This window comes from Devosia sp. CAU 1758 (genome assembly GCF_054482695.1).
The window spans coordinates 227,282-455,639 of the sequence record NZ_JBTLRJ010000001.1 but is presented as its reverse complement, the minus strand read 5'-3'; the positions used below and the strand labels follow the sequence as shown (position 1 = coordinate 455,639).

The following is a 228,358-nucleotide window of genomic DNA, read 5'->3' as shown; positions in this document are numbered from 1 at the left end:
CAATGTCATGCACATGGAATTCATCAAGGCACAACAGCCGCAGGCCGTCCTTGAGGATCGGCCTGACCACCGCCTCGACGGGGTCGGCATCATCATCCTTGCCACGCGGCGACTTGCGAAAGGCTGCGATCCCGGCATGCACCTCGTCCATGAACTCATGGAAATGCACCCGCCGCTTTTCCCGCAATGGCACTGCGCCAAAGAACAGGTCCATCAGCATGGTTTTGCCCCGCCCCACCTCACCATGGAGATAAAGGCCACGCACCGCCTCGGCCCGCTTCTCGAAAAAACCGAACAACCGCCTGGGCCTGCGCGAAACGAGGTCTGCCAAAACCCGATCGAGCTCTCGTACCGCTTCCAGTTGCGCCGCATCAGACGTTAGCGCGCCACGCGCCACGAGGTCGTCATAGGCGGCGCGCACGGAGGTCTTGGAATAGGGGGATGCCATCAACAGATACCGTGCCGCCCTCGGGGTTGCCCCAAGGGCCAATGGTTGCACCCAATGCGTTGAGAATGGCCTCGGGTCAAGTTTGTCTCCCGGCGAGAAGCGCCCCGCAGGCCTGATGGCGGAGCCGTGGACGAAGGCGGCATCCCGGACATGAAAAAGCCGGCCCTGCAGGCCGGCTTCACCAAAAACTCAGCGCGCCATCGAGACGGCCTGGCCGCCGCCCATAGTGCCGATATAGCGGCCACCCGAAGGGGCGAGGAACGCGGCGATATTGCCGTTTTCATCGTAGAGCTGGAGCTGGCTGCCCACCTGCTGCCAGCCCGTAACCGAGGCAATCTGCGGCACGGTGCAGCCCGGCGCGGACGCACGGTAATAATTGGTGCCGGTCTTGGCGGTGAGCGGCAGGTTGAGCCGGCAGTTCTGACCTGCGGCCACCACGTTCCAGGCGCCTTCGGGACCGGTGGAAACGCCGGTGGTCAGCGGCTGGCCCACGGTGACGATGGAGCTGTTGCTGCCTGCCGCCGGGGTCGTTGCACTGGCAGTAGTCGTGGTCTGCCCCCCCAGCACCGGCTGGCCGGAAAGGCCGGGTGCCGGGGTGCCCGTGGCGCCGATGGCCGGCAGCGTCGTCTGCTGCACGGTGGAATTCTGCACTGGCTGCAACTGCTGGGGCTGACCCACCACATTGAGATTGGCGGTATTGGTCCGGCTGGACGGGGAACATGCTGCCGCCAGTAGGGCGACGGCTGCCAGGCCGACAATGGACGAAGCGCCGCGCTTCCAATCCTGCATTGATCACTCCTGCCGCTAGGCTTAATGCACATTAACACTTGTGGCGGCTTATACCCAAAGCCTCCACTCGGTTCAATCGCCCGTCCCGCATAACTCGGGCTCTCACATCAATGTGGCCGATTTCGGTACATTGGCCGCAAATCGCATCCGATTTGGCCCTCAACTCACCTGCCGGTGCCATCCATGTCCTTGAGCAGATCCTGTGCAAGCAGGGTGGCATCGGCGGCTTCGTCTTCGGGCACCTCGACCACAAACCCCTCAGGGCCGAAAAAGTTCGGTACGCCGGGCAGCCCTCCCTCGCGCGGCGCAAGTGGATGAAAGCCATGCGCCCGCAGGGCAACTATCAGCACCAGCGCCTGGGATTGGCTCCTGACCTGCACGATGGGGGCAAAACGCATATCGGCTCCTTGTTCGGAGCCAATGGTGGCGGAGTGTGATGCGCGCGGCAAGAGCGTTGGCGCTGGAGGACCACAGCTATCCCAGCGTCTTCCCATCCGCATCGAAGCGATAGCCCCGGCCCTCGGCGATATCCAGGTCCAGCATCTGGTCGATCTCGACAGAGTGCTCCGGTCCCAGTTCGACCGTCAGCAGCGTGCCATCGTCCAGCGCCGCATAGGCATAGGAAACCGAGCCCAGATTTTCCACCGTCTTCACCTGCGCCCTGAGGGGCCCGCCGGCCCTGACCTCCAGATGCTCCGGCCTGACGCCAATGGTGGACGCGCCCGCGCTCCCCGGCACCAGCGCGGCTGAAACAAAGTTCATCTTCGGGGAACCGATGAACCCGGCCACGAACATGTTGGCTGGCCGGTGATAGAGCTCCATCGGGCTCCCGCACTGCTCGACCACCCCATTGCGCAGCACCACGATCGTGTCGGCCAGGGTCATGGCCTCGACCTGGTCATGCGTCACATAGATGAAAGTGGCCTTGAGGCGTCGCCGCAATTGGGCAATTTGCAACCGCATCTCCACCCGCAGCTCGGCATCGAGATTGGAAAGCGGCTCGTCGAACAGGAAGACCTTCGGGTCGCGCACAATGGCCCGGCCGATGGCGACGCGCTGGCGCTGCCCGCCGGAGAGATGGGCCGGCTTGCGGTCAAGATAATCGCCCAGCCGCAGCAGGTCCGCGACTTCATTGACCCTGGCCTCGATCACCGCCTTGTCCTGCTTGGCCACTGACAGAGGAAAGGCGATGTTCTGCCGCACCGTCATATTGGGATAGAGAGCATAGCTCTGGAACACCATGGAGACGTCCCGGTCCACTGGCGCCTCCTCGGAAATGTCGGCGCCATCAAGCAGGATTTCCCCGCTCTCCTTGTCCTCGAGCCCGGCAATGGTGCGCAGCAGCGTGGACTTCCCGCAGCCCGAGGGGCCGACAAAGACCACGAAGCTGTTGTCGGCAATGTCGAGATTGATGCCGTGCAGGACGCGGGTCTTGCCGTAGGCCTTGTTGAGATTGCGAATGGCGATGGAAGACATGGCTTACTCCTTGACCCCGCCCTGGGTCAGGCCCTGGATGAACTGGCGCGACGCGAGCAGGAACGCGACAATGGTGGGGATGAGCATGATCAGGATCCCCGCGAACATCAGGTGCCACTGCACGTCAAATTGCAGACGGAACTGGCTGATTCCCAGGGTGATCGGAAAATTGCTCTGCGATTGCAGGAAGATCAGGGGCAGGAAATATTCGTTCCAGCTCTGGACGAAGGTGAGCAGCGCCACGGTGGCCAGCGCCGGCTTGATCAGGGGCAGCACCACCCGCCAATAAATCTCAAAGGGCAGCGCCCCATCCATCTTGGCGGCCTCTTCCAGTTCCGCCGGCACCGCCCGCAGAAAGGCCGTGAGGATGAACACCGCCACCGGCATCATCGAGGCCGACTGCACGAAGATGACGCCCCAGAGGCTGTCCAGCAGTCCCAGCGATTTCACAATGGTGAACAGCGGCGCCAGCGTCAGCCGAATTGGGATCACCACCCCCAGCATGTAGCAGCCGAACAGGATCATCGACCCCTTGAACGGCATGCGCACCAGCACGAAGGCCGTGGTCGACGCACAAAAGGTCACGATCAGCACCGAGGCTCCGGAAATGATCGCCGAGTTTAAAAAATAGCGCCCGAAACTGGCGCCCACCCAGGCTTCGTAATAATTGCCGAAGGACCAGATCGAAGGCAGCGCGAAGGGAGCGCGATAGACTTCGCCCAAGTTTGGCTTGAGCGAATTGATCACCGCAATGCCGAGCGGGAAGATCACCACTGCGGTATAGGCGAGCAGGATGAACTGTACGATCGCCTGCTCCACCTTTGAAAGCCTGAAGAGCCGGTCCATGGGTCAGTCCTTCCGCACATTGCGTAGCGCCAGGAACAGCGCGGCGGGCAGGATGATCACGGCGATGCAGAGGCCAATCGCCGCCGACATGCCGAAATTGACATTGGTGGAGGTCGCCGAACCGCCAAAGGCGGCGCGGAACAGGAAGGTACCCATGATGTCGGTGGCGCCATTGGGCCCACCCTCCGGTCCCATCAACAGCAGCGTGTAATCGGCATTGTTGAACACATCGACCAGCACAATCACGGTGATCAGGATGAAGGCCGGCGCCAGCACGGGCAAAACGACAGCCTTGAGTGTCTGCCAGCGATTGGCGCCATCGAGCATGGCGGCTTCCAGCAGGTGCACCCGCACCCCCACAATGGCCGAAAGAATGAGGATGATGGCAAAGCTCATGCGGTGCCATGAATAGAACACGGCCAGCGTCGGCAGAGCCAGGTTCGGCTCGCCCAGGAACCCGATCGGCGCCTCCACCAGGCCCGATCCCACCAGCATCTGGTTGAGCGGCCCGCGTGTCTGCACCAGCAATTGCATCAGGAACGCCACCGCCGCGCCGGCCAGCGGATAGGGCAGGAAGAAGATGGCACGGTAGTGATTGCGCCCCCAGGTGCCGAAGCTCAGCAGCAGCGCAATCGCCGAACCCAGCACCAGCATCGCGCCGATGATGATGAGGAAGAAGACGATATTGTTAAGAAAGGCATTGACCAGCTGGTCGCGGAAATAGGCATTGCCGAACAGGGTCTGGAAATTCTCGAGGCCGACAAAGGTCATCGGCCCGATGCCCGGCCACTTGTAGAGCGCCAGCACCAGCAGCCCCAGCAGTGGCAGGAAATTGAACACGCCATAAAGCAGTGCCCCGGGCGCCAGCAGCGCCAGCCGCTGCAGATTGGCCTTTTGATTATATTTCATGGCAACACCGGACCATCCACAACCACCATGTCATTCCGGCGAAGGCCGGAATCCATCCTGAGGTTTTGCCGCGACAGTCATCTCAAGATGGACCCCGGCCTTCGCCGGGGTGACACCGAGTTTGCGAGCTGCTCAGCGAACAAAAGAAAGTTTGGGCGCGGGGACGATTCCCTGCGCCCCGGGAGAGACGCTGGCTTACTGGCAGTTAGCAGCGCCGGCATAGTTCCAGGAGTTGAGACCATCCTGGATTTTCTGCGCCAGGTCTGCCGGACTGATCGAGCCCGAGAGCATGGACTGGTAGCCATCGGCCACCAGGGTGCCATAACTGGGCTCGCCTGAGTTCAACGCATAGGCGAAGAACGGCGTCTGGCTCGACGAATTGGTGGCGATCAGGTTGGCGACTTCGGCCAGTTGCGGGTTTTCGACCACATATTCGCCGCCATAGGCGGGCAATTCGCCGACTTGGGCGACAAACAGTTCGGCGAATTCCTTGGTGGCGGTGAAGTCGAGAACCTGCTGGGCAATCGCAGCCTTGGAGGAATTGGCGTTCACCTGATAGGTGCCGTCGCCAAAGGCATAGACCTTGCCGTTCGATCCCGGCAGGGCGAAGAAGCCCATTTCGAGCGACGGATCGATTTCATACATCGGCGAGGTCGGACCGGTCGACCAGGCGCCGTCGATCATCATCGCCGCTTCGCCCAGGGCGAGCGAGGTGCGCATGGCGCCGTAGTCGTCGGCCATGGCCGAGGCGTTGAGGTAACCGGCATCCTGCCAGCCCTTGACCGTTTCGAGCGTGGCGACGAATTCCGGATCGGTGAAACAGGCCTCGCCCGAAATCAGCTTGCCGGCGAACTCATCTGAAACAAGGCCAGCGGTCATCACCTCGCCCACGACCTGGTTGAGCCACCAGCCCGAGCGGCCACCAAAGACCACCGGAGTGATGCCTGCGGCCTTGAGGGTTTCGGCAGCGGCGTTGAATTCGTCCATGCTGGTCGGCACGGCAATGCCATTGGCCTCGAACACAGCCTTGTTGTAGATCACCGACTGCATCTGGATGGCGAACGGCACGCCATAGAGCTGGCCATCGGCGCCGCGGCCGGATTCCAGCGCCGCCGGAGCAATGCCCGAGAGATCGACACTGGTGGGCTTGATGATGCCAGCATCGATGAACGAGGCGAGCCAGGCCGCGCCAGCGCGGGCCTGGAACAGGTCCGGCGCGTTCGACTGGATGTCAGTCCTGAGCTTGGTGTCGTAATTGTCCGACTGCACCAGCACGGCTTCGACATCGATGTCGGCGCCCAGCAGGTCATTCTCCGAAATATAGGTCCAGAGCGGCACTTCCTGCTCGCGCCAGGTGTAGAGCTTGACGGTTTCGGCATAGGCGCCAGTGGACAGCAGCAAAGCCGAGACGGCGCTGGTGGCCAGCAGAGTTGCGATCTTCATTGTTCCATCTCCCTTGGAAAGCGGTGCAGGCCATTTCAAGACCTACTAGATACCACTTTAGAACCAATTTTTGGAAATGCAACTGCCCAGCCCAATCAGCGTTAAATCCGTCTCATGAAAATCCTTTACATTCCAGTAGTTTAGATTGTTTTTCAATGACTTACACCCGTGCCTGACTGTGAGTAATTGGTACTTAATTGGTATGTCACACTTGCCGGCTCTGCCGCCTTGCCAAGCCGTCATCGAAATGTTGCACTGCCCTAGGTCTCACCGCATGGTGATTTGTCCCAAGGCGTCGAGACCCGCCAGGATACCGACACACACGTTCTGCCGGAGCAGGAATGGGCGCCTATATCATCCGTCGCCTTTTGCTGATGATCCCGACCGTTTTCGGTATCATGGCGATCTCGTTCCTCATCACCCAGTTTGCCCCCGGCGGCCCGGTCGAGCAGGCCCTCGCCAATCTATCAGGCCAGAATTCCTCCATTGCCGAGCGCATCACCGGCAGCGAGGCGGGTGACTTCGCGGCCCAGCCTGGCCAGGGCGGCAATAAGTCGAGCTATCGCGGCAGCCAGGGCCTGTCGCCCGAACTGGTTGCCCGCATCGAAAAGCAGTTCGGTTTCGACAAGCCGCCGCATGAGCGCTTCTTATCCATGATAGGTAATTACCTGCGCTTCGATTTCGGCGAGAGCTATTACCGCGATATCTCGGTGATCGACCTGGTGCTCGAAAAGATGCCGGTCTCGATCTCGTTGGGCCTGTGGATGACGCTGATCGCCTATGCGGTCTCCATCCCCTTGGGCATCGCCAAGGCCATGCGCGACGGTTCGCGCTTCGACGTCTGGACCTCCACCATCGTCATCATTGGCTATGCCGTACCGGGTTTTCTCGTCGCCATCGCGCTGGTCGTGCTATTCGCCGGCGGCTCCTTCTGGTCAATCTTTCCGCTGCGCGGTCTGACGTCGCCGGGCTTTGACAACTTTCCCTGGTGGCGGCAACTGCTCGACTATTTCTGGCACCTGGTCCTGCCTGTCCTCGCCATGGGCCTGGGGGCCTTCGCCACCGCCACGCTGCTCACCAAGAATTCCTTCCTCGATGAGATCGGCAAGCAATATGTGGTGACGGCGCGCGCCAAGGGCCTGAGCGAACGCCAGGTGCTCTACGGCCACGTTTTCCGCAACGCCATGATGCTGATCATTGCCGGTTTCCCCGGCGCCTTTATCGGCGTTTTCTTCGGCGGTTCGCTCTTGATCGAAACCATCTTCTCGCTCGATGGGCTCGGCCTGCTCGGTTTCCAGTCGATCGCCAATCGCGACTATCCGGTGGTCTTTGCCACGCTCTACATCTTCTCGATAATGGGCCTCATCATCGGGCTCATATCCGACCTGGCTTATATGTGGGTCGACCCGCGTCTGGATTTTGAAGGCCGCGACGTATGAGCGTCATGTCCGAATCCATCCCCGGCAAGGCCCCCCTCCTCTCGCCGATCAACCAGCGGCGCCTCGCCAATTTTCGCGCCAACCAGCGGGGCTGGTGGAGCCTCTGGATTTTCCTCGTGCTCTTCACCCTGACGCTGGGGGCCGAGTTCATCGCCAATGACCGGCCCATCCTTGTCTCCTACAAGGGCGAGGTTCTGGTGCCAGCGCTGGTCGACTACCCCGAATCCAAATTCGGCGGCTTCTTCGCCACCACCAATTTCCGCGATCCCTTCATCGCCGACGAGATCGAGGCCAATGGTTGGATGCTCTGGCCCCCGATCCGCTTCACCCATGGCACGGTCGATCCCTATGTCGCCTTTCCCGGCGCCAATCCGCCCAGTTGGCTGCTGACCCGCGAGCAACTGTGCCAGCGCTACCCGCTGGGCATCGAGGACCCCGATTGCGTCCCGGGCAATTACCATTTCCTCGGCACCGACGACCGCGGCCGCGACGTGCTGGCCCGCTTGATCTACGGCTTTCGCATTTCCATTCTCTTTGGCCTTATCCTCACCATCGCCTCCTCCATCATCGGTGTCGTCGCCGGCGCCATGCAGGGCTATTTCGGGGGCTGGGTCGACCTGATCGCGCAGCGCCTCATCGAAATCTGGACCTCTATCCCTGCGCTTTACCTGCTGCTCATCATCTCCTCTGTCATTGCCCCCAGCTTCTGGGTCCTGCTTGGCATCCTGCTGCTATTCTCCTGGGTCACGCTGGTCGGCATCGTCCGCGCCGAGTTCCTGCGCGCCCGCAATTTCGAATATGTCAACGCGGCCAGGGCGCTTGGCGTCTCCAGCCGCATCATCATGTGGCGCCACCTTCTGCCCAACGCCATGGTCGCTACCCTCACCTTCATGCCCTTCATTCTCTCGGGCTCGGTGGCCACCCTCACCTCGCTCGATTTCCTCGGCTTCGGCCTGCCCCCCGGCTCGCCCTCGCTGGGCGAACTGCTGGCCCAAGGCAAGAACAATCTCCAGGCCCCCTGGCTCGGCCTCACCGGCTTTCTCACCATCGCCGTCATGATGACCCTCCTGGTCTTCATCGGCGAAGCCATCCGCGACGCCTTCGATCCCAGGAAGACGTTCCGATGACCGCCCCCCTGCTCTCCATCCGCGACCTCACCATCAGCTTTGGCGCCTTCGAGGCCGTGCGCGATGTCGCCTTCGACATCGCGCAGGGCGAAACCCTGGCCCTGGTGGGCGAGAGCGGCTCGGGCAAGTCGGTGACGGCCCTATCGGCGCTGCGCCTCCTGCCCCCCAATGCCCATCTCGACGGCAGCATCCGCTTCGAAGGGCAGGACCTGGTTGGCGCCGCCGAGGCCACCCTCCGCTCGGTGCGCGGCAATCGTGTCGGCATGATCTTCCAGGAGCCGATGTCGTCGCTCAATCCGGTGCACACGATCGGCCGGCAGATCGGCGAAGTCCTCGCCCTGCATCAGGGCCTGCGCCGCAACGCCGCCCGCGCCCGCACCCTGGAATTGCTCGATGCCGTGGGCATTTCCGACCCGGCCTCGCGTCTCGAAGATTACCCGCACCAGCTTTCCGGCGGCCAGCGGCAGCGCGTCATGATCGCCATGGCCATCGCCAACGACCCCAAGCTGCTCATCGCCGATGAGCCCACCACGGCGCTGGACGTTACCGTGCAGGCGCAAATCCTCGACCTGCTTAAATCCCTGCAGCGCCAGCATGGCATGGCCATGCTGTTCATAACCCATGACCTCTCCATCGTCCGCCGCATTGCCGACCGCGTCTCGGTCATGACCCAGGGCGAAATCGTCGAAAGCGGCCCGGTCGAGACCATCTTCGCGGCTCCGCAACATGATTATACAAGGCACCTGCTTGCCGCAGCCCCGCGCGTCGAACCCCAGGCGCCGCCGGCAGATGCCCCCACCATCGTCCAGGCAAGCGACCTCAAGGTCTGGTTTCCGGTCAAGCGCGGCCTCCTGCGTCGGACCGTCGGCCATATCCGCGCCGTCGACGGCGTCGATCTTTCCATCCGCAAGGGTGAGACACTGGGGATCGTTGGCGAAAGCGGCTCGGGCAAGTCCTCGCTGGGCTATGCCCTCCTGCGCTTGATCCCGTCGCAGGGGCGTATTGTGCTCCTCGGCAACGATGTCCAGTCCCGCTCCTGGCGCACCCTCCGGCCCTTGCGCAAGCACATGCAGATTGTCTTCCAGGACCCCTTCGGCTCGCTGAGCCCGCGCATGTCCGTGGGGCAGATCGTCGAGGAGGGACTGGGCGTACACATGCCTCGACTTACTCGCGCCGAGCGCGCCGAAAAGGTTGCCGCTGCCCTGCGCGAAGTCGGCCTCGACCCGGCCACGACATCCCGCTACCCCCATGAATTTTCCGGCGGCCAGCGCCAGCGCATCGCCATTGCTCGCGCTTTGGTGCTCGAACCCGATTTCCTCGTGCTTGATGAACCGACCTCGGCGCTCGACGTCTCCATCCAGGCCCAGGTCATCGACCTGCTCCGCGCCGTGCAGGCACGGCGGCAATTGAGCTATCTGTTCATCAGCCACGATCTGCGCGTGGTCCGCTCTCTTGCCCATCGCCTGCTCGTCATGCGCAACGGGCAGGTGGTCGAGGAGGGACTGGCCGCCGGTATCTTCGCCGACCCGCAGCACCCCTACACGCGCGAACTCCTGGCCGCAGCCTTCGACCTGGCCCCGCCGGGAACCGTGAACACCGACGCATTGCCGTCCACCCCGACAATTGACTAACCTCTCGTTCGAACATCCATGCGGAGCCGCACCATGACGCTCTCTTTCAAGCCCTCCTCGCTTCTCGCCTCAGGCCTGCTGCTCCTGGCCATGGCGGCGCCCGCCACGGCCCAGACGGCCACCGATGTGTGGACCAATTCCTTCACGCTCGAAGGCGAGGCCAAATATGGGCTCGACTACCCCCATTTCGACTACGTCAATGTCGACGCGCCCAAGGGCGGCACGGTGCGGCTGGGCGATCTGGGCGGCTTTGACACCTTCAACCCCATCCTGCCCAAGGGCGAACCGGCGGGCGGCATCGGCCTCCTCTACGAGACGCTGATGGGCCCCTCCGCGGACGAGAACAACACCTATTATGTCCACCTGGCCGAGGCGCTGAAGATCGCCCCGGACTATGGCGCCGTCACCTTCCGCATGGACCCCGACGCCCGCTGGCACGATGGCGAACCCGTCAAGGCCGAGGATGTGGTCTGGACCTATGAGAAGCTGATCGAGGTCAATCCCGACCGCGCCCAGTATTATGCCAACATCACCTCAGCCGAGGTCACCGCACCGGGCGAAGTCACCTTCACCTTCGACCAGACCAATAACCGCGAACTGCCGCTGATCCTCGGGCAGCTTCTGGTGCTGCCCCAGCATTGGTGGGAGGGCACGGACGCCGAGGGCAAAGCCCGCGACATCGCCGATTCCACGCTAGAACCACCGCTCGGCTCCGGCCCCTATCGCCTCGCCAGCTTCGAGGCTGGCCGCTCCATCACCTATGAGCGCGTCGAGGACTATTGGGGCGCCGATCACCCTACCCAGGTCGGTCAGAACAATTTCGACGAATACCGCATCGAATATTTCCTCGATCTCACCGTCATGTTCGAGGCCTTCAAGGGCGATCAGTTCGACTGGTGGAGCGAGAACCAGGCCCGCCGCTGGGCCACCGCCTATGATTTTCCCGCGGTCACGGAGGGCCGCGTCATCCGGGAACTCTTCCCTCAGGACTATAATGGCTCCGGGGTGCTGGTGGGCTTTGTCATGAACCTGCGCCGCGACAAGTTCGCCGATCCGCTGGTGCGCGAGGCCCTCAACTACGCCTTTGATTTCGAGGAATTGAGCAACACCCAATTCTATGGCCAGTATGAGCGCATCGACAGCTTCTTCTTCGGCCTGCCCTTCAAGTCCACCGGCCTGCCCGAGGGCGAGGAACTCGAAGTGCTCGAAAGCGTCCGCGACCTGATCCCGGCCAAAGTCTTCGACACGCCCTACACCAACCCCCTCAGCGGCGATCCGGCCAAGCTGCGCGCCAACCTGCGCACCGCGCTCGACCTGTTCACCCAGGCTGGCTACATGCTCGAAGGCAACCAGATGCTCGGCCCCGACGGCCAGCCTTTCACCTTCGAAATCCTGCTCAATGGCCCCACCATCGAGCCGGTGGCGCAGAACCTCGTCACCAATCTCGCCCAGATCGGCGTCACCGCCAGCATCCGCACCGTCGACAGCCCGCAATTCATCAATCGTGCCCGCAGCTTCGACTATGACATGATCTATGCCGGCTGGAGCCAGTCCTACTCGCCCGGCAACGAACAGCGCTTCTTCTTTGGCTCCTCCACTGCCGACCAGGAAGGCGCGCAGAACTATGCCGGCGTCGCCGATCCGGCTGTCGATGCGTTGATCGAGCAGCTGATCATGGCCGATGATCGCGACACCCAGATCGCCATCACCAAGGCGCTGGATCGCGTGCTGCTGGCCAAGCACTTCGTCATCCCCAGCTATACCCTGCGCACCACCCGCTCGGCCCGCTGGGACCGCTTCAGCCGCCCTGAGGAACTCCCCGAATTCTCCTCCGGCTTCCCCACGCTCTGGTGGTGGGACGAAGCCAAGGCTGCCAAGACTGGCGGGGCAACGGCGCAGTAGGCCGCCGAAACAAGTCATTGGGTGCGCCGCGTCACCCCACCCTCAATCCCGCCCCATCAAGGGGAGGGAGGCGCAGGACCGAAGCGCCGCTGTTCATCTCCTCCCTCCCCCTTGTGGGGAGGGTAGCGTCGCTAGGCCGTCAGGCCCTAGCAGAGCTAGGGTGGGGGTTCTTGTGGAGCCGATATCTCACCCACACAATCCCGCCCTCGGGCTCGACCCGAGGGCCAGTGGTCACCCGCACAACGGCATTTCTGGATAGAGGTCCTCGGGTCAAGCCCGAGGACGGTACGGTGTGGGGTAAACAGGACCGCCATTCGAGCGTAGCTCTCATGGCCTTCTCACCTGAATTCGCTCCACCGGAGCGAAATCGCCTGCGGCCGGTTCGAAGCTAGTAATCCTGCTCGAAGAACACCCCGACGCTGGAATTGCCATCCGCGCCTGCCGAGCCCCTGATAGTCAAATCCTCGGTGACATCGAGATTGATCGTCACCTTGGATTGCCCATTGGCGCCGGCGGTAACGCCGAGATAGACATTGTCCTGGATATAGGTACCGGCCTGCACCCCGACATTGCCCTGGTCGTCGGTGACCACGTCGAGATCGGCCAGCCCCGCCGCACCGCGCAGGCTGTCGACCAGCCCGCCGCCACCGCCGCCCACCAGTTCGGCCGCTGCCGCCGCCAATTGCGCCAATTGGATGGGCGACAGTTCGCCCATTGAGCGGTTGAAGATCAGCCGGCTCAGCACTTCGTCCTGCGGCAGCGTCGGGTTGGAGCTGAAGCTGATATCGGGCGCCGAAGCCCGGCCCGAAAGCGTCACGAACACCGTGATGCCATCACCCTCGGTGCGCGCCACAAAATTGAGCTGCGGATCGAGATCGCCCACCAGCGTCACCGTGCCGGTCTCGAAGATCACCCGCTGCCCAAGGATGGACAGGCGGCCACGGATCAGGGTGAAGGCGCCCACCGGCTGGATCGCATTAATCGGCCCGGTCAGCCGCACCGATCCGCCCACTTCCGCATCGAGACCACGGCCGCGAATGAAGATCTGGTTGGGCGCGCTGACCGTCAGGTTAAGCTGCATCTGCGGTCCCCTGCTGCCGGCGGCAATGCCGGTGCGCTCGTCGATCCGGGCGCGGTCAAGCGTCCGTTGCACATCTGCGGGCGTCCGCAAATGCTCGACATCGATCAGTTGCGCGCCCCCGCCCAAGCCCTCCGGCACGGTGATATTGGCTTCCTCCACCAGCACATTGCCCGAGAGAAGTGGCGCACCCGTCAGGTTGCCGGTCAACGTCAGCCCGCCCGACAGGGTCGCGACGAACAATCCCCCATCGGCATAGCGCGCCGAATTGATATTGAGCGAGAGATTGGCCGGCATGCCGCCCGTAAGTCCCACATTGCCCGAGGCCGAAACGCTGCCACCACCGGCCAGGTTCGCCGTGAGGCTTTCCACATTGGCGTTGCTGCCCGAAAGCTGCACCTGCCCGGCAATGCCGGTCAGTCGCAAATTGAGTTCGGGATCGATATAGCCCGCGCCGCTCGTCGACACTGAGCCGGAAAATTGCGGACTGGACAGCGACCCGCCAATGCGCGCGTCAATATTGGCCGTGCCGGACAGCTGCGCCCCGCGCTCGGCCACGAAGCGATTGGCCAGCGACAACGGCGCGGAACCCTTCAGCGCCAGGGCCATGCCATTGCCCGCAAGCGGCACCTGGCCCGAGCCGCTGATCGAGAGCCCGCCATTGCCATTGGCCGTCAGGCTTTGCAGCCGCACCACCTGGTCGGCATAGCTGCCCGAGGCCGTAAGTGCCAGCGGCGTGATGCCGAAGGGCGCGATGGCGCTGGCCCCGATTCCGTCGGCGCGAACCTCAAAACTCACCTGCGGGTCAGACGCCTGCCCCGTCACGACCGCGCGGCCGTTGGCCGTGCCGGACAGGCCCAGGTCCGGCGCCACGGCATTGGCGATGGAGAGCGGCAGCGCTGAAATATCGACCACCATGTCGAGCGTCGTGCCCGCCGTTCCGGTCGCGGCAATGCTGCCCGACCCGACATTGAAGCGCAGCGCATCAAGCGTCACGCTCTGCCCGCGCACCACCAGCGCTGTCGGATTGGCAAGCTGCGCGGAAAGCGCGCCCTGCACGAGATCGGCGCGATCCAGCTCCAGCCGATACCCGCCATCAATGGGTGCCAGCGCGCCGCTGATGTCGATATCGGTGCCCGTCGCCAATGCGGCCTGCGCATCAAAGCTCGTGGTCTGGCCGCTCTGGCTGGCCCGCGCATTGAGCGTGTCGATCTCGACGCCACCGGCCACCACATCGTCGGCCGCCGCAGTGCCATTGACCACGGGCACCCCGAAGAGGTCGGCAATGCCCGCAGAAATGTCCGCACGACCCACGGCAATATCATTGACCCTGAGATTGGACACATTGGCGGTGATCCCCGCCCCCTGCCCGCTCTCCTGCGGCGTCAGCTCGATGGCGGCATTGACCGCCCCCGATGCATCGGCCAGCAGCAGCGCCGCCGCCAGCGACACATCGCTCGCCGCCACGTCGAGACGTCCATCGATCAGGCCGGTCTCGACCATGCGGGCGAGTTCGCCCGAAATCCGCGTGCCGGCAATCTCGAAATTGATGCCGGAAAGCACTTGCCGGAGGTCATCAGTCTCGAAATGCGTTGCCAGTGTCGCCCTGTGCCCGTCCAGCATCGCCGCACCGGTAACATCGCCATCAATGGCGCCGTCGAGCAGCGTGGCCGCTACCCCGATCTTGGCTTCACGCAACCCATAGCGCCCCAGCTGGCCATTGGGGACCTGTCCATCCAGCACCAGCATCAGCGGCGCATCCGCCCCCGTCCTGCGCGCTGAACCACGCACCGCCAGCGCTCCGCTGGCTCCATCCGAGATCAGGCCCAGATTACTGAGGTCGAGGGCAATGTCGAAATCCGCCAATTCGCTCGCATATTGCCCGTCGGCGCTGAACTGCACCTGGCTATTGGCAATGGTGAAGCCGTCGGCGCTGATGCCGGCCTCGGTCCGCGCCAGCCGGCCGGAAAGGGTCACCTCTCCCTCCAGCAGCGCGTCGGCCGTCGCATCATCAACGCTCAAATTCGTGCCCGTGCCATCGAACATCAGGTCGAACCCGCCCGAAACCGGCATGATCCGGCCATCGGCAACCAGGTTCAGCGCCCCGGAGAGCGTGCGCCCGGCCAGCCCCGAAAACGGCGTGATGCTCTCGGTGGCAACCTCTACGCGCCCATCGAAATTGGTGCCGTCGATCACGCCCGTCAGGCCCGCCGTCAGCGCCTGGCCAACCACGCGCAGTTCGGCAAGCTGGATCGGCTCGCCCGCATTCCACAGCCCCGCAAGCCCGAGCCCGACACTGTCGCCCAGCGCCGCCTCGGCGCCAGGATCGGCATCAATGCCGGAAAGCGCGCCGTCACCATTGAAGGTCACCATGCGCGTCCCCGGGTTATTGAGGTTCCGCGCCAGCCCGCCAATGCCCAGCCCGAAAGTGCGCGCGGCAAAGCCGTCGGTTTCGAAGCCTTCGATGTCGAGCCGTGCCTGCCAGTTTTCGCTGGCCTCCGTGCCGAAGGTCACGCGCAATTGCCCGCCCTGCACCCGCGTCGCGCTGCCCGGCACCGGCAGGATGACCTTGTCCCCTTCGGGATCGGCAACAGTGGCAGTCAGGTCGAGCAGGCTGAGGAAATTGTCCGCCGTCGTCTCGGCCCTTGCGGTCAGTCCCAATTGCCCGCCGCTCAGCGTCAGGTTGGAAATATCAAGTCCCCCTGCACTCTTGACCAGCGCCGCCGCCGTCAGCCGCGTCTTGGCGCCAAAAAAGTCGCGATAGGGTTCGGCGACCAGCGTCGAAAGCGGTCCACCAAGATCCGCAGTGATCGCAAAGCCAGTTTCGCCCTGCGCAATGCGCGCCGTGCCCGCCAGCGCTTCGCGCTCATTGGCCAGCAAGCGCATCTGCGCCGTCAGGTCCGACACGGGTCCCTCGCCATCCAGCGTCAGTGTCATCGCCGGACGATCCTGGATATTGAGGAGGTTCGCCATCACCCCATTGGGCGGCTCCACCAGCGCCAGGCCCAGGTCAATGCTGTTGCCCTCGCGCCGATAGGCGACGTCTAGGTCGAGCGTCCCGCCCGGCCCGTCCAGCCGCGCAATATCGAGCACCGCATCGAGATTGCCGCCATCCAGCGCCATGGAGCCCGCGAGCGAGATTTCCGAGCCCAGCCCGAACACGCCTTCCCCGAAGGTGACGCTGGGCACGGCCAGTTCGCCAATGCGGATCGCGACCGGGAATTCTGGAATCTCCAGCGCCCCGGCTTCGGGCGGCGGCAGGTCGACCGCGCCTTCGACAGGAATGGCGTTGCGCACATATTCGATGGAATCGGCGCGGAGCGAATTGATCTCCAGCCGTCCACCAAACAGCGCCGCCTGGTTCCAGTTGAGGCTGGCATTGTTGACCCGCAGCCACACGCCTTCGGCGTCTGAAATAGTGATCTGGTCTATCGAAACATCGGAGCCGAGCACGCCCTCGATATTGGAGAGCCGGATCTGTCTCTCGGGGGTCGAAAGCCTTTCCTGCACAAGGCTGGTCAGCCAATCCTTCTGCTCTTCATTGTTCATGTCCTGCGCCACCAGCGCCACTGGCACGGCAGCCGGCGCCAGCAACAGCGCGGCGATGAACAGGCTACGGCGGGTCTTTGCGGTTATTCCGACCATCAGAACGCCTGCCCGATGCCGGCATAGATCGCATAATCCGGGTCGCCCGCTTTCCTGTTGAGCGGCACTGCCAGGTCCAGCCGCAGCGGCCCCAGCCCGGTATAATAGCGCAGGCCCACGCCCGCCCCCAGCCGCAGGTCATCAAGGCCGGGGAAGGTATCGGCGGCGACATAGCCGCCATCCACAAAGCCCACCACGCCGATATCGTCCGTCACCTTGGCCCGCGCCTCGAGCGAGGCTTCCAGCAGATAGCGCCCGCCGGTGACATTTCCTGCGCCATCATCGACGCCGATGGATTTGAATCCATAGCCGCGCACCGAGCCGCCACCGCCGGTAAAGAACAGCTTGTCGGGCGGGATATCGACCAGGTCCGGCCCCAGCACGGCGCCGGCCTTGAGCCGTCCGGCCAGCACAAAAGGGTCATTCTCGCCAAAGCCGAAATAGGTGCGCCCCTCGACCACCAGCCGCACGCCGGGCGAACCGCCGAGGAGATCATAATAGGGCTCGAGATTAGCCGAGCCATACCAGCCTTCAGTGGGATCGACCGAGCTGTCCCGCCCGTCATAGACCACGCCGGCAAAGACGCCTGCCGTCTGGAAGTCGCGCGTGCCGAAATCATCGTCGAACCGCGCCACCTCAAAGCTCGCGCCGCCCTCGAAAGTGATCTGGTCCGAGAAGAACCAGTTCAGCCCCACCCTCCCGCCGGCCGAGGTCTCGGTATATTGCGGATAAATGGTGCGCTCTGCCGAGACCGTCGCCACCAGGTCCACGTCCGGATGATAGAAGCCAGGCTTGGTAAAGGTGCCGCCGACGAAATAGTCGAACTGCGCCGTGTCGATGGGCCAGCCGATGCTGGCGACCCGCGCGTCGAGCCGCAACCGTTCGGCCTGCCCGAACAGGTTCCGCCACAGGTGGTAGCCCTCCAGCCCCAGCCCGTCGACCGTCGAATATGTGGCGCCAAGGCCGAAACGACGCCCCGGCAGTTCCTCGACGATCAGGTCATAGGGCAACAGCCCGTCGCTGCCGATGCTCTCGGCTGCTTCGAGGCGCGCCGAGCGGAACACTTCGAGCCGGTCGAGGCGCTTCTGCGCCCGCTCCAGCGCATCGGGGTCATATTCCTCGCCCACCGCCAACCCGGTCTGCTGCGCCACGAATTCGGCGTTCATATTGGTGGTCCCGGACACACGCACCGGCCCGAAGGCAGCCAGCCGCCCCGGATTGACCGTGATGGTTGCGTCCACACTATTGGTCGTGTGATCGGCCACCACTTCGCGCGAGACGATCTCGGCCTTGGCATAGCCCTGTTGCCGCCAAGCCTCCAGCGCCAGTTGCTCCGCCCGCAGGATCACCGCTGACCGCGCCACTTCGCCCCGACCAAAACCGCGCAATATGGGCAGGTCGACCTGGTCACCGGGATCCAATGCCGGTGGCGCCTGGTTGGCAATGGCAACACTGTTGAAAGTAAAAAGCGGGCCGGCCGTCACGGCGATGGTCACATCCACCGGATCGGGCAATTTGCTGTCAGGCGGCAGGTTCGCGGCTTCCGTTCCACCGATGCGGATACTGACCGCGCCGCCATAATGGCCTTCGCCATAAAGGGCCGCCAGCAGTCGCCGATAGTCGCCCCGCGCCTTGGCGATCAGCCCCGCAGCGCCCGAGGCCGGCTCCGCCTCGTCGGCCAGCAAGGCCGAGGCATTGCGCAGCGCTGCCTCGACCGCGCCGCCTTCGCTTGATGAGAAGGCCACCACATAGGGTTGCGGATCGACGATCAGCGCATTGGCGTCAGCCGTCTCGTCCTCGAAGAACTTGAACCCGAACAATTCGAACGCGCCAGCAGACGCAGTCGCCCCTGCCGCCATGGCCAGGCCGATGCACAAGGCGCCAATACTAGTTACCAGACGCGCGCTTCGCAGTGGTCTATCCCGCCCTCTTACGCATTCAACCAAACCGGGCTGAATGTGATATTGCCGCATGGCCGGAAAGATTGCGTTAATCCTTCCGTCCCCACCCGCGCCGACGCCATGCGCCGGCCCAAATGGCGAAGTTTTCATGGCGAGTTTAGGGCCGCGCCTGCTGCGCGAACACCCTTTGCGTTGAATTTATTGGCAATTGACCGGACCAGCGTGGCCGAGGCGCAACATTGCTACTCCCGAGCCAGTGCCTCGACCGGGTCGAGCCGCGCCGCCGCGCGGGCCGGCATGAAGCCAAACACAATCCCGATCACACTGGCGGAAATGATGGCGAGCACGATCGATTCGGTCGAATAGGCCAGCCTTGCGCCCGCAACGATGGCCGTCAGGCCCTGCCCCAGGGCAAAGCTCAGCGCCACACCCGCAGCGCCACCGGCAAAGCACACCAGCACCGCTTCGATCAGGAATTGCCGCATGATGTCGCTGCGCCGCGCGCCCACGGCCATGCGAATGCCGATCTCCTTGGTCCGCTCGCTGACCGAGACCAGCATGATGTTCATCACTCCGATGCCGCCCACCACCAGCGAGATCACCGCAATGGTCGAGATCAGGATGGTCAGCGTCGCAGTCGTCGACTGGATCGTTTCCCGGATCGTGTCGGTATTCTGGAGGAAGAAATCAGTGTTCCCGCCATGCAGCCGTGTCATCAGCTCGGTGATCTCGGCTTCGGCCTGGGCCGTGTCATAATCGTCCGTCACCCGCACCGCGATGGAATTAAGCCAGCTCTGGCCCAATATGCGGCTCATGGCCGAGGTATAGGGCACATAGACATTGGCATTGTCGCGCCCGCCGCCGAAGCCCGTCGAGGCGGCCACCACGCCGATGACCCGCACCGGCACCTTGCCCAGCATGATCACCTGGCCCACCGGATCTTCGCCATTGGTAAAGATTGACGTGACCGCGTTCTGGTCGATCACCGCCTCCTGCGCCATGGACGCGATGCTCTCGGCGCCGAAGCCGGACCCTGCAGTGAATGTGCGGCCATTGACCTGGAAATAGTCTGCGCCCACCCCGGTCACCGAAGCGCTGGTGGCCGTGTTGCGATAAAGCGCCGTGGCACTGGAACTCACCTGCGGCGTGACGCTGTCAGCATAAGGTTGCTTGGCCAGCGCCTCGGCATCGGTGGGGCGCAGGGTTCGCACCCGCCCCGAGCGCATGTCGCCAAAGCCGGAGCCGGGATAGACATTGATCGTATTGGTGCCGATCGAGGAGATGTTTTCCAGCACCGTCTGCTGGCTGCCCTGTCCCAGCGCCACCACCGACACCACCGAGGCAATGCCGATGATGATGCCGAGCATGGTGAGGAAGGTCCTGAGCTTGTGCGCGCCCATGGCCCGCAGCGCCATGCGCAGCGCCTCCCCGGTTCGGTCCAGCCCCCGCCGCCAGCTTGCAGCATGCTTTATGTCCGTTTCGGCCCTTTCCACCCGGCGCGGCTCGACATTGTGCCGGTCTGCGATGATCTCGCCATCGGCGATCTCGATCACGCGCTCGGTCTGCGCCGCGATCTGGGGATCATGGGTCACGATGATGATGGTATGCCCGTCGGCATGCAGCTCCTTGAGCAGCGCCATCAGATCCTTGCCCGAACGCGAATCGAGCGCACCTGTCGGTTCGTCGGCGAGGATCACCTCCCCGCCATTCATCAGCGCCCGCGCCACGCTGACGCGCTGCTGCTGGCCGCCCGAAAGCGCATTGGGCCGGTGGTCCAGTCGCTCCGCCAGCCCCAGCCGGGTCAGGAGCGCAGTAGCCCGCTTCCGCCGCGCACCTGCCTCCACCCCCGCATAGACAGCCGGCACTTCCACATTCTCGACCGCATCGAGATCGGGCAGCAATTGATAGCGTTGGAAGATGAAACCGAAATGCTCGCGCCGCAGCGCTGCCAGCGCGTCCGCATCGAGCTTGCCCACATCCTTGCCGGCAAAGCGATAGCTGCCTTCACTGGCGCGATCGAGGCACCCGAGGATATTCATCAGCGTCGACTTGCCCGAACCGGACTGGCCGATGATCGCCACCATCTCGCCGCGATGGATGTCGAGGTCCACGCCCTTGAGCACGGCCACGCTTTCGCCGCCCGTCTGGAAGCGGCGCACCAGGCCTGAAATTGAAATGATGGGCTGTTGCGATGGCAATGGCGCCGCGCCAACGCGGTCCTTGTCGCTGAAAGGGCGGTTCATTAGCCGCCGCCCCGAATGGCAAAGCCGCCGGGTCCGCCGAAGCGTGCACCACCGCCAGGGGGACCGCCCGCATTGATCAGCCGGGCACCGGTACCATTGACCACCAGGTCCCCCTCGTTGAGACCTGAGACGATCTCGGCGCTGATGTTGTTGTTGAGGCCCACCTCGACCCGCGCCGGGCGCACCTCCTCGCTCGCCGGGTCATAGACCATCACCATGGTGCCGCCATCAGGTCCGCGGCGGCTGACAAGGCTCGAAGGGAGCGTCAGCACATTGCGCGCTTCATCGAGCACGATGGTCACCGATGCGGTCATCGAGATGCGCAGGCGATGATCGGAATTGGGCACCTCGAACAGGCCATTGTAATAGACCGCGCTGCCCGAACTTGCCGTCTCGTCGGCAATCGAGGTCGGGGCCGGTTCGATCTCGCGCAGCGTGGCCTCGATGCGGGTGTCGGGCTCACCCAGGATGGTGAAATAGACCTTTTGCCCCGCCTCCACCTTGACCACATCGGCTTCCGAGATTTCAGCCTTGATCACCATGGTGTCGAGATTGGCAATCTTTGCGATGGTAGGCGTCGCCGAATTGGCGTTAAGGGTCTGGCCCTCTTCCACCAGGAGCGCCACCACCGTGCCATCGGCCGGCGCCACGATCTGCGTGCGGGCCAGGTTCAGCTCCGCCGATTCGACCGTCAGTTCCGCCTGTGCGATCTGCGCGTCGAGTTGGTCGATCTGCGCCAGCGCCTGTTCCACCGCCGCCTGCGCCGTTTCCAGAGCCGTCTGTGATACCAGGCTGCTCGCGCTCAACTGCTGTTGCCGGGTGAGGCTCGCCTGGGCCGTTGCCAGCCCCGCCTGCTGGTTGCGCTTCTGCGCCTGGATTCCGGCCAGCGCCGCCTCTGCCGATTTCACGGCATTCTCCTGGTTGAGACTGTCGATCTCGGCAATCAGGTCGCCGCGGCTGACCTGCTGGCCCAGCGTCACATGAACCGCCTTGATATTGCCCGAGACCTCCGCGCCCACGCTGACCAGCGCGCTCGCCTCCAGCACGCCCGACGCCAGCACCGTGGTTTCGATGTCGCCGCGAGCCACAGTCACCGTGTCCGGTGTGGTACTCGCCTGGGTCGGGGCCAGGAAATACCACCAGCCCGCCGCTGCTGCACCGCCCAACACGATCAGGACAATCAGAAATTTGGCAAAGCGCTTCATGGCTGGCGAATGGCCTTGAACAGGGAATGACTCCTTTTCCATAGTCCCAAAGCACGGCAATTTCACGTTAGCTCTGGGCAAGCCGCATTAAACTTTGGAAATGTTGACGCCACCACGCCGCCCGGTCCACCCTGTGCCGACCGCGAAATCAATCCCCCAGGACCTGCCATGTATTCGCTGCTCGACCCCAGCCGCTTTGTCGTTTTCATTACAGGCGCCACCTCCGGTTTCGGGGCTGCCGCCGCGCGCCGCTATGTCGCCGCTGGTGGCAAGGTGATCGCGACCGGCCGCCGCGAAGACCGCCTCCTGGCCCTGCGCGACGAACTGGGGCACGACAATTGCCATACCATCCCGCTCGACGTGCGCGACCGCGCTGCCATGGAAGCGGCCATCGCCGCCATCCCCGCTCCATTCGATGCCATCAACATCGTCCTCGCCAATGCCGGCCTGGCGCTTGGCCTGCAACCGGCGGCCGAGACCGATCTCAATGACTGGGAGACCATGATCGACACCAACATCAAGGGCCTGGTCTATACCGTGCGCCTTCTACTGCCCGGCCTCATCGCCCGCGGCGGCGGTCATGTGGTGACGCTGGGTTCCGTGGCTGGCGAATTCGCCTATCCTGGCGGCTCGGTCTATGCCGCCTCCAAAGCCTTCGTAAAGCACTTCGCCCTCGCCATCCGCTCGGACCTGCAGGGCAAGAATGTGCGCGTCACCGATATCGAGCCGGGCCTGACCGAAACCGAGTTTTCGGTGGTCCGCTTCAAGGGCGACGCGGACAAGGCAGGCAATGTCTATTCGGGGACCAAGGCCATGAGCGCCGAGGACATTGCCGAAACCATTTTCTGGGCGACCTCCCTGCCCGAGCATGTCAATGTCAACAAGATCCAGCTCATGGCGACCACCCAGGCCATCGGCGCCTTCGACATATATCGCGAAAAGTGACCTAAAGCCCCAGGAATCTGACAGTATCGGGGTCGACCGGAATTCCCTCCGCGCGCCGCCTGTCCATTTCTTCCCATTCCCGGTCGCCCGGCGCCATCACCCGCCCGCCGGTCCGAACGTGCGACCCGCGCAGACTGGCCAGATAGCCGGTGATCGCCGCCGCGAACACATCGCGTCCAGCGAACTTGTCGGGGTCGATGACCAGCACGAAATGGCCCATGTTCCGGGGCGTGGAAATATCCTCGCCGCCATACATGGGGATGAAATCGGGATCGAGCGTCGTCCCGGTCAGAAGCGCTGAGAATAGAGTTGCCACACCCGCCAGCGCCGCGCCCTTATAGCCATAATCCGTGCCCCCGAGCGGCAGCAGCATGTCCGCCGCATGCGGGTCGGTGGTCATCTGCCCGTCCGGCGTCGCCGCCACCCCTTCGGGCAATTCCTCGTCGAGCGAGCGATGCAGCAGCACCCGGTTGAGCGGAATGGAACTGGTCGCCATGTCAAGGAGCCATGGCCGCGAACCCGGCACTGGAGCGGCAAAGGCCAGCGGATTGGTGCCATGGAATTTCTGTGCCCCGTCGAACAGCGCCACCATGGAGTCGGTATTGGTGGTGGCAAAGGTCACAAAGCCCTGCTCCGCCCCGGCCAGCGCATAGGCGCCTGCTGCGCCCAGATGCGACGAGTGCTTGACGCCCACGGCGCCGACCCCGGCCTCACGCGCCAATTCCATACCTACTTCAACGGCCTTATAAGCCGCATAATGGCCCAATCCGTCGTCGCCATTGATCATGGCGCTGCCGGCGCCGCGCGTCTCGACGCCCAATTGCGGGTTCTTGTTCAACCGCCCGCCACCCAGCATGGCGCAATAATGCCCGGTGAGACGCACGCCATGGCTGTCCACACCCACCAGCGAGGCATGCAGCATGGCCCGCACCGCCGCGTCGCGCGATTCGGCGCTGGCCCCGGCCTCCGCCAGCCGCGCTTCGACGCGCGCGCGCAGCAGGCCCTCGTCAAATCTCTGAGCTTCACTTTCCACGACGCAGTGCTTTCATAGACTTCAACTTCCATGCACCATGAGGTCCGTGGCAGGCCAATGTCCACCTCCATGTCCCCAATGCATGGCCCCATCCGCAACTTTGTGCTGGCACTCACCGGACACCGGTTTATGCTGTGCCAACCCCCATTGAGACTGCCGCATGCCGAACGCCCCCGATCCGATGACCCGCAATCTCTGGCACGTGGTCGCTGCCACCGACGAGCTGCCCATCGGTCTTGTCGAAACCACCATGTTGCTCGATACGCGCCTGGCCCTGACGCGTGGCAATGATGGCGAACCCGTGGTCTGGCTGCGCAGCGATGAAGCGCCGGGCGAGGAGATCGACGCCGAAGCCGTGCTCGACCGCCTGCCCGTGAAAACCGCCTATGGCTATACGTGGACCTGCCTCGGCACGCCCTCCGATGATCTCTTCCCCATCCCTGAATTTGCCGAGCCCGACCGTGTCAACATGAGCTGCGGCTCCATCGGCATCCATGTCTCGGCCCCCCGCGCCGTCGAGAACTTTCTCGACATGGGCCACTTCCCCTATGTCCACACCGACATTCTGGGTTCCGAGCCGCATACCGAGGTCAAGGAATACGACGTCGAGGTCTCCGAGGAACGCGACGAAGTGCTGGCCACCAGATGCCGCTTCATGCAGCCGCGCGCCGCCAAGTCGGCGACCCAGGCCATGGAAGTGGAATATGTCTATCGCGTGCCCCACCCCTTCTGTTCGGTGCTCTACAAATCCTGCCCCGAGGATGAGACCCGCCGCGACGTTATCGGCATCTTTCTCCAGCCCGTGACCGAGGAACGCTGCCGCGCCCATCTCCTGCAATCAATGATCGATTCGACCTCGACGCTCACCGAGTTGCGCCGCTTCCAGCAGACCATATTCGGCCAAGACAAGCCGATCCTCGAAAACCAGTATCCCAAGCGCCTGCCGCTCGATCCCCGCGCCGAAACCCCGATCCGCGCCGACAAGAGCGCCATCGCCTACCGGAGATGGTTGAGCCAGAAGGGCATCACCTATGGGGTGATCCCCCAGGCGAGCTAGTACCGCCCCCCACCCCTCTTTCAAGAAGGAGGGAGCCACCGCCCCGTACGCCAGGGTGGTTGTGCTATCCAGCATTTGATCGTGGCGCGATCAAACCTCGGATGGACCACATTGCCCCTAAGCCTTTCCGATCCAACCTGGTACCCAATCGCCACCAGCGAGGACCTGCCCTTCCGTCATGTCTATCACGGCCAATTGCTCGGCCGCGAACTCGCCGTCTGGCGCGCTGATGATGGCAATGTGAATGTCTGGGAAAACCGGTGCCTCCATCGCGGCGTGCGCCTCTCCATCGGCATCAATGAGGGCCAGGAGCTCAAGTGCCAGTATCACGGCTGGCGCTATGCCAATCAGTCCGCTGGCTGCACCTATATCCCCGCCCACCCCGCCGACGCCCCGGCACGCCGCATCGAGAACCGCAAATATCCGATCCGCGAAGCCTATGGCCTGATCTGGTCTGCCGCCAATGACGAGGCGCCCTTCGCGCCCTTTCCCGGCGCAGATGCTCACGATTGGTTCGCGCTCCGCCCCATACCGGTCAACGCGGCCCCCGATGATGTCGTCGCCGGCCTCGCCCGCCTCGCCCCCGATGATCAGCCGGCTGATCTTCTCCCCGGCTTGACCGTCCGCCTGGGCAGCGCGCTCTACATCGTGCAGCCCGTCGATGCCGGCCGTGCCGTCATTCGCGGCCTCCTTCCCGGGCGGCCCGCCGACGAAATCGCGACCCTGCGCCACTACAATGAAATACTGACCAAGCTGCGCGACCGCCTCGAGCGTACCGCTGCCCGCAAGCCTGCGCCCGAGCCGCTGCAACCCACTTACGAAAAGGTCTCGGCCGATCTCGCCAGCATGCCAGATATCGCAATTCCGCGCGGTAATACGCTTGCCGTCATGGTCCGGCGCAAATGGCAATCGGCGGACGGTGTCACCGGCTTCGAATTGGCCGACCGCGACGGCAAGCACCTGCCCACTTTCCAGCCCGGCGCCCATATTGACCTGCACCTGCCCAATGGCCTGGTCCGCCAATATTCCATCACCAATGGCCCCGGCGACCTCTCCAGCTATGTCATCGGCGTCAAACAGGAGAGCGCATCAAAGGGCGGCTCCAAGGTATTGGTCGAAACCGTGCGCGAAGGCGACGTGCTGGCCATTTCCGAGCCGCGCAACAATTTCCCGCTGCGCCGGGACGCCACCCGCACCGTACTTATCGCTGGCGGCATCGGCATCACTCCGCTCCTGTCCATGGCCCGCTTCCTCGACAAGTCGAGCCTCAATTACGAGTTGCACTACTTCACCCGCACCGGCGAAAGCGCCGCCTTTTCCAGCGAACTGGGCATTCTCCACGGCAAGGTCCAAACCCACATTGGCATGGCCCGCGATGCCATCAAGGCGACGGTCTCGGAGATTCTCGGCCCCCATGCCTTTGCCAACCACGTCTATATCTGCGGCCCCGGCGCTATGCTCGAAATGATCACGGAAGCCGCCGCCGCCCTGGGCTGGCCCGACGAGGCGATCCACTTCGAGTATTTTCAGAACGACAAGGTGATAGACGCCTCCTCCGCCTTCGACATCGAGCTCGCCCGCTCGGCCATGACGCTCCATGTCCCCGCCGGCAAGACCATCCTCGAAACCATGCGGGAAGCCGGCCTCAGCGTGCCTTCCTCCTGCGAACAAGGCGCCTGCGGCACGTGCCTCACCACTGTCATGGAGGGCGAGGTCGATCATCAGGACGTCTATCTCAACAAGACCGAAAAAGCGTCGAACACCTGCATGATGACCTGTGTCAGCCGTGCGAAATCGGCCCGGCTCGTGCTGGATATCTGACCCATGACCATCACCCTTCACGACTTCGAACTCTCCGGCAATTGCTACAAGCTGCGCCTGCTCATGGGCATTCTCGGCCTGCCCTACGAGATCATCCCGGTCGATTTCTTCCCCGGCCGCGAGCACAAGGCCGACTGGTTCCTGCGCCTCAACCCCTTCGGTCAGCTCCCGGTTCTCAAGGACGGTGACCTGACCCTTTCGGATTCAGGCGCCATCCTCGCCTATCTCGCCAGGAAGTACGACACGAGCGGCCTCTGGTTCCCTGACGACCCGGTGGTTATTGCCGAAATCCTGCGCTGGCATGCCGTCGCCGATGACATCACCGGCACCAGTTCTGCGGCGCGCCTTGCGCTGGGCTACGACTACGACTTCGACATCGAAAAGGCCCAGCAGGGCGCCCATCGCATTTTCCGCCTGATGGACGAGCATCTCTGGTTTGGCGAAAAAGCGGGGCGCGACTGGCTATGTGCCCCTGCCCATCCCACCACCGCCGATATCGCCTGTTTCCCCTATGTGATGCTGAGCGAGGAAGGCGGCATTTCCCGCCAGGACTATCCCGCCCTGCGCCGTTGGACCGACCGCGTCCGCCGCATCCCCCGCTTCACCGTCATGTCCGGCATTTTCCCTGCAGGACCGGCGAAGGTGGATTGAGGAGACCAGCCATGCCCCATTCCACGATGCCGCTCCTCCCCCCTGTCAGGGGGAGGTTGGGTGGGGGTACAGCCGTTCCGCCCCTAGCCCTCCGCCGCCATTCCCGCTATTGGCTTGGTCAAACCGAGGAGAACATCCCATGATTATCGAGCCAAAAATCCGCGGCTTCATCTGCACCACGGCCCACCCAACTGGCTGCGCCACCAATGTGCAGCGCCAGATCGATCATGTCGTGATTAAGGGGCCGATCGCGTCGGATCGCAAGCGCGTCCTGGTGCTGGGCTGTTCGACCGGTTATGGCCTTGCCTCGCGCATCGTCACCACCTTTGGCTCGGGCGCCGATACGGTCGGCGTCTCCTTCGAGCGTGAGCCGGGCGAGACCAAGCCGGCCTCCGCTGGCTGGTACAATAACCGCGCCTTCGAAAATCGCGCCCGCGCCGCCGGCAGCAAGGCTGTCACCATCGAGGGCGACGCCTTTTCCGATGCGGTCAAGGCCGAGACCATCGAGGCCATCAAGGCCAATCTGGGCCAGGTCGACCTCGTGGTCTATTCGCTCGCCTCCCCCGTCCGCACCGACCCCAAGGACGGCGTCACCTATCGCTCGGCCATCAAGCCCTATGGGTCGCAGGTCACCTCCAAGACCCTCAATACCGGCACCGGCGAAGTCTCCGAAGTCACCGTCGAGCCCGCCACCGAGGAGGAGGCCGCCGCCACCGTCAAGGTCATGGGCGGCGAGGATTGGGAACTCTGGATCGCCGCGCTCTCCGAGGCCGGTGTCCTGGCCGACGGCTTCACCTCTCTCAACTACACCTATCTCGGCAGCGAACTGACCTGGCCGATCTATCACAAGGGCACGCTGGGCAAGGCCAAGGGCGATCTCGACCGCGCCGCCGCCGCCATTCGCGCCAATCATGGCGACAAGGCCGCCCATGTCGTGGCCCTCAAGGCCGTGGTGACCCAGGCAAGTTCTGCAATTCCGGTCGTGCCGCTCTATGGCACCCTACTCATCAAGGTCGAGGACGAAATGGGCCTGGGCGAAGGACCCATCCAGCAGATCGACCGCCTGTTCCGCACCAAGCTCACCAAACTCCAGCTCGATGACGAAAGCCGCATCCGCGTCGACGATTGGGAACTGTCTGATCCCATGCAGTCCGAACTCAAAAGGCGCTGGGCGGATCTCACCACCGAGACCCTGCCCGCCCTCGCCGACCTGCCCAAATACCGCGAGGAATTCCTCAAACTCTTCGGTTTCGCCGTCGGCGGCGTCGACTACTCCAAGGATGTCGACCCGCGCATTGTGGACTGACATCAGGCAAGGCGTCGCTTGGCGCCCTGTCAGATTCAGATGCCAAGGCGCTTGCCATTCATGCGACGCCCATCTGCCATGTGAAACCTCTGCCCCTCTTCTCGGTTGACCTCCGTCCGCGATCGAGAAGAGGGCTATGATGTCGCAACTGGAAAGAACCGTCGCCACCGTCATGGACTGGCTGCCGCCATGGCTTATCAGTCTGGTCCTGCTCGCCTTCGCCATTGTCGGTGCTGTCTACGGCGGGCAGGTACTGCATGGTTTCCTGACGCGCTTGGTAGCCGAACGCGATCTGTTTTGGCGTTCCCTGGTCAAGCGCTTGGAACTGCCACTCAAACTCGGACTGGGCATTGTCCTGTCCTGGCTGACTGCCGTCGTGGCACCGCTGACACCGTCACAGTCCGCATTTGTCCGACACGCCTTGCTCATCGCCCTCATTGTCCTCGGTGCCATAGCGGCGCGCACGGCCATTCACATCTGGCTCACCCTCTATCTGCGCCGGTTCAAGCTGGACAGCGAGGACAACCTGCTGGCGCGAAAGCACGTCACGCAATCGCGGATTCTTGAACGGGTTGCGGTTACGCTGCTGTTCATCGTCGGCGCGGCCGCAATTCTCATGACCTTCGAGGGAGTCGCCCAATATGGCGTGAGTCTGCTCGCATCAGCCGGCGCGGCAGGCTTGGTGCTCGGTCTGGCGCTACAGCCCGTGCTCAAGAACCTCTTTGCCGGCATTCAGTTGGCCATCACGCAACCCATCCGCATCGGCGACGCGCTGCTGGTGGAAGGTGAATGGGGCACGGTGGAGGAAATCACCTCAACCTACGTGGTAGTGAAAATCTGGGATTGGCGCCGGCTCATCGTCCCGCTCAGCTACTTCATGGAAAAGCCCTTCCAGAACTGGACCCGAGAGGGCGCCGCCCTGATCGGCACAGTTATGCTCTATCTGGACTATTCCGTTCCGGTAGAGGTCATCCGCGAACAACTAGGCAAGATCGTCAAGGACTCTCCTCATTGGGATGGCAATATCGCTCATGTACAGGTGACGGATCTTCGGGAGGCCAGTTTGGAGGTGCGTATCCTCGTCACCGCCCGCAATGCACCCAAGGCCTTCGACCTGCGCTGCGAAGTTCGCGAGAAGATGATTGCCTTCCTGCAGGAAAACTATCCCCAGACCCTGCCCCGGGTCCGGACGCTTTCTGCCGAAACTGGCCAAGACGACGAGAGTACGCGAGCCGTGGCAGCAGAAACCTATGAGGGTTCGGATGTTGGCGGATAGGCGTGCTCCCCGCCCTGCCAGTCACGCACGGTGAAGCATCCATCACCACCGCCGATCGAAGCTGCGCCAATGTCCGCCTTGCCATATCCACCCGGAATATCCAGCACATAGACCGGCTGGCAGAGGCCCGAAATCCGCCCCCGCAGCGCGTTCACCAGCGCCTGCCCCTCCTCGATTCTCACCCGGAAATGCCCGGTCCCCGGCGCTAGGTCAGGGTGATGCAGATAATAGGGCCGGATGCGGTTTTCGACAAAGCCGCGCATCAGCGCGGCCAGCGTCTCGACATCGTCATTGATGCCCTTGAGCAGCACGCTCTGGCTGATCAGCGCGATCCCGCCCGCGATCATCCGGTCGAATCCGGTCCGCGCCGCCGCGGTCAATTCGCGCGGATGATTGGCATGGACCGCCAGATAGGTGGTCTTGCCGCTGGCCTTGAGCGCCGCAACCATGGCGTCATCGATCCGCTCCGGCTCCACCACGGGAACCCGCGTATGAAACCGCACGATCCTGACGTGGTCGATCCCCGCCAGCTTTTCCATGATCTCGCGCAGCCGCCGCGGTGAGAGCACCAGCGGATCGCCGCCCGTCAGGATCACTTCCCAGATTTCGGTATGATCCGCGACATAACCGATTGCCGCGTCAAGCTGTGCCGGGGTCAGTGTCCCAAGCCCCTGCGGTCCCACCATCTCGCGGCGAAAACAGAACCGACAATAGACCGGGCAGACGTGCACGGCCTTGAGCAGCACCCGGTCGGGATAGCGGTGGACAATCCCTTCCACCGGCGAATGCGTCAGATCGCCTATCGGGTCCGCACGCTCCTCCAGCGTCGTCACCATCTCCGCGACTGAGGGCACGAACTGCCGCGCAATAGGGTCATCCGGATCGTTCGGATCAACCAGCACCAACACTGCCGGCGTTATGCCAATGGCATATTTGTCCGCGACAGGACCCAGCCCCCCAGTGTCGCGCACCAGCCCCGCCTCAACCAACCCTTTGACGGTTTTGATAGCGCTCATTCCGCCACCGGCGCCCACAGCACCGCCTCAATCCGCTGCGCGCCAGTCGCCAGCATCACCAGCCGGTCAAACCCCAGCGCCACGCCGCTGGCCTCGGGCATGAACTCCAGCGCCGCGAGGAAGTCCGCATCAATCGGATAGCGCTCGCCATAGATCCGCGCCTTTTCGTTCATCTCCGCTTCGAACCGCACCCTCTGCTCGCCCGCATCGGTCAACTCGCCAAAGCCATTGGCCAGTTCGACGCCGCACGCATAGACCTCGAATCGCTCCGAAACCCGCCGGTCCCCCAGCACCCGCCGCGCCAGCGCCGCCTCGCAGGCCGGATAGCGATCCAAAACCGTCACGCGCCCATTGCCCAATTGCGGCTCGACCTTGTCGACCAGCACCTGCGTGAACAGATAGCTCCAGCTTTGATCCTCGCTCATCGCCATCCCGACACCTGCCATCTGCGCCGCCAGCGCCGCCCCATCCGGCACGCCATCAGCGTCCATAGTCGCGAGCAGGTCGATCCCAGCATGGGTCAAAAACGCCTGGGCAACGCTGATCCGCTCCGCCTCGGCCCGTGGGTCACACACCCGCCCCCGATATTCGAATTGCCTGATCCCAGTGACCGCCGCCGCCAGCCCGATGATGGCCAGCGTGTCGGCAATGATCGCCTCATAGGGTTCGCCCGTCCGATACCATTCGAGCATGGTGAATTCGGGATGGTGCAGCGCGCTGCGCTCGCGATTGCGCCACACATGCTGCAGGCTTGCGATCCGGGGCTCCCCGGCCGCCAGCAGCTTCTTCATCGTGAATTCGGGAGAGGTATGCAGATACATCGCCTGCGTCACCCCGTCATTGCCGATCATGCTGGTGCCAAAGGCATGCAGATGTGTCTCATTGCCCGGCGAGCGCTGCAGCCCGGGCGGGTCGACCACGAGAAAATCGCGTTCGGCCAGCCAGCCCCGTACCGCCGCATCGATCCTGCCACGCGCCAGCAGCGCCGGCCGCCGGTCTCGGTGGCGCTCGGGATGCCACCAGGGCGAGGCAGGCGATGTGTCAGCGGCGCTCATTATCTGGTTTCTTCCCGTCCGGTCTGGCGAAAGGGCGCGGAATATTGTATCGGGCGCACCACTATCGAATTCCGGCGCCCGGACGGCCCTGCCTCTAGACCGCGCCAGTCAAACGAACAAGGAAGAAATATGGTCAAGGTCATCGCCTCGTCCCTGCGCAAAGGCAATGTCGTCGAGCAGGACAACGCCCTGCACGTCGTTCTCACCGCCGAGAACGTCCATCCCGGCAAGGGCAATTCGGTGACCAACGTCACCATGCGCCGCATTTCCGATGGCGTGAAGGTGCTGGGCCGCTGGCGTACCGTGGAAATGGTCGAGAAGGCCGACGTGGACGATCGCGTCTATGACTATCTCTACTCCGATGGCGAGGGCCATCACTTTATGGAACCTGAGACCTACGAGCAGATTACCGTTGGCGACGACGTGATCGGCGACCAGAAGGCCTATCTGTCCGATGGCATGAAGGTCCACCTGATGACCCATGAGGGCATCGCCCTTTCCATGGAACTGCCCCAGCGCATGACCTTCGAGATCGTCGAGACCGAGCCCGTGGTAAAGGGTCAGACGGCCTCGTCCTCGTTCAAGCCCGCTGTACTCAACAACGGCCTGCGCGTCATGGTGCCCCCCCACATCGGCACCGGCACCCGCATCGTCATCCTCACAGAAGACAATTCCTACGTCGAGCGTGCCCGCGACTAACTGAAGTCCGGAGAGCTACGCTCACAGGGCTCAGGCCATCACACGATACTCAATATAAAAACGGGCCCGCGGGCCCGTTCTCATTTCTCTTCGATGTCGCGCTCGGCCTCGATCCAGTGGCTGTCGGAGCGCCCGATCGGCGCGCCTTCCGCCAGCCATCGATCATAGGCCAACTGCCGCTGATGCATCTGCTTGGCGCGCAGCCAATAATCCATGGCCCCATCCGTCGGCCGACCATCCTGTTCCCAGAGGAAATAGGCGGTCTGCCGAATCTGTTCGGCCATGGCCGTGTTCTTCAGCATCGCGCTGCCGCGCCGTCGGTCAGGCGGCGGCTTTGAGGTTCACCGCGCTCTTGGCCAGTTCAGTCAGCTTGAGGTCGGTCGCTTCCTCTTCCTTGAGCGTTTCGAGGAACAGGTTCAGCGCCTCCTTGTGGCCAAGCTGCTTGGCCCAGGTCGCCAGCGTGCCATAGCGGGCAATTTCATAGTGCTCGACCGCCTGCGCAGCAGAGACAAGGCCGGCGTCGAGCGCCTGGGTGCCCTTGTACTCTTCCATGATTTCCTTGCCTTCCTCGATAATGCCGAGAATGGCGTCGCAGGTCTTGCCGCGGGGAGCCTTGCCGAGCAATTCGAACACCTGTTCGAGCCGCTCTACATGCACTTCGGTTTCCGCCCGGTGCTGCTCAAAGCCGGCTTTGAGGTCTTCGGATTTGGCGGCCTTGGCCATCTTGGGCAGCGCCTTGAGGATCTGCCGCTCGGCATAATAGATGTCCTTGAGGGTATCGAGGAAGAGATCGTCCAGTTGCTTCTCGGCCATTGTCTTCAGCTCCAGTTCTGAATTCGGTGATGACGCTGGCCATGCAACGGCGGCGCCGCAACCTCGGTTCCGGCCGCATCCGATCAAATCTGAGGCAGGGCTAGAGGAAGCGCCGGCTGAGCCAGACCATCTGCTGTCGATCCTGGAAGGGGCCGCCCCCTTCATGATTGTTGAATTCGTATTCGATCATGGTCTTGTCTTCGCCCGCAAAGGCCTTGAAGGCGCCATAGACCGTTGAGGACGGGCAGATATCGTCCATCAGCGCTACCGAGAACAGCGCCGCAGCCTTCGACTGCCGCGCGAAATTGACCCCGTCGAAGTAGCGCAGCGTCTCGAATACCTTGTCCTTCTTGTCTCGGTGCTGCGCCAGGAACCGCACGATCTCGCCATAGGGATCGCGTCCGGCCACCCGCACGGCGCGCGGAAAATCGCAGAGGAAGGGGACATCCGGCATCACCGCCTTGACACGCTCATCGATCCCCGCCACCGCCAGCGCAATGCCGCCGCCCTGCGATCCACCACACACGGCTACCCGCTCCGAATCGACGAAATCCTGCCCGATAAGCGCGTCAATGGCCCGCACCCCGTCGGTGAAGAGCCGCCGGTAATAATAGTCGTTCCGGTCAAGCACGCCCTTGGTCATCACCCCCGGAATCTGTCCGGTCGATCCCACCGGGTCCGCCGTCGCGCCCGTGCTCCAGCCACTACCCTGCCCGCGCGTGTCCATGCGGAAATAGGCAAAGCCCGAAGCCGCCCAGTGCAACTGCTCATGCGCAAAGCCACGCCCCCCGCCATAGCCAACATATTGCACCACCAGCGGCAGCCGACCCTCACGCTCTTTTGGCAGCACCAGCCAGCCCTTGACCGGGTGACCGCCAAAACCGGGAAAGGTCACATCGAACACCTCGACGAGCTTCAGCGTGGTTTCCGCCGGCACCATGCTGACGCTGCCGCCCGCCGCCCGCGCCTCGGCCAGCGTTTGCTGCCAGAAGAAAGCAAAATCGGCCGGCAGGGGCACGGCGCTTTCATAGGCGTCGAGTGCGGGATGAACGAGATCGGGAAACGGCATGGCGGGTCCGGGTAAATGGTTTCAGCCGCGCCAATCTGCGCCCCGCGAACCGGTTTTTCCAGTCCGCGGCGGCATTTGCCCACCATTCATTGCGCGCGAAACAGGCTCCGGTGATAGCCGATCATGGACCGCTCGGGCCACAGCGACACTTCTTCCGGCAGCCACAGGCGACGCCCCCGCGACCGCTCCGGATCGCTGGGCGCGCCAATGATCTCGGGATGCGGCGTATAGGCGAGAAAATCATCGCTGATGAAGATCAGGCCCTTGCCCAGGAGACTGGCCACCGCCGCTTCGACCACCATCGCGTTGCCAGTGCTCATCGTGCCGCCATGGCTCAGCGGCTGGAACAGAAACAGTTCCAGACTTTCTCCGTCTGCGTCCACCGCTCGCCCGGTGACCGCGCAGCGCTCGTCATAAAGCCCCAGCATGAAACCGCGGAAGGCGACGGCGTCATCCAGCGCAAAGCCCCGCTGGAAGCCTTCGTCAAATCCCGCGCGATGATGCTTGCCAGCCAAATCCCAGGGTCCTCTCTCTTGTGAAAAGACACTAAGGAGTTTCCGCAATAGCGCAATCACTCTGTCCACCCCGGGCCATCACGTTTTGACCCGTCCATTCCCGCTAGCGCGCGACGGTCTGGCGGAAATGGGTCAGCACCTTCTCGGCATCGACGCCCGTGCAGATGGTCTGGACCGGCCGGCCGGCCCACGCCGGATGACCGCCCTTGCGCTCTTCGGGCATCTGGATGGTCTGGCCAGCGGCAATGCCGTCGCGCAGCACCAGCACCGGGCCGCGACGCGTCTCGAACCACTCCGGATGCAGGGCATAGGTCACCGCCAGCAGGTCGTGTCCGACCACGCCGGAAAGACCCATGATCTCCTTGTAGAAGCGCGCATAATGGTCGCACATCTGGGCCAGCAAGGCTCCGTTCTCGCCTACGTCGCGCGACAATGCGGCGAGGTAATCAGTGTCGAGAATGATGTCGTGGGTAACGTCGAGCCCCACCACGACCACAGGCCAGTCCGCGGCAAGGATTTCGTCGGCCGCCACGGGATCCCCATGGATATTGGCCTCCGCCGCAGGGGTAATATTGCCGCTGCGGCCCTGATAGCCGAAGGCGCCGCCCATGATTACAACCTGCTTGACGAGCTTTGCCACCGCCGGCTCGGCGCGCAGCGCCAGTGCCAGATTGGTCATTCGCCCCACCGCAATCAGCGTCACCTCGCCCGGATGGGCCTTGAGCGTGTCGATGATGAAGTTGCTGGCATCCCCTGCCTGCAATCCGCTCTCATTGACAATGGGTATGTCGATGTCGCCCAACCCGTTGACGCCATGCACAATCACCGGCTCTGCCTTGTCGACCCCATCCAGGGTCTTGCCCACGCCCTGCACCACCGGAGCCGCAAGGCCGAACTGTTGCCGGAGGAACAGCGCATTGCGCGTGGTGGTGGCAATATCGGCATTGCCCACCACTGTCGTGATCCCCAGCAGTTCGATTTCGGGCAGCTTGCTGAGATACAGCAGCGCCATGGCGTCATCGATGCCCGGATCGGTGTCGAAAATTACTTTCATCGTCTCATCCGCTTTATGGTCCCGGCCCCTTGCCGGATAGTTTGGGAACAGGCTCTATCCCGGACAGCTGCTTGTCCTCATCGGGCTTTAGCATGAAGCGGCTTGACTATCGATCATTTTTGACCAAACGATCAAAAATCGACCAGGACACGCGGGAGGGGCAAGCATGCGCTTCGGTTACAAAGCATCGGCGGAGCAGTTCGGCCCGAACGAGTTGCTGCGCTTCGCAGTCGAGGCCGAGCAGGCCGGCTTTGATTCCGTCTTCGTTTCCGACCACTTCCAGCCCTGGAAGCACACTGACGGCCACGCGCCCTTCGCGCCGGGCTGGATGTCCGCCGTCCTCGCCCGCACCGAAAAGATCACGCTCGGCACCTCGGTGCTCACCCCAACCTTCCGGCTGCATCCCACCGTGGTCGCCCACGCCTTCGGCACCATGGGCGCCATGTTCCCGGGCCGTGTCATCCTTGGCGTCGGCACCGGCGAAGGTCTCAATGAAGTCCCCGCCACCGGCATGGTCTGGCCCGAACTCAAGGAACGCTCGGCGCGCCTGCGCGAAGCCGTGCGCCTCATCCGCCAGCTCTGGACCGAGGACCGCGTCAGCTTCGAGGGCGACTTCTACAAAACCGTCAATGCCACCATCTATGACAAGCCTGCCGAACCGGTGCCGATCTATCTCGCCGCTGGCGGCCCCCTCAACGCCAAATATGCTGGCCGCGCCGGCGACGGTTTCATCTGCACGTCCGGCAAGGGCGCCGACCTCTATGTCGATCAGCTCCTGCCCAATGTCGAAGCCGGTCGTGCCGAAAGCCCGCTCAAGGCAAAGCGCTTCGAGCGCATGATCGAGGTCAAGGTCTCGTTCGATACCGATCCTGACCGCGCCCTCAACGACACAAGAAACTGGGCCGCGCTCTCTCTCTCCGCCGAGGAAAAGCACTCGGTACAGGATGCCGAGGAGATGGAACGCCTGGCCGCTGCCCTCCCCATCGAGCGCGTCGCCAAGCGCTGGATCGTCTCGTCCGATCCCGACGAGCATGTCGCCCAGATCCAGACCTATGTCGACTACGGCTTCGACCACCTGGTCTTCCATGCCCCCGGCACCGACCAGAGCCGCTTCCTGGCACTTTATGCCGGGGAAATCCTGCCACGGCTCAGGAAGCTGGTGGTATGACCATGCCCCCCCGCTTCTCCGTCTGGGGCATTACCGGCATCCCCGAGATCACCCCCCATGACGATCTCGTCGCGCTGATCACTGAGGCCATCAAGGCCCAATCCGCCACCGACCCGAACCTCGCTTTGCAGGACGGCGACATCCTCGTCGTGACCTCCAAGATCATCTCCAAGGCCGAGGGCATGCAGGTCCCCGTCGCCGAGCGCGAACAGGCCATTGCCGCTGACACCGTGCGCGTCGTCGCCGAGCGCGTGCATCCCGGCGGCACCTTCAGAATTGTCGAGACCCGACAGGGCCTGGTTATGGCCGCCGCCGGCATCGACATGTCCAATGTCCCCGAAGGCACGGCCCTTCGCCTTCCCGCCGACCCCGACGCCTCCGCCCGCGCCCTCTGCTCGGGCCTCAGGCAAAAATTCGGCGTCGACATCGGCATCATCATCACCGACACCATCGGCCGCGCCTGGCGCATCGGCCAGACCGACATGGCCATCGGCGCCGCAGGGGTGCAATTGACCGATGATCTGCGCGGCGCCAGCGATGCCAACGGCCGGCCCCTGCACGTCACCCAGGCTGTCATCGCCGACGAAATCGCCGGTGCTGCCGACCTCGTCAAGGGCAAGACCTCCGGCATTCCCGTCGCCGTCGTGCGCGGCCTCGCGCGTTTCGTCCTCGGCCTCGACGCCCCCGGTGCCCGCACCCTCACCCGCACCGGCGACGACGACATGTTCCGCTTCGGCTCAGCCGAAGCCTACCGCCTCGGCTACGAAGCCGCCTTGGCGGAAATCAAATCCAAATCCAGGCAACGTCAGGATTAAGTCATGTCGACAACGGGTATTACCAGTTCGGGCTCAAACCCATGGCGTGCCACCCCAAGCGCCTTCGCAGTCCTGGTCGGTCTCCTGGGTTCGGCCCTCCCAGCCCAGGCCGCCACCACCTATCCGCTCACAATCGAAAACTGCGGCCACACCGTCACCATCGCCGCACCACCTCAGCGCGTCGTCACCATCAAGTCCACCGCCACCGAACTGATGCTCTCGCTCGGCCTCGGCGACCGCATCATTGGCGTCGGGTTCCAGGATGGTCCCTTGCCGCCCGATTTGGCGCTGGCCGGCTCCGGCCTGCCGATCCTCTCCGACAAGCTTCCCAGCCAGGAAGTGGTGCTGGAGGCCGAGCCCGACTTCATCTATGGCGGCTGGGAGAGCAACTTTGCGGCCGATGGCGCTGGAGAGCGCCCGACCCTGGAAGCGCTCGGCGTCGCCACCTATGTCGCTCCCGCCGCCTGCCGCTCGGTCAAGCCGGTCAAACTCAACTTCGACCAGCTCTATGCCGAAATCACCGAAATGGGCGCCGTTTTCGACGTCGCTCTCGATGCGGAAATCCTGATCGAGGGCCAACAGGCCATGCTCGACGGCATCGAACCCGACACCCGCGGTCTGACGGCCCTCTGGTATTCCTCCGGCACCAAGACCCCCTATGTCGGCGCCGGCAGCAATGCCCCAGCCATGATCATGGAAGCCCTCGGCCTCGCCAATATCTATGCCGACGTGGACGAAGGCTGGACCTCGGCCTCCTGGGAAGCCATCGTCGATGCTAATCCCGATGTCATCATCCTGGTCGATGCCGCCTGGAATTCTGCCGAGCAGAAAAGACAGCTCCTGGCCGAAAACCCCATCACCAGGGAGCTCGATGCCGTCATCAACCAGCGTTACCTCACCATCCCCTTCCCCGCCGCCGAAGCCGGCATCCGCAACGTCCCGGCCACCGCCCACATGGCCGACCAATTGCTGCGGCTAACGTTTGGAGAATGAGCCAATTCCTGTTGGCAGGGCCGCTATCCCTTTTCCTCCCCCTATCAGCTGGAGGCCGGGCGGGGGCATCCTCTCCCCCGACACCCGCATGACGCGCCTTTCCCTTCCCGCCCTCGCCATCCTGCTTCTCCTCAGCGCCATCGCCGCCATTACCCTCGGCCCGGCCGATATCACTGCCCCGGAAATCTGGTCGGTCATCCTGCACCATCTCGGACTTGTCCCTGAAAGCCCGGTCTCGCGCCTGCGCGACGCCATTGTCTGGGAACTGCGCCTGCCCCGCGTCCTCTGCGCCATGGGCGTCGGCGCCGGGCTCGCGCTCTCCGGCACCGTCATGCAGGCTATCACCCGCAATCCCCTCGCCGATCCCTATCTCCTCGGCCTCTCCTCCGGCGCAGCACTCGGCGCCGTCAGCTTTGCGCTCATCGGCCTGACGCTCCTCATGCCCCTCGGTGCCTTCATCGGCAGCCTCGGCGCCCTCGCCCTGGCCCTGCTCATTGCCGGCCTTCTTGGCGGCGCCACCCCCAGCCGGGCCATCCTCGCCGGCATCTGCATCTCGGCCCTCGCCGCCGCCGCCACCTCATTCCTCATCTTCTGGTGGGCCACCGGCGACAGCTATCGTGAAATCCTCTCCTGGCTCCTGGGCTCACTTTCCGGTTCCCTCTGGTTCGACGCCGCCCTGGTCACCGCTGCCCTGATCCTCTGCGTCCCCATCATCCTCGCCTCCGGCCGGGCGCTCGACGCCTTCGCCTTCGGTGACACTGCCGCCGCAGCCCTGGGCATCGACGTCCCCCGCCTGCGCTGGACCCTCCTCGGCGCCACGGCGCTGCTCACCGGCATCATGGTCGCCGTGGGTGGCGCCATCGGTTTCGTCGGCCTGGTCGTGCCGCATGCCGTGCGCCTCGCCGCGGGCTCGCGCCACCGCGCCCTCTTGCCCCATGCCATGCTGGCCGGCGCCATCTTCATGCTCTGGGCCGACACCGCCGCCCGCACCCTGTTCGATCCGCGCGAACTGCCCGTCGGCATCATCACCGCGCTGATCGGCGCCCCGGTCTTTCTTCTGGTCCTCCTGCGCTACCGGAGGGTCACATGACCCTTGCCGTCACTCGCCTTTCCGTCACCAAGTCCGGCAAGCCCATCCTCTCCGGCGTCGGCTTCACCGCACCTCTCGGCAGCATCACCGGCCTGATCGGCCCCAACGGCGCCGGCAAATCCACCCTGCTTACGGCCCTCCTCGGCCTCACGCCTGCCACCGGCACCGCCCACTTCGACAACCGCGACCTGCCCGCCATGCCCCGCCGCGACCGTGCCCGCCTTGTCGCCTTTGTCGAGCAATCCGCCTCCACCGAAGAGCGCCTCTCGGTCCGCGACGTCGTGGCCCTGGGGCGCATCCCCTTCGAGGCAGCCTGGCAATCCGGCCCCAGCCCCGAAGACGATGCCATCATCGGCAATGCCCTTGCCGATACCGAGATGACCGCTTTTTCCGCCCGACGCTTCGATACCCTCTCGGGCGGCGAGCAACAGCGCGTCCACCTTGCCCGCGCGCTCGCCCAGCAACCCCGCCTGCTGCTGCTTGACGAACCCACCAGCCATCTCGATATTCGCGCCCAGCTGCAATTGCTGGCACTGCTGCGCCGCAAGGCCGATGCTGGAATGACCATTCTTATCGCCCTCCACGATCTTAACCTCGCCGCCCGCTTCTGCGATCACATGGTCGTCCTCTCGGAAGGAAGACGCGTCGCCGAAGGCGCGCCTTCCGACATTCTTACCCCTGCTCTGCTCGAGGCCGTCTATGGCGTCCACGCCCGGCTCGTCCCCGATGCCGGGTCCGCACGGCCCCTCATCGTTTATGACGAAGCGACCCCGCGAAATTCCCCGTAAATACCCGATTGACAATCGTGCCTCAGGCACTCAAAAATTTGATCGGCTGGTCAAAAATCCGGCTGTCAGGGAGCGCAGGGGAACACGCATGGAATTCGGCATCACCTTCAAGGGATTCATCGAGGCCGAGCGTGCCCGTTATCTGGTGCGCGCCGCCGAACATGCCGGCTTTTCCTATTGCTGGTTCTATGACAGCCACATTCTCTGGCGCGATTGCTATGCCGCTATCGCCATGTGCATGGAACACACAACCGACATGCGTTTTGGCCCGCTGGTCACCAATCCTGACGTCCGCGACTGGTCGGTTGCCGCCTCCATCTTCGGCTCGCTCTCGAAACAGTCCGGCGGCCGCTTTGATCTGGCGGTCGGGCGCGGCGACAGTTCCATGCGCGTCATGGGCAAGAAACCCGCAACTCTCAAGCGCGTCGCCGAATTCATCGACAAGACCAAGGCCATGGTGCGGGGCGAGGAAGTCTCCTATGGCGAAATCCCCGCCCCGGTAAAATTCCCCTGGGCCGTTGGCCACGACATGCCCAGCTGGGTCGCCGCCTATGGCCCGCTGGCCCTCAAGACTGCCGGCGAAAGCGCCGATGGCGTGGTGCTGCAGATCGCCGATCCGGGCCTTTGCAAATGGTTCACCGACCAGTGCCTCGAAGCGGGCAAGGCCGCTGGCAAGGACATGTCGAACTTCCGCTCCATGGCTGCCGCCCCCGCTTATTTCGGCGACAAGAAGCGCGCCATTGAGCATGTGAAGTGGTTCCCGGCCATGGTCGGCAATCACGTGGCCGACATTGTCGAGAAATACGGCGCCGACAGCGACAAGGTGCCTTCGAGCCTCACCAGCTACATCGAAAAGCGCCGCGGCTACGATTATTCCAAGCACGGCCAGGCCGATAATCCTTATCTCGATTTCATCACCGACGATGTGGTGGAAAGTTTCTGCGTCCTGGGCGAGCCTGAGGATCACATCAAAAAAGTCCATGAACTGGAGGCGGCGGGCGTCACCCAGTTCAACATCTACCTCGACAGCGGCGACGAGGAAGAAATCATCGCCAACTACGGAAGGCACGTCATTCCCGCCTTCCGCTAACCGACCAAAGGCGCGCCACCCGGCGCGCCTTTTTCTTTATCTGCCAATTCCTTGCAGTGCGGCTTGGCAAATCGCGAACAGCCGGGGATGAACAGAGCAATTGCCTTCCAACGGCCTTCGCCTGCTGCTTGAATGGGCGCAGGGAGAACTGATCAACAAAACATCAAACAGGGGACGCACATGACTACCATTACCCGCCGCGCCATCATCGCGGCACTCAGCCTCACCACCGCATTGAGCTTTACCGGCGCCTCCTGGGCCCAGGACATGCTCAAGGTCGCGGCCATCTGGACCGTGCCGGTCGAGCAGCAATGGGCGAGCCGTCTGCACAATGCGCTGATCGCCGCCGAAGAGGCCGGCGAAATCGACTACGTCTATTCCGAGAATATCGCCAATACCGACTATGAGCGCGTCATGCGCGAATATGCCGAGCAGGGCATTGGGCTCATGGTTGGCGAAGCCTTCGGCGTCGAGCAGCCGGCGCGCAGCGTTGCCGCTGACTATCCCGAAATCAGCTTCCTCATGGGCTCGTCGCTTCCGCCAGCCGAACCGAACTTTGCCACCTTCGACAATTTCATCCACGAGCCGAGCTATCTCACCGGCATTATCGCGGGCATGAAGACCGAAACCAACCAGATCGGCATGGTCGGCGGTTATGCCATCCCCGAGGTGAACCGCCTCATGCACGCCTTCATGGCCGGCGCCCTCTCCGTCAACCCTGAGGTCAAATTCTCGGTCAGCTTCATCAACTCCTGGTATGACCCACCGAAGGCCAAGGAAACCGCCTTCGCCATGGTCGATGCCGGTGCCGACATTCTCTATGCCGAGCGCTTCGGCGTCTCCGACGCCGCCAAGGAGCGCGGCATCTTCGCCGTGGGCAATGTCATCGACACCGCAGCCGACTATCCGGGCACCATCCTCGCCTCCGCCCTCTGGCACGGCGAACCCATGATCGACCAGGCCATTGCCGATGTGAAAGCCGGCAGCTTCACCGCCTCCGATTACGGTATCTACGCCTTCATGGAACATGGCGGCTCCTCCATGGTCGTCGACGAAGCCCTCGCCGGCCCAGAAGCCGTCGAAGCCGCCGAAGCCGTCGAAGCGAGTATCCTCGATGGCTCCTTCACGGTCGAAATCAACGACAGCGAACCCAGCTCAACGCAGTAAACGGGACGTCAGGCTGCTGTTCGATATCACCACCCGGCGTGTCCGGGTGGTCCAATGCCGCCTACCCACCGGCCGACACCCTCGGGCTTGACCCGAGGGCTCTTCACTTAGGAAGAGCATTCGGCAAGTGCAGTCCCCTCGGGTTAAGCCCGAGGGTGACGATCGTGGACGACAAGTAACTTGACGCAAGACGCGGAGCAGGAGCCCCATGACCGACCCCATCCCCCTCCTCTCCCTCACCAACATCACCAAGCGTTTCGGCGCCCTCACCGCCAATGCCGCGATTTCGCTCGACCTGCATCGCGGCGAAATCCTCGCGCTTCTGGGCGAAAACGGCGCCGGCAAGACCACGCTGATGAACATCCTCTTCGGTCACTACGTTCAGGACGAAGGCACGGTCCGCGTCGCCACCACCGATAGCAACGCGATGACCGCCCTGCCGCCCGGTTCGCCCGGCGCCGCCCTCTCTGCCGGCATCGGCATGGTGCACCAGCATTTCACCCTGGCCGAAAACCTCTCCGGCCTCGATAATATCCGCCTCGGTACCGAACCCCTGCTCTCCTTCGGCAGCCGCCGTGCCGCCCGCGACAAGGTCGCAAAGATCATCGCCGAGAGCGGTCTCGACGTCGATCTCGACCGGCGCGTCGATGGCCTCGCCGTCGGCGAAAAGCAGCGCGTCGAGATCCTCAAGGCGCTCTATCGCGACGCGAAAGTCCTTATCCTCGACGAGCCCACCGCCGTCCTTACCCCGCAGGAGGCCGAGGGATTGTTCACCGTCCTCCGTCGCCTCGCCGCCAACGGCCTTGGCGTCATCTTCATCTCCCACAAGCTGGGCGAAGTGCTCTCGGTGTCGCATCGCATCATGGTGCTGCGCGCCGGACAAAAGGCCGGCGAACTGGACACTGCCAAGGCCGACCGCCGTGCCATCGCCGACCTCATGGTCGGCAAGGCCGTGGCCGAGGTCACCCGCACCCCCGGCAATCCCGCCGAACCCCTGCTCCAGTTCCAGTCCGTCAGCCTTGGCAAGCCGGGCAATCGCTCCGCCCTGCACGGCGTCAGTTTCGACCTGCGCGCCGGCGAAATCGTCGGGCTGGCTGGTGTGTCGGGTAATGGCCAGTCCGGCATTGCCGCCCTGATCTCCGGCCTCGCCATGCCCGATAGCGGCACCATGCTGCTCTACGGCAAACCCGTCGCCCACGCCGATCCGCGCGCGCTGGTCGCCGCGGGCGTCGCCCGCATGCCCGAGGACCGCCAGCACGACGGCGTCGTCGGCACAATGAGCGTGGCCGACAATATCGCCATCGAGGAGGTGCGCTCACCCGGCTTCTCACGCTACGGTTTCATCGACACCAAAGCCATCAGGGCCCGCGCCACCGCCGCCATTGCCGCCTATGACGTGCGCTGTCCCGGCCCCAATGCCGAAGCCCGCCTGCTCTCGGGCGGCAATGTGCAAAAGCTCATTCTGGCCCGCGTGCTCGAACGCTCGCCCCGCGTCATCTTCGCCAATCAGCCGACCCGCGGCCTCGATATCGGCGCCCAGGCGGAAGTCCATCGCCGCATCATCGCCGCCCGGGATCGTGGCGCTGCGGTCCTCGTCATCTCCGAGGATCTCGACGAACTCTTCGCTCTCAGCGACCGCTTCCTCGTCATTCATGCCGGCGAAATCACCGATGCCGGCCCCGCCGAAACCCTCGACCGCGCCACCATCGGCCTGTTGATGGCCGGACAATCCAGCACAACGGAGACCCTTGCCTCATGAGCCTCCGCCTCGAACCGCGCGAACACGCGCCCCTCGGCCTGCGCCTCCTCGTGTCGCTGCTCTCGGGCGCCGTGGCCCTGCTGCTGGTCGCCATTCCGGTCATGGCCGCCGGCGCCAATCCGCTCGACGCCTATCTGCTCATGGCGCAAGGCGCCTTCGGCTCCATGTTCGCTCTGAGCGAAACCCTCAACCGCGCCACCCCGCTCATCCTCACCGGCCTTGCCGCCGCCGTCGCTTTCCGCGCCCGCCTCTGGAACATCGGCGCCGAAGGCCAGCTCTATATGGGCGCGCTGGCCGCCGTGCTGGTCGGCTCCGGTTTCCTGCAATTGCCCGGCCCTATCATGATCCCCGCTATCATGCTGGCCGGCTTCCTCGCGGGTGGGCTGATGATGGTGGTCCCCACCATTCTCAAGCAGCGCTTCGGCGCCGACGAGGTGGTCATCACCCTGCTGCTCAATTTCGTCGTCATCCTCTTCATCCAGATGCTCATCGAAGGCCCCCTCAAGGACCCTTTGGCCATGGGCTGGCCGCAATCCGTGCCGCTCCTGGCCGAAGCCAAGTTCGATAAGCTCGTCCCGCGCCTCCGCACCCATTGGGGTCTGGTCATCGGCCTGGTCTCGGCCCTGTTGCTCTGGCTCATGGTCAAAAAGACCGTGCTCGGCTTCGAAATCAAGGCGGTTGGCGAGAACAAGCCTGCGGCCCGCTTCGCCGGCATTCCGGTGGACGCCACCATGCTCAAGGTAGCGCTGATCTCCGGCGGCCTCGCGGGCCTTGCCGGGGTTGGCGAAGTCGCGGGCGTCAAAGGCTATCTTTCCGCCGATCTGTCTCCCGGCTTTGGCTATTCCGGCATCGTCGTCGCCATGCTGGCGGGCCTTTCGCCCATCGGCAGCGTTCTCGCGGCAATCTTCATCGCCGCGGTCTTTGTCGGCGCCGATTCCATGAGCCGAGCCACCGGCATTTCCAATTACCTGGCCGATCTGGTCGTCGCTCTCAGCCTTCTTTGCGTCCTGGTCGGCAGCTTCTTCCTGCGCTTCCGGCTGCGCTTTCAATCCAGCGTGCAGGAGGCCTGAGTCATGGACGTACTCCTCGACATTTTCGGCTCCGCCAATTTCTGGGCCGCCGCCATCCGCATCGCCACCCCGCTGATCTTCGGCGTGCTTGGCGCCCTGATCTGCGAGCGCGCCGGCGTCCTCAACCTCGGCATCGAGGGCATCTTCGTCGCCGGAGCCATGGCCGGCTGGCTCGCCGTCTATCTCGGCGCCGGGCTCTGGGGCGGGGTTCTCGTCGCCGCATTGACCGGCGCTATGTTCGGCCTGCTGCACGCCTTCCTCACTGTCATCCTCGGCCTCTCCCAGCACGTCTCAGGCATCGGCATTACCCTGCTCGCCACCAGCGCCAGCTATTTTACCTATCGCACCGCCCTGCCCAATGTGTCCTCGCCACCGCGCATCGTGCCCTTCCAGCCGATGGATATTCCGGTCCTGTCCGACCTGCCCTTCATTGGCCCCGCCCTTTTTGTTCAGACTCCGTTCATGATGCTGGCCCTGGCCCTGGTCCCCGCAATCGCCTTTGTCCTCTACCGCACGCCCTTGGGCCTCGCCATCCGCGCCGTCGGCGACAATCCCGCCTCCGTCGAAGCCCAGGGCCTCTCGGTCCAAGCCCTTAGAATATCAGCGGTAATCGTCGGCTCGGCCCTCATGGCCTTAGGCGGCGCCTTCCTCACCATGTCTGCCTTCGACGCCTTCTTCTTCGGCATGGTCAATGGCCGCGGCTGGATCTGCATCGCCCTGGTCGTCTTCGCCTCCTGGCGCCCCGGCCAAGCCCTTGTAGGTGCTTTGCTTTTTGGCGCCTTCGATGCCTTCCAAATCAGGCTGCAGGCCGAAATTGGCCAGGTCGTCCCGGGCCAGGTCTTCCTCATGTTGCCCTATCTGCTCTCCATTCTGGCTCTGGTCCTCGTCGCCCGAAAAGCCGACTATCCCCGCGCCCTGCTCCAGCCCTGGACCAAGGGGCAGCGTCACTAACCCTCTGGAATAAAACGATGTTCGACCTTACAATCACCAACGCCACCCTGCCCGACGGCCGCACCGGCATCGACATCGGCGTCCAGAATGGCCGCATCGCCGCCCTCGAACCGAACTTGGACGGCGAAGCCGGTGAAACCATCGACGCCGCCGGCCAATTAGTGACCTCGCCCTTCGTCGATTGCCACTTCCACATGGACGCCACACTCTCGCTCGGCCTGCCCCGCCACAACGAAAGCGGCCGTCTTCTCGAAGGCATTCAGATCTGGGGTGAACTCAAACCCCTCCTCACTCACGACGCCGTCATCGCGCGCGCGTTGGCCTATTGCGACCTCGCGGTCAGCCAGGGCCTTCTCGCCATCCGCACTCATGTCGATATCTGCGATGAGCGACTGCTTGGCGTTGAAGCCCTGCTCGAGGTCAAGCGCCTCGTCGCTTCCTATATCGACCTGCAGCTCGTCGCCTTCCCGCAGGATGGCTATTTCCGCTCGCCTGGCGCCGTTGACCTCCTCAATCGTGCCCTCGACATGGGCGTCGATGTTGTTGGCGGCATTCCCCATTTCGAGCGCACCATGGCCGATGGCGCCGCCAGCGTAACCGCCCTCTGCGAAATCGCCGCCCAGCGCGGGCTCTTGGTTGATCTTCATTGCGACGAGACCGATGATCCGCTCTCGCGCCACATCGAAACTCTCACCTACGAAACCCAGCGCCTCGGGATGGGCGGTCGCGTCAACGGCTCGCACCTTACCTCCATGCACTCCATGAACAATTACTACGTGAGCAAGCTGCTGCCGTTGATGGCCGAAGCCGGTGTCAGCGCCACCGCCAATCCGCTGATCAATATCGGCATCCAGGGCCGCCACGACACCTATCCCAAGCGACGCGGCATGACCCGCATCCCCGAAATGCTGACCTATGGCATCACCTGCGCCTTCGGCCATGACTGTGTCATGGACCCCTGGTATTCCCTGGGCCAGGGCGACATGCTCGAAGTCGCAAATATGGGCCTGCACGTCGCGCAGATGACGAGTCGCGACGCCATGCGCCAGTGCTTTGCCGCAATCACCACCGGCCCGGCAAAAATCATGCATCTCGACGGCTACGGCCTCGATATGGGCTGCAAGGCCGACATGGTCCTGCTCCAGGCCGCCGACCCCATCGAGGCCATCCGATTGAAGGCCACCCGCCTCGCTGTCATCAAGGCCGGCAAGGTCATCGCCTCGGCGCCACCCCGACAGAGTGCCCTCAACCTGCCCGGTCGTCCCGAAACGGTTGACGCTTCCCGCTCAGGACCCCGCTGATGCATCTCTCCGCCTGTATCGAATGGCTCTTCGCCGATGAAACCGAAGCCATTGGCGACCGCATCCGCCTCGCCAAATCCGCCGGCCTCGACGCGGTGGAATTCTGGTTCTGGAGCAACAAGGATATCGACGCCGTCGAGGCCGCGCTGGCCGATACCGGCCTCGGCCTCTCCGGCTTTGTTGCCGAACCGATGATCCCGCTCACCGACCCGGCCAATCATGCCGCCTTCCTCGAAGGGCTGAAACGCTCCGTCGATGTCGCCACCCGCCTCGGCGCCAAGGTGCTCATCGCCCAGGCCGGCAATGACCTGCCCGACCGCTCCCGCGCCGAACAGCGCGCCGCCCTCACCACCTGCCTCGCCGCCGCCGCCGATGTGCTGAAGGGGTCAGGCGTCCGCCTCGGCGTCGAACCGCTCAACACCCTGATCGACCACAAGGGTTATTTCCTGCCCTCGACAGTGGAGGCCCTCGACATCGTCGACGACGTGGCACGCCCCGAAATCGGCGTGGTCTATGATCTCTACCATTCCCATGTCATGGGCGAACGCACCGAGGAGGTCCTGGCTGGCCGCGTCGACCGCGTCATCCATGTCCACGTCGCCGATCACCCCGGCCGCCAGGAGCCCGGCACCGGAGAGCTCGACCTCGCGCGCGCCCTCGCCTGGCTCTTCGCCAATGGCTATTCCGGACGCGTCGGGCTGGAATATCGGCCGTCCATTCCGACGAGTGCTGGACTGGCGAAAGCGCGAAGCCTGCTGTCCCGGCACTGACCACGCTATCAACCACATTGTCATCCCGCGAAAGCGGGGATCCCTGTTTGTTGTAACTAATTCCAGTGCCTGAACCATCTCCGAACCGCCCTCGGGCCCGACCCGAGGGTCACTCACCCCGACCACCGTGCCGGCTGTTCGCGGTCCTCGGGTCAAGCCCGAGGACGGACCTGTCGTGTTAGGGGAATACCTGCCACCATGCCGCCCGCCCCTCAATCCTCCTCGACAAACACCTCCGCCCGTTTCCTGCGGATCGAGGGCAGCACCGCTACCACCACCGCCGCCAGTGCCATCGCCAGCAACGTCGCCGAAATCGGCCTTTCGACAAAAATCATCGGATCGCCGCGCGAGATGATCATGGCCCGCCGCAAATGCTCTTCCAGCAGCGGCCCCAGCACGAAGCCCAGCAGCAGCGGCGCCGGTTCGCAACCGAAGCGGATCAGCAGGTAGCCGACGATACCGAAGAAGGCGATGGCATAGATGTCGTAGATATTCTGGTTGATCGAAAACGTTCCGATACAGGCGAACAGCACAATGGCCGGGAACAGCACGCGATAGGGAATCGAGAGCATCTTCACCCACAGCCCCACCAGCGGCAGGTTGAGGATGACTAGCAGCAGATTGCCGATCCACATCGAGGCAATGATTCCCCAGAACAGCGCCGGCTGCTCGTTGATCACATTGGGACCGGGTGTAATCCCCTGCAGGATGAACGCGCCGATCATCAATGCCATCACCGGATGCGCGGGAATACCCAGCGTCATCAGCGGTATGAACGAGGTCTGCGCCGCCGCGTTATTCGCGGATTCTGGCCCTGCCACGCCCTCGATGGCGCCCTTGCCGAATTCCTCGGGGTGCTTGGAAAGCCGCTTCTCTGCCGAGTAGGAAGCAAAGGACGAAAGGATATGCCCACCCCCTGGTAGGATGCCCAGGATCGAGCCTATGCCCGTGCCGCGCAATACTGGCCAGATGATGCGTTTGAAGTCATCCCGCGTCAGCCAGAGGTTTTTCACGGCTTTGACGCCCACCTCGCGCTCATGCTCGTTCTCGAGATTGCGCAGGATTTCCGCCACCCCGAACACGCCCACTGCCACGGCGACGAAATTGAGCCCGCCGAACAGCTCGCGCAGCCCGAAGGTAAATCGCGGCGTGCCGGTATAGATGTCCTGCCCCACCATGCCCAACAGCAGCCCCAGCACGATCATGGCCAGGGCCTTGATGATCGAACCATGCGCCAGCGCGATCGAGACCAGGAGGCCCAGGACGATCAGCGAGAAATATTCCGGCGCCCCGAAACTTAGGGCAGCCCGGGCCAGCGGCGGCGCAAAGGCGGCGAGGAGGAAGGTCGCCACCGAACCGGCAAAGAAGGAGCCGAGTGCTGCCGCCGCCAGCGCCGGTCCCGCACGGCCCTTGCGGGCCATCTGGTAACCGTCGATCGCTGTGACCGCCGCCGAGCTTTCGCCCGGCAGGTTGATGAGAATGGCCGTGGTCGAGCCGCCATACTGGGCGCCGTAATAGATGCCCGCCAGCATGATCAACGCCGTTTCGGCATTGAGCGAAAAGGTGATGGGCAGCAGCATGGCGATGGTCGCCGTCGGCCCGATCCCCGGCAACACGCCCACCAGCGTGCCCAGCAGCACGCCCACGAAACAATAGAGAACATTGTACGGATCGAGCGCGACCGAAAAGCCCAGGCCCAGTGAGGAGAAAAGATCCATGCGTCTGCTCCTAGAACCGCAGCCAGGGGCCGACCAGCGGCACGATCATGCCCAGCCCGACCACGAAAATAAGGTAGCAAAGCAGGCAAAGCCCCACCGAGATTACCAGAGCGGACAGCACGGTGTTCTTGGCTGATGACATGGCGGTCACAAAGCCGGCAATCAGCACCACGGGGATGAATCCGAGCCCTCGGAAGGTAGCAGCAAAGAACAGGATCGTGCCCAGTACCAGCAGGAGTCCGCGCCATGGCCATGGCGGCGCGACCTCCGTATCCGGCTTGCCCATGCCCTTGGCGGCGACGGCAATGCCAAGCGCGATCAGCACCCCACCGAGCACGATCGGCATGAAGCCCGGCCCCATGCGGAACGGCGTGCCAAATTCATAACGCAGCGCCTCCAGCGCAAAATAAGCGCCGAAAGCGACAAAGATCGCCCCCGATGCAAGATCATTCCGCGAAGCATTGAGAGCCATCGTTCCCCCTCCCGATTTCGGCATCGCACCACACCGAATAGCCCCCACCCTTCCTCCATCTCCACAAAGGGTGGGAGACGATGAACACCGACTTCTCAACCTGCGCCTCCCTCCCCTGAATGGAGGGATTGGGGTGGGGTGGGTTCAACGAGTGGAGCCAAAGATGGGAGGGACTTGCCACCGCAAGGTCGCGAGCCCCTCCCGCAAGGTTTACTGCGCGGCAACACCGGCAGCGGCGATCACCTCGGCCCAGAGGGCCGTCTGACCCTCGAGCTTGGCAGCCAGTGCCATGGGCGTGGCTTCGGTCGCAGGCACGGGATAGGTGCCAAGCTCGGCAAAGCTGTTGCCCACGGTTTCATTGGCCAGGGCCACCTGCAGCGACTGAGTCAGACGCTCGATGATGGCCGGGTCGGTGCCCGCAGGGGCATAGAGGCCGTGCCAGATCGCCAGGTTAAAGTTCTCGACCCCACCCTCTGCCATGGTCGGCACATCGGGTAGCACGGCGATGCGTTCCGGCGTGGTCACGGCATAGGCCTTGATCTCACCGGCCAGAATCTGGCTCGTCGTATTGGTGGTCTGGTCGCACATCATGTCGATCTGCCCGCCGAGCAGGTCGGTCATGGCCGGGCCAGTTCCCTGATAGGGCACTTCGGTCAGCTTGGTGTCGAGCGCATCCTGGAACAGCAATCCGCAGAGCTGGCTGGCGGCACCGATACCGGCATTGGCATAAGTGATGTTCTCGCCGTTTTCCTTCACATGGGCGATCAGGTCTTCCAGCGATGCCGGCTCGAAATCCTTGCGCGCCACCATGGTCATCGGCACTTCGGTAACCAGGCCAATTGGCGCGAAGTCGGTCATCGGATCATAGGGCAAGCTGGCATAGAGCGCGGGGGCGGTCGACATGCCGATATGATGCAGCAACAGGGTATAGCCATCATTGGCTGCCGCAGCGACCTGGCCTGCACCCAGCGTTCCGCCGGCGCCACCCACATTCTGCACCACCACCTGCTGGCCGAGATCTTCGCTCATCGCTGCAGCGACAAGGCGCGTCACCGTGTCGGTCGGCCCACCGGCCGAGAACGGCACCACGATGGTCACGGGCTGGGTTGGATAGTCCTGCGCCACCACCGAAACGGCGCTGAGGGCAGAGCCGACGACGAGGCCGGCGGCAAGCATCTTTACGATGGTCTTCATGTTTGATTGGTCCTCCCAATTGCATCTCCCCGAATGTTCCCCCGGGGCCAGCCACATCCTTGCAAGCGGCGTGCCACGCGAAAAACGCAAGGCAGATATGCAATCGCTCCGTCACATGTTAGCACTTCTGGCAAGAACTTGCCCGCCCGTGCCACCAGGATCGGCAAATTCTTGCCAGAACGAGGGAGAAATCGTGGCCGCTGGTCCCACGCAACGCTACTGGATCGCCCGACGTCATCTCGGGGCCATCGCCGCCGCCCTCGCGGTGGTCGCGCTCGTCTTCTGGGTAGCGTTCGAACTGACACTTGGGGCAGCCGTACGCGATGCAGGCGAGCAGGCGCAGCGCCGCCTCGCCTTGTTTGACCGGACGCTGGAAGCCATTATCGAGCGCTTCCACTACCTGCCGGTAGCCATTTCCCAGGCCCGAGAGACCCGCGCCGCCCTCGACCATCCAGACGACCCCTCCACCATCGAGGCCGCCAATGGTTTTCTCAGCAAGCTCAACGAAACCGCCGGGGCCAGCGAAATCTTCCTCATGGAGGACAGTGGCAGCGTCGTTGCCGCCAGCAATTGGTGGACGCTGACCAGCCTGGTCGGCACCAACTACTCCTTCCGACCCTACTTCGCTGACGCCGTGACGCGTGGTCGGGCCGAATATTATGCCTTCGGCATGTCGACCAAGACGCCCGGCTTCTTCCTGTCACAGCGGGTCGACGGACCCGATGGCCCTTTGGGCGTGGCTGTCATCAAGATCAATCTGGGCGAAATCGAAGCCACCTGGTGGCGTTCGGGCGAGCTGATCGGCATTGTCGACGTCAATGACGTCACCATTCTCTCGACCCGGCCGGACTGGCGCTATCGGCCTCTCCAGACCATTCCGCGCACGCAGATAGGGACCATAGCCAGCCAGCAGCGCTATGGTGACAACGGCATCGAAAACACCGGCATCATCACCGATCGCTGGTTTTCGCGCGGTTCCGAATTCGCTCTCCTCTCCGGCTCGGATCCGGAAACATCCGGCTATTTCATGCTCCAGGAACTGCGCCTGCCCAAGCATGGCTGGCGCATCCTGTCCTTCACGCCACTAACACCGATCTATGGCGCAGCGCTGACCATGGCAACCGCCGCCGCCCTGGCTTTCGCGGCATTGATCCTGATCGTGGTTCTGCTCGAACAGCGACGGCGCCTGGTGGCCCACCGGCTGGCCGATCACAACCGGCTCGAACAGCGCGTCGCTGAACGCACCGAGGACCTGCACGCCATGAACGAGCAATTGCGCGCCGAAATTGCCGACCGCGTGCGGGCCGAAAAGGCTGAACGCGATGCTCAGGAGGGGCTGGTGCAGGCGGCCAAGTTGGCCAGCCTCGGCCAGGCCCTGGCCGGCGTCGCCCACGAGGTCAGCCAGCCGGTTGCCGCCCTCGCCACCCATATGGCCAGCGCCCGCCTCCTCGAACAGCGTCGCGGCCGCAGTGATCTTGGTCCCATCCTATCGGCCATGGACAAGGTGGTGGATCGCCTCGCCACCCTTACCGGGCACCTGAAGACCTTCGCCCGCAAGGAAACTCAGGTCGCCATGGCCGCCGATATCGGCACGGTTATCGCCAATGCCCTGGACCTCACCGATCATCGCCTGCGCCAGGCAGGCGTTGACATCGAATACCGTCGCCCACGCCCGCCCATCGGCGTCTCGGCCAATCCGGTCCATCTCGAACAGGTGCTGATCAACCTGATCGCCAATGCCGCCGATGCCATGCAGGACGCGTCCCTGCGCGTGCTTTCCATCGGCGTCACCAGCGAAGGCGGCACAGCCAGCATATCCATTGCCGATACCGGAAGTGGTATCGCGCCGGGCGACATGAGTACCCTGTTCGATCCCTTCTTCACCACCAAGCCGGCGGGCAAGGGGCTGGGCCTCGGCCTTGCCATTTCCTACGGCCTGGTGCGCGACAGCGGCGGCACAATCACCGTCCGCTCCCGGCCCGGCAAGGGCAGCACCTTCACCATCAACCTGCCGGCTATTGTCGCCGACTCATCCCGGGTGTCCGCATGACCGAACCCAGTGTCCTCATCGTCGATGACGAAGACATGGTGCGCACCGCCCTTGAACAATGGCTGCGCCTGTCCGGCTTCGACACTGCCACCGCGTCCAATGCTCAGGAGGCTCTGGCCTCCATCGACGACCGCCACCCTCACGTCGTGCTGACCGATGTGCGCATGCCGGGCTTGTCAGGTCTCGACCTCCTGCGCTCCATTGCCGAGCGGGGCCTCCCCACAGAGGTCATCCTGATCACCGGGCATGGCGACGTACCCATGGCGGTGGAAGCCATGCGCGGCGGCGCCTTCGATTTCCTGCAAAAACCCTATGTGCCGGACCAGCTGGTCAATTCCATTTCCCGCGCCGCCGAGCAGGCCCGCCTCAAGCGCGAACTGGCCGATCTTCGCCGCCGCCTCGATGGGGGCGAGAATGAACTGGCGACCCGCTTGGTCGGCACTTCCAGCGTCATGCAGGAATTGCGCCGCGCGGTGCTGGAGCTGGCCAGCATCCCGGCCGATATCATCCTTCTGGGCGAAACCGGCACCGGCAAGGAAGTCGTCGCCCGCTGCCTCCACGATTTCTCGCCCCGCGCCAAGAGCCCCTTCGTCGCGGTCAACTGCGCCGCCATTCCCGCCGAACTGATCGAGAGCGAATTGTTCGGCCATGAATCAGGCTCATTCACCGGCGCTTCCGGCCAGCGCGTCGGAAAATTCGAATATGCCCATGGCGGCACGCTGCTGCTCGATGAGATCGAATCCATGCCCCTGCTCGCCCAGGCCAAGGTGCTGCGCGTCATCCAGGAGCGCGAGGTCGAACGTCTCGGCTCGAACAAGCAGATTCCGCTTGATCTGAGGATCATTGCAGCCTCCAAGGTCGACCTCAAGGCCGAGAGCCAGGCCGGCCGTTTCCGCGCCGATCTCTTTTACCGCCTCAACATGGCCACTCTCGATCTGCCGCCGCTGCGGGACCGGGGCGACGACTGCGTCATCCTTTTCCACCACTTTCTGGGCGAGGCGGCTCGCCGTTTCGGCCGGCCCGTGCCCAACCTTCACCCCGCCGATATCAATGCCCTGCTCTCCCATGCCTGGCCCGGCAATGTGCGTGAACTCAAGGCTGCCGCCGACCGCTTCGCCCTGGGCCTGGGCGCCACCGGCCGCTCCATAGGAGACATACTGGGCCAACGCGTGCCGGTCGGTTCCGGCGCGAGCCTGGCCGAACGCGTCGCCGCCTATGAGCGCCACCTCATCGAGGCCGAACTGAACCGGCACGAGGATTCCATCGCCGCCGTTGCAGAAGCCTTGCAGGTCCCCCGGCGCACCCTCAGCGAAAAGATGAGCCGCCTCGGCGTCCGCCGCTGACCCCATTGGCGCCCTGCGCCCACCTGAGACCTGACAGGAACTGCCCGTGATCCCCATCATCGACACCCATCTGCATCTGATCTACCCCGACCGCCTTTCCTATCCCTGGATATCAGGCCCCCATCCGCTCAACCGGCACTGGACGATCGAGGACTATTGGACCGAAGCCAAACCATTGGGCATTACCGCAGCCCTGCATATGGAAGTCGATGCGGACGAAGCCGATATCGAGCGCGAAACGCGCTTCGTCCTCGAGCGTGAAGGGGTTGTCGGCGCCATTGCCGCCTGCCGCCCCGAAAGTCCCGATTTCCCACAGCAATTGGACGCGCTAGCCGCCATCCCCGGCGTGCGGGGCCTCCGCCGCATCCTCCACGAGATGCCCGACAGCCTCGGCCAGACCCCGCATTTCGCCGAAAACCTGCGCCGCCTTCCGGCCCATGGCCTCAGCTTCGACCTCTGCGTCCGCCCCGACCAATTGCCCATCGGCCAAGCCCTGATCGCCAGGTGCCCGGACGTGACCTTCGTCCTCGACCATTGTGGTGCCCAGGACATCAATGTGGATCAGCCGGGCTCCTGGCGCGAAAACATCACATCCCTGTCCAGACTGCCAAATGTGAATGCCAAGGTCTCCGGCATCATGGCCTATGCCGGTCCCGATTGGTCCCTCGACCAGCTCCGCCCCTATGTCGAACACATCATCGAAAGCTTCGGCTGGGACCGCGTCGTCTGGGGATCCGATCATCCCGTGGTGACACTCGGCGGCAGCCTGACCGACTGGGTCACGGCCGCCCGCGAAATCGTCAGCGGCGCCAGCGCGGACGAGCAGGCGAATCTCTTCAACGCCAATGCGAGCCGAATTTATCGGCTATGATAGGTTTGCCGTTTGATCAGTCATTTTGCGAGATCCAGGCGGATTGTGGAGTAGCCAAATCAGAAACTTCCAAGGACCAGCCGATCTAGTAAACTGAGGTGTGCTTGCGGACACCTAGCGCTTAACGCGGCAGCTTCCCCTTGGTCTTGGAATAGACTTTCCACGCACCACTCTGTGCCCGCTCGGCGGCAGCAGCGAGAGAAAAACCGTTTGCGGCATTGAGCCCGGAGACCTCGTCCCAGTCAACCGGCACCGCCACCGGCGCGCCTTCGCGTGAACGCACCGACCAGGGGCAGATGGCCGTCGAGCCTCGTTCATTGCGCAGGTAGTCGATAAACAGCCGTCCCTTGCGGCGAGCCTTGGAAATGCTGGCCGTGTAGCGCTCCGGCTCATCATCGGCCATTGCCTGCGCAAACGCCTTGCAGAACGCCTTGACCTCTGGCCATTCCGCCCTGGGTTCAAGCGGCACGATCACATGAATGCCCTTGCCGCCCGAGACCATCGGAAAACTCTTGAGGTTCATATCCTTGAGACGATCCCGGATGTCGGTGGCCGCTGCGGTGATGGCCGAAAAGTCCAAAGCTTCATCAGGGTCGATGTCGAAGACCAGCCGGTCCGGTTTCTCGACATCGGAAAAGCGTGACCCCCAGATATGCCATTCCAGCACATTCATCTGCGTGCCCGCCACCAGCCCCGCCAAGTCATCGACACGGAAATAGTCCTTTTTCTCGCCGTCCTTTTCGGTGATGGATTTTGAGTGCAACTGCTCCGGGAATCCCCCGGTATCGTGCTTCTGGAAAAAGCAGTGTTTTGTGCGCCCCTGCGGGCAGCGGACCAGGCTCAGCGGCCGATCCTTGATATGAGGCAGCATCGCCTCGGCGACCTCTTCGTAATAGGCCACCAATTGTGCCTTGGTGATGCCCTGTCCCGGATAAACCACGCGGTCAGGGGAGGTCAGCCGCACCCCCAGTTCCTCCGCCACCGCCTCGCCGTCGCCCTCAATCGATTGCGCCTTTTCCATGCGCACCTCCTTGGCCGGCTTGTCTCCGCGCAGGCCGATGAAACTGGGATGGCGGAGGATGTCGTCACCGGTCAGCTCGGTATAGGCGATTTCGGCGACAAGGTCCGGTTTCACCCATTTGGCGCCGCGAGCGATCTCCTTGGGCACGGCCGCGAATGGATTGGTCTTGCGCACCAGCTTTTGAAGTTTCGCGTCGATCTCGTGCAGCAGATCGTGCGAGAAGCCCGTGCCCACGCGGCCGCGATAGGCCAGCTTGTCGCCCTCCCAGCTCCCCAGCAGCAGCGAGGCGAAACCCTTGCGTTTGGACGAGGGTGACCAGCCGCCAATGACGAATTCCTGCCGCTTGAGGCACTTGATCTTGAGCCAGCCCTTGCTGCGCTCGCCGCGATAAGGCGCATCGGCGCGCTTGGCGATCACCCCCTCATGCCCGTCCCGGCAGAGGGCATCGAGCACCTTCTGGCCATGCTCCGCGATATGCGATGAATACTGGATCGGGCCTTTCTTTGGCGCCTTGGCCAGCAGTTTCTCAAGCTGCGCCTTGCGCTCCACGAGCGGCAACCTGGTCAGATCCTTGCCTTCGGCTTCGAGCAGGTCGAAGGCAAAGAATTCGAGCCGCCCGCCATTCGACAACACCCCCTTGAGCGTCGAGAAATCCGTCCGCCCCTTGCCGTCAAATGCGCAGATTTCCCCATCGATCAGCGCCGAGCCGGCCTTGAGCTTCTGCAACGGCTCTACCAAAGCGCCAAACTGCTCGGTCCAGTCGTGGCCATTGCGCGTATAGAGCCGCACGTTATCTCCCGCCACGGCAGCGAGGCACCGGTAGCCGTCATATTTCATCTCGAACAGCCAGTCCTCGCCAGCCGGCACGCTGTCCACCAGCGTCGCCAGTTGCACAGGGCGGAAGGCCGGCACCTTGCCCGATTTGGCCGTGCTCATGATCCGCGTTTTCTGATCGGCCTTCTCGGCTTTGTCCGGGTCGGAATGCCAGACCGCTTTGGCGGGCACCCTGGTCTTCTTCTCGGGCTTGGCGCCGCTGGCAATGGCCTTGAAATCGCGCCCGCTCGCCACTGAACGGGTGAAGCGCGTGGTCAAGGTGTCCTTGTCCCGCGCATAGCTGTCGCGGTGCTTGATCAGCAGCCAGTTCTCGCGGTCCGGCCCGTTGCGGCGCTTGCTGTCGCGTCCCTTCATATGCACCAGCACATATTCGCCCTTCATCCGCTCGCCGAAGAGCCGCATCTTGAGATCGCCGCCCTCCAACCCCTCATGCGGATCGCCAATCGGCTCCCATGTGCCGCGGTCCCACAGCATCACTGTGCCGCCGCCATATTCGCCCTCGGGAATAGTGCCCTCGAAGCCGCCATATTCGAGCGGGTGATCCTCCACCCTCACCGCCAACCGCTTGTCGCCGGGATTGTTGGATGGCCCTTTGGTTACCGCCCAGCTCTTCAGCACACCGTCAAGTTCGATGCGGAAATCGTAGTGGAGGCGGGTCGCATCGTGCTTTTGCACAACGAAGCTGCCGCGACCTTCCTTGCCGCCAGCCGCAACAGCTCCCGCAGGCTCCTGCGTCTTGGCGAAGTTTCGCTTGGCCTTGTAATCCTTGAGCAGGTCTTCAGCCTTGCTCGCCATTCTCAACTGGCCTTCTTTCGCGTGGATGAGGATTTGGACGGAGCAGCCTTCTTGGCCGGGGCCTTCTTCTTCCCGCCGCCCTCGAGGCTCTCCTTGAGCGCCGCCATCAGGTCGACCACATTCTCGCCGCTCGGACGCTCCGGCGCCTCATCCTTGCTTGCCGTGATCTTGCGGCCCTTGGCCTTCATCTTGCGCCCGATCAGTTCGCGCAGCGCGCTCTGATAGTGATCCTTGAACGCGCCGGCATCGAAAGGCGCGGTTTTCTTCTCGATCAACGCGGTCGCAACTTCGAGCAGGTCCGCCTCGGCCTTCTTCCCTGAGATTTGCGAAAAGAACGGGTCGGCTTTGCGGATTTCCTCTTCATAGTGCAGCGTTTCCAGCATCAGCCCCGTGCCTGAGGGCTTGATAGCCGCCAGATATTCCTTGCCGCGCATGGAGAGCTGCCCCAACCCGACCTTTTCGGTCTTGCGTAGGGCATCGCGAATGACCCGGAACGCATCTTCGGCCAGCTCGTCCGTCGGTACGACGAAATAGGACTTGTCGTAGAAAATCGGATCGATCTCGCAGGCGCCTACGAACTGGGTGAGTTCCAGCGTCTTGCGTGTCTCGAGCTTGACCGCGTCGATCTCCTCGTCGGTGAGCAGGACATAGTCGCCCTTCTCATACTCGAACCCTTTGATGATATCGTCCTTGTCGACCGGCCCGACACCCGCCACCACCTTTTCATAGTGGATCGGCTTGCCGGTCGGCTCATGGATTTGCCGAAAACTTGGCTTGGCGCCGGAACGCGCCGCACTGAACAATTCGACGGGGATGGCGACCAGCGACAAGCGCAACTGGCCTTTCCAGATCGGACGCGATGCAGGCATGGCAGGTTCCCAGGTTGAATTTCGCCGACTCAACGCCGCATCTGCCTCCCCGTTCCGGTTCACCTTTGTGCGCGTCGGGAACGCTTGTCCCGTCCAGATCATTTCCAGCCCGATCAACAGGTGCAGAACCATGAAACTGGCAAGAATAGTGCTGGACCGCATGCGGGCCGATGAAATCGGCCCGGCGCCTAGACTTGCCTTTGCGTCCGACGAGGAGCCGGGCTGGCACCGGCAGAGGCACGGCAGCGGGTTTTCCTACCACGACCAGGCCGGAAATCATCCGGACAAGCATGTCCTGGCCCGCATCCGCGCCCTCGCCATTCCTCCGGCCTGGACCGATGTCTGGATCTGCAAGGACGCCTGCGGCCATATCCAGGCCACCGGCCGGGACGAGAAGGGCCGCAAGCAATACCGCTACCACGCCGACTGGACCGAGCACCGCAGCGCGACCAAGTTCGATACGCTCCTGGATTTTTCCAAAACCCTGCCGGGTCTGCGCGAACAGGTGCAAACGGACCTGCGACGGCGCACGCTGGGCTACGAACGTGTCGTCGCCTCGGTGGTCTGGCTGCTGGATCACAGCCTGATCCGCATTGGTAATTCCGCCTATGCAAGGCAGAACAAAAGCTTCGGGCTGACGACGCTGCGCCGCCGGCACGTGGAAATCACGGGCCACAAGCTGCAGTTCCAGTTCAAGGGCAAGTCAGGCAAGCTTTGGCGCTTGCAGCTCGCCGACCGGCGTATCGCCAATATCCTCAAGAGCCTCAACGAACTGCCGGGCCAGCAATTGTTCAAATATGAGGATGAGGCGGGCTTGTGCGCGATCTCGTCGCGCGATGTGAACGATTACCTTGCGGCCTTTGCCGGTCCCGAATTCACCGCCAAGCATTTCCGCACCTGGGCAGGCACCGTCCGCGCCTTCGGTCTCTTCGCCGACACCGAGCGGCCCGAGCCCAAATCTGCTCAAGCCCGCATCATGAATAGCCTCATCGACCAGGTCGCCGCCCAGCTGGGTAACACCAGGACAGTCTGTCGCCAGGCTTATATCCACCCGTCTCTGCCCGAGGCGTGGCAGGCCGGGGCGTTGCGCCGCTCAGGTCGGCTGAAACCGGTGGAGCAGCTTGACGAGGATGAAGTTGAAACCGCCGCCTTTCTGAGACGCCTCAGCCGATAGCCTGAATCGGTACGGAACTGTGTTCGCATTGCGGCGTTGCGTCTCCATTCACGCCAATGGGAGGGCAGCATGGCCGCGCACGTTTCATCGCATCCTGATCGCAAGGGAATAGGGTTTTGGTGGACCATGCTTGTCGCCATTGTGCTGTTCGTCTTCGGCCTGCCGATCGCCGCGGGCGGGCTTTGGCTCATCACCTTGGGTGGTTCGTGGTATTATTTTCCAGCGGGCATCGGCCTTATGCTGACGGCGTGGTTCCTGTTCCGGCGCCAGTTGATGGCGGTTTGGATATATCTTGTAACCTGGGTTGCAACGCTGATCTGGGCCCTGTGGGAAGCTGGGCTTGACGGCTGGGCGCAGGTGCCGCGGCTGCTCGCCCCGACCATAGTGCTCATCCTCGTGCTTACCACCCTGCCCATGCTGCGCGGGTCCGCGCGGCGGTTCGGCAGCGGCGCCGTCGCTGCCATGGTAACCCTCGCCGGCGCAGTGGGTGCCATCGGCGTCGCCAACCATGGCGTCGGGAGCACCATTGCCCAGGAGGTCGACGAACCGATTGGCCAACCAGAGGCACCCGAGGCACCCCCAGCCACTGAAGCACCGGACGCGACGCCGGGTGCTCCGGCAGAAGCGGGCACGCAACCGTTAGAGCCCGCCCAGCCTGCCGACGCCGGTGTAACGCCTGAAGGCGCGCCGCTCGAAGCCGGCGAAGAAGAAAATACGGGCACCGAGGCGCCTCCGAGCGAAGAAGCCGGCCCCACTTATGTGGCATTGGAGACCGGGGTCGACTGGCCGGCCTATGGGGGCGATTATCACGCAACCCGCTATTCGCCGCTCGAGCAGATCACCCCGGACAATGTCGGCCAACTCGAAAAAATCTGGGAATACCGCACCGGTGACATGCCCGAGGGCGACGAGCCATTTGGCAATCAGAACACGCCGGTCAAAGTCGGCGACCGCCTCTATCTCTGTTCGGCCACCAACCACATCACAGCACTGGATGCTGCGACTGGCGCAGAATTCTGGACCTACGATCCGGAGGTTTCCACCGACAATGTCGGCTACAACGCGTCCTGCCGGGGTCTTGTCTATTTTGAAAATCCCGCAGCTGATCGCACTGAACTTTGCGCCACGCGCACCGTCAATCTCACCCATGACGCGCGCATGATCGCGCTGGACACTGAGACAGGTCAGCTTTGCCCCGATTTCGGCAATGGCGGCATGGTCAATCTGCTTGAAGGCATTGGCGACACCGCCCCGGGCTTTTACGCGCCGACATCCCCGCCGACCCTGGTACGGGACGTGCTTGTGGTTGGAAGCCAGGTCAGCGACAACCAGCAGCGCACCGCGCCTTCTGGCGTCATCCGCGGCTACAACGCTGTTACTGGTGAGCTGGAATGGGCCTGGGACATGGGTCGTCCTGGCGAAAACGGTCTGCCGCCGGAGGGAGAAATCTATACTCCCGGGACCCCCAACATGTGGACCATCGCCTCGGGAGACGACGAACTGGGCTTGGTCTACATGCCCATGGGTAATTCGGCTGTCGACTATTGGGGCGGCACCCGCTCAGAAGCCGAAAATACCTATTCGACCGCCATTGTGGCGCTCGATGTGGAAACCGGTGAAGTCGCCTGGCATTATCAGACCGTCCACTATGACGTCTGGGACTATGACCTGGGCGGCCAGGGCACTCTGGTGGATTTCCCCACCGAAGACGGCCCCGTGCCTGCCATCATCATGCCGTCCAAGCAGGCGCAGTTCTATATTCTCAATCGCGAAACCGGCGAACCGCTGGTAAATATCGAGGAACGTCCTGCGCCGCAGGGAGGCGTCGAGCCCGAGCGCCTGTCGCCTACCCAGCCCTATGTCACGGACTTTCCGAACTTGCTCAAGCCAAACCTGACGGAGGCAGACATGTGGGGTGCGACACCGCTCGACCAGCTCTGGTGCCGCATTCAGTACCGGCAGGCCACCTACGACGGCGTCTATACGCCGCCGACCGTCGATCAGCCCTGGATCCAGTTCCCAGGCTATAATGGCGGTTCGGACTGGGGCGGCATCGCCGTCGATCCGGTCAACAACATTCTGATCGCCAACTACAACAACATGCCTAATTACAACCAGCTGATCCCGCGCGAACAGGTCGATGAGATGGGCATCTATTCCATCGCCGACCCCAATTATGAGCCCTCCGCAAGCTCGGGTTCGCATGGCTCGGTCAGCCCGCAGGCCGAAGCGCCCTATGGTATTCGCGTTAATGCTGGTTGGCGGGTGCCGTTCACGGGCATGCTTTGCAAGGAGCCGCCCTATGGGGGGATTGCGGCGATCGATCTGAACACCCGCGAAATGCTCTGGGACCGCCCCTTCGGCACGGCCCGCAAGAACGGTCCGTTCGGCATCCCGTCCATGCTGCCGTTCGACATCGGCACGCCCAATAATGCGGGCGGCTTCATCACCGCCTCGGGCCTGTTCTTCATCGGCGCGGCCACGGACGACCTGTTCCGCGCCATCGACGTCGAGACCGGGGAGCGGGTGTGGGAGGTGGAACTCCCGGCCGGCGGCCAGGCTACCCCTATGACCTATGAGTCCCAGGGCCGCCAGATTGTCGTCATCAATGCTGGCGGGCACGACTTCATGGAAACCCCCATCGGCGACTACTTCATCGCCTATGCCCTGCCGGACAGCGCAACAGGAGAGAGCGAGGGCGACGAGCAGCCCTAAGCCTTCCCAAACACCACAACATTTGGAACGGAAATGGACCCAGCGTCAGCCTTTTCCTTCGATATGAGTTATTGCGGACCGCCACCGACCCTGGACACGCTCTGGGGCCGGTGGAATTTCGATCCCCTGCTGCTTACCCTCCTGCTCGCACTCGCCATCGGCGGTGCATTCGTGCTCCGACATGCGGGGCGTCGCCAGCAATGGGTCTTTGCCGCCGCATGGCTGCTCGCGACGATGCTCTTCGTGTCGCCCCTCTGCGCCTTGAGCGTGGCGCTGTTCTCGGCCCGCGTCACCCATCACATCGCACTCACCATGCTGGTCGCGCCGCTCGCCGCCATGGCTTTGCCCAAGGCATGGGGACACAGCGTGTCGCTATTGCCTCCACTGGTTGTCTCGACCATCGCGCTCTGGCTTTGGCACGCCCCCGACATCTACGCCGCCGCCTTCGTGCACCCAGCTATTTACTGGGCCATGCAGTTGAGCCTTCTCTCCAGTTTCACCTGGCTCTGGCTGGGCCTACTGCGCAGCAATGCGCCTATGGCCGCAGGGGTGACTGCACTCTCCAGCGCTATCCAGATGGGGTTGCTGGGGGCGCTGCTGGTCTTCGCGCCGCAGCCGCTCTACCTGCCCCATCTCAGCACCACGCTGGCCTTCGGGTTCTTGCCGCTCGAGGATCAGCAGCTTGCGGGCCTGATCATGTGGGTGCCGGCCAATCTGCCGCTGATGGCGCTGGTGCTGTGGCGGCTGGTTGATGCGCTCAGACCAGATCGGGCGATCGCTGAATGATCGTCACCTGGCTCAAATTCATCCATGTCGCGACCATCGCGCTCTGGTCGGCCGGGCTGATCGCCCTGCCCTTCCTTTATCGCCAGCGTCAGGGACTGGCGGGCGAGTCGCTGCACAAGCTGCACGCTTTCACTCGCTTTCTTTATGTCGCCGTGGTCTCTCCCGCCGCCTTTGTCGCCATCGGCACGGGCACGGCGCTGATCCTCTTGCAGGGAACCTATGAGAACTGGTTTTCGGCCAAGCTGGTCGGCGTCTCGGTGATGACCGGCGTCCACATCTTTTCCGGACTGATGATTTTGAGGCTCTTCGAGCCGGACCGGTCCTATCCCCTTGGCCGCTTCGTCATTGTGATGACGCTGACCCTGCTCTCCATCGGCGCGATCCTGGCTCTGGTCTTGGGCAAGCCGGAGATTGCATGGCCGCCAGTATTGGCGGCCTTCTTCGCACCCGGCGCGCTTTCGGCTTTTGTGGATCAGTTCATTGGCGGGACGAAATGATGAGGCCCACGCCGTGCTCGAACACCAGTTTGCCACCATGCCACCCCGCGAAGCCGGCGGACATTGTCGCCAACACCGAGAGCATCAGCCCATTAGGCAGGATCGTCTCCGGCCAATAGAGCCGGAGGCCGGCATTGGCCCCGACAATGGCCAGCATCACCATGGCCGCAATGGCGTGGTTCCAGCTGGCCACGCGCACGCGGATGCCCGGCACGGCCAGCAGTTCGAGCGTGCCGACGATCGCAGCCAGCACGCCAAAACCGAAGGCGGCGCCGGCAGCCCATTTTCCAACCTCGACCCAGAACAGGTCACCATTCCACCAGTAAAAGATATCGACGCCAAGGGTCGCAACCACGAAGGCAATGGGGAAATGCACCAGCATGGCGTGAACCGGATGGCCGGCCACCGCGATGCCGGAACCGATGTCCTTTTCGGCCACGGCGCGGATAGCCGGATTGGGATGATCGGACCGCGCCTCGGGCGGCGTTTCCTCGTCGCGCAGCTCGGTTTCCTCGTCATCGCGCGGGATATCGGTCATCTGGTTCGCCCCCTGGTCAAAGCCGTTGCACTGGGTGCAACGCCGCTGGCGCTTGCCGGTTGCAGTGGCGCCTTGTCCACGCTCGACCCCGCCGGCCCCCGCGCCGCCAATCTGGCCAGTCTCTGGTGGATCATGCTGGCAGGCTCGGTGCTGCTCTTTGCATTGGTCATGGTGCTCTTCGCCCTAGCGTATCTGCGCACTGATTGGGTGACGCGCATCACACCCGTGCAGTGGATTGTGGGTGGCGGGCTGGTCATGCCCATTCCCATCCTGGTGCTGCTCACGGGAACCGCCCTGGTGCTGGGCGAGCAATTGCTGCCTAGGGGCCAGGCGCCGATACGCCTCGGCGCCCATGCCGAGCGCTGGACCTGGACCTTCACTTACCCCGATGGCAGCCCCACGCACGGCGAAACGCTCCACATGCCTGCCGGCATCCCCGTCGATATCGTCGTGACGGCCGAGGATGTCATCCATTCATTCTGGGTCCCCAGGCTCGGCGGCAAGATCGATGCCATCCCCGGCCACACCAATGTCATCCGCCTCGAAGCCGAAGAGCCCGGCATCTATTGGGGCCAATGCGCCGAATATTGCGGCGAGGGCCATGACGGCATGTTCTTCAGGGTCGAGGCCCACAGCGCGGAAGGCTTTGCGGATTTGATGGAGGCAGGCCGATGAGCGCGCCCATCTCCCCCATCCAGTTGCACAAGCAGCTCGACGCCATCTGGCGCACCCCGCCGGGTCTCGCCCGGCTCTCCAGCGTCAATCACACCATATTGGGGAAGCGCTTCATGGTGCTGGCGCTGGTGTTCTTCGCCATTGGCGGCCTGCTTTCCATGCTGATCCGTGCGCAATTGGCGACGCCGAACAGCGCTTTCATCGGGCCCGAACTCTACAACCAGATATTCACCATGCACGGCACGGTGATGATGTTCCTGTTCGCCATTCCCATGTTCGAAGGCTTCGCAGTCTATATGCTGCCCAAGCTCCTGGGCGCCCGTGATCTGGCCTTCCCACGCCTGACGGCTTATGGCTTCTGGTGCTATCTGTTCGGCGGTTCGATCCTGATTGTCGCCATGTTGGCCGGCGCCGCCCCCAATGGCGGCTGGTTCATGTATACCCCGCTCTCCTCCAGGCCCTATTCGCCGGGTATCAATGCCGATGTCTGGCTGCTCGGCATCACCTTCGTGGAGATATCGGCGGTAACGGCGGCGGTGGAAATTTTCGTCACCATCCTCAAGATGCGGGCGCCTGGCATGGCGTTGCACCGGATGCCGCTCTTCGCCTGGTACATGCTGGTCACGGCCGGAATGATGATCATCGGCTTTCCGCCGCTGATCCTGGGCTCGATCCTGCTCGAAATGGAGCGCGCCTTCGACCTGCCCTTTTTTGACCCGACACGCGGCGGCGATCCGCTCCTCTGGCAGCACCTGTTCTGGCTGTTCGGGCATCCCGAGGTCTACATCATCTTCCTGCCGGCCGCCGGGGCGCTCTCGACCATCATCCCGGTCTTCGCACAACGCCCTATCCTGGGCTATCGCGCCATCATTGCCGCCATCGTCGCCATGGCGTTCCTGAGCTTCGGGCTCTGGGTCCATCACATGTTCACCGTGGGCATACCGCATCTGGCGCTGGCCTTTTTCTCCGCGGCCAGTGCTCTGGTCGCCGTGCCCACTGCCGTGCAGATATTCGCTTGGCTCGGCACGCTGGCTTCCGGCAGGCCGCGCTGGGACATTCCCATGCTCTATGTCCTCGGCTTTTTCATCGTCTTCGTCATCGGTGGATTGACGGGGGTCATGCTGGCCATGGTGCCGTTCAACAGCCAGGCCCATGACAGTTATTTTGTGGTGGCGCATCTGCACTATGTGCTAGTGGGCGGCTTTGTCTTCCCAATGCTGGCGGCCATCTATCACTGGCTGCCCCATATCTCGGGCCGGCAAAGCCTCTACCAGCTCTCTGTGCCGGCCTTCTGGCTGATCCTGATCGGCTTCAATCTCACATTTTTCCTCATGCACCTGACCGGGCTCATGGGCATGCCGCGCCGCATCTCCACCTACCCGTCCAATTGGGGCTGGGACTGGCTGAACCTGCTGTCCTCGGTCGGCGGCTTCATCCTCACCATGGGTTTCGCACTTGTTCTGGCCGATATGGTGCTGCAATTCCGCTTTGGCGCCCGCTTCCGCCGCGACCCGTGGCGAGCACAAACCTTGGAATGGGCCACGGCCACCCCGCCGCCCAGCTACAATTTTGCCTCCCTGCCTCGCATCGAACCCCGCGCCGACCAGCTGGAGCCAGCCTTGATCGGACCGGTTCTGGCCGGTGGCCATGGCTACCTCGGCTTCGCCCGCAATGGCGGGCAGGAAACCCTCGGCGTCGATATGGCCACCGGCGAGGTCGATCACCTGATCATCCTGCCGCGCCGTACCTATCTGCCCCTCTGGACTGCATTGGCCACGGCCAGCGTCTTTCTCGCCCTGCTGTTTAAGCTCTATTGGCTGGCCCCGTTCGGGGCGCTGGCAACGCTTGGCCTGTTCCTGTTCTGGCCCGTCAGCCTCGGGCAACAGCACGATTCCGGACCTGTCGATATTGGCCGCGGCGAGGCCGTAGTGCCCGATACCGAGGCGCCGGGCAATGTCAGCATTCTTGCCAATCGCACCGCCCTGGTGATGGACGGAACCCTCTTCGCCTCGCTGCTCTTCGGCGGGCTGTTCCTGCTTGTCGTCGCCCCCGGCTGGCAGGGGCTCCCCGCGCTGGACTGGCTGGCATGGCCCGGTGCTCTGGGAGTGCTGGCCGCCGCAACCGGTGCCGGTCTGGCCGTTGCGGCGCGGCGGACCAATAGTTTCGGCATCTGGCCACGAGCCGCCCTCATCGCATCCGCTCTCGTCCAGGCGATTGCGGCTGTCCTGATGGTCTGGAGTATTGCCAGCCTGCCCGGGCCGACCCAGCATGCCCGTCAGGCCGTGATCTTTGCCCTTCTGGTCTATGCCGCGCTACATTGCGCTCTGGGTGCAATCCTATCCGCCCATGCCCTTTGGCGCCTCGTGAGGGGCTATGTATCGGCCCGCCGGCAGACTGAACTGGTGCTTGCCTGGCTCTGGAATGGCTATGCCGCGGGCGCAGCCATTCTGGCGCTCGGTCTTGCCCTTCTATTGGCGAATATCGGGGGCGGCGCATGACCTCCACAGCCCGAACCGGCCTTGTCCAACTGATCGCCGGCTTCCTCGTCTGGTCCCTGGCCTTTGTGGTGCTCTATGCTCTCCAGGCCCTCGGCTGCGCCCTTGGATGGGGCATGTGGCACCGGCCTTTGCTCATCGCGGCCTATCTGACTTTTCTGGTCCCCATGCTCTGGCTCGCAACGAGGCCAAGATCTCCTCATGAGCCAGCAGACATGCTGTCCGTCACCGCCCTCTGGGCCAATCGGGCCGCCCTGCTGGCCGGTGTGCTGGTGTTCATGCCCGTCACCTTTGCCAGCCTCTGCACCTGACCGCCGCGGAACATTGCCGTCACCTGCTTGTATGCGATAAGGGTGCGCAGGTTCAGGCGACAGGCCAGAGTGGACACCGGACGCGATGCCCTCTTGGCTACACGAACAGCGCCTGGAGGCGGTCGAAGCGGTGATACGAAGCCGCAATGCCACAACCTTGCTCGATCTCGGTTGCGGCAGGGGCGAACTGCTCCGTCGTGTGGCCGGAAAACAGGACCTGCATCGGATCGTTGCGGTGGATATAGACGCCGGTGCGCTCAGCGAACTGCGCCGCTGGCTCGCTCTTCGGAGCCCGGACACCTGCCCCTGCGATGTCGAGGTGGTCCAGGCCTCCATGCTGACGCTTCCGGCGCGCTACAGGGCACATGATTGTGCTGTCATGGTGGAAACCCTTGAGCACCTGGAGGCCGGACAACTGGGCCAACTCGAGACAGCGCTTTTCAGACACCTCCGGCCTGCAACCATCGTCATCACCACACCAAATGCCGAATACAACCCGCTGCTCGGCGTGCCCGCAAACCGCATGCGGCATCCCGGCCACCGTTTCGAGTGGGACCGGGGGCGCTTCAAGGCCTGGGCCAATGGCGTGGCCGCTCGAAACGCCTATTCGGTCACCTGCTCCGATATCGCGGGAGCACACCCCGAGTTTGGCGGCGCCAGTCAGATGGCGGTGTTTGACCTTGCCCCAGACAACAGCGCGCCCGCTCCGTAAATCTCGGCAGTGATACCCCTGCCCTCCAAGGCCAGGCAGCGGTCGCGCCGCCGCCCTCACCATCGCGGTCGCGCGGGGCCGGGGTCAACTTGTGCCCGGTCCGGCGTCATCGAAGTGACCCCACTGGGCAAACACACCGCCGGCCAGCCGGTGCCTTGGGTCGTCGGGATCGAGCGGCTTGCGGGGGTCGGGCGCACCAAGCTCCAGCGATCCATGAGCCGGCGCCCAGGCGAAATCGGGATCGGCATCATTGACGAAGAACGCGTTGGGATTATTCGAGATACCAAAAACGGTGCGATGCCCCAGGGTCTCGATATCGAGGGCATAGGCCACGAGGCCCGCCAGATCGTCGCGATTGAACCAGAGGCGGGCTTCGCGGGGCGTGCCCGGCTGTCCGGCCGTACAGATGCGGATGGCGAGGCATTCCACACCGAACTTGTCGAAATAGAGCCGGCTCAGGGTCTCGCCAAAGGCCTTGGAGACCCCATAGAGCGAGTCCGGCCGATAGGGCGCGTCGATGCCCTTCGGCAATTCCTCCGTCGGATACATGCCCTGCACATGGTAGGACGAGGCGAAAATGACCCGCCGGACGCCTGCCTTGCGAGCCGCTTCGAAGATATTGTAGGCGCCCATGACATTGGCTTCGAGCACGGTCTGCCAGCCCGCCTCCTTGGCCATGCCGCCGAAATGCACAATTGCGGAGATGTCCCGCGCCATCAGGCGGTCAATCGCCTCGCGGTCGGCCAGGTCGGCGATCTCGACCGCTGATCCATCTTCCGGCGCGACAATGTCGGTCGCGAGGAAGGCCCGGCCCTCGGCTTCAAAGGCCCGGCGCAAATGGCTCCCCAGCCTACCCGAGGCACCAGTCAGCAGGATTTGGGGCATGGCATAAATCCTTAGGCGGGAGCGTCGGCGCGCAGGCGCGGATCGGGACGGGGCACGGCGCTGATCAACTGCTGTGTATAGGCGTGCTGCGGGCGCTCGCAAATCTGGGCGACATCGCCGATCTCGACGATCTTGCCATTTTTCATCACCGCCACCCGGTCGCAGAAATATCGAATGACCGAAATGTCATGCGAGATAAACAGATAGGACAAGCCGAATTCCGACTGCAGGTCGCGCATCAGGTCGAGCACCTGGTGGCGCAGCGACACATCAAGCGCCGAGGTGGGCTCGTCGGCAATGATGAGGCGCGGGCGCACCGCAATAGCCCTGGCGATAGAAATGCGCTGCCGCTGCCCGCCCGAAAAGGCATGCGGATAACGGTCGCCGATATCGGATGGCAGGCCCACGCGCGTTAGCAATTCCTGCACCCGGTCCATCATCTGGTGCTCGGACATGTCGGTATTGGTGCGCAGCGGTTCCGAGATGATCTGGTAGATACTCATGCGCGGGTTGAGCGAAGAATGCGGGTCCTGGAACACCATGCGCACCTCGCCATAAAGCGATTTCATGCCCGCCCTGCCCAGCGAGGCGATATCGACAGAAGTCCCGTCGCCCCGCCAGTAATGCACCTGCCCGCCGGTGGGATTGTAGACGCGCAGCAAGGTGCGCCCCAACGTCGTCTTGCCCGAGCCTGACTCGCCCACGACGCCCACCGTCTCGCCCTGGTTGATCGTGAGGCTGACCCCGTCAATGGCCTTGAGATAGTCCGTGGGTCGCCCGAGAAAGCCCGGATTGAGCGGAAAGTGCAGCGCTAGGTCGTTGATCTCGGCAATCGGCTGTTCCGCCATGGGCCGGGCCGGGCGCGGCGCCGGCGTTTCCAGCTTCAGCACCGAACCGAGCAGCGCCCGCGTATAGGCCTGCTGCGGCCGCGCGAAGAGATCAAAGACATTGGCCTCCTCGACCTTCTGGCCGCGAAACATCACCATCACCCGGTCAGCAATCTGGGCCACGACGCCCATGTCATGGGTGATGAACAACACGGCCATGCCGCGGTCCTGCTGCAATTCTCGGATCAGCGAAAGGATTTCGGCCTGGGTGGTGACATCGAGCGCCGTTGTCGGCTCGTCGGCAATCAGGATTTCCGGATTGCACGAGAGCGCCATGGCGATCATCGCTCGCTGGCGCATGCCGCCGGAAAACTCGAACGAATAGCGATCCAGCGCCGCGTCGGGATTGGGAATGCGCACCCGCTCGAGCAAAGCCGCAGCCCGCTTGCGCGCCTCTTCCTTGCTGATCTTTTCGTGCAAGAGGATGGTCTCGATGATCTGGTGTCCGATGGTGTGCACCGGCGACAGGCTCGTCATCGGCTCCTGGAAGATCATGGCGATACGCCGGCCACGGATCTGGCGGATGGAAGGACCACGATTGCCCAGGGCAACAATGTCGACCTCTCCGGCCTCGGTCGCAAGGTGAATGCTGCCCGCCGTGATCACGCCCGGCTTGGCCACCAATTGCAGGATGGCGCGCGCTGTCACCGATTTGCCCGACCCGCTTTCCCCCACCACGCAGAGGGTCTCCCCTCGCCGCAGCTCGAAACTCACATCCTTGACGGCATGCAGTACCGATCTCTGCATCGGAAAGTCGACGGACAGGTTGTTGACCCGCAAAATCGGCTCGGCTTTGTCGATCATGTCGGCCTCACTTGGCATAGGGGTCGGCGGCGTCGCGCACGCCATCGCCGAGGAAATTGAGCGCCAGCACCGCCACCACCACGCAGGCGCCCGGAACGAACAGCCATGGCGCCTGGGTGATGGCGCGCAGGTTCTGCGTGTCCTGCAGCAACACGCCCCAGCTGACGATGGGCGGTTGCAGACCCAGGCCAAGGAAGCTCAGCGAAGTTTCCGCCAGGATCATGTTGGGGATGGCCAGCGTGATCGCGGCAATGATGTGCGAATAGAGCGAAGGCATCATGTGCCGCATGATGAGGCGAAACTCGCTGACCCCATCGAGCCGGGCGGCGATGACGAAGTCCTCGCTGCGCAGGCTCAGGAACCGTCCCCGGACCACGCGTGCTATTTCGGTCCAGCCGATCAGCGACAGGATGATCAGGATGGCGAAATAGACCTGCAGGGGCGGCCAGTCCTTGGGCATTGCGGCGGCAAGGCCCAGCCACAGCGGAATGGTGGGCACCGAGCGGATGAACTCGATGACGCGCTGGATGACGCGGTCGACCAAGCCGCCGCGATAGCCCGAAATGCCGCCCAGCACCATTCCGATGACCAGCGACAGACCCACGCCGACCAGGCCGATGGACATTGAGATGCGAGTGCCATGGATCGTGCGGCTCAAAAGGTCCCGGCCCAGCCGGTCGCCACCGGCAAGGAACATCGGCTGGGTCGGATCGAGCGGCCCGATGAAATGCAGGTTCATCTCGAATAGACCCCACATCTTGTAGCTCTGGCCGGGCACGAACAGCCCGATGGGGATCACCTGTTCAGGGTCGGGCGTGAACACGCGCCGGAAGCTCACCGGGTCGAGTTCGATGTCAAAACCCGTGACATGGGGCTGGAAACTCTGGCCACCGGCGCCGTCCTCCACGAACCAGCCAATGGATTGCGGCGGCACGAAGGTATAGCGCGGATCGAACTTGCCCGGATCATAGGGCGCCAGTAATTCGGCAAACAGCGCGACGAAATAGATAAGGCCAACCACGAAGAGCGACACCAGCGCCAGCTTGTGCTTGCGGAATTTGTTCCACATCAGCGACCACTGGCCCGCCGCCTGCAACTGGCCGGCATTGATCTGGCGGTCCAGCAGGTCGTCTTCGTTCTGCGGCAAGGGAGCTTCGAGGGTCATGACAGGCGGATCCTCGGATCGGAGATGGCAAGAAGGATGTCGGAGACCAGCGTGCCGATCAGCACCAGGCCACCACTAAGCAGGATGAAAGCGCCGGCCAGATACATGTCCTGGCTCTTGAGCGCCTGCAGCAGCAGGGGCCCGGCCGTGGGCAGGTTGAGGACGGTCGAGACGATCAGCTCGCCCGAGATCAGCGCGGGCAGCACCCAGCCGACGGTGGAGATGAAGGGGTTGAGCGCCACCCGCGTCGGATAGGTCAGGATCAGCCGCATTTCCGGCAACCCCTTGGCGCGCCCCGCCTCGACATAGGGCTTGTGCAACTCGTCGAGCAGGTTGGCGCGCATAATGCGAATGAGCGAGGCGGTGCCGGCCGTGCCCAACACGAAAATCGGCACCCAGGCATGGGTGATGAAGTCCCAGATCTTGGCCAGCGACCAGAGTGCCCTTTCGAACTCCGGAGAAAACAGCCCGCCCACCGAAACGCCGAACCACATGGTGGTGATGTAGAGCAGCACGATGGCGAGCAGGAAATTCGGCGTCGCCATGGCGAGGAACGCGAAGGCGGTGGAGAGATAGTCGGTGACCGAATATTGCCGCGCCGCCGAATAGATGCCGATGGGCAGCGAAAAGGCCCACATCAGCACCAGGGTCAGTAGCGAGATGACCGCGGTCATTCCCATCCGGCCCCAGATCAGATCGGTGACCGGCTGATTCCACTCGAAGCTCTGGCCGAAATCGCCGCGGGCAATGCCGCCGATCCATTTGAAATACTGGACCACCACATTCTCGCCCAGCCCATAGCGTTCGCGCAGATTGTTGAGCACCGCGCTGTCGACGGCCTCGCCTGTCTGGGCGATCTGCGCGGCATAGGTGGAGACATAATCGCCCGGCGGCAACTGGATGACCGTGAAGGCCAGGACCGAAATCGCCAGCATGGCGGGGATCATCCCGGCAATGCGTTTGAGAATGAAGAAGAACATGACTGACCACCCATTGCGGGGAACGGTCCGGCCAGTGGCCGGACCGCAGGGAGTGCGCTACTGCTTGAAGTAGAACTGCTCGATGCTCAGCGTGCCTGGGTCGGGATGGATCCAGCCCACCGGCGTGCCTTCCGGCACATTGCCCAGATTGTTCGAGACCACGGCAAAGCCATTGATCGCGGTGCTGACGCCGATCTGGTAGAATTGGTCGGCACTGATTTCGAGCAATTGCTGGAACAGGGCGGCCTGCTCGTCGGCGTCGGATGTGGCCTTGATCTGGTCGTAGAGCGCCCACTGTTCCTTGACATAGTCCGGCGGCTCCTGCCCGCCATCGCCGATATAATATTTCGCCCATTCCACCGCGAAATTGGACTCCGTGGAGAAGGGGAAATAGTCGCGCGGGTCGATGAACACATCGATGCCACCCGAGGTCGCCCCCCACACCACGATATCGTGCTGGCTGGCAGTCTTTTCCTCGTAGAACCGGGTGCGATCCATGGCCGCAAAGCGCGCATCCACGCCAATGGCCTGCCAATATTGCACGAACAGTTCGGCCGCGTCGGCCATGGCGCCCAGCGCCGTCACCGCCGCCACATTGACCACCAGCGGGCTGCCGTCCGGCGCCAGGCGGAAACCATTGCCCCCGCGCTGGTCGAGCCCCATGCCATCGAGCAGGCGATTGGCCTCCTCGACGTTATAGTCGATGAACTGGGTGGCCAGCCGCTCGTTGTAATAGGGCGTGCCCTGGCGCGGCGACACCTGCTGTGGCGTCCCCTGCCCCAGATAGAGCGCGCCAATAATCGCCTCGCGATCGAGCGCATGCGAGAGGGCGACGCGGAAGTCCTTGTTCCCGAACACTTCGTTCTTGACCGGGTCGAGCGAGTTCAAATTAACAGAAATGGTCATGGCATTGCCGACACGCGATTCACGGGCGCTGATATAATAGCCGCCCGTCTCCATGCCCTCTGCCAGCACCGGCAGGTTCGGGGGATTGGCGGTGTGGCGGGATTCATAGTCGATTTCCCCGGCCAGCACTCCAAGCAGCAGGGTCTGGGATTCCGCGTTCACCGAAATGGACAGATCGTCGATATAGGGCAGCTGGTTTCCGGCGCTGTCCACTTTCCAGTAATAGGGATTGCGTTCAAGGGTCACGCGCGTGGCGCCGGCCTTATAGGGCTCGACAATGCGCCAGGCCTCGATCGTGGGACGCTCCGGATTGCGCCAGCGCTGGATGTTCTCGATGCCGACACCGCACATATTGACCATGTGCTCGGTCCAGTCGGCGGCCCCGGCTGCCGCGGCGTTGGCTTCGGCCTCGGGATTGTATTTCGGCATGAACGGGCTGCAATAGGCCTTGCTCAGCATGGCCAGCTGCACGCCATAGACGCTGGCGGCGTTGACCACGAAAAGCCCGTTCGGCTTGGTCCAGGAAATCGTGAACTCGGTTGGCGAGGCCACCGAAACCGTCGGCAATTCCCCCTCGACAGTCAACCAGCCTGGCTTGGTGGGAAAGAGCTTTGCGTCGGGCAGCACATCCTCGATGAAGAACGCCACGTCGTCGGCGGTGAACGGGCTGCCGTCCGACCATTTCATGCCTTCGCGCAGGGTGAAGGTGAAGTCCTTGCTGTCTGCGCTGGCCGAGTAGCTGGCCGCGATATTGGGCACGATGGCGCCGGTCCAGTCCGCGTCCCATGCGATCAGGGGCTCATAGCCAAAATGGGTGAACAGCATATTGCGGTCATTGCCGCCCACCATGCCGCCACGGAAGGTGCCGCCATAACGCCCCACTTCCCGATAGGGCACGACCACGCGCGGCTCGGCCCCGACGCGCTCCGCCACGGCCGGCAACGCCCCGCTGGACACCAGCGCCTTCAGTTCGGGCGCCTGGCTATAGGTCTGCGCATAGGCGCCATAGCCCAGCGCCAATACGGAAATTCCCGCCAGAGCGGCACTCCTGAGATGCTTCAATGTTCCCTCCCATCAAGCTTTTTCGATCTGCTGCACCCCAGGGATTGATCCCGATTATGGCGCTGCCCTGCACTCTTGTATGACTGCATTATCCTTGTCAATAATGAATCATACTTCTCTGCACGGACCTATGCCAACAGAGCGTTGACAGCGCCTATTTGGTGCTGTTTACTCGATGCAGTAATACTACTTGTCGCAGCAGGAGATGGATGTGACCCTCGACGAAATCAAGGCCAAGATCGGCTCGGGCCTGCTGTCCTTTCCGGTGACGGACTTCGACCAGGACGGCGAGTTCGACCGCCAGTCCTATGCGGCGCGCCTGCAATGGCTGTCTTCGTTCGACGCATCCGGCCTCTTCGCTGCCGGCGGCACGGGCGAGTTCTTTTCCATCGGCTATGACGAATATGACGACGTGATCCGCACCGCGGTGAGCAATAGCGCAGCAAATGTGCCGGTACTGGCCGGGGTGGGCTATGGCACCCGCATGGCGGTGGACCTGGCCAGGCGCGCCGAAAAGGCTGGGGCAGCAGGTATCCTGGTGCTGCCGCATTACCTCATGTTCGCCGAGCAGGAGGGTATCATCGCCCATATGAAGGCGATCTGCGACGCGGTGGGCATCGGCGTGATCTACTATGCGCGCGACAATTCTCGGCTGACGCCGGATTCCCTGGCCCGCCTGGCAGAGCTGTGCCCCAATCTCATCGGCTACAAGGACGGCATCGGTGACCTGCAATTGATGGTCCAGGTGGCCAGCCGCATCGGCGACCGTATGGTCCATATCGGCGGTCTGCCAACGGCAGAGGTCTTCGCCCAGCCCTACCTGGAAATGGGCGTCACCACCTATTCCTCCGCGGTCTTCAATTTCGTGCCCGAACTGGCTTTGCGCTTTTATCGCGCCATCCGCCAGCGCGACGGCGAGACCGTGCAGGCCCTGCTCAAGAGCTTCTACCTGCCGCTGATCGAGCTGCGCGACAAGAAGCGCGGCTACGCCGTCTCGATGATCAAGGCCGGCGCCGACCTGGTGGGACGCCCCGCCGGCAAGGTGCGCAGCCCCCTCACCGAACTGACCGCGGCCGAGCGTGAAACCCTCGCGCAACTGATCGCCACGCATAGCTAACCCGCTCCCGGCACTGTCCTCCCAGTGTCAAAAAGCCCGGACCACCAGGTCCGGGCTTTTGGTTTTGGGAAGTTTGCTTGCATTGCCACACGGCCCCCGTCGAGGCCCGTGCCGAATTTGGATGCCCTTCAACGAGCGCCACTCATGTGCCGAGGCGCAAATGCTCATCGTCTCCCTCCCCCTTGTGGGGAGGGACCAAGGGTGGGGGTTCCGGACCCACCACAATAGTGGAGCTGAGGCAGGTCAGCACCCTGCCTTCGGGGGTGGAAGAAAAGTGGACAATCGACTGGATTGTCCCAGCCACTACCGCCCGTATGGATCCCAGCCATTGGCCTGGAACAGCCCGATAATATAGCCAAAGCTGAAGGCGAAGGCGGTCTCGAAAGGCGCCTCGCCGTCGATCTCGGGGCAATGGTCCGGCATGATCATGCAGTCCACACCCACTTCCTTGTAGAGGCGCAGCGCCGCCGCCATGTCCATGTCGCCGGCATCGGGAAATTCCTCGGTAAAGGAATAGCGCCCGCCTTTGATATTGCGGAAATGCACGTTGAAGATCTTCCTGCGCTCTCCGAACCAGCGGATGATGTCACCGATCTCCTCGCGCGGATTTTCTAGCCCCTCGGCAATGGTCCCCTGGCAGAAATTGAGGCCGTGATAGGGGCTCTCGGCGATGGAAACGAACTTCTTCAGCCCCTCGGCGCTGCCCAGCACGCGCTCCTCCATGCCGCGATAGCCCGGCGGCGTCAGCGGATCATGGGGATGGCAGGCGAGACGCAGCTTGTTGGCCTCGGCGACCGGTACGACGCGCTCGAGGAAATAGGTGATGCGCTCCCACATCTGCTCGACACTGACCTTCCCGGCCGGCGTCAGCTTGTCTGAATCGCTAAGCTGGTCCTGCCGGAAGGTCGAGAGGATCGCCCCGCCGCGACCTCGCTCGGACGGCGTGCGCGGAATGCCCAGCAGGTTGAAATTATACTTGGCCGCGCCAATGCCCATGGCGCTCAGATCCTCGATCAGCCGGCAGATGCCCTCGATCTCGCGGTCGCGCTCCGGCCCCTGCCCCAGCACGATCCCGGGAGACTGATGACGCTTTTCGATGCCCGAGGAGGGCATGGGCAATTGCACCATGTCCAGCACCAGGCCGGCAGCATCCAGGCGCTCGATATGGCGCTTGAGCACGTCGCGCGTCCACTCATAGGGGTTGCCGGGCGGATCGATGCAGACATGGACAATGCCCAGTTGCGCCAGCTGCCGCAGATAGCGATCACCGACCTCTTCGAGTTTGCTGCCGCCGAGCTGGGTGCCCACATACATCGTCTTGTCCCCGTGTTTTCCGATTTATGCAGAGTTGTATGATTAATTTGCGACTGATACAAGAGGACAACCAACATCCGGGCGCGCAGCCACCACGATCGGGCGGCCCTTTGGCTTTCGCAGGATGACAAATTGGTCTAAGTGATGGTGACAGGCATTCTGGGCGACCGGCAAGACGACAAATGGCAGACACCATGGCACCACGACTGACCGACCGGGTGAAGGACGGACTGACCCGGATGATCGTCGAGGCCGGCCTGCAGCCCGGCGACAAGCTGCCCCCTGCCGATCAGCTCTGCGCGCAGTTCTCGGTCAGCCGCACCGTGGTGCGCGAAGCCATAGCCAGCCTCAAGGCCGAGGGGCGGCTGCGCTCCCTACGCGGCAGCGGCGTCTTTGTTAGCGAGCCCCCCAAGCGGGTCGGCGGCTCGATGTTCATGGAGACACCCCAGGACATCGGCGAAGTGCTCGATTTCATCGAATTCCGCATGAGCGTCGAGATCGAAGCGGCCGGCCTCGCAGCCGAAAGACGCACTGAAACCAATCTCTTGCGCATGGAACAGGCCATGAGCCAGTTCGCCCGGCACCTTGAGGACAATACCCTGGCGACCGACGCCGACCGCAGTTTTCACCGAGCCATCGCCGACGCCACTAACAACACAAGGTTTCGTCTGTTCGTCGACGAAATGGGGGAGCGGCTGATTCCGCGCCGCGCCCTGGGCGCCAGCTTCACCGACGACAAGGATAAGGCCGAGTTTCTGGAGAACATCCAGAGCGAACACCGGCGCATTTTCGAGACCATTTCCGACCGCCGCGCCGACGAGGCCCGCGCGGCCATGCGGCAGCACCTGGAAGGCGGACGCCGACGCTACCGGGAATGGAGCCTGGCGCATGACAGGGTGTCCTAGCCTCGATGACCCAGCCTGAAATCAGCTTCCTGCTGCGCGAGCGCTTCGGGGTCGGCGAAAGCCCGGTCTGGGACGCCGAACGCCAGCGACTGTTCTGGTGCGATATCCCGGCTGGCGTGATCCACGAACTGGACATGTCGAGCGGAACCCGGCGGCAATGGACCTTTGACGAGCCGGTGCCGAGCCTCGGACTGGCACAGTGTGGCCGTCTGGTCGTCGCGCTCCGTCAGGACGTGGTGCTGTTCGACCCCGAGACCGGCGCGCGCGACCTCGTCGCCAGCGTCTCCCATGCCAAGCCGGCCATGCGCCTCAATGACGGCAAGGTCGGCCCCGACGGCGCCTTCTGGGTCGGCAGCATGGACGCCAGCACGGATGGGAAACCGGCGGCGAAGCTCTACCGCATTAGTCCGGACGGACAGGTCAGTGCAGTCGCCGATGGCATCGCCATCTCCAATGGTCTGGCCTGGAACGCGGCGGGAACCCGGATGTATCACTCGGACTCCCGCGGCGACACCTGGCTGGATTGCTATGACTTCGATGCCGCCAGCGGTGCAGTATCCAACCGGCGCCGGCTGCGCGAACACGACCAGGCCAATGGCCGCCCCGACGGCGGCGCCTGTGACATGGCCGGCAATTACTGGTCGGCGGGCCCCTCCGCCGGCCGCCTCAATCGCTTTTCCGCCGATGGCGACCTGCTCGACTGGATCGACCTGCCATTGGCAACGCCCACAATGCCCTGCTTCGGCGGCACCGACATGCGAACGATCTATGTCACCAGCATGGACTCGCGGACCGAAACGGCCGGGCGTGACGGCATCGTACAATTCAGGACCGATATACCGGGCGTACCAGTCTCAAAATTCGGCGCCTAAGGTCCAATGCCTGACACCGGGTCGACCCGGCGCCGGCATGCAATATGTCATGTGAAAGAGAATTGCGCGCCGGGAACGATTCGAACGTCCGCCCCCCATATTCGTAGACTGAGGATTCTGGTTGCCGCAAAGTTTCCATGTTGCCGCTCGTAGCGTAAACACTTTGTTTTACAGCAGATTTCGTCGTACGGCATTGCTCGTGATAGCGTACAGCGCGGCAATTTGGTGGCGACGTAGCAGGAAACAAGATCACCAAACGTACAGTAGACGGCGCAGAGGCTCGACCGTCGCGTTACACTGTGTTCGATGGCGTCATTTCCGGCTTTGGTTCACGCATGTACCCGAGTGGCAAAAAACTTTGAGTATCGCGTTGGCGAGGGCGGCCGCCAGGAAGCCAAGAAGCGTGTCACGATCGGCAGGGTATCGCACTTCGCCGTCGATCAAGCACGGAAAGCGGCTGACATTTTACGGTCGAAGGTAGCGAGTGGCGCTGATCCACAGGCCGCTCAAGCAGAAGATCGCCAAGCCCTACCCTTGCCGAAGTCGCGGCTGTCTTCCTTGAGCAACACGTGCATGCGAAGCGCAAGGCGAGAACCGCGTCGCACTATGATGACATCATCAACCGCATCGTCATACCGGAGCCTGGCTAACTTCGGAGGCTAGAAAGTGTCGCTCCGGGAAGACGGCCGACACTCATTCCTGTGGTGGATCGCATGGTTCTCGGGCGAATTTGGTCGCGCGCAAGGGCGTCCAGATCGCCGTCGGCAAAAAGTCGAACGAACTCCGCGAGTTGGAGGTTGGTTACGTCGACTAGAGCAGAAATTTGCGTTGTCACGACTGACGGAGGTAGCCCAGAAGTTAGGATTCGCGGGCGCAACTCCGCAACTGGATTTCCACCACGCCAATGGATCTCGTGGGGCAGGTCAAAGGCGACAGGAAATGAAACGCCGCTCGAGTATCAAGTCGACCCTACCGCAACAATCGCAAAGATTTTCGGCTTACTCAAGCTGAGAAGGGTACCGCCCAGCTGAATGTCCGACTCGATTGCCACCACGTAGCTTCGCAGCTAACGGCTGAGACGTGGCGGTAATGGACGGTCAGCTTTTGGTGTGTTCGGAGTGATAACTGACGCTGATCTGAAGCTCAGACGGAAATGGGCTCCCGATAATTCCCGTCACTATCCCCCACCAAGAGTTCTAGGGGGACCACCCTTCGCGTGATGCCGAGCGAATATGCATCGGCGTATGCTGGCATTGTGGCCAACAGTCCCTCTGCCAGTTCGATGCCCAAATCGCGCAGCGAGAGATAGAAGCAGGTCAGCTTGGGATTGAGATATTGGGCATTGGTGCTGTGGCGGCCGATAATGGCTAAGTCCACGCCTGGGCGGATGCCGCAATCGTGGAGCCCACGATAAAGTCCGACGGTCAGCATTTCATTGGTCAGGATGAAACCGGTTGGTCGGCGCTGCGGCGGCATGGCCGCGATCCGCTCGCCGATTTCGTGCCCGCCTCGGTCATTGGGATTGGCGCGGAAAATCAGCTCGGGGTCGAAGCCGATGCCGTGGCGCTGCAGCGCTGCCCGATAACTGTCGAGGAAGACATAGCCCAGATTGGTGTCGTCATTGGGGGCGAAAACGCCAATCCTTGTGTGCCCCTTGCCCACCAGGCGGTCCACGCCGGCCTGCGCCATGCCCTCGAAATCGAGGTCGAGCCAAGGATGGCTGGCATCGGTGAGGCTACGCCCCAGCGCGATGAAGGGAATGTTGCGACCTGCCAGGAAGTCGATGCGGGGATCATGCCGCTTTGTGGCCGAAATGATCAGAGCGTCGACGGCGCCGCGCGCCACCAAGCGCTGCAGATAGGCGCTAGGATCCTCCTCCGACGAGCACAGCAGTACGACCAGATCGAGATGGTGGCGTGCCAGAACTGCCTGCACGCCGTCGAAGACGCTCATGAAGAACACATCGCCCTCACCGGTGATCTGGGAGCCGGATTGCATCATGAACCCAACTACGCCGGTCGACCCCTTGCGAAGGGATCGACCGGCCTGATTGGGCACATAACCCGTGGCCGCCGCCGCATCGAGCACGCGCCTGCGGGTCTCTTCGCTGACGTCCGGCTTGCCGTTGAGCGCACGCGAAACCGTGCCGATGGACACATTGAGCTGCTGCGCGAGGCGCCTGATACCGGTCATCTTCCCGATTTATCCTGTGGTTCTGGCTGGTTCCAGAAACGTTTACGATTCTCCATTGACACGTCCCAGCCCGTAAGAATAGCGTCGTAAACGTTTACGGAACACTGTTGGTAGGCTGCGGCAGACGGCGCGCCAACATTATCCGGGGAGGATGTCTTGGTTTTCACGGCGGTGCTGGCCGGTTGTGGCGGCATGTCCAAGGGCTGGCTGACGGCCATTTCCGAACACCCCTTGCTCAAGGGTCGGGTTCAGGTGGTCGGGCTCGCTGATCTCGATCGCGCGAATGCTGAAGCGCGGGCCGCCGAGTTCGGTCTGGTTGACGCGGTCATAGGCACCGATCCCAAGGCAGTGTTGGGCCAGACCAGGCCGGACCTGTTGTTTGACGTCGTGGTTCCCGGCGCGCGCGCGCAGGTCGTGGCGGCCGGGCTCCGGCACGGCTGTCACGTGCTCAGCGAAAAGCCGATGGCTACCAGCCTTGCAGAGGCCCGGGCGATGATCGACCAGGCACAGGCGGCCGGAAGGGTCCATGCCGTGGTGCAGAACCGTCGATTCATTTCCGGCGTTCGCCGCATCCGCCGGTTCATCGAATCCGGCGCCATCGGCTCGCTGGCCAGTCTCAATTGCGACTTCTTCATCGGCGCGCATTTTGGCGGCTTTCGCGACGAAATGGAAAACGTGCTCCTGCTCGACATGGCCATCCATACTATGGACGCGGCACGCTTCATGTCCGGAATGGTGCCGCTGGCCGTCTATTGTCTCCAGACCAATCCGCCCGGCTCGTGGTATCGCCATGGCGCGGCGGCCAACGCTATTTTCGAATTCTCCGACAATGTCGTCTTTAACTATCGCGGCTCCTGGGCGGCCGAAGGTGCCAATACGTCCTGGGAAAGCGCCTGGCGGATCGTCGGCAGCCAAGGCACGCTACTCTGGGATGGCGCCGACGCCTTCGAAGCCCGGGTTGTGGCCAGCGATACCGGCTTCCTGCGCGAGCTGCGCGAGATCGAAGTCCCTATGCCCGCCGATATGGATCAGACCCATGGCCATGCCAGCGTCATCGCCGACTTCCTCGCTGCCATCGAAGCGGGCCGTCAGCCCGAAACCGTCTCCACCGACAATATCAACAGCCTCGCCATGGTCCTTGCCGCAATCGACAGCGCCCGGACCGGCCAGCGTGTCACCATCGAACCAGGACCAGACAATTGAACGACCCCGCAACGTCCATCCGCATCGGCACTATGATCTCCGCTTCCGGCGGCAAGGCCGCCGAGCGCATCGCCGAAATCGCCGATCGGGGCTTTGAAAGCTTTCAGCCCTTCTTCTGGCAGACTACCAACGGTCAGGACATTGCCGAGCTGGGCAGGCGCTGCAAGGACGCCTTAGGCGATCGTAACATCACCATCTCCACCATCGGCATGTTTGGCAATGTGCTTGAAGACCAGGAGATGGACCGCCAGACGCTGCAGGGTTGGAAGGATTGCATCGACAATGCGCACCACTTCGGCGCGACCTGTGTGGCCGGCTTCACCGGTCGCATCCGCAACAAACCGCTGACCGACAGCCTGCCCAAATACCGCGAAGTCTGGTCCGAACTCGCCAAGCGCGCCGCCGACAAGGGCGTCAAAGTCGCCTTTGAAAACTGCGCCATGGACGGGAACTGGCAGGCAGGTGACTGGAACATTGCCCACAATCCCGATGCCTGGGAGCTGATGTTCAATGAGACGCCGGACGACAATATCGGGCTCGAATGGGAGCCCTGCCACCAGATGGTCTACCTTATCGATCCACTGCCGCAGATCCGCAAATGGGCGGCCAGGATATTCCACGTGCATGGCAAGGACGCCACCATCCGCTGGGACGTGATCCGCGAGCACGGAATCTTCGGCAAGGAACCCTTCGTCTTCATGCGAACACCTGGCTTTGGTGACAGCAATTGGACCGACATCATTTCCGAGCTGCGCCTGGCCGGCTGGACGGGTTCGATCGATATCGAAGGCTGGCATGACCCGGTCTATCGCGATGCGCTGGAAATGACCGGGCAAATTCATGCCCTGAACCATCTCAAGCAGGCGCGCGGTGGCGATTACCTCGCCTTGGCGGGATAAATATGACTATTGACGAGAGCTGAAAAACCGTTTTACCAATAGTGAGAAAAGGGTTTTCCATTGAGGTATATGGACGTGGTAAAGGCCGAACGCATTCGCATCTACGACGTTGCCCGCGTCGCTGGCGTCAGCGTTGCCACGGCCTCCAAGGCCCTCAACGATACCGGTCGAATGACCGAAGAAACCCGCAAGCGCGTCAAGCAGACTGCGACGGCCCTCGGCTTCCGGCCCAATGCCATGGCGCGCGCGCTCACTCAGCAGCGCAGCTTCACCATCGGCCTGCTGACCAACGACACCTATGGGCGGTTCACTCTGCCGGTCATGGCCGGTGTATCCGAGGCCTTGGTAGACCAAGGTGTTTCGGTATTTCTATGTGGTATTGAGGACGATGCGGCGCTCGCCAAGCTCCATCTCGACGCCATGCTGGACAAGCAGGTGGACGGCATCATCGCCACCGGCAAGCGTATAGACCGGCGCCTGCCTGTCGATTTGTCCGATCTGCCGGTTCCCGTGGTCTATGCCTTCACCGAGGGGCCCGAAGACGCAGTGACCCTGGTGTCCGACGATGCGCAGGGTGCGCGAGAGGCGACCGAATGGCTTGCACACATTGGGCGCACGACGCTGGCGCATATCACTGGGCCGGAGAACTTCGCCTCGGTTACGACGCGCGCTGGTGCTTTCCGTGCGACGGCCGGGCAAGGTGCGCAAGTCCTGCATGGGCCTTGGTCCGAGGCTTGGGGCCATGAGGCCATCGACAAGCTTTGGTCTGGCAACGCGCCGCGCCCGGACGGGATTTTCTGTGGCAATGACCAGATCGCCCGCGGCGTGGTTGATGCCCTGCGTGAGCGCGGTGTCCATGTGCCGGATGATGTTTCGGTCATCGGCTTCGACAATTGGGAAATCGTCGCGTCGGCCACACGCCCCCCGCTGACCACTATCGACATGAACCTGAAGGAACTTGGCCGCGAAGCGGGCCGCCTGATCCTGGACCTTGCCGAGGGCAAGCCTGTCGATCCGGGCATCCGCACGCTGCCCTGCAAGCTCGTGCTGCGCCAATCCTGTGGCGGCGATGCAATCGCTGTCCGCAACCAGGGAACGGCGCTTCAGGAGAGTTGAGATGCTGCCATGGGCGATTGCACCGCCCATGGCAGCGAGGAGGGCCGCAAGGGAAAGAGGAAACCCAAGCGGCATGTTCACGGCCAGAGGGCCGCAAAGGGAGGATATAATGCAGTTTACTAGAGTAGGTCTATTGGCCGGGCTCGCGCTCGGCGCATTGGTCGCAGCTACATCGACCCAGGCGCAGGACGATGTGACCATCACTGTCTGGTCGATTGACGGTGCCAACCAGGTCGGACCGTCCGATACGTTCTCGGCCGAATTCGACGAGATGGATAATGGCATAAATGTCGAATACCGGATCTTGCAGTTTGACGAGATCGTCAACGAGACGCTGCGAGCCTTTGCCACTGGCAACGCGCCGGACATCGTCAGCCTTGATAATCCGGACTTCGCCCTGTTCTCATCGCGTGGGGCGTTTCTCGACATTACGGATATGGCCGCCGGGAGCGATGTCATAAATCCCGAGGTCTATTTCGAAGGACCGCTCAACTCGGTGAGCTGGGACGGGCGCCTCTATGGTGTCGGCAAGTACACTGATACGATCGGGGTCTTCTACAACAAGGACATGTTTGCAGCGGCCGGGATCGAGTCTCCACCCCAGACCTGGGCGGAGTTCGAGGAATACGCCCGTATGCTCGCCAAACCCGACCAGGGGATATACGGCGCGACGCTTTCGGCTCGTGGTAACGAGGAAGGAACCTTCCAGTTCCTGCCCGTCATCCAGATGTCCGGCGGTGGCTATGATGACGTCAACACCGAGGGCGCCCGCGAATGGCTGTCCATGGTCAAGGGCATGATCGATGATGGCGTGCTGAGCCAGGACGTCCTCTCTCTCGGTCAGTGGGATTCGACCGGCACATTCAATGCGGGTAACGCGGCCATGGCGATCTCGGGCCCGTGGGAAATCGACCGCATGGTCGAGGATGCCGAATTTGACTGGGGCGTTACCCTGCTGCCCACTTTCGGGGAAGGCGACGCACGCTCCTCGGCGCTCGGCGGCTTCAATCTTGGGATCATGTCCACGACCGAACATCCAGAGGAAGCCTTCAAGGTCCTGGAGTATTTCGTCAGCCAGGACGACCGCCTCTTCCCCGAATTCGGCTATCTGCCGACGCGGTCCGACGTTGAACTGCCCCTGTCCGGCATCGAGAAGAAGGACGCCGCACTCGCTGTCTTCCAGGAGCAGCTGCAGTTCGCCCAGCCGCGTGGTCCGCATCCTGAATGGCAGAAGATCTCCAAGGCGATCTACGACGCCGAGCAGGCGGCCCTGACCGGTCAGATGACGCCTGACGAGGCGCTGAGCCAGGCCCAGGCAACGATCGACACGATCCTCGACTGAGCCTGATGGCCACAAGTCTTCCCGGGGCCTTGGCGCCCCCGGGAAGATCCCTCATGTCATTGGAAAAAACGGGAATAGGTCAGACCATGCGCAGCATTCTGTCCAGCATCACCGATGGGAAGGGCTTCGATCTCATCCTGGTCGGGGTGACAATGCTTTTTCTGTTCGCGCTTGCCGGCGTACCGCTCGTCTACAACGTCGTGATGAGCTTCCAGCAGGTCGACATGTTCAATCTCAATACGTTCTCCCGGCCATTTGCCGGATTTGAGAACTATGTTGCGATTGTCCGCCAACCCGAATTCTGGCTGGTCATCCGAAACACCGCAATCTTCGTATTCGGTTCGATTGCCGGGCAGTTCATTTTCGGCTTCGCCCTCGCCATCTTCTTTATGCTCAGCTTCCCATTTGCCTCGACGATCCGCGGCCTGTTCCTTGTCTCATGGGTCATGCCCGGCCTCGTAGTAGGGGCGCTCTGGGGATGGATACTGGCCGGCGATTTCGGCGTGCTCAATGCGATCCTGCGAGGGCTCGGGGTGATCGATGGCACCATGTTTTGGAAATCAGACCCGAACCTGTCGATCTGGGCCGTCACCATCGCCAATATCTGGCTCGGCCTGGCCTTCAATATGATGCTGCTATCGGTCGGCCTCGCCGGCATTCCGCGTGACCTCTACGAGGCGGCCGAACTCGACGGTGCCAATGGCTGGCAGCGCTTCACCACGATCACGCTGCCCATGATGCGCTCGACTATTGGCGCAGTCCTTGCCCTTGGCCTGATCTACACACTGCAACAGTTTGATCTCTTCCCCGCCATTACCGAAGGCGGGCCGGCGAACAGTTCCAATGTGGCGCAATATTGGGCCTGGCAGTGGTCGTTCCAACTGTTCGATTTCGCCAAGGGCGCCACCGTGTCGATGATGATGCTGGTCTTTGTGTTGGTCGCATCGATTGTCTATGTCCGCTCGACCCGACATGAGGTGCGCGGATGACCCGGGTGGCTGCTCCAAAAATCTTGCTGGTTCTCGCCCTTGCGCTGGCGGCGATCTACCTGTTCCCGCTCTATTGGATGTACGCCACGAGCCTCAAGGGCGCCTCGGAGATATTTGCCAATCCTCCGACCTTCTGGCCCCGTGACCCGGATTTTTCCATTTTTCCGGCGACCTGGGAACGGCGGACCATGGACGTGTTCCTCCGGAACAGTCTGGTCATTGCCACGGGGGTGACCACTCTCACGGTGCTGCTCGGTACCGGATGCGCCTATGTGTTGGCGCGCTACCGTAATCCCTGGATCGATATCGGCCTGTTCGCCATCCTGATGCTGCAGGTCCTGCCGGCTTCGGTCATGATCACGCCGCTCTATGTGGGGTTCAACCAACTCGGACTGCTCGACTATCCGCGAACCGCAGTGATCATCGCTGCCGCAGGCAAGTCGATACCGTTTTACATTGTCCTCGTCCGCGCCACTTTCATGAGCGTGCCGGGCGAGCTCGAGGAAGCGGCACTGGTCGATGGCAATTCGCGCTGGGGCGCCTTCTTCTTCATCGTACTCCCGCTGGCCCGAAACGGCATCCTCGTGCTGGCAATTCTGACCTTCATGCAGGCCTTCGGCGAGTACATCTACTCGAAATCCATCATTACGACGCAGTCCCTCCAGCCAGCGAGCGTTGGCCTGTCGGGCTTCCTCGGGCCGAACTCCACCGATTGGAATGGCATCATGGCCTACGCCGCCATGTACGTAACCCCGATCGTCGTCGTCTTCGTAATCCTGCAGCGTCGTATCGTTGCCGGCCTAACCTCGGGAGCCCTCAAATGAGCGCAACTCCACAGATCGAACTCGCAGGCATCGATAAGCATTACGGCAGCTTTCACGCCCTCAAGGACATCAATCTGGTGATCCCCAAGGGTCAGTTCGTGGCGCTGGTGGGCCCCTCGGGCTGCGGCAAGTCCACATTGCTGCGCTCCCTTGCCGGGCTAGAGAGCATATCCGGCGGCTCCATGAAGATTGCCGGCGCGGTGATGAACGGGGTGCCGCCACGCAAGCGCGACGTCGCCATGGTGTTCCAGTCCTATGCGCTCTATCCGCATATGACGGTGGAACAAAACCTGACCTATTCACTCCGCCTCAAGCGCGTGCCTCGAGCCGAAGCGAAAAAGGCTGCCGACGACGTTGCCCAGACCATCGGGCTGCAGCAATTGATGCACCGCTATCCGCGCGAACTTTCGGGGGGCCAGCGCCAGCGCGTCGCCATGGGCCGCGCCATCATCCGCAATCCCAAGGCGTTCCTCTTCGACGAACCGCTGTCAAACCTTGATGCTGCCCTGCGCGTGCATATGCGCAAGGAAATCCGATCCCTCCATGATCGTCTGGGCGCGACCTCTGTCTATGTGACCCATGACCAGATCGAAGCCATGACCATGGCGGACCACGTGGTGGTCATGCGTGACGGCGCCATTGAGCAACAGGGTCGCCCGCTTGAACTCTACGACTCGCCGGTCAATCGTTTCGTTGCCGGCTTTATCGGATCCCCGGCGATGAATTTCCTGTTAGGACGCATTTCGGAAACGGGGAACACGGTGGTGCTGTCTGATGGGGGTGGCACCCTGCCGCTTGAACGGGCGTTTGAACCAAATCGCGATGTCATCGCTGGTGTTCGACCGGAACAACTCGTTATCGCCAGCGAGGGAGCCACATTCCACATGGACGTCGGCGTCGTGGAGTCCACCGGCTCTGCCACCTATCTCACCTCTCAGGATGGCACGTTCCAGTTCGTGCAGTCTGAACGAACAAGCTCGGCATCGGGTGATCGCATAGGCCTACGGATTGATCCGGCCAAAGTCCACCTATTCGATCCATCGACCGGCATCGCTATTTAAGGTTTCCTCATGTCCCGCTACGCTCCCGTCCCGTTTCCCCAGGTTAAGCTTGAAGGCCGGTTTTGGCATGAGCGGCTAGACACAGTTCTTGGTCGCACCGTACCTAGCCAGCACAAAAAGCTGAGCGAATTCGGCATTCTGGATTCGCTCAAGCTTCCCAGTCCACCGCCACCCCTACGCTTTCCGCGTCACTCCAATGGATTCACCGTCCAGGTGTTTTGGGACAGCGATGTTGGCAAATGGATTGAGGCGGCAAGCTATGCATTGGCACATCGCCGCGATGAGGACATTGAGGCCAAGATCGAGGCGGCAGTGGACGACCTCGAGAACGCCCAGGCGGCTGATGGCTATCTCAACTGCTGGTATCTGGGTCGGGAGCCGGACAAGCGCTGGACCAATCTGCGCGACAACCATGAGATGTACAATGCCGGACACCTTCTCGAAGGCGCAATTGCATATTTCCAGGTGACCGGTCGGCGGCGCTTCCTCGACATTATGGAGCGCTTTCTGGACCACATCTACGCCACCTTCGGCACGGGCACCGGGCAGCGCCGGGGCTATGACGGGCACGAGGAAATCGAGCTGGCGCTGATGAAACTCTACTATCTGACCGGCGACAAGAAGCACCTCGAGTTCGCCGCCTATCTCATCAATGAGCGCGGTCAGCAGCCACCCCATTATTTTGATGTCGAGCGCGAGGCCCGCGAGGGCGGTGGTGACCAGCGACAGCCCTATGTCTTTCCCAACTACGAATATTCGCAAAGCCACAAGCCGGTGCGCGAGCAGGACAAGGTGGTCGGTCATGCCGTGCGGGCCATGTATCTCTATACCGCCATGGCCGACCTCGCTGCCGAGCTGGACGATGCCAGCCTCAAGCGGGCCTGCGAAGTCCTATGGGACGACGTCATGGAGACCAAAATGTATGTGACCGCGGGCCTTGGGCCCTCGGCGCATAACGAGGGCTTCACCCACGATTTCGACCTGCCCAATCAGACCGCCTATGCCGAGACCTGCGCCTCGGTGGCGCTGATTTTCTGGGCCCAGCGCATGCTGCATCTCGATCTCAACGGCAAATATGCCGACATCCTAGAACTGGCCATGTTCAATGGCGCCCTCAGCGGTCTCAGCCGCGACGGCACGCATTATTTCTACGCCAATCCTCTTGAAAGCGACGGCACGCCGACGCGTTGGGACTGGCATACCTGCCCCTGTTGCACCATGAACGTGTCGCGGCTTGTGGCGTCGGTGGGGCAGTATTTCCTCTCCACCGCCCCGGATGGTGTTGCCTTCCATCTCTATGGCGGCATCGCTTCGGAGGTCGAGGTCGGCGGGGTCAAAGTCGGCTTGCGCGAGGTGTCCAACTATCCGTGGTCCGGGGACATCGCGATCAGCGTCGATCCTGAGACACCGGCGGAATTCGCTTTGGCGCTGCGCATCCCCGGCTGGTGCAAGGGCGCCAGCGTGCGCGTCAATGGTGAGCTGGTGGACATAGCCAAAGCACAGCGCGGCTATCTCACCATCATGCGGCTGTGGCGGGCCGGCGACACAGTCACCCTTGATTTGCCCATGCCGCCGGTCCGACTCTATGCCCATCCTGGCGCTATCATGAACGCGGGAAGGGTGGCGCTGAAGCGCGGCCCGCTGGTCTATTGTGTCGAGGAGGCAGATAATCCGGGCGGCCGCGTCCAGCGCCTGAAACTGCCTCGCCATGCCGAACTCAATGTCGAGCAGCGACCCGATCTGTTCGACGGCATCATTGCGCTCAAGGCTGACGCTATTATGATAGATGAAAGCGAGTTTCATCAGCTCTACCGGACAACTCCCCCAAAGGAATTGGCCACCAGCCTGACCGCCATTCCTTACTTCCTTTGGGCCAATCGCCAACAAGGCTCCATGGTGGTCTGGGTACCCGAGGGGCAACTGCCTACACAGGCCAGCGTCACCCCCTGAAGGTGTTATTCGAACCGTCAGCCACAGCCACGGACACCTCAACCTGGCGGTAGTCGGCGCCAGCGAAGCCAACACAGCTGCCTACTCGCCGCAACACCTCATGGTTGAGGGGGCAAGCGACACGACGCGCTTGCGGCTTGAAAAGGGGGAACCGGGCTCGTTAAAGCCGATATGACCATTCTGACCGATGCCATGCAGTTGCAGGTCAATCCCGCCCGTGCCGCAATAGCCTCCTCGTAGTCGGCGCAGGCCTTGTCCAGATCGTCGGATGTGCCGGGCAGGTACGCCCTGACGGCAGGCGGATCGACATAGCCAAACAGATGCTACGGAAAAACCGATTAGACGATACGCGCTTACAAGCGCGGCATAGATTGGAATGAACGTCTTGCCGGTGGCAGACCAGGTGTCGCATGGGGTGTCGCACGAAGGGTTTCAGCCGAGCCAGCAGCGGCGACAGCTTCAGCCGATTCAAAAACGCGAAAAACAGGCCTTGTCATGGAATTCTGAGTTTATTCCGCCGCCCGCAGGCTGCCAGTACCACCCGATGCCTGAACCGAGCGAGTACCGGCATCGGTGGCCGCTGAAAGACAATCTTGCGCAACCGAACCATTCAGCCAGCTATTCAGAAAGCCGGCATTGAACGCATCGCCCGCTCCGGTGGTATCGACGACATCGACGCGTCGGCTGGGCAAGCGCAGGGTATTGCCATCGACAGTGAGCATGGCGCCCTCGCTCCCGCATTTGAGCGCCACCAGCGGAAAATGGCGTGCCAGGTGTTCAAGCGCTGCCTGAGGATCGCGATGACCTGTGAGGACTTCGGCTTCCTCCATGTTTGGCAGGAAAACGTCGGTGCCCGCGGCGCGTTCGAAGAAATCCGGATCGCGGATCAGCTCGTCGTCCCAGCTTGGATCGAGCGAGACGGTAAGCCCCTGCCCCTTGGCAGCACTGATTGCGTCCGTCATCTCGTGCAGTGTCGCGTACTCGGCGATGTGCAGGTGGGTCGCGTCGGACCAGGCAATCGCCTGCTCAAAACTCGCGGGGCGGGCGTGACCGGCGCGACGGGAGAGAAAGGCACGGTCTCCATTCTGTACCATAACGACGGTCAGCTGGGGCCCGGCGCTTTCGTGCCGGTCCAGAAATCGCAGATCAACGCCAAGGCTGTCGATTTTGGCGGCCAGCATTTTGGAGAGCTCATCTGTGCCGAAGCGAGCCAGAAGGGCAGCGGGACGCCCCATCGCCGCAAGATGCGCAGCGGTTATGAGCGCACCACCGCCGGGCGTCAGGTTGAACTCTTCGGCAAAGACTTCCCGGCCTAGCTGGGGCATCCCCTCAAGCCCGCGAAACACCATATCGCAATAGATGCGGCCCAGGCTCAGCACCGCCCCGCCCGGTGATTTCGTCGACATCATGCCCGACCTAGTGCCTTCTCAGTCGCTGCATCGAAAAGGTAGAGCGAACCAAGCTCGGCTCTGATCGACAATGTGCTGCCGATCGCCGGGACCACGCGGCCGGGGGCGGTAGCAATGACCTTGCTCGAACCAAGCGCGACATGCACAAGGGTTTCCGCGCCGAGCGGCTCCACCGCCTCGACAATCCCCTCCGCGCTGAAGCCAGACCCGCTCACATCCTCGCTGACCACCAGATCATGCGGGCGGATGCCGACAAGAACCTTACCCTCATGGGATGGCAGAGTGAAGCTGTTGAGTTTTGCATTCTCGATGGTGAGGGTGCCCGAAGCGAGCAAACCTTCGACCATGTTCATGGACGGGCTGCCGATGAAGCGGGCAGTGAAAACATCCTGAGGGCTTTCGTAAAGATCGGTGGGGGTACCGACCTGCAGGATATTGCCGTCCCGCATCACCACAATCTTATCAGCCATGGTCATGGCTTCCACCTGATCATGCGTCACATAGACAATCGTGGTTCCGAGGCGACGATGGAGGCTCTTGATCTCCATACGCATCTGGCTGCGCAATTGCGCATCAAGGTTGGACAGCGGCTCGTCGAACAGGAAAGCTACGGGATCGCGGACCATGGCCCGGCCAATCGCCACGCGCTGGCGCTGTCCTCCCGAAAGCGCAGCAGGGCGACGATCCAGAAGATCTTCCAGCCCCAGGGTCTTGCCGGCCTCCAGAATACGCGCCTGCTTTTCCGCCTTGGAGAGCTTTGAGGTGTACAGCCCGAAGCCGATATTCTGCGCCACGGTCATATGGGGATAGATCGCGTAGTTCTGGAACACCATGGCAATGTTGCGCTGCTTTGGCTCACGCTGGTTCACCACCTCACCACCGATGAGAAGCTTGCCGCCCGAAATGTCTTCGAGCCCCGCAATCATGCGCAGGGTGGTGGACTTGCCGCAGCCCGAAGGCCCCACGAACACCACAAACTCGCCATCCTTGATGGCAAGATCAATGCCATGCACGACTTCCGTCTTGCCGTATTCCTTGACCAGTCCCTGTAGTTCAATCCGGGCCATCAGACGGCTCCCTTCAATGCGTCAAAGCGCTCTTTGAGCATGCGCGCGGCATCGGATTGGCGGCGCAGCAGTTTGTGGTGTTTGGCGGCCAGGTCGGACGCATGTTGCTTGTAGCCGGCAATCGCTGCCTCGAGCGGCTCAGGCGCCGGTCCACCGAAGCGGGTGCGCACCGAGACGAAGTATTCGGGAGACACGATTTCGGCGAAGGCGGCCTCGTCCAGCGTGCTGGAGCGTCCAGTCGCGGCCTCAAACGCCTTGGCAAATGGGCCGTATCCATCCTTGACGATGTCACCATCCATTCCGACCACAGCTTTGGCGACGGCAGCGGCAATCTCGTGCCCCTCGCGGAAGGACAGCCCTTTCCGGCGCACGAGGCTGTCGGCCAGTTCAGTGATCGTGATGCAGGAGCGGCTGATATTGGCCGCCACGCGTTCCGGATTGATGCGGATCTGGGTGACCAGCGCTGCAAGCAGATCGAGAACGCGATAGGCGCTGGCAAAGGCGCCATAGCCCATGGACTGGGTTTCGCCTTCACTGTCGTTCATGTCGGTAAAGGGAGTATTGTGCATCACCGACAGCATGGAATGGGCCCGACCGACGGTCTGGCTCGCCAGATGGCGCAGATGCTCGATCGGCACCGGATTGCGCTTCTGCGGCATGATCGAGGAAATCTGCACGAGGCTATTGGGCATGTAGACCTGCCCCACCTCAAAACTCGACCACACCTGCAGGTCCTGAATCGGGCGGCCCAGATGCAGAAACATCAGCTCGATGGCCGAGTAGGTCGAGGTGATGTAGTCAACGCCCGCGATGCAGGAATAGGAATTTTGCAATGGCGCGGCAAAGCCCAGAAGTTCGGCGACAAGCTGCCGATTGGTGGGGAAGCCGGTTGTGGTAATGGCCGCCGCGCCCATGGGCGAGAGATCAACGATCCGATAGGCCTCGAACAGTCGTTCTATGTCACGCCCGACTAATTCGATGATGGCCGAGAGATAATGGCCGAATGTCGTCGGCTGGGCGGGCTGACCATGGGTATACGCTACGATCAGCGTCGCCTTTTCCCGCTCCGCCGCCGCGATCAACGCCGTGTGCAGGGCCAGTGCCTTCTCTATCAGCACGTTGAGCCGCTCGCGGAGGCCGAGCTTGAACAGTGTGTGGTCGATGTCGTTGCGCGAACGGGCGGTGTGCAGCCGCCCACCAAGATCGGGGCCGACGCGCTTTTTCAGCTCCTTCTCGATGAGAAAAAAAAAGTCCTCGACTTCGCCAGTATAGACCAGCTCCGATGGTTCGATCTCGGCATCGATGCTGTCGAGCGCGCGGGCAATATCGGCGGCCTGCGCAGGCTCGATGATGCCCGTGTCGGCCAACATGACCAGATGAGCCCTGTCGATGGCGCGGAAGGCCTGGACATGATGGTCCTTGGCGCCATCGAAGAGCGGCGCGAGAACCGTCTCCTTGTAGACGGGGTCGGGAAAGACCGATGTATCGGACAGACGTGGATCGGTCATGACTTAACCCTTGAGGCCGGCAAGCATCACGCCGCGCACGATGAAGCGCTGCAGCACGAGGAAGACGATGAGCGTTGGAATTGTGCCGATGGCCGCGCCGGTCATGATCAGCTCCCACTGAATGGATGCTTCAGCGGAGAAACTCGATATGCCCACAGGCAGCGTATAGAGCTCACGCGAGGTGGTGACGATTAGCGGCCAGAAAAATGCCGTCCAATTGCCAAGGAAGGTAAAGATCGCCAGGGCCGAGATGGCGGGGACGACCATGGGCATCGCGATCTTCCACCAAATCGTGAATTCGTTCAGCCCGTCGACGCGCGCAGCCTCAAGGAAGTCGTTGGGCACGCCCTCGAAGAACTGCTTCATCAGGAAGGTGCCGAAGGCCGTCATCATTCCCGGGAACATGATGCCCCAGTAGCTGTCGAGCCATCCGAGCTGGCTGGACATCAGATACCACGGGATCACCAGCATTTCGGTGGGGATCATCAACGTTGAGAGAATGGCCAGAAAAATGAAGTAGCGGCCACGAAACTCGAACTTGGCAAGCGTATAGCCCACGAGACTGTCGAAGAAGACGTTGGACGCGGTGACGGTCAGCGCGATGAAGGTGGAATTGAAAAACCACTGCATGAAGCGCCCATCGCCCAGGACCTTGAAATAATTGTCCAGCGTCGGCGCGACCGGGATAAGCCGCAGGTCATAAACCTGTGCAGACGTCTTGAGCGACGTTGAGAACATGAAGAGCAGCGGCGTGACCATGATGATCCCGCCGATCAACAGCAGCGTCCAGACGAGGATGGGGCCGGGGCGGATATTGCGGCTATTGGCTGCCAGCTCGGTCGAGGTCGTGGTGGCGGTCATTTCTTTTCCCTCAGCACATAAAGCTGGAGCAGGGACACTATGAGCAGGATGGTGAAGAGCACCACAGTCTGCGCAGCGGCGTACCCCATCTGGTAGGACGAAAAGGCGGTCTGGTAGATCATGAGCACCAGCGGTTTAGTCGCATTGAGCGGCCCTCCCGGATCATTGGTGGTCATGTTGTAGACCTGGTCGAAAATGCGCAGGAAGCCTATGGAAGAGAACACGACGAGAAATATGGTAGTGGGCTTGAGCAGCGGGATAGTGATCTTGCGCAGGACGGCTCCGTTACCCAGGCCATCAATGCGGGCGGCTTCGTAAAAGGTTCCGGGAATGGCGCGGAGACCCGCCATGAAGATGATGATCTGGAAGCCCAAACCGGCCCATATTGCCGGGATGAGAATTGAAATCAGGGCCTGATCGACGGAGCGAAGGAATGGTTGCTGGGCAATCCCGAGCGATCCGAGAACCCCGTTGATCGCCCCGATTGGCACCGGCTGGTAGAACCAGCGCCAGACCCAGCCCATGGCCGCGGCCGTGGTGAGGAACGGCAGGAAATACAGCGCCCGGATGAAGCCATGCATGAAGCGCACACGATCAAGATAATAGGCAATCACAAACGAGATCACCAGGCTCAGCGGCGTGCCGATGATGAGATAAAGGAACGTGTTCTGGAACACCTTCCAGAATACCGGATCGGCAAACATTTTCTGGTAGTTGGCCAAGCCGATGAACTGCGCCGGACGCAGCAAATCCCAGTCGGTGAGCGACAACCAGAATGCCTGAAAGGTGGGGTAGAAGCGGATGACCGCATAAAAGAGCACTGGCAGGGCCAGGAAGGTCCAGGCCCAGATGACACGCTTGGTGCCGATATTAAGCCGGTCCCAGAAGCGAACCTGGACTGCTTGAGAGTTCGCGTTCGCCGACGCCATTTTCGCTCCTGCGCGTTAAGGGGCTCCAACGGAACCCTGGCAGTTATTTCATCGCAGGCGGCCATTTCGGCAACAGCCGGGCCGACCACCTGCGATGGCAGTTACGCTTACTGACGGCCAGCGTCGATGATCGCCTGCTCAGCCTGTGCGGCCTGGCTTATCGCGTCTTCAATCGACTGGTTTTCGAGCAACACCCGGTTGACCATGTCAATCGCGGTCTGGCGCTGGGCCGCTTCGTCATAGAACTGGGTGGTGTGGGCGTATTCGAGACCCTTGAGGAAAGGTCCAAGGATTGGGTCTTCAAGGTTCGCGTCAGTTAAAGCTACATCGCGACGTGCAGGAAGCTCGCCCACGGTTTCGAGCCAGACTTCCATTGCCTCGGCCGAAGAAATGTAGGCCAGGAACTTCTGGGCAGCTTCGAGCTCTTCGCCCTCTGCGGTTGCACCGATGCCATTAGCGAAATAGCTCGAATAGTTCGAGCGCAGGCCATTGGCGTCAGCCGGGAGTTCCACCACGCCCCATTCAAACGGGTTATTGGCGAAGGCACCGAGACGGAACGTGCCGTCGATGGTCATCGCCGCCATGCCCGCACGGAATGCGGCCTGGCCCTCATCCATGAAGCCAATGAGACCAACATTCTGCTCGGTCTGAAGATCGGTATAGAACTTCAGCGCTTCAGCACCGGCTTCGCTGTCATAGGCGACATTGCCGTCGGCGTCATAGGGCTCGCCGCCCATCTGGCGCACCAGGACTTCGCGCCACCAGTGGTGGTCCTGGCCGGCCATGTCCATCGTGATACCGGCGGACGTGATATTGCCACCGCCGTCACGCTTTGTGGTCGCCTCGGCCGCGGCCAGCAACTCATCCAGAGTATCCGGAGCCTCGATACCGGCTTCCTCAAAGATCGCCTTGTTGTAGAATAGGGCAAGCGAGCGCACTGCCGTGGGCAGGCCGTAGTAGTCGTCGCCGCGCTTCATGGCCGAGACAATCGGAAAGAAATCGGATTCGATTTCGTCATGCGGGAACACGGCTGGATCCAGAGGCTGGATCAGTCCGCCATTCACGAACTGGTCGGTCCAGCCATAAAACAGCTGCACGACGTCAGGACCCTGGCCGGCAACCTTGGCCGCAACGACGCGGGTCTGGTAATCGGCATAGGGGAATGTGGTGTGCTTGACGGTGATGTCCGGATTGGCTTCTTCGAAATTGGCGATCAGCTGGTCCATCGCCTCGATGCGGCTATCGAACACATACTGCCAATACTCGATTTCCACCGCCTGAGCGGAGCTCATCGCCAGTAGGCTAACGCCTGCGGCCAGCCCGGCCAATTTTGCTTTGTTGGTCATTCCTGTAAACCTCCATCTGACCGCCAGCCTTCCGGCGGCTTCTCCATGAGCGTGAGCGGACCCCGCCTAAGCCTGACACCAGCGTCGAATAAATACGGCCGGCTTGTCAATAAAATAATCTACTTGAGTTATTATGAGCCTGTTCTATCGTGTGGAGAGCCAAGGGAGGGCGTTTGGATTGAGCAACCGTGACAAGACGAATTTGCGCCAACGCATGGCCATCGGTTCAAATCCGGAACGAAATCGCGCGCATAACCGGCGCGTGGTTCTCGAAGTTATTCGAATGAGCGAACATTTAGGGCGAACCGAGATCGCCCGCCGCGCCCACCTCACCCCTCAGGCTGTGGCGAACATTGTCGATGAATTGCTCGAGGAAGACCTGTTGATCGAGCTTGGGCGGTTACGCTCAGGGCGTGGTCAGCCACCGATCCAATTCGCCGTCAACCCAAACGGACCTCTGACGGCAGGCGTAGAAATCGCTGCCGATCACATCGTGACCGCGTTGCTGGATCTGTCCGGCGGCATACGGGGCCAGTCGATTGTCCCGCTGACGGATGCGGGTCCCGATGTCGTTCCCGGCCTCGTTGCCAAGGAGGTGGTCCGGCTCGAAAAGGAACTGGGGGCCGACCGCAGCAAGCTGCTCGGCATTGGCGTGGTAATGCCAGGGCCCTTCGAAGTTGAGGGCATGAGTTCTGTCGGACCCGCCACCCTGCCCGGTTGGACCGGCATTGATCCCACCACCCTGTTCGCCAAGGCAACCGGTCAGCACGTCGTCGTCGACAACGACGCGACCGCCGCCGTCGTTGGCGAACGCCTTTACGGCGCGGGCCGTCAGTTGGGCAGCTTCTGCTATCTTTATTTCGGCGTTGGACTGGGCCTCGGCGTCATCCAGGACGGGCGCCCCCTGCGCGGCGCCTTCGGTAATGCCGGCGAAATCGGCCATGTTGGCCTGGTGCCGCGCAACAGCAAGAGCAATGTTCGCTATGGCCCCGCGGGCGCCCTTGAGCGCTTCGTCTCGGTCTTCGCACTGCGCGAGCGGCTCGCCATGGCCGGCGAATATGTGGCCAACGTCGATGATATCCAGAAGCTGCATGATGCTGGCGATCAGACGCTGCTCGACTGGATTGCGGTGGCCGCCGACTACCTGGCCCCGACGGTGGCAATGCTCGAAAATATCTTCGATCCGGAAACCGTAATCTTTGGGGGCGGCCTGCCAGACTCCGTCCTTGAGGCGGTCATTGCGGCGCTCGATCCCATGCCAGTCTCTGTGGCGACACGGCAGCAACGGCCCATGCCGCGCGTGATCCGGGGCCAGACCGGCCAACTTACCGCAGCACTTGGCGCTGCCGCGCTGCCGCTTCTTGACACCGTCTCCCCCCACCTCAGCACCGCCGACCCAACCCGCTGAACTGCACAACCGGACCTGCCCAATGCTGCCTGATCGAGACCGCCTGCACCGCCGCGCCGCCTCCCCGCGGCTGGTTTCCCTCCACCGCGCGCTCGGCAGGTTGGGCTCTACCGTCACGATTATGAACACGGGCGCTCACCCCGACGACGAGCATAATGAAATGCTGGCGACGCTGCGCCACCAGCATGGCGCACGCATCGTGGTGGCCTGCTCCACGCGCGGCGAAGGCGGACAGAGTGTTCTGGGCCCGGAACGGTTGGGCGCGCTGGGCGTGATCCGGTCGCGCGAAATGGAGGAAGCAGCGCGCGTCATCGACGCCGATATAGCCTGGCTGGGTCACGGACCGGACGATTCTGTCCATGATTTCGGCTTTTCCAAATCCGGCTCCGACACCCTCAGCCGTTGGGGGGAGGAGCGCATTATCGACCGGCTCGTCCGCGCCTATCGCCAGTTCCGGCCCGATATCATCATTCCAACATTTCTGGATGTGCCTGGCCAACATGGCCACCACAGGGCGATGACCGAAGCGGCCGAGCGTGCCATCGCTCTGGCTGCCGATGCCGCTTATGAGATCGAGGGGCTCTCGCCGTGGCGTGTTGCCAAATTCTATCTGCCAGCCTGGTCGGGCGGCGGCGATACCTATGACGACGAGGTGCCTCCGCCCCCGGCGACAACACTTGTCACCGCGCGCGGCGTTGATGCCGCGACGGGTATGAGCTTTGACCGGCTCGGCGAGGTTTCGCGCGCCTACCATGCCAGCCAGAACATGGGCTTCTGGCGTTTCCCGCCCCATTCAACCTGGTCGCTTCATCTCGTCGGCGGCAGTTCAGAACCCGGTATCTTTGCCGGGCTTCCTGCCCGTCTGGCCGATCTCGGCGAATCGTCGTTCCTAGCCAAGGCCGATGCGGCCATTGATCGGGCTACTGCCAGCTTCCCTGAAGGCGACGCTATTTTCCAAGGGCTGGTCGAGGCGCGCAGCGCTATCGTTGCGGCCCTGCCCACGGTGGCGGAAGAACACGCTCATCGACTCTTGCGTAAACAGGAGGAAATCGACGCAGCCATGGCACTGGCCGCCGGTATCGACATTTCGGTAGCGCTTTCCGAGCCAATGATAGTCCCGGGTGGCAGCGTTGATATCATAGCGGAAGTTCAACTGGGCATGGCGACAGCCGTTCACCTCAGCGTCCACGCCGACCCGTCAATTGCCGCTTCGCCACGCGACGCGCAAATCGGTGGTCGCTCCGTCATTGCCCTGACCGCTAACGCCGATGCCAAGGTGACGAATGCCTTTCGTCCGGACTGGCAGAGTCTCGGCGGCAACGGGCTCGCCTATCTCGAGGTCAATGCTACGATCAATGGCGAGACCATCCGCTTCATGGTCGACACAGAAGAGCCGCTACAGATCGATCCAGAGCACAGTCTGTCCATCGCGCCCGAGGCCCTGATCGTTCCGCTGGGCGGAGCCGGCACCTATCCAATTGCGATTAAGGGAACTGTCTCCGCCTCTATGTCCGTTACCGGCACCAAGGGTGTCGTCATCAGAAGCGATGCGGCCGGCCTCGTGCTCGCTGTCACCCCCGATCTCGAAGCTGGCCGGCACAGCCTGCCGCTGACAATCGATGGCGCTCAGGCCTTTTCGATCACTCCGATTGCTTACCCCCATATCGGCCATACGCGCTTCGCAGGGCCGCAAAGTCTCGACATTCTGTCACTGGACCTAAAAGTGCCAGACACGCAGGTAGGATATGTCGGCGCCGGCTCCGACCGGGTGGGGCTCTGGCTCGAGCGCATGGGCGCGCAGGTTACGGCGCTCGATAGCGATGCCATCGCGGGTGATCTTGGTCGCTTCGACACGATTGTCATCGGCATTTTCGCCTTCGGCGCCCGGCCAGACTTGGCGGCTGCAACTCGCATGCTGCACGAGTGGGTGCGCAAGGGCGGCCATCTCGTCACGCTTTATCACCGGCCCAGCGATGCTTGGCACCCCGATTCCACGCCGCCACTCCCCCTTCGCATTGGCAGCCCGTCACTCCGCTGGCGCGTCACCAATCCAGCAGCGCCGGTGACGATCCTGGAGCCGGGCCACACCTTGTTGTCCGGTCCAAACACCATATCCGCCGCCGATTTCGAGCACTGGGACAAGGAACGCGGGCTCTATTTCGCTGCCTCATGGGACGATGCCTATGTGCCGCTCCTCGCGTTGAATGACGAAGGCGAGAAGCCGCTTAAGGGATCGTTACTGTCGGCAGCAATCGGAAATGGCCGACATACACATACGAGCCTCGCGCTGCACCATCAGATGGACAAACTCGTTCCCGGCGCGTTCCGGATCATGGCGAACTTGCTGCAGACCGCCTGACCATGGGCGTCACCGGCTCCTCGCGCGCGGGCGTTGCCTGGCTGATGAGCGACATGATGCTGGTGACGGTGATGACCGTTCTGGTCAAGCTCGGTGGCGCGAGTTACCCCGCTGTGCAGATGGTTTTTATCCGCTCTCTGATCGGACTGGTCAGCGTATTGCCCCTGGCTTGGCGCCATCGCCATGCCCTGCGGCAGACGCGCCAGTGGAAACGCCACAGCTTCCGCGTCTTGTGCAACACGATTGCCCTCAATGCCAATTTTGCAGCGCTGACGGCCCTGCCTCTGGCCCTTGTCAATGCCATTGGCTTCATGCGCCCGCTGGTCGTCCTGGCGCTGGCGACATTGCTTCTGGGCGAGAAATCGGGACGCTGGCGCTGGATCGGCGCGGGCATAGGCTTTTTAGGTGTGCTGGTCATGGTTGGCCCCAGCGAGATCAATTGGAATGCCGGCCTTGTCGCAGCCTTGGTTATGGTGGTTTTTGGTTCGCTTGCCACCGTGCAGACCAGAGCCCTCGCGGGTGAGAATACCACTGTGCTGATGGTGTTCTACACGATGGGGCTGGCGCTGTTTACCGGCATCCCAGCCCTTTGGAGCTGGCAGCCAGTCGCCGCTTCCGATTGGCCGCTTCTGCTGGCCATCGGCGTCCTCGCGCAAACTGGACAATATTGCTACTTGCGCGCTTATAAGAGCAGCCCTGCAAACCTGCTGGTGCCCATCAGCTACCTGTCCATAGTGCTCGCCGGCCTTGGTGGTTTCGTGGCCTTCGGTGAAATTCCGGCAGTCACGACGGGTATAGGGATTGCCATCATTGTGGGTGCCCTTGTCCTCACCAGCCGACTTGATCGCCGGTCTGGCCCCAAATCCAACCCGTAAAGACCCCCGGCCAGAGTCAACCGGGGGTCTTGTGCCGCGGGAGGATTGCGGCGAAATCGGCTCGCGTCCCGGGAGGCCGGCGCGAGCCAATATTGTCAGCTCTGGCGCTTGGCCGGCTGGATGAGGTTGGCCATCAGACGGAAGGCGCCTGGAGTCAACTTGTCGAGTTGGTGGTGCAGGATCAGGCTCGTATGCGTGTGGCGACCCTCGCCGATTTCGGCGGAAAGCAGCGAGCCGATCAGTGGCTCCTCGCCGGGATCACTCATGCTCAGAAGCGGCACGTAGACGTCGTCCCATTCAGCAGCGAAATAGAGCCCGCGCTCCTTGTCCCAACCGGCCCAGTCTTCAGGCCCAATGGCATTGGGATAGGTGAGTAGCGGGTGGTCGGGTTCCAGCACATCCACGACCGCCTCGGCGTCGGTGACGCGATAGCGGATCGAGGGCGAGCCGATCTTGAGATAGGCCAGAGGAACGGTGTTGTCGTTCCAACCATCGCTGGGGCGGTGATAAAGCGTGAGCAGGTGCCCACCATTTTGCACCCATTCATGGACGCCCGGCAACGCCGCGATCAGGTCTGGACGCCGACCGAACGAGAAAATGCCGACCACCAGAGTATCGAGATCACGATAGGCGCCGGACTCCATATCGGATGGAGTCAGCTCAACGAGATCAACACCAAGACGCTTGAGCCAGATCGCGACATTGTCGTTGCCACCGCCGATATAGCCGATCTGCCCTTCTGGGATAATCGCTTCCACCGATTGCACCGGTACCGCCACCTCCGTGGGCACGACGGAGCGACCAATGTGGGGATAGCTGAAGACGTTGATGGCGTAAGACTGCTTGCCCAACAACTTGGGCGCGATGGTAATGCGGGTGGTGCCAAGATCAGAAGGTGGAATCAGGTCGTACGAGCCAGCTTCGGCGCCGGTTTCGCCTGTTGCGTTCATCGACCATCCTTCTGGCAGATCAAAATCTAGATCGGCCGTCGTGCCGCCCGAAACCACCGCAGTCATTTCGACCGGTGCAATTTCGGTTTCGGTGTTGAACACCACAGCCTCAGGCTTTAGCTCGAGTGAGGCCTCGGGCAAGACGCGCAAGGCATCTTCAAGGTCGATATCGAGCACAGCCTGATGCCCATCAATGAGGGCCGTCAGACGCACGAAAGCGTCGCCATTGCCGCCGAGCGGGTCGAACTGCTCGTTGAGCGGATTGGTCAAGTCAGCGTCATCGGCGACACTGACTGTGACATCGTGTTCACCGCTCTCAGTGCTGGAAATCCCTTCGCGAGTGATCACTTCCACCTTTTCGACACTGACGGAATCTGGGGCGTCGACCTGCGTCTTGACGATAATCTCATCACCCGGACGCAGGTCGCCGCCATCAGTGTAGGCGCGGATGTTCATGCCTGCAGCGGTGGCCAGCGCGAGATCGGTTTCCTTGATCTTCCGATCAAGGCGGTGGGCAATGTTGTCCTCGAGTTCGGAGGGCAATGCGGAACGCGCCTCAGCCAAAGACTTGGCAATTTCAACCAGCTTGCCGCTGACACCAACCGGGTCACCATAATCGTCTATGGCTTCATCGATCAGCCCCTGGGCATTGCGTAATGCGTCAGCAGCCGACGCCGGCATGCCATCCACCTCAGCAATCTGACCAAGTGTGGCTAGAATGCCCTGGCGAATGTCGCTTTCGTTCTGCCCAGCTTCTCCGACACTGGCCCAGCTCAAGTTGATCGGCCATTCGGTCTGCGGATCGGGCCGCCAGCGACCCATGCCCTGCGTCAAGTGGCACGAACGGGACCATTCTCCCATCTGCGGGAAGGTAGCGCCCGAGATCGGATCGCGCTCGGGAGCCTTCACGACTAGTGTCGTTGGCGGGGGTGGGGTTTCGTCGTCATAGACGCCGCCGCCGCCGCCCCATGCCGGCTGGTAGATCTTGGGCACGGTCCAGGGCTTGAGGCCCGCAGCGATCTGTTCGGGGAATTCTGTTTCGTCGCCCGAAAGACCGGCAACGATAAAGGTGGCGACGTTGGCGGCGCGGTGGTGGCCATGCTGACCGCCCACGTCGAGGAAGCAGTTCATGATGGCGTCGGGCCGGTATTTCCGCACCGCCCAAGTCATGCGCTCTACCACACGGTCCCTACCCCAGCGGTCGATCGTCGCGTTGGGGTCCTTGGAGAACCCGAAATCGTGCATATGGTCGTGATGCCCCTGACTGCCGAAGACCAACGAGGCATCAAGAGACCGAGAAGCTTCGGTCATTTCGCGCGTACGCAACACGCCCAGAACAGAACCGAGCTCAGGCCCGATGGCATTCTGGCCGCCTTCGCCGCGCGTGATGCAGTAGAGCACCGGGTGGATGCCATAAACGTGCCGCAGGGCAGCCAGCATTCCGCTGGGCTCGTCGTCCGGGTGGGCACCCGTGGTCATGAGCGTCATGGTCGAGGTCAGGCGCTCAAGTTGACGATAAAGCTTGATTATAGCGGGCTCACCCTTCTGCTCCGCGATAAGGTCAAGATTAGAGGCGGGGGCAGCCCATGCCGGAATTTGCGTGGCGGCGAGCAATGGCGGGACCGTGGCAATAAAGGTGCGCCGCGTCAAACGTGTCATTTTTCTCTTCCTCTCTAGCCGCCGACAACAGACCCCTCCGGCCGGCTTGAACGACGGTTCATAGTAGACTATGAGAGCACGATTAACTCAACTCAAGTAAGTTATTCGATTTTGTTTGGAGATTTCTCGGTGCTGGCATCGGGCTGCCAAAAACTTCGTCAGTCCGTGCGCTTTGATGGGTCCATCCGAGATAATCATGCCGCCATTGATCTAAAACCGAACTGTCAGCAATACACCCAGTTGTTGCAACTACCGCGACGTGGGCGGACCGTCCGCTTCTAGAAAAGCCAAAAGGTCAACTGGGTGTCTGAAATAGGCGCATCGACGATGGTCCGGATGCGCTCTTTGGAAGAGAAGCGATCCTGGAATTGCCGACTGTCCGGTTGCCGTTTTCGAACCGGGATCCTGAGCCGCCGTCATCATCTCGTGCGGCCTCACTTGCGGTGGGGCCGCTGATCGTTGCCCCCCTGCCCCACAATATTCTTCTGCAACGCCTTCAGCGGGGCCGTAAGAGGACTGACCGCAATACTTGCGAAGCGGGCATAAGCCGACACCCCAGCGGCGCTCGCTGTCGATGTGCCTTTAGAAGCTTTCACCCAGTTCGGATCGTCGCGATCAATTGATGACTGAGCTTCTGACCAATGTGCTGTCCCGGACCACCAATTCGGGATCTATCTGGGTAACGCGAGGATGTGGCAGGTCTTCACCGCTGCCAATGAGAGACATCAAGCGCTCAACGGCTAGTTCGGTGACGATGTCGACGGGATAGTTGACGCTGGACAGCGGGACCACCGCGTGTTCGGCAAACTCGATATTGTCGAAGCCAATAATGGCAAGGTCACGCGGGACGGAGTGGCCATTTTTGATGCACCAGCGCAGCGCACCCAGGGCCAGCGAGTCGTTGGCCGTAAAGACAGCGGTGGGCCGTTTCGGCCCAGCCATCAACGAATCCATGGCCAGATAGCCCCGCACCACCGAGTGCCCACGGGGGTCGACGGTCAAGGAAAGGTCGACTTCAATGCCGGCCTCAGTCAAAGCCTGCGCATAACCCTGGCGCTTTTCCAGATTCCCCAAAGGATTCGCGCTGTCGATCAGACCGATATGCTTGTGACCGATATCAACGAGATGCTTTGTGGCCTTGTAGGCCCCGCGCATTTCATCAACGCAGACGGCGTCCAGCCCCGAATCCGGATCGCCGACCAGCATGACCACCGGATAATTGGCCAGGCGCAACGCTCGGATGTGCTGTATCTGCCGGTGGCTGGTCGGGTAAATGAGGATGCCGTCAACCTGGCGTGAACGCACCAGCTCTAGCACCTTCTTTTCTTCCGCCAGATTGTTGTTGGATGTCGCGAACAGAGTTGCGTAGCCGCGTTCGGCCAGAGCCAGTTCGATGGCTTGTGCGGTGTGAGTCAGGGTGGGATTGGTGATGTCGGTGAGAACCAGACCAATTGTCTTGGTTTCCCGGCTCACCAGTGATTTGGCGATAAAGTTGGGCAGATAATTGAGGCTAGCCGCCGCTTGGTGGATCAACTCGCGTGTTTCAGCCGGGATGCGCGGGCTGTCGCGCAGCGCCAACGACACTGTATTGGTCGAAAAGCCGGTCTTGTCGGCAATATCCTTTAGCCGAACCGTGGCCTTGCCCATGGATCGTACCCGCCCCTGTGGTGACGCCGACAAAGGCCGGCACCACCTTGCTTCAATTGGTGCTAGCGGCCTTCCTCATGCAGCCGTGCGATTGCCTTGAGCTGTAGGCAATCAGGGTTCATTTCCATAAGTTCGATCCGATTGCCATCGGGATCTTCGATCCATGCCTGCCGATTACCGTCAAGTCCCATCGAAATCTGCGACGTGAGGACAATACCAGCGTCCTGAATGCGCTGCACGGTGGCATCCAGGTCATCAATGGTGAGGCAAAGATGATTTGCGCCATTGGCGTTCCACCCTGGCGCGCGATCATTTTCGGCGCCTGGGAAGACCTCAAGAAAAACGTCGTCGGTAATTCGCAGATAGACCAGCCAGGTGCTGCCGTCGTCGTTCTTGAGCCGCAACATTTCGGGAAAGCCGAGCCGCTTCTCCCAGAAATCCAGCGACAGATCGAGATCCTTGACCTTGATGGCCAGGTGACCAAATCCAGTTATGCCCTTCATTGTATCCTCCAAGTATTTTTGACGCTGACCTTGCCGTGGCATTTGGGTCAGAACTGATGACCTATCTCATCGCTAATACAAAAACTGACGCCATTCAACTGCATTCATACATCCCAGTCAGGACCCCATTCGGGATCAATCCGGCGACGTCCTTGATCGATCATTTCGATGTCCCGCAGCTCGTCCGCACTCAATGAGATGGACTGGCTGGCGAAGTTTTCGCGGATACGCTCGGCCTTGCTGGACGTCGGGATCGCCGCGTAGCCCTTGGCCAACTCAAAGGCGAGCGCCACCTGTGCAATGGTGGCGCCATGGGTCGTTGCGATGCGCTGAAGCACCGGGTCGTCGCCCAATGTGCCGTGCGCGATGGGCAGATAACAGGTGACCAGAATGCCGTTGGCAACGCAGTAGTCGGCCAAACGCTTGTTCTGCATGTGCGGATTAAGTTCAAATTGATTGGTGGCAATCGCTGATTTTCCAAGGATGCCGGAGGTCTGCTGGAGCAGGTCGATGGTAAAATTTGACACGCCGATAAAGCGGGAAAGCCCGGCCTTCCCGGCTTCTCCGAGCTGCTCGACATAGTCGCCCAGCGGAATATCTTCGTTTGGAGAGGGCCAGTGCAGAAGGGTAAGATCGACCTGGTCCAATCCCAGCCGATCCAGGCTCTCGCGCAGCGACGGTATCAGCGCGCCCTTGGCATAGTGTCGCGGCGCGATCTTTGTAGTCACGAAGATGTCGCTCCGGGACAACCCGGAGCGCGCCACTGCAGCGCCGACTTCGCTCTCGTTGCCGTAGTCCTGCGCCGTATCCAGATGCCGGTAACCGACGTCAAGTGCGATCAACATCGCAGCGATTCCGTCAGAGCCAGTGCGGCCATAGGTGCCGAAGCCGAGCTTCGGTATTGCGTCTCCGATCACGGGACCTCCCCTGTATCTCCTGGGCATTCACCCTTGTTTTGAGCGCCACCAAAAAGAGTGTTGACGGCCCAACCGAGATGAACTTAGATTAACGCTAATACGAAGGCAAGCGGAACAAACCCGCTGCACCAGAAACGAGGGAGCCCATCGAATCGCGATAGCGTGGTGGGAGGAACTGATGAAATCCATGCGCTGGAGTCGCATATCGCCGCAGGCTGCGCTGGTTCCAGCAGTAGCCGTGACGCTGGTCGCGTTTGTCGGCTCGATCTTGTGGACGCTATATCTGAGTTTTACCCGGAGCCGGCGGCTACCGGAGTACGGGATCGACTGGTCCGAGTGGGGACGGCAGTACGACCGGCTGTTCAGGGATGCCGGCTGGGAAATCTCATTGCGCAACCTGATCGTGCTTGGACTGGGCAGTGCTCTGGCCATTGTCTTTGGCTTCATCCTTGCAGCGATGATCGACAAGGAAAAGCGTGGCGAAAGCCTGTTTCGCACGGTCTTTCTCTATCCCCTGGCGGTCTCGCTAATTGTCACTGGTGCCGCCTGGCGCTGGATTCTCAACCCAACATTGGGTGCGCAGGCGTTCCTGCGTAGCTTGGGCTGGGACATAGATTTCAACTGGCTCGCCCAGCCCGACACCGCCATGTACGCCATCATTCTGGCCTCGGTCTGGCAGAGCGCAGGCTTTTACATGGCCCTGATGCTTGCGGGTCTGAAAGGCATCAACTCCGAGATATGGAGCGCCGCCAAGCTCGATGGGGTTCCGCTGTGGCGACTCTATCTCGAGATCGTCATTCCGATGATGAAGTTCACCTTCATCACCTGCGCCATCCTGCTCTCGCTCGGTGTCATCAAGGCCTATGACGTGGTGGTCGCCATGACCAACGGCGGTCCCGGACAATCCACCTGGGTGCCAGCCTATTTCACCATCAACGCCCTCTCAGCCAAATCCAACCTCGGCTATGCGTCCGCCGCGGCCGTCATGATGCTGGTCATCACCCTGATCGTCTTCCTGCCATTGGTTGCGCTCACCGCCTGGCAGCAACGCAAGGGAGCTGCTCGATGAGTCAGATGTCCGTATCCGAACGCGCTGTTGGCGCCACCGAAGTGCCCGTCGCCCGCGCGCCGTATTTTGTACGCAAGAAAAAGGGCATCACCCCGCAGTCGATCGCCATTATCGTCTTCCTGTCGATGTGCGCCCTGTTCTTCTGCATCCCGCTCTATGTGGTGGTGGTAACCTCGTTCAAATCGATGGACCAGATCCGCGAGGGCGCCATTTTTGCCTTGCCCCAGGTCTGGAGCCTCGACGCCTGGGACCACGCCTGGAATAAGGCCTGCTCCGGGATCAACTGTAACGGCCTCAAGGTCGGCTTTCTGAACTCGGTGATGATCCTGTTCCCCTCGCTGATCCTGTCTATCGGGCTGTCGATGGTGACCGGTTATGCCCTGGCCTTGTGGAATGTGCGCTGGGCTGGCTCGTTCCTGTTCCTCCTCTTCATCTGCGCCTTTGTGCCGTTCCAGATCATCATGTATCCGCTGATCGTGATGACATCGAGCATCAAGGTCTATGGCACGCTCTGGGGTGTGGCGATTGTCCATGCCGTACTAGCCATGCCCGTGCTGACGCTCATCTTCCGGAATTACTACAAAGACATTCCCCAGGAGATCATGAGCGCTGCGGTGATGGATTCGGGGTCGTTCTGGAAGATCTTCGTTGAGATCATCCTGCCCATGAGCGGTAACATCCTGATCGTCATACTGATCCTGCAGATCACCTCGATCTGGAACGATTATCTGATCGGGGTGACCTTTGGCGGCCTTAATGGCCAGCCCATGACGGTCAACCTCGCCAATCTCGTCACCATCTCAACCGGCACGACAAACTATGCCCACAACATGGCTGCGGCCCTGCTGACCGCCATTCCACCGCTCGTCGTCTATTTCGTGGTGGGCAAACTTTTCGTGCAGGGCGTCACCGCCGGCGCCATCAAGGGATAACCAAAATGCCGACAGTCAGCTTCGAACATATCGTCAAGAGCTATGGCTCGATGACCGTGCTCAATGACCTCAACCTGTCCGTGGACGATGGTGATTTTTTGGTGCTGCTGGGGCCCTCGGGTTGCGGCAAGACCACCCTGCTCAACCTGCTGGCGGGTCTGCTTGAAGTGAGCGACGGGCGCATCATGATCGGGGATCGTGATGTCACCGATCTGGACCCCAAGGATCGTGGGCTGGCCATGGTGTTCCAGTCCTATGCGCTCTATCCAACCAAGACCGTTCACGGCAATCTCAAGTTTGGCCTGTCCGCCAGCAAGCTGCCGAAGAACGAAGTTGAAAAGCGTATCGCCTGGGCCGCCAAGTTGCTCCAGATCGAGCCGCTGCTGCATCGTAAGCCCGGACAACTTTCTGGCGGTCAGCGCCAGCGCGTCGCCATCGGCCGAGCGCTGGTCAAGAATGTCGGCGTCTTCCTGTTCGACGAGCCGCTTTCCAACCTTGATGCCAAGCTGCGCACGGAAATGCGGCTCGAAATCAAGAAACTTCACGACGAGCTGAAATCCACCATTGTCTATGTCACCCACGACCAGATCGAAGCCATGACCATGGCCACCAAGATCGCGGTGATGGATGGGGGGGTGATCCAGCAGTTTGGCACTCCCGACGAAATCTACGAGCGTCCGGCCAATCTTTTCGTTGCCGGCTTCATCGGCTCACCGGCGATGAACCTGCGCGAAGCGACCCTGAAAGTATCCGGGGCCTCAATCACCGCCGAGCTGGCATCGGGGGTCGCCCTGGACCTTGCAGGCTATGATTTCGCAGAGACGCCCACGGACGGCGCAAAAGTCATTGTCGGCTTGCGGCCCGAGCACTTCGGGGCGCCCGATGTGGCGGAAGCGAACGCTGCCGCGCGCTTCACCCTGCCGGTACAATACACCGAGCGCACGGGCTCGGATGCAACCGTCTATCTCAAGCTCGACAACCAATTGCTTGCCCTTCGGGTCGCCCCCGACGCTGCAAGCCGGCTGAAGCCCGGCACCAGTGTTTCGGTCGATTTCCTGAGCGGCAAAGCCAATCTCTTCGACGCCCAGACCGGGCGGCGGATGTGAACGAACCATCGTAAGGGAGGAAACAAACGATGCTGAAGAAATCTCTAGCTGGACTGACCGCGGCGCTGCTTCTGAGCGCTTCAGCGTATGCTGAAGAAATCGTCGTCTATCATTCCTGGTCTTCGGGCCCGGAAGTGGCGGCGCTCAATGTCATCAAGAGCGGCATTGAAGCCAAGGGTCACACCTGGACCGACATTGCCATTCCCCATGACACCGGCTCCAATGTGAACCTGATGAACCTGGTGACCGGCGGCAGTCCCCCGAACGTCTTCATGGAATCCAATCCCGGCGTATTCCGCGATCTGGCGGGCCTCGGTTTCGGTCGTCCTGTAACCGAGTTCTTTGAGGAACAGGGCATTACCGAAAACTTGCCGCTGGCCGTCGCCAAATCGATCTCCGTCGATGGCGAGATCGTCAAGATCCCGACCGCGCTCCATATCGACGGCATGGCCTACTACAACATGGAAGTCGCCAAGGCCTCCGGAGTTGATCCCGCATCCTGGGACTCGCTCGATGCCATGTTTGCCGATTTCCAGAAGGTCAGCGATGCCGGCTATGTGCCGCTGGCGATTGGCGGTCAGCAGTGGCAGGTGGGCTATCTGTTCCATGCTCTGGCGGCTGCCACTGGTGGCGTCGACTTCTACAACGGCGTCTATGGTGCAGAGCCCGATCCGGCGGTGCTGGACAGCGCTGAAATGCGCAATCTGCTCGAGACCCTGCGCCGTTTCCAGGAAGCGACAGACGAAGGTTCGGCCAACCGTGAATGGAACGTGACGACCAATATGGTCATCACCGGCAAGGCCCTGATGCAGATCCACGGCGACTGGATGAAGGGAGAGTGGACTGCAGCCGGCAAGGTCGCAGGCACCGATTTTGGCTGTATTCAGATCCCAGGTGCTAAGGCCGTTGTGGCCACGGTTGATAGCTGGGGCCTGCTCGGCGGCCAGTCGCCGGAAATGGACCAGGCCGAACTCGACTTTGCTTCAGTCGTTGTTGACCCGGAAGTTCAGGCCGAATTCGCGCTGGCCAAGGGCTCGACCCCAGTGCGCCTCGATGCGCCGGAATCGGCGCTTGATGCCTGCTCGGCCGAAGTGCTGCAAATCTTGGCAGACCCAGCTCACCAGGTGCAGAACCCGCACTCGATGAGCGATGCCGACTGGCAGAATTCCATCTGGGACGTGGTGTTCAACTTCTGGAGCGATCCGTCCATCACTGTTGATGATGCCATCGCACAGATGCAGGACAACTACGAAACCATCCTCGGCTAATCGCCGAAAAACGTCTCCCCCCAGCGGAGGGCGACCCGGTGCTTGCATCGGGCCGCCCGCCTCCCAACTCAGCAAATGGACAATCCGAATGGACAAGCGCCTGCTTGATGAAGACGAAGTTATGCAGATCTGCTTCGTCACCGACGACGTGGTGAAATCAGCGCAATGGTTTGCCGATCTCACCGGCAAACCGATGCCGACCGAAGGTCGCGCTGCCGAACCCGAAGAGGCCAAGGCCATCTATCGCGGCAAGCCCGCCGATGTCGGCTGCCGGATCATGATGTTCAAATTCGGTAATATCGACGTCGAATTCCTGCAGCCCGGTCCGGAAAAGAGCGCCTGGCGTGACCTGCTCGAAGAGAAGGGTCCCGGTTGCCACCATATCGCCTTTCGTACCCGCAACCTGACCAAGCGCGACGCCTACCTTGAATCTAAAGGACATCCCCTGCTGCAGCGTGGCGAATTCGATGGCAGCCATGGGCGCTACGCCTACTACGACACCGTCAAGGATCTGGGCGTGATGATCGAGTTGCTGGAATTCGACAAGGACAAGGAAGCCCAGCCCTGAGGCCAGGTCTTCCTGCCTATGCGTCCCGGCACTGGTCGGGGCGGAAACACTCTACCGACCAAATGGGCTACCATGACCTATCCGATCGCCTACCAGCTTTATTCATCGCGCAATTTTCCGCCACTGGCGGCGCAGCTGCCCGTCCTCAAGGCGATGGGCTACGATGCCATCGAGCCATGGCTTCCGGCCTATGAAGCCGATCCGGCGCTATTCCGTCGGCAACTCGATGATGCGGGCCTGAAATGTATCGGCTTCCATATGCCGCTGGCAGGTCTTGTCGGAGAAACTCAACGCTATATCGAGATCGCCCAGACCCTTGGCGCGACTTATCTCATCCCGCCCTATGTGACCGCCGAAGAGCGCGAACCCACCGTTGCCTACTGGCGGGCACTGGGCGAAAAGCTGGCGCGCGGCGCGGAAGCGGTCGCCCCGCACGGCCTCATGGTCGCCTGGCATAATCACGATTTTGAATTCGTGGCGCTGGACGATGGCAGCCGTCCCATTGACCATATCTTTGCCGCCGGCGGCCCTTCGGTAAAGTTCGAGATCGACTGCGGCTGGGTCGTTCGCGCCGGTGCGGACCCAGCAGCGGAACTGAAACTTTTCGCCGACAGGATTGTTGCCATCCAGACCAAGGACACTGCGCCGCCGGGGACAAAGCAGGATGATGGCTGGACGGCCACCGGCGATGGCATCATCGACTGGGCGGCGCTGGTACCGTTGTTCGGCAAGACGGCAGCCGATCACATCGTCACCGAGCACGACAACCCAAGCGACTGGCAGGCCTTTGCCAGCCGGTCCATCAATCATCTCAAGGCGCTGGGGCTTTAACGGGCTATGGGCACGCCAACAATTGCAGAGCTCGAGGCGCAACAGACGCTCCTGCAGTTGCCGCGCTTCGATTATGCCATGGCCTGGGCGCTGGGCGCACATATGCAGTCTGAGGCGGCCCGGCGCAATTTGCCCGTGGCCATTGAGGTAACTCATGGGGCAACACCGGTGTTCTTCGTGCTTATGCCCGGAGCAACGCCCGACAACCCGGACTGGGTGCGACGCAAGCGCGCCGTCGCCCTTCGGTTCCACCAGAGCTCGCTCCATATGCGGTTGCTGTGCGAGCAGCATGGCTGGGACTTTGCCACCCGCTTCCGGTTGTCAGACGCCGACTATGCTGCCAGCGGCGGCGGCGTGCCCATTGTGGTCAGCGGCGTCGGCGTGGTGGGGGCTGCAGCAGTCAGCGGACTTCCAGATGTGGAGGATCACGATCTGGTCGTTGCGGCATTGCAAAGCCTGCTGTCGGAATAGGCCATCACCAAGAAGGAATTCGACATGTCCACAAACTCACCGGAACTGTTCTGGTCAAAGCCGAACGGCATGCTGCCGAATAGTCGCTTTCCGCTGCTTGTGCACCGCAGTGGCATCAACGGAGGTAGTGAGGCGGCAGTGCTGGAGCGATTCAAGACCAACGGCTGGCTGAACAACTGGCGTTATCCCGGCGTCTATACCTACCCCCATTTCCATTCGACCACGCATGAGTGTCTGGGCGTGGCCAGCGGCTGGATGGATGTGGCGCTGTTCGGCAAGGGCGGTATTACCATCCGCGTCTCAGCTGGCGACGTCATCGTTATGCCGGCCGGCGTTTCGCATAGCATGGTCGGGCACTCCGACGATGTCATGATGATCGGTGGTTATCCCGATGGCCGCGACTGGGACAATATGCAGGAAGATCATCTCTCCGAAGAGGGGCGTCGGGCCGCTGCCAAGCGGATCATGATGTTGCCCATTCCCAATCTTGATCCCGTCACCGGCGAGGTCATGCAGGAATGGATCGACGCGCCGTCTTCGGTCGATGCCGATCTCAACGACTTCCGGGATGGCCTCGACCCCGTCTGAAACGAGGCCGATGATGCCGCCGCAAATATTCAAGGTGATGAAATGAGCTTCAAATTTCCCCGGCGTGGTCGCAGCCTCGGCAAGGGCCAGCTGTCAAAGCTGACAGTCATCGACCTCGATGGCAAGCAGGAGATCATCTTCAGCGCTGACGAAGTCATTGAAGCGCCCAATTGGAGCCCGGACGGGAAGTGGCTGGTGTTCAACGCAGGGGGCAGGCTCTTTCGCATGCCAACGGTCGGCGGCGCGCCCCAAGAGATCGACAGCGGCCACCTTGATGACCTCAACAATGATCACGTGATTTCACCCGATGGCCTGACGGTCTATGTCAGCTCGGACGACGGGCACCTTTACGCCGTTCCCGTCAATGGTGGCGCACCGCGCAAGGTGTCGAACAACCATGCGACCCCGCACCACTATTACCTCCACGGGATATCGCCCGACGGAGCGACCCTGTCCTACGTTGCCGTCGAAAAGCCGGCAGGCGAGAGGATGGTCAATGTCTTCACCATTCCCTCTGCCGGCGGACCCGATACGCGCCTGACCAATTTGACCGTCCCTAACGACGGCCCTGAATACTCACCGGATGGCCGGTGGATCTACTTCAACTCCGAACTGGCTGCGTCGCGCCTCGGACACGCCCAGATTTTCCGAATGCACGCCACCGATGGCAGTGGCTTGGAACAACTAACATTCGATGCGCGCGTCAACTGGTTCCCACACCTGTCGCCGGATGGACAATGGCTTGTTTATCTGAGCTACCCCGAAGACACGGAGGGACATCCGACCGACAAGCACGTGGAACTACGCCTGATGTCTCCGGAAGGCGGTGACTACAGCGTTCTGGCACAGTTTTTCGGGGGGCAAGGCACAATCAATGTAAATTCCTGGTCGCCGGATAGCCAGCGTCTGGCGTTCGTATCCTACCCCGTGGAAGACGTGCCGCTTTAGGATCGTGGTAACTCCCGAGGACAGATGCTCCGCAGGGCGATTTGCCACACATGGCCTGTGCCTGCCTACGGACGAGGCCATACCTGTAGACTGAAGGTGTGTGGAGGCCACACGGCCCAATGTCCATCCTAGACCAGCCTCCAATCATCGCATCTGTTTGCTGCGTTGGCCTGCAGGTAGCCAGTCTGGGCATGGTACTTCAAGCACCCAGGGGAGCATTTTCAATCATGTAACGGGAATGAAGGCAGAGCGCCGCTGCGCCGACGGCTTTGCCGAGGCTGCCTATATCGCCACGCTGCACCGCAACGCCAGGGACGTCTTGCTGCAATAAGCTAGCGACCCGGTCGCACAGTTCACCTGCGACTGAGCGGGGGAAGCGCCCGTCAATGATAGCTATGCGGATGTCAACGAAGCTGGAAAGCGCCGTGATCGCGTCGGCGAGGTCAGTGGCACATTTCTTGAGCCAGTAAGATTGCGCGGCACCGAATACCGGCCAATGCTCATCGCCGCGCCAGATGGCATTGGCTTCGTCCCGCTCAATCTCGTTGATCGCGTCATGCAAGTCGCGCAGGGACGTCATTTGCGGACTGGTCTTGAAAGGGCGGCCGGCATAAATCCGGTGGCCGAGCGCAAGTCGGCAGCTGGTGGAGCCGCCGACGAACATATAGGCAAAATCGTCGAGCTGGCGCGCGGAGCCGAAGATCATTTCCGCCCCGGTGGCCGCCGTGACATCGTTCTGGATATGCACTTCCATGCCAGCAATAGTGTTTACCTCGGTCTCGAAATTGACTTCGGACCACCGTTTGACTGCATGCGCTGGCATGTCGGGCAAGTCGAGGTTCTCTATGCCCTCCGGCACGGCGATGCCGATACCCGTCAGCCGTTCCTGGTGACCGGCCGAAAGAGTTCCGCGCAATCTGTCCAGGTCAGACCCTAGTCGATCAAAAATGACTTCGGCGTCGGGCCAGTCATAGATATAGCCGATACGACTGCGGACCTGCCCGAGGAAGTCGATCAGGATCAAATCGGTGCTCTTCATGCCGATTTTCATGCCAATGGCGAAGGCGCCGTCCGGGCGAAGCGACAGAGGGGTGGTGGGCGGCCCGACACGACCACGTTGCGCATCGCCAAGCACCACAAGTTCGTCCCGCTCCAGCGCGCGTACGATCACCGAAATCGTCTGGGCGCTCAATCCGCTGCGCTGGCACAGCTCCATCCGGGACAAATTGCCGTGCTGACGCAGCAGCGACATGACGAGTCGCTCATTATAACTGCGGACACTGATCTGATTGAGACCGCCGACCCGATCATCAACTCTTATCGCCGTTGGCGGCGCGAAACGCATGTCAGGCACAATTTGGGCCCTTCGTTTTTCTCATTGATCGAGGTGTCACAGGTCCGGCCAGCCAATAGCCAGAACTGCTTCGGCCATTGCAACGCCAAGTCGTTTATGTCCATCGGCGTCGAGATGGAAGCCATCGATATCGCTAGAGCTCACGACCGAACCGGCATCAAAGAAGTGTACTTCCATCGCGTCGGCAATGCTCGAATATTCCGCTGCCAACAATAGAGATTTCCCGCGCCCGCCATCGAACACGCTTTCCCAGCCATGCAGGTCCTCAAGGATTGGCGGCGGCGAGACGATCATGATCTCGGGGATGCGTCCGCCCGGCCCGGCGCGCAGCTCCTTGATGTCCTGAACCAACGCACCTATGCCCATGGCGATTTCGGAGGCTGGCTTCCCAAACCGCACCTTGAGATCATTGGTGCCCAGCATGACGATCACCAAATCCAGTGGTTTATGGCTTTGGATACAAGGCTTGAGGTAGCGACGACCATTCTTCTCACGACCTTCGATGGGGTCATCGCTCACGGTGGTGCGGCCGCTGAGACCCTCCTCAATGACCAGCCAGTGCGGTGCCAGTAGGCCACGCATGACCCCGGGCCAGCGGATGGTTGGACCGAAGCGCTCATCAGGAGTGTCGGCCGATGTCTGCCCATAAGTATTTGAATCGCCGAAACAAAGTACGGACCTCATCGTCTCTCCTCAAGATGGCGCGCGCGTTATGTGGTGCAGGATTCGCCCGACCCTAGGTAGGCCACTCTGCAAAGTCAATTGTTCATTCATTCTGACTAATCATTTGACAAGGCCGTTTGGCTGCTGTTTGCTGCAGGCGAATGAGCGGGGGAGACCGTTGAACGGTCGCTGGTTTTTCATTCAATCCTGAGGAGGAGAACATGCAACTTCAATTTGCGACTGCGCGCCGGGCCCTGACGCGACTGGCCTGTGCCGTGTCGCTGACGGCGATAGCTGCCACCGCGCCTATCCAGGCGCAGGAGGAAGGTCCGATCCTGGTGGTCAGCGGGCCGCTGTCTTGGCCATTCTTTGCTGCGGTAAAGCAGGGCTTCGACGACGCGGCAGAACTTTACGGCGTGGAGTACCAGTACATCGCGGTGACAGACACCGCCAATATGACCAGCGACTATCCGCGTCTGCTTCAGCAGGCCATCAGCCGCAATCCGTCCATACTACTGGTCGGCGAGTTCTTTCCCGACGGAATGGATCCACTGATCAAGGAGGCCACCGAGCAGGGTATTCCAGTAATCATCCACAATTCGGGACAGACCCTTTGGGAGCAGAACGGGTCGCTCGGCTTCATCGGGGAAGACCCCTACCAGATGGGCTATAAGGCTGGACAGATCCAGGCGGAGAGCGGCGTCACCAAGGGACTTTGTTTCAACCAGGTGCCAGGCAATCCGACCGTCGAAGCGCGTTGCACCGGCTATGTAGCCGCCATGACTGAAGCCGGGGCCGAAACCATCTACCAGACGATTGGCACGGGGGAAGCAACCAACCTGCAGGCGATGAAGCAGTCAATTATGGGCACCTTGCAGGCCAATGCCGATATTGACGGCATCTACACACTAAATGCAGAGCCAGCGATCAGCGCTCTGCGGGCCGTTCAGGATGTCGGGCGCGTTGGCGAGGTGAGCATTGGCACCGCTGACTTATCCAATGAAGTGCTCGAAGCGATAAAGTCGGGCGAAATCGCCTTTGCGATGGACCAACAGCCCTACCTGCAGGGTTACCTGTCGATCCAGTCTGCGGTGCTCTATCAGCGCTACGGCCTGCACCCGATTGGCGCCGTGACCACGGGCCCGCTGGTGATCGACAGCAGCAATGTCGACAAGACATTGGAAGTCAACCGTGAGTTCGCAGGCGTCCGCGGCGCCTCCTGACAATAGGACCTCCCCGGGTGGCCGCGTGGCCGCCCGGGTCATTGCCGCAATCTAACCTGGGAAAGCATTGCCCTGATGCGAAGTCTTCTACGACGGCCCGAATTCGGCGCCATTGCCGCCTTCCTGGTCACCTATCTGTTTTTTGCCCTGACGACGAGTTCGGCGGGCTTCGTGTCGATCAACGGGACGGCGGGATGGCTTAACCTGGCGGCGGAACTGGGGATCATCGCCATTCCGGTTGGCCTGCTGATGATTGCGGGGGAGTTCGATCTCTCCATCGGATCAACGGTGGGAGCGGCGTCCATGGTCGTAGCCATCGGGACCAATTTTCTTGGCATGCCGATCTGGCCGATGGTCGGGCTTGCGCTGCTCATGGGTGCCGTCATCGGGCTGGTCAATGGAATTGCCGTGGTCAGAACAGGCGTTGCCTCCTTCATTGTGACGCTGGCAACCAATTTCGTGGTGTTGGGCGCAGCCATGGGTCTGTCGCGGCTGATTGCCAACGTAACCTCAAGCTCCATCGTGTCCGACCCGGCCGCCAAGTTCCTGTTTTCCGCGCGCTGGGGACAGGCAAACATCTCGATCCTGTGGTGGGGCCTGATTGCGCTCGTTGCGGCTTACGCGTTGGCCCGGACCAGTTTCGGCAACTGGATCTTTGCAACTGGCGGAAATCTCACCGCCGCACGCGGCGCCGGCGTGCCGGTCGAGCGGGTAAAGATCACTCTCTTTGTCTGCACGGGCATGGCAGCCGCCTTTGTTGGCATTCTCCAGGGCGTGCAGTGGAATTCGGGCAATGCGACATACGGCATGGGGTACGTGTTCCAGGCGCCAATCGTGGCGGTCATCGGTGGTGTGCTGCTGGGCGGTGGTTATGGGTCCGTGCTAGGCATCGTCATCGGCACCGCCATCTTCGGAGTGATTTCAACCGGCATTTTCTACACGGGATGGAGCACCGACTGGATCCAGCTCTTTCTTGGCCTGCTGCTGGGGGCCGCCGTACTGGCCAACAATTACATTCGCCGGTTCGCCCTGGCGGCACCGAAGGGTTAAACCATGACGGACCTCCACCCCATTCTCGAACTGCGCGGCGTCAGCAAGACATTTGGCTCGACCCATGCACTGGACGATGTCTCCCTGCAGGTCCACCCCGGCCGCATTCTCTGCCTTCTGGGTGATAATGGCGCGGGCAAGTCTACCCTGATCAAGGTTCTGTCGGGCTTTCACCCGGCAAGCCGCGGCATGGTGCTGTTTGATAACAAGGAGATCCGTTTCAGCGGCCCGCGCGAGGCGCGCAAACTCGGAATCGCGACGGTGCATCAGGATGTGGGCTCGATTCCCCTCATGAGCGTTGGGCGCAATTTTTTCCTGGGCGCAGAGCCGGTGCGCAGATTTGGTCCTATGCGAGTTCTCGATCTGAAGATGGCTAATCGCATCGCCCTTGAGCAGATGCAGAAGTTCGGCATCACGCGAGTGAAAAATGGTGATCAGCTAGTCGGCACCATGTCCGGCGGCGAGCGGCAAGTTCTCGCTATTGGTCGGGCCATGTATTTCGGGGCTCGAGTGCTCATCTTGGACGAGCCAACCTCGGCCTTGGGCGTCAAGGAAGCGGCCATAGTGCTGAAGTTCATGCGACAGGCGCGGGCGAATGGGGTCGCCATCGTCTTCATCACGCACAATGCCCGTCATGCCATGGCAGTGGGGGACGACTTTTCCGTCCTTATTCAAGGAAAGATCGCCGCGCAGTTCCACCGCGGTGAAAAAACGCGCGAGGAGGTGCTGAACCTGATGGCTGGCGGGGAGCAGATGGCTGATCTCGAGCGCGATTTAGAGGACATTGACTAATGGACCTCTCAATAAGGACCATCAGCTCATCAAAACGGTTCAGCGGTATATTGGCTTACTGGGGTGATCGTCGCGTGTCCGCCTTCAGGCATGGCCAAATTCCGTCCAGTGACCGATTTGAAGCGCAAGGCTGTCAGGTAACTGCCACCCCGCCACCCTGTTGAGGCGTCCTGATTGCGGGATATCGCCGATCATCGGCGCCGTGGTCGCCGAATTCGTCACGGCAGAGGATCGCCTGGGCTTTTTCATCGGCTTTTCGACCTCATTCTCCAAAATCTGGCAGGCCTTCGCGGGGCTGGTGGTACTGGTGGCCCTCAGCCTGCTGATGTTCCGCACCGTGGTCCGGGTGTAAACACGGCTCGCGCCATGGTCGCTGCCGAGGGCTGAAAGGAAATAGAGCTCGGCGCGATCAACTGATCTGCTCATGGCAATCCGCACTGCCGGTTGGCACCACGTCCGCTTTCGGGACAGCGTGAAGGCGACTTGAACGACCGAAACGGGGCGCATTGCAGTCCGGCGGCTTCCAACCTCCGCTAGGCGACTACGACCTATCCGGCCTGCTCTGCTATTGGCCAATCCCGCTTCACTGCCTAGAGACTTTGCCTGTGGAACCTCGGGCCGTGCGACCTGGTGGTGCCCCATGACAGAGCGCCAAGGAAATTAAGCGCCACGAAATTACCTAAGACATTGGTTTTCTTTAAGATAAATGGCGCGCCCGGAACGATTCGAACGTCCGACCCCCAGATTCGTAGTCTGGTGCTCTATCCAGCTGAGCTACGGGCGCGCAGGCCGACGATGCGGCAGGCTTCGTGGATCGGTGCGGCTGGCGCTTCCGATCGAAGCGGGGCAACCCATACATGGGCGTTCTGCCCATTGCAAGCGGGTCACCGCGATTTTTGTGGACGCAATTAGGTCTCCAGGCGTCGGCGCGGCAGGGTGATGTCAAATTGTGTACCATGCTCTGCCTCGGCCAGCGCCAGGGTGCCGCCATGCGCCTCCACGATCTCGCGCGCAATGGCCAGGCCCAGCCCGGTCCCGCCCGAGCGCGCCGACCCTTCGAACGCCACGAAAAGGTTCTCCCGGGCGCGCGGCGGCAGGCCGGGCCCATTGTCACTGATCGAGATCACGACCCTTTCGGCCTCGCTGCTGGCGGCCACGGCAACAGCCGGCTCTCGCAGTTCTGAGGCGTCCGCTTCGAGCGCCTCGCGCGCATTCTTGAGCAAATTGACCAGCACCCGTCCCATCTGCCCGGCGTCCACCTCGACGACCAGCGCCGCGTCGACACTATTGTCGAATCCGATCAGCGGATTGCCCGACACGCGAGCCTCAAAGGCTGCGTCATCGACCAGCGCGCGCAGCGCCACCGCGGCAAAGCGGGGCACCGCCGTAGTTTCCCGTCCATAGTCGAGCACCGACTGGGCAAAGCCGATCGCCTTGTCGAGGGTATTCACCAGCCGTGGCGCCAGCCGCTGCACCTTGGGATCATCCAGAGTCGCCACCTGGTCCGAGAGCAATTGCGCTGAAGTCAGCGTATTGCGCAGGTCATGATTGATCTTGGCCACGGCCAGCCCCAGATCGGCCAGATGCCGACGCTGTCGCAGCATGGAAAACAGGTCGCTTTCCATGGCCGCCAGCTCCCGCTCCAGGATGCCGATTTCGTCGCCGCGCGCGGATGGCGTCAGGATCAGGGCTGCATTTTCTGGCGCCTTGCGGAAGGCCAGCATGTTGTCGGTCATCCGCAGCACCGGATCGATAAAGAGGCGGCTGACCAGCACGTAGAGCACAAACGCGGTCACCGCTGCGATGCCGAGCGACACCAGGGCAATGGAGCGCGAGTAGTCGATCATGTCGCGGCGCAGCGGCGCCTCGGGCATTAGCAGCTCGACCAGGCTCTCGTCCATGTCGCCGGCGCCAACCACGCGCACGGTCCGGCCCGGCCCTGCAAACAGGGTGTCAAGCGCACCCCAGACCTGGCTGGGCAGGTCGCGCAACCGCAGGTCGGCGGTCACCACGACGTCGGGCATGACCGGGTCGGTCAACTCGATCATCTGGCTCTGCCCCTCGCGGCGATAGACGATGGCGTCGGCGCCGGCCGCGTTGAGCAGCCGGTCGGTAAGTTCGCGCGGTAGCGCCATGACATCGGGAACGGCGTCGAGCACGCGGGCAGCCACCACACCGACCCGCAAGCGATCCTCCAGCCAGGTGGACCTGAAACTGGCCAGCGAGGGCAGATAAACGACAATCTCCACGAACAGGATGACCCCGATGATCGTGGCGATCAGCTTGCTCGAAAGGCCCGAAAACCGGCCTGTAATAGTGCTGGGCTGGTCTTTCATCGCCCCGATCCTATGCCAGTCGCCCCCCGGCGTCAGGCGAATTCTTACCTCGGTTCAGAGGCGCAACATGCGGGCAAGCGCGCCGCGGCGCTTCGCCCAGGAAGATACGGTGCGCACCGCCATTCGGTTTTCGCCCAGCGCTGCAAGGCTCGACATCAGGCTCGGATGGGGCACGGGCAGGTCCGCCAGAGCATCAAGCGCCAGCCCCTGGTCCATCGCCAGGGCGAGGACCCCGGCCATATCCGCTGCGCCCGGCCCCACCACGCTGGCCCCGACCAGCCGGCCCTTGGGGTCGGTGAGGACTTTGACCAATCCACCGCTCTGCCCGCGTGCCTGTAGCAGCGCGTTTTCGACGAGGTTGGCGCGATAAAGGCCATGCCCCGGCGTCAGCTTGCCGGTATCGGCCGGCAAACGCCCGATCTCGGCCAGGGCCGGTTCGGTCAGCACCAGTCTTGGCTGCGCTGCAGGACGATGCCGCGGCGCGCCTACGGCTAGTGCCTCGACCACCGACCGTCCATGCGACAGCGCATGCTGCCATTGTTCCATTCCCGCGGCCATGCCGGCAACACGAATCCGACGATTGCTGGTCTGCCCCAGCGCCCCAATGGCATATCGGCCGGCCTGGCCCCGCAGGGACCGCAGCCTGGCCATGTCGGGTTTGAGGTCCGAGAGGCGAGCCAACCGTCCATCGCACACCAGCACATGGGAGAGATCGAGCATCGTCTCGCCGCCACTGGGCAGATCCACCACCGCGCCAATCCCCTGCGCGCGCGGCTGGACCGAACGGACCGTGCCGCCATCGAGCACGCGCACGCCCTCTTCGGCCAGAACCTGCAGGAGAATGCTCGCGGTTTCCGGATCATATCCGCTCAGTGCCCAGCCCTGGGGCACCAGGGTCACCTGTGATCCCAGCCGCGCATAGGCCTGCGCCAGCGCCAGCCCCTCGGGGTCCGACCCGATCACGAGGAGATGGCTAAGTTTGCGGGTATTCTCCAGGATGCTGTCGGGGGTGAAATAGCCCGCTTCCTCCAGCCCCGGTACCGCCGGCACGACAGCATCATGCCCGACGGCCAGCACGAATGCCTGGGCGCGGATATGCGTGTCGCCAACCACCAGGCAAGTCGGATCGGCAAAATGGGTAGCCCCGGTCAACATGCTGATCCCAAGGCCCGCCAGCCGCTCCTGGCTGTCAAGCGGTGCCGCGCCTGCGGCTACCTGCCGCGCACGATCCTGCACCGCCTTGATATTGATCTTGGGCTCTACAGCGCCGAGGCCCAGGGCGGGGGCAGCGCGCATGCGGGCCGAGGCTGCTGCGCTAGCGACAAGCGCCGCCACGCGCAGCGCCCGTTGCGGCCCGTCGCCGGGCTCCACAAAGCCGCGGTCAACAAGTGTCACGCCAGCACCCAGCCGCTTTGCATGCTGCGCGAGCATTATGCCCAGCGCCCCTGCACCGACAATGCACAGCTCGGGTCGTACTATCTCAGCCATATCCGCCATCAGGCCAGAACCAATGCAGCTCTTATGCGGGGGAAAGCCCGGCTTGACAACAGGACCGGCAGGCGTGTTCTGGGTGCTGAGGCGCGTTGACTTGAGAGACTCTTTTCCCTATAGACGCGACCAACCCGGAAGGCGGCCTGTCTGTCAGCCGTCATCACAGTTTCTGCTTTCAAGCAGCACCAAACAAGAGGAACCGTGCAACTGCGCGGTCTGATGTCATGAAGCGTACATACCAGCCCTCCAAGCTCGTGCGTGCCCGTCGTCACGGTTTCCGTGCCCGTATGGCCACCAAGGACGGCCGCGCGATTCTCAACCGCCGCCGCCGCGATGGTCGCAAGAAACTTTCGGCCTAAGGGGTTTTTGGCCGGATGACGGCCGAACCCTCTCTGCCAAAAGTGACATTGCGCCGCCTCCGGCGGCGCGCGCAGTTCTTGAGAGCCGCCCGGGGCAATCGCGCCGGGCGTTCTGCGTTTGGGTTGCAGGCCATTGCCAGCCCCGAAAGTGAGCCGGGTGTCGGCTTCACGGTGACCAAGAAGGTCGGCAATTCGCCCGAGCGCAACCGGATGAAACGCCGACTGCGCGCGGCTGCGGCAGCTTGCGCGCGTGACTTTGTGCCCGGACATGACTATGTCCTCTTGGCGCGGCGCGAAGCCCTGAGCCAACCCTTCGACAGAATGGTCGCTGATCTTGGCAGCCTCATCGCCCGTGTGCATGACCCAAAGTCAGGCGACAATCGAAATACTCCCGGCCGCGGCCAACGGAACCCGAGACCATGAATTCTGACAATCGCAATGTGATCCTCGCCGTCGTGCTCAGCATGATCGTGCTGTTCGGCTGGCAGTTCTTCATTGCCGGCCCGCAACTGGAACAGGCCCAGCGCCAGGCCGAGATTGCCGCCGCCCAGCAGGCCGAGGCCGAACAGCTCTCCGTTCCCCAGACCAATGCCGATGGCACCACGGCTGCCGCGCCTTCCGCTGACGGCGCCCTGACCTTTGCCGACCGCGACAGCGCCCTGGCCGCCAGCCAGCGCGTTTCGATTTCCACGCTCGACCTCGATGGCTCGATCAACTTGGCCGGCGCCCGTATCGACGACCTGCAGCTCAAGCAGTATCGGGAAACCACTGATCCTGATTCTGCGATCATTGCCCTGCTCAAGCCTGCCGGCCTGCCGGATGCCTATTTCGTGGAACAGGGCTGGGCCGCCGCCGCCGGTTCAACCGTAAACTTGCCCGGTGGCCAGACCGTCTGGACAGTTGAAGGTGACAACGCCACGTTGACGCCGGAAACGCCGGTAACCCTGCGCTATGACAATGGTGCCGGCCTCGTCTTCCACCGCACCTTCGCCGTGGATGATTATTACCTTTTCACCATCACCCAGACCGTCGACAACACCGGCACCGGCGATGTGGCGCTCTTCCCCTATTCGCGCGTCATCCGCCACGGCAATCCGAGGGTGCAGAACTTCTTCATCCAGCATGAAGGCCCGATCGGCGTCTTGGGGTCGAACAATTATGTCGCCCGCAAATATGGCGACCTCCAGAATGAGCGCCAGGTCGATTTCTCGGCCACCACCGGCTGGCTCGGCATTGCCGACAAATATTGGGCCACAGCGGTCCTGCCCAAGCCCGGCACCGCCATCAATGCGCGCTTCGCCTTCTCCCAGCCCAATGGCACCAATGTCTTCCAGACCAATTACGTCGAGACCCAGCCCGTGGTCGTCCCCGCTGGCGGCAGCGTCAGTCACGAGGCCTATGTCTTTGCCGGCGCCAAGGAAGACCGCGTGATAGGCTCCTATGAACAGCAATACGGCTTCGACCGCCTCGAGCTGCTGATCGACTGGGGCTGGTTCCACTTCCTGACCAAGCCCATGCACTGGCTGCTGGTCACCCTCTACGGTATCCTGGGCAATTTCGGCCTTGCCGTCCTGGCCGTGACCGTTATCGTCAAGGCCATCTTCTTCCCGCTGGCCAACCGCTCCTATGCCTCCATGGCCGCCATGCGACGCGTGCAGCCGGAAATGAAGGCCATGCAGGAGCGCTTCAAGGACGACCGCGCCGCCCAGCAGCAGGCGATGATGGAACTCTACAAGAAAGAGAAGATCAACCCGCTCTCCGGCTGCTGGCCGATCCTGATCCAGATCCCGGTCTTCTTCGCGCTTTACACCGTCATCTTCATCTCGCTCGAAATGCGCCATGCGCCGTTCTTCGGCTGGATTCAGGATCTGGCCGCGCCCGATCCCACCAATATTTTCACCCTGTTCGGCTTGATCCCCTGGGATCCGACGGCTTTGCCGATCCTTGGTTCCTTCCTGCATCTGGGCATCTGGCCGGTCATCATGGGCATCACCATGTGGGTGCAGATGCGTCTCAATCCGCCACCGCCGGATCCGACCCAGGCCATGATCTTCAACTGGATGCCGGTGATCTTCACCTTCATGCTGGGCACTTTCCCCGCCGGTCTGGTGATCTACTGGGCTTGGAACAACACCCTCTCGATCGCCCAGCAATGGGTGATCATGAAGCGCCACGGCGTCGAGGTGAATCTGTTCGGCAATATCCTCGATAGCTTCCGCCGCAAGCCCAAGCCGGCCGAGCCGACCGAGAGCTGAGCCGCAACCAACCCGTTCGAAGGCCCGCCGCAAAGCCGGCGGGCTTCCTCTTTGTGGGAACGACAAGAATGACGCAGCCCGATTACTCCCCCCACATCATCGAACGTGGCCGCCTGCTGTTTGCCCGGCCCTTCCTGTTCGTGAAGGGTTGCGTGCGCCTGGCCGACCTGCCGCCGATGGATCGGGTGGAAATCGCCTTTGCCGGCCGCTCCAATGTGGGCAAGTCCAGCCTCATCAACGCGCTGTGCGGCACTTCCGGCCTGGCGCGCACCTCCAATACGCCGGGCCGCACCCAGGAACTCAACATCTTCGAGAGCCAGAGCGAGAACCTGCGCATCGTCGACATGCCGGGCTACGGCTATGCCAAGGCGCCCGAGCCCAAGGTTCGCGCCTGGACCGCGCTCATCCATCAATATCTCACCGGTCGCGCCACCCTGCGGCGCGTCTATGTGCTGGTGGACAGCCGCCATGGCCCCAAGGACAATGACCTCTCGGTGATGAACGAGCTCGACCGCGCCGCGGTGAGCTACCAGGTTGTGCTGACCAAGATCGACAAACCCTCAGCCGGGGAACTGGAAAAGGTCATCGCCATGACCGAGGCCGCCATCGCCAAGCGTCCGGCGGCTCACCCCGACGTCATCCAGACCTCGAGCGAAAAGGGCTCCGGCCTCAACCAGCTCCGCACCGAAATCGCCATGCTGCTCGAGAGCTGATCGGGCAGGCGATCGTTGAAAATGATCCGGGCGCCACGCAATGCCCCTTGTTTCTCCCGCCGCCGACGTCAGCCTGCGGACGCTACCGCGCCTGCTCGAAAAACTGCCTGATATAGCGGCGCATGGCCATGCTGTCGGAGGCGGTGGCAAACGAGGTCAGCGCCCCCTCGATCACGGCATCCGGTGCCCTTCCCCGCCGCAACTCCACCAGCGCCCTTGCATAGTCGTCATCGAATTCGGGATGCGGCTGAAAGCTGAGCGCGCGGCCGTTGCGATAGAGAAGCCCGGCATTGGGCGCGAACTCTGATGCTAGGATCACCTCCGCCTCGTCGGGCGGCGCGATCACCTGGTCCTGATGCGAACACGCCACCATCAGGGTTTCCGGAGCGTCGGCCATGAAGGCGGGTCTTTGCTTGACTACATAGCTGTGCCGGCCCATGCCCCAGCCGCGTTCAGATTTCCGCACATCGCCACCCAGCGCGTCGGCCATGATCTGATGTCCGAAGCAGATGCCCAGCATGGGGGTGCCCGCAGCATAGGCGTTGCGGATGAATTCGCGCAGCGGCGGCAGCCAGGTGTGATCCTCATAGACCCCCGCCGGAGAACCGGTGATGACGACACCATCAAGACCCGCCGGGTCGGGGAGGGCGCTAGCCACCTCGACATCGACATCCTCGAAGTCAAACTGGGCACCAGCCGATTCGAACATATCGCGGAACATCAACCGATATTCCTTGAATCGCGGCTGAAGTGGCGCCGGGACGGCGCCGGTCTGGACAATCGTGAGTTTCATGAAGGGGCAGGATTTATTGAACCTGCCATTCAGATACCGATATCATGGCCTTCATGCAACTTTTCGCTGCACCCTACTTGTCGCCGTCCTTGGGAGGCGACTTGTCGGCGTCGTTCTGGCTATCCTTGGTCTTCGCATCCCCCGGCACCTGCCCGAAATGCGTGCCGCCAAGATGACCACCAGCGTTGACGTTGGTTGGTTTTTCCTCGGACTTATTCTCGTCCCGATTGTCACTCGTCTTCTCGTTGCTGGCCATGGTGACCCTCCTTCTATTGAGGTCCAATGGACGACAGCGAACTTCGTTCCGCCGAGCCTGGCCTACACCGCCGGCTCAAATCGCAGCGACAACCCGTTGATGCAATAGCGGAGGCCCGTTGGCTCGGGACCATCCTCGAACACATGGCCCTGGTGCCCGCCGCAATTGGAGCAGTGTACCTCAATGCGGGTCATGAACAGGGTATTGTCTTCCATCGTGCCGATAGCGCCAGGAATGAAATCCCAGAAGCTCGGCCAGCCGGTTCGGCTGTCATACTTTTTCTCGGATTCGAACAGCGCCTGGTTGCAACCGGCACAGTGGAAGATGCCGGCGCGCTTCTCATCATTGAGCGGCGAGGTGAAGGGGCGCTCTGTGGCCTCGTGCCGCAGCACCTGATAGGCCGATTCCGACAGCCTGTCCTGCCATTCCGCGTCGGTCAGCGTGAAGGGAAAATCGCCCTCCGCGGCCTGGGTCACCCGGCCAAGGCCAAGGGCGGCGCCAAGGCTCAACAAACAGCCGGAAATCAGAAACTTGCGTCGAGAAATGCGCATCACGCGTCTCCTTCAATTGAGATGACGCCACCCGGTCGAATGAAACGACTGGGCAGCGTCAAAGCAAGAGTGACGTGACCATAGCAGCCAGGGGAGCGCTATGGTGTCACGTCAAGGTGAGGCTCCGCCAGAAGGAATGGAAGCGGGCGGAGCCCTGTTCCCTGCGCCATTCGATGCGGCGCAGGTTTTGGTTACATCGCCGGCAGAAGCACGGCGTCGATGACGTGGATCACACCGTTCGACTGGTCGACGTCAGCGATGGTCACGGTGGCCATGCCGCCATTGGCATCGGTAATCTTGACCATGTCGCCATCGAGCGAGAATGTCAGTTCGCCACCCTGGACGGTTGCGGCCTTGTACTCGCCGCCATTGTCGTTGATCATCTGCACTAGATCGCCCGAATTGATGTCGCCGGCAATCACGTGATAGGTCAGAACGGCAGTCAGCTGGTCCTTGGCTTCGGGAGCGAGCAGGCCTTCAACAGTACCGGCCGGCAGGGCCTCAAAGGCAGCGTTGACCGGTGCAAACACGGTGAAGGGGCCTTCGCCCGACAGGGTCTCGACCAGGCCAGCGGCCTGAACGGCGGCAACCAGGGTCGTATGGTCAGCCGAATTTACAGCGTTTTCGATGATGTTGTTGGTGGCAGGCATGGCGGCGCCGCCGACCACGGGAGCGTCCTGGGCGATGACGCCACCGGCGACCGAACCAAATGCCAGAACGGCAGCGACGGAGAGAGCACGAAGAGAGATAGTCATATTGAAGTTCCTTCCTGTGTAAATCTGTTCCCATTGCTTTCGTGGGACGCAGGAAGATACGGGCCGTTGGTCGAGGCAGTTTCGATATCAGCAAAAAAAGTCGTTCTAGCCGAAAATAAATTTTTATCTCTTATTTTCAGTCTCTTACGAGATGTCGCTTCGGACATCTCCAACCGAAATAAAAGAACTAATTGTGGTGATCCGTCCTGACGGCGTCTGCGTAAGAAGGAACTCCTCACCCTCGGGTTGCCTGGTGACAATAAAAAATCCCTCCGGCCAGCGGAGGGATTTCCAAAGGAGTACTAGGGCCTAGGCGACCTAGCCGCGCAGTCCAGACCAGGCCGGATCCGAGGCATAGCTTTCGGTGGGAACAGTCTGGGCCGCCCTTCCCCAGATATCCACGCTCATCAGGCGCGGACCGTCATTGCCGCCCGGATCCTGGTAGAACATGATCACCCTTCCATTGGGCGCCCAGGTTGGTCCCTCGGCGTGATAGCCGGAATAGAGCAGGCGCTCGCCCGACCCATCGGGGTTCATGATGCCGATATGGAACTGTCCGCCCGACTGCCGGGTAAAGGCGATGAGATCGCCATTGGGCGACCAGACCGGGGTGGAATAGCTGCCCTGACCAAAGCTGATGCGCTGGGCGTTGCCGCCACCGGCACCCATCATGTAGATCTGCGGCGAGCCGCCACGGTCGCTTTCGAACAGGATGCGGCTGCCATCGGGCGAAAAGCTCGGCGACGTATCGATCGCTGCGCCGGAGGTGAGCTGGCTCGGCTGCCCGCCACCAATGGCAACCGTATAAATATTGGTGCTGCCGCCCTGTTCCACCGAAAATGCCACCGTGCCGCCATCGGGCGAAAAGCGGGGCGCGAATGTCATCGCGCCGACATTGGCCAGGCGCTGTTGCTGCCCTGTGGACAATTGCAGCAGATAGACCTGTGGATTGCCCTCGGAGAAATTCATATAGGTGACCAGGTCGCCATTGGGCGAGAATCGGGGGGTCAGCGCCATGCTGTTGCCATCGGTCAGATAGCTTACATTGGCCCCGTCCTGATCCATGATGGCCAGGCGCCGCACGCGATTAGCCTTGGGGCCGCTTTCGGCCACATAGAGTACCCGCGTATCGAAATAGCCGGTGCCGCCGGTGAGCTGGGAATAGATCGCGTCCGAGACCAGATGCCCGATACGGCGGGCGGAACTGGGATCGGTATTGTAGCTGTTGCCCACCACCTGTGCGGCCTGCTGGGTGTCCCACACGCGCACCGATGCCGAAATCTGTCCCCCGCGCTCCACCGCGCCCATCACGACGCCATCGACATTGGCCGTGCGCCAGACATTGAAGTCCGGCGTCGCATTGACGTCGCCCACCTGCACCGGCAGCGAGGCCGGGTCGAGCGGCAGGAACAGGCCAGAGCGCCGTAGATTGTTGCGCACGATATCGGCGATTTCCCGCCCGAAGGCCGGATCGGACGAGGCGAAATTGGGAATGGCAATCGGAAGCGGCTGGAAATTGGCGCCCTCCACCACGATGCGCAATTGCGCAAAGGACATGGGTGCCGTGGCGAACAGGGCGCCACCGGCCAGGCCGAGCTTGAGCGCTGCGCGTCGATTGAAAAGGGTCATAGGTCCTAAATCTCTCCGGTCTTGCCGTTTGGGCCGCAGTTTGGCCAGCAAACAGGCAAATTCAAGGTCAGGGTCTGAGTTCCACTTCGATCTGACGCCATTCATCATAGGCGTCAGCCGAAAGCATTGAATAGGGGCCGCATTGCACCACGGCACGTTGCGCCGCACGGGCAATGGCCTGGCCTGCCGCCGACGGGTCAGCGGCCACCACCTGCGGCGTACCGTTGACGCTGCCATCGCGGTTCATGCTCACCGACAGGGTAACGTTGAGGCCGCTGTTGAAGTCCGATGGCAACAGGTTCCAGCAGCCCTTGATCCTGGCGACCAGACCATCAATCTCATTCTGGCTCAAGCGCGCCGAGGTGCCCGTCGTGTCGCCAAGCGTCGGCGACCCGCCCTGCCCGGTGGTCGCGCCGGTGGTCGGCGCATTGTTGATGATCGAGGAAATTTCGTCAGCCGTTTCCGAACTGATTTCCGTCGGCGGCGCCGGCTGGGCCGCAGCCTGTTGCCGGCGCGCTTCTTCCTCGCGACGTCGCGCTGCGGCAAGCGCGTCCTCGCGGATCTGCGCAAGATCGCTCGGCCGCGATGTCGGCATGGCAACGTCCACCTGCGGCGGCGGCGTCGGTTTCGGCTCCGGTTCTGGCTCCGGTTCTGGCTCGGGTTCCGGCTCTGGTTCGGGCTCAGGTTCCGGTTCCGGTACCGGCTCTGGCTCAGGCACCGGCTCCGGTACGGGTTCGGGCTCAGGCTTTGGCTCAGGTTCAGGCGCGAGATCTTCCGGTCGCTCCTGCGGCAGCACGACCGGCGCCGGTTCAGGCGCGGGGGCCGGCTCAGGTTCCGGCTCGGGCGTTGCCTCGGCCTCCGGAGCCGGCGCCTGCTCGGTTACCGGCGCAGGAGTTGGCACATCGGCCGGTGACGGGATCACCTGGTCCTCTTCTGTATTGCCCGTGGGCTGCGCCAGTTCGGCCGGGTCCTCGGACTCCACAGCGGACGGCGTCTCGGTCTCCACCACCTCGCTGTCGAGCTGGCCCATGCGAATATTGGAATATTCCTCGATCGGCACCAGCTCGACCGCAATGGACTGTACGTTCGGCTCCAGAGGCTCGGTCAATCCCAGATTGACGAGACCCAGAACCAGCAGCAGCACATGGATGGATGCCGATACGACGAGGCCGGTGCGCATGCCCTCGGCCTACCTCTCGCGCTCGGTAACGAGCCCGATCTTGGTATAGCCGGCGCCCGACAGCAGGCCCATGACCCGCATCACCGTGCCGTAATTGGCCGTGGTGTCGCCACGCAGGAAGATGCGGTCCTCGACCGTGGCGAGGCCGCTGACAGTGGTCAAAAGGCTCGCCTCGTCCACTGGCGTCTCATCGACGAAGATCGCGCCTTCCGGCGTCACCGCCACGGTGACCGGGCGGGTCTGGCTCGGCATCTCGCTGGCCGAGGTGCGCGGCAGGTCGACAGTCACGCCCGAGGTCATCATCGGCGCGGCAACCATCATGATGATGAGCAGCACCAGCATGACGTCGACCATCGGGGTCACATTGATTTCGCTCATGATTGCGCTCTTGCGGCGACGACGGCGGCGTCCGCCGCCGCTTCCGCCTCCTGACGTGCCCATGCCCATGTCAGCGGCCCCGCGCTTCGAGCTGGCGTGAAAGGATGGTGGAGAATTCGTCGGCAAAACCCTCCAGTCGCCCGATCATCTTGCCGGCATCCGAGGAGAGCTTGTTATAAGCGATAACTGCCGGAATAGCGGCGACGAGGCCAATCGCCGTGGCAAACAGCGCCTCGGCAATCGGGCCGGCAACCACCGCCAGGTTGGTATCCGAAGAGGCGGCGATATTGGTAAAGGCATTCATGATGCCCCAGACCGTACCGAACAGGCCGATGAACGGCCCTGCCGAGCCGACAGTCGCAAGGAAACTCAGGCGCTTTTCGAGAAACTCGCTCTCACGGGCAATGGCCACGTCGAGCACCTTGTCGAGCCGCTGCTGCATGCCCACAAAACTTGCCGCGTTCTGCTCGTGGCTGCGTTTCCATTCTTTCATCGCCGCGACGAACACCGAACCAAGCCCGCCCGAGGGCTTTTCGGCCTGTTGCTGGTAGAGTTCCTCCAGCGACTGGCCCGACCAGAAGGTGCGCTCGAAGCGGTTCATCTCCGCCTGCGTCCGGCGATAGGTGATGGTCTTGTCGATGATGATGGCCCAGCACCAGATCGAGGCGCCCAACAGGCCCAGCATCACCGATTTGACCACGAAGTCGGCAGCCCAGAACAAGCCCCATATGGAGAGGTCCGCATGCGGAGCGACCGCTCCCACTGCATCCATGGCTTCCATGTCGTGATCCCTTTTGGCCGGCCCGTGCTTGCGGCCCCATAGCCGCTGCGATGGGGACGAAATCTGTCAAAATTAAGAGAAATGCCCGCAATTCCGGGCGCTGGGTGGTCCGGCGCGGCGCAAATCTGCCAATGCGCCGTTTATGGTCACCAAAGGGTTAATAAAGAGAGTCCGAGCTTCAGGCGTCCGGTACCAGCCGCGCCCGCAAATCCACCGGCAACCGCGCCGGTCCGCCGCTGGTCTTGATCGCCACCACCATCACCCTGGCGCGGGTCAGCACCGCGTCATCACGATTGATTGTCTGGGCCAGCACCAGCCGCACCCCACTCGTCTCGATCACCTCGGTATTGACCGTGAGCAGGTCGTCGATCCGCGCCGCCGCCACGAAATCGATCTCCATTGAGCGCACCGCAAAGGCGATCCCCTGCTCAGCCAGTTCGGCATGATGCACGCCTAGGTCGCGCAGGAACTCAGTCCGGCCCCTCTCGAAGAACTTCAGATAGGCCGCATGATAGACATTGCCGGAAAAATCCGTGTCCTCGTAATAGATGCGAACGATGTGGCTTTGGATGCTCATGGTGTCTTGTAGTCCAGTCCGCGTGCCGCCATGGCCGGGTCGAGCTCTACAAAACTCTTTGGTCCAATGCCATGAAGCTCGGCAACATCCTTGCGCGTCCAGCTCGTCAGGTCGGCAAAGCTGATGATGCCCGCCGCCGCCAGCGCCCGATGCGCCGGACGGCTGAGCGTCAGCGTATCGGCTATGCGGTCAGCGGAACTGCTCATGCCGAGCTGCGCTCATCATGAACAATGTGCGCCTGCCCTTCCGGCAGATCACGCAGGAAGCCCGGAAGCCAGCGCGGCAAGAGGTTGAACTGCTCCAGCGCGTCCCCCGTCAACGGCACCCAATGAAACGAGAGGATATGGCCTTCGTCGGGCCGTTGCAGCCAGGGGGATGTCCCGTTCGGTCCCTGCCCCGGCAATTCGACCCTGTAGAAGAACCCCAGTTCGTGAAAGTCCTCGCCCTCGCGGCGATAAAAGCTTTCCGAGGTCGCGATCATCGCCCCGACATTTGCCGGCATCGCCAGTTCTTCTGCCATCTCCCGCTCAAGGCTGACCGCACTGGCCTCCCCCAGCTCCACCCGCCCGCCTGGCAGCATGGTGTAAACGTCATCATCCTCGCGGCAGACCAGCACTTGGCCGTTCATGATGATGATCCCGGCCACCCGATAGTTGAACCGCTGTCCCTCGATGGGGAAGCTGATGACGTGACGCGCGCTCACTCCCCCTCCTCCTCGAACAGGCTCGATTGCAGGCCCACAAACCCCTGCGGCAGGGCCCTGCCCATATGCTGGAAGGCAATGGAAGTCAGCATGCGTCCGCGCGGCGTGCGCTGGATGAACCCCTGCTGCATGAGATAGGGTTCGACGATTTCCTCGACCGCGTCGCGCGGTTCCGAAAGCGCCGCAGAAATGGTCTCGATCCCCACCGGCCCGCCATTATAGAAATCGGCGATGGTGGTGAGATAGCGCATGTCGAGCTGGTCGAGGCCCCGCGCATCCACGTCGAGCCGCAGGAGCGCCTTGTCGGCCACAGCGCGATTGATCTCGGCGGCGCCATCCACCATGGCAAAATCGATCACTCGCCGCAGCAGCCGTCCGGCAATGCGCGGCGTCCCGCGCGAACGCCGTGCGATTTCCATCGCCCCGTCCGCCGACATCGGCATGCCCAACAGTCGCGCACCGCGGGTGACGATCTGAACTAGTTCCTCGGGCGTATAGAAATTGAGCCGCACCGGAATGCCGAAACGGTCGCGCAGCGGCGTCGTCAGCAGCCCCGCCCGCGTCGTCGCCCCCACCAGCGTGAATTTGGCCAGGTCGATCCGCACCGAACGAGCCGCCGGCCCTTCCCCGATGATCAGGTCGAGCTGGAAATCCTCCATTGCCGGATAGAGCACTTCCTCGATGGCCGGGTTGAGCCGGTGGATCTCGTCGATGAACAGCACATCCCGCTCCTCGAGATTGGTAAGGAGCGCGGCCAGATCCCCCGCCTTGGCAATCACCGGGCCGGACGTGGCGCGAAACCCCACGCCCAGCTCCCGGGCGATGATCTGGGCCAGCGTCGTCTTGCCCAGGCCCGGCGGGCCGACAAACAGCACATGATCTAGCGCCGAGCCACGCTGCTTTGCCGCCTCGATGAACACTTCAAGGTTAGCTCGCGCCGCCGCCTGCCCGACAAAATCGGAGAAACCCGAAGGGCGCAGGGAAACATCAAGATTGTCATCGCGGCCGGCAGTGGCGGAGGTCAGGGTCACGCTGGGAGCATCCGCGCCGTAATCCATACCAGGGCAAAAAGCAGCTTCGCCTCCCTCTCCTGATCGGTGAAGCCACTAAAGCCGTCAACTGATCCCACATACAGGTCTTCGCCATCAACGTCGGGATAGCTCACTGTCATCCCACCGTGCCAAACTCTGATATCGCCGCAAAGACGGCCGGACCTTGAAACGTCATATTGTTCAGGGACCGATGGGGAGGTCATCTTTAGTACCATGCCAAGGCGATCAGCCGCCTCCAGGACTAGCGACGGGATCGTGGGCGCCTGCCCCTTCGGAAGGTTTAGCTTCTCAAGCTGTTGCACAATTGATGACATAAGCTTCAACCAGATTTTGAACAGTCATAATAAGTTAAGCCTTTGAAAGCTTTAGCTCCCAACGTGGACGATCAACTGGCCATGTTAGAACCCAGTCGGGTTCAAAGGTGCCCCACAAGCTCTCGTATGCCGACGCCAAATTTGGCCGCCGCCGCCTGATCTCACGATAGCATTCGATGAACGCTCGTCGGGGATTATCATAGTCCCCGAACAACAAATCCGTCTCAAATGGATAGCGCCAATCTTCAAAATAACGTGCTATCTCCGACACGCACCCGGAAAGGTGGGGGAGGTTTTCACGAACCCCTTCCGGCAAGAGACTGAACAGCTTCTCGAGATCATGTCCCTTCGCGGGACTGCCGATCGCAACCACATGAAGGACCTTGAGCGCCAGTTCAACTGCAAAGGCATAGTTCACTATCGTCGGAGCGGAGACCGAATGAAACCCATAGGGATCGAACTTCAACTCCAGTGAGCAGCGCTCCGCTGCCAAGAAAAAAGCAGTGGCGGTATCTATCTGCCGCTGTAGATCGGGACTCAACTGCTCAATTCCCGCAATCCCAGCCGGATCAGCTTTTCGGTCGGGGTGTCGTCGCCCTCCTTGGCCACGACCCGCGCCACGGCGCTTGAAGCCTGTGCCGAGGAATAACCAAGATTGGTCAGCGCCGACACCGCATCAGACACATTGCCGGCGGCAAGGCCCTCGCCCAGCGCCGTTTGCAGCCCCAATGTCCCGGCATCGATGCCACCAATGGCGGGCACCTTGCCCTTGAGCTCGGTCACGACGCGCACCGCCAGTTTTGGCCCCACGCCGTTGGCCCGGCCAATCATCGCCTTGTCCTGCAGGGCTACCGCGCTGGACAGTTCTGACGGCGAGAGCACGGATAGGATCGCCAGCGCCACCCGCGCGCCCACGCCCTGCACGCTGGTCAACAGGTTGAACCAGCCCTTCTCGGCCTCGCTGGCAAAGCCGTAGAGTTTGATGAAATCCTCGCGCACGATGGTCTCGATGAACACCACCGCCGCCTCGCCCACCCGCGGCAGCGCCTGCAGCGTTCGCCCCGAGCAGAACACCTCGTAGCAAACCCCGCCGCAGTCGATCAGCACGACATCGTCGCCAAAACTGTCGACCAGGCCCTTGAGCTTCCCGATCATGCAAAGGCTCCCATGCGGCGGGCAGAGACACGGTGATGCGCGTGGCAGATGGCGATCGCCAGCGCGTCGGCCGCATCGGCGCCCTTGACCACGGCGCTGGGCAATAGCGTCTTGACCATCAGCGCCACCTGGTTCTTGTCGGCATGGCCGGTGCCGACCACCGATTTCTTGACCAGGTTGGCGGCATATTCGGCCACCGGCAGCCCGCGCATAGCCGGCGTCACCAGCACCACGCCGCGCGCCTGGCCTAGGATCAGCGCCGAGCGTGCTCCGGCATTGACGAAGGTTTCTTCCACCGCAGCCTCGTCCGGCGCATGCATGTCGAGCACGCCATTGAGCCCGGCCGCCAGCGCGGCGAGGCGTTCGGCCAGCGAGCCATCGACCGGTGGCGTCAGCGTGCCGCCCGCAACAAAGCTCAGCCTGTTGTCCCACGCTTCGATAATGCCCCAGCCGCAGCGTCGCAGCCCCGGATCGATCCCGATGATTCGCACAGCCCGTGTCATGGCATTCCTTGTAGTGGCGGCACTGCACCTTACCAAGCGCAAAGTGAACAAATGAGCAACAAAGCTACATCTTTGGACGCTTCGTTCAATTTTTACCGGATGGACAAACCCTGTGTAGAGGAACCGCTGCTAGCTTCGGTTTCTGGGAATGCAGGCATTGGGGCGAACATGACAGGGGCATACGACACGCTCACCGGACACGCCTGGATACGGGCTTCTCGCAGGGCAAGTCTGCCCGCAGCCATCTCGGTTGTGCTGCGGGAGCATTTGCAGCAACTCGCTTCCGTCGACTGGCTCACCCGCCGCCTTCCCTCGGCGGCGGCATGAAACAGGAACAGCTTGCGCCCTCCCATTTGCGCCCTCCTGCATCCCCGCGATCGCATCATCGTTCGTCGTCGGAGGAACCCGTTCGGGTCATACCCTTGCAGAACTGGACGAGCGTCGCGCGCTGGACGCTGTTTGGCACCCTGGCCTGTGTCCTCACCTCCCTTGCCTTCAATCTGGTGGCCTTTGGCGACCTGGGCGGGGAAGTGGCCATGCGCCTTCTGATCAGCGCCACCGCCCTGCCCATCCTAATCGGCGCGCCGCTCTTCTTCTACTTCAGCCTGCGCATGCGGGGGCTGGCCATTGCCAATGTGCGGCTGGGGCGCGTAGCCCGTACCGACAGCCTGACCGCCTGCCTCAATCGCGGCGCCTTTACTGGCCGCATCGATGCCTGGCTGCGCGATCCGTCGGCCGCTTGCTGCGGCGCTCTGCTGATGATTGACGCCGACCATTTCAAGTCGATCAACGATCTTTACGGCCACGACATCGGCGACGAGGCCCTGACCATCATCGCCCGCTCGATCCGCTCCATATTGCGCAATGGCGACATCGTCGGTCGTATGGGCGGCGAGGAGTTCGGCGTCTTCCTGCCCGGCGTCACTCATCGGCAGGCGCAATTGGTCGCCGACCGCATACGCCTCTCCGTCAACACCGCCGATTTCCGCCCGCATGGCGAGATCAGGCAGCTTTCGGTCAGTATCGGCGGCGCGGCCTTTTCCGAGACCACCAGCTTCGCCCAGTTGTTCCGTATCGCCGACCAGCGCCTTTATGGCGCCAAACATGCCGGCCGCAATTTGGCAATCGTGGTCCAGGTCGAAGATCATCCGGCCATCAATCTCAAGCGCACGGCATGAAAAAGGGCGGCCTGAAGGCCGCCCGGAATTCTTGCTCAGCACACGATTGCCGACCGCTCCTCAGCCTTCCAGCTTGGCGGCGTCTTCGTCGCTCATGTCGAAGTTCGAATAGACGTTCTGCACGTCATCGTCTTCCTCGAGCGTATTGATCAGCTTCATCAGCGTCGCGCCCTTTTCGGCGTCGATCGGTGTCTGGTTCTGCGGCCGCCAGATGGCCTTGACCGCCTCGGCCTCGCCCAGCACGGCCTCCAGCGCCGCTGACACTTCGGCCATGGTCTCGAAGCTGGTGTAGATATAGTGGCCGTCCTCGTCGCTCTCGACATCGTCAGCACCGGCCTCGATGGCCGCTTCCATCACTTTGTCTTCCGAGCCCACCGTGGCCGGATAGGTGATTTCGCCGACGCGGTCGAACATGAAGCCCACCGAGCCGGTTTCACCCAGCGCGCCGCCATTCTTGGAGAAATACGAGCGCACGTTCGACGCCGTGCGATTGCGATTGTCGGTCAGCGCCTCGACGATGACGGCAACGCCGCCGGGGCCATAGCCCTCGTAACGGATTTCGTCATAATTCTCGCTGTCGGCGCCGGAGGCTTTCTTGATGGCCCGCTCGATATTGTCCTTGGGCATCGACTGGCTGCGCGCATTCGACACCGCCAGGCGCAGGCGCGCATTGAATGCCGGATCGGGCTGGCCCATCTTGGCCGCCACGGTGATTTCACGGGCTAGCTTGGAAAAGACCTTGGAGCGGACCGCGTCGGACTTGCCCTTGCGGTGCATGATGTTCTTGGCGTGGGAATGGCCGGCCATTCGATACCTCGGATATGCGCAATTCTTCGATTTCGCCGGTGCTTATAGGGTGAGCAGGCGTAAAAATAAAGCGCCCGCCCCGCGTGTCCGGGGCGGGCGCGTTTCAAATAACGTTCGATCAGCCCGGATCGTGCTTGTTCCAGATGGTCTGGTCGATCCTGCCAACAAGTTCGGGATAATCGGCTGCATGGAACAGCGGTTCCTTGCCGGCCTTGCGCTGCGCCCGATAGTCCTTGGTGAGCTTGGCCACCGTCCCAGAGAGCAGCACAATGGCGATCAGGTTGACCGTCGCCATCAGCCCCATCGAGGCGTCCGCGGCATTGAACACCGTCGCCACACTTTCGTATGCCCCCCACACCACCATGGCCAGCACGCCCAGCCGAAGTACGGTAAGCCCCGGCATATTGCCGATCCTGAGAAAGGTCATGGCGTTTTCGGCATAAGAGTAATTGCCGATGATCGAGGTGAACGCAAAGAACAGGATCGCGATGGCGATGAAATATTGCCCCGCCCCGCCGATATGGACCGTCATCGCCGCCTGTGTCAGCGGCGTGCCGGTAAGCTCGCTCCCCTCACCCATCACCCCCGACAGCAGGATCATCAGCGCCGTCGCCGTGCAGATCAGCAATGTATCGATGAACACGCCCAGTGCCTGCACGAAGCCCTGCGAAGAGGGATGGTGCGGGTCAGGTGTCGCCACCGCCGCGATATTGGGTGCCGAACCCATGCCCGCTTCGTTGGAGAAGAGGCCGCGCTTGACCCCGTTGAGCAGGGCCCCGGCAATGCCGCCGCCGGCCGCATCCAGCCCGAATGCGCTCTGGAATATTTGCCCGAACACCCCGGGCACCTCGCCGATATTGATGGCAATCACATAGAGCGCCACCAGCAGATAGATGACGGCCATGAACGGCACGATGATCTCGGCCACGCGGGCAATCTGCCTGATGCCGCCGAAAATCACGATCGCGGTCAGCGCCGCCAGCGCCACGCCCACCCAGATCTTGTCGAAGCCGAAGGCGCCCTGCATGGCATCGGCAATCGAATTGGCCTGCACCGCATTGAACACCAGCCCAAAGGCCAGGATCAGGCAGACCGAAAAGACCGCACCGGCCCACGGCGCCTTGAGACCACGGGCAATATAGAAAGCCGGCCCGCCGCGATATTCGCCGTTCTCGTTCTTGGTCTTGTAGAGCTGTGCCAGCGTGCTTTCGGAATAGGCCGTGGCCATACCCACCAGCGCCACCATCCACATCCAGAAGATGGCACCCGGACCACCCAGGTAAAGCGCCACCGCCACCCCGGCCAGATTGCCGGTGCCCACGCGCGAGGCAAGGCTGATTGTTAGCGCCTGGAAGGGTGAGATGCCGGCACTGTCGCCTTTGCGCGAGCCGGCCACCGCCCGGAACATTTCGGGGAAATTGACGAACTGGATGAACCCCAGCCGCAGGGTGAAGAACAGGCCTACCGCCAGGAGGCCGTAAATGAGGACATAACCCCAGAAAATGTCATTGAGAAAATTGATGACCGGATCGAGCATGGCCCCACTCCTGCATGCGTGGACGGTTGATCGGCACGACTTGCCGCGTCCGGGGCCAGTTTCCCTATTCAGCCAATATTCACGATGCGCCCCCGGCGCAACATGCCCGATCCGACCTTAAATTGCGGAGCCCGGCAAGGGGAAATCTGCCGATGCTCAGGTCTCTTGAAAATCCGGCAGTGCCTGGGCCAGCACGCCACCCAGCCGAAGCGGTGCGATGAAGCGCGCAAGCCCCGTTGCCGGGTCCGTCTCTACCGCCACGCCACACAGCGTCGCCTCCCCTTCGGCCGGGGTAAACCGCCCATTGGGAATGCCGGTAAGAAACCGGTTGAGCGGCTCGTCGGTCTCGGTGCCGATAATGCTGTCGAAATCCCCGCACATACCGGCATCGGCCATGAAGCCGGTGCCGCCCTTGAGCACCCGATGATCGGATGTCGGGATATGGGTATGGGTGCCCACCACCAGCGTGACCCGGCCGTCGAGATAATGCCCCATGGCCTGAATTTCCGACGTCGCTTCGGTGTGAAAATCGACGATCACGGCATCGGCGACATCGCCCAGCGGCGCTTCGGCGATTGCAGCTTCCACCGCCCGGAACGGATCGTCGATGGGCGGCATGAATACCCGCCCCAGCGCATTGACCACCAGAACCCGGTGCCCGTTGCGCCCCTCAACCATCATCGCCCCACGCCCCGGCGTGCCGGGCGCGTAGTTTATCGGCCGGATCAGCGTCGGCTCGCGCTCAATATAGCTCAGCGCCTCGCGCTGGTCGAAGGCGTGATCGCCCAACGTGACAATATCGGCGCCGGCATCGCGCAGCGCCTGGAAATGATTTTCGATCAGGCCTTTGCCATGGCTGGCATTCTCGCCATTGACCACCACGAAGTCGAACTTGTAGCGCGCCACCAGTCCCGGCAGGCGCTCGGTCACGGCTTCGCGGCCCGACCGGCCCATCACGTCGCCCAGAAACAATAGCCTCATGCGGGCGAACCGAAGAATCGCACACCGTTTTCGGTCACGACGGCGTCGAGCGGCACATCATGGCTATCGCGCGGAATATGCGGCAATTCCTGCGCCGCAAAGGCCAGACCGATCAGCATCGGCTTTTTCGGCAATACGGCCAGGGTCCGGTCGTAATAACCGCCGCCATAGCCCAGCCGCGTCCCCTCGCTGTCGAATCCCAGAAGTGGCATCAGCACGAAGTCCGGCACAGCGCGCGGCGCCAGGTCGGACGGGGCAAGGGTGCCAAAGCCGGCTTCATAGAGGGCCGCATCAGCCTCCCAGACCCTGAGGTCCAATGGCTCTTCATCGCCTGCAACCACCGGCAGCACCACCTTTTGCCCGCTATCCATCAGCCGGATCAGGATTGGCTGGCAATCCAGTTCATCGCGAATGCGCCAATAGCCGGCGATTACGTCTTCGGGGGCATAGGCGATGGTTTCGAAGAAATGCCCCGCGACCGCGCGGGCGGCATCACTGCGGTCTTCTTCCGAAAGAGCAGCGCGGACGGCATGGGCCTCCTTGCGCAATGCAGCCTTTGCGTCTTCGAATGCCTGGTCCGCCATGCGCCCTCTTCAGTACAGAATTCTGTGCCGCCCTGGCCGTGGGACATCTGATCCCGGGAACCTACTTACGTAGGTGGGCGCCGTATGTCCGAGCCCACGGGCCCGGTCAGGGACAGCTCCCTCAGGATCGATTAAGGCCCCGGGGATATGTGTGTCCTCACGCGCCGGGCAGCCCGCCAGATATAGGCGCTTCGCAATGACCTGCAAAGGGCGGACTCGTCACTTCTCCTCTCACATCTTGTGCAAGTGCGAAGCCGGCGGTCCACCCCAGCCAATGCGCCCCGCATGCTGGAGATCTAGGCTGGCAGCGGAGCCGCCTCGTCCAGACTATCGGCCACCCCTTCGAGGGCTTTGGCGGCTTCGGTCAGCTTGGTGGCGAAGCGGGCCTCGGTGTCTTCGAGCTCGGCGGCAATGTCCTGCCCGGCCTGGGTCAGTTCGGCCACCTCGGCCTCCAGAGCCTTGATCCGGCGCTCGGCCTCCGCGAGCTCGTCGAGCACGGCAATGCCCGCCATAACCGTTAGCCGATTGTCGCCAATCTCGCCGACCGCGCCCTTGAGGCCCTCCACCTGCGTATTGAAGCGCTCGGCCAGCCCGATCAGATGACCCTGCTGCCCCTCTTCGCAGGCCATGCGATATTTGCGGCCATTGATCTCGACATTGACCTCGGGCACGACTCTACTCCGCCTTTTCCAGCACGGAGCGCACGGTCTCCATGGCATCGACCAGCCGGCGCGACACCTCATGCGCGCTGTCATCGAGCCGCTTGGCGCGTGCCGCCGTCTTGTCGAGTTCCGTCGCCAGGCGCGCCCGCTCATGCACCAGGCGCTGTGTGTCCACTTCCATGCGTTGATGACGCTGCATACGGGTGCCGAGATCGCGGGCACTGATGCTGAGGCGCGCCAGCGCCCGGTCGAACCGGGCTGCCGCCGAGACCAGGCCCTCTTCAAGTTCCGTCTCACTCATGGCCGCTACTGCCCTCAAGACGCGACGATTCCAACCGCGCCAGCCTGCCCCAGCCATTGTGGCATTGCAACCGCATTGACGTCCTGACCCCCGGAATTCCGGCCCGGAGCCGAACGCCAAAGCCGATTGGTGACATTGACAGCCAAGACGAACCTGTTATGCCTCAAAACCGCCTTTTGGGAGGAGGCAGGCCCAGCCGCCGCTCCCGAGAAATCCTGGATTTTTTCAAGCGAGCGGACCTTCTCATGACGAATACAGCCCAGCAGAACGAACTGGCCAATGCGATCCGGTCCCTGTCCATGGACGCGGTCGAGAAAGCCAATTCCGGCCATCCGGGCCTGCCCATGGGCTGTGCCGACATCGCGACCGTACTTTTCACCAAGGTGATGAAATTCGATCCGGCCGATCACAAATGGGCTGATCGCGACCGCTTCATTCTCTCGGCCGGCCATGGCTCGATGCTGCTCTATTCCTCGCTCTACCTGCTCGGCTACGAGGACATGACTATCGATCAGGTCAAGAACTTCCGCCAGCTCGGCTCGAAAACTGCCGGCCACCCCGAATTCGGTCATGCCACTGGCATCGAGACCACCACCGGCCCGCTCGGCCAGGGCCTGGCCAATTCCGTGGGCTTTGCCGTTGCCGAAGCCAAGCTCGCCGCCGAGTTCGGCTCCGACATCGTTGACCACCACACCTACGTGCTGGTCGGCGACGGCTGCCTGATGGAGGGCATTTCCCAGGAGGCCATCTCGCTGGCCGGTCACCTCAAGCTCAATAAGCTGGTGGTCATCTGGGACAACAACAACATCACCATCGACGGCAAGGTCTCCAACGCCGACTCCACGGACCAGATCGCGCGTTTCAAGGCCGTCGGCTGGAACACCATCGAGATCGACGGCCACGATCAGGCCGCCATCGAAAAGGCCTTAAACGACGCCAAGGCCTCGACCGACAAGCCGACCCTGATCGCCGCCAAGACCACCATTGGCTTCGGCGCGCCCAAGAAGGCCGGCACCGAGAAGGTGCATGGCGCCCCGCTGGGCGCTGAAGAACTGGCCGGCGCCAAGCAGGCCTTGGGCATCGACTATCCCGCCTTCGAAATCCCGACCCATATCCTGGAAGCCTGGCGCGCCGCCGGCACCCGCAGCCAGAATGTGCGTGGCGAGTGGGAAGCCCGCCTTGCCGCCTCGCCGCACAAGGACGAGTTCACCCGCCGCATGTCCGGCACGCTCCCGTCCGACTTCGCCGCCACCATGGCCGCCTACAAGCAGAAGCTGGCCGAGGACAAGCCCAAGGTCGCCAGCCGCAAGGCGTCGCAGATGGCGCTCGAGGTCATCAACAAGGCCGTGCCCGAGACCCTGGCCGGTTCGGCCGACCTCACCCATTCCAACCTCACCAACACCCCGGAGACCCTGCCCTTCCAGGCTGATAATCGCCTCGGTCGCTACATGATGTACGGCATCCGCGAGCATGAAATGGGCGCCGCCATGAATGGCGTGGCGCTGCATGGTGGCCTCATTCCCTATGGCGGCACATTCATGGTCTTTACCGACTATGCCCGCCCGGCCATCCGTCTTTCGGCTCTGATGGAACAGCGCGTCATCTATGTCATGACCCACGATTCCATCGGCCTCGGGGAAGATGGCCCGACTCACCAGCCGGTCGAACATCTCTCGGCCCTCCGCGCCATCCCGAACCTCCTGGTCTTCCGCCCGGCTGACGCCATGGAAACCGCCGAATGCTGGCAGCTGGCCATGGAAACTGCTGACCGCCCCTCGATCCTGGCCCTCAGCCGCCAGAACCTGCCGGCCGTCCGCACCGAATATTCGGCCGAGAACAAGTCGGCCAAGGGCGCCTATACCCTGGTCGGCCCGGCCGATGCCGATGCCGTCATCTTCGCCACCGGCTCGGAAGTCGCCATCGCCGTCGAGGCCCAGAAGGAGCTGGCCGAAATGGGCGTCTCTGCCCGCGTCGTCTCGGTGCCCTCCATGGAGCTCTTCGCCAAACAGTCCGACGCCTACAAGACCGAGGTGCTGGGCAAGGCCAGGGCCCGCGTCGCCGTCGAAGCCGGCATCGAGATGAGCTGGAACAAGCTGCTCGGTGACAACGGCCGCTTTGTCGGCATGCATTCCTTTGGCGCCTCCGGCCCCATCGACGCGCTCTATGCCCACTTTGGCATTACGTCCAAGGCCGTTGTTGAAGCCGTCACCGCACAGTTGTAAGAGAGCCACGCCTCCCTTTCTCCTCCCCTCCCGCTAGGAGCGTATAACCATGGCAGTTCGCGTCGCCATCAACGGTTTTGGTCGTATCGGCCGCAATGTCCTGCGGGCCATCATTGAATCGGGCCGCACCGACATCGAAGTCGTGGCCATCAATGATCTCGGCCCCGTCGAAACCAATGCCCACCTCTTCCGCTTCGATAGCGTGCATGGCCGTTTCAACGGCACTGTGACCGTCGATGGCGACACCATCGATGTCGGTCGCGGCCCCATCAAGGTGACCGCCGTGCGTGACCCTGCCGAGCTGCCGCATGGCGCCATGGGCGTCGATATCGCGCTCGAATGCACCGGAATCTTCACCAGCAAGGAAAAAGCCTCGGCCCATATCAAGGCCGGCGCCAAGAAGGTGATCATCTCGGCCCCCGGCGACGGCGCCGACAAGACCATCGTCTATGGCATCAATCACCAGTCCCTGACCAAGGACGACCTGGTGATCTCGAACGCCTCCTGCACCACCAATTGCCTGGCCCCGCTCGCCTATGTGCTGCACAAGGAATTCGGCATCGAAAAGGGAATGATGACCACCATCCATTCCTATACCGGTGACCAGCCGACCCTCGACACCATGCACAAGGATCTCTATCGCGGCCGCGCGGCTGCCCTCTCGCAGATCCCGACCTCGACCGGCGCCGCCAAGGCCATTGGCCTCGTGCTCCCCGAACTCAAGGGCAAGCTCGACGGCGTCTCCATCCGCGTGCCGACCCCCAACGTCTCCTGCGTCGACTTCAAGTTCATCACCAAGCGCAATGTCACCGCCGAGGAGATCAACGCGGCCGTGAAGAAATATGCCGATGGCGAGCTCAAGGGCATTCTGGGCTACACCACCCAGCCCAACGTCTCCATCGACTTCAACCACGACCCGCATTCCTCCACCATGGCGCTCGACCAGACCAAGGTGATGGACGGCAATTTCGTCTCGGTCCTCAGCTGGTACGACAATGAATGGGGTTTCTCCAACCGCATGGCCGACACCGCCGTGGCCCTGGGCAAGACCCTCTGAGAGTGCCAAAGCACTGAATTTGAAGGGCGTCCTCCGGGGCGCCCTTTGTTTTTGGGAGTGGCTGCTGACGCGAACTGGCAGCGGGCCCGGATACTTTACCCATCGTCATCACCAGGCTTGACCGGATGGTCCATGCAAATCCGGTAAAGGTGTATTGGCCGGTCAACGGCGGAGGACGGGAAGATCGGGCGCAGACTTAGGAGAAAATGGCGACAGTGACAAAAATCGACATACGCAAGACGCTGAAACCCCTCTACAGCGCACGCCGGCAATTCGACCTCGTCGACGTCCCTCCCCTCAACTACGCCATGGCCGATGGATTAGGCGACCCCAATACCGCACCGGCCTATTCGTCAGCCGTGCAGTGGCTTTATTCCATCAGCTATGCGCTCAAATTCGCCGCCAAATCCCTGGGCCAGGATTATGTTGTGCCGCCGCTAGAGGGGCTCTGGTGGAGTGATGACCCGGCCGACTTCGTGGCCCGTCGCAAGAACAAGTGGCGTTGGACCATGATGATTCTCGCCCCCGATTTCATCACGGCGGACATGTTTGCAGTCGCGCGCGACAAGGCCAAGTCAAAGCTGGGCAACGCCCCCGATACCCTCCGCCTTGCCACGCTACACGAGGGCCAGAGCCTGCAGATCCTGCATGTGGGCAGCTATGACGATGAGGCGGCCATCCTCGCGCAACTGCATAGTGTCGAAATGCCTGCGAGGGGCCTGACCTTCAATGGCCAGCACCATGAAATTTATCTCGCGGATCCGCGTCGGACGGCGCCCGAAAAGCTGAGAACCATCCTCCGGCAGCCGGTTCGCCCGGCATGACTCACGTGCAATTCTGCGGCTTGTGATTTGGCCGCGCATTTGATGGAAATGCTGTCGCAACCGGGAGGCCGACGCCGTGACGCTCAATCGCTCCATCCGCTGGCGGGGTCTCCACCTCGAGACCTCGGAGCATTGCCACATCGTCGACGGACGGGCGACAAATATTCGCGGCACCATTATCGGGCCCGATTTCGGCCTCTTCTACCGCCTGAAGCTCGACGAAAATGGCCATACGCGAACTGTTAAGATTGAGCATGCCGACGGCCGCACGCTGGAGATTTTCGCTGATGGCGCAGGTGGTTGGTCCGACGACCGGGCCGAACCGATTTCCGCCCTGCGCGGCTGCCTCGATGTCGACATCTGGCCCACGCCGCTGACCAATTCCCTGCCCATCTGGCGCGCGGCGCTGGAGATCGACAAGCCCGTCCGCTTCGACATGGCCTGGATCAACGCCACGGCCATGGAGGTCAAGCGCTCCGAGCAGGTCTATACCCGCGTCGACGATACCCACATTCGCTACCAGTCCACCAATTTCGAAGCCGTTCTGGAAGTCGATGGAGACGGCATTGTCACCTACTATCCGGGCCTGTTCACACGCATGTGAGTCACGGCGCTGTCACCAAATCAGCATAAATGCTGCATCGTCTCGGCAACGGAGCAGTGGCATGTTCCTCCTCACCAAGCGCTTCGCGACAGCCCTGCCCCTGAGCTGGCTGGTCATCGGCTTCCTGCAATTGCCCTGGCTCATCCCCCTGCCCTCGGCGGCCATGCTCGGCTTTCTGGTCTGGCGCCATCGCCGCATCCTCACCCAGGTCGGCGATGCCCCTCTTGCCAGCGATGGCTTTGCCAAGCATGTCATGGTCGATGACCTGCTGCGTCTGGGCGGACAGGTGCTGGTTTCGCCCCTGCTCTACCTTGGCGGCGCCACGCTGGCCGCCAACCTGCCTGGCTAGAGAAAACTTTATCCCCGGCCGCAAAACCTCCGGCATACTCCCATCCATCACTCCCGCGCGGACGGACTGCAGCGAACTTTGCGGGGGGAGCCGGGCGTAGCTGGGTCGCTCCAGTTGCGCGTCTAGGAAGCGGTCACCCTGCGACGAGCGTTCAAAGGGGTCCGGAGTCCTCTACGAAAAACCGGTGTCCCGAGGCGGCGACGTCTCTATTCACTTAGTTTTACTGAGACGCACGCGCCTCGGGATACGTCCACTTGCGAAAACCGGAGGCGTCCAGGCCGTCCGGCGCACCGTCGCGTCCAGCACAATGTCCAATCGTCCCTCCGACAGAAAATTGCTGTCCCCGCTTCCGCCAATCGTGCCACTCTGCTACCCACGGCGCGGATACAAACGACCCGGAGGCGGCACCATGAGCGCGACTTTCAAGACCCTCGACGAATTAGATCTGACGGGCAAGCGCGTGCTGTTGCGAGCCGACCTCAACGTGCCGGTCGCCGATGGCAAGGTGAGCGATGCCACCCGCATCGAGCGCCTGGTGCCCACCATCCGCGAGATCGTAAAAAGGGATGGCAAGGTCATTCTCCTGAGCCATTTCGGCCGCCCCAAGGGCAAGGTTGACCCCGAATTTTCGCTCGAGCAGGTTTGTGCCGCCGTCGCCGATCAGACCGGCCATCCGGTCGGCTTCGTCGCCACTGACTGGACTGATGTCAGCGCCGCCAAAACGGCTATCGACGAGGCGCCCGCCGGTTCGGTGCTGGTCATGGAAAACACCCGCTTCCATCCCGGCGAGGAAGAAAACGACGTCGAGCTGGCCAGGCGCATGGCAAGCCTGGGCGATTGTTATGTCAACGACGCCTTCTCCGCCGCGCACCGCGCCCATGCCTCGACCGAAGCGCTGGCGCGTCTGCTGCCCGCTGCAGCGGGTCTCGCCATGCAGGCTGAACTCGAAGCGCTGGAAGCAGGCCTCGGCAAGCCCAAAAAGCCTGTCGTGGCCATTGTCGGTGGCGCCAAGGTCTCCTCCAAGATCGACCTCCTCGAAAACCTCGTCACCAGGGTCGATGGCCTCATCATCGGCGGCGGCATGGCCAATACCTTCCTCCACGCCCAGGGCGTTGGCGTTGGCAAGTCGCTGTGTGAAAAGGACCTGGCCGAGACCGCCATCCGCATCATGGACAAGGCCGTCGACAGCGGCTGTGCCATCATCCTGCCCATCGACGCTGTGGTCTCCTGGCACTTCAAGGCCAATTCCCCGACCCGTCTCTATGGCGTCGACGCCATCGACCCCGATGGCATGATCCTCGATATCGGCCCTTCCTCCATCGAACGCATCACTGGCGCCATCGATGATGCCCATACATTGGTCTGGAATGGCCCGGTCGGCGCTTTCGAGATGGAGCCCTTCGACGCCGGCACCGTCGCCATCGCCAAACATGTCGCCAAGCGCACCCATGACGGCCATCTGGTCTCGGTTGCCGGCGGCGGCGATACCGTCAGCGCTCTCGCCCATGCCGGGGTCAAGGACAAGCTCACCTACGTCTCCACCGCCGGCGGCGCCTTCCTCGAATGGATGGAAGGCAAGCCCCTGCCCGGCGTTGAGGCGCTGAAGAAGTAGGGCACGGCAGTCGCCAAGCGCACGCTTACCCTTCTCCCCTTGTGGGAGAAGGTGCCCCGAAGGGGCAGAAGGGGTCTGCAATCTACACGCGACATCCAGCGCGCGGAGAGAACCCCTCACCCTGCAATTCTGCTGAACGCTGAATTGCTGTCCCTCTCCCACAAGGGGAGAGGGGAAAAGAGACTAGAACGTCGCCGACATCGGGTCCGATCCGATCCGGCCATCGGCCGCATCAAGCCCGGCAATCGCCGCCTTGTCTTCCTCGCTGAGGGCAAAGTCGAAGACCTCGAAATTCGCGACGATCCGGCTCGGCGTCACCGATTTTGGGATCACCACCAGGCCCATGTCCAGGTGCCAGCGGATGATCACCTGCGCCGGGCTCTTGCCGTGACGCTGCGCGATCTGCCCGATCACCGGGTCGGCCAGCATCTTGCCTTGTCCCAGCGGGCTCCAGCTTTCCGTCACCACGCCGAGCTTTTCATGCTTGGCCCGCATCGCCTTCTGCTGGAAGCGTGGGTGCAGTTGGATCTGGTTGATGGCAGGCGTGACGCCGGTTTCGGCGATCAGTTCGTCGATATAGTCGCCCTCGAAATTCGAGACGCCGATGGACAGCGCCTTGCCCTCCTCGCGCAGCCGAACCAGCGCCTTCCAGGTCTCGACATATTTGCCCCGATAGGCCGAGGGCCAGTGGATCAGATAGAGGTCGACATAACTGGTGCCCAGACGCTTGAGGCTCGCATCCATGGCCCGGAGCGTTTCGTCAAAACCCTGGTCCTCGTTCCACACCTTGGTCGTGAGAAAGATATCCCCGCGGTCTACTCCCGACGCTACAATGCCTTTGCCGACGCCTTCCTCGTTTTGATAGACGGCTGCGGTGTCGATATGGCGATAGCCGGTTTTGAGCGCCGTGCTGACCGCTTCGACCGCGACATCGTCCGGGGTTTGCCAGACGCCCAGGCCCAGTTGGGGGATTGAACGGCCGTCATTGAAGGTCACGTGCAGTTGCGTGCTCATCTGTCTATCCTGATCTGTGCTTGAAAATGGCGCCGAAGCGCCCGAAGAATATCGTCAATCTACGATGGACAAGGGACAATTCCAACCCCGCCCCAGAGTTCCATCTTTATCTTCCATACAAGATTAGCCTTTCGTCGCATAACCGGAGGTCTAATCGAAAACCGGGTGACGAAAGTCTAATCTCGAGGTCAATCCATTTCCGAGGTTTAGACCCCATGACCAAGTCGCTCAACGCGATCGCCCAGAAGCTGATGACGCCCGGCATGGGCATTCTTGCCGCCGACGAATCCGAAGGCACGATCGGCAAGCGCTTCTCTAAGATCAACCTGCCCAATACGCTCGACCTGCGCCGCGATTATCGCGAGATGCTGTTCGGCGCCACCGAGGCGATGAAGAACTATATCTCCGGCGTCATTCTGACCGAGGAAACGCTCAAGCAGGAAGCCGCCGACGGTACCCCCTTCCGCGCCATCCTCGCAGATACCGATGTCATCCCCGGCATCAAGGTCGATCGCGGCGCCTTCCCCATGCCCGGTGAGAGCGGCGAAAAGATCACCGAGGGGCTCGATGGCCTGCGCCAGCGCCTCGAATCCTACGCGGAACTGGGCGCCGGCTTTGCCAAGTGGCGCGCCGTCATCACCATCAATGACATCGCCCCCACCCGCAACAATATCCGCGCCAATGCCCATGTTCTGGCCCGCTACGCCATGCTCTGCCAGGAAGCCGGCATCGTCCCCATCGTCGAGCCCGAAGTCGTGGGCGATGGCGAGCCGGGCAATCACTCGCTCGAACGCTGCGCCCAGGTCACCGGCGATGTGCTGGAAAACGTCTTCAAGGAACTGCGGCTCGCCGGTGTCGATCTTGCCGGCATGCTCTTGAAGCCCAACATGATCCTGCCCGGCATCAATTCGCGCGACCGTCCCTCGGTGGAACAGGTCGCCCGCCGCACGGTCGAGGTTCTAAAGGAACATGTGCCCGCCGCCGTGCCCGGCATCGCTTTCCTCTCTGGCGGCCAGACCGACGAGGAAGCCACGGCGCACCTCTCGGCCATGAACCGGATTGCCGGCAAGCCCTGGCCGATGACCTTCTCCTATGGCCGCGCCTTGCAGAACGTCGCGCTGCGTACCTGGGCCGGCCGCCGGGAGAATTTCACCGCCGCCCGCCAGGCCTTCGCGCACCGGGCTCACATGAATTCTCTGGCCGCCATGGGCGAATGGTCCAACGACCTGGACCGGGCAGCCTGAACCGGAACGATACTCTTCTCCCCGCGATCCCAACGTCGCGGCTGGCGCGCGCTTCCTCCCGGGGCGCGCGCATTTTTATCCCCGGCGCCATGCCATTGCCTATACTGGGGTCTATCCCCTATTGAGGCTTGTCCCTTTGTTGCCAAAATGGCCACCTAGGGAGCGTCGGCTTGTTCACCGGGAATACCATGGCTCCGCAGCTTTATCTCATCACGCCGGAAAACCCGGACACAGGTCAGTTTCCGCGCCAGCTCATGAGTATCCTGTCTGGCCCCGAGATCGCCGCCCTGCTGGTGCGGCGCGGCACGCTTGAGAGTGCTGCCTATGCCGACCTTGTCGAGCGACTGGTCCAGGTCGGCCAGGCGGCCGGCGCGGCCGTGTTGGTCGAGGACGACGTCGAACTGGCGCGCAGCCTTGGCGCCGATGGCGTGCATGTCACCACCGGCGGCATCAAGGCCATCCGCGCCGCCATCGCCACCCTCAAGCCCGTGGGCATCGTCGGTGTTGGCAATATCCGCTCCCGCCATGACGCCATGAGCTTTGGCGAGCTGGACGTGGACTATGTCATGTTCGGGCCCCTGGGCGGCGCGCCCGACCCTCAGGCCTCCGAACTGGCGCAGTGGTGGGCCGAGACCTTCGAAGTTCCGGCCATCTACTCCAACCCCGCCGCCGCACCGGATATGCTGTCCTCAACCAGCGCCGAGTTCATCGCCCTCTCGACCTGCATCTGGGAGGCCGCCGATCCGGCCGCAACGCTCGATGCGTTTGACAAGGCCGGCAAGGCGCACGCATGAGGCAGTTTCACGTACTCGCGCCAATGGTCCTGCTGGCCCTGACGCTTCCGGCGCAGGCCCAGATCAACCCTGCTGACCAGATCAGCAACTCCATCTTTGGCCCGCGCCATCCGGTTGACTATGCTTTTGGCGCTTTTCAGCGTGGTTATTATCTCACCGCCCTCGAGCTTGCCTTGCCTCGCGCCGAGCAGGGTGATGCATCCGCCCAGACGCTGATCGCCGAAATCTATGCGCGAGGCCTAGGCGTCGTGCAGAACGCCGAGCGCGCTGCCGGCTGGTATCAGCTCGCGTCCAACAACGGGGATCGCCTGGCGACTTTCGAGCTTGGCATGCTCTATCAGGGCGGCATTGGCGTCCCCCGCAACCGTCAGCGCGCCGCTGAACTGTTCAGGGTCTCCGCCGAGGCCGGCTATATCCCCGCAAAATACAATCTGGCGCTGCTCCATGTCGAAGGCATCCATGCCGAGCCGAGCCTGACCACCGCCGCCGCGCTGATGAAGGAAGCCGCAGAGGCGGGCCTACCGGAAGCTCTTTACGATTATGGCGCCATGCTGCTCGAAGGCGCTGGCGTGGTCCCGGACGCAGCCGAGGGCGCCCGCTATATGCGCCTCGCTGCAGAAGAAGGGCTGGCCGACGCCCAGGTCGACTATGCAACTCTGCTCTACCTCGGCCAGGGTGTTGACCGGGACATCGCGGAGGCGGCGCGCTGGTATGGCATCGCGGCCGAGGCCGGCAATGTGGTCGCCCAGAACCGCTATGCCAAGCTGCTGGCAGTAGGCGAAGGCGTAACGCTCGACCTTGAAGAATCGGCCATGTGGCGAGCCCTGTCCCGCCGTCAGGGTCTCAGCGACCCCGACCTTGATCGCCTGCTTGTGTCCATTCAGGCCGAAGCTCTGGCCCGGGCCGAAGAGCGGGCACGGTTCTGGCCTTCGCCGCCGCCCGGCAGTGAAACGACCGCCGCGACACCGGGCGTGAGCGGTCCGGTCCTGCCGGCCCCGACCGACGCCGCCAACGCTCCTAGTCAAGCCAATGAATCCGACGCTGACACGGAATTGTAGGAGGGAGGGGATGCCGAGCCCGGCACCGCAGAAGCCGGCAATGACGAGACGGAGGCACAGGCGCAGGCGCAAGACCCTTGAACCTCAAGCAGTTCTGGGGCAATAAGCCCGCCACACTTCAATCCAGCGGCGGGACCAGGCGGTCCCTTGGCCGGCCGGCAGCCCGATCTGCCCGCGCCGGCTGGCCCGCATGAGCTAGCGAGCACCTCCCTATGGCGCGTTCCGCCCTTCTCAATGTCATGGTCAGCGCCGCTTTCAAGGCCGGTAAATCCCTGTCGCGCGATTTCAACGAGGTCGAGAACCTGCAGGTGTCCCGCAAGGGCCCGGCCGATTTCGTGTCCAAGGCGGACCTGCGCGCCGAACAGATCGTCTTCGACGAACTGCGCAAGGCCCGCCCCACTTACGCCTTCCTGATGGAAGAAGGCGGGGCAGTTGCCGGTACTGATGGCCAGCACACCTGGATCGTTGACCCGCTCGACGGCACGACCAATTTCCTGCACGGGATCCCGCTCTTTGCCGTGGCCATTGCACTGCAGCGCGGCGACGAGATAGTCGCATCGGTCATCTACAACCCGATCATGGACGAGCTCTACACCGCCGAAAGGGGCGGCGGTGCCTGGCTGGCCGACACTAAGCGCCTGCGCGTCGCCGGCCGTCGCCACCTCTCCGACGCAGTGATCGTCACCGGCATCAAGACCCAGGGCACCAGCAATGACGCCCTGCAACTGCGCCAATTGGCCAGCATCAACCCCGCCGTGGCCGGCATTCGGCGCTCCGGCTCGATTGCCGTCGACATGGCCTGGCTGGCCGCCGGCCGCTATGACGCGCTCTGGGAAGCCGGCCTTGCACCCTGGGATGTCGCGCCGGGTCTGCTCATGGTCAAGGAAGCGGGGGGCCTGGTTTCCGATTTCGCCGGCCAGCCGGGTTCGGTGGCCAATGGCCAGATCGTTGCCGGCAATGAAGCGCTTCAGGGCGCCCTGCTCAAGACCCTGCGCACCATTCAATAGGGGCGCTCTGCCCCATTGCTGCCAAAGCAAATCGTTAACCTTTTCCATTGTCACGCCTTTATCCCGCCTCTAGACTCCGGAGCGGTTGATTTGCGCGCGTAAGGGGCAAGGTTCGGCAAGATGACGCAGACTTACGATCCCTACCACCTCGCCAGCCCGACCGTTTACCTGGTCAAGATCGTGATCTTTCTGGTGCTGGTGGGCCTGGTCGCCGCCATCCTGATCACCAATATCATCAGCTTTTTCTGGGCCAACCCCTTCATCAATTCGATGATTTTCTTTGCCCTGTTCGTCGGCATTTTTCTTAGCTTCCGCCAGATTTTCCGTCTGTTCCCGGAAGTCAAATGGGTCAATTCCCTCCAGGACGGCACAGTCACCTCCACCCGCCCGCCGGTGCTTCTGGCCCCTGTAGCCGGTATCCTTCGCGAGCGTATCGGGGAGGCAGTGATCACCCCCTCCTCCATGCGCTCGATCCTCGACTCGGTGGGCAATCGCCTCGACGAGGCCAAGGACACCTCGCGTTACCTGACCGGCCTCCTGGTCTTTCTGGGCCTCATGGGCACCTTTTACGGCCTGCTTGAAACCGTCAGCTCGGTGGCCGGCGTCATCAATGCGCTCGACGTGACCTCGGCCGACACTGCTTCGCTCTTTGCCAATCTCAAGGAAGGCCTCGCGGCCCCGCTGGGCGGCATGGGCACGGCGTTCTCGTCCTCGCTGTTCGGCCTTGCCGGTTCGCTGGTGCTCGGTTTTCTCGACCTGCAAACCAGCCAGGCTCAAAATGCCTTCTATACCGATCTCGAGGACTGGATGACCTCCATGACCGAGCTCGACCATCCGGTCAGCGCCATGCAGGCCAATGCCGGGGGCCCGGAAATGGCCGCCATGTTCGAAAAGCTCGGCGACAGCATGCAGAACCAGAATTCCTCTCAGAACGCCATTCGCGCCATGGCCGAACTAGCGCGCGGCATTGACGGGCTGGTCAAGCATATCCGCGTCGAGCAGGATGACTTGAGGGGCTACATCACCGAGCAGGGGGAGACCAACAAGAAGCTCCGCGACCTGATCGAGGCCATGCTCAACGAAGCCGATAACGAGCGCCGGGACTGATCCATGCCCGGAGCGCGCGCCCGCCGCAGACAGGAAGCCAATTACTGGCCCGGCTTTGTCGATGCGCTGTCGAGCCTCTTGCTCGTCATCATCTTCATGCTCTCCCTGTTCATGCTAACCCAGTTCTTCCTGGGTCAGGAAATCCAGGGGCGCGATACGGCCTTGGCCCGGCTCAACAGCCAGATCGCCGAACTGACCGACCTGCTGCAACTCGAACGCGCCAATTCGGACGATCTTAACGCGCAATTGGCGAACCTGACGGCAACCCTGGCCGGCGCTCAGGCCGACAACGAGGACCTTGCAAACCAATTGGCCGGCATCGGCTCCGGGCTGGGTGATCGGGACGCCGCCATTGCCGGGCTCGAATCCGATCTCCTGGAGGCCGAGCAGCTTTCCGACGAAGCCAACGCCCAGGTGGCCCTGCTCAATCAGCAACTGGCCGCCCTGCGCACCCAGATCGGGGCGCTTGAAGCGGCCCTTGAAGCCTCCGAGAGCCGCGACGCCGAATCGCGCACCCAGATTGCCGATCTGGGGCGCCGTCTCAACGTGGCGCTGGCCCAACGCGTGCAGGACCTGACGCGCTATCGCTCCGACTTCTTCGGTCGGCTGCGGCAGATTCTCGAGGGCCGAGCCGATGTCACCGTGGTGGGCGATCGGTTCGTCTTCCAGTCCGAAGTGCTGTTCGATCCCGGCCAGGCCGACGTCAATGCCGGCGCCCTGCCCCAACTTGATTCTCTGGCCGATGCCATCCTGCAGCTCGAAACCGAAATCCCCACCGACATCAATTGGGTGCTGCGCATCGATGGGCACACCGATAGCCGGCCCATTTCCAATGCCCGCTTCCCCTCCAACTGGGAGCTTTCGGCCGCCCGTGCCATTTCCGTGGCGCAATACCTGGTGTCTCAAGGCGTCTCGCCCAACCGCCTGGTCGCCGCCGGCTTCGGCGAATTCACCCCGCTCGATCCCGGTGAAAACGACGACGCCTATCGCCGCAACCGCCGCATCGAGTTCAAGCTCACCGAGGGCTGAGCCTCGTTTGCGCGTGACCCGGCATCGGACCGCCTTGCAGAGCGTCCGGTTTCAAACAGAGCGGAGTCCCGAGACGGCCTGCGTCCCAAGGTAAGGAAAAAACGAAACGAAAGCCGTCTCGGGACGCTAGCCATTCGCGCGTAGCGCTTATGGCCTTCTCCCCTCAAATGTCACCACCGGAGAGATTCGCCCTGCGGGACGGATCGAAGTTTCTCGTTAGGAGGGACCTTGCCGGCCTATTCCGGGGACTGCATCACAGTGCAGCACGGTGTCCGGACTCTCATCCAGTGCCCCCACCCCCAGACCGTGGTGGCAAGCGACTGCCCCACGCCCGGCTCCCTCCCGCCACTGTTCGCTGCAGGCCGCCCCATCGCGGGAGAGATGGGCAGGAGTACGAGGGAAGATTTCGGACCGGGGATTACTTTTTCGCGGCGGCTGCGACCCCATTCCTGCCAGGCGAACCTCGTCCATTCCCGAAAGCCGACATCCGCCCTGAAACTCGTCGTCGCAAAACGCAGTGTACGTGTGCTGTAGCTCGTTGGCTGAGGGCAGCGCCCATGATGGGACGCGCTCCCCTCGAGGGCTCTTGCGCCTTGGTAGGGCAAGCCCCTCAGGCCGCCTCTACCGCCCCTCCCGGACTGCAAAATTCCCGAGCCATTGCGTGGGCCGCGCGTCGAACGTCGCCGGCCAGATCGCTGTCCGGCAAGGTCCGGGCGAGGATCATGCCGCCAACGCACAAGGCGGAAATGGCCATCGCCTTCTGGCGTGCCTCGGGACCAACCGCACCTGTGTTCACTTCGAACAACCAGATCATCGCCGACAAGAGCTTTTGATAGCTCTCCCTCACCTCCTCGGACGCCCTGGCCACATCTGATGACAGTGCGATCATAGGGCACTGACCAGCCAGATCAGCCAGATGCGCGTCGCTCAGATAGGCGTCGATCATCCGCTGTGCCATTACCAGCTCACGGCGGTTCGGATCTATTCCAGCGTCCCCGCGCCACTGCGCTCCCCGGCCCTGAAGAAAGCTGTCCACCGCCTCGGCGAACAGCGATTCCTTGTTACGGAAATGGGCGTAGAATCCGCCGCGCGTCATACCGGCGCTGGCCATGACCATGTCCAGTGTTACCCGATCATACCCGTGGGTGTTGAACAACTGACGCGCCGCCTCGACGATGCGGGCGCGGGTCTTCTCCTTGTGGTCCTTCGGATAGGGCATGCGGTCCTCCTTCGAACAAACCATAGCCTGCCAGCAAAAGATGTTCTTGAACATATTCTCAGGGCAGCGATCTTCGGCGCATTCACTCGATTAGGAAGGAAATAGCAGATGCCAAAGTTCGTATTCGTATTCCGTGGTGGTAAGCCAGATAGCCCGGAAGCTGGCCAGAAGTTGATGGACGACTGGAACACCTGGCTCACCGACCTGGGTGGCGCGGTGGCGGATCCGGGGGCCGCGGTGGGTATGTCCACATTCGTCGACTCGGGGGGAGATGTAGTTGCCGCCGGGGACCCGGTGTCGGGCTACATGATCGTTGAGACTGCCGACTTGCGGGCAGCAACCGCCTACGCCAAGGCGTCTCCTCTTCTCTCTCTGGGCGGCTCGATCGAGATCGCCCCTGTCGTCCAGATGTGAGCCGAACACGATGACAGGTATCGACTTGCCGGTGACCTTCACCTTCATTGCACTATGCGCCGCCCTGCTCATGCCTTTGACGGGCTGGATCGGCCTCTATCGCGGCTCTCATAATATTCTGCGAGGCGACGGTGGCGATCCTGTCTTGTTCAAGCGCATTCGCGCTCATGGCAATTTCATTGAGACCGCGCCGCTCATAGCCATGGTCCTGTTCGCGGCCGAATGGCTGGGACTTGAACAAGCCTGGCTCTGGGCGGCCGTGGTGTCATTCTTTCTGGGTCGCGGGCTGCACTGGTTCTTGTATGACAACAAGATGCGTGCCGGCCCCATGACCCTGGTCACCGCCCCCGGCTTGCTGCTGGGTGCGTGGGTCATTTTTGCCATCTGGAGATAGGACGCTGGAGAGGGTTGCAGATATGTATGACGAAGATCTCTCGGCCCGGCTGCGCGAGGCGCTCGAAGGCATAGTGGGAATGAGCGAGAAACGCATGATGGGCGGCCTGTGCTTCATGCTGAATGGCAACATGCTTGGCGGGGCGCACCGGGAAAAGTCCGGCGAGCAGCGCTTCATGTTTCGTGTCGGCAAGGACAGTGAGGGGGCGGCACTGTCCTTTCCGGGAGCGAGGCCGATGCAGGTGGGCGACCGGTCCCCCATGCGCGGGTTCGTGTTTGTCGATGCGTCGCAATGCGATGACGGCCAGTTGAAAGCTTGGGTTTCGATGGCACTTGCCTATGTGTCTGCGCTTCCGCCGAAATGAGGAGATCGGCATGACGATGGAGTTCAAAGGCTTTCCCAACGCGGGCATCCAGTACCTTTTTGATTTGGACGCCAACAACAATCGTGACTGGTTCACGGCGAATAAGACGACGCTGGAGAACCAACTGCTGGAACCAGCTCGTTTGCTCTGCGAGCAATTGGAAAGCTACCTGGGCACGTTAACCGGAGCGACATATGCCTCGAAGGTGTACCGCATGCATCGCGACTTGCGCTTCAGCGCAGACAAGACCCCATACAACACCCATCTGCATATCACCTTCCTCGGCCCACCAGACGCCTGCGCCTGGCATCTGGGTATCGACACCAAGAAGGTGAGCGTCGGCGCGGGGGTGTTCAGATTCAGCGAGCAGCGGCTTCGCGCTTTCCGAGCTCTTGTTTCCCAATCGGGTCCGACGATCTCCGAAAACCTGGCGCAGCTTGTGTCCAATGGAGCCCGGCTCGAAGAGCCCGAGTTGAAGCGGGTGCCGAAGGAATATCCAGCGGATCAACCCTTCAGCGATCTGTTCCGCCGCAAGGGGCTGACGGCATGGATCGACCTGGGCGCCGCGTCAGAGGCCACGGCTCCAGACTTTGCCCGGCGCTGCGAGGAATCGTTCCGCGCCCTGATGTCTATTTCGCTGGTCGTTAGCCCAATATAGTGCTCGACCTAAACCCGCGAAACGAGCATAACAAAGCAGCGCGCCCCGGTTGATCCTAACTGGCACCTGCGATCTTCGTTTGCCATCCGATGAGATCACAGGTCCGCACGTCCGCTTCCTGACACTGCCGATGGAAAGCGGACTGCCCGAAAACCACCCCCGACCAGACGCCAAGACTGGCGGACTCTATTGCCTTGGGACTACTGGCCCCTGTCCGGCGCTCCGGCAGGTGGGAAACGCGTGACGAAGCTCTGACACTGGCCGTGCAGATGACCCGACTTTAACCCTATACCATCCTGCCGCCCCTCTGTTGCGCCTTGGCAACGTCACAGAAAAGCCTGGTTTCCCGCCACATCCACGCCCCATTAGGAAAAGATTAACTGTGCCGGAACACCGGGCCTTAAGATTAAGTGCGGTAAATGTCGTGCTTAAGATTGAAGCCTTTCCGTTAGGAGCCTGCCTTGGTTATCCCCGCCCCCATCAACACCGCCATGCGCGCCGCGGCCATGCTGCTGTTCGTCGTGGTCATCGCCGCCTGTTCGCGGAGCGCTACTGACAATGTCGGCCTGACAGGGGTTGGCAATGCCGGGGCCGGCGCCCCGGGCAGCCAGCAGGAATTCATCGTCACCGTGGGTGACCGCGTCTTCTTCGAGACCGATTCCAGCTCGCTCACCAGCGAGGCCATGGCCACTCTCGACAAGCAGGCCGCCTGGCTCAACCAGTATGGCAATTATCGCATCATGGTCGAAGGCCATGCCGACGAACGCGGCACCCGCGAATATAATATCGCCCTGGGCGCCCGCCGCGGCTCGGTGGTGGTCAATTATCTCGTGTCCAAGGGCGTCAGCGCCCAGCGCATCACCACCCAGTCCTTCGGCAAGGAACGCCCGGTCGCGATCTGTAATGACATTTCCTGCTGGAGCCAGAACCGCCGCGCGGTCACGGTCGTGCAGTAGAACGAACGGCTTTTCGGGAAACCAAAAGTCCCAACCGATCCAGTGAAAACTGGAGGCAAGAGCGCCCGGAGCCCCTAAAAAGGCCCGGGCGCTTTCTTTTGACCAAAATTGCTCTTTATCGGCAGACCGACAACACCCATCTTGGCGGGCAATGGCAGCATTGGAGGCAGGCTTGACGCTTACGAAACTTGCAAAACTCGGCCGCGCGGCGCTCTGCGCCCTGGGCGTGGGGCTCTGCTCTCCCGCTGCGCAGGCGCAGACCGTGTTTCCACCGGGCGAACTGAGCGGCCTCAGTTTCAACAATGACGGCGGCCGCATCCTGGTGGCCCAGGCCGACAGCGCCCAGCTCATGGTGCGCATCCAGCAGCTCGAGGAACAGATCCGCCTGCTCAACGGCCAGGTCGAGGGCCTGACCTTCCAGCTCACCCAGCTCCAGGAGATTCTCAACCGCTTCCAGGAAGACGCCGAATTCCGCTTCCAGCAGCTGGAAGGCGGTGGCTCGGGAAACGCTGATGCGGCAACCCAGGCGGGCGGCGTGACGCAGCCCCAGGCGTTGCCGCAGGACCCGGCTCAAGGCGAAACCGAAATTCCCCTGACCGACATCCCCGAGCAGGGTGTGCAACCCCTGCCCGGCGAGGTCGAATTCGACCCCACCTTCGACGATGGCACAGCCCCCGTGGATAGTCTGGGCCAGTCCGGCGATCCGCTGGTTGGCACTGGCCTCTCCGGAGGCGTCGATCTCATCACCGGCGAGCCGCTCGATTTGAGCTATGATCCGGCGGCCGACGCCACCGGCAATCCCGACGCCGACGCCCAGTACCGCGCCGGCTACGAGGCATTGGTTGAAGGCAATTACGCCTTTGCCGAACAGCAGTTTTCCCAGTTCATCGAACTCTACCCCGACAATCCGCAATTGATGGATGCCAGCAATTGGCTGGGCGAGTCGCTGCTGGCCCGCGCGGCCTATGCCGAAGCCGCCGATGTGCTCGTTGATGCCTATCAGAAGAACCCCGACCATCCCCGCGCCCCGGACCTGCTCCTCAAGCTCGGCGTATCGCTGGCCGGGGTGGGCGAACGCGAAACCGCCTGCCGTACCTTCGCCGAGATCGACCTGCGCTATCCCGACACCATCCCCGCCTTCCAGACCCGGCTGGGCGAAGAAAGGGCCAAGGCCGAATGTCCACCGGCCTGACGCCGGACCTGGGCGATCCGGCCGTGCTCGACCGGCTCTTTGCCCCGGCCGCCACGCATAAGTCTCTGGGGCTGGCCGTGTCGGGGGGGCCGGACAGCCTGGCGCTGATGCTTCTGGCGCAGCGCTGGGCAGCTGGCCTGCAAACGCTGCCCAGGATCATTGTTTACAGCGTCGACCATGGCCTGCGTCCCGAGGCTTCCGCTGAGGTTGGCATGGTGATGGACATCGCCGTGCGGCTGGGCCTTGCAGCGCGTGGTCTCGTCTGGACCGGCGACAAACCGGAAAGCGGTTTGCAGGAAGCGGCCCGACAGGCGCGCTATCGACTGATCGGCGCAGCCATGGCCGAAGATGGGGCAAGTCTCCTGCTCACCGCCCATCATCGCGCCGACCAGGCCGAGACGGTGCTGATGCGGCTGGCCCATGGCAGTGGCATCGAGGGCCTGAAAGCCATGACGCCGTTAAGCCGCGTCGAGGGCGTCGAGGTATTTCGCCCACTGCTTGATGTCGAGCCGGCTGGCCTGCACCTACTGGTGCAGGAGGCGGGGCTGACGCCGGCACTCGACCCCTCCAATGACGACATCGCCTATGAGCGGGTGCGCTGGCGCAAGCTGCTGCCGGTGCTGGCGGCAGAAGGGCTCGACAGCGCAGCTCTCGCCCGCTTCTCAGCCCGCATGGGCGAAGCGGACGCGGCTCTCAACCAGATGGCCGAGGCCGCCTTTGCAGAACTGGTGAGCCTTGATGGCTTCGGCGCAGCGAACGTCCCTCGCGACGCCTTCCGCGCGCTCAGCCCGGCTATCGGACGGCGGCTGCTGCACCGCGTGCTCAATATCGTCGGCGGCCGGCAGAAGCCCCGCGCCCTGGGCCAGGTCGAGCGGCTCTATGACAAGATTGTAGAGGACGATCTGCCTTGTTCAACAACCCTTCTGGGCGCAGTGGTGCGTCTCAAGGGCACGGCATTGACCCTGTCGCGCGAGCCGGGCCGGGCGCTGCCCGAAGACATTACCCTGCCGCCCCATCAGGGTCTCGTCTGGGACCAGCGCTTCCTCATCACCAATATCTCCGGAGACCAGGATATCGTGGCGGGCGCTACCGACTTCATGCCCCGGCACCGGCTGGAGGATTTCCTGGGCTTCAAGGTCACCACCCCTGCTGAAGCCATCCGCACTGCTCCAATGGTGCGCAACGTGGCCGGAGACATCCTGGCGCTCGGCGGCTGGTCGTTCGACGAACGGGTGAAGGTGGAATTGTTGATCGACTAGATCTGGTGCACTTCGCCTGCCGCGACCACCGGACCGGTGGGCGTGCCGTCCGGCGAACCACCCCTGGGTTCGAGCGTGAGCGCCAGCACCGAGCCTTCGCCCCAGCCTTGACGGACCTGTTCGGAGAGCTCAACCACCGAGCGCGCATTAACCGGCACGACACCCATGGAAATCGGGTCCTGACCGCCCTGGATCGCCCAGAGTTCAAGATCGCGGTCGGTTGCCACATCGCCTGACAGCGCGGTCAGCCGCACCGCGCCGCCGCCATCATAAAGCGCCAGGAAGCGCACATCGCTGCCCTCGGCCTCGAGCGCGGCCACCAATTGGGTGGTGAGGCTCGTCACGTCCGGCGTCGGCTGCATGAGATTGAAGCCTGTGGCCGCCACGGCCACAGCCAGCGCGCCGGCAGTGATGCCGCGCCACAGCGCTAGGCTGTCGAGCCATGACGTATGCTTCTCCGCCCCGAAGAGCCGCGCTTCCACGCGCTCCAGCACATGGGAGGGCGGCGGCGCTTCCGCAAATTCGCCGTCCAGCGCGGCGAAGCGCGCCGACCAGAAATCGCGCTCCGCCTGCAGGGCCGGATCGGCCTCGATCAACTGCCCCACGCGAGCATGTTCGTCCGGCCCGAGCAGGCCCAGGACATACTCGGCCACCAGCGCATTGCGCCCGCCACTTTCCTCTCTGCCCTGAGTCTCGCTCATGCTGTCAGACACTCTCTCAACTTCATCAGGCTGCGCCGCAGCCAGGTTCGCATCGTATTGAGCGGCACAGCAAAGCGCTGTGCCAACTCGTCGTAACTATAGCCATCCAGATAGGCGCCGCGGACCGCATCGGCCCGGTCGGGTTCCAGCGTGGCGAGGCATGCCTCGATCCGCCCGCCCTCCTGACTGGCCTCCGTCAGCTTTTCCGGACTGGGACCAGCATCGGCAATTTCCATCGCCGCGTCGAGACCGTCACTTGCAGGACGCCGCGCCCGCACCATGTCGAGCGCATGGTTGCGCGCGATCGCCACCAGCCAGCTGATGGGAGAATACTGCCCCGCAATGTAACGATCCGAACGCTGCCAGATCTTGATATAGACCTCCTGTATGGCCTCCTCGGCCTCGGCCCTGTTTCTCAAGATACGCAGCACGACCCCGAAGAGTTTCGCACTTGTGCGTTGATAGAGCGTGCGAAATGCTTGCCGGTCGCGCAGCGAGCAGCGTGATATTAAATCCGCGATGTCGGCTGTGGCAGATTGCATGGCCATAGTCTGGCATCCCTCCAATGCACCGCAATCGCGATGTTCCCATGAGGCGGATAACGCAAACGCGGGACAAATGGATCACTCCATCTGAAAATGTAGGCCAAGGCGATTTCATCGGAACCGGAAATCCTTTAGACCCTTTCCCCGACACGAAGGCCTTTCCAGGGAGCCGCTTACAATAATGACCGATCAAGCTTCGACGGACAGGTTCAGCCACGATGCCGGCATCCTCGCCCAGGCCCTGCCCTATATGCAGCGCTATGAGGGCAAGACGGTCGTGGTGAAATATGGCGGCCACGCCATGGGCGACGCCACGCTTGGCCAGGCCTTTGCCCGCGACATTGCGCTTTTGAAGCAATCCAAGGTCAACCCGATCGTGGTGCATGGCGGCGGCCCGCAGATTGCCTCCATGCTCAAGAACCTGGGCATCGAATCCAAGTTCGAGGGCGGATTGCGCGTCACCGACAAGCGCACCATGGAAATCGTCGAGATGGTCCTGGCCGGCTCGATCAACAAGGAAATCGTGGCGCTGATCAATGCTGAGGGTGAGTGGGCTATTGGTCTGTGCGGCAAGGACGGCAACATGGTCTTTGCCAAAAAAGCCGAAAAGACCGTCAAGGACCCCGGCTCCAATATCGAGCGCGTGCTCGATCTCGGCTTTGTTGGCGAGCCGGTGGAAGTCGACCGTACCCTGCTGGACCTTCTGGCCCGCTCCGAGCTGATCCCGGTGATTGCCCCGGTCGCTCCCGGCCGCGACGGCAATACCTACAATATCAACGCCGATACCTTTGCCGGCGCCATTGCCGGCTCGCTCGGCGCCAAGCGCCTGCTGTTCCTCACCGATGTGCCCGGCGTGCTCGACAAGAACGGCACGCTGATGCCGGAACTGACCGTGCGCGAGGCCAAGGCGCTGATTGCCGATGGCACCATTTCAGGCGGTATGATCCCCAAGGTGGAAACGTGCCTCGAAGCGCTCGACAATGGCGTTGAGGGCGTCGTCATCCTCAACGGGAAGACTCCCCATGTGGTGCTGGTTGAACTGTTCACCGAACACGGCGCCGGCACCCTGATCGTGCGCTGAACCAGAGATGGAGTAATCTGTTTCCCCGCACCCGTCCGGAACGCAAAATGCCTGCGCCTCATACCCTATCTACTAGCTAGGGTATTGAGATAGCGTCCCTCTGTCAGTCTGGGGAGGCAAATCTGGGATCCGAGTTTCTGATCTTTGCGGCAGTGGGCTTTCTCGCCCAGATCGTCGATGGCGCGCTGGGCATGGCCTATGGCGTGGTCAGCACTACAATGCTCCTCAGCTTCGGGGTTCCACCCGCGGCCGCTTCGGCCAGCGTGCATGCCGCCGAAATGTTCACCACGGCCGCCTCTGCCACCAGCCATGTCAGCCATCGCAATGTGAACTGGCGCCTGTTCTGGCGCCTGGCGCCGGCCGGCATGATCGGTGGCGTGCTCGGCACCTATGTGCTGACCTCGATCGATGGCGCCGTGCTTCGCCCCTTCGTCACCGTCTATCTAGGGCTCCTGGGCATCTACATCCTGTTCCGTGCGTTCCGGGCCCGCGCGCCCTATCACGAGCCCCGCACCGGCGTGGTGCTGCCCCTGGGCGTGGCCGGGGGCTTTGTCGACGCGGCCGGCGGCGGCGGCTGGGGCCCGATCGTCACGTCGAGCCTCATCGGTTCGGGCGGCGCCCCGCGCTATGTGGTGGGCACGGTCAATACGGTGGAGTTCTTCGTCACCTCCGCCGTTTCGGCTGCCTTCATCACCGCTCTTCTCACCGGTCACTGGCAGCAGGCCGATGGCATCGCCAGCCATATCTGGTCGGTGGCCGGCCTGGTGGCCGGCGGCGTCCTGGCGGCGCCCCTGGCCGGCTTCGTGGTGCGGATCATCCCCGCACAGCGGCTGATGATCCTCGTGGGCGGGCTGGTCATTGCCCTGGCAATCTACCAGACTTGGCAATTGCTGGGCTGATGGAATGGTCGCCCCGGGGGCGGCCATTGATCCTAGACTTCCAGCGATGCCGGCGTGGCGGGCTGCCCCTGCTTCTGCTGGTCATTGCCCCTGAACACAAAGGCCAGAGCCAGCACCAGGCCGAACGAGATCACCTGATACCACATGGCCAGCGCCGCAGCGTCGCCAAAGGCCGCCTGAGGATCGTTCCCGGCAGCGAAATTGGCAGCCAGCTGGGAAAAGAAGATTTGCCCGACCAGCGCCACGCCCAGCGCGCCGCCCACTTGCTGGAAGGCCTGCAATGCCCCCGACCCGGCGCCGGCGTCGCGCGAGGGCACCACCCGCAACACCAGTTGGAACAGCGAGGAAAAACCCGTACCCAGCCCTACCCCGGCAATCAGCAACGGCAACAGGAAACTCCAGGGGTCGATGCTGCTACCCGTGTCGGCAATGACGAAATGCAGCCAGCCAATGCCAAATGCGACCATTCCCCCCGCAGCCGCGAGCCGGCTGCGCAGAAAATGCGAGCCGAACCGCCCGGCAATGAAGGAGGCGATCAGCACGCCAATGGAAAACGGCAGATTGGTCAGCCCGGACTGCAAGGGCGAGAAGCCGAAACCGGACTGCAGGAGGAGCGAGATGACCATGAATAGGCCCGGTATGCCCGAGGCGAAGATGGTGACGACGAACGCTCCGAACATGTAGTCGCGATTGCGCAAGAGGTCGTAATTGAGCAATTGCGGCTGGCCCGCCCGCGCCCGCTGTCGTTGCCAGGCATAGAAAAGTCCCAGCAGCAGCACGCCGGCTACCATCATGACAAAGCTCCAGGCCGGCCAATCCAATTCACGCCCCTCGATGATGGGAAACACCACGGCCACGATGCCCAGTCCGAACAGCACGATGCCGACATAGTCATTGCTGAGTGATTTGTGGCCTGGCAGGCGCGGGATCAGCAGCCAACCGGCCACCAGCGCGGCAATGCCGATGGGAATATTGACAAGGAAGATCGGCTGCCAGTCCATGCCGAACAATTGCGCGTCGATGAGAATACCGCCCAGGATCGGCCCACAGACCGAGGCCAACCCGGCCGAAAGCCCGAACAGCGAGAAGGCCTGCCCGCGCTCCTGCGGCGGGAAGGTGACCGTGGCAATGGCCAGCACCTGCGGCGTCATCATCGCCCCGCCCAGTCCCTGCAATACGCGCGCGCCGATCAGCATCTCGATAGAGCCGGCCATACCGCACAGCGCCGAGGCCAACGTGAATGCGGTGACCCCGAGAAGGAACATCCGCGTGCGCCCCACAATGTCGCCCAGCCGCCCAAAGGGCAGCAGCCCCAGCGCAAAGGCAAGCACATAGGCGGCCACCACCCATTCAATCTGCGCATTGCTGGCGCCCAGGTTCTCCCGCATCGAGGGCAGCGCCACATTGACGATGGTGACGTCGATCAGGTTCATGAAATTGGCAATGAGGAGGATCGCCAGCGACAACCATCGACGCGGATCGGGCGGCACGGTGGCACCGGCCTCATAAGTGGACATGCAAATTCCTCAGGACATGGGAATGGGCCAACACGGCCCAATTCAAACTGCAGAAAAAATCGCTCACTATGGCCGGACCACAATCTCAGTCCGCCACACCCTCGGGCAGAATGCCCGCCCTGAACAGGACCTGGGGATCATCATAGGTGTCCGCCTCGACATCGACATTGGCCGAATAGGCCCAGACTCCGGCCCGCATCGGCGCAATGCGCTCTGCCGAGGCAATGGCGGCCTCCGGCGTTTTCGATTGCTGCGGCGGATCGGCTTCCAGCGTCCGGCCCTTCTGTCGAAAGCCCTGCACGTAATAAAGCGTCGCCACTTTTGATCCTTTGGATGTCCGGCAATGCAAGAGACTCGCACTGGCGGTGAGAACTGTCACCATCTACGCCACAAAACCGTCCGTGTCCGAATGTTCCAAACTCGCGCTCCGCGACACCAGCCGATAGCCGGCGCAATTGACATTTGTCGTCAGCAGGCGTCCATCACGCCCGAGACAAGACAGCGCCAGAGACTGCCCCGATGACCGACTATGTCCGCAAGATCCTGACCTCCTCGGTCTATGAGGTTGCCGTACAGACCCCGCTCGAAAAGATGGAACTGCTCTCGGCGCGGCTGGGGCACACCATCCTGGTCAAGCGCGAGGATTTGCAGCCGGTCTTTTCCTTCAAGATTCGTGGCGCCCATAACCGCATCGTGCATCTGTCTGCCGCGGAACGCGCCCGCGGCGTCATCTGCGCGTCGGCCGGCAATCACGCCCAGGGCGTCGCCCTTTCGGCCACGCGCCTCGGCATCCGATCCGTGATCGTCATGCCCACCAGCACGCCCAGCATCAAGGTCAATGCCGTGAGGCGCCTGGGGGGCGAAGTGGTTTTGTTTGGCGACGGTTTTGACGCCGCCCGCACCCATGCCGCCGGGCTGGCGGAGCGCCATGGCTATGTGTTCGTGCATCCCTTCGACGATCCCGACGTCATCGCCGGACAGGGCACGGTGGGCCTTGAACTGATGCGCCAGCATCCCGAACCGATTGGCGCCATCTATGTGCCCGTCGGCGGCGGGGGTCTCGCCGCCGGCATAGCCAGTTTCGTCAAGTTCCTCCGCCCCGAAATCCGGGTCATTGGTGTTGAACCCGAGGAGGCCGCCAGCATGAAGGCGGCAATTGCGGCCGGGAAACCCGTGCCGCTCGACCAGGTGGGGCTGTTTGCCGATGGTGTCGCCGTGCGCCAGGTGGGCGAGGAGACCTTTCGGCTCTGCCGCGACCTGCTCGACGACATCGTCACCGTCACCGCCGACGAGATCTGCGCCGCCATCAAGGATATTTTCGATGACCACCGTGCCATCACCGAGCCGGCCGGCGCGCTGGCACTGGCCGGTCTCAGGCGCGAGATCGAGAGCGGCAATGCTCCCGAGGGCGCGCTGATCGCCATCAATTCTGGCGCCAATGTCAATTTCGACCGACTGCGCTATGTGGCCGAGCGCGCCGAAATCGGCGAGCGGGCCGAGGCGCTCCTCGCCGTTACCATCCCCGAACGCCCCGGCTCCTATCGTGCCTTCATCCGGCTGATCGGCAGCCGCGCCATCACCGAGTTCAATTACCGCTACGCCCAGAGCGCCAGCGCCCGCATCTTCGTGGGCATCAAGCTTGCTGGCGGCGATGGCGAAAAGCACGACATCATCGCCATGCTCGAGGCCAATGGGCTAGGCGTGCTGGACCTGACGGACAATGAGGTCGCAAAGCTCCATATGCGGCATATGGTGGGCGGGCGGGCCGCCGGCCTCAGCAAGGAGATGGTGTTCCGTTTCCAGTTCCCCGAACGCCCCGGCGCCCTGCTCAAATTCCTCGAGGGTTTGAACGATGCGTGGAACATCTCGCTGTTCCATTATCGCAATCACGGCGCCGACTATGGCCGCGTGCTGGTGGGTATCGAAGTGCCGGAAGAGACCCGCACCGATTTCTTCGCCCACATTGACGCTATCGGCTTTCCCTATTGGGATGAAACCGAAAACCCCGCTTATCGGCAGTTTCTCGATCTGGAATGATTTCAGCCCCGACGCGGAAATGACATTTAGCTGAAATATACCGCGTCTAAAGCGATCCGACCTATTTCCGCCACGAGGGCATTGCATTTGCCCCTGCAAGGGGCAATCTGCAAAGACGACGCGCGGAACTGGGGTGCTCCAGCCGCGCGCAAATCATTTCGAGGGAAACACCAGATGATCAGGACGATCAAGACCACCAGCCTGCTGGCCGCCACGGGGCTGGCCACTCTCGCGCTCATGCAGCCCGCCCTGGCGCTGGACGCCGAGACCTTCGTGGATCGCATGGAGTCGGTTTACAAGGCCATGGGCCTTGACATGAGCTTTGGCGCAGCAACGCTCTCCGGCGATACCGTCATCGTGGACGGTGTGACCGTCACAGCGGCCGGCGCGGATGAAGAGCCCATGGTGCTCGATACTGAGCTGACCTTTGCTGGGGTCGTAGAGAACGACGATGGCAGCTATTTTGCCGACAGCCTCACCGTTCCGGATATCGACCTGGAATTTGGCGACGAACATGTCGGCCACCTGACCCTGGTGGACATGGTTGCCGAAGACATCTGGCTGCCGCCCCAGGGCGACATCAGCGCCGAGGCTTTGCTGCAGATCGTGGGTCGCATGGCCGCCGGCCCATTGACCGTGACCCGCGACGGCGTCGAAGTCATCAAGGTCGATGGCATGGAAGCGGCGTCCGAATTCACCTATGACAGCGACGATGCACTTGAATCAGTGACATCGACCCTGGCCGTCTCCAATATCTGGGCTGACCTGAGCACGGTGGGCGAGGAAGAGCCCGAGGCCGGCGCGGTCATCGTTGCGCTCGGTCTCACCAATATCTCGGGCAATATCACCCAGTCGATGAACTGGACCTTGGCCGACGGCAATGTGGTGATCGACGAGTTTCTGTTCGATTTCGCCGATATCGGCGCGATCAACTTCACCGCCGACATTTCTGGCTTCACCCCGGCCATGCTCGACAAGCTCTATGCCATGCAGAATTCCGACCTCGACCCCACCAGCGAGGAAGCCCAGGCCCAGCAGATGATGGCCGGCATGGAAATCGCCCAGGCGATGACCATTTCCGGCGTTGCGATCCGCTATGACGACGCCTCGCTGGCCGGCAAGCTGCTCGACATGTTCGCCGCCAAGTCCGGCGCCGATCGCGCCAGTTTCGTGGAAGGTATCAAGGCCATGTTGCCCGTGATGATCAGCGAAAGCGGCATTCCCGCGCTGGTCGACCTGGTGGTGCCGCCCGCCTCGGAATTCCTCGATGATCCGCAGAGCCTTGAAGCCGCCGTCAAGCCGGCCTCGCCGACCAGCCTGCTGGTCCTGGCCGCCGCTGCATCCAACCCGGCCAGCCTGATCCAGGCGCTGGGCCTGACGGTGACCGCCAACCAGAAGGCCAAATAGTAACAGCAGGCGGGGCCCTTGGGGTCCCGCCTCGCCGCTCGGCTGGTGAAGCTTTCATCCTTTTGTGCCACAAAGGCCCCATGACCGCGCCATCCCTGCTCGCCAGCACCAGCCTCGACCACGTCACCGAATGGGTGTTCGACCTCGATAACACCCTCTATCCGCGTGAGTGCAATCTGTTCGCCCAGATCGACACCCGCATCACCCATTACGTGATGGATGTGACTGCGCTCGATTTTGCCAGCGCTCGAGACCTGCAGAAAACTTATTACCGTGATTTCGGCACCACGCTGAACGGGCTGATGCAGCGCCATGCCATCGACCCCGATCATTTCCTCAACACCGTCCACGCCATCGACTATTCGCCCGTCGATCCGCATCCAGACCTTGTCGGGGCCATTGCCGCCCTGCCCGGACGCAAGTTCATCCTCACCAATGGCGATACCGGCCATGCCCGCTCGGTGCTGACGCGGCTCGGGGGTGATCACCTGTTCGAACATGTGCACGATATCCGCGCCATGACCTACCTGCCCAAGCCGCACCGCGCCGCCTATGATGGCTTTTTTACACGTCATGGCATCGATCCGACCCGCGCCATCATGTTCGATGATCTCGAAAAGAACCTGGTCGTGCCCCATGAGGTCGGCATGGCAACGGTTCAGGTGGTCGCCGGCGCCGACTTCGCCCACGAACAGGTCGAGGCCTGGGAACTGGGCCGCTCCACCGGACCCCATGTCCACCATGTGACCGCCGATCTCGCCGGTTTCCTGCGCAACCTGCCCTGAGGCGGCCAGCTCACCTACATGTTGTTGAAGTGCAGAATGTTGCCGTCCGGATCTTTGAACCAAGCCGCGCGGAACGTGCCGTCGCGATGAATTCCGTCAGCGAAGTCCATACCCTCATAGCGCTCGAACGCGACCCCCTTGCCCCGGAGCCGGTCGACAATTGCATCGATTTCCTCGCCGACACTCCAGACGACCGCGTTGGCCTTGTTGCTACCGGCAAACTCTGAGACATAAACCACCAAATTGGTCGCACCAGTCTTGAGCACGAGCACTCGATCGTTGTCATCGCTCAGTTCGAGCTCCAGCGTGTCCCGGTAAAACGCCTTGGCCCGCTCGATATCGGAAACGGCAATTATGGCCGAACTGTCCTTGTCCTTGAGCATTTTTGATCCTTCTCCCCGACCTGCTGTTCAACGCCGGCGCGGGATCGAAGTTGCGCCGATTCTATTCCTGCCTCCGCTGAAACTGGCTACATTGGCGCCATGAGTGACCTTCCCGGCCGGCGCCCGCCGCCCATTCCCGAAACCAGCCCGACCTTCCGCGATCAGTTCGACAATCTTGCCCATCTGGGGCGGTTGGTCGCGCAGATCTGGCGCACCAGCCGCTTCCTGACCGGCGCCAGCATTGGCCTGCGGCTGGTGGCGTCATTGCAACCGGTCGCCGTGCTCTATGCCGCCAAGCTGATCGTTGACGAAGTGGTGCGCCTCTCGGCCCTCACCCCGCCCGGCCCCGGCCTTCTCGACTGGTTCGAAGCAGGCCTGCTCAACCCCATGATCGGCTTCCTGGCGCTCGAACTGGCGCTGGTTCTGGCCAATGACGTCATCGCCCGCGTGACGGGGCTGGTCGATTCCGTCCTTTCCGAGCTCCACTCCAACCAGGTCAGCGTTGAACTGATGGCCCATGCCGCCCGGCTCGACCTGCAGCATTTCGAAAGCGCCGAATATCAGGACCGGCTGGAGCGGGCCCGCCGCCAGGCCGCCGGCCGCAATGCGCTCTTGAGCCAAATGTTCGGGCAGGCCCAGGACATCATCACCGTCATGACCCTTGCGGCAGGTCTGTTCTTCTACGCCCCCTGGTTGATTCTTCTCCTGCCCATCAGCTTCCTGCCTTCGGTCTGGGGCGAGAGCCGCTTCAATACACTGGCCTATTCCCTGAGCCGCTGGCGCACGCCGGAACGGCGCGAGTTGGAATATCTTCGCCATGTTGGGGCCAGCGCCGAGACCGCCAAAGAGGTCAAGCTCTTTGGTCTGGGAGATTATCTCATCACTCGCTTCAAGCGGCTGGCGCATCAGATCTTCCTCGAGAACCGCCGCGTCGCTACGCTCAGGGCTGGCTGGGGCGCGGTCTTTGCAGCCATAGCGAGCCTGGCCTATTACGCCGCCTATGCCTTCATCGTCTGGCGCACGATCATCGGCGATTTTACCCTGGGTGACCTGGCCTTTCTCTCCGGCTCATTCCTGAGGCTCAATGGCCTGTTCCAGCGCATCCTGCTCGGCTTGACCGCCATTGCCGGGCAGTCCATGTACCTGGACGATCTCTTTTCCTTCTTCGAGATCGAGCCAACCGTGCTGCCACCGGGCAATCCCAAATCCTTCCCTGCGCCAATCAGCGCAGGCATCGTCTTCGACAATGTCGGCTTCCGCTATCCCGAGACCGAGAGCTGGGTCGTGCGAAATCTCTCCTTCACCCTGCCAGCCGGCGAGACGCTGGCGCTGGTCGGAGAGAACGGCGCGGGCAAGACCACCATCGTGAAGCTCCTTACCCGCCTCTACGACCCCAGCGAGGGCCGCATTACCATCGATGGCGTCGATCTCAAGGATATGGCCCCGCGCGACATCCATGCCCATGTCGGCGTCATCTTCCAGGATTTCATCCGTTACAGCTTTTCCGCCCGCGACAATATCGGGGTGGGACGCATCGAGGCGCGCGAAGACCAGGCCCGCATCGATCTTGCCGCAGAACAGAGCCTGGCCTATGGGGTCATTGCCAAACTGCCCAAGGGCTATGACCAGCAATTGGGGCGCCTGTTCAAGGCGGGCCGCGACCTGTCCGGCGGCGAATGGCAGAAGGTCGCCATCGCCCGCGCCTATATGCGCGACGCCGAACTGATTATCCTCGACGAACCCACCGCCGCCCTCGACGCCAAGGCCGAGGCCGAGGTCTTCGCCCGCTTCAAGGGCCTTGCCGTGGGCAAGACCGCCGTCATCATCTCGCACCGCTTCTCGACTGTGCGCATGGCCGACCGCATTCTGGTGCTCGACAATGGCGCCATCCTCGAAGCCGGCACCCACGAACAGCTCGTCGCCCTCAAGGGGCGGTACTCTGAATTGTTTGAGCTGCAGGCGGCCGGGTATCGATAGAATAGCAAAACGCCCCCGCCGTCTTGCCTCCGTCACAATATATCGATAAATCTCGATATATGGATGATATCAATGTCATTGACGCCCTCTCGGCCCTCGCCCAGCCCTCGCGCCTCGCCGCCTTTCGCCTTCTGGTCGAACACGAGCCGCATGGCCTACCTGCAGGCGAAATCGCGCGACAGCTCGCCGTGCCGCAGAACACCATGTCGAGCCATCTGGCGCTGCTGACCCGCGTCGGCCTGCTGAGCGCGGAGCGCCAGGGCCGCACCATCACCTATCGAGCCGAGATCGACCGCATGCGCGAAGTCATGGGTTACCTGGTCAATGATTGCTGCGGCGGCCGCCCCGAACTCTGCACCCCGTTGATTGCCGACATCAGCCCCTGCTGCGCCCCTGAGGAGGTTCGCCAATGACCACCAAGACCTACAATGTCCTGTTCCTCTGTACCGGCAATTCGGCCCGCTCTATCCTGGGCGAAGCACTGATGAACGCCGTGCCCGGCGGCGCCTTCAAGGCCTATTCGGCAGGCAGCCATCCCAAGGGTGAAGTCCATCCCCTGGCGCTGCACACGCTCGACGAATTGGGTCTGCCGACCGACGGCTATCGATCCAAGTCCTGGGATGAATTCGCGGCGCCTGAGGCGCCCAAGCTCGATTTCGTCTTCACCGTCTGTGACAATGCCGCGGGCGAGGCCTGCCCGTTCTGGCCTGGCCAGCCGATGACCGCCCATTGGGGTGTCGAAGACCCGGCAGCAGTCGAAGGCAGCGAGATCGACAAGGTCAGCGCCTTCCGCGACGCCGCCCGGTTCCTGCGCAACCGCATCAACGCCTTTGCTGCCCTGCCGCTCGCCACCATCGACCGCATGTCGCTGCAGAACAAGCTCAAGGATATTGGCAAGCTCGATGGCGCCACCGGCGGGAATAATGAAAGTCTTGCTTCGTGACTATTTTTGAACGCTACCTGACTCTCTGGGTCGCCCTTTGCATCATTGCCGGTATCGCACTCGGCCAGTTCCTGCCCGATTTGTTTGCCGGTCTGGCTGCATTGGAGGTTGCGAAGGTCAATCTGCCTGTCGCTGTACTGATCTGGCTGATGATCATTCCCATGCTGCTGCGCATCGACTTCCGCGCCCTGACGCAGGTCGGCCAGCACTGGCGCGGCATTGGCGTGACGCTGATTGCCAATTGGGCCATCAAGCCCTTCTCCATGGCGGTCCTGGGCTGGGTCTTCATCGGCTGGCTGTTCCGCCCGCTCCTGCCCGAAATGGAAATCGACGCCTATATTGCCGGCCTCATCATCCTGGGAGCGGCGCCCTGCACGGCCATGGTCTTCGTCTGGTCCAATCTGACGCGCGGCGAGCCAGTCTTTACCCTGAGCCAGGTGGCACTCAACGACGCCATCATGGTCGTCGCCTTTGCTCCCATCGTCGCCCTGCTGCTCGGGCTTTCGGCCATCACTGTGCCCTGGGACACGCTGCTGCTTTCGGCTGGCCTCTACATCATCATCCCTGTGATTATCTCGCAAGTGCTGCGAGCTGTCCTGCTCGAAGGCACCAGCACAGCTCGTCTCGACGCGCTGCTCAAGTCCATACAGCCCCTATCCATTGGTGCACTGCTGGCGACCCTGGTGTTGCTGTTCGGCTTTCAGGGCGAGCAGATCATCGCCCAGCCCCTGGTCATCCTGCTGCTGGCCGTGCCGATCACCATCCAGGCCTATTTCATCTTCGGCTTCGCCTATCTGCTCAATCGTTTCTCGGGCGAACAGCACTGCGTTGCCGGCCCCTCGGCGCTGATCGGCGCCTCAAACTTCTTCGAACTGGCCGTCGCCACCGCCATCAGTCTTTTCGGCCTCCATTCAGGCGCCGCTTTGGCCACCGTGGTTGGCGTGCTGGTCGAGGTTCCGGTCATGCTGTCGCTGGTGTGGATCGTCAACAACAGCCGAAACTGGTATGAACGCAACGGCGTATCCGCAAAAAGCAAGACCGCCCAATGACCGTGACGATCCTCCACAATCCCGATTGCGGCACCTCGCGCAACACGCTTGCTATGATACGGGGCGCCGGTATCGAACCCGAGGTGATCCTTTATGTCGAAAATCCGCCCCGACGTGATCGCCTAGAAGAGCTGATCGAGCGGGCCGGCCTTTCGGTACGCGATGCCATCCGTGTCAAGGACACGCCCTATCTCGAACTCGGCCTCGACAACCCGGCCCTTTCCGACGCTGAACTGGTAGAGGCCATGCTGGCCAATCCCATCCTCATCAACCGCCCCTTTGTCGAAACAAGCCATGGCGTGCGCCTCTGCCGCCCGTCCGAAATCGTGCTCGACATCCTGCCCGAGGCTCTCGGCATTCCCTTTGCCAAGGAGGACGGCGAAGTGGTCATTGACGCGGAGGGCAACCGCATCTGACTGGTCAAACCGGGCAAAGCGCCCTACCAATCAGGGCAGCCAGTCAACCGGACGCACCCGTGCCCCTGCCCGAAGACCATCACCTGACCGTCATCGCCGAAACCTATCGGCTGCTGGGCGACCCGACGCGGCTCAAGATCGTGCTGACCTGTTTGGACGGCCCGATCGCTGTTGGCGACATCGCCAATGCCATCGGAGCCAGCCCGTCCCTGGTCAGCCACCACCTGCGCCTGCTCCGCGCCGCCCGTCTCGTTCGCTTCACCCGCCGCAACAAGCAGGTGCTCTACGAAACCGCCGACGATCACATCGCCCGCATGCTCACCGACATGCTGGACCACGCCATGGAAGATGCCGGGCCGGCTCCTTAGGGCGAGCCGCCCAGTTCAGCGCAAAATTCGCTTCCCGCTATTCACATCGAACAGGTGCAGCAGTTTGTCATCGAAGGCGATGCCGATTGACTGGCCCGGGCTGGCGCTGATGCGCTCCCGGAATACGCCGACCAGGTCATGTCCACCCAGCCGCAGGGTTACCTGAGTTTCCGAACCGGTCGGTTCGATGACGACGACTTCTGCCATGGCTCCCTTGGGATCAAGCCGCATATGCTCCGGGCGCACGCCCAGGGTTATGGGTCCATCCTTGACGCCGGGTGGCAGGGCGCCCAGTTCGATGCTGGTACCCTCGGCAAAGCGGAACTGATTTCCGGCAATGGAGCCGCCGACAATGTTCATGGCCGGTGAGCCGATGAATCCTGCCACGAACAGATTGGCCGGGTGGTCGTAAAGCTCCAGCGGCGTGCCGATCTGCTCAATATTGCCCGCATGCATGACCACGATCCGGTCGGCCATGGTCATGGCCTCGATCTGGTCGTGGGTCACATAGACCGTGGTGGTCTTGAGGCGCTGGTGGTTGAGCTTGATCTCGCTGCGCATCTGCACCCGAAGCTTGGCGTCCAGGTTGCTCAGAGGTTCGTCGAACAGGAACACCCGCGGATTGCGCACGATCGCGCGCCCCATGGCGACGCGCTGGCGCTGCCCCCCGGACAGATGCCGCGGATAGCGCTCGAGATAGGTATCAAGACCCAGAATCGCGGCGGCGTTGGCGACGCGGGCCCTGGTTTCCTCCTTCGGCACCCGGGCCAGGCGCAGCGAGAAGGCCATGTTCTCTTCCACCGTCATATGCGGATAGAGCGCATAGGACTGGAACACCATGGCGATATCGCGATCCTTGGGCGCGAGGTCGTTGACCACCATGCCGGCGATTTCGATCTCGCCGCCGGTAATGTCCTCCAGCCCTGCAATCATGCGCAGCAGCGTCGATTTTCCACAGCCCGACGGCCCGACCAGGATGACGAATTCGCCATCCGCAATGTCAATGGATACCCCGTGCAGCACTTCCAGGCTGCCATAGTTCTTGCGAACATTTCTGATCGTCACGGCACCCATAACTACCTCCCCTCAATGGTCGATGACCCACCGCCTGCCGGAAATGGCAGAGCCCATTGGTCTAGCGCGCGATGCTCTGAAATGCGCCTGCCGCCCTCCCTGGCAACATGCGCGACAACCGCGTCATGATCTTTGTCTAATGCCCGGGCAAAGCCTCATCAAGTCTTTTGTAGGACAAAAGGTTTGACTCTTTTGGTAAACCAGTTCTAATTCTCTGCCATTCACCGCCAATGATGGGACAAAAGACACTTGGTGGGGGAACGCGTAAGGGAGCAGGGAGGCTCGCTTACATGGGGAGGTCGAGGCGCATTGCGATGGATTTTTCACACCCACCCAATGGGTTCGCGAGCGCTTAGCCATGTGCCAAAAGGAGGAGATGGAAGCATGATGAACAAATTTAATCGCCGCGATATTTTGCGGAGCGGCGGTGCCGCAGGCATCGGTCTTTGGGCCGCGAGCAATGGCCTGTCGGCCTCTGCACAGGATGCCGCGCCCGAGCTAGAACTGCCGCAGGGCGCCGCCGGCAAGCTCACGGTCATTCATCGTACCGAATATTTCGAGGCGGCCCAGAACCTGTTCCGCGACACGGTGACCAAGTTCGCCAGCGCCAACAATGCCGAGCTCGACATCTCGACCACCAATCCGGAATCCTTCGGCGACTTCCTGGGCAAGATGTCGGCTGCCGTGCGCGCCGGCAACCCGCCTGACCTGGCCTATACCAGCAACGTCTCCATTCCGCAGATGCACCTTCTGGGCCTGCTCGAAGACGTCAGCGACGTGGTCGAGCAAGCCATCGCCCGCTATGGCAATGTGATGCAGGGCATCAATGCCGAAAAGATCGGCATGATCGACGGCAAGTGGATGGCTGTGCCCTTCATCGCCAACACCACCGGCACCTTCTTCCGCGGCGACAAGCTGGCGGAAAAGGGCATTGACCCGCAGACCCTGGACACCTGGGAAAAGCGCCGCGAGGCAGCCCTTGCCATCTCCGATCCGGACAATGAATTCTGGGGCTGGGGCCTGACGGTCAACCAGTCCGGCGACGGCTGGGGCGTGGCTTCGGGCATTCTCAACGCCTTTGGCGGCCACTTCACCGACGAAACCGGTACCAAGGTCGAATTCGACTCGCCCGAAACCGTGGCGGCCTATGAGTTCGTCCGCGAAACCTACGACCGCAATGGCAAATATGCGGCCATGCTGCCGCCGGGCGTTGAAAGCTGGGGTGACATCTCCAACAACGAGGCCTATCTGGCGGGCAGCATCGGCTACACCCACAATGCCTTCTCGGTCTATGCTGCGGCAAAGCGCGACAACAACCCGGTCTTCCCGGGCACGGTCCTGCTGCGCCAGCCCAATGCCAATAATGGCGACAGCCGTGACGGCGGCGCCGTTGGCGGCTGGCTGACCATCTTCAAGGGCGCACCGAACGTTGACCTCGCCAAGCAATTGGCGCTTGACCTGCTCGATCCGGCCAACTTCACCCCGATGTCGGCCGTTGCCGGTGGCCTGTTCATGCCGGCCTATGAAAACCTGTGGACCGACGAACTGATCGCGGCCGATCCGAACTTTGCGATCATCAAGGACCAGGTGAGTGTGCCCGAGCCTTTCATCGGCGCCTCCTGGCCGGCCCAGCCGGCCGCGCAGATCGACGCTATTCGCGCCCAGGGCGTGCTGGAACAGTCGATGGGCAATGTGATCGCCGGCCGCATGACGTCGCAGGAAGCGGTGACCGACGCGCACAACAAGATCGTCCAGATCTTCGAAGAAGGCGGCATCATGTAGCCTTCACAGGCAGCGACGGGGCAGGCTCACCTGCCCCGTCGCGTATATCGACCGACCAATGCCTGTGCCGCCCAGCGGCCGCGCAGGCCAGTTTCTCGATTCGACCGGGCGGATAGGCCCGATGGAGTGTAGGCATGGAAGATCGGATGAGCCTGACGGCAGCGTCGGCACAGCCGCGGTATACCCGCAAGAAGCGTCTGGAAAACCTGTTTGGCCGCGACTGGCGGGTCGGCTACATGTTTGTCCTGCCCCTGGTCCTGATCATGGGCCTGCTGATTTTCTGGCCCTTCGTCAGCGCCATCTTCATCAGCACCACCTCGCTCAACTTTCTCACCGGCGAAACCACCGATGTCGGGCTGCGCAATTACCAGCGTCTGTGGACGTCCAGCGACTTCCTGCAGTCCATGCAGAACACCATCCAGTTCACTTTCTGGTCGCTGCTACTCAAATTCGTGGTCGGCATGACTGTGGCGCTGATCCTCAATAGCCGCCTACCCTTCCGCAGCCTCTTGAGCGGCATCATGCTCCTGCCATGGATCGTGCCGGAGATCGTCACGGCCCTGGCCTGGAAGAGCATCTACGATCCCATGTTCGGTGGTCTCAACCCGATCCTGCAGGGCGCCGGAATCATCGATCGCCCCATGGGCTGGCTGTCCGACCCGAACATGGCCATGGGCAGCATCATCTCGGTCAATGTGTGGAAAGGCATCCCTTTCTTCGTGTTGCTGCTGCTGGCCGGGCTCAAGGCCATCGACCGCGAGCAGATCGAGGCCGCCCAGGTCGATGGCGCCAATGCCGTCCAGCGTTTCCGCAATGTCACCCTGCCCGGCCTGCGCTACGTCATCGTGGTCACCCTGCTGCTCTCCTTCATTTCCACCTTCAACCAGTTCGGCCTGCCCTTCCTGATGACCGGTGGCGGACCGAGCGGGGCCACCAAGCTCTATTCGATCCTCGCCTATGAAAAGGCCCTCGGCTCGCTGCAATATGGCCCCGGCATCGCCATCGCCTTCTCGGTCGCGCCGCTCATGGCCATCCTGATCTGGCTGCTGGCCCGCTTCATGCGGCATGACGACAAGCGCGATGGCGCGTCCGAACGCGGCCCCGGCTTTGCCGACCGCCTGCTGGCCGGCGGCACCTGGCTGGTCAATATCGTCATCGACCTGGTCTTCCTGCCGATCCAGCTGATCTTTGCCGGGCTCGAATGGGGGGTGCGCAAGGTGCGCGTCGCCACCGGCCGATCCCCCTTGCAACCCATTTTCAAGCAGCAGGCGCGGTCCAATGCCGGCCCAATGGCGCGTCTCCTGGTGCTGGCCCCGTTGCTGATCTTTGTACTCTTCCCCTTCTACTGGATCATCACCACGTCGCTGAAGACCACGACGCAGATCAGCGAACGCCGCTCGATCTTCTGGCCCGAACCGGCCACTTTCGACCAGTACACCGCCCTGGTGCGCGAGACCCCGTTCCTCACCTGGCTGATGAACTCGGTCTTCGTCGCGGCGGCGAGTACACTGGTTTCGGTGGCCCTGGCCTCGCTCGCGGCCTATGCGCTGTCGCGGCTACGATTCAGGGGCGCCGGCCTTCTGACCACGCTGCTGCTCATCACCTATCTCCTGCCCGGTACGCTACTGTTCATTCCGCTTTACCAGACCCTGACCACCATGGGCGTCATCAATAGCCATACGGCGCTGATCATCACCTATCCGACATTCCTGTTGCCTTTCGCGACCTGGGTGCTAATGGGTTATTTCAGGTCCATCCCGGTCGAACTTGAAGAGGCCGCGCGGATCGATGGTGCCAGCCGGCTCTACATTTTCTGGCGTATCACCCTGCCACTTGCGGCGCCCGCCATCCTGTCGGTGACGCTGTTCGCCTTTACCAATGCGTGGAACGAGTTCCTGTTTGCCTTCGTCTTCATCACCAGTGAATCCCTGCGCACCCTGCCTATCGGGCTGCAATCGCTGGTGGTCGGCGACATCCTGCCATGGGGCAAGCTGATGGCGGCTTCGCTGCTGACGGCCATTCCGGTGGCTATACTCTATGTCTATGCCCAGCGGTTCCTCTCCGAGGGGCTGACAGTCGGAGCCGTCAAGGGATGAAGGATGCATCGCGGAGGAGATCGTCCGCCAGTGCGCTCAATGACGCCATTGTGCGCAGTTCGATCCCCTCCGCAGTTGATGCCATGGTGCTCAACATTCGCGCGCTCATTTCCGATGGCGGCCTGGGTGTAGGCGACAGCCTTCCGACCGAGCGGGAGTTATGCGAGCGCTTCCAGGCCAGTCGGAACACGGTGCGCGAAGCCATGCGCATCATGAAGGCCTATGGCATCGTCTCGGTGCGTCCCAAGATCGGCGCCATCATCGTCGATGACCGGATGGAGCGGGCGCTGGACCTGTTCTCGTTCAACACCCTCGATATTTCGCGGCGCACGTTCAACGACATCCAGGGCTTTCGCAAGCTGATCGAGGTGGGCTCGGTCGATGCCATCTTCGACCAGATGCGGCCAGACGATATTGCCGAGATGCGTAAGATCAACGAGCAATTGCGCGCTGCAAGCTCCATCGCAGAAGCGTCCGAAATGGACTTCCGCTTCCACCTGCGGCTGGTGTCGACCCTGGAAAACCGCGCCGTCTGCGACGTTTATCGCATCATGAAGCCGGTCATCATCCGCATCATGGAACGCGCCAAGGAATTGCAGGACTTTACCATCGACACCTACGAGCAGCACGCCGCCGTGATCGATGCCCTGGAGCTCAGGGACCGCATTCGCTACCAATACGCGCTGCAGTCGCACTTGCAGGTGGGCGTCAGGGCCTTCGAGAACAGGGCCATGGCCCCGCTGTAAGCGGAGGCTGCGGCACCTGGCGATCCCACCCTTGCTGCGCTCCGCTATTGCCGGGACTGGTGGAAGTGCCGCGCAACATCCTTGAACAGATTGAGGTCTTCCAGCGAGTCCGCCAGCGTGGTGCGGTTCGGCACGCCGGTGGTGACGGCCTCGTGGAAGGCGTCGAGTTCGATGCGGAATGGATCCTCATAGACCGGCCCGAAAATCTCAGTGCCGGTGTCGCTGTCGCTCGAGGTGGTGATCTCGAGGCGCGTAGGCAAGTTGCGGATATAGGGCGTGTCGTAGTTCATCCTGAAATGCTGGTGCTGGGTCAGCACCTCAATGCCGGCGTCGAAACGGGACACATCGTCAATCACCGCCTCATAGAGCGCGCTGAAATGCCCGTAGTCGAATATGGCCATCACCGTCTCGCCCTTGTGCTGCACGGCATAGCGGCATCCCTTCGGCGGACCCAACAGGTCCCGCATTGCCGAAAAGCTGTGCGACGAGAGGCCGGTAAGCACTTGATAGGCGCGCAGCGCTTCGGGCGGGCAATCCGCGCCCATCACCGAGCGAAGCATGGATTGGGTGCGGCTGCGCCCCTCCACGATCACCTCGGCTGGCACGTCGACCGGCCGAAAGGTGTTGCGCGTCTGGGCCACGAAGAAGGGCGCTTCCCGGATAATGTCGCGAATGCGGACATGGCGGATATCGGCCAACGGCGGCAGGCGTTTCTTTAGCTCGAGAAAGGGCCGCGAGAAGCGCCGCATATAACCCACGAACACCACCTGGCCGGGGCGCTGGGGAATATCGAGGATCGGGCGGAGCTGGTCGGAAGTCAGGCAGGCCGGCTTTTCGATAAAGACATGCTTACCGGACCGGATCGCCTCTGCCAGCAGGTCGGCATGAAGGTGATCGGGCGTGAGGATGAAAACCGCATCGAGCCCCGGATCGGCGATGATGGCCGCCGCGTCGGTATGGCGTGCGGGCACGCCATAGCGGGTGGCAATGTGGTCGACCAGGCTCGGCGACACGTCGGTGACAGCCGCGATGGCAAAACGCTGATCATCGGCCAGGAGCGGCAGATGCATGAGCTGGGCGACTTCACCGAGGCCAATGAGGCCGACTTTGAGGATCTGGGTCATTTGGCGATGGCATTCATATAGGCAAGATTGCGGATGGCGAGCTCGAGCGGCGTCTCTCTGGCTTCGGCAGCGATATCCTGCTCCACCACGATTGGGCCGGCAAAGCCGCGCGCTTCAAGCAGGCGCATCACCGCCTGGATGTCCACCACCCCGTCGGGCAGCGGGCACATCACGCCTGCATCATAGGAGTCGGCAACCGAAAGCTCACCCTCCAGCACATGCCGGCGCACCGCCCCGTCGACATTCTTGAGATGCATATAGGCGATCCGGGGAAATACCCGTTCCATATAGGCCAGCGGGTCCTGGTCCCAGAAGGCGTGATGACCGGTATCGAAGCAGAGGTCGATATCGGTCCTGGACAGCAGGAGATCGATCTGGCTTTCGCGCTCGATTGCGGTGCCGATATGGGGATGGAAGCTGAGCTTGAGGCCATATTCGCCCTCGACCAGCGCCTGCCCGTCCCGTACCATCTGGATAAGGCCCGCCCAGCCGTCGGCGTCGAGCACACCTTCCTGCCCCTTTGGATAGGCATTGCTCTCATCCATGATCACTAGATGCCTGGCGCCCAGCGAGACCAGAAGCGATGAAAGGTCCCTCAGAGTCTGCATGAGGACGGGCGCGGACGCCGCGTCGCTGAATGTATGGACATGGGTCGCCCCGATCATGACCAAGTCGCGCTGCGCCAGCTCCGCCTTGAGCAGGTCCGCGTCCTTGGGCAGGAATCCGAAGGGCCCGAGCTCAGTGCCGCGATAGCCGGCTGCCGCCACCTCATCGAGATAGTTTTGCCAGCTATAGTCATTGCCGGTCGGATAGGTGATGCCCCAGGAGCAGGGCGCATTGGCGATAAGCATGGATTACGCTCCGATATAGATGGGATTGCCGAGGGCCCGGCGGATCGGTTGGTCGGCGAGGTCGGCGCCCTTGAGCTGCCAGGGGAGTTCACGCCCGTCGAGTGCGGCAGAAAATTCAGCGATCAACCGTGCGCGGCTGGCCACAGCGATGATTTCGGCGCGGATGAATACCTGTGGTTTGCCCAGGGCAATGGTCTGGGTCCAGTCCTCGCCGGTGATCTCGATATCGGCCACGGGGCCCTTTGCATCGATGAGCACCAGCCGGTCGCCCGCTGCACCCCGAACAACCAGGTCGACCGAGGGCAGTTCGGCCGCCGTTCCGCCCATCGCAATGTCCCCTGCCCGCATTTCAAGATGCGGACCCGTCGGGCTTTCGGTGACATAGCCGAGCCCCGCCTTCATTGCCGCGAGGATGGCGTCTTCGCTCAACTCGGAGAGGAACAGGACCGTGGTGGGCCGCGCCAGCACCAGCGGCCCCTCGGGCATCAGCCGGGCTGGCTGATGATAATCGGACCCGCCGATGGCCGAAAGCTTCATGCCGGAAGCCAGACGGCGCTGGTAGCGCTCAAGAGCAATCCAGTTCCAGGCCAGCCAGGTCGATTGCCAGACTTCCTGGCAGTCGGCGGCCGGAAATTCATAGTCCCAGGGAATGGTCGGCTTGTCGTGATTGATCGAGAGCAGCCCGCCTTTTTCATGGATCAGCTTTTCCAGTACATGGGCGTCCGACGGCTTGGTCATGCGGAAGTCCATCCAGTCATCCACGCCATAGACATTGGCGTGACCCACAGCCGTGGTCACCTCCATGGCGCGCACGAATACCAGCTCGGGCGAGGATTGCGGGTGAAAGTAGCGCCGCTGGGTAATGGTGTTGTGGTCGGCAATGGCGAGAAAATCGAGCCCGGCCTGCTTCGCCGCCGCGTGCAGGAGTTCGGGCGAGCCCTTGGCATCGGAATGGAAGGTGTGACAGTGCAAGTCGCCCTTGTACCAGCCTGCGCCATGGCGCAGCGGGAAGGTCCGGGCCGGCTGCGGCGCAAGCGCGCGCGGCCCGCTGTCGAGCGCGATCGTCACCGTAACGTTCGTCCCTGCCTCGGGTACCTGATAGAGCCCCAGAATCACATTCCATCGGCCCGGCTGGATGTCGCCATGCACATAGCCAGGCGTCGCGTCATCACTGGCAATGAAGAAGCGATCGCGCGCGCCTCCGCTCCAGCCCCGGAACCCTTCCTGTGTCGGATAGCCTGTGTCGCGCGGATCGAACGCCCCCAGATCCACGATGCAATCCTCGGCCTTGGCATAGCTGAGCGTCACATCGATACGGGTCGTCCCCTCGGGAACATCGAAGGGGATGTAGAAATAGGGATTGGCAGCCTGGTCGGAGCGCGTGACGTGGGCAGTGATTGTTTTCATGGGCTATGGCCGGATGGCTGATGGGGTCTTAGTCGCTTGCAGCATCGCAAAAGTGCCGTTCCGTCCTCGGGCTCCACCCGAGGAGCACTGGCTAGAGTGGCGACGAAGGGAGTGGCCCTCGGGTCAGGCCCGAGGGCGGCGCGGAGGGCGTGACGCCACCAAGATCAAACATGGTCGAGGTCATGACGCGTCACGGCCGTTCACTCCCCCACAGCCGGGATGCGTTTCCCCGCGCCATCGAACAGATGCACATGCTGGCCCGAAAAGCTCAGCGTCACGGTCTTGTCGACGTTGAGGTGATCGTCGGTGAAAATTCGGGCCGTGATCCGCGCATTGTCGCCTCGATCGAGCGTCACCAGGCTTTCCGGGCCCATGTTCTCATTGGCAAACAGCGGCGCGGTAACGGTGTTGGCGGCGCCATCGGCGGCAATGGCCAGATGTTCGGGCCGCACGCCCAGCGTCAGTCTGTTGCCGCCGGAGAGCGCCTTGCCGATGGCATCGGTCATGGGCAGCGGTGCAATAGTCAGACCGTCGGCCGAAAGTTGCAACTTGCCATCGCCCTGCACGCCCTCGACTTCGACCAGGTTCATCGGCGGATTGCCGACGAAATTGGCGACAAAGGTCGTGGCGGGGCGGCGATACATCTCGATGGGCGAGGCATATTGCACGATGCGGCCCTGGTCCATCACCGCGATGCGCGTGGCCAGCGCCATGGCCTCGGCCTGATCATGGGTCACATAGACCGCCGTCATCCCCATGTCGCGCTGCAGATGGTTGAGAAAGCCGCGAGCTTCGAGCCTGAGCTTGGCATCCAGGTTCGATAGCGGCTCATCGAACAAATAGACCTTGGCCGGATAGACCAGCGCCCGCGCCAGCGACGTGCGTTGCTGCTGCCCGCCGGAAATCTGGCTGGGAAGCCGGTCGAGCAGGTGACCGATCTTGAGCACGTCAGCCACTTCCTTGGCCCGGCCATGCCGGCTGGCCACGGCCTCGCCCCGCACCTTCAGCGGATATGCGATATTGTCCGAAAGGTTCATATGCGGATAGAGCGCATAATCCTGGAACACCATGGCGATGTTGCGGTCCTTGGGGTGGAAATGGGTCACCTCCTCGCCGGCGATCAGCACCTGCCCGGATGTGGGCGTCTCAAGGCCGGCGATCATCCGCAGCGAGGTGGTCTTGCCACAACCCGAGGGACCGAGCAGGCAGACAAACTCTCCGTCGCCAACATCGAAGCTGACATCGCTGACAGCCTTGAACTCGCCGAAGCTCTTGGTGACGTTCCGAAATTCAACTGATGCCATAAAACTAAGCCTTGATGCCGCCAAAGAACCGAAAGCCGAACTTCCAGCTGACGAAGAGGTAAAGGGCGATGACGGGAAGCGAATAGATGAGCGAATAGGCGGCCAGGAGGGTCACGATGGGCGTGCCCGCCTCCGAATAGAAGGAGTAGATGGCCACCGCTGCCGGCATGTTGCTGTCGCTGCGCAAGAGGATGAAGGGGATGAGGAAGCTGCCCCAGATGTTGACGAAGCTCCACACCACGATCACCACGATGCCGGGCCGGATCACCGGCAGGGCAACATCGAAAAAGGCCTGCACCGGCGAGGCGCCCGCCACCATGGCGCTTTCCTCATACGACTTGGGAATGGAATCGATGAAGTCACGCAGGATGAACATGGCAGTGGGCAGCAGCCCGCCGGCGAAGGTGAGGATGACCGCCAGATGGGTGTCCATCAGGCCGGCGGCCGATACGATAAGGAAGATGGGCACCATGGCCGCCGAACCCGACACCACCGATGAGAACAGCAGCAGGATATAGGTAACGGCGCCCTTGCCGGGGATCGAGGAGCGGCTCAGTGCATAGGCGGCCAGCGTTGCCGCCGCACCCACGAGGATCACCCCGCCCACGGCCTGGATGAAGCTGTTCCACAGCGCCTGCACGGCATAGGAATTGCCGAACACCGTGACGAAATTGGCCAGCGTCCAGGGGTCCGGAACAGCCAACCCCAGTTCGGCCCTGCCATTGAACGGCGCGAACAGGAACCACAGGAGCGGCAGCGCGAACAGCGCGCCGATCAACGCGGCGAGCGCCGAAAAAGCCATGCGTCCGACAAAGGCGGGAAGGGTAAACCCCATGATCAGCGCACCTTCTTCTTGCGACCAAGGCTGAGATAGACCAGCGCGAAGGCCAGGTTGATCAGCATCATGATCACGCCCACAGCCGCGCCCTTGCCGAACTGGAAGTCCTGGAAGGCCACGCGGTAATTGTAGATCGACACCAGTTCCGTGCGGTAGCTCGGCCCGCCATTGGTCAAAAGGAACGGGGTGAAGGTGTTGAAGGTCCACATGGTGATCAGGATGAGATTAGTGACGATATGCCCCCTGATCAGTGGGACAGCGATATCGCGGAATTTCTGCCAGGACGAAGCACCGGCCACGTCTGCCGCCTGGAAATAGCTGGGAGGAATCGACGAGAAGGCCGAACTGAACAGCATCATCGAGAAGGCCGCGCCGCGCCAGGTGTTAAAGATGACGATGACCCAGAAAGGCTGTTGCAGCAGGAAATCGCCATCGGGCAGGCCGACGCTGTTGAGCATCATGTTGAGCGTGCCCTGGTCGCGGTCGAGAAAGGCGAACCAGGCAAAGCCGATCACCACTTCGGGCAGGATCCAGGCGGCAATGACAAAGGTCTCGGTGATGCGCTTGACCCATGCCGGCACGGTCTGGATCAGCCAGGCCAGCAGGAGACCAAGCAGTGCCTGGCCGATCAGCGCCGAGGCCAGCACGAATTGGGTGGTGAGGATGAGCGAGAAGCCGAACTGGCCGCGCTGGAAGAAGGTCGCGGGGTCAAACAGCGTCAGGTAATTGGCAAAACCAACAAATTCGGGATTGAGCGCCGAACGTCCCAGCAGCGTCCGGTTGGTGAAGGAAACAAAGATCACCCAGAAAAAGGGAAAGATCACGAAGACCGAAACCAGCAGCCCCGCCGGGGTAAGGAAAGCCGCCCCGGCCCTGTTCGACAGGAGGGCGAAATTCTTGACCTTGCGCTTGGGCTGGTTGGGGACGGATTGAATGGTCATGGTCACTTTAGCCTATATCTGAGGCGTCGGCAGAGCTCGGCGGCGACACGTCTCCGTGCCGCCTCGGACGTGACATACCCGGCACGCGCGGCGCGCCGGGTACACGAGGGACCAAGTCCTAAAGCAGGCTGACGGTATTCTCTTCGCCAACGATGCCGATCACCGAGGCCTTGAACTGGGCCATGGCGTCTTCCGGCGACAACTCGCCCGAGACGACCGCTTCGGTCATGCGCTGGATTTCACCGGAGACAGTATTGTAGTTCTCGTCATTGGGGCGGGCCGTGGTCAGCGGCAGCAGCGTCTGGCTCGCTTCGGTCAGGAACGGGCTATTGGGGATTTCGATATCCGTGCGCGCCGTGATGCGCGGCTGGATCGCCTGAAAGGCATTCTGCATCTCGGGCTCGTTCATGAACGAGAGCAGCGCCCAGGCTTCGGCCGGATTATCGGTGGCCGGATTGAGCACGAAGCCCGTGCCGCCCGAAATTGTCACGAAATCCTGGCCACGGATGCCTGCACCCGGCTCCTTGGCGGGAACCTTGGCCCACCCCATCACCTCGTCGCGGTTTGCCACTGCGAATTCCGAGCCTTCCGGGGTCACCGAGCGGTAGAAATAGTCACCCTCGAACAGCATCGCGGTCACGCCATCGCGGAAATTGGCAAAGGACCGGTTGCGGCCATCGGCCAGCAATTGGGCGCGCTGGTCGCCGAGCTGCTCATCCACATAGATGGTCTTGTAGAGATTGAGCGTGTCGAGGATACCCTGGCTGGAGACTACATATTTGCCGTCCTGCATCACCGTTTCGCCCGTGCCCAGCAGCGCCAGCCAATAGCCTTGCATAGTGGTGGCTTCGCCCATGGCAACGCCGGCATTGAGCTGAATGGGGAAGCTGTCGGGCTTGATCTTCTTGATGGCGCGGGCGGCGTCGAGCACGTCTTCCCACGAGGTCGGTTGCCAGTTATCCGCATCGATCCCGGCCTCGGCCAGAATATCCTTGCGGGTGTGGATCATGCGCACGTCGGTGCCCAGCGGAATACCGTAATACTTGCCCTCGTACTGCATCAGGGCCCGAGAGCCTTCCGACAGCGCTGCCCAACCAGACCAGTCATTGACGCCGGCGCCGGCCACTTCATCGAGCGGCTTGAGCAGCCCGCCTTCAACGAAGCTCGGGATCAGGAAGCCGTCAAATGCGGTGACGTCCGTGCCTGCACCGGTCGAGAAGTCGAGCGCCAGCTGCTGGGTGAGCTGCGCGTCTTCGCCACCGAACTGGTTCAGCGTGACGTTGACGCCGGGATTGGCGGCCTCAAAAGCCGGGATCACGCTCTCTTCGATCCACTGGGCCGTGCCGCTGTTGACACCGCCAATGACGCAGCGGCAGGTGATGTCCAGATCGACAGCGAATGCCGGCACGGCCATCGCCGTGGCACCGATCAGGCTGAACGCAAGGCTGCGCAGATGATTGCTCATCGCAATACTCCTCCCATGTGATGGCTCCGAATTCTCGGATAGCCGGTGTTGGCCTCCCCCATCTGGTAGGAGACCGCTGAAGAATGAACACGTTTTCACTTTCCGTCAATGGCCGGAATCGACGGTGGATAGGCCGGACGGAAAGGCAGGTCAGCAATACTGGCCTTCTGCAACGCTCTTGTGACAGTTTCGCAGAAGTTGGCGACGCATCCTGCACGGCGCAACTTGACAGTGAACGGGCTTGCAGTCAGAAAAATGAACACGCTTTCAAAAATCTGACGGCGGGGAGGTGGCAGTGAGCCAGGACGGATCCACAGCTAGGGGGCGGGCAACCGCCGAGATGGTGGCGCAGCGCGCCAATGTCTCGCGCGTCGCCGTGTCGCGCGCCTTCAACCCCCATACCTCGCTCAAGCCCGCCAAGCGCGAGCTGATCCTGCGCATTGCCCAGGAACTCAATTACACCCCCGACCGCGCCGCCCGGGCCCTGGTCAGCGGCCGCTCGCACCTCGTCGGGGTCATCGTGCCCGACGTGTGCAGCCATTGGGAAAGCCAGGAAATCGACGCGCTGACCACGGCGCTGCAAGCGGAGGGTTTTGCCACCCTGCTGTTCAAGACCCGCACCGACTATTCCATGGACGAGCAATTGCTCGCCTATATGCGTGGCTTCAATCCGGACTCGGTCATCGCCTTCGTCGAGAACGTCAAGCCGACGACGCTCGCCAAGTTCCTCGATCGCGCCGTGCCCATCTATGTCCACTATCCTCATCCCGACGCCAGTGATGACGACCAGCTTGGCGGGCCGCTGCATGACCGGCTGAACGTGCTGCAACGCAATGGCATCGAGCAGGCGGTGGCCTTGCTGCAAGGCTATGGCGCCCGGCGCATCGCCTATGTCTCGGGCGTGGCGCGCTCACGGGCCAATGCTTCGCGCGAACACATGCTGCGCGCCGTGATGGCCGAGCGCGGTCTGCCGCCGCCCATCATCGCCAGCGGCGATTTCAGCTACGACCAGGCCTATGCCGCCACCATCGACCTGTTCCGCGTCGGCGAGGGCGCCGATGCGGTCTTTGCCGCCAATGACGTGGGCGCCTTTGGCGTCATCGACGCGCTGCGCCACGAACTGGGCCTGCGCGTCCCCGAGGACGTCAAGGTCGTCGGCTTTGACGACATCGCCCAGTCACACTGGAAAAGCTACAACCTGACCACGGTCAAGTTCGACCTTGAGGAACGCGTGCGCGCTCTGGTCCGGCTCATCCTGCGCCGCCTCAACAATCCTGATGCGCCGCCGCTCCAGGAAACCCTGCAAACCAGGCTCGTCGTGCGCGGCACGGTGGGTTGAACGGACTATCGATGACCAAGCGCATCCACCTCGTCTTCAAGACCCATCTCGATATCGGCTTCACCGACCACGCCGCCCGCGTCCGCCGTCAATATCACGACCAGTTCATCCCCCAGGCGATTGCCACCGGCGAGCATTTCTACCGCGAGAACCCGGACGCGCCGGCCTTCATCTGGACCACCGGCGCCTGGCTGATCTGGGACCATCTCAATTCCCAAGATACCGAGCGGGTGCGCCGCCTTGAACAGGCCGTCGAGCGCGGCCTGATCGCCTGGCATGGCCTGCCCTACACCACCCACACCGAGCTGATGTCGCCCGCCCTGTTCCGCGCCGGCCTCAGCTATGCCAAGGAGCTCGACCAGCGCTTCGGCCGCACCACCTTGGCCGCCAAGATGACCGACGTTCCCGGCCATACACTAGGCATGGTGCCGCTCATGGCCGAGGCGGGCCTCAAATTCCTGCATCTGGGCGTCAACACCGCCAGCCCGGTGCCCGATGTCCCCCCGATCTTCCGCTGGCGCGCCCCGGATGGGTCCGAACTGGTCGTCATGTACCAGGCCTCCTATGGCGCCACCGATTTTCCCGCCGGCGAGAATATCGGCCTCAGCTTTGCCCATACCAATGACAATATCGGCCCCCAGAGCGTCGGCCAGACCGTCGAGGCCCTGCGCGCCATGCGCCACGCTTTTCCCGATGCCGAGATCGCCGCCTCGACCCTCGATGCCTTCGGCGCCGAAATGTGGGCGCGGCGCGACCAGTTCCCGGTGTTCGAACAGGAGATCGGCGACAGCTGGATCCACGGCACCGCCAGCGATCCGCACAACCTCACCCGCTTTCGCACCCTGCAGCGCCTCCATGATGACTTTGACACCATGACGCCCGAGCGCCGCGCCTTCGGGCGGGGCCTCGCCATGGTGGCCGAACACACTTGGGGTGTCGACATCAAGACCTATCTGCGCGACGAAACCGCCTGGGATCGCCCCGCTTTCGACGCCGCCCGCCGGGCCGACTACCGCTTCGCCTACGCGGAACAGTCCTGGGCCGAGCAGCGCGCCTATATCGACAGTGCGCTCGCTGAACTTTCTCCCGCCGACCGGGCCATGGCAGACGAGGCCATTTCCGAGCTCACCCCGCCCCCCCCGGCCATGCCGCAGCCGGGCACCCGGCTTGAAAGTCACGGTTGGGGCGCCGATCTCGACCCGGTGACCGGCAACATCACCCGGCTCACCACGCCCGGCGGCCACGCTATCAAGGGTCTGGCCGGTTCGCTCATCGGCTTTTCCCACGAAAGCTATGACTGGGCCGAATTGCAGCGCCATTTGGATAGCTATCTGCAACACCGCGACGAATGGGCCATTCTCGATCACGACAAGCCGGGCCTCGCTGACGCCAAAACAGCCCGCACCGCAAGCTTCGCACCGATCTTTTCCGGCATCTCGGCCGAGGGACGCACCGCCCTCGCCACAATGCCGGCCGATGCAAGCACCCAGCTGGGTGCCCCCGAAGGCGTGGAACTCGCCATGAGGGGCCTCGATGCCCATAGCCTCGAACTGACCATAGTACTGCGCAACAAGCCGGCCAACCGCATGCCCGAGGCCGGCTTTTTATCCCTCACCCCGGACGGCGCCACGGACTGGACCCTGCGCAAGATGGGCGTCTGGAACCCGGCTCAAAACATCGCCCGCCGCGGCGGGGGCCAATTGCAGGCCGTCGAAGCGGTCCGCACCCGTTTGGGCGACACCCACCTCACCGCCACCCCTCTCGACTGCGCCCTCCTCTCCCCCGCCAGCGCGCCCTTCATCCCCTACAATCCCGAAAGGCCCGACTACGGCGCGGGCCTCCGCTTCAACCTCTACAACAACAAATGGGGCACCAATTTCCCCATGTGGTGGGAGGGGACGGTAGCGTTCCGGTTCATGCTGACACTGGGGGAATAGGGGGCGGGAGCCAAGATCGTCGTCTGACACCCAGCCCTCGTTGAGGACCTGCTGAGCCCGGGCCATGCCGGTCAGCGCCCGCGAGGCCAGTTGCATAGACAAGTTTATGCCGTCCCATTCCGGTCCTCCCACGCGGTCACAGGAAGTCTAGCCGCACGCCCGAAAAAGGAAATCCCCGCCCCGCCAGCTGCGCTCCACCAGACCCTCATTGACAACGTAATATGAATGACTATTCATATATGCACTCAACCAGGAACACCCAATGACCGGCCACGACCACGCGCACCATCACCACACCAATGAACCGCATGGCCATGATCACGCCGGTCACAGCCATGCGCCCAAAGTGAGCAAAGGTAATGAGCGCGCCGTGCTGATCGGCCTCCTGCTGACGTTCGGCTTCATGCTGGTGGAAGTGGTCGGCGGTTATCTCTCCGGCTCGCTGGCGCTGATCGCCGATGCCGGCCACATGCTGACCGATAGCGTGGCGCTGTTCCTCGCCTGGCTCGGCTTCCGTCTTGGCCGCCGCCCGGCTGATGCCCGCCGCAGCTTTGGCTATTCGCGGCTCGAAGTGCTGGCCGGGCTGATCAATGCGCTGACGCTGTTCGCCCTGGTCGGATGGATCGCCTATGAGGCCGTGCAGCGCTTATTCACCCCCGAAGACGTGCTCGCCGGTCCCATGTTCGTCGTCGCCGTGCTGGGCCTGCTGGTCAATCTCGTGGTCTTCCGCATCCTCTCGGGCGCCGACAGGGACCATGTGAACATCAAGGGGGCGTTGCTGCATGTGCTGGGCGACCTGCTCGGTTCAGTCGGCGCCATTGCCGCGGCAGTGATCATATGGCTGACCGGCTTCATGCCCATCGACCCGATCCTGTCGCTGCTGGTGAGCCTGCTGATCCTGCGCAGCGCCTGGGCGCTGCTCATGCGCACCTTCAATATCCTGATGGAAGGCGCGCCCGACGGCGTCGATCCGGCAGCGGTGCAGCGCGATCTGCTCGACCACGTCCCTGGCCTTGCCCGGGTGGGGCATCTGCACGTCTGGTCGCTGTCGTCCGGCCAGGCCATGGCAACGCTGGAGGTTGCCCTGGCGCCCGGCGCCGACCCCGCCGAGGTGTCCGCGGCGGTCAAGGAGAGACTGGCAGCAGAACATGAAATCGGTCACGCCACGGTGGAAATCGACTGGAGCGGCGATTGTGTCGCCTGCCCGGCCGCAGCGGGATCGGGATCGGGATCGGCCTAATAGGTCGCCCGTCCACCCGAGAGGTCAAAGACGCTGGCGGTGGTAAAGCTGTTCTCCCGGCTCACCAGCCAGGCCACCATGGCGGCGGCTTCCTCGACTTCGAGAAAGCGGCCGCGCGGAATGCGCGAGAGCATATAGGTGATGAACTCGTCGGTCAGCGTATCGAGGATGCGCGTCTTGGCCGTCGCTGGCGTGATCGCATTGACCGCGATGTCGTGTTTCGCCAGTTCCTTGCCCAGCGACTTGGTGAGGCCGATCATCCCGGCCTTGGCCGCCGAATAGGCCGAGGCGGTGGGATTGCCCTCCTTGCCGGCAATGGAGGCAATATTGACGATGCGCCCGTAATTGCGCGCCTTCATGCCCGGTACCACCACGCGATTGACGTAGAATGTGCCGTTGAGATTGATGTCAATGACCCGGCGCCATTCCTCGGGATCATAGGCGTCGAGGGTCGCATTGTTCCCCGCAATGCCGGCCGAGTGCACGAGGATAGACACGGGGCCGGCTTCGGCCTCGGTCGCGGCATGGGCCTGTTCCAGCCCGGCGAGTTCGGTGACATCCACCACCTGCTGGCTGGCCCCCGCACCCAGCGCGGCGACCGCCTTGTTCAACGTCGTCCCCTCGCGATCCCAAAGGCTCACCCGGGCGCCCGACGCCAGCAGTCGATAGGCAATGGCAAAGCCCAGCCCTTGCGCCCCGCCGGTAACCACCGCCACCTGCCCTTCAAGATCGATCCGGTTCATCGCTTTTCCCCTCCCTGCAATAGTCGGCAGCGGCCAATCCGGCCAATCGGCCCATGGCGAGGCACGCCGTCAGCAGATAGCCACCTGTCGGCGCCTCCCAGTCAACCATCTCCCCGGCGACAAATATACCCGGCAGCGATGTCAGCATGAGCCGCTCATCCAATCCATCCCATCCAATGCCCTCCGCCGAGGAGATGGCTTCTTCCAGCGGCCTTGTGCGGGCCAGAGGCAGCGGCAGCGCCTTGATCATCCCTGCCAGGGTTTCGGCATTTCGGGAACCGGCATCGGGCACAAGCTCGCGCAACAGCCCAAGCTTGACCCCATCCAGCCCCGCGCCCTTGCGCAGCCGATTGGAAAAACTGGCCTTGGGTGATTGTCGTCCAAGGTCCCTGGTGAGGCGGTCCACGCTCCGCCCCGGCGCCAGATCGAGTTCCAGCATCACCCTGCCATCGCGCTCCAGCCGGTCCCTCAGGGCCGCCGAATGCGCATAGATGAGACTCCCCTCGACACCCCAGCGCGTGACCACGAATTCGCCCGGCAGGCTGCCCGCCTCACTACTCGCTACCACCGCCTTGACCGGCGCGCCAGCAAAGCGTTCCGCAAAAACCTGGCTCCACTCGACCTCGAAACCGCAATTGGCCGGGCGGAAGGGCACGACGTGGACACCGCGCGCCGCCAGCCACGGCACCCAGGCCGCGTCCGAACCAAGCCGAGGCCAGCTTGCCCCGCCCAGCGCCAGCACGACCGCGCCAAACCGTTCACTGGTGCGCCCCGTTGGCGTCTCGAAGACCAGGGCATCCGCCTCGAACCCCGACCAGCGATGCCGGGTGCGAAAGGTGACGCCCAATGTCTCCAGCCGCGCCATCCAGGCGCGCAACAGCGGCGAGGCCTTCATCGCCCGGGGAAAGACCCGGCCGGAGGAGCCGACAAATGTCTCGATGCCCAATCCCGTGCACCAGTCGCGCAGCGCGGCCGCCGGAAAGGCATCAAGCGCCGCTTGCAGCCGCGGTTGCGCCGTGCCGTACCGGCCGTCGAACTGCGCCTTGTCCTCGGCATGGGTGATGTTGAGACCGGATTTGCCGGCCATCATCAACTTTCGGCCAAGCGTGGGCAGTGCCTCGAAGACGACGACGTCAGCACCCTGCCCCGCCGCTGCCTCAGCGGCCATCAGCCCCGCAGGGCCTCCACCAATGATCGCTATCCGGCCTGCCGCCATACTGTCCCCGCTTCGCCTCGGCCAAGCCAATAGCCTATGCTGTCCTTGGCGAACACTCCCTCAATCTCCGCGAACACTTGCAACGTCGCAGTTCCTGTTAAGTTTAGCCTAAGGGATAAAGCCGTATGATCGTCGCGTTTCTGGCGGGGGCCCGACGATGCGTTTGCTGATTGTCGATGATAGCCGATCAAGTCTGGCGCTGATCGGCAGCATCGTCAAAGAGGCTGTCATGGGCGAGGTGGAGCTTTGCCTCAATCCCCTGCAAGCCCTCGACTGGTGCCAGGCCCAGCAATACGATCTGATCATTGTCGATCACATCATGCCGGAAATGGATGGCGTGGCTTTTACCGCCGCCCTGCGTTCGCGTCCGGCCTACCGCATCGTGCCTATCATCATGGTCACCTCGGACCACGACAAGACCGTGCGAATCGACGCCATCAAGGCCGGCGCCACCGATTTCCTGCAAAAGCCGTTCGACCCGACCGAGCTCCAGGCGCGCGTCGCCAACCTGCTGGCGCTGCGTCAGGCCCAGGTGGAACTGGCCGACCGGGCCCAATGGCTGACCCGCGAGGTCGAGCGCGCTACCGCCCATCTACTGGCGCGCGAGGAAGAGATCATCTATCGGCTGGCGCGCGCCATTGAATATCGCGACGGCGATACTGGCGAACATGTGTCGCGCGTGGCCCAGATCAGCCAGCTGATCGGCGAAGGCATCGGCCTGCCGCCAGACCGTTGCCGCATGATCTACCTGGCTGCCCCCCTGCACGATATCGGCAAGATCGGCATTGCCGACGCCATTTTGTCCAAGCCAGGCAAGCTGACCCCCGAAGAAATGGCCATCATGCGCCAGCATGTCACCATCGGCGCCCGTATTCTCGAACGCGGCGGGTCGGATCTGATCCGCACGGCCGAGCTGATTGCCCAGAGCCACCACGAAAAATGGGACGGCACCGGCTATCCGGACCGGCTTTCGGGAACCGACATCCCGATCGAGGCCCGCATCGTCGCCATCGCCGATGTCTTTGACGCCCTGTGCTCCGAGCGTCCCTACAAGGCGGCCTGGCCCATCGAAAAGGCCTATGCCGAGATCATCCGCTGTAGCGGAGCACATTTCGACCCGCAATGCGTGGCCGCATTCCGCTCCAAATGGCCTGAGATCTGCGCCAAGATGCAACCGGCCGATACCGCCCAGGCCGTCGGCTTCTAGTTTCACCTGCCATACAAGACCTGCTTCGCTGGCCCAGGCCTCCCGGGCCACGGTATCACGTTAATTTTCGCGGGCAGAACCACCTAACCGCAAGTGAATCCAGCAATATAGCGGCCTGATTTCTTGGACATCGACTCTGAGTCAAACGCGCGTGACTCGAATCGGGTCACCGAGGATTCCCGCGGATTCACTGCAACGAAGTAGAGTCAGCTTTGTTAAAGGGAATACTACTCGAAGTAATACTTGAAGAAGTCGTTCAATTTGGAAAAATTTATAAGCAGAGTAACCAACGGTTAAGCGCTTGATGCAAGTATAGATATTAAGCCGGATGGGAATACGGCGAAATGATTGGCTATGAAACAGCACAGCGGAACACAGCGCACCAGCCCACTTCGCCTACCGACTTCCCCTAGAAACTCGCGGTAGAGAGACAGAATGTCATCCTTATCAACTTGCATCTGGTCATGCTCATGACCGGAGAACGTACGCACACGCTCGTCCTGACGGGCGATGCAGGAATCAAGGCCGCACAGGATGTTGCGGCCAGCCTGCGCGAAGCCATCGAAAACAACAAATCCATTGCGGTTGATACCCAGACGCTGTCAGCGGCTGACATCACCACCGTACAGACCCTGCTTGCCGCCCGTGCCTCGGCCCTGGCCCAAGGCAAGCAGTTGCGCCTGCTCGCACCTTTGGGATCGCCCTTGCAGGCGCTGCTTGGCCACGCCGGATTCCTTTCGCCCGGACAGGAGCATTTGGCTTTCTGGTCCGCCACTTCCGACCAGCCAGCAGGACACTGAGCTCATGACTAAGACCATTCTGACGATCGACGATTCCGCATCCATCCGCCAGATGGTGGCCATGACGTTGACCTCGGCGGGGCTCGACGTGATCGAGGCCGGCAACGGCGCGGAGGGCTATGACAAGGCCACGACCAACACGGTGCACGCCGTCCTGACCGATCTCAACATGCCGGTGCTCAACGGCATCGAATTCATCCGCAAATATCGGCAGCACCCCTCCTCCAAGGGGATTCCGATCATCCTTTTGACCACCGAGTCCGATGAGGACCTCAAACGTCAGGCCAAGGAGGCCGGCGCCACCGGCTGGATCGTCAAGCCGTTCAAGCAGGACCAGTTGCTGGCCATCATCAAGAAGGTCACCGGCGCATGAACATTTCCGATCCGACCGAAACCTTCCGCCAGGAAGCGCGCGAGCTGCTTGAACAGCTTGAGGCGGGCCTGCTCGATCTTGAGCAGGACCCCTCCAATGCCGACCTGATCAACTCCACGTTCCGGGTGCTGCATACCATCAAGGGTTCGGGCGCCATGTTCGGCTTCACCGCCGTGGCCGAGTTCGTGCACGAGTTCGAAACCGCCTTCGACCAGGTGCGCAAGGGGCAGACCGCCGCAAATGCAGCGCTGATCGAGGTCGCGCTCGACGCCAAGGACCATATTCACATGCTGATCGAGACCCCCGAGGCCGCGGTCAGCGGCGGGGATGAAATTCTGGCGCATCTGCGCAGCATCATTTCCGGCGACGCGCCGGCCGCCAGCGAGCCGCCAAAGGACAAGCTAAAACCGGCGGCTACAAGCGCAGCGGCGCCCGAATCCCCAATCAAGGCCATTTGGCGCCTGGAGTTCTACTTGCCACTGGATGCCTTGATCTATGGCACCAACCCACTTCTTCTGCTTGAGGAATTGGCCGAGATCGGCCCGATAACGGTTACGGCCCTCACTGACCGCATTCCCGATCTTGCCACGCTTGATCCTGAAACGCCCCATATCGGCTGGCGGGTCGACATCGAGGCGGACGATCCCACTTCCGCCATCGAGGACGTCTTTCTGTTCCTGCGCGACAATATGGAACTGAAGCTGAACCGACTGGATGGCGCTTCGACCGAACCCGCCGCGACCAGCACACCGGCTCCCGAGCCGATGCCAGCGGCAAGCCAGCCGGTTGCCGATCCCGCCCCCACGGCGGCCGTTCTGGCAGCACAGTCACCGACTCCCAAGCCCAAAGCCGGCGCCGGAGCCGACACCGCCGACCGGGCCGCAGCCTCCTCCCTGCGTGTCCCCGCCGAGCGGCTGGACGAATTGATGGACCGGGTTGGCGAACTGGTGATTGCCCAGGCGCGCCTCAGCCAGATCGCTGGCCTCAGCTCCGACACAGCGCTGAAAACCATCGCCGAAGAGCTTGAACGCCTGTCCTCCGGGCTGCGCGACACCACGATGGGCATCCGCATGGTACCCATCGGCACCCTCTTCGGACGCTTCCGCCGGCTGATCCACGACCTGTCGGGCGAATTGGGCAAATCCATCGAATTCGTTACCACCGGTGAAGATACCGAACTCGACAAGACCATGATCGAGCGCCTGGCCGACCCGCTGGTGCACCTGATCCGCAACTCGGTCGACCATGGGTTGGAAAGTGCCGAAAAACGTCTCGCCGCTGGCAAGGCGGCCAAGGGCACCGTCCGTCTTTCGGCCGTCTATTCAGGCGCCGAAGTAGCCATCTCGGTCACCGATGACGGCGCCGGCCTCGATCTGGCGCGCATCCGCGCCAAGGCGGAGGAAAACGGCCTCATCACGCCTGACACCAAGCTCACGGAGCAGGAGCTCAATCACCTGATCTTTGCGCCGGGCTTCTCCACCGCCAAGGAAGTCACGTCACTCTCCGGGCGTGGCGTCGGCATGGATGTGGTCAAGCGCACCATAGACAGCCTGCGTGGCACCATTGATGTGACCAGCAAGCCCGGCCAGGGGTCGACCATGACCCTCCGGCTGCCGCTGACCCTGGCTATCATCGATGGCATGCTGGTCCGCGTCGGCAACGGTCGCTACACCATCCCGCTGGCCGCCGTTGAAGAGTGTGTAGAAATACCCGAGGGCATCGAGGCGCATGCCAAGGGCCGCAACTTTCTCGATATTCGTGGTGCCCTGGTTCCCTATCTGCGGCTGCGCGAAGTCTTCGGCACAAATGCTGAACCCGAACCGCACCAGAAGGTGGTCATCGTCTCCTCGGGTGAAGGCAGGGTTGGCCTGGTGGTCGATCAGATCATCGGCAACAACCAGACCGTCATCAAACAGCTGTCCAAGCTCCATTCCAGCATCAAGTCCTTCTCGGGCGCCACCATTCTGGGTGACGGCACCGTCGCGCTGATCCTGGACACTGCCCATCTGGTGGCGTCGGGCCAGGCCTATGTCGATCGCAACATTACCGGGAGGGCAGCGTGAGCGAACCCCAGCACCACGTGACCACCTCGATGACTGCGCTGACCATTCGTCTCGATGACGAACTTTTCGCGGTCGAAGCGGGCCGGGTACGCGAGATTCTCGATCTCGTCCCGATCACCGAAGTGCCCAATGCCCCCGACTTTGTGGGCGGGCTCATCAATGTGCGCGGCCGCGTCGTGCCGCTCGCCGATCTCCGCGTCATGTTCGGCATGAAGCGGCCAGAGCCCGACCAGGACACCCGCATCGTGGTGATGGAAGTGGATATGGACGGCGAACCCACCATTGCCGGCATCCTTGCCGACAAGGTGCACGACGTCACCGACATCGAGGCTGCCTCCATCGAGGAGGCTCCCAAGGTCGGCATGCGCTGGCGCCCCGAATTCATAAAGGGCATCGGCAAGCGCAATGGCGGCTTCATCATCATCCCGAATATGGAACGCATTTTCGAAACACCGGGCGCAAGAAACGCACCCGTCGCAGCTTCAGAAGAAAGGTCTGCATCGTGAGACTGACAATCAAGACAAAACTGGCGGCCGTCTTCGGCGTCGTGGTCGCGCTTTCCGCGGGCAGCATGTTTATCGCCCTGCAGAACCTGGGCCAGCTCAACCAGGAACTCGAGACCATCGTCGAGGTCCGCTCAGCCAACCTGATCCGCTCGGCGCAGATGCAGACCAGCCTGGAAAGCCTGGGGTCGCGCGTTCGCGCCCAGATCATCTCCAAGGATCCGGCCGAAAAGGAAAGCTACATCGCTTCGCTGCGCGAAGACTATGACGAGCTGGTCGACGGCCACGCCTATCTCGACGCCCATGCCCGCGATCCGGCCGTGCGCGAACAACTGCCCGCCTTGATCGACAAGGTGAACGAACTCTGGGTCGCGGTGGAAGCGGGCCAGGAGCTGACTCTCAAGAACTCCGATGTCGCCGCACTGGCAATCAGCCGCAGCGAAGGCAGCGGCACGCTGGGCGTCTTCGAGGAGACCATGGCCGCCCTGCGCGCCTCGCTTCAGCGCAAGGTGGATGCCGGCGACCTCACTGCGTTCCCGGCCTATCGGGCGGCAACCGACATGTTCGTAACGGGCACCGACATGTTCCGCCAGCAGCGCAATGTGCTTCTTGCGGCATCGCAGGATCGTGCCTTGCAGGAAACCTGGAACGCCGACTATCTCTCGGGCGTGACCGCCAATGCCGATCGCATTCCGGAACTGCAGCGCACCATTCCAGCATCCGACATGGCACTCTTCAATGCCGCCAGCGCCGCCTATGACGACATGGTTGCGGCCATGGACAAGGCTGTGGCTGTCAGCATGGAAAATGGGGACTACTTCGCCCTGCAGGCAATGGGCACGGTCAACACCCTTCGTCGTGAGGCCATGAACATCCTGCAGACCACGATCGACCGCAACACGGCGATCATGGAAGAGGCCGCCGACCAAGCCCAGGGCCTCTACGAAACCTCTATGATGCTGCTGATCAGCCTCCTAGTTGGATCGGCACTTATCGCCCTGGTCGCCGCAACCTGGATCGTCATGACGATCTCCCGTGCCCTCTCCAGCGCCGTGCGCCTTGCCGACGAAGTTGCGGGCGGCAATCTCTCTGCCACCGCCGAGGTCAAGGGCGATGATGAAGTGGGTGATTTGATCAAAACGCTCAACGCCATGACCAGCAAGCTGCGCGAAGTGGTGGCCGAGGTGACCAATGCCACCCGCAATGTTGCCGCTGGTAGCCAGGAAATGTCGGCCACTGCCGAACAGCTGAGCCAGGGCGCTACCGAACAGGCCTCCTCGACCGAAGAAGCATCGGCTTCGATGGAAGAAATGGCCGCGACCATCAAACAGTCGGCGGACAATGCGAGCCAGACAGAAAAGATCGCCCGTCAGTCCGCTGCCGATGCGATTGCCTCCGGCGAAGCGGTGAACAACGCCGTCACCGCCATGCAGACCATCGCGGAAAAGATCATGGTGGTGCAGGAAATCGCCCGCCAGACCGATCTGCTCGCCCTTAACGCCGCGGTGGAAGCGGCCCGTGCCGGTGAACATGGCCGCGGGTTCGCGGTGGTGGCTTCGGAAGTGCGCAAGCTCGCCGAGCGGTCTCAGGCTGCTGCCGCCGAGATCTCGACGCTCTCGGGCACCACAGTCAAGGCCGCCCAGTCTGCGGGCGAAATGCTGGGCAAGCTGGTCCCCGACATCCAGCGTACGGCCGAACTGGTGGAAGAAATTTCCGCCGGCAGCCGCGAGCAGAATGCCGGTGCCGCCCAGATCAACACCGCCATCCAGCAACTCGACAAGGTGACCCAACAGAACACCTCGGCCGCCGAGGAAATGTCGGCCACCTCCGAGGAACTCGCCAGCCAGGCCGAGCAGTTGCAGTCCGCCATCAGCTACTTCCGCATCGATGCTTCGAGCCTTTCGCTGCCTGCCAATGAGACTGCCGGCAAGCCCGATATCAAAGCTCAGATCATGGCCAAGGCGCCACATATGGCACCGCGCAAGCCCACCAAGGCAAAGCCCAAGGCCGGCAGCGGCGGTGGTTTCGACCTCGACATGGGCGAGGCCGGTGACGACCTAGACGGCGACTTCACCCGCCGCGGCGCAGCCTGAGCAGACTAGCAAATGATGACCGGCCGCCAGAATGGCGGCCGGTTCGGCCGATCACCAGAAGGGAACCGTGATGAGCACCGCCCGAAAACCCAAATTTCGTTCGATTGCCTCCAAGATACTTGCCATCCAGCTCGCCTCGAGCATTGCCATTGCCGGCATTGTTGGTGGCGTCGGCTATTTCGGCATGGGCAGCATGGCCGATGCCATGACCTCAATCTACGACGACCGCGTCGTACCGCTTGAACAACTAAAGATGGTTTCCGATGGCTATGCCATCAAGGTCGTGGACACCGCCTATAAGCTCAGGGACGGCTCCATCGACTGGAGCGACGCCGCCGTCAATGTCGACGACGCCGAGGCCACGATCGAGGCCCAGTGGAGCAGCTTTCTCGGCACGCATCTGACAGAGCGCGAAAGCGAGATCGTCGATACGGTCAAGGCGGCCAAGGTCAGCGCCGACGCAGCGGTCGACGAACTGAGGACCATCCTGCGCTCACGCAATACCACGGCGCTGGATCAATTCGTTGCTACCACCATGTTTCCCGCCATCGATCCCACTACCGAGGCTCTCTCGGAGTTGACCCATTACCAGCTAGAAGCTGCCCAGGAACTGCGCGCCGAAGGTACGGCCCTCTTCAACACACTCAACTGGCTGATCATCGGCGTCAGTGTGCTTGTCACCGCCTTGGCTGTGGCCGTCGTGGTCTTCGTCACCAATGGCATCAAGCGCAATCTGGCCTCGGCCATAGGGCTCGCCAATGCTGTGGCGCTGGGCGACGTCGAGGCCACCGCTACCGTAACCTCGGCCGATGAGGTCAGGGACCTGGTCGATGCTCTCAATGCCATGACCGCCAATCTGCGCATCACCGCAAGCATTGCCGACCAGATCGCCGATGGCGACTTGACCGTCAGCGTCACCCCGCTGTCCGACAAGGATACTTTGGGCCTGGCCTTGCAGCGCATGGTCCGCAAGCTCAACGAAGTGGTGGGCGACGCCATCGCGGCTGCCCGCAATGTCGCCGCCGGTTCTCAGGAAATGTCGGCTACTGCCGAGCAGTTGAGCCAGGGCGCTACCGAACAGGCCTCCTCGACCGAAGAGGCCTCCGCCTCGATGGAAGAAATGGCCTCGACCATCAAGCAGTCGGCCGATAATGCAACGCAGACGGAGAAGATTGCGCGACAGTCCGCGGCCGATGCGATTGCCTCCGGCGAGGCGGTCACCAATGCCGTGACGGCCATGCAGACCATTGCCGAGAAGATCATGGTGGTGCAGGAAATCGCCCGCCAGACCGATCTGCTCGCCCTCAACGCCGCGGTGGAAGCCGCCCGTGCCGGCGAACATGGCCGTGGCTTTGCGGTGGTGGCCTCCGAGGTGCGCAAGCTCGCCGAACGCAGCCAGGCTGCCGCCGCCGAAATCTCGACGCTCTCCGGCACCACGGTCAAGGCCGCCCAGTCTGCTGGCGAAATGCTGGGCAAGCTGGTACCCGACATCCAGCGCACCGCAGAATTGGTGGAAGAAATCTCCGCCGGCAGCCGCGAGCAGAATGCCGGTGCCAATCAGATCAACACCGCCATCCAGCAGCTCGACAAGGTGACCCAGCAGAACACCTCCGCCGCCGAACAGATGTCCGCCACCTCCGAGGAACTCGCCAGCCAGGCAGAGCAGCTGCAATCTGCCATCAGCTACTTCCGCATTGGCAAGGAGCAAGCGCGTCAGTACACGGCGCCGTCGGACGCCCCCGCGGCTAAAATGCGGGAGGCCGTGATGGCCAAAGCCCCGCACATGACCAAGGCCAAGGCGACACGTGCCACTTCGCCACGAAATACCAGCGGCGGCTTCGACATCGCACTCGATGACGGCCAGGACGACCTGGACGCCGATTTCACCCGCCGCGGAGCGGCATAGGAAAGCGCCATGGCCGAACTCTCGCAATTTGTTACCCTGGGCGTTGCCGACGAACTGTTCGCAGCGCCCGTCGCCAAGGTGCAGGAAATCCTGGACATGCGGCCCATTGCCCGCCTGCCCAGGGCGCCCGAGAACCTGCTCGGCATGATCGATGTACGGGGCGAAGGTGTCCCCGTGCTCGACCTGCGCCGGACCCTGGGGATCGAGCCGGCAACGGACACCGAAAACACCCGGATCGTGGTGTTGTCCGTCAACGGGCCCAACGGCCTCCTGACCGTCGGCCTGCGCGCCGATCGCGTCTTCGAGGTCACCGTGCTCGACGCCGAGGACCTCGATCCGCCCCCCACCATCAGCGCCAACTGGAGCGGGCACTGCATCAAGGGCATCGGCCGGCGCAATGGCCGCTTTGTCACGGTGCTCGATCTCGACCGCCTGTTGGGCGAGACCGCAACCCTTGGCGTTGCCGCCTGACCATCCATCTGGTCGGCTTCACGGCCGGCCGATGACCGCGTACCGGAGTACCCCAGTGCCTCTTCCTGCCAGCAATTTCACGCCTGACGATGAAGACGACCACCTGGACATGCGCGACTACCAGCGCATCGCCACGCTGATCGGCAAGCAGGTCGGCATCAAGCTGCCGCCCGCCAAGCGCCTGATGGTGGAGGGCCGCCTGCGCCGGCGCCTGCGTCACCTGCAACTGGAAACCTTCGCCGACTATGGCGATCTTCTCTTCCGGCACAATGGCCTCGAAAGGGAACTGCCCTTCCTGATCAACGCGGTGACGACCAACAAGACAGACTTTTTCCGTGAGCCCGAGCATTTCGAGTGCATGGAAAAAGTACTCGTGCCCGCGCTCCTGTCCGCACGCGGGGAACGCGCGCCCCTGCTCAAGGTCTGGAGCGCTGCAAGTTCAACCGGCGCCGAGCCCTATACCATCGCCATGGTGCTGGCTGACATGGCCGCAGCGAGGCGAGACTTCCGCTTTGCCGTGCTGGGGACCGACATTTCAACCGATGTGCTTGAGACCGGAAGGCGAGCCATTTACCCCGCAGAGCTGGTGGCGCCGGTGCCGCCCGGCATGCAGTCGCGTCACCTGCTGCACGCGCGCCGGCCCGGCATCCGCCCCGAGATCCGCATCGCGCCCGAATTGCGGCGCCAAGTGCGCTTTGACCGACTCAACCTGATGGATGATAGCTATCCCTATGACCGGGACGTCGACATCATCTTCCTGCGCAATGTGCTCATCTATTTCGAAAAGTCCGATCAGGCCGCAGTGATTTCGCGCCTGATCGGTCACCTGCGGCCCGGCGGTTATCTTCTTCTTGGTCATTCGGAGTCCATGATCGGCACGTCGATCACCATGCGTCAGATCGCGCCCGCCGTATTCCAGAAGGTCTGAGGCCCACGATGAGCCCGAAAATCCGCGTCCTGATTGTCGACGACAGCGCCTCGGTCCGCACTACCCTCTCCGACATCATCTCCGCCGACCCCGACCTCGAGGTCATGGCCACCGCCGCCGACCCCTATGTCGCTGTCGAGCGCATTCGCCAGGAAGTGCCGGACGTGATGTTTCTCGATATCGAACTGCCACGCATGGACGGCATCACCTTTCTCAGGAAGATCATGGCCCAGCGCCCCATACCGGTGGTGATCTGCTCCAGTCTCGCCCATGACGGCTCTGATGCCTTCATGCAGGCACTCGAGGCCGGCGCGGTCGATGTGGTGGCCAAGCCGCGCGTCGACACCGCCCAGTTCCTGCAGGAATCGCGCATGCGCATCTGCGACGCCGCCAAGGCCGCGGCACACGCCAAGATGCGCGGCATGGCCAAAGCCTCACCGACCCTTCGGACGCCCAGCCCGGACGTCAAGGTCGAAGCCAAGCTGACCGCCGACGCCATCCTGCCACCGATTTCCGACACCCGTCGTGCCAGCCTCATCACCCGCCTTCCGGTCACCGACCCGATCGTCGCCATCGGCGCCTCCACCGGCGGCACCGAGGCTTTACGTGAAGTGCTCGAGGCGTTGCCCGCCACCAGCCCCGCCATCCTGATCGTCCAGCATATGCCGGAAAACTTCACCGCCGCCTTCGCCCGTCGCCTCGACACGAGTTGCGCGGTACGGGTCAAGGAAGCCGAGGATGGCGACCTCGTACAGCCCGGCCAGGTGCTGATCGCCCCGGGCAACCTGCACATGCTGCTGGTGCGCAACGGCTCGCGCTACACGGTCAATATCCAGGACGGCCCGCACGTGTCGCGCCACCGTCCCTCTGTCGATGTGCTGTTCCGCTCCACGGCCCAATCGGCCGGCAGCAATGCCCTGGGCATGATCCTCACCGGCATGGGCGACGATGGCGCCAGGGGCCTGCTCGAAATGCGCCAGATGGGCAGCCCCACCATTGCGCAGGACGAAGCCAGCTGCGTGGTCTTTGGCATGCCCAAGGAGGCCATCCAGCGCGGTGCCGCCAGCCGCACCCTGCCCCTCAACAAAATGGCCGGCGAAATTATCGCCTTTGGCCGCAAAACCGCGGCCGGCGCGGGAGGAAACCAGTGAACAATCCAGCCGACGCAAAGACTATCCGCCGACTCGCCGACGACCTGACCCAGCCCCGGCAGGACATTGAAAACGCCTTCGTTTCGGTTGGCGCCCACCTGACCGAAGGCGCGGGCCTGCTCAACACGCTGAGCAAGCTGTTCGAGGCGCTGCCCGAAACCCTTGGAAGCGCCGAGGTCGATGAGGCCAGCAGCCATCTGAGCGCCGTGGCAGCCCGCGCGGAGCAGCTTGCTGCGACATTCGGGCAGGAAAAGGCCGACCTGGCCCGACTCGTCGAGGTGGTCGCCGCCGCCAGCGGCCCCATTTCCGACCTCAAGCGGGCCGTCAAGATGATGGGCATCGTCTCGGTCAATGCCCGTGTAACCGCCGCCGGCATTGTCGGCGACAGTGATGATTTCGATGTCTTCACCACCGACATTGCCACGCTTTCGGACTCAGCCAATCAGACCATCCAGGACTTTGCCCAAGTCTATCGGCAGCTGACTTCGGAAGTGGACCGCGCTGCCAGCCAGCGGGCCCGTTTCGAGACCATGCACGCCCATACGCTCTCCCAGCTCGGTTCAAGCCTTGCCACCACCCTCCTAGCCCTCGGGCAGCAACGAAGCGCGGCGCTGGAGAGTAGTGCCGAGACTGGCCGCGTGTCGCGCCAGATCGTTGGCCGCATCGGCAGCGCCGTCATGGCCCTGCAGGTCGGCGACGCAACGCGCCAGCGCATAGAGCATGTCGAAGCGGGCCTCGCGACGCTGGCTGACCTGATGGATGGGCGATCGGTGATGGGCCAGACGCTCGATACTGACGATCAGGGTGCAGCCTTTTCTGCCATCACGACGCTGCAACATACCCAGCTCACCCAGATTGCCGCCAGTTTTGCCCAGGAGGTCGAGCAGGCCGAAACCGACCTTTCGGCCCTTGCCGCCGATGCCGGCACGATCATGGACCGCAGCCGTGACTTCGATGGCGACGACAGGGGCAAAAGCTCGGCCATTGCCAGCCTTTCAGCGCAGTTGCGGACCGCCGTGACCATCCTGGCCGACTTCGAAGTCGAGCGCGCCAAGCTCGAAGTCGTAGCGGCCGCCGTACAGGAAACGGTGCGCGTACTGCTCGAACATGTCGAAGCCGTCCAGGAAATCGAAGCCAATATGCGCCTTGTCAGCCTCAACGCCGCCGTGCGCTGCGCCCAGTTGGGGCCGCGTGGCGCCTCGCTGACCGTGATCGCCTCGCAACTGCGCGAATTGACCAGCGAAACAGTGGTGGCCGCCGAGGCCGCGATGACGCGCCTGGGCGAATCGTCCACCCTTGCGGGATCCTTCGGCGCCGCCTCCGGCCACGGCACTGGCCAGGTTGGCGAACTCGAAGTCCAGGCCAATCTGGCGCTCGATATCCTGTCGCAGCTCGACCAGCACATGGCCGCTGCCCTCGCCCGCCTGCACAAGGATGGCCCCAAGGTCATCAAACTGCTTGAACATGCCGCTTCCTGTCTCTCGGGCCAGTCGGCCATGGCCGAGACCCTGGACGACATCGCCATGTCGGTTGCGGCCCTCTCGAACAGCCCCTCGCCCACTAGCCTCTCCCCATCACTGGCCGAGGTAATGGCCGGGCTGCGCAAGACCTATACGATGGAAGCCGAACGCCGGGCACATGATCTGTTGTTCCCCAAGTCACAAGTTGCTGGGCCGCCGGCCAATGACGATGCCGCAGCAGAAACGAATATGGATCTCGCCGACTTCATGCTCTAGAGGGGCGGCCAGACGCAACACGCTTATCGCATGATCGGCATCTGGAATTCCGCGCCGTCCTTGTTGCCGCCGGGCCAGCGTGCCGTGACGGTCTTGATGCGGGTCCAGAACCGCATCGCGTCGGTGCCATGCTGGTTGAGATCGCCAAAGGCACTGGCCTTCCAGCCGCCAAAGCTGTGATAGGCCAGCGGCACCGGCACCGGTACATTGATCCCCACCATGCCGATATTGACCCGGGCGGCAAAGTCCCGCGCCGCGTCGCCATCACGGGTAAAGATCGCCGTGCCATTGCCATAGGGATTGTCGATGACCAGGTTCAGCGCATCCTCATAGCTCTGGGCACGCACGACGCTCACCACGGGACCGAAGATCTCTTCCTTGTAGATGTCCATGTCGGGGGTCACGCGGTCGAAGAGGCTCGCCCCGACGAAATAGCCATTCTCATAGCCTTGATGCAAGAAACCGCGACCATCGACGACCAGCTCTGCACCCTGTTCGATGCCCTTGTCGACCAACGCGTTGATCCGCTGCTGGCTGGCCCTGGTGATAACGGGGCCTATTTCCGAGGCGCTGTCGGTGGCAGGCCCGATCCTGAGCTTTTCGATGCGGGGCTTGAGCGCCGCAACGATGCGGTCTGCGGTCCCATCCCCTACGGGAACGGCCACCGAGATCGCCATGCAGCGCTCCCCCGCCGAGCCATATCCCGCACCCATCAGGGCGTCGGCGGCCTTGTCCATATCCGCGTCAGGCATGATGACCATGTGGTTCTTCGCGCCGCCAAACGCCTGCACGCGCTTGCCATTCGCTGCCGCAGCCCCATAGACATAGCGGGCAATCGGGGTCGAGCCGACAAAACTGATCGCCTCGATCTTTTCGTGAGCCAGGATGCCATCGACGACGTCCTTGCCGCCATGCACGACATTGAGAATGCCATGGGGCTGCTTGAACTTTCGGGCATCGGGCGAGCCGATATCCTCAATGACCTCGGTATCGAAGTCCGCCATCAACTCGATGGCGTGGGCGAAAACCTGCAGGATCACCTGCAAATCCGCACCGTCTTCAAGGTGCGCAACACGCGCACGCTCAATACGCGCTACCACAATCTTTTCACCCGCGCCGGCATGGGGCTCGAATATGCGTTGCGGCGTAGCGGACCGCTCTCGATGGCGCCCAGCCAGTTGGGCATCTTCGCCAAATCCGACCGGCGCATGCAGACACCCGATCTCGAATATCACGTGCAGCCGCTATCCACCGACCGCCTGGGCGAGCCGCTGCACCGGTTCGATGCCGTGACGGTCTCGGTCTGCAATCTGCGGCCCGAAAGCCGGGGCAGCATCCATATGGCCAGCCCCGATGCCGGCGCCGCGCCAAAGATCAGGCCCAATTACCTGTCGACAGAGGCCGACAGGCATATTGCGGCCAATTCGATCCGGCATGCCCGCGGCCTGATGGGCACCAGGGCCATCGCCCGCTATGAGCCCGAGGAGGTCTTGCCGGGACCCCAATTCGCCACCGACACAGAACTGGCGGCCAAGGCCGGCGACATCGCCACCACCATTCTCCACCCCGTGGGCACCTGCAAGATGGGGTCCGATTCCATGTCCGTGGTGGATTCCCAGTTGCGGGTCCATGGCCTGGGGGGCTGCGGATTGTCGACGCCTCGATCATGCCGACCATTGTCTCGGGCAATACCAACTCCCCGGTGATCATGATCGCGGAACGAGCCGCCGACTTCATTCGTCAGCAACGTTAGATCGTCCCCCGCGCACCGCGCACTGCATGGTCTTTCCCGCAGCGCCCGCAAAGGGTAAGGCAGGAGGACCATCCAGGGAGGAACCCGATGCTGACCCTTGCCGCCCCGACGCTGAGGCACTTCTGCACCCTTGAAGTGGAGGTGGCCCCGCCGCTCCTGTTCGGAACCGGCCGTTTTGCCGAACGCCGGATGATTCCCATTCTGGGCGGGCGCGTCAGCGGCCCCGAGCTTCAGGGCACGATCCTGCCTGGTGGCGCCGATTGGCAGGATGTCGGAACGGGTGGCCTTTCCGCCCTCACGGCGCACTACGCTTTCCAAACCGACGATGGCGCCCTCGTGGAAATCCACAATAGCGGCTTTCGTCATGCACCGCCCGAGGTCATGAAGCGCATGGCGACCGGGGAACAGGTGGACCCAGCGCTCTACTACATGCGCACCACCGCCACCCTGCAGACCAGCGATGCCCGCTATGCCCATATCAACAGGCTGATGTTTGTCGGCACGGGCGCCCGCAGCCCCAGCGGCGTACAGATCGATCTCTACGCCGTGGGCTAAGGCCAGGCATCAGGCAAAAGCACCGCAAATGCTGCTGATCGGTTGAGTAACGGCGGTTACTCCGTTACTGGTTCTGTGAATGAACCATTCCCCTGGAAGCGAGAGTTCTGCGTGTCTCATCCTCATGTCCTGATTGCCGGTGGCGGCATTGGTGGCCTCGCCATGGCCCTGACGCTGCACCAGATCGGCGTGCCCTTCACCGTTTTCGAGGGCGTTCGGGAACTCGCCCCGCTCGGCGTTGGCATCAATCTGCAGCCCAATGCCGTCCGTGAACTCTATGACCTGGGCATTGGCGCCGATGCGCTCGATCAGGTCGGCATCCCGGCCAGGGAATGGGCGCTGGTCGGTTTGAAGGGGAACGACATCTATTCCGAGCCCCGCGGCATCGGCGCCGGCTATCACTGGCCTCAATATGCTGTGCATCGCGGCCTGCTCCACATGATGCTCCATGACCATGTCGTGGAACGAGCCGGCGCACACTCGGTCATGCTCGGCCACAAGGTGGTCGGCTACAGCAATGACGTAGATGGCGGCGTCACGGTCTCGCTCGAGCGCGCCGATGGCTCCCACACCAGCACGCGCGGCAGCATGCTGATCGGTGCCGATGGAATCCATTCCAATGTCCGCCAGCAGATGCATCCCGATCAGCCGCCGATCAGTTGGGGCGGCGCCGTCATGTGGCGCGGCACCACGCTCGGCAAGCCCATCCGCACCGGCTCCTCCTTCATTGGCCTCGGGACCCATCGCCACCGCGTCGTGGTGTACCCGATCTCCCATCCAGATCCCGTGACTGGCCTCGCCGCCATCAACTGGATTGCCGAGCTGACGCTCGACAATTCCAGCGGCTGGCAGAACAGCGGCTGGTTCCGCAAGGTGCCGATCAGCGAGTTCATTCATCACTTCGAAGGCTGGACCTATGATTGGCTGGACGTGCCCGATCTCATCGCCAATTCCGACGTGGCCTATGAAAACCCGATGATCGATCGCGACCCCATCGACACTTGGCATGACGGTAGCGTGGTGCTCATCGGCGATGCCGCGCACGCCATGTACCCCACGGGCTCGAACGGGGCGAGCCAGGCTATCATCGATGCCCGCGTCCTGGGCGCCAGCATGATCCGCCACGGCGTTACACGGGCAGCCATTGCCGCCTATGACGACAAGCTGCGCGAAGCGGTGTCGCAACTGATCTTGCGCAATCGCGGCGCCGGACCTTTCGGACTGCTGAACTTGGTGGACGAACGCTGCGGCGGCGAATTCGACAATATTGACGACGTCGTACCCGCTGACGAAAGGGCCGACTTCATGGCCCGCTACAAGGCGGCGGCCGGCTTTGCCATCGACCAGCTCAACGCCGCTCCACCAACCATCCGCGCCGGTGAAAAGGTGCGCCTCCCGGCCGACGCATAGCCACCGCAACCTGCGACCGGCAGCAGGCATGCCCTATTTCACCGCATCAGATGAACAGGCATGAATGCAAATGGGGGAGATCTGGTAGCGGAGGTCCATTGCCGGCAATCCCCCCAGGATGTTCGCTTTACAATTTCCAGGCTCTCGGCCTGATTGATAAGCGTCGTTTTGCCGCCTAACGTCGCGAATGGGGTGGATTGGAGACGGGCTGCTTTCAAAAATGTCCGAGCCAAATCCCGACATCGCCCGCACGACTGACAGGGCCAGATCCGCATCAGAGTTTGCAAGGCAATCACTCCAGTGTGGCTAGGGCGTCCGCGTCGCGCATCATGGCAGCAGCCACGCCGTCGAGGGACGGCGCGGTGATTTGTAGCCGCCGATATTGCTCTAGGATGTTTGCGGGAGCTGGTGCCATGAGGTTGGAAATGACTTCATCCAAGTTCGCGACGAAGCGGCTCAGGGAAATGTACGATATCAGATCAATTCTCAGCCCAAACTGCAATTCTGGTGCGTTGAAGCTGCTTGCGGGAGGATGAAGCTGGAAATAGCAGCTAAGGCCTTGGCATGTTATCCAGCCATGAACCTCGCCCTGCCTCCATAGTAACATTGTCAGTTGCTCGGAGTCTGAGGTCAGCCCACCCGCGAAGCAAGGTTCAATGAGCCCCGGCACGCCCGTAGCCAATAGCTCCTGATTCTCCGCTGACTGCGCTTTCCAGATTCTCATCTGTGCCGTCAGTTTCGACAGCGGACAGGCCTCGGGGGCGGCATCTAAGCCAAAAGTTACCTTGCTTAGCAGTGGCGTCGGCAAAACTCGCAATTCCGAAACTGGCGAGCCCAAGCGCCAGTCGACCTTGTAAACCTTTAGTCTCAGGGGGTAGTCACAGGCGGAGCTTCCCTGAACGCCGCATTCAGGGAACACAACCTTCGTGCTGCCGCTGGCCAAGAACAGTTCTCCCTCGGCGGCGTCAGCCTGCACCGGCCACGTGCCAAACATCAGTGAGCAGGCCACGACCAAAGCCAATACTCTGCCTAGATCAATTCGCTCGCGGATCACGGTCGTTCCTCATTGCAATGGATGGCAAGAACGTACGGCTTGGGTTGGTGTCGTTCCGGTCAGTTCCTCAATCCTTAAAGGCTGTTGGATGCTCCGCCAATTGAAAGGCAGCTACTAGGAAATATATCCGGAAACGCCGACGACCACTTTGGGGTCGGTTTCAGACTGACCGCAGCAGCGGGGTCGCAATCGGCCACCAAGAGAAGCTGCTTGCGAAACTTAACTATCTGAAATATAATAGTAATTTTGGTAGCGGAGGAGGGATTTGAACCCCCGACACGCGGATTATGATTCCGCTGCTCTAACCAACTGAGCTACTCCGCCCCAAGGGGCACTCGGCAATGCCGACGCGCGCTTTACTAAGGTTTGCTGGCTCATTCTGTCAAGCGCTGCCGTTCGGGGCCGTGCGAAAATCCTGCAGCTCGGTGCGAGACGGCAATGTTCAATAATCGGCACCAGTGCGTTGCAACTGGTTCGCTAGGCAAGAATGGCTGCCTCCCCTACATTTCCAGTCGAACCACGGCGCCTGTTGCGCCGCTATCCATGAAAATGGCCGGCTTGCTCGGAGCCGCCAGGGAGAACCGGAAATGACCCTTGAACTTGGCGGCATTCACCACCTGACCGCCGTAACCGCCGACGCCCCGAAGAACCTTGACTTCTATACCCGGACCATGGGCATGCGCCTGATCAAGAAGACGGTGAACCAGGACGACACCACGGCCTATCACCTCTTCTATGGCGACGGCGTTGCCTCGCCGGGTGCTGACCTGACCTTCTTCGATTTCAACACCATGCGCGAAACCCGCGGCAATCACACCGTGGGCCGCACCGGGCTGCGCGTTGACAGCGCCGAAACCTTGCAGTGGTGGAAGGACCACCTCCAGGCCAGCAATGTGGGCACCAGCGCCATCAAGGAGCGCTTCGGCCACCTCTCGCTCGATTTCGAGGACTTCGAGGGCCAGCGCTTCCGCATGGTGGTTGACCCTGAGAACAAGGTCGTGCCCTGGGCCAAGTCGCCGGTTCCCGCCGACAAGCAGATCATCGGCCTGGGGCCCATCACCCTCTCAGTCCCCGTATTGGAGCCGACCGAGGCCATGCTGACCCGCGTGATGAACATGCGTCAGGTCCGGCATTATCCGGCCCGCGAACGCAATGGCGAAGTGTTCGTCTACGAGATGGGCCCGGGCGGTCCGGCAGCCGAGCTGCATGTGAGCGTCGACCCCAGCCTGCCAAAGGCCCGGCCGGGTGCCGGCGGCGTGCACCATGTCGCCTTCCGCACGTCCGACCAGGAGAGCCTGCGCGAATGGGTGCGGCATGTGAACAGCTTCGGCATCCGCTCGTCCGGCGAAGTGGAGCGCTTCTATTTTACCTCGCTCTATTTCCGCGAACCCAATGGCATCCTGTTCGAGATCGCCACCGACGTCCCCGGCTTTGCCGCCGACGAACCGATGGAAAGCCTGGGGGAATCCCTGGCCCTGCCGCCGTTCCTCGAAGGTCGCCGGGCTCAGATCGAAGCGGGCCTCAAGCCGCTGAAATAGAGGTAAAGGCACAGCGCCCGATGAGAGGCATCCCCTCATTGGGCGCTGCGCGCCACCTTCCCTATGGGGAAGAATTGCGGCTACGCCATTAGTCTTCAGTGGATGCATCGGGCTTCAACAGCGCCGCCATCTCCACCAATCCGACAAATTCGGCGCGATAGCCGCCATCATCCTGCCCGCGTCCGGCCCCGGCCAGCGCCTCGATCTGCGACCAGCTCATCGCGGTGCCATAGGCGCTGCCCCTGAGCTTTTGTCCGAAGGCAGCAACGGCAGCGGCGAACTGGGCATCCACGCCCGCTTCGGCAATGTCGCCATGGGCCAGATCGGCCCTGACCGGCGCCTCGATCAGCTGGCTGACATCGCTGTCGGGCAGCTTGTAGCGCATCTTGAGGAAACCGATCTCCTCACTGCCGACCGTGTCGGCAGCATCGCCATAGCGCAGTGGGTCGATCAGCTCCCCGCCAGAACCGGCCGGGGTGATTTCATAGAGCGCGGTGACCGTCGTTCCGGCGCCGACATCGCCGGCATCCACCGCGTCATTGTTAAAATCCTCGCGATTGAGCGCGCGCGTCTCGTAGCCGATCAGCCGGTATTCGCTCACCACCGCCGGATTGAACTCGACCTGCACCTTCACATCCTTGGCAATGGTATGAAGAGTTCCGCCAATCTCCTCCACCAGCACTTTCCGGGCCTCGGCAAAGCTGCCGATATAGCTGGCATTGCCATTTCCGTTTTGGGCCAGCGCCTGCATGGTCGCGTCATCGAGATTGCCACGCCCGAAACCCAGCACCGACAAGCCGATGCCGCTGTCGCGCTTGATGGCTATGAAGTCCTTGAGCGCATCAGGATCGTTGATCCCGACGTTGAAATCCCCATCGGTGGCGAGGATCACCCGATTGGTGCCGCCAGCGATCCTGGCCTGTTCGGCCAGGCGATAGGCCAGCGCAATGCCTTCGGCCCCAGCCGTGCTGCCACCGGCGTAAAGCTGGTCTAGCGCAGCCATGATCTCGGCCTTGTTGTCCGCAGAGGTCGGCGCCAGCGCCATGCCGGCCGACCCCGCATAGGTGACGATGGACACCGTGTCGTCGCCCGAAAGCTGGTCGAGCAACAGGCCAAAGGCCCGCTTGAGCAGCGGCAGCTTGTCCGGCGCGTCCATGGAGCCGGACGTATCGATCAGGAAGACGAGATTGCTGCTGGTATCGGCTGCGTCGGGTTCGAACCCCTTGATGCCGATCTGCAGGATCTGCGTCTGCTCGTTCCAGGGTGTCGGATAAATCATCATAGTGGGCTGGAACGGCACCGCTGCACTTTCCGCCCCCGGATAGTCATAGGGAAAGTAGTTGATCAGCTCCTCAATACGCACGGCATCGCGCTCCGGCAGGAAGCCATCCTCGAGCATGCGGCGCGTATAGGCATAGCTGGCCGTATCGACATCTAGCGAGAAGGTCGAGACCGGATCTTCGGCCGCAACCATCCGCCGTTGCTCCTCGAAATCGGCAAACGCGTCGCCACTGGGCTGCGTCATCTGCGACAGCGGCATGGACTGGTTCGCGCTCTCCATCATGGCGCCGGCGGGTGCCGCCGGCATGGCGGGGCTCGGCGGCGCGCCAACCACCATCTTGGGCGCGGCCATGCGGCCCACTTCGCTTTCGGTCAGCATCATCGGCTCGGGCGCTGCCTCTGCGGTCAACGCGTCACTGGCCATGTCGGCATCTGCCTCAACGGCGTTGTCCATCTCGGCCAACTCAAGAGGCGCCTGCTGGCGCACGGCAATGTCCACCGGGCTGAGGGCGGTGGAGCTGTAGAGCTGCCAGCCCAATGGCAGAACCAGGAGGGCAATGGCGGCAGTGCCGACGGGAATGCGCATATCCATGATCGAAATCCTTTTCCAGGAGCTGATGATGGAGATGAGACGGTCGCGCCAATCCGATCCTTTGGTGGTCGCCGAAGAAAGTTTTTCATCCTGCTGTGCATCGAACGCCAGGCGGGCCGCGGCCAGCGCCCGGGCGCGTGCCTCATCCCGCGGCGCGGGCGGTGTGGTTCTGTTCAGCCCGGTGAAGGGATCGTGGTCTTCGGGATAGCTCATAATAGCCCCCTCAAGGTCTTGCGGGCTTCGTGTACATGGAAGGAGACTGTGGCCTCCTTGATGCCCATGATATTGGCGGCTTCGGCATGGCTCAGCTCTTCGGCATAGACCAGCAGCACCGCATCGCGCTGTTTTTCCGGCAATTGCCGCACCGCGGCCCAGATCTGGCCATGCGTGGCCGAGGCCTCCTGTTCGGCTTCGGTTTCGGTGGGACTGACCTCGGCATAGGCGCTCGAGTGACGCCCCCGGCGCTGCCCTGCCCTCTGCCAATCCCGCACCGCATTGAGCGTGATGCGATAGACCCAGCTCGAAAAGGCGCTGCGCCCGTCGAACCGGGCAATGGCCTGGCCGATCTTGACGCAGACCTCCTGGGCAATGTCCTCGGCATCGTCACGGCTGCCGCACCAGCGCCAGGCGGTGCGATAGATACGGTCATAATGGTCCGCAATCAGTGCGGCAAAGGCCGTGCCATCGCCATTGCGTGCACGCACGACCAGCGCCTCGGTCAGTCCCTCGGCAGGATCGGGTGGGGGTGCGGCGGTCAGTCCCATCATCTGTGCATGCACGTCCTGCCTCTCCGGGCTATTGTAGAGACTAGGACGACGTAGGTGCGCCAGTCCTTTGGCCGGCGCACAGAATTATTTCCTCCCTTGGAAAGGCCCCATGATGACGGAAGACAAGCCCGGCCCTTTCGGCCTCAACCGCACCCGCATCTTCCTGCTCGCCATGGGCGCGCTGGTACTGGTCATCACTGTCTCGATGATGATGGGCGGCCTCGGCTCCTACAACGCGCTCAAGGAAGCCTCGAACGCAGCCAAGGAGCCGACAGCGGAGCAGTTGCAGGGGGAGTAGCAGCCCTTTTTCTTCCGATGGGAGAGAAATTAAGCCACCAGCGCCTGCGGTACGGCCTCGGCGATGAACCCGCCGCCCAGCACTTCGGTGGTTTCGCTGTCATCGGCATAAAAGACGCAGGCCTGCCCCGGCGAGATGCCATACTCGCCGCTGACCAGCGTCACATAGACGGCCCCATCCCGCATCTGGATCACCGCCGGCTGCGGGCCACGCGTCGAGCGCACCTTGACCTCGACCGGCGCACCATTCCCCGCGGCGGCTTCGGCCAGCGGCATGCCGCCAAGCCAGTTGACATCGCGCAGACGCACCGTGTGGGTCTTGAGCGCTTTGCGCGGACCCACGACCACCCGACCCGTCTTGTGCTCGAGCTTGACCACATAGAGTGGCTCGCCGGCGGCTACGCCCAGCCCTTTGCGCTGCCCGATCGTATAGTGGACAATGCCATTGTGCTCGCCCAGCACCCGTCCGTCCATATGGACGATCTCGCCCTTGGCCAGCGCCTCGGGATGCATCTTGGCGATGATGTCGGCATATTTGCCCTGCGGCACGAAGCAGATGTCCTGGCTGTCATGCTTCTCGGCAACTTCGAGCCCCATCTCCCGCGCCAGCGCCCGCACCTCGGCCTTGCCCATGCCGCCCAAGGGGAAGCGCAGGAAGTCGAGCTGTCTCTGCGTCGTGGCAAACAGGAAATAGCTCTGGTCGCGGTCATTATCGACCGGACGGAACAGATGGCGGCGGCCGTCCTGCCCGAGCCTGGTCTGCACATAATGTCCAGTCGCCAGCACATCAGCACCCAGCTCCTGGGCGACCGTCATCAGGTCGACGAACTTGACCGACTGGTTGCAGGCAATGCAGGGCACCGGCGTTTCACCCTGCTGATAGGCATTGGCGAAAGGCTCGATGACGGCATTCTTGAAACGCTCCTCATAGTCGAGCACATAATGGGGAATACCCAGCGTGGCCGCGACCCTACGCGCGTCGTGGATATCCTGTCCTGCACAGCAGGCGCCCTTGCGGTGGATGGCCTCGCCATGATCGTAGAGTTGCAGGGTGATCCCCACGACCTCATAGCCCTCGCGGGCGAGCAATCCGGCAACGACGGAGGAATCCACACCCCCGGACATGGCGACGACAACGCGCGTGTCCTCTGGGCGCTTGGCGATATCAAGCGAGTTCAGCATCTCTTCTCGTGTCCGGTTGGGTTCAAGGGCCAGCGGAAACTGTGAGGCGGGGTTTTACGCGCTGGCGCCTCTCCTGTCCATCGGCGCCCGGCAGCTTTTGCCGCTCGCCCGGCAGCTCTGGCCATGACCAGACGCCATGAATCCCCCTTGCCCTCATATAACCAATTGTTCCGGCTTCACATTTCGATTTCTGTCGAGTTGGCAAGGCTCTTGCATTGAACAGGCCGGATGAGTGTTTTGTTCAGGGGCGCCCGGCGTGGCTTCACATCTGACGATTATCAGCGGAACCGGTGGCGCCAGCGCGTCGGCAAGGGTCTTTACGGGCCAGCAGGCCAATGCGCAGAACGCGACCACCGAGCCAGGCGACCTGCTGGGCCTGTTCGCGGCCCTGCTGGGCAATGCCACTTCGGTTCCGACGACGGCTCCGGTCCTGCCGGGTGGTCTCGCGGCCAATGGCGATGCCGCAACTCAGGCCCTTACCGATCTGGACCTGGCTGGCTTGTTCAAGCTGGGTCTCGAGAGCGGCTTTGGCGATGCCTCGGAGGACGACACCACCGATGCTGAAGCTATGGCGGCTGCCTTGGACCTGTCGACGCAGGTCGCCGTCCCGGCCGAACCCAAGCCCATAATCGACTTTGTCGAGGCTTTGAGCGCTCTCAAGGCCAGCCTCGACAAGGGTGAGCCGCTCGATCCCGATCTGCTCAAGGATGTGGAAGCCGCCCTGGCCGGACTGGCCGAAGCCCTGGGCCTGGAGATCGATACTCTCGACATACCCGAGGACTTCGCCGCGCTGCTCGAAACGACCGGGGCCGATGAGACGGGCCTGGCCGGTGCATTGACACAATTGCTGGCGCCAATGGCACAATCGCTGGCGACCGCCCAGCCGGCCACCGGTGCCGAACAGGCTGCTGATGCCGTCACCGCCAGTGCCCAGTTGAAAGCCCTGGGCGACAAGCTTGGCGCCCTGCTGGCCGCGCTCGAAGACGGCCAGGTCTCTGCCGAAAAGCTCGCAGCCCTAGGCATGACACCGGGCCAGCCGCTCGACGCCGAAATCGAAGCCGCGCTCATCCGCTTCGCCGCTGGCCTCACCGGCGCGCCGGTAATTGTCCCCGAAGAACCGGTATTGGCAACGCCTGTCCTCAAGCTCACCGAGCCTGTGCTTTCCGGCAAACCTGCGGAGACTACAGAACCGAGCCAGGCAGCCGAGCGGACACCGGCACCCCCTGTCGCATCCGCTGGCTCGGAAAAGTCGGCCGGCCAGGGCGGCACCGACAACCAGTCGACAGCCGATGGCGGGCGCAACCGCTACGACACCGCCCCCCGCGAGCCCCGTGCGAACACAGGACCAGCCGCCCCGCCACCGACCGATGCATCGGGCAATCCCAGCCCCTCGGCCGATGCCAGTGTGCAGCAGGCCGCGACCGCCCGCGTCGATGCTGCCGCCAATCCGCGCATCATCCAGGCCGGCTACCAGACCAGCCAGCAGCAGCTCAACCTGCCCCAGATCGCCTTCGAGCTGGCCCGCCAGGTACAGGACGGCAATACCCGCTTCCAGATCCGCCTCGATCCGCCCGAACTGGGCCGCATCGATGTGCGGCTCGACATCGATCAGTCCGGCCAGGTCAATGCCCGGCTGACAGTGGAAAAATCCGAGACGCTAGACCTGATGCAGCGCGACCAGCGCGGGCTGGAACGCGCCCTGCAGCAGGCGGGTCTGGATAGCTCCAAGACCAATCTCGAATTCTCCCTCAAGCAGAACCCCTTTGCCGGCCAGCAGGGCAATATGGGCGAAGGCAAGGGCCAGGACGGCTCGGAAGCCGGCCTGTCGGCCAATGACAATGGCCAGGGCACCGGGGGGGAAGAGTCTCCACCCATGGTCAATCTCTACCGCGGCGGCCTTCAGGCCAGCGGCGTCAACATTATTGCGTAAGGAGTAGCGGCCATGGCTGTCGATGGCGTTTCCGGATCATCCAATACTTCGGCCAGTTCGCTGTCGCGTTCGACCATTGCGGACAATTTCGACACCTTTCTGTCGATCCTGACTACACAGTTGAAGAACCAGAACCCGCTCGACCCCATGGATACCAACCAGTTCACCCAGCAACTGGTACAGTTCACCGGGGTCGAACAGCAGCTCAAGACCAACGACTTCCTCGAAGCGCTGCTGCTCAACACCCAGAACAGTTATCGCGCCGACGCAGTATCCTATATCGGCAAGCAGGTCTCGGCATCGGGCGAAACCGCTGAACTCGTCGATGGCGGCGCCTATTGGGGCTACAATGCCGAAGCCGCGGTTGCCAATGCGACGGTGACCATCAAGAACGCGGCGGGCAGCGTCGTCTATACCGAAACCGGTTCGCTCAACGCGGGTCCGGGCACCTTCCTCTGGGATGGCATTGGCTCAGACGGCGCCAAGAAGCCCGACGGCATCTATACGATCGACATCAAGGGCACCAATCTGTCCGGCAACACCATCAAGGTGTCCACCTCCTCGGTGGGCATCGTGACTGCCGTCGACTTCTCCGGTCCAGAACCAATGCTTACCGTGGGCAAGAACAAGGTGGCGCTGTCGGACGTCACCAATATCAGGCTGGTTGACAGCGCCCCCCCGCCCGATGGTGACGAAGACGAAGAGCCGGCAGCCTGATCTGCCGGTATCGTATTTCCATAGCAGGCGGCGGCTTCCCGGAGCCGCCGCCTTGCTTTTACAGTCCGACGCAATTGATTGAAACGGCTGGCGTTTCTTAACCTGTTGTAAGTTTCCCCTTAGGGGTATTTTAAGCTCACTACCCTACTCTCCGGTCATATGGTCAGGTTTGAGTAGAGAGTAAAATGACCGTACAGATGCGTCCTCGCGTGAAGTACGTTATTGGCCCAGACGGCAGCCCGCTAACCATAGCGGACCTTCCGCCTGCCAATACGAGACGGTGGGTCATCCGCCGCAAGGCTGAAGTTGTTGCTGCCGTCCGCGGTGGTCTGCTTAGTCTCGAAGAAGCATGCGAGCGTTACACGCTCAGCGTGGATGAATTCCTCAACTGGCAGGCCGCCATCGACAAGCATGGCCTTGCCGGTCTCAGGAC

208 protein-coding genes, 2 tRNA genes, 1 other RNA gene and 3 pseudogenes (2 of these 214 cut by a window edge) are annotated in these 228,358 nt (G+C 62.4%); 122 read left to right on the top strand and 92 right to left on the bottom strand.

Annotated elements, in window-relative coordinates:
- From zapE to ACXYMS_RS02160, 7 genes are all read right to left on the bottom strand, one after another.
- Window positions 1–448 carry the 5' portion of a cell division protein ZapE gene (gene zapE / locus ACXYMS_RS02190; protein ID WP_458903386.1) on the bottom strand. The gene continues 716 nt to the left of window position 1, outside the view, so the window shows 448 of its 1,164 coding nt (coding positions 1–448); its start codon is at window positions 446–448; its stop codon lies off the left edge, out of view.
- A gap of 189 nt (window positions 449–637) precedes the next feature.
- Entirely contained in the window at window positions 638–1,237 is a 600-nt protein-coding gene (locus tag ACXYMS_RS02185; RefSeq protein ID WP_458903385.1) for an AprI/Inh family metalloprotease inhibitor, read from the bottom strand.
- 164 nt (window positions 1,238–1,401) lie between these two features.
- Window positions 1,402–1,635, bottom strand: coding sequence for a hypothetical protein (locus tag ACXYMS_RS02180; RefSeq protein WP_458903384.1), 234 nt, complete (start codon window positions 1,633–1,635; stop codon window positions 1,402–1,404).
- A 76-nt stretch (window positions 1,636–1,711) separates the two neighbouring features.
- Window positions 1,712–2,713: an ABC transporter ATP-binding protein gene (locus ACXYMS_RS02175; protein ID WP_458903383.1), complete on the bottom strand. Its 1,002-nt coding sequence runs from the start codon at window positions 2,711–2,713 to the stop codon at window positions 1,712–1,714.
- Window positions 2,714–2,716: 3 nt separating this feature from the next.
- Window positions 2,717–3,559, bottom strand: a complete 843-nt coding sequence (locus ACXYMS_RS02170) for a carbohydrate ABC transporter permease (RefSeq protein WP_458903382.1) — start codon at window positions 3,557–3,559, stop codon at window positions 2,717–2,719.
- Between the two features lie 3 nt (window positions 3,560–3,562).
- Entirely contained in the window at window positions 3,563–4,468 is a 906-nt protein-coding gene (locus ACXYMS_RS02165; RefSeq protein ID WP_458903381.1) for a carbohydrate ABC transporter permease, read from the bottom strand.
- A gap of 195 nt (window positions 4,469–4,663) precedes the next feature.
- The gene (locus tag ACXYMS_RS02160; RefSeq protein WP_458903380.1) at window positions 4,664–5,911 is read right to left on the bottom strand and encodes an ABC transporter substrate-binding protein; all 1,248 of its coding nucleotides are present in this window, start codon (window positions 5,909–5,911) and stop codon (window positions 4,664–4,666) included.
- A gap of 341 nt (window positions 5,912–6,252) precedes the next feature.
- Here ACXYMS_RS02160 and ACXYMS_RS02155 point away from each other — a divergent pair, with 341 nt between their 5' ends.
- Genes ACXYMS_RS02155 through ACXYMS_RS02140 form a run of 4 tightly spaced genes read left to right on the top strand, consistent with a single transcriptional unit; the run spans window position 6,253 to window position 12,010 of the window.
- Window positions 6,253–7,350, top strand: coding sequence for a microcin C ABC transporter permease YejB (locus ACXYMS_RS02155; RefSeq protein ID WP_458903379.1), 1,098 nt, complete (start codon window positions 6,253–6,255; stop codon window positions 7,348–7,350).
- Window positions 7,347–8,477, top strand: a complete 1,131-nt coding sequence (locus tag ACXYMS_RS02150; protein WP_458903378.1) for an ABC transporter permease — start codon at window positions 7,347–7,349, stop codon at window positions 8,475–8,477. Before ACXYMS_RS02155 ends, ACXYMS_RS02150 begins: the two co-directional genes overlap by 4 nt.
- Window positions 8,474–10,108: an ABC transporter ATP-binding protein gene (locus ACXYMS_RS02145; RefSeq protein ID WP_458903377.1), complete on the top strand. Its 1,635-nt coding sequence runs from the start codon at window positions 8,474–8,476 to the stop codon at window positions 10,106–10,108. The genes ACXYMS_RS02150 and ACXYMS_RS02145 overlap by 4 nt, the downstream gene beginning before the upstream one ends.
- A gap of 33 nt (window positions 10,109–10,141) precedes the next feature.
- Window positions 10,142–12,010, top strand: coding sequence for an extracellular solute-binding protein (locus ACXYMS_RS02140; RefSeq protein ID WP_458903376.1), 1,869 nt, complete (start codon window positions 10,142–10,144; stop codon window positions 12,008–12,010).
- A gap of 388 nt (window positions 12,011–12,398) precedes the next feature.
- On the opposite strand, the gene ACXYMS_RS02135 is transcribed toward ACXYMS_RS02140, so the two are convergent.
- The 4 genes from ACXYMS_RS02135 to ACXYMS_RS02120 all read right to left on the bottom strand — a co-directional run bounded on the left by ACXYMS_RS02135 (window position 12,399) and on the right by ACXYMS_RS02120 (window position 22,082).
- Entirely contained in the window at window positions 12,399–16,733 is a 4,335-nt protein-coding gene (locus ACXYMS_RS02135; protein WP_458903375.1) for a translocation/assembly module TamB domain-containing protein, read from the bottom strand.
- Window positions 16,733–18,610 carry an autotransporter assembly complex protein TamA gene (locus ACXYMS_RS02130; protein WP_458903374.1) on the bottom strand — a complete coding sequence of 626 codons (1,878 nt, stop codon included), beginning with the start codon at window positions 18,608–18,610 and terminating at the stop codon, window positions 16,733–16,735. Before ACXYMS_RS02130 ends, ACXYMS_RS02135 begins: the two co-directional genes overlap by 1 nt.
- Window positions 18,611–18,876: 266 nt before the next feature.
- The gene (locus tag ACXYMS_RS02125) at window positions 18,877–20,877 is read right to left on the bottom strand and encodes a MacB family efflux pump subunit (protein WP_458903373.1); all 2,001 of its coding nucleotides are present in this window, start codon (window positions 20,875–20,877) and stop codon (window positions 18,877–18,879) included.
- The gene (locus tag ACXYMS_RS02120; protein WP_458903372.1) at window positions 20,877–22,082 is read right to left on the bottom strand and encodes an efflux RND transporter periplasmic adaptor subunit; all 1,206 of its coding nucleotides are present in this window, start codon (window positions 22,080–22,082) and stop codon (window positions 20,877–20,879) included. Before ACXYMS_RS02120 ends, ACXYMS_RS02125 begins: the two co-directional genes overlap by 1 nt.
- Window positions 22,083–22,250: 168 nt before the next feature.
- Between ACXYMS_RS02120 and ACXYMS_RS02115 the strand changes: the two genes are divergently transcribed.
- On the top strand, window positions 22,251–23,027 hold the full coding sequence (locus ACXYMS_RS02115) for an SDR family NAD(P)-dependent oxidoreductase (protein WP_458903371.1): 777 nt from the start codon (window positions 22,251–22,253) through the stop codon (window positions 23,025–23,027).
- A 1-nt stretch (window position 23,028) separates the two neighbouring features.
- Here ACXYMS_RS02115 and ACXYMS_RS02110 read toward each other — a convergent pair whose 3' ends face one another.
- On the bottom strand, window positions 23,029–24,060 hold the full coding sequence (locus tag ACXYMS_RS02110) for an Ldh family oxidoreductase (RefSeq protein ID WP_458903370.1): 1,032 nt from the start codon (window positions 24,058–24,060) through the stop codon (window positions 23,029–23,031).
- 160 nt (window positions 24,061–24,220) lie between these two features.
- Here ACXYMS_RS02110 and ACXYMS_RS02105 point away from each other — a divergent pair, with 160 nt between their 5' ends.
- From ACXYMS_RS02105 to ACXYMS_RS02085, 5 genes are all read left to right on the top strand, one after another.
- Window positions 24,221–25,117, top strand: a complete 897-nt coding sequence (locus tag ACXYMS_RS02105) for an aromatic ring-hydroxylating dioxygenase subunit alpha (protein ID WP_458903369.1) — start codon at window positions 24,221–24,223, stop codon at window positions 25,115–25,117.
- Between the two features lie 111 nt (window positions 25,118–25,228).
- Complete coding sequence (locus ACXYMS_RS02100; RefSeq protein ID WP_458903368.1) at window positions 25,229–26,938, top strand: PDR/VanB family oxidoreductase; 1,710 nt, start codon at window positions 25,229–25,231, stop codon at window positions 26,936–26,938.
- A gap of 3 nt (window positions 26,939–26,941) precedes the next feature.
- Window positions 26,942–27,589 (top strand): glutathione S-transferase family protein, encoded by a 648-nt coding sequence (locus ACXYMS_RS02095; protein WP_458903367.1) that lies wholly within the window; start codon window positions 26,942–26,944, stop codon window positions 27,587–27,589.
- A gap of 139 nt (window positions 27,590–27,728) precedes the next feature.
- The gene (gene fabV, locus ACXYMS_RS02090; RefSeq protein WP_458903366.1) at window positions 27,729–28,895 is read left to right on the top strand and encodes an enoyl-ACP reductase FabV; all 1,167 of its coding nucleotides are present in this window, start codon (window positions 27,729–27,731) and stop codon (window positions 28,893–28,895) included.
- A gap of 139 nt (window positions 28,896–29,034) precedes the next feature.
- Window positions 29,035–30,171, top strand: a complete 1,137-nt coding sequence (locus ACXYMS_RS02085; RefSeq protein ID WP_458903365.1) for a mechanosensitive ion channel family protein — start codon at window positions 29,035–29,037, stop codon at window positions 30,169–30,171.
- Here the strand turns inward: ACXYMS_RS02085 and ACXYMS_RS02080 are convergent.
- A complete protein-coding gene (locus ACXYMS_RS02080) occupies window positions 30,144–31,187 on the bottom strand; it encodes a lysine-2,3-aminomutase-like protein (RefSeq protein WP_458903364.1) in 1,044 nt (347 codons plus the stop codon). The two genes, ACXYMS_RS02085 and ACXYMS_RS02080, sit on opposite strands and share 28 nt — an antisense overlap.
- Window positions 31,184–32,242, bottom strand: a complete 1,059-nt coding sequence (epmA, locus tag ACXYMS_RS02075) for an EF-P lysine aminoacylase EpmA (protein WP_458903363.1) — start codon at window positions 32,240–32,242, stop codon at window positions 31,184–31,186. The genes ACXYMS_RS02080 and epmA overlap by 4 nt, the downstream gene beginning before the upstream one ends.
- Window positions 32,243–32,371: 129 nt before the next feature.
- On the opposite strand from epmA, the gene efp reads away from it, so the two are divergent.
- Window positions 32,372–32,941 carry an elongation factor P gene (gene efp / locus ACXYMS_RS02070; RefSeq protein ID WP_458903362.1) on the top strand — a complete coding sequence of 190 codons (570 nt, stop codon included), beginning with the start codon at window positions 32,372–32,374 and terminating at the stop codon, window positions 32,939–32,941.
- 80 nt (window positions 32,942–33,021) lie between these two features.
- Here the strand turns inward: efp and ACXYMS_RS02065 are convergent, their stop codons facing one another.
- The 5 genes from ACXYMS_RS02065 to ACXYMS_RS02045 form a co-directional block, all read right to left on the bottom strand.
- Window positions 33,022–33,225, bottom strand: a complete 204-nt coding sequence (locus tag ACXYMS_RS02065; RefSeq protein ID WP_458903361.1) for a DUF2934 domain-containing protein — start codon at window positions 33,223–33,225, stop codon at window positions 33,022–33,024.
- Window positions 33,226–33,262: 37 nt separating this feature from the next.
- The gene (locus ACXYMS_RS02060; RefSeq protein ID WP_458903360.1) at window positions 33,263–33,754 is read right to left on the bottom strand and encodes a YciE/YciF ferroxidase family protein; all 492 of its coding nucleotides are present in this window, start codon (window positions 33,752–33,754) and stop codon (window positions 33,263–33,265) included.
- A gap of 100 nt (window positions 33,755–33,854) precedes the next feature.
- Window positions 33,855–34,823, bottom strand: coding sequence for an acetylxylan esterase (locus ACXYMS_RS02055; protein ID WP_458903359.1), 969 nt, complete (start codon window positions 34,821–34,823; stop codon window positions 33,855–33,857).
- 86 nt (window positions 34,824–34,909) lie between these two features.
- Window positions 34,910–35,338: a hypothetical protein gene (locus tag ACXYMS_RS02050; protein WP_458903358.1), complete on the bottom strand. Its 429-nt coding sequence runs from the start codon at window positions 35,336–35,338 to the stop codon at window positions 34,910–34,912.
- A 103-nt stretch (window positions 35,339–35,441) separates the two neighbouring features.
- On the bottom strand, window positions 35,442–36,392 hold the full coding sequence (locus ACXYMS_RS02045; protein ID WP_458903357.1) for a nucleoside hydrolase: 951 nt from the start codon (window positions 36,390–36,392) through the stop codon (window positions 35,442–35,444).
- Window positions 36,393–36,558: 166 nt separating this feature from the next.
- Here ACXYMS_RS02045 and fgd point away from each other — a divergent pair, with 166 nt between their 5' ends.
- The 12 genes from fgd (at window position 36,559) to ACXYMS_RS01985 (ending at window position 49,354) form a co-directional block, all read left to right on the top strand.
- Window positions 36,559–37,560 carry a glucose-6-phosphate dehydrogenase (coenzyme-F420) gene (gene fgd, locus ACXYMS_RS02040; RefSeq protein WP_458903356.1) on the top strand — a complete coding sequence of 334 codons (1,002 nt, stop codon included), beginning with the start codon at window positions 36,559–36,561 and terminating at the stop codon, window positions 37,558–37,560.
- Window positions 37,557–38,375, top strand: a complete 819-nt coding sequence (gene cofE, locus ACXYMS_RS02035; RefSeq protein ID WP_458903355.1) for a coenzyme F420-0:L-glutamate ligase — start codon at window positions 37,557–37,559, stop codon at window positions 38,373–38,375. Before fgd ends, cofE begins: the two co-directional genes overlap by 4 nt.
- A gap of 3 nt (window positions 38,376–38,378) precedes the next feature.
- Window positions 38,379–39,368, top strand: coding sequence for a putative F420-0 ABC transporter substrate-binding protein (locus ACXYMS_RS02030; protein WP_458903354.1), 990 nt, complete (start codon window positions 38,379–38,381; stop codon window positions 39,366–39,368).
- Between the two features lie 88 nt (window positions 39,369–39,456).
- Entirely contained in the window at window positions 39,457–40,458 is a 1,002-nt protein-coding gene (locus ACXYMS_RS02025) for an iron chelate uptake ABC transporter family permease subunit (protein WP_458903353.1), read from the top strand.
- Complete coding sequence (locus ACXYMS_RS02020) at window positions 40,455–41,246, top strand: ABC transporter ATP-binding protein (protein WP_458903352.1); 792 nt, start codon at window positions 40,455–40,457, stop codon at window positions 41,244–41,246. The genes ACXYMS_RS02025 and ACXYMS_RS02020 overlap by 4 nt, the downstream gene beginning before the upstream one ends.
- An 88-nt stretch (window positions 41,247–41,334) precedes the next feature.
- On the top strand, window positions 41,335–42,336 hold the full coding sequence (locus tag ACXYMS_RS02015; protein WP_458903351.1) for a TIGR03842 family LLM class F420-dependent oxidoreductase: 1,002 nt from the start codon (window positions 41,335–41,337) through the stop codon (window positions 42,334–42,336).
- Window positions 42,337–42,516: 180 nt separating this feature from the next.
- Window positions 42,517–43,503, top strand: a complete 987-nt coding sequence (locus ACXYMS_RS02010) for a BMP family protein (RefSeq protein WP_458903350.1) — start codon at window positions 42,517–42,519, stop codon at window positions 43,501–43,503.
- Window positions 43,504–43,711: 208 nt separating this feature from the next.
- Window positions 43,712–45,262 carry an ABC transporter ATP-binding protein gene (locus ACXYMS_RS02005; RefSeq protein WP_458903349.1) on the top strand — a complete coding sequence of 517 codons (1,551 nt, stop codon included), beginning with the start codon at window positions 43,712–43,714 and terminating at the stop codon, window positions 45,260–45,262.
- Entirely contained in the window at window positions 45,259–46,332 is a 1,074-nt protein-coding gene (locus ACXYMS_RS02000; protein WP_458903348.1) for an ABC transporter permease, read from the top strand. The genes ACXYMS_RS02005 and ACXYMS_RS02000 overlap by 4 nt, the downstream gene beginning before the upstream one ends.
- 3 nt (window positions 46,333–46,335) lie before the next feature.
- Window positions 46,336–47,283 carry an ABC transporter permease gene (locus tag ACXYMS_RS01995; RefSeq protein WP_458903347.1) on the top strand — a complete coding sequence of 316 codons (948 nt, stop codon included), beginning with the start codon at window positions 46,336–46,338 and terminating at the stop codon, window positions 47,281–47,283.
- Window positions 47,284–47,300: 17 nt separating this feature from the next.
- A complete protein-coding gene (locus tag ACXYMS_RS01990; protein WP_458903346.1) occupies window positions 47,301–48,584 on the top strand; it encodes an amidohydrolase family protein in 1,284 nt (427 codons plus the stop codon).
- Complete coding sequence (locus tag ACXYMS_RS01985; protein WP_458903345.1) at window positions 48,584–49,354, top strand: TIM barrel protein; 771 nt, start codon at window positions 48,584–48,586, stop codon at window positions 49,352–49,354. The genes ACXYMS_RS01990 and ACXYMS_RS01985 overlap by 1 nt, the downstream gene beginning before the upstream one ends.
- Before the next feature lie 212 nt (window positions 49,355–49,566).
- Here ACXYMS_RS01985 and ACXYMS_RS01980 read toward each other — a convergent pair whose 3' ends face one another.
- The 3 genes from ACXYMS_RS01980 to ACXYMS_RS01970 form a co-directional block, all read right to left on the bottom strand.
- Window positions 49,567–51,072, bottom strand: a complete 1,506-nt coding sequence (locus ACXYMS_RS01980; protein WP_458903344.1) for a tripartite tricarboxylate transporter permease — start codon at window positions 51,070–51,072, stop codon at window positions 49,567–49,569.
- Window positions 51,073–51,082: 10 nt separating this feature from the next.
- Window positions 51,083–51,544 carry a tripartite tricarboxylate transporter TctB family protein gene (locus ACXYMS_RS01975; protein ID WP_458903343.1) on the bottom strand — a complete coding sequence of 154 codons (462 nt, stop codon included), beginning with the start codon at window positions 51,542–51,544 and terminating at the stop codon, window positions 51,083–51,085.
- Window positions 51,545–51,754: 210 nt separating this feature from the next.
- Complete coding sequence (locus tag ACXYMS_RS01970; RefSeq protein ID WP_458903342.1) at window positions 51,755–52,738, bottom strand: tripartite tricarboxylate transporter substrate-binding protein; 984 nt, start codon at window positions 52,736–52,738, stop codon at window positions 51,755–51,757.
- 193 nt (window positions 52,739–52,931) lie between these two features.
- On the opposite strand from ACXYMS_RS01970, the gene ACXYMS_RS01965 reads away from it, so the two are divergent.
- The 3 genes from ACXYMS_RS01965 to ACXYMS_RS01955 are packed head-to-tail and all read left to right on the top strand — an operon-like array spanning window position 52,932 to window position 57,002.
- On the top strand, window positions 52,932–54,788 hold the full coding sequence (locus tag ACXYMS_RS01965) for a sensor histidine kinase (protein ID WP_458903341.1): 1,857 nt from the start codon (window positions 52,932–52,934) through the stop codon (window positions 54,786–54,788).
- Entirely contained in the window at window positions 54,785–56,131 is a 1,347-nt protein-coding gene (locus ACXYMS_RS01960) for a sigma-54-dependent transcriptional regulator (protein WP_458903340.1), read from the top strand. The genes ACXYMS_RS01965 and ACXYMS_RS01960 overlap by 4 nt, the downstream gene beginning before the upstream one ends.
- A gap of 49 nt (window positions 56,132–56,180) precedes the next feature.
- A complete protein-coding gene (locus tag ACXYMS_RS01955) occupies window positions 56,181–57,002 on the top strand; it encodes an amidohydrolase family protein (RefSeq protein ID WP_458904578.1) in 822 nt (273 codons plus the stop codon).
- 121 nt (window positions 57,003–57,123) lie between these two features.
- Here the strand turns inward: ACXYMS_RS01955 and ligD are convergent, their stop codons facing one another.
- Window positions 57,124–59,652 (bottom strand): DNA ligase D, encoded by a 2,529-nt coding sequence (ligD, locus tag ACXYMS_RS01950; protein WP_458903339.1) that lies wholly within the window; start codon window positions 59,650–59,652, stop codon window positions 57,124–57,126.
- Between the two features lie 2 nt (window positions 59,653–59,654).
- On the bottom strand, window positions 59,655–60,521 hold the full coding sequence (ku, locus tag ACXYMS_RS01945) for a non-homologous end joining protein Ku (RefSeq protein ID WP_458903338.1): 867 nt from the start codon (window positions 60,519–60,521) through the stop codon (window positions 59,655–59,657).
- A gap of 130 nt (window positions 60,522–60,651) precedes the next feature.
- Between ku and ACXYMS_RS01940 the strand changes: the two genes are divergently transcribed.
- The 4 genes from ACXYMS_RS01940 to ACXYMS_RS01925 all read left to right on the top strand — a co-directional run bounded on the left by ACXYMS_RS01940 (window position 60,652) and on the right by ACXYMS_RS01925 (window position 65,693).
- Window positions 60,652–61,695, top strand: a complete 1,044-nt coding sequence (locus tag ACXYMS_RS01940; protein WP_458903337.1) for a DNA topoisomerase IB — start codon at window positions 60,652–60,654, stop codon at window positions 61,693–61,695.
- Between the two features lie 69 nt (window positions 61,696–61,764).
- On the top strand, window positions 61,765–64,410 hold the full coding sequence (locus ACXYMS_RS01935; RefSeq protein WP_458903336.1) for an outer membrane protein assembly factor BamB family protein: 2,646 nt from the start codon (window positions 61,765–61,767) through the stop codon (window positions 64,408–64,410).
- A 33-nt stretch (window positions 64,411–64,443) separates the two neighbouring features.
- Window positions 64,444–65,196 carry a cytochrome c oxidase assembly protein gene (locus ACXYMS_RS01930; protein ID WP_458903335.1) on the top strand — a complete coding sequence of 251 codons (753 nt, stop codon included), beginning with the start codon at window positions 64,444–64,446 and terminating at the stop codon, window positions 65,194–65,196.
- The gene (locus tag ACXYMS_RS01925) at window positions 65,193–65,693 is read left to right on the top strand and encodes a CopD family protein (protein ID WP_458903334.1); all 501 of its coding nucleotides are present in this window, start codon (window positions 65,193–65,195) and stop codon (window positions 65,691–65,693) included. The genes ACXYMS_RS01930 and ACXYMS_RS01925 overlap by 4 nt, the downstream gene beginning before the upstream one ends.
- Here the strand turns inward: ACXYMS_RS01925 and ACXYMS_RS01920 are convergent.
- Window positions 65,674–66,231, bottom strand: coding sequence for a DUF2231 domain-containing protein (locus ACXYMS_RS01920; protein WP_458903333.1), 558 nt, complete (start codon window positions 66,229–66,231; stop codon window positions 65,674–65,676). The two genes, ACXYMS_RS01925 and ACXYMS_RS01920, sit on opposite strands and share 20 nt — an antisense overlap.
- Before the next feature lie 72 nt (window positions 66,232–66,303).
- Between ACXYMS_RS01920 and coxB the strand changes: the two genes are divergently transcribed.
- The 4 genes from coxB to ACXYMS_RS01900 all read left to right on the top strand — a co-directional run bounded on the left by coxB (window position 66,304) and on the right by ACXYMS_RS01900 (window position 70,424).
- The gene (gene coxB, locus ACXYMS_RS01915) at window positions 66,304–66,906 is read left to right on the top strand and encodes a cytochrome c oxidase subunit II (protein WP_458903332.1); all 603 of its coding nucleotides are present in this window, start codon (window positions 66,304–66,306) and stop codon (window positions 66,904–66,906) included.
- A complete protein-coding gene (gene ctaD / locus ACXYMS_RS01910) occupies window positions 66,903–69,404 on the top strand; it encodes a cytochrome c oxidase subunit I (RefSeq protein WP_458903331.1) in 2,502 nt (833 codons plus the stop codon). The genes coxB and ctaD overlap by 4 nt, the downstream gene beginning before the upstream one ends.
- On the top strand, window positions 69,401–69,712 hold the full coding sequence (locus ACXYMS_RS01905; RefSeq protein ID WP_458903330.1) for a hypothetical protein: 312 nt from the start codon (window positions 69,401–69,403) through the stop codon (window positions 69,710–69,712). Before ctaD ends, ACXYMS_RS01905 begins: the two co-directional genes overlap by 4 nt.
- Before the next feature lie 85 nt (window positions 69,713–69,797).
- Complete coding sequence (locus ACXYMS_RS01900) at window positions 69,798–70,424, top strand: class I SAM-dependent methyltransferase (protein WP_458903329.1); 627 nt, start codon at window positions 69,798–69,800, stop codon at window positions 70,422–70,424.
- An 84-nt stretch (window positions 70,425–70,508) separates the two neighbouring features.
- On the opposite strand, the gene ACXYMS_RS01895 is transcribed toward ACXYMS_RS01900, so the two are convergent.
- The 5 genes and pseudogenes from ACXYMS_RS01895 to ACXYMS_RS01875 form a co-directional block, all read right to left on the bottom strand.
- The gene (locus tag ACXYMS_RS01895) at window positions 70,509–71,261 is read right to left on the bottom strand and encodes an NAD-dependent epimerase/dehydratase family protein (protein WP_458904577.1); all 753 of its coding nucleotides are present in this window, start codon (window positions 71,259–71,261) and stop codon (window positions 70,509–70,511) included.
- 12 nt (window positions 71,262–71,273) lie between these two features.
- Window positions 71,274–73,000, bottom strand: a pseudogene (locus tag ACXYMS_RS01890) (ABC transporter ATP-binding protein); the annotation flags it as partial.
- Window positions 73,001–73,007: 7 nt separating this feature from the next.
- Window positions 73,008–74,165 carry an ABC transporter permease gene (locus ACXYMS_RS01885; RefSeq protein ID WP_458903328.1) on the bottom strand — a complete coding sequence of 386 codons (1,158 nt, stop codon included), beginning with the start codon at window positions 74,163–74,165 and terminating at the stop codon, window positions 73,008–73,010.
- Window positions 74,162–75,145 carry an ABC transporter permease gene (locus tag ACXYMS_RS01880; protein ID WP_458903327.1) on the bottom strand — a complete coding sequence of 328 codons (984 nt, stop codon included), beginning with the start codon at window positions 75,143–75,145 and terminating at the stop codon, window positions 74,162–74,164. The genes ACXYMS_RS01885 and ACXYMS_RS01880 overlap by 4 nt, the downstream gene beginning before the upstream one ends.
- Before the next feature lie 57 nt (window positions 75,146–75,202).
- Window positions 75,203–77,113 carry an ABC transporter substrate-binding protein gene (locus ACXYMS_RS01875; RefSeq protein WP_458903326.1) on the bottom strand — a complete coding sequence of 637 codons (1,911 nt, stop codon included), beginning with the start codon at window positions 77,111–77,113 and terminating at the stop codon, window positions 75,203–75,205.
- 211 nt (window positions 77,114–77,324) lie between these two features.
- On the opposite strand from ACXYMS_RS01875, the gene kdgD reads away from it, so the two are divergent.
- Complete coding sequence (kdgD, locus tag ACXYMS_RS01870; protein ID WP_458903325.1) at window positions 77,325–78,230, top strand: 5-dehydro-4-deoxyglucarate dehydratase; 906 nt, start codon at window positions 77,325–77,327, stop codon at window positions 78,228–78,230.
- A 303-nt stretch (window positions 78,231–78,533) separates the two neighbouring features.
- On the opposite strand, the gene ACXYMS_RS01865 is transcribed toward kdgD, so the two are convergent.
- Window positions 78,534–79,544, bottom strand: coding sequence for a mannonate dehydratase (locus ACXYMS_RS01865; protein ID WP_458903324.1), 1,011 nt, complete (start codon window positions 79,542–79,544; stop codon window positions 78,534–78,536).
- A gap of 182 nt (window positions 79,545–79,726) precedes the next feature.
- Between ACXYMS_RS01865 and ACXYMS_RS01860 the strand changes: the two genes are divergently transcribed.
- The 3 genes from ACXYMS_RS01860 to ACXYMS_RS01850 all read left to right on the top strand — a co-directional run bounded on the left by ACXYMS_RS01860 (window position 79,727) and on the right by ACXYMS_RS01850 (window position 81,984).
- Complete coding sequence (locus ACXYMS_RS01860; RefSeq protein ID WP_458903323.1) at window positions 79,727–80,449, top strand: FadR/GntR family transcriptional regulator; 723 nt, start codon at window positions 79,727–79,729, stop codon at window positions 80,447–80,449.
- 5 nt (window positions 80,450–80,454) lie between these two features.
- A complete protein-coding gene (locus tag ACXYMS_RS01855; protein ID WP_458903322.1) occupies window positions 80,455–81,321 on the top strand; it encodes an SMP-30/gluconolactonase/LRE family protein in 867 nt (288 codons plus the stop codon).
- A 306-nt stretch (window positions 81,322–81,627) separates the two neighbouring features.
- Window positions 81,628–81,984: an integrase arm-type DNA-binding domain-containing protein gene (locus tag ACXYMS_RS01850; protein WP_458903321.1), complete on the top strand. Its 357-nt coding sequence runs from the start codon at window positions 81,628–81,630 to the stop codon at window positions 81,982–81,984.
- 480 nt (window positions 81,985–82,464) lie between these two features.
- Here ACXYMS_RS01850 and ACXYMS_RS01845 read toward each other — a convergent pair whose 3' ends face one another.
- Complete coding sequence (locus ACXYMS_RS01845) at window positions 82,465–83,514, bottom strand: LacI family DNA-binding transcriptional regulator (protein ID WP_458903320.1); 1,050 nt, start codon at window positions 83,512–83,514, stop codon at window positions 82,465–82,467.
- A 156-nt stretch (window positions 83,515–83,670) separates the two neighbouring features.
- Here ACXYMS_RS01845 and ACXYMS_RS01840 point away from each other — a divergent pair, with 156 nt between their 5' ends.
- The 8 genes from ACXYMS_RS01840 (at window position 83,671) to ACXYMS_RS01805 (ending at window position 92,898) form a co-directional block, all read left to right on the top strand.
- Window positions 83,671–84,717 (top strand): Gfo/Idh/MocA family protein, encoded by a 1,047-nt coding sequence (locus tag ACXYMS_RS01840; protein WP_458903319.1) that lies wholly within the window; start codon window positions 83,671–83,673, stop codon window positions 84,715–84,717.
- Entirely contained in the window at window positions 84,714–85,616 is a 903-nt protein-coding gene (locus ACXYMS_RS01835; RefSeq protein ID WP_458903318.1) for a sugar phosphate isomerase/epimerase family protein, read from the top strand. Before ACXYMS_RS01840 ends, ACXYMS_RS01835 begins: the two co-directional genes overlap by 4 nt.
- A gap of 69 nt (window positions 85,617–85,685) precedes the next feature.
- Window positions 85,686–86,732 (top strand): LacI family DNA-binding transcriptional regulator, encoded by a 1,047-nt coding sequence (locus tag ACXYMS_RS01830; protein ID WP_458904575.1) that lies wholly within the window; start codon window positions 85,686–85,688, stop codon window positions 86,730–86,732.
- Between the two features lie 109 nt (window positions 86,733–86,841).
- Window positions 86,842–88,074, top strand: coding sequence for an ABC transporter substrate-binding protein (locus ACXYMS_RS01825; RefSeq protein ID WP_458903317.1), 1,233 nt, complete (start codon window positions 86,842–86,844; stop codon window positions 88,072–88,074).
- An 86-nt stretch (window positions 88,075–88,160) separates the two neighbouring features.
- Entirely contained in the window at window positions 88,161–89,063 is a 903-nt protein-coding gene (locus tag ACXYMS_RS01820; RefSeq protein ID WP_458903316.1) for a carbohydrate ABC transporter permease, read from the top strand.
- A complete protein-coding gene (locus ACXYMS_RS01815) occupies window positions 89,060–89,887 on the top strand; it encodes a carbohydrate ABC transporter permease (RefSeq protein WP_458903315.1) in 828 nt (275 codons plus the stop codon). Before ACXYMS_RS01820 ends, ACXYMS_RS01815 begins: the two co-directional genes overlap by 4 nt.
- Window positions 89,884–90,948 carry an ABC transporter ATP-binding protein gene (locus tag ACXYMS_RS01810; RefSeq protein WP_458903314.1) on the top strand — a complete coding sequence of 355 codons (1,065 nt, stop codon included), beginning with the start codon at window positions 89,884–89,886 and terminating at the stop codon, window positions 90,946–90,948. The genes ACXYMS_RS01815 and ACXYMS_RS01810 overlap by 4 nt, the downstream gene beginning before the upstream one ends.
- A gap of 9 nt (window positions 90,949–90,957) precedes the next feature.
- Window positions 90,958–92,898, top strand: a complete 1,941-nt coding sequence (locus ACXYMS_RS01805; protein ID WP_458903313.1) for a glycoside hydrolase family 127 protein — start codon at window positions 90,958–90,960, stop codon at window positions 92,896–92,898.
- Between the two features lie 509 nt (window positions 92,899–93,407).
- Here ACXYMS_RS01805 and ACXYMS_RS01800 read toward each other — a convergent pair.
- The 6 genes from ACXYMS_RS01800 to ACXYMS_RS01775 form a co-directional block, all read right to left on the bottom strand.
- Window positions 93,408–94,307 carry a carbohydrate kinase family protein gene (locus ACXYMS_RS01800; RefSeq protein ID WP_458903312.1) on the bottom strand — a complete coding sequence of 300 codons (900 nt, stop codon included), beginning with the start codon at window positions 94,305–94,307 and terminating at the stop codon, window positions 93,408–93,410.
- Window positions 94,304–95,374: an ABC transporter ATP-binding protein gene (locus ACXYMS_RS01795; protein WP_458903311.1), complete on the bottom strand. Its 1,071-nt coding sequence runs from the start codon at window positions 95,372–95,374 to the stop codon at window positions 94,304–94,306. The genes ACXYMS_RS01800 and ACXYMS_RS01795 overlap by 4 nt, the downstream gene beginning before the upstream one ends.
- Window positions 95,374–96,882, bottom strand: coding sequence for an argininosuccinate lyase (argH, locus tag ACXYMS_RS01790; RefSeq protein ID WP_458903310.1), 1,509 nt, complete (start codon window positions 96,880–96,882; stop codon window positions 95,374–95,376). Before argH ends, ACXYMS_RS01795 begins: the two co-directional genes overlap by 1 nt.
- Window positions 96,883–96,885: 3 nt before the next feature.
- Window positions 96,886–97,743 carry a carbohydrate ABC transporter permease gene (locus ACXYMS_RS01785; protein WP_458903309.1) on the bottom strand — a complete coding sequence of 286 codons (858 nt, stop codon included), beginning with the start codon at window positions 97,741–97,743 and terminating at the stop codon, window positions 96,886–96,888.
- Window positions 97,740–98,672, bottom strand: a complete 933-nt coding sequence (locus ACXYMS_RS01780) for a carbohydrate ABC transporter permease (RefSeq protein WP_458903308.1) — start codon at window positions 98,670–98,672, stop codon at window positions 97,740–97,742. Before ACXYMS_RS01780 ends, ACXYMS_RS01785 begins: the two co-directional genes overlap by 4 nt.
- A 107-nt stretch (window positions 98,673–98,779) precedes the next feature.
- Entirely contained in the window at window positions 98,780–100,018 is a 1,239-nt protein-coding gene (locus tag ACXYMS_RS01775) for an extracellular solute-binding protein (RefSeq protein WP_458903307.1), read from the bottom strand.
- 214 nt (window positions 100,019–100,232) lie between these two features.
- Here ACXYMS_RS01775 and ACXYMS_RS01770 point away from each other — a divergent pair, with 214 nt between their 5' ends.
- From ACXYMS_RS01770 to ACXYMS_RS01760, 3 genes are read left to right on the top strand one after another with little or no spacing between them, the layout of a single operon-like run.
- Window positions 100,233–101,426, top strand: a complete 1,194-nt coding sequence (locus ACXYMS_RS01770; protein ID WP_458904573.1) for an ROK family protein — start codon at window positions 100,233–100,235, stop codon at window positions 101,424–101,426.
- Between the two features lie 22 nt (window positions 101,427–101,448).
- Window positions 101,449–103,785, top strand: coding sequence for a PIG-L family deacetylase (locus tag ACXYMS_RS01765; RefSeq protein ID WP_458903306.1), 2,337 nt, complete (start codon window positions 101,449–101,451; stop codon window positions 103,783–103,785).
- 2 nt (window positions 103,786–103,787) lie between these two features.
- On the top strand, window positions 103,788–104,660 hold the full coding sequence (locus tag ACXYMS_RS01760) for a DMT family transporter (RefSeq protein WP_458903305.1): 873 nt from the start codon (window positions 103,788–103,790) through the stop codon (window positions 104,658–104,660).
- Window positions 104,661–104,755: 95 nt separating this feature from the next.
- Here ACXYMS_RS01760 and ACXYMS_RS01755 read toward each other — a convergent pair whose 3' ends face one another.
- The 4 genes from ACXYMS_RS01755 to ACXYMS_RS01740 all read right to left on the bottom strand — a co-directional run bounded on the left by ACXYMS_RS01755 (window position 104,756) and on the right by ACXYMS_RS01740 (window position 110,336).
- The gene (locus tag ACXYMS_RS01755) at window positions 104,756–107,269 is read right to left on the bottom strand and encodes a PIG-L family deacetylase (protein ID WP_458903304.1); all 2,514 of its coding nucleotides are present in this window, start codon (window positions 107,267–107,269) and stop codon (window positions 104,756–104,758) included.
- A 615-nt stretch (window positions 107,270–107,884) separates the two neighbouring features.
- A complete protein-coding gene (locus ACXYMS_RS01750) occupies window positions 107,885–108,916 on the bottom strand; it encodes a LacI family DNA-binding transcriptional regulator (RefSeq protein WP_458903303.1) in 1,032 nt (343 codons plus the stop codon).
- Between the two features lie 62 nt (window positions 108,917–108,978).
- On the bottom strand, window positions 108,979–109,419 hold the full coding sequence (locus tag ACXYMS_RS01745; RefSeq protein ID WP_458903302.1) for a VOC family protein: 441 nt from the start codon (window positions 109,417–109,419) through the stop codon (window positions 108,979–108,981).
- 104 nt (window positions 109,420–109,523) lie between these two features.
- The gene (locus tag ACXYMS_RS01740) at window positions 109,524–110,336 is read right to left on the bottom strand and encodes an aldo/keto reductase (protein ID WP_458903301.1); all 813 of its coding nucleotides are present in this window, start codon (window positions 110,334–110,336) and stop codon (window positions 109,524–109,526) included.
- A 178-nt stretch (window positions 110,337–110,514) separates the two neighbouring features.
- Between ACXYMS_RS01740 and ACXYMS_RS01735 the strand changes: the two genes are divergently transcribed.
- From ACXYMS_RS01735 to ACXYMS_RS01695, 9 genes are all read left to right on the top strand, one after another.
- Window positions 110,515–111,405, top strand: a complete 891-nt coding sequence (locus ACXYMS_RS01735) for a carbohydrate ABC transporter permease (protein ID WP_458903300.1) — start codon at window positions 110,515–110,517, stop codon at window positions 111,403–111,405.
- Window positions 111,402–112,337 carry a carbohydrate ABC transporter permease gene (locus ACXYMS_RS01730; RefSeq protein ID WP_458903299.1) on the top strand — a complete coding sequence of 312 codons (936 nt, stop codon included), beginning with the start codon at window positions 111,402–111,404 and terminating at the stop codon, window positions 112,335–112,337. The genes ACXYMS_RS01735 and ACXYMS_RS01730 overlap by 4 nt, the downstream gene beginning before the upstream one ends.
- Window positions 112,338–112,342: 5 nt before the next feature.
- Entirely contained in the window at window positions 112,343–113,443 is a 1,101-nt protein-coding gene (locus ACXYMS_RS01725) for an ABC transporter ATP-binding protein (RefSeq protein WP_458903298.1), read from the top strand.
- A gap of 29 nt (window positions 113,444–113,472) precedes the next feature.
- The gene (locus ACXYMS_RS01720; RefSeq protein ID WP_458903297.1) at window positions 113,473–114,711 is read left to right on the top strand and encodes an ABC transporter substrate-binding protein; all 1,239 of its coding nucleotides are present in this window, start codon (window positions 113,473–113,475) and stop codon (window positions 114,709–114,711) included.
- 88 nt (window positions 114,712–114,799) lie between these two features.
- Window positions 114,800–115,279: a VOC family protein gene (locus ACXYMS_RS01715; protein WP_458903296.1), complete on the top strand. Its 480-nt coding sequence runs from the start codon at window positions 114,800–114,802 to the stop codon at window positions 115,277–115,279.
- A gap of 72 nt (window positions 115,280–115,351) precedes the next feature.
- Window positions 115,352–116,110 (top strand): sugar phosphate isomerase/epimerase family protein, encoded by a 759-nt coding sequence (locus ACXYMS_RS01710; protein WP_458903295.1) that lies wholly within the window; start codon window positions 115,352–115,354, stop codon window positions 116,108–116,110.
- A gap of 6 nt (window positions 116,111–116,116) precedes the next feature.
- Window positions 116,117–116,581: a heme-degrading domain-containing protein gene (locus ACXYMS_RS01705; RefSeq protein WP_458903294.1), complete on the top strand. Its 465-nt coding sequence runs from the start codon at window positions 116,117–116,119 to the stop codon at window positions 116,579–116,581.
- 24 nt (window positions 116,582–116,605) lie between these two features.
- Entirely contained in the window at window positions 116,606–117,169 is a 564-nt protein-coding gene (locus ACXYMS_RS01700; protein WP_458903293.1) for a cupin domain-containing protein, read from the top strand.
- Between the two features lie 42 nt (window positions 117,170–117,211).
- Window positions 117,212–118,117, top strand: coding sequence for a TolB family protein (locus tag ACXYMS_RS01695; protein ID WP_458903292.1), 906 nt, complete (start codon window positions 117,212–117,214; stop codon window positions 118,115–118,117).
- Window positions 118,118–118,316: 199 nt separating this feature from the next.
- Here the strand turns inward: ACXYMS_RS01695 and ACXYMS_RS01690 are convergent, their stop codons facing one another.
- On the bottom strand, window positions 118,317–119,462 hold the full coding sequence (locus ACXYMS_RS01690) for an ROK family transcriptional regulator (RefSeq protein WP_458903291.1): 1,146 nt from the start codon (window positions 119,460–119,462) through the stop codon (window positions 118,317–118,319).
- 45 nt (window positions 119,463–119,507) lie between these two features.
- A complete protein-coding gene (locus tag ACXYMS_RS01685) occupies window positions 119,508–120,155 on the bottom strand; it encodes an SGNH/GDSL hydrolase family protein (protein ID WP_458903290.1) in 648 nt (215 codons plus the stop codon).
- 200 nt (window positions 120,156–120,355) lie between these two features.
- On the opposite strand from ACXYMS_RS01685, the gene ACXYMS_RS01680 reads away from it, so the two are divergent.
- From ACXYMS_RS01680 to ACXYMS_RS01665, 4 genes are all read left to right on the top strand, one after another.
- Complete coding sequence (locus ACXYMS_RS01680; protein WP_458903289.1) at window positions 120,356–121,357, top strand: sugar ABC transporter substrate-binding protein; 1,002 nt, start codon at window positions 120,356–120,358, stop codon at window positions 121,355–121,357.
- Between the two features lie 75 nt (window positions 121,358–121,432).
- Window positions 121,433–122,407, top strand: coding sequence for an ABC transporter permease (locus tag ACXYMS_RS01675; RefSeq protein ID WP_458903288.1), 975 nt, complete (start codon window positions 121,433–121,435; stop codon window positions 122,405–122,407).
- Window positions 122,408–122,410: 3 nt separating this feature from the next.
- Window positions 122,411–123,199, top strand: a complete 789-nt coding sequence (locus tag ACXYMS_RS01670) for an ATP-binding cassette domain-containing protein (protein ID WP_458903287.1) — start codon at window positions 122,411–122,413, stop codon at window positions 123,197–123,199.
- A gap of 160 nt (window positions 123,200–123,359) precedes the next feature.
- A complete protein-coding gene (locus ACXYMS_RS01665) occupies window positions 123,360–123,551 on the top strand; it encodes a hypothetical protein (RefSeq protein WP_458903286.1) in 192 nt (63 codons plus the stop codon).
- A 355-nt stretch (window positions 123,552–123,906) separates the two neighbouring features.
- On the opposite strand, the gene ACXYMS_RS01660 is transcribed toward ACXYMS_RS01665, so the two are convergent.
- The 3 genes from ACXYMS_RS01660 to ACXYMS_RS01650 all read right to left on the bottom strand — a co-directional run bounded on the left by ACXYMS_RS01660 (window position 123,907) and on the right by ACXYMS_RS01650 (window position 127,023).
- Window positions 123,907–123,983 (bottom strand) — tRNA-Arg (locus ACXYMS_RS01660).
- Between the two features lie 124 nt (window positions 123,984–124,107).
- Window positions 124,108–125,535 carry a sensor histidine kinase gene (locus ACXYMS_RS01655; RefSeq protein WP_458903285.1) on the bottom strand — a complete coding sequence of 476 codons (1,428 nt, stop codon included), beginning with the start codon at window positions 125,533–125,535 and terminating at the stop codon, window positions 124,108–124,110.
- A gap of 54 nt (window positions 125,536–125,589) precedes the next feature.
- Window positions 125,590–127,023 (bottom strand): FAD-dependent oxidoreductase, encoded by a 1,434-nt coding sequence (locus tag ACXYMS_RS01650; RefSeq protein ID WP_458903284.1) that lies wholly within the window; start codon window positions 127,021–127,023, stop codon window positions 125,590–125,592.
- A gap of 227 nt (window positions 127,024–127,250) precedes the next feature.
- On the opposite strand from ACXYMS_RS01650, the gene rpmH reads away from it, so the two are divergent.
- The 4 genes from rpmH to yihA all read left to right on the top strand — a co-directional run bounded on the left by rpmH (window position 127,251) and on the right by yihA (window position 130,353).
- Window positions 127,251–127,385, top strand: coding sequence for a 50S ribosomal protein L34 (rpmH, locus tag ACXYMS_RS01645; protein WP_035077916.1), 135 nt, complete (start codon window positions 127,251–127,253; stop codon window positions 127,383–127,385).
- Between the two features lie 15 nt (window positions 127,386–127,400).
- A complete protein-coding gene (rnpA, locus tag ACXYMS_RS01640) occupies window positions 127,401–127,808 on the top strand; it encodes a ribonuclease P protein component (protein ID WP_458903283.1) in 408 nt (135 codons plus the stop codon).
- Entirely contained in the window at window positions 127,805–129,640 is a 1,836-nt protein-coding gene (gene yidC / locus ACXYMS_RS01635) for a membrane protein insertase YidC (protein ID WP_458903282.1), read from the top strand. Before rnpA ends, yidC begins: the two co-directional genes overlap by 4 nt.
- Window positions 129,641–129,708: 68 nt before the next feature.
- A complete protein-coding gene (yihA, locus tag ACXYMS_RS01630; RefSeq protein ID WP_458903281.1) occupies window positions 129,709–130,353 on the top strand; it encodes a ribosome biogenesis GTP-binding protein YihA/YsxC in 645 nt (214 codons plus the stop codon).
- Between the two features lie 82 nt (window positions 130,354–130,435).
- Here yihA and ACXYMS_RS01625 read toward each other — a convergent pair whose 3' ends face one another.
- The 15 genes from ACXYMS_RS01625 to ruvC form a co-directional block, all read right to left on the bottom strand.
- Window positions 130,436–131,146: a type 1 glutamine amidotransferase gene (locus tag ACXYMS_RS01625; protein ID WP_458903280.1), complete on the bottom strand. Its 711-nt coding sequence runs from the start codon at window positions 131,144–131,146 to the stop codon at window positions 130,436–130,438.
- A gap of 73 nt (window positions 131,147–131,219) precedes the next feature.
- The gene (locus ACXYMS_RS01620; RefSeq protein WP_458903279.1) at window positions 131,220–131,402 is read right to left on the bottom strand and encodes a hypothetical protein; all 183 of its coding nucleotides are present in this window, start codon (window positions 131,400–131,402) and stop codon (window positions 131,220–131,222) included.
- 62 nt (window positions 131,403–131,464) lie between these two features.
- Window positions 131,465–131,953 (bottom strand): peptide-methionine (R)-S-oxide reductase MsrB, encoded by a 489-nt coding sequence (gene msrB, locus ACXYMS_RS01615; RefSeq protein WP_458903278.1) that lies wholly within the window; start codon window positions 131,951–131,953, stop codon window positions 131,465–131,467.
- A 191-nt stretch (window positions 131,954–132,144) separates the two neighbouring features.
- Window positions 132,145–132,708, bottom strand: coding sequence for a fasciclin domain-containing protein (locus tag ACXYMS_RS01610; RefSeq protein ID WP_458903277.1), 564 nt, complete (start codon window positions 132,706–132,708; stop codon window positions 132,145–132,147).
- Between the two features lie 318 nt (window positions 132,709–133,026).
- Window positions 133,027–134,337: a Tol-Pal system beta propeller repeat protein TolB gene (gene tolB, locus ACXYMS_RS01605; RefSeq protein WP_458903276.1), complete on the bottom strand. Its 1,311-nt coding sequence runs from the start codon at window positions 134,335–134,337 to the stop codon at window positions 133,027–133,029.
- Window positions 134,338–134,404: 67 nt separating this feature from the next.
- Complete coding sequence (locus ACXYMS_RS01600) at window positions 134,405–135,517, bottom strand: hypothetical protein (protein ID WP_458903275.1); 1,113 nt, start codon at window positions 135,515–135,517, stop codon at window positions 134,405–134,407.
- Window positions 135,518–135,526: 9 nt separating this feature from the next.
- Window positions 135,527–135,964 (bottom strand): ExbD/TolR family protein, encoded by a 438-nt coding sequence (locus tag ACXYMS_RS01595; RefSeq protein WP_458903274.1) that lies wholly within the window; start codon window positions 135,962–135,964, stop codon window positions 135,527–135,529.
- A gap of 1 nt (window position 135,965) precedes the next feature.
- Window positions 135,966–136,676, bottom strand: coding sequence for a protein TolQ (tolQ, locus tag ACXYMS_RS01590; protein ID WP_458903273.1), 711 nt, complete (start codon window positions 136,674–136,676; stop codon window positions 135,966–135,968).
- Between the two features lie 178 nt (window positions 136,677–136,854).
- Complete coding sequence (ybgC, locus tag ACXYMS_RS01585; protein WP_458903272.1) at window positions 136,855–137,253, bottom strand: tol-pal system-associated acyl-CoA thioesterase; 399 nt, start codon at window positions 137,251–137,253, stop codon at window positions 136,855–136,857.
- Window positions 137,250–137,459 (bottom strand): helix-hairpin-helix domain-containing protein, encoded by a 210-nt coding sequence (locus ACXYMS_RS01580; protein ID WP_458903271.1) that lies wholly within the window; start codon window positions 137,457–137,459, stop codon window positions 137,250–137,252. Before ACXYMS_RS01580 ends, ybgC begins: the two co-directional genes overlap by 4 nt.
- Window positions 137,456–137,956 (bottom strand): NUDIX hydrolase, encoded by a 501-nt coding sequence (locus tag ACXYMS_RS01575; RefSeq protein WP_458903270.1) that lies wholly within the window; start codon window positions 137,954–137,956, stop codon window positions 137,456–137,458. The genes ACXYMS_RS01580 and ACXYMS_RS01575 overlap by 4 nt, the downstream gene beginning before the upstream one ends.
- Complete coding sequence (gene ruvB, locus ACXYMS_RS01570; protein ID WP_458903269.1) at window positions 137,953–138,987, bottom strand: Holliday junction branch migration DNA helicase RuvB; 1,035 nt, start codon at window positions 138,985–138,987, stop codon at window positions 137,953–137,955. The genes ACXYMS_RS01575 and ruvB overlap by 4 nt, the downstream gene beginning before the upstream one ends.
- Before the next feature lie 369 nt (window positions 138,988–139,356).
- Window positions 139,357–139,863 (bottom strand): HEPN domain-containing protein, encoded by a 507-nt coding sequence (locus tag ACXYMS_RS01565; protein WP_458903268.1) that lies wholly within the window; start codon window positions 139,861–139,863, stop codon window positions 139,357–139,359.
- On the bottom strand, window positions 139,860–140,477 hold the full coding sequence (gene ruvA / locus ACXYMS_RS01560) for a Holliday junction branch migration protein RuvA (RefSeq protein WP_458903267.1): 618 nt from the start codon (window positions 140,475–140,477) through the stop codon (window positions 139,860–139,862). Before ruvA ends, ACXYMS_RS01565 begins: the two co-directional genes overlap by 4 nt.
- A complete protein-coding gene (ruvC, locus tag ACXYMS_RS01555) occupies window positions 140,474–140,980 on the bottom strand; it encodes a crossover junction endodeoxyribonuclease RuvC (protein ID WP_458903266.1) in 507 nt (168 codons plus the stop codon). The genes ruvA and ruvC overlap by 4 nt, the downstream gene beginning before the upstream one ends.
- A 422-nt stretch (window positions 140,981–141,402) precedes the next feature.
- On the opposite strand from ruvC, the gene ACXYMS_RS01550 reads away from it, so the two are divergent.
- The gene (locus ACXYMS_RS01550; protein WP_458903265.1) at window positions 141,403–142,158 is read left to right on the top strand and encodes a GGDEF domain-containing protein; all 756 of its coding nucleotides are present in this window, start codon (window positions 141,403–141,405) and stop codon (window positions 142,156–142,158) included.
- 60 nt (window positions 142,159–142,218) lie between these two features.
- On the opposite strand, the gene ACXYMS_RS01545 is transcribed toward ACXYMS_RS01550, so the two are convergent.
- The 7 genes from ACXYMS_RS01545 to ACXYMS_RS01515 all read right to left on the bottom strand — a co-directional run bounded on the left by ACXYMS_RS01545 (window position 142,219) and on the right by ACXYMS_RS01515 (window position 147,030).
- Window positions 142,219–142,965, bottom strand: coding sequence for a YebC/PmpR family DNA-binding transcriptional regulator (locus ACXYMS_RS01545; RefSeq protein ID WP_458903264.1), 747 nt, complete (start codon window positions 142,963–142,965; stop codon window positions 142,219–142,221).
- 118 nt (window positions 142,966–143,083) lie between these two features.
- Window positions 143,084–144,502, bottom strand: coding sequence for an alanine/glycine:cation symporter family protein (locus ACXYMS_RS01540; RefSeq protein ID WP_458903263.1), 1,419 nt, complete (start codon window positions 144,500–144,502; stop codon window positions 143,084–143,086).
- Between the two features lie 156 nt (window positions 144,503–144,658).
- Window positions 144,659–145,483, bottom strand: a complete 825-nt coding sequence (locus ACXYMS_RS01535) for a TIGR00282 family metallophosphoesterase (RefSeq protein ID WP_458903262.1) — start codon at window positions 145,481–145,483, stop codon at window positions 144,659–144,661.
- Window positions 145,480–146,067 carry a 5-formyltetrahydrofolate cyclo-ligase gene (locus tag ACXYMS_RS01530; protein ID WP_458903261.1) on the bottom strand — a complete coding sequence of 196 codons (588 nt, stop codon included), beginning with the start codon at window positions 146,065–146,067 and terminating at the stop codon, window positions 145,480–145,482. Before ACXYMS_RS01530 ends, ACXYMS_RS01535 begins: the two co-directional genes overlap by 4 nt.
- A 20-nt stretch (window positions 146,068–146,087) precedes the next feature.
- A non-coding RNA gene (gene ssrS, locus ACXYMS_RS01525) (6S RNA) lies at window positions 146,088–146,245 on the bottom strand.
- A gap of 118 nt (window positions 146,246–146,363) precedes the next feature.
- Window positions 146,364–146,738 (bottom strand): cell division protein ZapA, encoded by a 375-nt coding sequence (locus ACXYMS_RS01520; RefSeq protein WP_458903260.1) that lies wholly within the window; start codon window positions 146,736–146,738, stop codon window positions 146,364–146,366.
- A gap of 4 nt (window positions 146,739–146,742) precedes the next feature.
- A complete protein-coding gene (locus ACXYMS_RS01515) occupies window positions 146,743–147,030 on the bottom strand; it encodes a DUF4164 family protein (protein WP_458903259.1) in 288 nt (95 codons plus the stop codon).
- 158 nt (window positions 147,031–147,188) lie between these two features.
- Here ACXYMS_RS01515 and tkt point away from each other — a divergent pair, with 158 nt between their 5' ends.
- From tkt to ACXYMS_RS01485, 6 genes are all read left to right on the top strand, one after another.
- A complete protein-coding gene (gene tkt / locus ACXYMS_RS01510; RefSeq protein ID WP_458903258.1) occupies window positions 147,189–149,252 on the top strand; it encodes a transketolase in 2,064 nt (687 codons plus the stop codon).
- Between the two features lie 49 nt (window positions 149,253–149,301).
- The gene (gene gap / locus ACXYMS_RS01505; protein WP_458903257.1) at window positions 149,302–150,309 is read left to right on the top strand and encodes a type I glyceraldehyde-3-phosphate dehydrogenase; all 1,008 of its coding nucleotides are present in this window, start codon (window positions 149,302–149,304) and stop codon (window positions 150,307–150,309) included.
- Between the two features lie 206 nt (window positions 150,310–150,515).
- The gene (locus tag ACXYMS_RS01500; protein WP_458903256.1) at window positions 150,516–151,133 is read left to right on the top strand and encodes a GyrI-like domain-containing protein; all 618 of its coding nucleotides are present in this window, start codon (window positions 150,516–150,518) and stop codon (window positions 151,131–151,133) included.
- 76 nt (window positions 151,134–151,209) lie between these two features.
- Complete coding sequence (locus tag ACXYMS_RS01495; RefSeq protein WP_458903255.1) at window positions 151,210–151,737, top strand: putative glycolipid-binding domain-containing protein; 528 nt, start codon at window positions 151,210–151,212, stop codon at window positions 151,735–151,737.
- Between the two features lie 61 nt (window positions 151,738–151,798).
- On the top strand, window positions 151,799–152,086 hold the full coding sequence (locus tag ACXYMS_RS01490) for a hypothetical protein (RefSeq protein WP_458903254.1): 288 nt from the start codon (window positions 151,799–151,801) through the stop codon (window positions 152,084–152,086).
- Window positions 152,087–152,495: 409 nt separating this feature from the next.
- Window positions 152,496–153,698, top strand: a complete 1,203-nt coding sequence (locus ACXYMS_RS01485; RefSeq protein WP_458903253.1) for a phosphoglycerate kinase — start codon at window positions 152,496–152,498, stop codon at window positions 153,696–153,698.
- Between the two features lie 183 nt (window positions 153,699–153,881).
- Here the strand turns inward: ACXYMS_RS01485 and ACXYMS_RS01480 are convergent, their stop codons facing one another.
- Window positions 153,882–154,712 (bottom strand): aldo/keto reductase, encoded by an 831-nt coding sequence (locus ACXYMS_RS01480; protein ID WP_458903252.1) that lies wholly within the window; start codon window positions 154,710–154,712, stop codon window positions 153,882–153,884.
- Window positions 154,713–154,927: 215 nt separating this feature from the next.
- On the opposite strand from ACXYMS_RS01480, the gene ACXYMS_RS01475 reads away from it, so the two are divergent.
- The 6 genes from ACXYMS_RS01475 (at window position 154,928) to ACXYMS_RS01450 (ending at window position 160,951) form a co-directional block, all read left to right on the top strand.
- Complete coding sequence (locus ACXYMS_RS01475; protein ID WP_458903251.1) at window positions 154,928–155,956, top strand: class I fructose-bisphosphate aldolase; 1,029 nt, start codon at window positions 154,928–154,930, stop codon at window positions 155,954–155,956.
- A gap of 170 nt (window positions 155,957–156,126) precedes the next feature.
- Window positions 156,127–156,750, top strand: coding sequence for a thiamine phosphate synthase (locus ACXYMS_RS01470; RefSeq protein WP_458903250.1), 624 nt, complete (start codon window positions 156,127–156,129; stop codon window positions 156,748–156,750).
- The gene (locus ACXYMS_RS01465; protein WP_458903249.1) at window positions 156,747–157,808 is read left to right on the top strand and encodes a tetratricopeptide repeat protein; all 1,062 of its coding nucleotides are present in this window, start codon (window positions 156,747–156,749) and stop codon (window positions 157,806–157,808) included. Before ACXYMS_RS01470 ends, ACXYMS_RS01465 begins: the two co-directional genes overlap by 4 nt.
- A 212-nt stretch (window positions 157,809–158,020) precedes the next feature.
- Window positions 158,021–158,815, top strand: a complete 795-nt coding sequence (locus ACXYMS_RS01460; protein WP_458903248.1) for an inositol monophosphatase family protein — start codon at window positions 158,021–158,023, stop codon at window positions 158,813–158,815.
- Between the two features lie 120 nt (window positions 158,816–158,935).
- On the top strand, window positions 158,936–159,922 hold the full coding sequence (locus ACXYMS_RS01455) for a flagellar motor protein MotA (RefSeq protein WP_458903247.1): 987 nt from the start codon (window positions 158,936–158,938) through the stop codon (window positions 159,920–159,922).
- A gap of 3 nt (window positions 159,923–159,925) precedes the next feature.
- Complete coding sequence (locus ACXYMS_RS01450) at window positions 159,926–160,951, top strand: peptidoglycan -binding protein (protein ID WP_458903246.1); 1,026 nt, start codon at window positions 159,926–159,928, stop codon at window positions 160,949–160,951.
- Between the two features lie 610 nt (window positions 160,952–161,561).
- On the opposite strand, the gene ACXYMS_RS01445 is transcribed toward ACXYMS_RS01450, so the two are convergent.
- Window positions 161,562–162,170, bottom strand: coding sequence for a TetR/AcrR family transcriptional regulator (locus ACXYMS_RS01445; RefSeq protein ID WP_458903245.1), 609 nt, complete (start codon window positions 162,168–162,170; stop codon window positions 161,562–161,564).
- A gap of 108 nt (window positions 162,171–162,278) precedes the next feature.
- Here ACXYMS_RS01445 and ACXYMS_RS01440 point away from each other — a divergent pair, with 108 nt between their 5' ends.
- The 7 genes from ACXYMS_RS01440 to tilS all read left to right on the top strand — a co-directional run bounded on the left by ACXYMS_RS01440 (window position 162,279) and on the right by tilS (window position 167,407).
- Window positions 162,279–162,584: a YciI family protein gene (locus ACXYMS_RS01440; RefSeq protein ID WP_458903244.1), complete on the top strand. Its 306-nt coding sequence runs from the start codon at window positions 162,279–162,281 to the stop codon at window positions 162,582–162,584.
- Window positions 162,585–162,594: 10 nt separating this feature from the next.
- Window positions 162,595–162,978, top strand: coding sequence for an MAPEG family protein (locus tag ACXYMS_RS01435; protein ID WP_458903243.1), 384 nt, complete (start codon window positions 162,595–162,597; stop codon window positions 162,976–162,978).
- Between the two features lie 22 nt (window positions 162,979–163,000).
- Window positions 163,001–163,342, top strand: coding sequence for a TfoX/Sxy family protein (locus tag ACXYMS_RS01430; protein ID WP_458903242.1), 342 nt, complete (start codon window positions 163,001–163,003; stop codon window positions 163,340–163,342).
- A 10-nt stretch (window positions 163,343–163,352) separates the two neighbouring features.
- On the top strand, window positions 163,353–164,000 hold the full coding sequence (locus tag ACXYMS_RS01425) for a DUF2461 domain-containing protein (RefSeq protein ID WP_458903241.1): 648 nt from the start codon (window positions 163,353–163,355) through the stop codon (window positions 163,998–164,000).
- A 461-nt stretch (window positions 164,001–164,461) separates the two neighbouring features.
- Window positions 164,462–164,956 carry a peptidoglycan-associated lipoprotein Pal gene (pal, locus tag ACXYMS_RS01420; RefSeq protein WP_458903240.1) on the top strand — a complete coding sequence of 165 codons (495 nt, stop codon included), beginning with the start codon at window positions 164,462–164,464 and terminating at the stop codon, window positions 164,954–164,956.
- Window positions 164,957–165,128: 172 nt separating this feature from the next.
- Window positions 165,129–166,148 (top strand): tol-pal system protein YbgF, encoded by a 1,020-nt coding sequence (gene ybgF / locus ACXYMS_RS01415; protein WP_458903239.1) that lies wholly within the window; start codon window positions 165,129–165,131, stop codon window positions 166,146–166,148.
- Complete coding sequence (gene tilS / locus ACXYMS_RS01410; RefSeq protein ID WP_458903238.1) at window positions 166,133–167,407, top strand: tRNA lysidine(34) synthetase TilS; 1,275 nt, start codon at window positions 166,133–166,135, stop codon at window positions 167,405–167,407. Before ybgF ends, tilS begins: the two co-directional genes overlap by 16 nt.
- Here the strand turns inward: tilS and ACXYMS_RS01405 are convergent.
- Entirely contained in the window at window positions 167,404–168,108 is a 705-nt protein-coding gene (locus tag ACXYMS_RS01405) for an anti-sigma factor (protein ID WP_458903237.1), read from the bottom strand. The two genes, tilS and ACXYMS_RS01405, sit on opposite strands and share 4 nt — an antisense overlap.
- Window positions 168,105–168,656: a sigma-70 family RNA polymerase sigma factor gene (locus tag ACXYMS_RS01400; protein ID WP_458903236.1), complete on the bottom strand. Its 552-nt coding sequence runs from the start codon at window positions 168,654–168,656 to the stop codon at window positions 168,105–168,107. Before ACXYMS_RS01400 ends, ACXYMS_RS01405 begins: the two co-directional genes overlap by 4 nt.
- Before the next feature lie 178 nt (window positions 168,657–168,834).
- Here ACXYMS_RS01400 and argB point away from each other — a divergent pair, with 178 nt between their 5' ends.
- Entirely contained in the window at window positions 168,835–169,734 is a 900-nt protein-coding gene (argB, locus tag ACXYMS_RS01395; RefSeq protein ID WP_458903235.1) for an acetylglutamate kinase, read from the top strand.
- A gap of 152 nt (window positions 169,735–169,886) precedes the next feature.
- Entirely contained in the window at window positions 169,887–170,633 is a 747-nt protein-coding gene (locus ACXYMS_RS01390; protein ID WP_458903234.1) for a sulfite exporter TauE/SafE family protein, read from the top strand.
- Between the two features lie 32 nt (window positions 170,634–170,665).
- Here the strand turns inward: ACXYMS_RS01390 and ACXYMS_RS01385 are convergent, their stop codons facing one another.
- Window positions 170,666–172,150, bottom strand: a complete 1,485-nt coding sequence (locus ACXYMS_RS01385; protein ID WP_458903233.1) for a DHA2 family efflux MFS transporter permease subunit — start codon at window positions 172,148–172,150, stop codon at window positions 170,666–170,668.
- 85 nt (window positions 172,151–172,235) lie between these two features.
- Window positions 172,236–172,469, bottom strand: a complete 234-nt coding sequence (locus tag ACXYMS_RS01380) for a hypothetical protein (RefSeq protein ID WP_458903232.1) — start codon at window positions 172,467–172,469, stop codon at window positions 172,236–172,238.
- A 200-nt stretch (window positions 172,470–172,669) separates the two neighbouring features.
- Here ACXYMS_RS01380 and ilvA point away from each other — a divergent pair, with 200 nt between their 5' ends.
- From ilvA to ACXYMS_RS01365, 3 genes are all read left to right on the top strand, one after another.
- Window positions 172,670–174,187 carry a threonine ammonia-lyase, biosynthetic gene (gene ilvA / locus ACXYMS_RS01375; protein ID WP_458903231.1) on the top strand — a complete coding sequence of 506 codons (1,518 nt, stop codon included), beginning with the start codon at window positions 172,670–172,672 and terminating at the stop codon, window positions 174,185–174,187.
- A 174-nt stretch (window positions 174,188–174,361) separates the two neighbouring features.
- Window positions 174,362–175,594, top strand: coding sequence for a hypothetical protein (locus ACXYMS_RS01370; protein ID WP_458903230.1), 1,233 nt, complete (start codon window positions 174,362–174,364; stop codon window positions 175,592–175,594).
- Window positions 175,595–175,674: 80 nt separating this feature from the next.
- The gene (locus ACXYMS_RS01365; RefSeq protein WP_458903229.1) at window positions 175,675–176,379 is read left to right on the top strand and encodes a pyrimidine 5'-nucleotidase; all 705 of its coding nucleotides are present in this window, start codon (window positions 175,675–175,677) and stop codon (window positions 176,377–176,379) included.
- A gap of 14 nt (window positions 176,380–176,393) precedes the next feature.
- Here ACXYMS_RS01365 and ACXYMS_RS01360 read toward each other — a convergent pair whose 3' ends face one another.
- Window positions 176,394–176,762 carry a VOC family protein gene (locus tag ACXYMS_RS01360; RefSeq protein WP_458903228.1) on the bottom strand — a complete coding sequence of 123 codons (369 nt, stop codon included), beginning with the start codon at window positions 176,760–176,762 and terminating at the stop codon, window positions 176,394–176,396.
- A 99-nt stretch (window positions 176,763–176,861) separates the two neighbouring features.
- On the opposite strand from ACXYMS_RS01360, the gene ACXYMS_RS01355 reads away from it, so the two are divergent.
- The 6 genes from ACXYMS_RS01355 to ACXYMS_RS01330 are packed head-to-tail and all read left to right on the top strand — an operon-like array spanning window position 176,862 to window position 181,515.
- Window positions 176,862–178,739 carry an ABC transporter ATP-binding protein gene (locus ACXYMS_RS01355; RefSeq protein WP_458903227.1) on the top strand — a complete coding sequence of 626 codons (1,878 nt, stop codon included), beginning with the start codon at window positions 176,862–176,864 and terminating at the stop codon, window positions 178,737–178,739.
- A gap of 59 nt (window positions 178,740–178,798) precedes the next feature.
- Window positions 178,799–179,152, top strand: a complete 354-nt coding sequence (locus ACXYMS_RS01350) for an ArsR/SmtB family transcription factor (protein WP_458903226.1) — start codon at window positions 178,799–178,801, stop codon at window positions 179,150–179,152.
- Window positions 179,149–179,682 (top strand): arsenate reductase ArsC, encoded by a 534-nt coding sequence (locus ACXYMS_RS01345; protein ID WP_458903225.1) that lies wholly within the window; start codon window positions 179,149–179,151, stop codon window positions 179,680–179,682. Before ACXYMS_RS01350 ends, ACXYMS_RS01345 begins: the two co-directional genes overlap by 4 nt.
- Complete coding sequence (arsB, locus tag ACXYMS_RS01340; protein ID WP_458903224.1) at window positions 179,679–180,731, top strand: ACR3 family arsenite efflux transporter; 1,053 nt, start codon at window positions 179,679–179,681, stop codon at window positions 180,729–180,731. The genes ACXYMS_RS01345 and arsB overlap by 4 nt, the downstream gene beginning before the upstream one ends.
- Window positions 180,728–181,147 (top strand): arsenate reductase (glutaredoxin), encoded by a 420-nt coding sequence (gene arsC / locus ACXYMS_RS01335; protein ID WP_458903223.1) that lies wholly within the window; start codon window positions 180,728–180,730, stop codon window positions 181,145–181,147. The genes arsB and arsC overlap by 4 nt, the downstream gene beginning before the upstream one ends.
- 59 nt (window positions 181,148–181,206) lie before the next feature.
- Entirely contained in the window at window positions 181,207–181,515 is a 309-nt protein-coding gene (locus ACXYMS_RS01330; RefSeq protein WP_458903222.1) for an ArsR/SmtB family transcription factor, read from the top strand.
- Between the two features lie 15 nt (window positions 181,516–181,530).
- Here ACXYMS_RS01330 and ACXYMS_RS01325 read toward each other — a convergent pair whose 3' ends face one another.
- Complete coding sequence (locus tag ACXYMS_RS01325; protein WP_458903221.1) at window positions 181,531–182,589, bottom strand: ABC transporter ATP-binding protein; 1,059 nt, start codon at window positions 182,587–182,589, stop codon at window positions 181,531–181,533.
- 384 nt (window positions 182,590–182,973) lie between these two features.
- On the opposite strand from ACXYMS_RS01325, the gene ACXYMS_RS01320 reads away from it, so the two are divergent.
- The 3 genes from ACXYMS_RS01320 (at window position 182,974) to ACXYMS_RS01310 (ending at window position 187,213) form a co-directional block, all read left to right on the top strand.
- Complete coding sequence (locus ACXYMS_RS01320) at window positions 182,974–184,371, top strand: ABC transporter substrate-binding protein (RefSeq protein ID WP_458903220.1); 1,398 nt, start codon at window positions 182,974–182,976, stop codon at window positions 184,369–184,371.
- Window positions 184,372–184,505: 134 nt separating this feature from the next.
- Window positions 184,506–186,467 (top strand): ABC transporter permease, encoded by a 1,962-nt coding sequence (locus ACXYMS_RS01315; RefSeq protein ID WP_458903219.1) that lies wholly within the window; start codon window positions 184,506–184,508, stop codon window positions 186,465–186,467.
- On the top strand, window positions 186,464–187,213 hold the full coding sequence (locus tag ACXYMS_RS01310) for a FadR/GntR family transcriptional regulator (RefSeq protein WP_458903218.1): 750 nt from the start codon (window positions 186,464–186,466) through the stop codon (window positions 187,211–187,213). The genes ACXYMS_RS01315 and ACXYMS_RS01310 overlap by 4 nt, the downstream gene beginning before the upstream one ends.
- A 44-nt stretch (window positions 187,214–187,257) precedes the next feature.
- On the opposite strand, the gene ACXYMS_RS01305 is transcribed toward ACXYMS_RS01310, so the two are convergent.
- The 7 genes from ACXYMS_RS01305 to ACXYMS_RS01275 all read right to left on the bottom strand — a co-directional run bounded on the left by ACXYMS_RS01305 (window position 187,258) and on the right by ACXYMS_RS01275 (window position 195,143).
- Window positions 187,258–188,337: a Gfo/Idh/MocA family protein gene (locus tag ACXYMS_RS01305; protein ID WP_458903217.1), complete on the bottom strand. Its 1,080-nt coding sequence runs from the start codon at window positions 188,335–188,337 to the stop codon at window positions 187,258–187,260.
- Window positions 188,334–189,188: a sugar phosphate isomerase/epimerase family protein gene (locus tag ACXYMS_RS01300; RefSeq protein ID WP_458903216.1), complete on the bottom strand. Its 855-nt coding sequence runs from the start codon at window positions 189,186–189,188 to the stop codon at window positions 188,334–188,336. Before ACXYMS_RS01300 ends, ACXYMS_RS01305 begins: the two co-directional genes overlap by 4 nt.
- A gap of 3 nt (window positions 189,189–189,191) precedes the next feature.
- Window positions 189,192–190,595 (bottom strand): CehA/McbA family metallohydrolase, encoded by a 1,404-nt coding sequence (locus tag ACXYMS_RS01295; protein ID WP_458903215.1) that lies wholly within the window; start codon window positions 190,593–190,595, stop codon window positions 189,192–189,194.
- Between the two features lie 200 nt (window positions 190,596–190,795).
- Window positions 190,796–191,899: an ABC transporter ATP-binding protein gene (locus ACXYMS_RS01290; protein ID WP_458903214.1), complete on the bottom strand. Its 1,104-nt coding sequence runs from the start codon at window positions 191,897–191,899 to the stop codon at window positions 190,796–190,798.
- Between the two features lie 4 nt (window positions 191,900–191,903).
- Complete coding sequence (locus ACXYMS_RS01285) at window positions 191,904–192,734, bottom strand: carbohydrate ABC transporter permease (protein ID WP_458903213.1); 831 nt, start codon at window positions 192,732–192,734, stop codon at window positions 191,904–191,906.
- A gap of 2 nt (window positions 192,735–192,736) precedes the next feature.
- Window positions 192,737–193,678 carry a carbohydrate ABC transporter permease gene (locus ACXYMS_RS01280; RefSeq protein ID WP_458903212.1) on the bottom strand — a complete coding sequence of 314 codons (942 nt, stop codon included), beginning with the start codon at window positions 193,676–193,678 and terminating at the stop codon, window positions 192,737–192,739.
- A 118-nt stretch (window positions 193,679–193,796) separates the two neighbouring features.
- Window positions 193,797–195,143 (bottom strand): extracellular solute-binding protein, encoded by a 1,347-nt coding sequence (locus tag ACXYMS_RS01275; RefSeq protein ID WP_458903211.1) that lies wholly within the window; start codon window positions 195,141–195,143, stop codon window positions 193,797–193,799.
- 295 nt (window positions 195,144–195,438) lie between these two features.
- Between ACXYMS_RS01275 and ACXYMS_RS01270 the strand changes: the two genes are divergently transcribed.
- The 3 genes from ACXYMS_RS01270 to ACXYMS_RS01260 all read left to right on the top strand — a co-directional run bounded on the left by ACXYMS_RS01270 (window position 195,439) and on the right by ACXYMS_RS01260 (window position 199,659).
- The gene (locus ACXYMS_RS01270) at window positions 195,439–196,482 is read left to right on the top strand and encodes a LacI family DNA-binding transcriptional regulator (protein WP_458903210.1); all 1,044 of its coding nucleotides are present in this window, start codon (window positions 195,439–195,441) and stop codon (window positions 196,480–196,482) included.
- Window positions 196,483–196,493: 11 nt separating this feature from the next.
- Window positions 196,494–198,419 carry a DUF5054 domain-containing protein gene (locus tag ACXYMS_RS01265; RefSeq protein ID WP_458903209.1) on the top strand — a complete coding sequence of 642 codons (1,926 nt, stop codon included), beginning with the start codon at window positions 196,494–196,496 and terminating at the stop codon, window positions 198,417–198,419.
- Window positions 198,420–198,681: 262 nt separating this feature from the next.
- Window positions 198,682–199,659 carry a cation diffusion facilitator family transporter gene (locus ACXYMS_RS01260; RefSeq protein ID WP_458903208.1) on the top strand — a complete coding sequence of 326 codons (978 nt, stop codon included), beginning with the start codon at window positions 198,682–198,684 and terminating at the stop codon, window positions 199,657–199,659.
- Here the strand turns inward: ACXYMS_RS01260 and ACXYMS_RS01255 are convergent.
- The gene (locus tag ACXYMS_RS01255) at window positions 199,656–200,402 is read right to left on the bottom strand and encodes an SDR family NAD(P)-dependent oxidoreductase (protein WP_458903207.1); all 747 of its coding nucleotides are present in this window, start codon (window positions 200,400–200,402) and stop codon (window positions 199,656–199,658) included. The two genes, ACXYMS_RS01260 and ACXYMS_RS01255, sit on opposite strands and share 4 nt — an antisense overlap.
- The gene (locus tag ACXYMS_RS01250; protein ID WP_458903206.1) at window positions 200,383–201,618 is read right to left on the bottom strand and encodes a TIGR03862 family flavoprotein; all 1,236 of its coding nucleotides are present in this window, start codon (window positions 201,616–201,618) and stop codon (window positions 200,383–200,385) included. Before ACXYMS_RS01250 ends, ACXYMS_RS01255 begins: the two co-directional genes overlap by 20 nt.
- 157 nt (window positions 201,619–201,775) lie before the next feature.
- Here ACXYMS_RS01250 and ACXYMS_RS01245 point away from each other — a divergent pair, with 157 nt between their 5' ends.
- The 11 genes from ACXYMS_RS01245 (at window position 201,776) to ACXYMS_RS01195 (ending at window position 214,849) form a co-directional block, all read left to right on the top strand.
- Complete coding sequence (locus ACXYMS_RS01245; protein ID WP_458903205.1) at window positions 201,776–202,825, top strand: HD domain-containing phosphohydrolase; 1,050 nt, start codon at window positions 201,776–201,778, stop codon at window positions 202,823–202,825.
- 470 nt (window positions 202,826–203,295) lie between these two features.
- On the top strand, window positions 203,296–203,625 hold the full coding sequence (locus ACXYMS_RS01240) for an STAS domain-containing protein (RefSeq protein WP_458903204.1): 330 nt from the start codon (window positions 203,296–203,298) through the stop codon (window positions 203,623–203,625).
- Window positions 203,626–203,629: 4 nt separating this feature from the next.
- Window positions 203,630–203,998: a response regulator gene (locus tag ACXYMS_RS01235; protein ID WP_458903203.1), complete on the top strand. Its 369-nt coding sequence runs from the start codon at window positions 203,630–203,632 to the stop codon at window positions 203,996–203,998.
- Window positions 203,995–206,061 carry a chemotaxis protein CheA gene (locus ACXYMS_RS01230; protein WP_458903202.1) on the top strand — a complete coding sequence of 689 codons (2,067 nt, stop codon included), beginning with the start codon at window positions 203,995–203,997 and terminating at the stop codon, window positions 206,059–206,061. Before ACXYMS_RS01235 ends, ACXYMS_RS01230 begins: the two co-directional genes overlap by 4 nt.
- Before the next feature lie 29 nt (window positions 206,062–206,090).
- On the top strand, window positions 206,091–206,567 hold the full coding sequence (locus tag ACXYMS_RS01225; protein WP_458904571.1) for a chemotaxis protein CheW: 477 nt from the start codon (window positions 206,091–206,093) through the stop codon (window positions 206,565–206,567).
- Entirely contained in the window at window positions 206,564–208,657 is a 2,094-nt protein-coding gene (locus tag ACXYMS_RS01220; protein ID WP_458903201.1) for a HAMP domain-containing methyl-accepting chemotaxis protein, read from the top strand. Before ACXYMS_RS01225 ends, ACXYMS_RS01220 begins: the two co-directional genes overlap by 4 nt.
- A gap of 70 nt (window positions 208,658–208,727) precedes the next feature.
- Window positions 208,728–210,563 (top strand): methyl-accepting chemotaxis protein, encoded by a 1,836-nt coding sequence (locus tag ACXYMS_RS01215; protein WP_458903200.1) that lies wholly within the window; start codon window positions 208,728–208,730, stop codon window positions 210,561–210,563.
- Between the two features lie 9 nt (window positions 210,564–210,572).
- Window positions 210,573–211,034: a chemotaxis protein CheW gene (locus ACXYMS_RS01210; RefSeq protein WP_458903199.1), complete on the top strand. Its 462-nt coding sequence runs from the start codon at window positions 210,573–210,575 to the stop codon at window positions 211,032–211,034.
- Between the two features lie 109 nt (window positions 211,035–211,143).
- Window positions 211,144–211,962, top strand: a complete 819-nt coding sequence (locus tag ACXYMS_RS01205) for a CheR family methyltransferase (RefSeq protein WP_458904569.1) — start codon at window positions 211,144–211,146, stop codon at window positions 211,960–211,962.
- Between the two features lie 8 nt (window positions 211,963–211,970).
- Window positions 211,971–213,113 carry a protein-glutamate methylesterase/protein-glutamine glutaminase gene (locus ACXYMS_RS01200; RefSeq protein ID WP_458903198.1) on the top strand — a complete coding sequence of 381 codons (1,143 nt, stop codon included), beginning with the start codon at window positions 211,971–211,973 and terminating at the stop codon, window positions 213,111–213,113.
- On the top strand, window positions 213,110–214,849 hold the full coding sequence (locus ACXYMS_RS01195; RefSeq protein ID WP_458903197.1) for a hypothetical protein: 1,740 nt from the start codon (window positions 213,110–213,112) through the stop codon (window positions 214,847–214,849). Before ACXYMS_RS01200 ends, ACXYMS_RS01195 begins: the two co-directional genes overlap by 4 nt.
- Before the next feature lie 23 nt (window positions 214,850–214,872).
- Here the strand turns inward: ACXYMS_RS01195 and ACXYMS_RS01190 are convergent.
- Window positions 214,873–215,787, bottom strand: a pseudogene (locus tag ACXYMS_RS01190) (aldehyde dehydrogenase family protein); the annotation flags it as partial.
- Here ACXYMS_RS01190 and ACXYMS_RS01185 point away from each other — a divergent pair.
- The 3 genes and pseudogenes from ACXYMS_RS01185 to ACXYMS_RS01175 form a co-directional block, all read left to right on the top strand.
- Window positions 215,776–216,602 (top strand): annotated as a pseudogene (locus tag ACXYMS_RS01185) (GMC family oxidoreductase); the annotation flags it as partial. The pseudogenes ACXYMS_RS01190 and ACXYMS_RS01185 sit on opposite strands and share 12 nt — an antisense overlap.
- A gap of 87 nt (window positions 216,603–216,689) precedes the next feature.
- Window positions 216,690–217,157, top strand: a complete 468-nt coding sequence (locus ACXYMS_RS01180) for a DUF3237 domain-containing protein (protein WP_458903196.1) — start codon at window positions 216,690–216,692, stop codon at window positions 217,155–217,157.
- Between the two features lie 111 nt (window positions 217,158–217,268).
- Window positions 217,269–218,567, top strand: coding sequence for a flavin-dependent oxidoreductase (locus ACXYMS_RS01175; protein ID WP_458903195.1), 1,299 nt, complete (start codon window positions 217,269–217,271; stop codon window positions 218,565–218,567).
- Between the two features lie 292 nt (window positions 218,568–218,859).
- On the opposite strand, the gene ACXYMS_RS01170 is transcribed toward ACXYMS_RS01175, so the two are convergent.
- Window positions 218,860–219,621 (bottom strand): hypothetical protein, encoded by a 762-nt coding sequence (locus ACXYMS_RS01170; RefSeq protein WP_458903194.1) that lies wholly within the window; start codon window positions 219,619–219,621, stop codon window positions 218,860–218,862.
- Between the two features lie 247 nt (window positions 219,622–219,868).
- Window positions 219,869–219,945: transfer RNA gene (locus ACXYMS_RS01165), tRNA-Met, on the bottom strand.
- 263 nt (window positions 219,946–220,208) lie between these two features.
- Here ACXYMS_RS01165 and ACXYMS_RS01160 point away from each other — a divergent pair.
- The gene (locus ACXYMS_RS01160; RefSeq protein ID WP_458903193.1) at window positions 220,209–221,159 is read left to right on the top strand and encodes a ring-cleaving dioxygenase; all 951 of its coding nucleotides are present in this window, start codon (window positions 220,209–220,211) and stop codon (window positions 221,157–221,159) included.
- Window positions 221,160–221,247: 88 nt separating this feature from the next.
- Here ACXYMS_RS01160 and ACXYMS_RS01155 read toward each other — a convergent pair whose 3' ends face one another.
- Entirely contained in the window at window positions 221,248–223,245 is a 1,998-nt protein-coding gene (locus tag ACXYMS_RS01155; protein WP_458903192.1) for a vWA domain-containing protein, read from the bottom strand.
- The gene (locus tag ACXYMS_RS01150) at window positions 223,242–223,796 is read right to left on the bottom strand and encodes an RNA polymerase sigma factor (protein ID WP_458904568.1); all 555 of its coding nucleotides are present in this window, start codon (window positions 223,794–223,796) and stop codon (window positions 223,242–223,244) included. Before ACXYMS_RS01150 ends, ACXYMS_RS01155 begins: the two co-directional genes overlap by 4 nt.
- Before the next feature lie 112 nt (window positions 223,797–223,908).
- Between ACXYMS_RS01150 and ACXYMS_RS01145 the strand changes: the two genes are divergently transcribed.
- On the top strand, window positions 223,909–224,097 hold the full coding sequence (locus tag ACXYMS_RS01145) for a hypothetical protein (RefSeq protein WP_458903191.1): 189 nt from the start codon (window positions 223,909–223,911) through the stop codon (window positions 224,095–224,097).
- 29 nt (window positions 224,098–224,126) lie between these two features.
- Here ACXYMS_RS01145 and mnmA read toward each other — a convergent pair whose 3' ends face one another.
- The gene (mnmA, locus tag ACXYMS_RS01140) at window positions 224,127–225,278 is read right to left on the bottom strand and encodes a tRNA 2-thiouridine(34) synthase MnmA (protein WP_458903190.1); all 1,152 of its coding nucleotides are present in this window, start codon (window positions 225,276–225,278) and stop codon (window positions 224,127–224,129) included.
- Window positions 225,279–225,534: 256 nt separating this feature from the next.
- On the opposite strand from mnmA, the gene ACXYMS_RS01135 reads away from it, so the two are divergent.
- The 3 genes from ACXYMS_RS01135 to sciP all read left to right on the top strand — a co-directional run.
- Window positions 225,535–227,208: a flagellar hook-length control protein FliK gene (locus ACXYMS_RS01135; protein ID WP_458903189.1), complete on the top strand. Its 1,674-nt coding sequence runs from the start codon at window positions 225,535–225,537 to the stop codon at window positions 227,206–227,208.
- 12 nt (window positions 227,209–227,220) lie between these two features.
- On the top strand, window positions 227,221–227,925 hold the full coding sequence (locus ACXYMS_RS01130; RefSeq protein ID WP_458903188.1) for a flagellar hook assembly protein FlgD: 705 nt from the start codon (window positions 227,221–227,223) through the stop codon (window positions 227,923–227,925).
- Window positions 227,926–228,110: 185 nt separating this feature from the next.
- Window positions 228,111–228,358, top strand: partial view of a CtrA inhibitor SciP gene (gene sciP, locus ACXYMS_RS01125; RefSeq protein WP_035085775.1) — the 5' portion only. 31 nt of this gene lie beyond the right edge of the window; 248 of the gene's 279 nt are visible here — the first part of the coding sequence; its start codon is at window positions 228,111–228,113; its stop codon lies off the right edge, out of view.

Excerpts from the sequence above, each read along its gene's own strand:
- ACXYMS_RS02185 (WP_458903385.1), bottom strand. The coding sequence starts at position 1,237 with ATGCAGGATTGGAAGCGCGGCGCTTCGTCCATTGTCGGCCTGGCAGCC.
- ACXYMS_RS02180 (WP_458903384.1), bottom strand. The coding sequence starts at position 1,635 with ATGCGTTTTGCCCCCATCGTGCAGGTCAGGAGCCAATCCCAGGCGCTG.
- ACXYMS_RS02175 (WP_458903383.1), bottom strand. The coding sequence starts at position 2,713 with ATGTCTTCCATCGCCATTCGCAATCTCAACAAGGCCTACGGCAAGACC.
- ACXYMS_RS02170 (WP_458903382.1), bottom strand. The coding sequence starts at position 3,559 with ATGGACCGGCTCTTCAGGCTTTCAAAGGTGGAGCAGGCGATCGTACAG.
- ACXYMS_RS02165 (WP_458903381.1), bottom strand. The coding sequence starts at position 4,468 with ATGAAATATAATCAAAAGGCCAATCTGCAGCGGCTGGCGCTGCTGGCG.
- ACXYMS_RS02160 (WP_458903380.1), bottom strand. The coding sequence starts at position 5,911 with ATGAAGATCGCAACTCTGCTGGCCACCAGCGCCGTCTCGGCTTTGCTG.
- ACXYMS_RS02155 (WP_458903379.1), top strand. The coding sequence starts at position 6,253 with ATGGGCGCCTATATCATCCGTCGCCTTTTGCTGATGATCCCGACCGTT.
- ACXYMS_RS02150 (WP_458903378.1), top strand. The coding sequence starts at position 7,347 with ATGAGCGTCATGTCCGAATCCATCCCCGGCAAGGCCCCCCTCCTCTCG.
- ACXYMS_RS02145 (WP_458903377.1), top strand. The coding sequence starts at position 8,474 with ATGACCGCCCCCCTGCTCTCCATCCGCGACCTCACCATCAGCTTTGGC.
- ACXYMS_RS02140 (WP_458903376.1), top strand. The coding sequence starts at position 10,142 with ATGACGCTCTCTTTCAAGCCCTCCTCGCTTCTCGCCTCAGGCCTGCTG.
- ACXYMS_RS02135 (WP_458903375.1), bottom strand. The coding sequence starts at position 16,733 with ATGGTCGGAATAACCGCAAAGACCCGCCGTAGCCTGTTCATCGCCGCG.
- ACXYMS_RS02125 (WP_458903373.1), bottom strand. The coding sequence starts at position 20,877 with ATGAACCGCCCTTTCAGCGACAAGGACCGCGTTGGCGCGGCGCCATTG.
- ACXYMS_RS02120 (WP_458903372.1), bottom strand. The coding sequence starts at position 22,082 with ATGAAGCGCTTTGCCAAATTTCTGATTGTCCTGATCGTGTTGGGCGGT.
- ACXYMS_RS02115 (WP_458903371.1), top strand. The coding sequence starts at position 22,251 with ATGTATTCGCTGCTCGACCCCAGCCGCTTTGTCGTTTTCATTACAGGC.
- ACXYMS_RS02105 (WP_458903369.1), top strand. The coding sequence starts at position 24,221 with ATGCCGAACGCCCCCGATCCGATGACCCGCAATCTCTGGCACGTGGTC.
- ACXYMS_RS02095 (WP_458903367.1), top strand. The coding sequence starts at position 26,942 with ATGACCATCACCCTTCACGACTTCGAACTCTCCGGCAATTGCTACAAG.
- fabV (WP_458903366.1), top strand. The coding sequence starts at position 27,729 with ATGATTATCGAGCCAAAAATCCGCGGCTTCATCTGCACCACGGCCCAC.
- ACXYMS_RS02085 (WP_458903365.1), top strand. The coding sequence starts at position 29,035 with ATGTCGCAACTGGAAAGAACCGTCGCCACCGTCATGGACTGGCTGCCG.
- ACXYMS_RS02080 (WP_458903364.1), bottom strand. The coding sequence starts at position 31,187 with ATGAGCGCTATCAAAACCGTCAAAGGGTTGGTTGAGGCGGGGCTGGTG.
- epmA (WP_458903363.1), bottom strand. The coding sequence starts at position 32,242 with ATGAGCGCCGCTGACACATCGCCTGCCTCGCCCTGGTGGCATCCCGAG.
- efp (WP_458903362.1), top strand. The coding sequence starts at position 32,372 with ATGGTCAAGGTCATCGCCTCGTCCCTGCGCAAAGGCAATGTCGTCGAG.
- ACXYMS_RS02065 (WP_458903361.1), bottom strand. The coding sequence starts at position 33,225 with ATGGCCGAACAGATTCGGCAGACCGCCTATTTCCTCTGGGAACAGGAT.
- ACXYMS_RS02060 (WP_458903360.1), bottom strand. The coding sequence starts at position 33,754 with ATGGCCGAGAAGCAACTGGACGATCTCTTCCTCGATACCCTCAAGGAC.
- ACXYMS_RS02055 (WP_458903359.1), bottom strand. The coding sequence starts at position 34,823 with ATGCCGTTTCCCGATCTCGTTCATCCCGCACTCGACGCCTATGAAAGC.
- ACXYMS_RS02045 (WP_458903357.1), bottom strand. The coding sequence starts at position 36,392 with ATGAAAGTAATTTTCGACACCGATCCGGGCATCGATGACGCCATGGCG.
- fgd (WP_458903356.1), top strand. The coding sequence starts at position 36,559 with ATGCGCTTCGGTTACAAAGCATCGGCGGAGCAGTTCGGCCCGAACGAG.
- cofE (WP_458903355.1), top strand. The coding sequence starts at position 37,557 with ATGACCATGCCCCCCCGCTTCTCCGTCTGGGGCATTACCGGCATCCCC.
- ACXYMS_RS02030 (WP_458903354.1), top strand. The coding sequence starts at position 38,379 with ATGTCGACAACGGGTATTACCAGTTCGGGCTCAAACCCATGGCGTGCC.
- ACXYMS_RS02025 (WP_458903353.1), top strand. The coding sequence starts at position 39,457 with ATGACGCGCCTTTCCCTTCCCGCCCTCGCCATCCTGCTTCTCCTCAGC.
- ACXYMS_RS02020 (WP_458903352.1), top strand. The coding sequence starts at position 40,455 with ATGACCCTTGCCGTCACTCGCCTTTCCGTCACCAAGTCCGGCAAGCCC.
- ACXYMS_RS02015 (WP_458903351.1), top strand. The coding sequence starts at position 41,335 with ATGGAATTCGGCATCACCTTCAAGGGATTCATCGAGGCCGAGCGTGCC.
- ACXYMS_RS02010 (WP_458903350.1), top strand. The coding sequence starts at position 42,517 with ATGACTACCATTACCCGCCGCGCCATCATCGCGGCACTCAGCCTCACC.
- ACXYMS_RS02005 (WP_458903349.1), top strand. The coding sequence starts at position 43,712 with ATGACCGACCCCATCCCCCTCCTCTCCCTCACCAACATCACCAAGCGT.
- ACXYMS_RS02000 (WP_458903348.1), top strand. The coding sequence starts at position 45,259 with ATGAGCCTCCGCCTCGAACCGCGCGAACACGCGCCCCTCGGCCTGCGC.
- ACXYMS_RS01995 (WP_458903347.1), top strand. The coding sequence starts at position 46,336 with ATGGACGTACTCCTCGACATTTTCGGCTCCGCCAATTTCTGGGCCGCC.
- ACXYMS_RS01990 (WP_458903346.1), top strand. The coding sequence starts at position 47,301 with ATGTTCGACCTTACAATCACCAACGCCACCCTGCCCGACGGCCGCACC.
- ACXYMS_RS01985 (WP_458903345.1), top strand. The coding sequence starts at position 48,584 with ATGCATCTCTCCGCCTGTATCGAATGGCTCTTCGCCGATGAAACCGAA.
- ACXYMS_RS01980 (WP_458903344.1), bottom strand. The coding sequence starts at position 51,072 with ATGGATCTTTTCTCCTCACTGGGCCTGGGCTTTTCGGTCGCGCTCGAT.
- ACXYMS_RS01975 (WP_458903343.1), bottom strand. The coding sequence starts at position 51,544 with ATGGCTCTCAATGCTTCGCGGAATGATCTTGCATCGGGGGCGATCTTT.
- ACXYMS_RS01970 (WP_458903342.1), bottom strand. The coding sequence starts at position 52,738 with ATGAAGACCATCGTAAAGATGCTTGCCGCCGGCCTCGTCGTCGGCTCT.
- ACXYMS_RS01960 (WP_458903340.1), top strand. The coding sequence starts at position 54,785 with ATGACCGAACCCAGTGTCCTCATCGTCGATGACGAAGACATGGTGCGC.
- ligD (WP_458903339.1), bottom strand. The coding sequence starts at position 59,652 with ATGGCGAGCAAGGCTGAAGACCTGCTCAAGGATTACAAGGCCAAGCGA.
- ku (WP_458903338.1), bottom strand. The coding sequence starts at position 60,521 with ATGCCTGCATCGCGTCCGATCTGGAAAGGCCAGTTGCGCTTGTCGCTG.
- ACXYMS_RS01940 (WP_458903337.1), top strand. The coding sequence starts at position 60,652 with ATGAAACTGGCAAGAATAGTGCTGGACCGCATGCGGGCCGATGAAATC.
- ACXYMS_RS01935 (WP_458903336.1), top strand. The coding sequence starts at position 61,765 with ATGGCCGCGCACGTTTCATCGCATCCTGATCGCAAGGGAATAGGGTTT.
- ACXYMS_RS01930 (WP_458903335.1), top strand. The coding sequence starts at position 64,444 with ATGGACCCAGCGTCAGCCTTTTCCTTCGATATGAGTTATTGCGGACCG.
- ACXYMS_RS01925 (WP_458903334.1), top strand. The coding sequence starts at position 65,193 with ATGATCGTCACCTGGCTCAAATTCATCCATGTCGCGACCATCGCGCTC.
- ACXYMS_RS01920 (WP_458903333.1), bottom strand. The coding sequence starts at position 66,231 with ATGACCGATATCCCGCGCGATGACGAGGAAACCGAGCTGCGCGACGAG.
- ctaD (WP_458903331.1), top strand. The coding sequence starts at position 66,903 with ATGAGCGCGCCCATCTCCCCCATCCAGTTGCACAAGCAGCTCGACGCC.
- ACXYMS_RS01905 (WP_458903330.1), top strand. The coding sequence starts at position 69,401 with ATGACCTCCACAGCCCGAACCGGCCTTGTCCAACTGATCGCCGGCTTC.
- ACXYMS_RS01900 (WP_458903329.1), top strand. The coding sequence starts at position 69,798 with ATGCCCTCTTGGCTACACGAACAGCGCCTGGAGGCGGTCGAAGCGGTG.
- ACXYMS_RS01885 (WP_458903328.1), bottom strand. The coding sequence starts at position 74,165 with ATGACCCTCGAAGCTCCCTTGCCGCAGAACGAAGACGACCTGCTGGAC.
- ACXYMS_RS01880 (WP_458903327.1), bottom strand. The coding sequence starts at position 75,145 with ATGTTCTTCTTCATTCTCAAACGCATTGCCGGGATGATCCCCGCCATG.
- ACXYMS_RS01865 (WP_458903324.1), bottom strand. The coding sequence starts at position 79,544 with ATGTATGTGGGCACCCAGCTCGGCGGCAGCAAACTCGAAGAGGTCGGT.
- ACXYMS_RS01860 (WP_458903323.1), top strand. The coding sequence starts at position 79,727 with ATGGCAGACACCATGGCACCACGACTGACCGACCGGGTGAAGGACGGA.
- ACXYMS_RS01855 (WP_458903322.1), top strand. The coding sequence starts at position 80,455 with ATGACCCAGCCTGAAATCAGCTTCCTGCTGCGCGAGCGCTTCGGGGTC.
- ACXYMS_RS01850 (WP_458903321.1), top strand. The coding sequence starts at position 81,628 with ATGGCGTCATTTCCGGCTTTGGTTCACGCATGTACCCGAGTGGCAAAA.
- ACXYMS_RS01845 (WP_458903320.1), bottom strand. The coding sequence starts at position 83,514 with ATGACCGGTATCAGGCGCCTCGCGCAGCAGCTCAATGTGTCCATCGGC.
- ACXYMS_RS01830 (WP_458904575.1), top strand. The coding sequence starts at position 85,686 with ATGGACGTGGTAAAGGCCGAACGCATTCGCATCTACGACGTTGCCCGC.
- ACXYMS_RS01825 (WP_458903317.1), top strand. The coding sequence starts at position 86,842 with ATGCAGTTTACTAGAGTAGGTCTATTGGCCGGGCTCGCGCTCGGCGCA.
- ACXYMS_RS01820 (WP_458903316.1), top strand. The coding sequence starts at position 88,161 with ATGCGCAGCATTCTGTCCAGCATCACCGATGGGAAGGGCTTCGATCTC.
- ACXYMS_RS01815 (WP_458903315.1), top strand. The coding sequence starts at position 89,060 with ATGACCCGGGTGGCTGCTCCAAAAATCTTGCTGGTTCTCGCCCTTGCG.
- ACXYMS_RS01810 (WP_458903314.1), top strand. The coding sequence starts at position 89,884 with ATGAGCGCAACTCCACAGATCGAACTCGCAGGCATCGATAAGCATTAC.
- ACXYMS_RS01805 (WP_458903313.1), top strand. The coding sequence starts at position 90,958 with ATGTCCCGCTACGCTCCCGTCCCGTTTCCCCAGGTTAAGCTTGAAGGC.
- ACXYMS_RS01800 (WP_458903312.1), bottom strand. The coding sequence starts at position 94,307 with ATGATGTCGACGAAATCACCGGGCGGGGCGGTGCTGAGCCTGGGCCGC.
- ACXYMS_RS01795 (WP_458903311.1), bottom strand. The coding sequence starts at position 95,374 with ATGGCCCGGATTGAACTACAGGGACTGGTCAAGGAATACGGCAAGACG.
- argH (WP_458903310.1), bottom strand. The coding sequence starts at position 96,882 with ATGACCGATCCACGTCTGTCCGATACATCGGTCTTTCCCGACCCCGTC.
- ACXYMS_RS01785 (WP_458903309.1), bottom strand. The coding sequence starts at position 97,743 with ATGACCGCCACCACGACCTCGACCGAGCTGGCAGCCAATAGCCGCAAT.
- ACXYMS_RS01780 (WP_458903308.1), bottom strand. The coding sequence starts at position 98,672 with ATGGCGTCGGCGAACGCGAACTCTCAAGCAGTCCAGGTTCGCTTCTGG.
- ACXYMS_RS01775 (WP_458903307.1), bottom strand. The coding sequence starts at position 100,018 with ATGACCAACAAAGCAAAATTGGCCGGGCTGGCCGCAGGCGTTAGCCTA.
- ACXYMS_RS01770 (WP_458904573.1), top strand. The coding sequence starts at position 100,233 with ATGGCCATCGGTTCAAATCCGGAACGAAATCGCGCGCATAACCGGCGC.
- ACXYMS_RS01765 (WP_458903306.1), top strand. The coding sequence starts at position 101,449 with ATGCTGCCTGATCGAGACCGCCTGCACCGCCGCGCCGCCTCCCCGCGG.
- ACXYMS_RS01760 (WP_458903305.1), top strand. The coding sequence starts at position 103,788 with ATGGGCGTCACCGGCTCCTCGCGCGCGGGCGTTGCCTGGCTGATGAGC.
- ACXYMS_RS01755 (WP_458903304.1), bottom strand. The coding sequence starts at position 107,269 with ATGACACGTTTGACGCGGCGCACCTTTATTGCCACGGTCCCGCCATTG.
- ACXYMS_RS01750 (WP_458903303.1), bottom strand. The coding sequence starts at position 108,916 with ATGGGCAAGGCCACGGTTCGGCTAAAGGATATTGCCGACAAGACCGGC.
- ACXYMS_RS01745 (WP_458903302.1), bottom strand. The coding sequence starts at position 109,419 with ATGAAGGGCATAACTGGATTTGGTCACCTGGCCATCAAGGTCAAGGAT.
- ACXYMS_RS01735 (WP_458903300.1), top strand. The coding sequence starts at position 110,515 with ATGAAATCCATGCGCTGGAGTCGCATATCGCCGCAGGCTGCGCTGGTT.
- ACXYMS_RS01730 (WP_458903299.1), top strand. The coding sequence starts at position 111,402 with ATGAGTCAGATGTCCGTATCCGAACGCGCTGTTGGCGCCACCGAAGTG.
- ACXYMS_RS01725 (WP_458903298.1), top strand. The coding sequence starts at position 112,343 with ATGCCGACAGTCAGCTTCGAACATATCGTCAAGAGCTATGGCTCGATG.
- ACXYMS_RS01720 (WP_458903297.1), top strand. The coding sequence starts at position 113,473 with ATGCTGAAGAAATCTCTAGCTGGACTGACCGCGGCGCTGCTTCTGAGC.
- ACXYMS_RS01715 (WP_458903296.1), top strand. The coding sequence starts at position 114,800 with ATGGACAAGCGCCTGCTTGATGAAGACGAAGTTATGCAGATCTGCTTC.
- ACXYMS_RS01710 (WP_458903295.1), top strand. The coding sequence starts at position 115,352 with ATGACCTATCCGATCGCCTACCAGCTTTATTCATCGCGCAATTTTCCG.
- ACXYMS_RS01705 (WP_458903294.1), top strand. The coding sequence starts at position 116,117 with ATGGGCACGCCAACAATTGCAGAGCTCGAGGCGCAACAGACGCTCCTG.
- ACXYMS_RS01700 (WP_458903293.1), top strand. The coding sequence starts at position 116,606 with ATGTCCACAAACTCACCGGAACTGTTCTGGTCAAAGCCGAACGGCATG.
- ACXYMS_RS01695 (WP_458903292.1), top strand. The coding sequence starts at position 117,212 with ATGAGCTTCAAATTTCCCCGGCGTGGTCGCAGCCTCGGCAAGGGCCAG.
- ACXYMS_RS01690 (WP_458903291.1), bottom strand. The coding sequence starts at position 119,462 with ATGCGTTTCGCGCCGCCAACGGCGATAAGAGTTGATGATCGGGTCGGC.
- ACXYMS_RS01685 (WP_458903290.1), bottom strand. The coding sequence starts at position 120,155 with ATGAGGTCCGTACTTTGTTTCGGCGATTCAAATACTTATGGGCAGACA.
- ACXYMS_RS01680 (WP_458903289.1), top strand. The coding sequence starts at position 120,356 with ATGCAACTTCAATTTGCGACTGCGCGCCGGGCCCTGACGCGACTGGCC.
- ACXYMS_RS01675 (WP_458903288.1), top strand. The coding sequence starts at position 121,433 with ATGCGAAGTCTTCTACGACGGCCCGAATTCGGCGCCATTGCCGCCTTC.
- ACXYMS_RS01670 (WP_458903287.1), top strand. The coding sequence starts at position 122,411 with ATGACGGACCTCCACCCCATTCTCGAACTGCGCGGCGTCAGCAAGACA.
- ACXYMS_RS01655 (WP_458903285.1), bottom strand. The coding sequence starts at position 125,535 with ATGAAAGACCAGCCCAGCACTATTACAGGCCGGTTTTCGGGCCTTTCG.
- ACXYMS_RS01650 (WP_458903284.1), bottom strand. The coding sequence starts at position 127,023 with ATGGCTGAGATAGTACGACCCGAGCTGTGCATTGTCGGTGCAGGGGCG.
- rpmH (WP_035077916.1), top strand. The coding sequence starts at position 127,251 with ATGAAGCGTACATACCAGCCCTCCAAGCTCGTGCGTGCCCGTCGTCAC.
- rnpA (WP_458903283.1), top strand. The coding sequence starts at position 127,401 with ATGACGGCCGAACCCTCTCTGCCAAAAGTGACATTGCGCCGCCTCCGG.
- yidC (WP_458903282.1), top strand. The coding sequence starts at position 127,805 with ATGAATTCTGACAATCGCAATGTGATCCTCGCCGTCGTGCTCAGCATG.
- yihA (WP_458903281.1), top strand. The coding sequence starts at position 129,709 with ATGACGCAGCCCGATTACTCCCCCCACATCATCGAACGTGGCCGCCTG.
- ACXYMS_RS01625 (WP_458903280.1), bottom strand. The coding sequence starts at position 131,146 with ATGAAACTCACGATTGTCCAGACCGGCGCCGTCCCGGCGCCACTTCAG.
- ACXYMS_RS01620 (WP_458903279.1), bottom strand. The coding sequence starts at position 131,402 with ATGGCCAGCAACGAGAAGACGAGTGACAATCGGGACGAGAATAAGTCC.
- msrB (WP_458903278.1), bottom strand. The coding sequence starts at position 131,953 with ATGCGCATTTCTCGACGCAAGTTTCTGATTTCCGGCTGTTTGTTGAGC.
- ACXYMS_RS01610 (WP_458903277.1), bottom strand. The coding sequence starts at position 132,708 with ATGACTATCTCTCTTCGTGCTCTCTCCGTCGCTGCCGTTCTGGCATTT.
- tolB (WP_458903276.1), bottom strand. The coding sequence starts at position 134,337 with ATGACCCTTTTCAATCGACGCGCAGCGCTCAAGCTCGGCCTGGCCGGT.
- ACXYMS_RS01600 (WP_458903275.1), bottom strand. The coding sequence starts at position 135,517 with ATGCGCACCGGCCTCGTCGTATCGGCATCCATCCATGTGCTGCTGCTG.
- ACXYMS_RS01595 (WP_458903274.1), bottom strand. The coding sequence starts at position 135,964 with ATGGGCATGGGCACGTCAGGAGGCGGAAGCGGCGGCGGACGCCGCCGT.
- tolQ (WP_458903273.1), bottom strand. The coding sequence starts at position 136,676 with ATGGAAGCCATGGATGCAGTGGGAGCGGTCGCTCCGCATGCGGACCTC.
- ybgC (WP_458903272.1), bottom strand. The coding sequence starts at position 137,253 with ATGAGCATCCAAAGCCACATCGTTCGCATCTATTACGAGGACACGGAT.
- ACXYMS_RS01580 (WP_458903271.1), bottom strand. The coding sequence starts at position 137,459 with ATGAGCAGTTCCGCTGACCGCATAGCCGATACGCTGACGCTCAGCCGT.
- ruvA (WP_458903267.1), bottom strand. The coding sequence starts at position 140,477 with ATGATCGGGAAGCTCAAGGGCCTGGTCGACAGTTTTGGCGACGATGTC.
- ruvC (WP_458903266.1), bottom strand. The coding sequence starts at position 140,980 with ATGACACGGGCTGTGCGAATCATCGGGATCGATCCGGGGCTGCGACGC.
- ACXYMS_RS01545 (WP_458903264.1), bottom strand. The coding sequence starts at position 142,965 with ATGGCCGGCCATTCCCACGCCAAGAACATCATGCACCGCAAGGGCAAG.
- ACXYMS_RS01540 (WP_458903263.1), bottom strand. The coding sequence starts at position 144,502 with ATGCTCGATCCGGTCATCAATTTTCTCAATGACATTTTCTGGGGTTAT.
- ACXYMS_RS01535 (WP_458903262.1), bottom strand. The coding sequence starts at position 145,483 with ATGAGGCTATTGTTTCTGGGCGACGTGATGGGCCGGTCGGGCCGCGAA.
- ACXYMS_RS01530 (WP_458903261.1), bottom strand. The coding sequence starts at position 146,067 with ATGGCGGACCAGGCATTCGAAGACGCAAAGGCTGCATTGCGCAAGGAG.
- ACXYMS_RS01515 (WP_458903259.1), bottom strand. The coding sequence starts at position 147,030 with ATGAGTGAGACGGAACTTGAAGAGGGCCTGGTCTCGGCGGCAGCCCGG.
- tkt (WP_458903258.1), top strand. The coding sequence starts at position 147,189 with ATGCCTCAAAACCGCCTTTTGGGAGGAGGCAGGCCCAGCCGCCGCTCC.
- gap (WP_458903257.1), top strand. The coding sequence starts at position 149,302 with ATGGCAGTTCGCGTCGCCATCAACGGTTTTGGTCGTATCGGCCGCAAT.
- ACXYMS_RS01500 (WP_458903256.1), top strand. The coding sequence starts at position 150,516 with ATGGCGACAGTGACAAAAATCGACATACGCAAGACGCTGAAACCCCTC.
- ACXYMS_RS01490 (WP_458903254.1), top strand. The coding sequence starts at position 151,799 with ATGTTCCTCCTCACCAAGCGCTTCGCGACAGCCCTGCCCCTGAGCTGG.
- ACXYMS_RS01485 (WP_458903253.1), top strand. The coding sequence starts at position 152,496 with ATGAGCGCGACTTTCAAGACCCTCGACGAATTAGATCTGACGGGCAAG.
- ACXYMS_RS01480 (WP_458903252.1), bottom strand. The coding sequence starts at position 154,712 with ATGAGCACGCAACTGCACGTGACCTTCAATGACGGCCGTTCAATCCCC.
- ACXYMS_RS01475 (WP_458903251.1), top strand. The coding sequence starts at position 154,928 with ATGACCAAGTCGCTCAACGCGATCGCCCAGAAGCTGATGACGCCCGGC.
- ACXYMS_RS01465 (WP_458903249.1), top strand. The coding sequence starts at position 156,747 with ATGAGGCAGTTTCACGTACTCGCGCCAATGGTCCTGCTGGCCCTGACG.
- ACXYMS_RS01460 (WP_458903248.1), top strand. The coding sequence starts at position 158,021 with ATGGCGCGTTCCGCCCTTCTCAATGTCATGGTCAGCGCCGCTTTCAAG.
- ACXYMS_RS01455 (WP_458903247.1), top strand. The coding sequence starts at position 158,936 with ATGACGCAGACTTACGATCCCTACCACCTCGCCAGCCCGACCGTTTAC.
- ACXYMS_RS01450 (WP_458903246.1), top strand. The coding sequence starts at position 159,926 with ATGCCCGGAGCGCGCGCCCGCCGCAGACAGGAAGCCAATTACTGGCCC.
- ACXYMS_RS01445 (WP_458903245.1), bottom strand. The coding sequence starts at position 162,170 with ATGCCCTATCCGAAGGACCACAAGGAGAAGACCCGCGCCCGCATCGTC.
- ACXYMS_RS01440 (WP_458903244.1), top strand. The coding sequence starts at position 162,279 with ATGCCAAAGTTCGTATTCGTATTCCGTGGTGGTAAGCCAGATAGCCCG.
- ACXYMS_RS01435 (WP_458903243.1), top strand. The coding sequence starts at position 162,595 with ATGACAGGTATCGACTTGCCGGTGACCTTCACCTTCATTGCACTATGC.
- ACXYMS_RS01430 (WP_458903242.1), top strand. The coding sequence starts at position 163,001 with ATGTATGACGAAGATCTCTCGGCCCGGCTGCGCGAGGCGCTCGAAGGC.
- ACXYMS_RS01425 (WP_458903241.1), top strand. The coding sequence starts at position 163,353 with ATGACGATGGAGTTCAAAGGCTTTCCCAACGCGGGCATCCAGTACCTT.
- tilS (WP_458903238.1), top strand. The coding sequence starts at position 166,133 with ATGTCCACCGGCCTGACGCCGGACCTGGGCGATCCGGCCGTGCTCGAC.
- ACXYMS_RS01405 (WP_458903237.1), bottom strand. The coding sequence starts at position 168,108 with ATGAGCGAGACTCAGGGCAGAGAGGAAAGTGGCGGGCGCAATGCGCTG.
- ACXYMS_RS01400 (WP_458903236.1), bottom strand. The coding sequence starts at position 168,656 with ATGGCCATGCAATCTGCCACAGCCGACATCGCGGATTTAATATCACGC.
- argB (WP_458903235.1), top strand. The coding sequence starts at position 168,835 with ATGACCGATCAAGCTTCGACGGACAGGTTCAGCCACGATGCCGGCATC.
- ACXYMS_RS01385 (WP_458903233.1), bottom strand. The coding sequence starts at position 172,150 with ATGTCCACTTATGAGGCCGGTGCCACCGTGCCGCCCGATCCGCGTCGA.
- ilvA (WP_458903231.1), top strand. The coding sequence starts at position 172,670 with ATGACCGACTATGTCCGCAAGATCCTGACCTCCTCGGTCTATGAGGTT.
- ACXYMS_RS01370 (WP_458903230.1), top strand. The coding sequence starts at position 174,362 with ATGATCAGGACGATCAAGACCACCAGCCTGCTGGCCGCCACGGGGCTG.
- ACXYMS_RS01365 (WP_458903229.1), top strand. The coding sequence starts at position 175,675 with ATGACCGCGCCATCCCTGCTCGCCAGCACCAGCCTCGACCACGTCACC.
- ACXYMS_RS01360 (WP_458903228.1), bottom strand. The coding sequence starts at position 176,762 with ATGCTCAAGGACAAGGACAGTTCGGCCATAATTGCCGTTTCCGATATC.
- ACXYMS_RS01355 (WP_458903227.1), top strand. The coding sequence starts at position 176,862 with ATGAGTGACCTTCCCGGCCGGCGCCCGCCGCCCATTCCCGAAACCAGC.
- ACXYMS_RS01350 (WP_458903226.1), top strand. The coding sequence starts at position 178,799 with ATGGATGATATCAATGTCATTGACGCCCTCTCGGCCCTCGCCCAGCCC.
- ACXYMS_RS01345 (WP_458903225.1), top strand. The coding sequence starts at position 179,149 with ATGACCACCAAGACCTACAATGTCCTGTTCCTCTGTACCGGCAATTCG.
- arsC (WP_458903223.1), top strand. The coding sequence starts at position 180,728 with ATGACCGTGACGATCCTCCACAATCCCGATTGCGGCACCTCGCGCAAC.
- ACXYMS_RS01325 (WP_458903221.1), bottom strand. The coding sequence starts at position 182,589 with ATGGGTGCCGTGACGATCAGAAATGTTCGCAAGAACTATGGCAGCCTG.
- ACXYMS_RS01320 (WP_458903220.1), top strand. The coding sequence starts at position 182,974 with ATGATGAACAAATTTAATCGCCGCGATATTTTGCGGAGCGGCGGTGCC.
- ACXYMS_RS01315 (WP_458903219.1), top strand. The coding sequence starts at position 184,506 with ATGGAAGATCGGATGAGCCTGACGGCAGCGTCGGCACAGCCGCGGTAT.
- ACXYMS_RS01310 (WP_458903218.1), top strand. The coding sequence starts at position 186,464 with ATGAAGGATGCATCGCGGAGGAGATCGTCCGCCAGTGCGCTCAATGAC.
- ACXYMS_RS01305 (WP_458903217.1), bottom strand. The coding sequence starts at position 188,337 with ATGACCCAGATCCTCAAAGTCGGCCTCATTGGCCTCGGTGAAGTCGCC.
- ACXYMS_RS01300 (WP_458903216.1), bottom strand. The coding sequence starts at position 189,188 with ATGCTTATCGCCAATGCGCCCTGCTCCTGGGGCATCACCTATCCGACC.
- ACXYMS_RS01295 (WP_458903215.1), bottom strand. The coding sequence starts at position 190,595 with ATGAAAACAATCACTGCCCACGTCACGCGCTCCGACCAGGCTGCCAAT.
- ACXYMS_RS01290 (WP_458903214.1), bottom strand. The coding sequence starts at position 191,899 with ATGGCATCAGTTGAATTTCGGAACGTCACCAAGAGCTTCGGCGAGTTC.
- ACXYMS_RS01285 (WP_458903213.1), bottom strand. The coding sequence starts at position 192,734 with ATGGGGTTTACCCTTCCCGCCTTTGTCGGACGCATGGCTTTTTCGGCG.
- ACXYMS_RS01280 (WP_458903212.1), bottom strand. The coding sequence starts at position 193,678 with ATGACCATTCAATCCGTCCCCAACCAGCCCAAGCGCAAGGTCAAGAAT.
- ACXYMS_RS01275 (WP_458903211.1), bottom strand. The coding sequence starts at position 195,143 with ATGAGCAATCATCTGCGCAGCCTTGCGTTCAGCCTGATCGGTGCCACG.
- ACXYMS_RS01265 (WP_458903209.1), top strand. The coding sequence starts at position 196,494 with ATGACCAAGCGCATCCACCTCGTCTTCAAGACCCATCTCGATATCGGC.
- ACXYMS_RS01260 (WP_458903208.1), top strand. The coding sequence starts at position 198,682 with ATGACCGGCCACGACCACGCGCACCATCACCACACCAATGAACCGCAT.
- ACXYMS_RS01255 (WP_458903207.1), bottom strand. The coding sequence starts at position 200,402 with ATGAACCGGATCGATCTTGAAGGGCAGGTGGCGGTGGTTACCGGCGGG.
- ACXYMS_RS01250 (WP_458903206.1), bottom strand. The coding sequence starts at position 201,618 with ATGGCGGCAGGCCGGATAGCGATCATTGGTGGAGGCCCTGCGGGGCTG.
- ACXYMS_RS01245 (WP_458903205.1), top strand. The coding sequence starts at position 201,776 with ATGCGTTTGCTGATTGTCGATGATAGCCGATCAAGTCTGGCGCTGATC.
- ACXYMS_RS01240 (WP_458903204.1), top strand. The coding sequence starts at position 203,296 with ATGACCGGAGAACGTACGCACACGCTCGTCCTGACGGGCGATGCAGGA.
- ACXYMS_RS01235 (WP_458903203.1), top strand. The coding sequence starts at position 203,630 with ATGACTAAGACCATTCTGACGATCGACGATTCCGCATCCATCCGCCAG.
- ACXYMS_RS01230 (WP_458903202.1), top strand. The coding sequence starts at position 203,995 with ATGAACATTTCCGATCCGACCGAAACCTTCCGCCAGGAAGCGCGCGAG.
- ACXYMS_RS01225 (WP_458904571.1), top strand. The coding sequence starts at position 206,091 with ATGACTGCGCTGACCATTCGTCTCGATGACGAACTTTTCGCGGTCGAA.
- ACXYMS_RS01215 (WP_458903200.1), top strand. The coding sequence starts at position 208,728 with ATGAGCACCGCCCGAAAACCCAAATTTCGTTCGATTGCCTCCAAGATA.
- ACXYMS_RS01210 (WP_458903199.1), top strand. The coding sequence starts at position 210,573 with ATGGCCGAACTCTCGCAATTTGTTACCCTGGGCGTTGCCGACGAACTG.
- ACXYMS_RS01205 (WP_458904569.1), top strand. The coding sequence starts at position 211,144 with ATGCGCGACTACCAGCGCATCGCCACGCTGATCGGCAAGCAGGTCGGC.
- ACXYMS_RS01200 (WP_458903198.1), top strand. The coding sequence starts at position 211,971 with ATGAGCCCGAAAATCCGCGTCCTGATTGTCGACGACAGCGCCTCGGTC.
- ACXYMS_RS01180 (WP_458903196.1), top strand. The coding sequence starts at position 216,690 with ATGCTGACCCTTGCCGCCCCGACGCTGAGGCACTTCTGCACCCTTGAA.
- ACXYMS_RS01160 (WP_458903193.1), top strand. The coding sequence starts at position 220,209 with ATGACCCTTGAACTTGGCGGCATTCACCACCTGACCGCCGTAACCGCC.
- ACXYMS_RS01155 (WP_458903192.1), bottom strand. The coding sequence starts at position 223,245 with ATGAGCTATCCCGAAGACCACGATCCCTTCACCGGGCTGAACAGAACC.
- ACXYMS_RS01150 (WP_458904568.1), bottom strand. The coding sequence starts at position 223,796 with ATGGGACTGACCGCCGCACCCCCACCCGATCCTGCCGAGGGACTGACC.
- ACXYMS_RS01145 (WP_458903191.1), top strand. The coding sequence starts at position 223,909 with ATGATGACGGAAGACAAGCCCGGCCCTTTCGGCCTCAACCGCACCCGC.
- mnmA (WP_458903190.1), bottom strand. The coding sequence starts at position 225,278 with ATGCTGAACTCGCTTGATATCGCCAAGCGCCCAGAGGACACGCGCGTT.
- ACXYMS_RS01130 (WP_458903188.1), top strand. The coding sequence starts at position 227,221 with ATGGCTGTCGATGGCGTTTCCGGATCATCCAATACTTCGGCCAGTTCG.